Raw genomic sequence first — 223,797 nt, forward strand, 5'->3', positions numbered from 1 at the left:
GTCCGCGCACCTGCACGCTGGTGTTGCCGTCGAGTTCGCGCAGACGCGCGAGGCGCGAGGGCAGGTGCCGGCGGGCGTGGAAGGGCGGGAGTGCCCGGATGACACCGAGGGCGTCGAGGCGGCGCTGGCGTCCCGCGATCCGCAGCGGCCCCTCCGCGCGGACGACGACGAAACGCGAGGTGAGTTCGCCGCGGCGGCGGGGGAGCAGCGGGATGCCGAGGGTCCTCGCCTCGCCGGCGGGGATGTCGATGCGCGGTCGATCGGCCGGCGCGCCCGCGGTGGGTTGCCAGGCGTCGCGTGCGCGCCCGCGGATGCGCCGCGATCCGGTGTTGCGGAGGGTCAGGTCCGTGGCCACCGGTGCGCCGAGCCGCGCCCTGCTCGGCAGGGAGCGCTCCACGCGCAGGTCGCCCGGATCGGGGGCGGCGACCGCGTCGACGAGCGTTACGGCGATGCACAGGAGCAGCCACGCCCCGGCGGCGATCCAGGCGTCGACGCCCGCGAGCGACAGCAGCACCACCGGCACGGCGCCGGCGGCGACGAGCAGGGGGAGGCGGGCGGTGACGAACACGGCGGGTCAGACGGGGACGCGGGTCTGCTGCAGCACCGAGGTGAGGACGGCGTCGACCGAGACGCCCTCGAGCTCCGCATCCGCCCGGAGACGGATACGGTGACGCCACGTCGGCACGAGCATGGTCTGCACGTGATCGGGGGTGATCGCGGGGTAGCCGCCGAGCCACGCCCACGCCTTCGCCGCGGCGAGGAGGGCCGTGGTCGCGCGGGGGCTGACGCCCACCTGCACCGAGGGGCTCCGGCGCGTGGCCTGGGCGAGGTCGACGACGTAGCCGAGCAGATCGTCGGAGACGTCCACCCGCGCCGCGGCGCGCTGCGCGGCGTGGACCTCGTCGATGCTGGCGGCGCGCACGAGGCCCGCCGCAGCGAGGTCGCGCGGGTCGAAGCCGCTCGCGTGGCGGCGGAGCACCGTCATCTCGGCCTCGCGGGACGGCGCCTCCACGATGAGCTTCAGGAGGAACCGGTCCAGCTGCGCCTCGGGGAGCGTGTAGGTGCCCTCGTGCTCGATCGGGTTCTGCGTGGCCGCGACGAGGAACGGATCGGGGAGGCGTCGCGAGACCCCGTCGGTCGACACCTGGCGTTCCTCCATCGCCTCCAGGAGGGCGGACTGCGTCTTGGGCGGGGTCCGGTTGATCTCGTCCGCGAGCACGATGTTGGTGAACACCGGTCCGTCGCGGAACTCGAACTCGCCGGTTCGCGCGTCGTAGACGAGCGAACCCGACACGTCGCCGGGCATCAGGTCCGGGGTGAACTGGATGCGCTTGGTGTCCAGCCCCAGGGCGGTGCTGAACGCGCGTACGAGAAGCGTCTTGGCCACCCCCGGCACACCCTCGAGCAGCACGTGGCCGCGAGCCAGCAGCGCGATCAGGAGCCCGGTGACGGTGCCGTCCTGTCCGACGACGGCCTTGCCGACCTCGGTGCGCACGCGGTTCATGGCCTCGCGGAGCGCCGCGTCGTCGAGGGGGGAGCCGGCGACGGATGCCGCGACATCGGCGGCGGGGGTGAGCGGGGAATCGGTCACGGGGTGTTCCTTTCCGGTCGGACGGCCGCGTGCACGGCCTCCTCGAGGTCTCGCAGGGACGCGGCGACGGCGACGAAACGCTCGTCGGTGCCGGGGAGGTCGTCGATCAGGATGCCGCGGGCGACGCCGCGGTCGGTGCCGGTGCGCAGCGCCGCGGCATCGGCGATCTCCGCAGCAGAAGCCGCGGGGCCGAGGCCGAGCGCGCGGGCCAGGCGCCGGAGGGCCGCGATCCGCAGCTCGTCGAGAGCGTGGGTGCGGTCGCGCGTCTGGGCGTAGAGTCGCGCGCGTCCCTGGGTCGTCTCGGCGGCGCGGACGGTCACGGGAAGCCGCTCGGCGACGAGCGGGCCGAACCGGCGCCCCTGCCAGATCGCCGCCGCGACGCCCGCCGCGAGGAGCAGCACGATGACGGGGCTCACCCACGGGGGAGTGAGCTCGCCGAGCGACAGGTCGCCGGGCGCCAGGTCGGAGTCGGCGACGTTCGGGACGTACCAGACCGCCACCGGGTTCTGCCCGAGGAGAGCGAGCGACAGGGCGGCGTTGCCCTCGGCGGCGAGGTTCTCGTTCGTCATGATCGACCGGCCGTCCACGGCGCTGCGCGAGGCGTCGCCGTCCGCGGTGACGAGCAGGGCGTGGGCGTCGTCGACCGGATAGCAGGCGGTGGCGGCATCCCCCGCGAGATACAGGACTCCGGGCGTGATCGCGCCGGCGCGCTCTGCGGCGGGCAGCGCGCAGGCGGGGGCGACCGCGTCGCCGTCGGCGACACCGCCGGGTGCGGCATCCGCGAGGAACATCGACAGGGTGCGCGAACGGGGCTCGATCAGCACGACGTCCGCGGCCTCGTCGACGAGGGCTTCCAGCGCCTCATCCGACAGGGCGGGGGCATCGGGCAGGACGAGGGTCGCCGCCCCGGCCGCGAGCAACTCGGCCGCATCGTCGCGCGACCGCGCGACGCGCACGTCCACACCCTGTTCCCGCAGGATCTCCACGACCGCGCGGGTGCCCTGCGGGCCCGCCGACTCCGGGTCCAGGACTCCGCGCTGGCTCCACTCGGACAGGCTCGAGATCGCGGCGCCGGCCGCCCCGACCAGGAGCAGGACGAGCGCGATCACGACCCACGTGCCGATGCGCCGCCCGCGCGTGGTCGTCCGCTCGGAGACGGATGCCGCGCTCATGCCGGGACCGCCGCGGCGGTGCGGGGCGTGGCGCGGCGGATCTCGTCGTCGACCTCGCTCACGCGGCGGTACGCCTCGGCCGACCCGGGCTTTCGGAGGTAGCGCACGTCGTCGAAGTCGTCGGCGACCCGATCCAGGCCCTCGCGGGAGGCGGGGAAGGATGCCGATGCCGCGCGCGCGAAGGCGTGCACCGTGGCACCGGGCGGGAGGTCGACGACCCCGCGCTCGAGGCATGCGCGCGCGAGGGCGCGGAAGCGCAGGACCACCGCGGCGTCGAAGTCGCCGGCGCGGGCCCGCTCGTCCGCTGCCCGTCGGAGGTCGTCGGCGGATCGGTCCTCCCGCTCTCCGAAGAGGATCGTCGGTGCCGCGGGTGCCCGGGGGCGCCGGCGCGGCATCCCCCATACGGCGAAGGCGGCGCCGATGAGGAGCACCGCCACGATCGCCGCGACGAGCGCGACGGTCGGGCCGAGGCCACCGTCCAGCGGCGTGGAGAAGAGGTCGGTGAAGAAGTCCACGACCGCGCGCGCGGCACGATCGAGCGGTGTCGGTTCGGCGATCCGATAGGCGGGGCCGGTGAGCTCGCGCTCGGCCCACTCCCGTGCCTCGTCCCCGTCGGGGAGGAGTGGCGGCACGGCCGTGACGGTCAGCGGCGGTCTCACTCGCGCGGGGCCTCGGATCCGGAGGTGCCCGGAGCCGCCCACTGGGTCGGTGCCGGCGCGGCCGGAGACTCCGGCGCCGGGTCCGGAGTCGTCGCGGCGGGCGCCTCCGACGTCGGGGGAGCGGGCGCCGCTGCCGGTGCGTACCCGGCGGGGGGTGCGTACGTCGCACCCGGGGCCGTGTACCCCGCGCCGGGATATCCGGCCGCGGGCGGGTAGGGCGCGGCACCGGGCACGGGCGCCGGCGCAGCCGCACGCGGGGCGATCTCGCGGCCGATGTGGGCCCGGTAGGGGTCGCCGAGGCCTGTGGCACCCGCATCTCGCTGCTCGACGTAGGCCATGAGGTCGAGGTCGAGGCCCTCGCGCCGCATCCGTGCGTCGATGTAGATGAGCGCCGTCGCGGTGGAGGTCACCACGACCGCGACCGCCTGGATGAGGAGGGTGAGCACCTGCGCGAGGAGCAGCGTCACGATCGTGCCGATGATCACGGCCGGGGCGGGGTCACCCGTGGGGGAGATGATCGTCGTCAGGCCGCTGGAGAGAAAGGTGAAGGGGATCGAGATGACCTGTCCCACGGCTCCGAAGACCAGCGGGATGAGGAAGATCACGCCCAGGGCGGGCCAGAAGCGCCCCTTCGTCAGGCGCCAGGACCGGCCGATGGCCCGACCGATCGTGGCCTGCTCCATGAGGATGACCGCCGGCACGAGGAGGAGCTTGATCGTCAGCCACCAGGCGAGCGGGATCATCCCGAGCACGATCAGGATGCCGAGGATGACCGCGACCGGAACGGCGACGAGCGCGAGCGAGACGATCACCAGCGCCACGATCGCCAGCGCGCCGACGATCACGACGAGGATGAGGGCGGTGTAGCCGATGAGCCGCCAGGCGACGGGCTTCACCCGCTGCCACAGCTGTCCCAGGCGCAGCTTCTCGGCGACGGCCGCGTGGGTGACCTCGGTCACCACGATCGCCTGCACCAGGACCCCGAGGGCTCCGGCGGCCAGGCCCAGCACGAGGGAGGCGATGGCGGTGATCGCGATCGAGCCGACGAGGATCGTCTCGAACTCCTCGCTTCCCGGTCGGACCGTGTCCAGGCGGGCGAAGGTCGCGAACGCCACGCCGCCGATGGCGACGAGCACGACGAGATAGGCCACCGTCTGCACGACCAGGGCGAACCCGAGCAGCACGCGCGGGTTCTGCCGCAGCGCCGTGAACGAGCGGCCGAGGATCGTGCCGAAGGAGAGCGGATGCAGGGGGATGATCCCCGGGCGAGAAGCCGGCGTCCAGGCCGGGTACGCGGTCACGGTGCCCCCTTGTGCATGGTTTCCCTGTGCTCGGATGCCGTCCTGTCTCGGGGACCGGACGGGTGGTCCTATCGTGTCACACGCGCCGCGGCCGGGCGGCGACACCGGCCCGGTGTGCGGCGGGTATCCAGACGGGTCGACTACTCTGTGACAAGCGCACGGGGACCGCTTGATCGGCGACCCCGCCGAACGTGGAGGACGAACCCGCGAGATGACCTCACGCATCCTGGTGGTCGATGACGACACCGCTCTCGCCGAGATGATCGGCATCGTCCTGCGCACGGAGGGTTTCGACACGGCTTTCTGCGCGGACGGCGGGCAGGCGGTCGAGGCGTGGCGCACCGAGCGGCCCGACCTCATCCTCCTCGACCTCATGCTCCCCGGCATGGACGGGATCGAGATCTGCACCCGCGTGCGCGCGGAGTCCGGCATCCCGATCATCATGCTCACCGCGCGCACCGACACGGCCGACGTGGTGAAGGGCCTGGAGTCCGGCGCGGACGACTACATCGTCAAGCCGTTCAACCCGAAAGAGCTGGTCGCCCGCATCCGCACGCGTCTGCGTCCGGCCGGTCAGCCCGCGAGCGACACGCTGCGCATCGGCGACCTCACCGTCGATGTCGCCGCGCACGAGGTCCGGCGCGGTGACGAGGTCATCCCGCTCACGCCTCTGGAGTTCGAGCTCCTCGTGGCCCTCGCCTCGAAGCCGCAGCAGGTCTTCTCGCGCGAGATGCTCCTCGAGCAGGTCTGGGGCTATCACTACAAGGCCGACACGCGACTGGTGAACGTGCACGTCCAGCGCCTGCGCGCCAAGGTCGAGCTCGACCCCGACAACCCGCGGATCGTCACGACGGTGCGCGGTGTGGGCTATCGAGCGGGCACGGTCGTGTGAGGTGACGCTGTCGTCCACCCCGGGCGCGGATCCCGCGGGGACCGTCACTACCGGGGTGATCACCACCGCGACACCCCTCAGCCGCCGTGTGCGATGGCGGGTGTGGTGGCGGAACCTCCGGACCCTCTGGCGACGGAGTCTGCGGTTCCGCACGATCCTGGTGACGCTCGGTCTCACGGCGCTCGCGGTGACCGTGGCCTGCGTCTGGATGGCCCTGGCGATCCAGAACGAGCTCTTCGAGTCGCGCAAGGACCAGGTGCTGCGCGACGCCCAGCGTGCGACCGTCGCCGCGCAGCGGACGATCGACGCGTCGGTGCAGGGTGACGGCGTCCAGCTGCAGAACGTCTGGACGGTCGTGCGCAACACCCTGGCACAGCAGTCGGCGAGCACGGTCAGCGCGGCGTTCCGCATCGGGCCGCCCACCGCCGACGCCCCGCAGGACTTCACCTCCCTCCTCGGCATCGAGGACATCGTCACCGACGGCCTGCGCGATCGGGTGCAGCTGGATCCGGATCAGCAGTGGTGGCAGTCGGTGGCACTCCCGGCCGGTGACGGCACCACGGTCCCCGGCATCCTCGTCGGGCAGCAGCTGTCCGTCCCCGAGATCGGTCCGTACGAGCTGTACCTCGGCTACGACCTCGCCGGCGCACCCCAGACCCTGGGCTTCGTGCAGAGCACCCTGTGGATCGTCGGCATCGGACTGGTGCTGCTGATCAGCGGCATCGCATGGTTCGTCCTTCGCTCGGTGACCACGCCGATCGGCGAGGCCGCCGACACCAGCGCGAAGCTCGCCGCGGGCGAGCTCGGTGTGCGGCTTCCGGTGCGGGGTGAGGACGAGCTGGCGACGCTCGGGCGCTCCTTCAACGCGATGGCCGACAGCATCGAATCGCAGATCAAAGAGCTCGCCGATCTCTCCCTCGTGCAGCAGCGCTTCGTGTCGGACGTCTCGCACGAACTGCGGACGCCGCTGACGACGATCCGCCTGGCCGCGGACATGATCAACGACCGACGCGAGGAGTTCGATCCGGCCACCGCCCGCGCCGCCGAGCTCCTGAACGCCCAGGTCCAGCGCTTCGAGACCCTCCTGACCGACCTCCTGGAGATCTCGCGCTACGACGCGGGGTCGGTGCAGCTGGAACTCGAGCCGACGAGCCTCGCCCATCTCGCGGAGGATGTCATCGCCTCGATGCAGCAGCTCGCCGACCAGAACGGCACTGACGTCCGTCTGGTCGCTCCGGGAGGATATTCCCCGGTCGACATGGATCCGCGCCGGGTGCGCCGGGTGGTCCGTAACCTCCTCGGCAACGCCATCGAACACGGGGAGGGCCGTCCCATCGTCGTCACCGTCGACAGCGACCAGCAGGCGGTGGCGCTCGGGGTGCGCGACTACGGTCTCGGCATGAAGGCCGCGGATGCCGAGCGGGTCTTCGACCGGTTCTGGCGCGCCGATCCGTCCCGGAAGCGGACCATCGGCGGCACGGGTCTCGGACTGTCGATCTCGCTCGGCGATGCGCGCCTGCACGGCGGCGACCTGGCGGTGTGGACCGAGGTCGGCCGCGGTTCGCACTTCGTCCTCACCCTTCCGCGGCGCGGAGGAGTGCTCACCGGGCCCTCGCCGATCGCGCTCGATCCCGGCGACGACTCCGCGGCTCCGCTCGACGCCCTCGGCGGCACGCAGCCGATCGACGTGCTCCTGCCCGACGGTTCCCAGACGGAGGGCGCACGATGACCGCGGGACGTCGCCTCTTCGCGTGGCTCGGCGCCGCGCTCCTCGCCGTCGTGCTCACCGCGTGCGCCGGTCTCCCCACGAGCGGCCCGGTCAATCCGGGACGCGCGCCCGGTGAGGCCGAGGGGTCGCAGGAGGTCTTCTTCCGGCCGGTCGGTCCGCTTCCCGGCGCGACGCCGCAACAGATCGTCGAGGGCTTCATCCGCGCCGGGTCCGCCCCGGGCGCGGGCGCCCGGTGGGAGCGCGCGCGGGAGTTCCTCGCGCCGGGCTTCCGGTCGGCGTGGCGTCCGTCGGCGGGCGTGATCATCGACCTCGAGAACGACCGCGTGCCGGTCGAGACGGGGGAGGGCCTCGTCTCGGTGTCGTTGACGGTGGTGGGCACGACCGACGCCCGCGGCTCGTACCAGCAGGCCGATGAAGCGGCGACCACCCTGTCGTACGAACTCGCCCAGCAGGACGACGGCGAATGGCGGATCACCGCCGCCCCGGACGGCGTGGTCCTCGACCGCGCGCTGTTCCCGAGCGTCTTCCACGAGTACGCGGTGATGTACTTCTCGCCCGGGTGGGAGTACCTCGTCCCCGACGTGCGGTGGTTCCCCACCACGACCGCCGCGACGAGCATCGTCGACGCGCTGGTCAACCGCAGCAAGAGCGACTGGCTCGACGGCGCCGTGTTCTCCGCCTTCCCCGAGGGCGTCGAGGCCCGGCCGACGGTGCCCGTGTCCGCGGGCGTGGCCGAGGTGGAGCTCACCGAGAGCGTCCTCGCGTCCGACACGCAGGCACTCGATCGGATGCAGGCCCAGCTGGAGGCGAGTCTCGCGACGGCGAACGTCACGGCCGTGCAGATGAGCGTCGACGGCACGCCGCTCGAGGCGACCGCCGCGCCCGTCCGCTCCACGCGCATCCCCGGCGCCCCGCTCGTGCTGACCGAGCTCGGCTTCGGTTACCTCGCCGGTGACGAGCTCGAGCCGGTCGCGGGACTGAGCGACGTGATGACGACGGTAGACCCCGTGGCGATCCAGACCTCCGTCGATCGCGATCTCGCCGCGCTTCTGCTCCGGACCGGTGAAGTCGCGCGGGTCCGCGACGATCGGACCAGCGTGGTCCTCGACGAGCGCGCGGGCCTCCTCGACCCCACGATCGGTCCCGGCGGCGGGGTCTGGAGCGTCCCGCGCGAGGACCCGTCGGCGCTGCGCGTCTTCCCCCTCGCGGGGGAGCCGATCGACGTCGAGGGTGCATTCCCGGACGCGACCGGCATCGAAGCCTTCTCGCTCTCCCGCGACGGCACCCGGCTCGCCGCCGTGGTGACCGCGGGGGGCCGGTCCGTGCTGTGGGTCGCGGGGGTCGGACGCGGTGCCGACGAGGGCGCCATCGTCCTGGACGAGCCCCTGCTCCTGTCGGTCCTCGGCGGGTCGGGCGTCGACGTCGCCTGGCTCGACGACCAGACCGTCGGCGTCCTCGTGCGACAGGACGACACGACCGTCGTCCTCGAGCAGGCCGTGGGGGGTCCGGGTACGACGGTGGTGGCGCCACGGGACGCAGCCTCCCTCGCCGGCGGAACGTCGCTGTCGAATGTGCGCCTGCGCGGCGAGGACGGCGCGCTGTACGTTCGGCGCGGGTCCACGTGGCAGCAGGCGGCCGCCGGCATCCGTGTCCTCGCGACGCAGCAGGGCGCACCGCAGTAACCCTTCACCGGCGCCCTCCTCCCCAGGCGCGGCCCCGGCGCCCCGAGGCCGCGTTCTTCCACGGATGCCGCACCCGCGCGGCGTGAGGAGCACACCGGGCGCGAGGCTCGGCGGATGGATGCCTCGCGATGGTCCGCGACGGTGCGCGGCGCGCTCGCCGACGCGCTCACCCTGCTGCTCCCGGTCGAGTGCGCCGGGTGCGGCGCCGAGGACATCGCCCTCTGCGCGACGTGCGAGGCCGCCCTCGCGCCCGCCGTGGTGCACGGGCGCGTGCCCGGTACCGACCTCGCGCTGGCGAGCGCCCTGCGGTTCGAGGGGATCCCCGCGCGCGTGATGCGCGCGTTGAAGGAGGAGGGGAGGACGTCGATCGCGCGCGCGCTGGGACCCGCTCTCCGTGCCGCCGTCGATTCCGTCGCGCACGACGCGACGGTCTTCGCGCCCATGCCGACCTCGCGAGCGGCGTTCCGGCGCCGCGGCTACCGGGTTCCGGAGCTTCTCGCCCTCCGCGCCGGCCTCCCGATCCGGCGCTGTCTGCGGCTTGCGCGGGCAACCGCGGACCAGCGCGGGCTCGATGTCGAGGGGCGGCGCCGGAACGTGCGGGGAAGTCTCGTGGCGGCGGGTGTGCGAGGGCTGCCCGTGATCGTCCTCGACGACGTGGTGACGACCGGCGCGTCGCTCGAAGACGCGGTGCGGGCCCTGCGCGCGGAGGGGGCGCATGTCGTCGCCGCGGTCGCCCTCGCGGCCACGCCGCGGCGTTACGGCGCCTCCGCTCGAGACGGGACGGGTGGGCTCGGTGCATCGGAAACTGCCAGGTGACTTCGGCCTCCCGCGGCACTAGCGTGGAGTGCACAAGGCGACTGAAGGTCCGCCCTTGACCGGGTGGACCGGAACAAGGAGGTCAGGGATGGAAACCAGCATCGTCGGCGTGGGTGTGAGCATCACCGAGCGATTCCGCTCGGTCGTCGAAGACAAGGTCACCCGGATCGAGCACCTCGCTCCCCGCGCGCAGCGCGTGGACGTGAAGGTCACTCACCGCGCGTACCACAATGGCCGGGTCGAGGACGACACCGTCGAACTCACCGTGACCGGCAAGGGACCCATCGTGCGGGCGGAGGCCACGGACGGGGACAAGTTCACCGCCCTCGATCTCGCCGTGGACAAGCTGTGCGAGCAGCTGCGTCGCGCGAAGGACAAGCGCATCGACGCGCGGAACCACCCGCGCGGGGCGAAGTTCGAGAAGGAGAGCGGCGAGCTGCACGGCATCGACGTGCAGCCGGCATCCGTGGAGATGCTCCGCGCCGTGGCCACCGGGGAAGTCCCGGTCGTCGCGGCGGAGGAGGAGGCGGATTACACCCCGGTCGTCATCCGCACGAAGAGCTTCGACGCGGAGTGGATGACCGTGGAGGATGCCGTCGACCGCATGGAGCTGGTCGGGCACGACTTCTTCCTGTTCATCGATGCCCGGAGCGACCAGCCGAGTGTGGTGTACCGCCGCAAGGGATGGGACTACGGTGTCATCGCGCTGACGACGCAGACGGCCCCGGAGGTCGTGGCGTCCTGACAACCCGCGTGTGCCCCGGCCGTGTGCCGGGGCACACGCGCGTCGGGGCGTGGACGCCCGGACGGTACGCCGACGCCGGGGTCAGTCGAACATGCCGTCCAGGAGGCTGCCGATCACGAGGCCGCCGAGGAGGCCGCCCATCACGCCCGAACCGCCGTCGCGGCGTCCGCCACCGCCCCAGCCGGGTCCGCCGCCCCACGAGTCGGGGTTCTGCGGACGGGACTGGTCGATGTCGCGCTGGGCGAGCTGCAGCGCTTCGCCGGCGAGGAACGCCGCGCGCCGGGCGTGCGCCATCGCGGGCTCGCGGTCGTCCTCCGCGATCGTCACCGCGGTCGACGCGCTCGTGCCGAGGGCGCGATCGAGGTCCTGCCGGACGCGCTCGGCCTCGGCCAGGCGGGTCCGGGCGTCTGCGCCGATCCATCCGCGGTGGCCCGCGATGACGTCGCGTGCGACGGCGAGCTGACGGTCGGCGTCGTCGATGGCATGCCGGACGTGCTCGAGAGGCGGGATCGGGCGCGCGGCGCGCTCGCGGGCGGCGGCGATGGCGGCATCCAACCCGGAATTGGCCTCGCGGAGGCGGGACAGCTGCTCGAAGGGGTCCGTGTTCACGCCCGCCGCGGGCAGGGCGGCGAGGGCGGCCTGCAGATTCCCGATCGCGGTGCTCACCGCGGGGGAGTGCGGTTCACGCAAGGCCACGGCGATGTCCTCGCGCGAGTCCTCGATGATCGCGGCGAGGAGGGATTCGGCCCGGAGCGCTTCGACCTCGAACGTCTCGACCGCATCGATCAGGGTCTCGGCGCGACGCACCGATTCCGTCGCCGCTTCGAGGGCCATGTTGGCCTGCTCGCGGTTGCCGGCGTCGCGTCGACGCTCGGCGACCGACGCGCTGTGCTCGGCGAAGCCGAGGAGCTGATCCGCTTCGGCGGGGTTCGAGCGCACCTGGGCGAGGGCGTGGTCGGAGTAGCGGGCGGCCAGGCGCTCCACGGTGTCGCGCGCGTGGGGGAGACGGGTGCGCAGGGTGGCGGCATCCGCGCGTACGCGCGCGATGATCTCCGGGGCCCGTCGAGCCCGCGCGATCGCCTCGGACAGTGCGCCGGTCCGGTCGTCCAGCAGCGCACCGGCCCACTCGCACAGCTGGACGATGCGGGCGTTCCGGGTGCGGAGCTCCTCTGGCGTGTCCGGGATCTCGTCGTGGTTCAGCTGGTGGAGGTGGAAGGCCTCCTGCAGGTGCGTGCGCACGGCGTCGAGGGCGTCGCGGAGGTCCTTCGTGGCGTCGTTCCCGAGCTCCGCGACGGCGAAGACCAGCTCGTCCGACGTGGTGCGGATGCGCTCGTCCGCCTCGACCAGCGCCGTCTGCGCGTTGCGTGCGAGGTCGGCGTCCGCCGCGGCGAGCTCCTCGCGCTCTTTCTTACGACTGCCCCAGAATCCGGCCATGCTCTCGATCCTATGCAGGCACCCGCCCACTCGGCGGGACCGCCCTCGCGCTCTCGGCGAACGTGAAGGGGCCCTGCCGAGGCGGGGTGGCGTCGTCAGTCGCGGGAGCTGCCGTGGCGGCGCTTCCGGCCGCGCGCATCGTCGTCGCGGTCGCCGTCGCGTCGGCGGGGGCCCCCGGTGTCGGGGCGCAGCTCGATCAGTCGACCCGAGATGCGGGTGTCGCTGAGGCGCTCCAGGGTGCCGGCGGGCAGGGGCGACGGCAGCTCGACGAGCGAGAAGTCGGGGCGGATCTGGATCGCACCGAAGTCGTCGCGACGCAGCCCTCCCTCGTTCGCGAGCGCGCCGACGATCTGGCGGGGCTCGACACGGTGGCGCTTGCCGACCGCGATGCGGTACATGGCGAACCCGCCGCGGGGCGCCTTGCGCGGGCCGCGCTCGCCGCCGCGGTCCCGGTCCGTGCCGCGGTCGCGTGCAGTCCCCGGGCGCTCGCCGTCGCGCGCCGCGCGGGCAGGACGCACGGAGGGCTCGGGATCGGGCTCGAGCAGCAGCGGGGTCTCTCCCTGCGCGACGATCGCGAGCGCGGCCGCGACATCGACCTCGGGCACATCGTGGTTGCGCACGTAGTGGGCGATGATGTCACGGAAGCGGTCCACGCGCTCCGTCTCGGCGAGCGCGGCCGTGATGCGGTCGTCGAACCGAGTGAGGCGGGTCTCGTTGACCTCGTCCACGCTCGGCAGCGACATCTCGGTCACCTCCTGCCGCGTGGCCTTCTCGATGGCCTTGACGAGCCAACGCTCGCGCGGCGTGACGAAGCTGATGGCGTCGCCGGTGCGGCCCGCGCGACCGGTGCGTCCGATGCGGTGCACGTACGACTCGGTGTCGGTGGGGATGTCGAAGTTGACGACGTGGGAGATCCGCTCGACGTCGAGCCCGCGGGCGGCGACATCGGTGGCCACGAGCACGTCGAGGGCGCCGGTCTTCAGCTGGTTCACCGTCTTCTCGCGCATCGGCTGCGCGACGTCGCCGTTGATGGCGGCGGCGGAGTATCCGCGGGCGCGGAGCTTCTCGGCGATCTCCTCGGTCACACTGCGCGTGCGGCCGAAGACGATCATGCCGTCGAAGTTCTCGACCTCGAGGATGCGGGTCAGGGCATCCATCTTCTGCTGCCACGAGACCATGAGGTAGCGCTGGCTGATCGTCGCCGAGGTGGTCGTCTTGGTCTTGACCGTGATCTCGGCGGGATCGTTCAGGTACTGCTGCGACATCCGTCGGATGGATGCCGGCATCGTCGCCGAGAAAAGGGCGACCTGCTTGGTCTTGGGCGTGTCGGCGAGGATCGTCTCGACGTCCTCGGCGAAGCCCATCTTCAGCATCTCGTCGGCCTCGTCGAGCACGAGGTAGCGCAGCTCGGAGAGATCGAGCGTGCCCTTCTCGAGGTGGTCGATGATGCGTCCGGGGGTGCCGACGACGATGTGCACGCCGCGGCGGAGGGCCGACAGCTGCACCCCGTAGCCCTGCCCGCCGTAGACGGGGAGGACGTGCACGCCGTCGAGGTGGGAGGCGTACTTCTCGAACGCCTCGCAGACCTGGAGGGCGAGTTCGCGGGTCGGCGCGAGCACGAGGGCCTGCGGCGTCTTCTGGGTCAGATCGAGACGATCGATGACCGGCAGGGCGAACGCGGCGGTCTTGCCGGTGCCGGTCTGAGCGAGGCCCACCACATCGCGGCCGGCGAGCAGCGGCGGGATCGTGGCGGCCTGGATGGCGGAGGGGGTTTCGTATCCGACGCCGCGGAGCGCTTGCTGCACCGCGTCTCCGAGACCGAGGTCGGCGAAGGTCGGCGAGGCGGGCTCCTGCGGAGCCTCGGCCTCGATCTGGGGGTCGGAATCGGGCGAAGGCTGTGTTTCGGTCACGCTTCAGGGTAGTGTGCGCGGCCTGTGAGGCGACAGCATGCCGTCCGAGGACCGGTGTGCTCAGGCGACCGAGGCGGTCACCGGACGCCCGCGCTTTGGCGTCTGCGTCGACAGGGACAGGCCCATCGCGGGGGTGGGATGCTGCGCCAGGAGGCCGGCGAGGTGGTCCAGCCAGCGCACTTCGGCCTCGGCTTGGAAGACCACCGCCTCTCGGACGAGCGAGCGGGCGAAGTCCTCCGCGTCGTCGGTCGCGGCATCGAGGAGGTGCGATGCGCGCAGCTCCTCCAGGATCCGGGCGGAGACCTCCCGCTGACGGCGGACGAGGTCCGCGGCATCCACTCCGGGGAGTGTGGCGGCGACGGCGAGTTTGATCGCGAGCGCGTCGCGCGTGCCGGCGGTGCGGACGACGGGTTCGTCGAGCCAGGCCCGCACTTCGATACGGCCCGGATCAGTGATGTGCCAGTAGACGTGCCCGAGCTCGTCGGCCTCGCCGCGGCGGACCAGACCGTCGCGCTCGAGCCGGTCGAGGGTGTTGTAGATCTGCCCGACGTTCAGAGGCCAGGTCGATCCGGTGCGGCGGTCGAACTCCGCGCGCAGCTGATAGCCGTAGCAGGCGCCCTGATCGAGGATCGCCAAGAGGCTCTGACGCACCGACATCGACGACTCCTCGACTCCGCCGTCGCGGCGGTCTGCATACCGGGTATGTGTTTTCCGAGTATAGGGATGCGTCCCCGCTCGCCCCGTCCAGCACACCTCAAGGTCACAGGTGGATAACATGGGCGAGTGTGCCCGGGCGTCGCCCGGGGGCCCGACGCCTCGCGTCGCACCCGACAGATGGAGATCTTTTCGTGGCCAACCCTCTCGAGAAACTGCTTCGCGCCGGCGAGGGACGGATCCTTCGGCGGCTTCACCAGGTCGTCAAGGCCGTCAACGCCCTCGAAGAGGACTACGAGGCCCTCACCGACGAGGAGCTCCGGGGCGAGACGGCCGAGCTGCGCGCCCGCTACGAAGCCGGGGCGACGCTGGACCAGCTGATGCCGGAGGCGTTCGCCGCCGTGCGCGAGGCCGCCAAGCGCACGCTCGGGCAGCGCGCCTACGACGTGCAGATCATGGGCGGCGCCGCCCTCCACCTCGGCAACATCGCCGAGATGAAGACCGGTGAGGGCAAGACGCTGACCGGTGCCTTCCCGGTGTACCTCAACGCCATCGCCGGCCAGGGCGTGCACGTGATCACCGTGAACGACTTCCTCGCGTCCTACCAGTCCGAGCTCATGGGTCGCATCTACCGCGCCCTCGGGATGACGACCGGGACGATCGTGTCCGGGCAGACTCCGGAGGTGCGTCGTGAGCAGTACAACGCCGACATCACCTACGGCACGAACAACGAGTTCGGCTTCGATTACCTGCGCGACAACATGGCGTGGCGCAAGGAGGATCTCGTTCAGCGCGGTCACTTCTTCGCCATCGTCGACGAGGTCGACTCGATCCTCATCGACGAGGCGCGTACGCCGCTGATCATCTCGGGCCCGTCGTCGGGTGAGGCCAACCGCTGGTTCGTGGAGTTCGCGCGGATCGCCAAGACGCTCGAGGCGGGTGTTGACTACGAGGTCGACGAGAAGAAGCGCACCATCGGTGTCCTCGAGCCCGGTATCGAGAAGGTCGAGGACTACCTCGGCATCGACAACCTCTACGAATCGGCCAACACGCCGCTGATCTCGTTCCTCAACAACTCGATCAAGGCGCTGGCGCTGTTCAAGCGCGACAGCGACTACGTCGTCATGAACGACGAGGTCATGATCGTCGACGAGCACACCGGTCGCATCCTGGTGGGCCGCCGGTACAACGAGGGCATCCACCAGGCCATCGAGGCGAAGGAGGGCGTGCCCGTCAAGGCCGAGAACCAGACGCTCGCCACCGTCACGCTCCAGAACTACTTCCGCCTCTACAACAAGCTCGCCGGCATGACCGGTACCGCCGAGACCGAGGCGGCGGAGTTCATGTCGACCTACAAGCTCGGCGTGGTCCCGATCCCCACGAACAAGCCGATGGTCCGCAAGGACATGCCCGATCTCGTCTACAAGAACGAGCAGGCGAAGTTCGAGCAGGTCGTCGAGGACATCGTCGCGCGTCACGAGAAGGGCCAGCCGGTGCTGGTCGGAACCGTCAGCGTCGAGAAGAGCGAGTACCTCTCGCGGCTCCTCGCGAAGAAGGGCATCAAGCACGAGGTCCTCAACGCGAAGAACCACGCCCGCGAGGCCGAGATCGTCGCTCGGGCGGGACGCCTCGGGGCCGTGACGGTCGCGACCAACATGGCCGGTCGTGGCACCGACATCATGCTCGGCGGGAACGCGGAGTTCCTCGCGGTCCAGGAGATGAAGTCCCGCGGCCTCGACCCGGTCGAGACGCCCGAAGAGTACGAGGCGGCCTGGGACGAGGTCTACCAGTCCACGAAGGCCACGGTCGACGAGGAAGGCGCGCAGGTCGTCGCCGCCGGCGGGCTCTACGTCCTCGGCACCGAACGCCACGAGTCGCGCCGCATCGACAACCAGCTGCGCGGCCGTTCGGGTCGTCAGGGTGACCCGGGGGAGAGCCGGTTCTACCTGTCGCTCACGGACGACCTCATGCGCCTGTTCCAGTCGGGGGCGGCCGAGGCGATCCTGGCGCGGACGAACTTCCCCGACGACGTCGCGATCGAATCCGGCATGGTCTCGCGTGCCATCAAGAGCGCGCAGAGTCAGGTGGAGTCCCGCAACGCCGAGATCCGCAAGAACGTGCTGAAGTACGACGACGTCCTGAACCGGCAGCGCGAGGCGATCTACTCGGATCGTCGTCAGATCCTGCACGGCGACGACATCGCCGACCGCGTGCAGCACTTCATCGAGGATGCGATCAACTCCCTCATCGACGACCACACCGGCACCGGTCACAACGAGAGCTGGGACTTCGACGCGCTGTGGACCGAGCTGAAGACGCTCTACCCCGTCGACGTGTCGATCGACGAGGTCGTGGCGGAGGGTGCGGGACGCAAGGGCGGCATCACCCCCGAGGGGCTGAAGCGCGAGATCCTCTCCGACGCGCGGATCGCGTACGCCAAGCGCGAGGAGTCGCTCGGTGAGCCGGCCATGCGCGAGCTCGAGCGTCGCGTCGTCCTGCAGGTGCTCGATCGTCGCTGGCGCGACCACCTCTACGAGATGGACTATCTCAAGGACGGCATCGGATTGCGCGCGATGGCACAGCGCGACCCGCTGATCGAGTATCAGCGCGAGGGCTACCAGATGTTCCAGGCGATGATGGGCCAGATCAAGGAGGAGTCGGTCGGCTACCTCTACAACCTCGAGGTCGAGGTGCGCCGCGCCGACGCCGGCGAACCGCAGGTCGAGGCGAAGGGTCTGGGTGCCACCCCCGTCGAGAACGCACGGCTGGAGTACACCGCCGCCAACGACGCGGGCGAGGTCGAGGTCCGCAACGAGCGCGGCCAGGTCCAGCAGGCATCGACGAACCGGATGCGGCAGGCGGCCGCAGCGTCGGCGCCCGGCGCCGCTCCTGCGGAAGAGGTCCGAGGTGCGTTCGGGCAGAAGGTCGAGTCCGGCGAGGACGCCGGTTCGGGTGCCCTGAATCGCGCCCAGCGACGCGCTGCCGACAAGAAGAAGTGATCGCGGTTCTCCGCTGACCGCGAGCGAGCGGGCCACCGTCGGTCGATTGGCCCGGTGGCCCGCTCGATATCCTGGGGCGATGAGCCCCCTGCGTCCGCTCGATCAGTCGAGCAAGCTGAAGAACGTCCTCTACGAGATCAGAGGGCAGGCGCTCATCGCCGCCGACCAGCTCGAGGCCGACGGGCACACCATCCTGAAGCTCAACACCGGCAACCCCGCCGTGTTCGGATTCGAGGCGCCGTTCCAGATCGTGCGCGACATGATCGAGGCCGTGCCGCAGGCGCACGGCTACAGCGACAGCCGGGGCATCATGCCCGCGCGGCGCGCGGTCGTCTCGCGGTACGAGCAGGAGCCGGGCTTTCCTCACGTGGACCCGGATGACGTCTACCTCGGCAACGGTGTCTCCGAACTCATCACCATGACCATGCAGGCGCTGCTCGACGAGGGCGACGAGGTCCTCATCCCGGCTCCGGACTATCCGCTCTGGACGGCGATGACGAGCCTCGCCGGCGGCGATCCGATCCACTACCGGTGCGACAACCTGAACGGGTGGCAGCCGGATCTCGACGACATCCGCTCGAAGGTCACGCCGCGCACCAAGGCGATCGTGGTGATCAACCCGAACAACCCCACCGGCGCCGTGTACACGCGCGAGGTGCTCGAGGGCATCGCCGAGATCGCCCGCGAGCACTCGCTGCTCCTGCTCTCCGACGAGATCTACGACCGCATCGTCTTCGACGACGCGCGCCACATCCCGATGGCCACGATCGCACCGGACCTGCTCTGCCTGACGTTCAACGGCCTGTCCAAGACCTACCGGGTGGCCGGGTATCGCTCCGGCTGGCTCGTCATCACCGGTCCGAAGGCGCACGCCGCGGGCTTCCTCGAGGGGATCCAGCTCCTCGCCTCGACGCGTCTGTGTCCCAATGTCCCCGCGCAGTTCGCGGTGCAGGCGGCGCTGTCCGGCATCCAGTCCATCGATGCCCTCATCGCCCCCGCGGGCCGTCTCCACGAGCAGCGGGATGCCGCGTGGAATGCCCTCGAGTCGATTCCGGGCGTCGCCTGCGCCAAGCCGCAGGGCGCCCTGTACGCCTTCCCCCGGTTCGACCCGGAGGTCTACGAGATCCCGGACGACGCGAAGTTCGTCTACGACTTCCTCATCGCCGAGCATGTGCTGCTCGTGCAGGGGACCGGTTTCAACTGGCCGACCCCCGATCACGTCCGCATCGTCACCCTTCCGGAGGCTCGCGTGCTCACCGAGGCCATCGAGAGGCTCGGGAACTTCCTGGCGTCGTACCGGCCGTGAGGCGCCGGGTGCGTCGTCTGCCGATAGGCGGACGCCGATTCGGCGCCTCCGCGGCCGGCCGGGGCTGATCCGGGGTCAGGCGACGCGGAGCGGGATCCGGCCCTCAGAGCACCGCGAGGGAGGGCGAGCGCCAGCGGCCGTCCATGCCCTCGAGGCGAAGGGCGACCGCGCGCGTGCGCGCCGGTCCCTGGACGATCACCACGGCTTCGACGACACCGTCCGCCGGGCGGGTGGCCCGGACCGAGAGGATCGTGTGCACCGGCCGCATCGCCGGGACGCCACGGGCACTGCGCGCACGCGTCGCCATGGCCGCACGGGTGACGAGCTTGCGGTACGCGTCCTCGGTGAGCCAGCGTGCCAATTGCTCCACCTCGCGGACACCGGCGAGGACCTCGAACACTCCGACGGTGATGTTCCGGAGGAACGGTTCAGGCTCCGGGAGCGCGTGGGAAGAGGTGCGCTGCGGGGCGAAGAACTCCGAGAGCTCGGCCGCCCCCGGAGCGAAGGAGTCGCGGGGTCGTTCGGCGGGCGAGGGTGACATGTCGGCCAATCTGGACGGGGAGGTTTGTGCCGGTAGTAGAACACAGAGGCAACTCCCAGGAACATGCCCCGACGGCTCCTGTGGACAACTTCTCATCGACTCCTCACGATTGGCCTAACCTGCCCAGGTGCGATGGGATCGCTTTTTCGACGACCTGGAAGACCAGGTCGCTTCGGAGTGGGAAGCCGAGCGGGCCGCGCTCGACACGGAGGCGGAACGGCTGCGTCTGTCGACCCTCGGCTTCGCCGCCCGCCTCCGCGCGCTGGCGCCGGGCTCGCCGGATGCCCGGGGTGTGGAGGTCACGATCGACGCCGCGTCCGACCGGCTTCGCGGCACGGTCACCTCCGCGGGATCGGACTGGCTGGCACTCGATCTCGCCGAGTCCGCAACGGTCGCCGCGCTCGTCCCCTTCGCAGCCGTGCGGGGCCTCGCCCTCACCCACGCCGCGATGCTCGCGACCGCCCGCCCCGCCGACCGTCCGCCGGGCCTGAGGGATCGCATGTCATTCGGGTTCGTCCTGCGCGACCTCGTCCGTCGCCGCCTCGCGGTGACGGTCCACCTGCGTGACGGTGCGGCGCTCAGCGGCACGATCGATCGGGCGGGAGCGGATCACCTCGACCTCGCCCTCCACGACCCGGGATCCCCGCGGCGGGCGGCATCCGTCACGGGGTTCCGCATGATCCCGTTCGACGCCGTCGCCTGGGTGCGGCTCGAGGCCGCCGCCGTCCTCCGCTGACGGTGGTCAGTCCGGGTTGCGCACGATGCCGGTGCCCCAGAGCTCCGGGAAGCTCGCGGTCTGCGACTGGTGCCACAGCGCGATGCGCCGGGCCTCCTCGGCCTGATCGTCGAGATATGTCGAGATGCTGGCCTCGTCGACCCGCCACTGCGCGGGCGCACCCACGCGCATGCCGCGCAGTCGACCGTCCATCACGAGGGCGATGACCTCATCGACGCCCACTCCGAGGATCTCGGCCACCTGGCTGGGCGCGAGAAGGCGCACGGCAGGGGTGGAGTTCTCGGGCATGCCCCCATTATCGACCCGCCGCACCCGCTGTCCAGGGGCACGAAACACCCCCTGTGGATAACGCCGGAGCGGAATCATCGCTCTGCGCGAACATGGGGTCATGACCGCCGCCGTCTCCTCGCGTCCGACCCGGGCCTCCGCGCGCCCCGATCTGCGTCTGATCCTCGGGATCATCCTGGTCCTGGCCTCGATCCTCGGGGTGTGGTTCACGGTGCAGGCGGCGCGCACGACCGCACCCGCCTACGTCGCGACGCGCACCATCGTCCCCGGTGAGGCGGTGACCGCCGACGTCGTGCGGAGCGTCGAGGTGTCCCTCGGAGGCCTCTCCGAGAGCTACCTCTCCACCGCCGACGTGGAATCGGGCCTCGTGGCGACGCGCACGATCGAAGTCGGCGAGCTGGTTCCGGCCGCTGCGGTCGGCAGTGCGGATGCGGCCCGAACGACCCGCGTGGTGGTGCGCAGCGCCGTCGACGTCCCGGCATCCGTCGCCGCGGGAACCGTCGTGGAGGTGTGGGCCGCGCCTCAGCGGGAACGGGGGGTCTACGACGCGCCGCGGATCCTCGTCGCGGACGCCACCGTCGTGTCGGTCGCGCGCGATGAGTCGATGATCGGCGGGGGAGCGGCGCAGCTGGAACTGGTGATCCCGCGATCGGATGTCGCCGCGGCGCTCACCGCCATGAGCGATCAGTCCGCACTGTCGGTGGTGCCGGTCGCGGGAGCAGGCTCATGAGAGCGCTTGTCGCGGTGGTCGACGGTGATCGGCGGGCCGTCGAGCTGATCCACGAGGGCATCGAGGTGGTCGGCGTCCTCGCGCCGGAGGCGCTCGGCCTGCTCGCCCGCGACGACCTCGCCGAGCCGGACGCCTCGCAGGCTCTGCGCGCGCTCGCCGACGCCGACGTGGTGATCCTGACGGTCGACCGGACGCACACCGACGTCGCCGTGGTGGCGCTGTGCGACCGTGCGCGCACGCGTATCGTGCCGTTCGCGGCGACTGCGGACGACCTCCGCACAGCCGAGGCGCTGGGCCTCGAGAGCCCGCTCGCACCGGACGTGCCCGTGTGGCGGCTGTGCGAGGTCCTCGCGGCCGAGCCGGTCAGCGCCGCCGCCGCGCCCTCGACGACCGGGCCGGCGGTCATCGCGGTGTGGGGCCCGGCGGGAGCGCCCGGACGGTCGACCGTCGCGGTCGGGCTCGCCCTCGAACTCGCGCGGGGCGGGCGACGCACGGCGCTCGTGGACGCCGACACCGCAGCGCCTTCCCAGGCGCTGAGCCTTTCGCTCCCCGACGAAGGTCCGGGGTTCGCGGCGGCCTGCCGCAGTGCCGAGCGGGGCGCGCTCGACGCCGCCGAACTCACGCGGATCGCCCTTCCGCTCGGCGATACGGGAGTCGAGGTGCTGACGGGGCTGAACAGGCCGTCGCGGTGGCCGGAGCTGTCCGCTGCGCGGGTGGGGGCGGCCCTGTCGGCCTGCCGCGGGTGGGTCGATCACGTCGTCGTGGACGTCGCCGCGCCGCTCGAGCGCGACGAGGAGATCGTCAGCGACCTGGAGGACGGTCCGCGTCGCAACGCCGCGACCGTGGCCGCGCTCCAGGCGGCGGACCTTGTGGTGGCCGTCGGCTCGGCCGACCCCGTCGGCATCGCGCGGTACCTGCGTGGTCACGCCGAGCTGAGAGCGATCGTCGGCTCCACCCGGGTGGTGTCGCTGATCAACCGTGTGCGCCCGGGAGTCCTCGGTATCGATGCGCGGGGCCAGGTCCGTCGAGCCCTCGACCGGTTCGGCGGCATCGAGGACGTGTGGTTCCTCCCGCACGACGGCAGATCTGCGGATGCTGCGCTCCTCGCCGCACGACCCCTCGGCCTCGTGGCCCCGCGGTCGGGCGTGACCCTCGGCATCCGTCGCTTCGTCGGCGAGGCGGTCCTCCCACCGACCCCGACCGGGCCCGCAGGCGCGGACGCTCCGACCCGCCGGGTCCGGGCGGCCAGGCGCCGCCGACCGGAGCGCGCGGCGCTGCCGACCCGGGGCTGAACCCTAAGCTGGAGGGGTGTCCACGCTCAGCGATCTCGTCTATGCCCAGGGCCGTTCCAGCGCGCAGGACGTCGAGTGGCTGCACCGGCTCGCCGGCGACGGTCAACTGCTCGCGGACCTCGCCTTCGCCGACATCGTGCTGTGGGTTCCGACCCTCGACGACTCGTTCGTCGCCGTGGCGCACACCCGGCCCAGCGGCGCGGCGACGCTGTTCTATCGGGACATCGTCGGTGACCGGGTCCGGCCCCAGTGGCGGACGCAGGTGCGCGACGCCTTCCACACCGGACGCATCGTCGATTCCGCGTCGCCCGATTGGTTCGAGGAGACCCCGACCCGGGTGCGCGCGGTGCCGGTCGCGCGTTCCGGCGGCGGGCGCAGCGAGACGATCGCGGTGCTCACCCGTCACACCAACCTCGGAGAGGCGCGGACCCCCTCTCGGCAGCAGATCACCTTCAACGACTGCGCCGACGACCTCTTCGGCATGATCGCCTCGGGTGATTTCCCCGATCTCACGGCTCCGACCTCGCCGCGCCGCGGCGCACCGCGCGCGTCCGACGGACTCGTCCGGCTCGATGTCGACGGCGTCACCACGTTCGCGAGCCCCAATGCGCTTTCGGCGTTCAACCGCCTCGGGTTCGGCGACGAACTCGAGGGCGAGTCCCTCGTCGAGGTCGTCACCCAGATCCTGCCGGGCAAACGTCAGTTCGACGAGTCGCTCCCGGTGGTCCTGACCGGTCGCGCACCGTGGCGCGCCGACGTCGAGGCGCGCGGCGTGACGGTGTCGCTGCGGACGATCCCGCTCCGCGACCGCGGAACGCGTATCGGCGCAATCGTCCTATGCCGAGACGTCACGGAGATCCGCCATCAGGAGCAGGAGCTCATCACCAAAGACGCCACGATCCGCGAGATCCACCACCGCGTCAAGAACAACCTGCAGACGGTGGCGTCGCTGCTGCGGATCCAGGCTCGCCGGTCGCACTCCGAAGAGGCCCGTGAGGCTCTCACTCAGGCCATGCGGCGCGTGTCGGCGATCGCCGTGGTCCACGACACGCTGTCGGAGGGCCTCGCCCAGAACGTCGACTTCGACGACGTCTTCGACCGTGTCCTGAAGCTCGTCGCTGAGGTCGCCGCGGCACCCAACACGCGCGCCAAGACCCGGTCGACGGGCCGCTTCGGGACGCTGCCGAGCGAGTACGCCACGCCCCTCGCCCTGGCGCTGACCGAGTTGGTCACCAATGCGGTGGAGCACGGCCTGGCCGGCCAGGAGGGCGACGTCGAAATCATCGCCGAGCGCACGGGGGAGACCCTCGAAGTCCGCGTCCGCGACACCGGGTCGGGCCTTCCCGAGGGTCAGGTCGGTCGGGGACTCGGGACGCAGATCGTGCGCACACTCATCCAGGGCGAGCTGGGCGGCACGATCGACTGGCACACGATCATGGGCAGCGGAACCGAGGTCACGATCGAGATCCCGTTGCGCTACATCGAGCGCGCGCGGGGCTGAACGCCCTTGCGGGGCGACATGCGCGCGCGGGTCAGGACGCGCGGCGGGCGCGAGCGGCGCGGCGCTTCAGTGCACGGCGCTCGTCTTCGGAGAGACCTCCCCAGACGCCCGAGTCCTGGCCGGACTCGAGGGCGTACTGCAGGCATACTTCGGTGACGGTGCACCGTGCGCAGACGGACTTGGCCTTCTCGATCTGGTCGACGGCCGGACCGGTGTTCCCGACGGGGAAGAACAGTTCGGGGTCGACGGTGAGGCAGGCGGCCTTATCGCGCCAGTCCATAGGGGTGCTCCTTGATGCGGGGGGATTGGGGAAAAGATGAGGGACGGATTCGGGTCCGTTACTCTGGTGAGGGTGCGAGATCGACTCGCCCCACGTCGCTGTGGGAGCACACTGCTTCACCAATCGTCCCACAGCGGTTTACCTGAATCAAGGGTTGACCGGCAGGTTTGTGCGGAAGACGCTGGTGAATCGCGTCTAGCACATGATGCTTCCTACAACCCCGACCGTTCGGAGAAGGAGTCGCGCGCATGCTGGCGAGAACGACGGGACGCGCTGCCGCGGTCCTCCTGGTGGCGGAGGGACTCGGCATCCTGGCGCTCCTCGTGTGGCAGATCGGCGCGCTCTTCGCCGGCGACACCGCCGTCCTCACCACCGCGATCGCCCTCGCCGTCCTCACCGCGATCGGTGCCGCCGCCGTCCTCGCCTTCGGCGTGGCGACGTGGCGCGAACGCAGCTGGGGCCGCTCCGGGGGAGTCGTGACGCAGCTGCTCATCCTCGCCGTGGCGCTCGGAGCGATCACCGGCGCCTTCGCCGCCCCGGGCATCGCGCTCGCGCTCGCGGCGCCGGCCGTCGTCACCCTCGTCCTGCTGGCGATGACGGTCCGCGCGAGCGCCCCACCGCGAGAGGATCGTGCGGGCGGCGACGCCTGAGAGCTCTACGGCGCAGGCGGGTCCTGATCAGGCGTCGAGACCGAGCAGCGAGCGCACCCGTGCGACGTGCCCGGTGGCCTTGACGTTGTACATGGCGTGCTCGACACGGCCGTCGCCGTCGATGACGAAGGTCGAGCGGATGACGCCGAGCACGGTCTTGCCGTAGTTCGTCTTCTCGCCCCACGCGCCGTAGGCCTCGTGCACGCTGTGGTCCGGGTCGCTGAGCAGGTCGTAGGTCAGGCCGTCGCGCTCGCGGAACTCGCGGAGCTTCGCCGGCTCGTCGCGCGAGATGCCCAGCACCGTGTAGCCGGCTGCCTGGAGGGGGGCGAGGCTGTCGCGGAAGTCGCAGGCCTCCGTCGTGCACCCCGGGGTCATCGCTGCGGGATAGAAGAAGAGAACGACGCCCGTCCCGCGGCGCTCCGAGAGGCGCACGGGGGTGCCGTCCTGGTCGACGAGGGTGAAATCGGGGGCGGTGTCGCCGGTGGAGAGACGCGTCATCCTCTCAGCCTATGGGACCTCGGCGACCCGCGGCGAAGGTCTCCAGCAGGCGCTGGAGGGAGTCCAGGCGCGCCTCGCCGCCGGGCCCGAGTTCGCCCGCCGCGACCGCCTCGATGATCGCGCAGTCCGGCGCGTCGGGGAGGTGCGTGCAGCCGCGGGGACAGCGCCGGGCCACCTCGTCCAGATCGGTGAACGCGCGGAGGATGTTCGCGGGGTCGACGTGGCCGAGGCCGAAGGAGCGGACGCCGGGCGTGTCGATGACCCAGCCGTTGCCCGCGGCGCCGCGATAGCGCAACGACACCGTCGAGCTCGAGGTGTGCCGGCCCCGTCCGGTGACCTGGTTGACGTGGCCGGTCGCGCGTCCGGCGTCGGGGACCAGGGCGTTCACGAGAGTGGACTTGCCGACGCCGGAGTGCCCGACGAACACCGTGGAGTGCCCGACGAGGGCGTTCCCGATCTGCTCCAGCGGCATCTGTCCGGCGCCCTGTCCGCTGGTGAAGACCTCGAGGCCCAGTCCTTCGAAGTGCGCGAGGAACTCGGTGGGATCGGCGAGGTCGGTCTTCGTCACGACGAGGAGGGGGCGTACGCCGGCGTCGAGGGCGGCGACGAGGTAGCGGTCCACGAGGCGGGCCCGTGGTTCCGGATCCGCGGCGGCGACGACCACGAGCATCTGGTCGGCGTTGGCGACGATGATGCGCTCGACCTGGTCGGTGTCGTCGGCACTGCGACGGAGGAGGGATCGGCGGTCGAGGATCCCGACGATCCGGCAGAGCGTCCCTTCGGAGCCGGAGAGGTCGCCCACGACCCGTGCCCGGTCTCCGGTGACGATGGGGGTCTTGCGCAGCTCGCGTGCGCGCACCGCGAGGATCGTCCGCTCCTGCGGCGTGTCCTCATCGACGAGCACGGTGTATCGGCCGCGGTCGACGCCGAGAACGCGCGCCACTGCGGCGTCCGCGTGGGCGGGGCGCCGCTTCGTGCGCGGGCGGTTGGCCTTCGGGTTGGGCCGGACGCGGATGTCGCTCTCGTCGAAGTCCGCCTCGTCCTCGTCATCGAGGTCGTCGAGCCAGCTCATGCGCCCTCGAGCATGCCTCGCCACAGCTGCGGGAACTGCGGCATCGTCTTGGCGGTCGTGCCGATGTCGTCGATCTCGACCCCGTCCACCGCCAGGCCGATGAGCGCGCCGGTGGTGGCGAGTCGGTGATCGTGGTGTGCGCGCCAGAGGCCGCCGCGCAGCGGGCGGGGGACGATGCGGATGCCGTCCTCGAGCTCATGAGCCTCGCCGCCGAGGCCGCGGAGCTCGCCCACGAGGGCTGCGATGCGATCCGTCTCGTGGCCGCGGATGTGGCCGATGCCGTAGAGAGTGGTCGGCGCATCGGCGAAGGCCGCCAGCGCGAAGATGGTGGGGGTCAGCTCGCCGGCCGCGGACAGATCGAGGTCGACACCGTGGATTCCTGCGCCCGCCGTGACGGTGAGCGCGCCACCGCGCCGCGACACCCGAGCGCCCATGAGGGAGAGGATGTCGCCGAGCATCGCGCCCGGCTGCGTCGAGTGCGCCGGCCAGCCCGTCACCGATACCGACCCGCCCGCGATCATCGCCGCGGCGAGGAAGGGGGCGGCGTTGGAGAGGTCGGGCTCGATGGCGATGTCCTTTGCGCGGAGCGCCCCCGGGGGCACGATCCACTCGCCGGGGCGCGGGCGCTCGACGTGGACGCCGCGGTGCGCGAGGCTCTCGACGGTCATGTCGATGTGCGGCATGCTCGGCAGGCGATGACCCGAATGGACGAGGTGCAGTCCCACGTCGAAGCGCGGAGCGGCCAGCAGCAGGCCTGACACGAACTGGCTGGAGGCGCTGGCGTCGATGGTCACCTCGCCGCCGCGCACATGACCGTGGCCGCGCACCACGAAGGGAAGGGCCCAGCTGCCGCCGTCGTCGATGTCGACGCCGACGTCGCGGAGGGCGGAGATCATGGCGCCCATCGGTCGGTGCAGCGCGCTCTCGTGCGCGGTGAGGGTCACCTCGCCCTTTGCGAACCCGGCGGCCGCCGCCGCGAAGCGCATGACGGTGCCCGCTTGCCCGCAGTCCACCACCGCGTCGCCGCGGAGGGGCCACACCGGCTCGATGAGGAGGTCCGACCCGAAGGGGCCGGAGCCCTTTTCCTCCGTGACGCCGACGCCGAGCGCTCGGAGGGCGTCGACCATGCGCGCAGAGTCGTCCGAGTGCAACGGGGCGAGCAGTCGTCCGGGCCCGTCGGCGAGGGCGGCGAGGATCAGCTCGCGGTTCGTCAGCGATTTCGAACCCGGGACCGTCACGGTCGCGTGCAGGTCGGACTCCGCCCTCGGCGCGAGCCAGGTCGCGGACGTCGAGGTGGCAGGGGAATACCGATCGGCGCTCATCGGTTCCTAGCCTACTGACACCCACCGCCACGCCCCACGCGCGGCGGAGCCGGCCGGAAGGGAGTGCCACCGTCGTGACCGTCATGCTCGAACGCGAGGACGCCGCCGTAGACTGGCGCCTGATGAGCGAACAGCCCGACCAGGCGCCCGATGCGCGCACCCAGTTCGAGGAGCAGGCGCTCCCGTTCATGGATCAGTTGTACGCCGCCGCGATGCGGATGACGCGCAACCCCGCGGACGCCGCCGACCTCGTCCAGGAGACGTTCGTCAAGGCCTTCGCCTCCTGGCAGACCTTCACGCAGGGTACGAACCTCAAGGCGTGGCTGTACCGGATCCTCACCAACACCTACATCAACATCTATCGCAAGAAGCAGCGGGAGCCGTATCAGGGCACCATCGACGAGCTGGAGGACTGGCAGCTCGGTGGTGCGGAGTCCACCACGGCGCGGGCCAGCCGGTCCGCCGAGGCGGAAGCGATCGATCACATGCCGGCATCCGTGGTGAAGGATGCCCTGCAGGCGATCCCCGAGGACTTCCGGTTGGCGGTGTACCTCGCCGACGTCGAGGGATTCGCCTACCAGGAGATCGCCGACATCATGAGAACACCGATCGGCACGGTCATGAGCCGCCTGCATCGCGGCAGACGCATGCTGCGTGATCTGCTGGCCGACTATGCGACGGAGCGCGGCATCGCCGGTGCCGCCACGAGGAGTGCGAAATGACCGATTGCGGTTGCGAGAAGGCGCAGCGCGAGCTGGAGGAGTTCCTGCGCAACGAAGTGTGCAAGACCCAGCACACCGACATCGCCGAGCACCTGGAGAACTGCCAGGGATGCCGGGACGAGGCGCTGGTGGCGCGCACGCTGACCGAGGTCGTCGCGCGCGCCTGCAAGGAAGCCGCGCCCGAAGAGCTGCGCGACCAGGTGCTCGAGCGTCTGCGCGCGATCCAGGCGACCCACTGACGACGACGCCGCCGGCATCCCGAGGGATGACCGGCGGCGTGACGTCCTGCGCGTCGCGTCTGCGACGACTCAGAGGGTGAGAGCCGCCGTCATGATCGCGGCCTGCTCGACGGCGTGGACCTTCGGCGAACCGGTCGCCGTCGACGCCGCAGCGGACCGGGACACGACCCGGATGGTGCGGCCGTCGAGCTGCGGCACGACATCCAGCGCGATGAACGGCCAGGCCCCCTGGTTCTCGGGCTCGTCCTGGACCCACACGAGCTCGGCGTCCGGGTAGCGCCCAAGCACACCGCGCAGCTCGTCGATGGGCGCCGGGTAGTACTGCTCCAGGCGCACGAGGGCGATCGCGTCGTTCGGATTCTTCTCGAGCTCGGCCTTGAGGTCCCAGTGGATCTTGCCGGCGTGCAGGAGCACGCGCTTCACGCCCGAGGCGTCGATCGAACGGCTGTCGTCGATGACCGGCTCGAAACGACCCGACAGGAAGTCCTCGACCGGGCTGGTCGCTCCGCGCAGACGCAGCATCGCCTTCGGAGTGAAGACCACCAGCGGGCGGCGCGGACGGGCATAGGCCTGTCGCCGCAGGAGGTGGAAGTAGGACGCGGGCGTGGACGGCCGCGCGACGGTCATGTTGTCCTGCGCGCACATCTGCAGGTACCGCTCGATCCGTGCGGACGAGTGGTCCGGTCCCTGACCCTCGTAGCCGTGGGGGAGGAGGAGGACGACGCTCGACTGCTGCGCCCACTTCTGCTCCGCCGACGAGATGAACTCGTCGATCACGGACTGCGCGCCGTTGCCGAAGTCGCCGAACTGCGCCTCCCACAACACCAGAGCGTCGGCCCGCTCCACCGAGTAGCCGTATTCGAAGGCCATCGCGGCGTACTCGCTCAGGAGCGAGTCGTAGACCCAGAAGCGCCCCTGGTCTTCGCTGAGGTTGGTCAGCGGGATCCACTCCTGGCCGTTCGCACGGTCGTGGAGCACCGAGTGGCGCTGCACGAACGTGCCGCGGCGCGAGTCCTGACCGGCCAGACGCACGTTGGTCTTCTCCAGCAGCAGAGACCCGAAGGCCAGCAGCTCACCGAAGGCCCAGTCGATCGACCCGTTGCGGCTCATGTCCGCGCGCTTGTCCAGCAGCTGCTGGAGCTTCGCGTGGACGGTGAAGCCCTCCGGCTTGTTCACGAACGCGTCGCCGATGAGGTGCACGACCTCGCGGGAGACACCCGTGGACTCGGGCTGGCCGGATGCCGGCTCGACGTCGGCCTCGGCATCCACCACCGGGGAGGAGCCGGTCTCGGCGGCGTGCGTCTCGGCGAAGGCGACCTCGAGACGGTTCTGGAAGTCGCGCTTGGCCTGCTCGTACTCTTCTTCCGTGATGTCTCCGCGACCCACGAGGGCCTCGGTGTACAGGCGCCGGACCGAGCGCTTCGCCTCGATGAGGTTCGTCATCAGGGGCTGGGTCATCGAGGGGTCGTCACCCTCGTTGTGACCGCGGCGGCGGTAGCAGACCAAGTCGATGACGACGTCGCGGTGGAACTCCTCGCGGTACGCGAAAGCCAGCTGCGCGACGCGCGTGACGGCCTCGGGGTCATCACCGTTGACGTGCAGGATCGGCGCCTGGATCGTCTTGGCGACGTCGGTGGCGTACACCGAGCTCCGGGCATCCTGCGGGGTGGTGGTGAAGCCGACCTGGTTGTTGACCACCACGTGGACCGTTCCGCCCGTACGGTAGCCGCGCAGCTGCGACATCTGGAGGGTCTCCACGACCACGCCCTGGCCGGCGAAGGCCGCGTCGCCGTGCACCAGGATCGGCAACCACGAGAAGGTGCCGATGGGCTTGCGGTCCTGCTTGGCGCGGACGATGCCCTCGAGCACGCCGTCGACGGTCTCGAGGTGGGAGGGGTTCGCGGCGAGGTAGACCGGGAGCTCGGCGCCGTCGTCGGCGGAGAAGGTCCCCTCGGTGCCGAGGTGGTACTTCACGTCGCCGGACCCGCTCTTGGATCCGATCGCCACCTGGCCCTCGAACTCGCGGAAGACCTGACCGTACGTCTTCCCCGCGATGTTCGTCAGCACGTTCAGGCGTCCGCGGTGGGCCATGCCGATGGCGGCCCCGTCGAGCCCCGCCTGCGCGGCGCCCTGGAGGATCTCATCGAGCAGGGGGATGAGCGATTCGCCGCCCTCGAGGCTGAAGCGCTTCTGGCCGACGTACTTCGTCTGCAGGAACGTCTCGAACGCCTCGGCCTGGTTGAGCTTGTCGAGGATCCGCAGCTGCTCGTCGTGCGTGGGCTTCTGGTACTTCTGCTCGACGTTGCGCTGGAACCACGCGCGCTGCTCGGGGTCCTGGATGTGCATGTACTCGAGGCCGATGGTGCGGCAGTACGAGTCGCGGAGGACGCCCAGGATGTCGCGCAGCTTCAGCTGGCGCTTGCCGCCGAAACCGCCCGTGACGAACTCGCGGTCGAGGTCCCAGAAGGTGAGTCCGTGGTTCTCGATCTCGAGGTCGGGGTGGGTGCGCTGAACGTACTCGAGCGGATCGATGTCCGCCATGAGGTGCCCGCGGACACGGAAGGAGTTGATGAGCTCCTGCACGCGCGAGGTCTTGTCGACGCGCTCGGCGAGGTCGACGTTGATGTCGTTCGCCCAGTGGATCGGTGCGTAGGGAATGCGCAGCTCGGCGAAGATCGCCTCGTAGAAGCCGCGCTGGCCGATGAGCAGCTCGTGCACCTTCTTGAGGAACTCGCCGGAACCGGCGCCCTGGATCACGCGGTGGTCGTAGGTGGAGGTCAGCGTGATCGTCTTGCCGATCGCCAGTTCGCTGAGCGTCTTCTCGCTCGCCCCCTGGAACTCGGCCGGGTACTCCAGCGCTCCGGCGCCGACGATGCAGCCCTGCCCCTTCATCAGGCGCGGCACCGAGTGCACGGTGCCGATGCCGCCGGGGTTCGTGAGGGAGATCGTGGTGCCCTGGAAGTCCGCCGCCGTCAGCTTGTTCTTGCGGGCGCGCGTGACGAGGTCCTCGTAGGTGCTGAGGTACTCGGCGAAGGTCAGCTGGTCGGCGCGCTTGATGCTCGGGACGAGCAGGGCGCGGGTGCCGTCGGGACGGGGCAGGTCGATGGCGATGCCGAGGTTCACATGCGCCGGTGCGACGACCGACGGCTTGCCGTCGACCTCGGCGTAGAAGACGTTCTGGCTCGGGAAATCCTTGAGCGCCTGGATGATCGCCCAGCCGATGAGGTGGGTGAAGCTCACCTTGCCGCCGCGCGTGCGCGACATGTGGTTGTTGATCACGATCCGGTTGTCGATCATGAGCTTCGCCGGCACCGTCCGCACGCTCGTCGCCGTGGGGACGGTGAGGGACTCGTCCATGTTGGCGGCCAGCGCCTTCGGCATCCCCTTCAGGACCGTCACCTGGTCCTCGGCCTGCTCGCTCGCCTCGGCCGGCGCGGCGGCGGGTGCCTGGGCGGGGATCGGCTGGGGCGACGCGGGGCGCGCCGTGGTGCGCGCGACGGGCTGCGACCCGGACCCGACGGTCGGAATCGCCGCAGTCACCGGCTTCGGCTCCGTCGGCGACGGGGGAGCGGCCTCGGTGACCGAGGCGGTGGGAGCGGCAGGGGCCGCCGGTGTCGCCGACGTCCCGGGGCCGTCCACCGGCGTGTAGGACTCGAGGATAGGCCACCAGGCCTTGTCGACGGAGTTCGGATCGACGCGGTACTGCTCGTACAGCTCGTCGACGAGCCATTCGTTGGCTCCGAACTCTCCTTCGTTCGAAACTCCAAGGCCCGTCACCTGGCTCGACACGCTGGATCGCCTGCTTTCATCGATGAATGTCCGTGGGTCGCGGGGGCGCGGACGCGCTCACGCGCACGACCTGACAAGCCTAACCCCATCCGGGCACGGCGTTCGGGGCGGAGGGGCCCTCATCAAGGATAAGAATCCGCAGAATCACCCGCACAGGCAGGGTCACTACTCTTGGGCGCCATGGAGTTCTACGGAGCGCAGCCCGACGTCGATCTGACCTACTCCGACGTGTTCCTCGTCCCGCGCCGTTCGGCGGTGAGCAGCAGGCTGGATGTGGACCTGTCGCCCCGGGACGGCACGAGCGCCACGATCCCGCTCGTCTCGGCGAACATGAACTCCGTCACGGGCGCGCGACTGGCCGCCACCCTCGCCCGCCGCGGAGGGCTCGGCGTCCTGCCGCAGGACATGCCCCTGCAGGAGCTGGATGCCGCGATCCGGTGGGTCAAGAGCCAGCCGGTGCGCTGGGACACCCCGCTCGTCCTGCCGCCGGAGGCGACCGTCGCCGATGCGGCACGTCTGCTTCCGGCCACCCCCGGCCACGGGATCGTGGTGGCCCCCTCCGCGGAGACGCCGGATGCCGGCATCCCGCACGATCGGATCCTCGGGGTCGTGCCCGCCGAGCGCCTCGGCACCGCGCTGGCGGATGCGCGCCTCGGAGACCTCGTCCGCCGGCATGCGATGTCGATCGAGGCGGAGGACATCGGCTCGCCCCGCGACGCCTTCGACGTGCTCGTCGCCGCGGGGGCGGCGACGGTCTGCGTGACGGAACGCGGCCACCTCGTGGGGACGCTCTCGCCGCGGACCGCGCTGCGCGCGACGCTCTACCGCCCCGCGGTCGACGCCGACGGGCGCCTGATCGTGGCGGCCGCGGTCGGCATCAACGGCGACGTGGCCGCGAAGGCGCGAGCCCTCGTGGCCGCCGGCGTGGACGTCCTCGTCATCGACACCGCGCACGGGCATCAGGAAGGGATGCTGCGGGCGCTGCAGACCGTGTCGGGTCTCGGTCTCGGTGTCCCGATCGCCGCCGGCAACGTCGTCACTGCGGACGGTGTCGCCGACCTCGTCGACGCCGGCGCCGGAATCCTGAAGGTCGGGGTCGGACCCGGCGCGATGTGCACCACGCGCATGATGACGGCCGTCGGCCGGCCGCAGTTCTCCGCCGTCCTCGAGACGGCCGAAGCCGCGCGCGAGCGTGGCGCGCACGTGTGGGCGGACGGGGGCGTGCGCTACCCGAGGGACGTCGCGCTGGCGCTCGCGGCGGGAGCGGCATCCGTCATGATCGGCTCGTGGTTCGCCGGCACGATCGAGGCGCCGGGGGAGGTGCGCACCGACGCCGACGGACGCGCGTACAAGGAATCGTGGGGCATGGCTTCGACGAAGGCGGTGCACGAGCGCTTCGGACGGCTCGACCCGTACGAGCTCGCGCGCAAGGAGCTCTTCGCCGAGGGGATCTCGTCCTCGCGCATCTACATCGACCCGCTGCGGCCGAGCCTGGAAGATCTGCTGGACATGATCACCTCCGGCGTCCGCTCGTCGTTCACCTACGCGGGTGCGGCCACGGTGCCCGAGTTCCACGCGCGGGCACGTGTCGGCCTGCAATCCGCGGCCGGATACGAAGAGGGCAAGGCCCTGCCGGTCAGCTGGTAGGCGCGCGGGCGGGCACGGTGCCCGCGTCCGCGCGTGCGCAACTCCTCCGATCCGCGCGCCGCGGGGCCGGTCCGCCGGTTCCGGGCCGTTTCGGGGGCGGGGAGGAGGAGTTCGGCCCGGGGCGCCGGGGCGACATCCGTTCGGCGGCGTCCCGTACACTTCTGCTCCATGGACGACCCTCCTAGTTGCAGACCCGTGCCCCACCGCTCCGCCTCCCCGAACGAGGGAGGTGACGTGTGATGGATTACGTCATGTTGGGCGTGGGGCTGCTGCTCACCATCGGGACAGGACTGTTCGTCGCCAGCGAATTCGCGCTGGTCAACCTCGACCGCGCCGACCTCGAGGCCCGCCGCGAGGCGGGGGAGACCCGGCTGTCGCTGACCATCAGCGCGCTGCGGATCACCTCGACGCATCTCTCGAGCGCACAGCTGGGCATCACCCTGACCACGCTCCTCACCGGTTACACGATGGAGCCGGCCATCTCCAACCTTCTGCGCCCGGTCTTCACCGCGTGGGGGATGCCGGAGGCACTCGTCTCGCCCGTCGCGGTGGTCGTGGCCATCAGCGTCGCCACGATCTTCTCGATGATCATCGGCGAGCTCGTCCCGAAGAACTTCGCCCTCGCGGTGCCGCGTCAGACCGCCAAACTCGTCATCCCCTTCCAGGTCGCGTTCACGACCGTGTTCCGTCCCGCGATCCGGATGCTGAACGGCAGCGCCAACGGCGTGCTCCGCGCCCTGGGTGTGGAGCCGAAGGAAGAGCTGTCGGGTGCACGCACCGCCGAAGAGCTGTCCAGCCTCGTGCGCCGCTCGGCCAGCGCCGGCGTCCTGGAGAAGGACACCGCGTCGCTCCTGGACCGCAGTCTCCGCTTCTCGCGGCTGACCGCCGCCGACGTGATGACCCCGCGCCCGAGCATCCACGCCGTGGCGGCCGGCGACTCCGCGGAGGATGTCGTCCAGCTCGCCCGCCGGACCGGACACAGCCGCTTCCCGGTCTACGACGACTCGATGGACGACATCACCGGCATCGTGCACCTCAAGGCGGCGATCGGCGTCCCGCGCGATCGGCGCGCCGACGTGCCCGCCGCGGCGCTGTCGACCGAGCCGCTGCGCGTCCCCGAAGCGGTTCACCTCGACGCCCTGGTCGCCGAGCTCCGCGCCCGCGGCTACCAGATGGCCGTCGTCGTCGACGAGTACGGGGGAACGGCGGGCGTCGTCACGCTCGAGGACCTCGTCGAGGAGATCGTCGGCGAGGTCCTGGACGAACACGACCGTCGCCGTGCGGGCGTCGTCCGCAGCGGCGATTCGATCCTCCTCCCCGGTGACCTCCGACCCGACGAGGTGCGCGACCGCACCGGCATCCTGATCCCCGAGGGCGAGGTCTACGACACCGTGGGCGGCTACATCATGAGCGTCCTGGAGCGCATCCCCGCCGTCGGCGATCGGGTCTCGATCGACGACGGACAGCTCGAAGTCCACCGGATGGACGGACGCCGCGTGGACCGGGTCCGGTTCACGCCTTCGCCGGTTCCCCTCGCCGCGCCCGGCAGTCCGCGCGCGGCCGAGTCGAAGGCGGGTGAGCGTCGATGAACGATTGGGCGGGACTCGCCTGGCTGGTCGTGCTGCTCGCGGCCAACGCCTTCTTCGTCGGCGCCGAGTTCGCCGTCATCTCCGCGCGGCGCTCCCAGATCGAGCCGCTCGCGGAGAAGGGCTCGCGCGCGGCGAAGACCGCGCTGTACGCCATGGAGCACGCGACGCTGATGCTCGCGACCAGTCAGCTCGGCATCACGATCTGCTCGCTGCTGATCCTGAACGTGTCCGAGCCCGCGATCCACCATCTCCTCGCCGAGCCGCTCGGTCTCACGGGCCTGCCGGAGGCGCTCGTGGACACCATCGGGTTCGTCATGGCTCTGCTCATCGTGTCCTACCTGCACGTCGTCTTCGGTGAGATGGTTCCGAAGAACCTCGCCTTCAGCGTCCCCGATCGCGCCGTGCTGATGCTCGCACCCCCGCTCGTGTGGGTGTCGAAGCTGTTCCACCCGGTCATCGTCACGCTGAACTGGATCGCGAACCACATCGTGCGCCTGGCGAAGGTCGAACCGAAGGACGAGGCCGCGTCGACGTTCACCCTGGAAGAGGTCGCCACGATCGTCAACCAGTCCCGCATCGAGGGCGTCCTCGACGACGCCGCGGGCACGGTGGCGGCGGTGATGGAGTTCACCGACAAGAAAGCCGCCGACATCGCCGTGCCGATGAGCGATCTGGTGACCCTCCCGCAGCGGACGACCCCGGTCGAGATCGAGCGGGCCGTCGCGAAGCACGGCTTCTCGCGTTACGTGATCATCGACGACGACGGCCTCCCCGTCGGATACGTCCACCTGAAGGACGTGCTGCGCGCGGCGGAGGATCCGGACCTGGTCGCCGACGTCGCCCGGCCCATTCCGAGCAAGCGGATCCACCACATGGTGCCGGTGCTGGAGACGACCGATCTCGAGGATGCCCTGGCGGTCATGCGCCGCGCGGGACGCCACCTCGCGCAGGTCCGCGACGCCGACGGCGCCACCACGGCGGTGCTCTTCCTCGAGGACGTGATCGAGGAGCTCATCGGCGAGGTTCAGGATGCCACGCGGCGGGGAGTGCGGTGACCTGACATGACTGACCGAAACGGGCGCACGGTTCCGCTGTGGACCGAATCGGACGTCCGGGCGCACGTGCGCGCGCCCCGCTCCGACGACGACAAGTACCGTCGCGGAGTCGTGGGGATGCGCACCGGCGCCGACGCGTATCCGGGCGCCGCGGTCCTCGGGGTCGAGGCCGCGTGGCGGTCGGGCGCGGGCATGGTCCGGTACGCCGGTCCGCGCCGTGCGGAAGACCTCGTCCTCGCGCGACGGCCCGAGACGGTCACCGCTGTCGGTCGCGTGCAGGCGTGGGTGCTCGGGTCAGGAACGGATGCCGCAACCCGGACGCCCGAGGAGACCTCGGCCCTCCGCGACATCCTCGCCGGGGACGTCGCGGTCGTCGTCGACGCGGGCGCGCTGGACCTCGCACCGGAGGGCTCGGCGCCGCGCATCCTGACGCCGCACGCGCGAGAGCACGATCGGCTGCGCGCTGCGCTCGGACTCGCCGCCGCGGACGCCGATCGCGGGGCATCCGTCGTCGAGACCGCGCGCGCCGTCGGCGCGGTGGTGCTGCTCAAGGGCGCCCGCACCCTCGTGGCGGACCCGGACGGCACGCTCGTCGCCGTCGAAGCGGGCACGCCGTGGCTCGCGACCGCGGGGACGGGCGATGTGCTCGCGGGCATCATCGGCGCCCTCGTGGCCGCCGCGGCGGCCGATCAGCCCCGGCTCGACCCGCGCCGGCTGGCGGGACTCGCCGCGACCGGCGCGTGGTTGCACGGTCACGCCGCCCGCCGTGCCTCGACCGAGCGTGCGGGCGGTCCGATCACGGCGCTGGACGTGGCGGATGCCGTCCCCGCGGTCATCGGCGCGGTTCTCGCCCCCGTTGCGTAGCATCGGCCGGATGCCCGCCGCTCCCTAGGATGGGACCGTGTCGAGGCGGGCGGCGTTGTGGTGCGGGTTCGCCCTCGTCCACGCCCTCGTGATCGTCCTCGGTCTCGTCGACGGACGCGCGGCCTCCTGGGACGTCGATCAGCTCTACCGCTGGTGGGCCGGCACGACGATCAGGGGCGACGCGATCCCCGGGCTCACGATGGAGTGGATCTATCCGCCCCTCGCGTTGGTCCCCATCGTCTTGGCCGGGTTCCTCGGTGCCGCCGTCGACTACACACTCGCGTGGGGCCTGCTCGTCACGGCGGCGGATGCGGTGGCCTTCGGCATCCTGATCGGAGCGGCGAGGTCGCGCGGCCGCGTCGTCGCCGCCCTCTTCTGGCTCGCCGCGATCCTCGCCCTCGGCGGTGTCGGCATGTACCGCCTCGACGCGATCACGGTGCCGGTGGCGATCCTCGGCTGTCTCTGGCTCGTCGGACGCCCGTGGCTCGCCTCGGCGCTGTTGGCGGCGGCGACCTGGATCAAGGTCTGGCCCGCAGCGCTCCTGCTGGCCGCAGTGATCGCGGTCCGCCGACGCGGGGCGATCATCGGCGCCGGCGCGGCGCTCAGCGCGGTCGTCGTTGCCCTCGCGCTCTCGGCGGGCGGTGCGACCCACCTCCTCGGTTTCGTCGGGGACCAGACGACCCGGGGGCTGCAGCTCGAGGCTCCGGTCAGCTCGGTCTACGTCCTGCTCGCGCTCGCCGGATCGTCCGGGGCGTCGGTGTACTACGACCCCGACATCGTCACCTTCCAGGTCACGGGCCCGAACGTCGACGTCGTCATCGCGCTCATGACGCCGCTCCTCGTCCTCGTCGCCGCGGCGCTCGCCGCCGTCGGTGCCGTGAAGGTCGGGCGCGGCGCGCGCTTCGTCTCCCTCTTCCCTCCGCTCGCGCTGTCGCTGGTGCTCGCCCTCATCGCGGTGAACAAGGTCGGCTCGCCCCAGTACATGGTGTGGATCATCGCGCCGTTCGTGCTCGCGCTGGTCGTCGATCGACGGGCGTGGGCGGCGCCGGCGCTGCTCGCCCTGGTCATGACCGCGGCGACCCAGGTGCTCTTCCCGTGGGCGTACGACGCGTTGCTGGCTCTGCAGCCCGCGGCGGTAGCGCTGCTGCTGGGGCGTAACCTGCTGGAGGTGGTCCTGTTCGTCTGGATCGCGGCGCGGCTCGTCGCCGTCCCCACCGCCGTCCGCGTCCCCGCGGGCGACCCCCCACCCGCCACTCCGGAAGGATCCCCATGATCGTTGCCTTCTCCGTCGCCCCGAGCGGGACCGGCCGCGCCGACGGCTCCGTCCACGATGCCGTCGCAGCCGCGGTGCGGGTGGTGCGCGACAGCGGGCTGCCTCACCGCACCTCGTCGATGTTCACCGAGATCGAAGGCGAATGGGATGAGGTCTTCGACGTCGTCAAGCGCGCCACCGAGGCCGTCGCGCCGTTCGGCTCGCGCGTGTCGCTGGTGCTGAAGGCCGACATCCGTCCGGGGTACACCGGAGAGCTGGACGGCAAGCTCGCCCGCCTCGAGGCGGCGATCGAAGGCTCCTGAGCCCGGCCGTCAGGCCTCCAGCAATCGGCGCAGGTGCGCCCCGACGGATGCCGTCTCGATGAGGAATCCGTCGTGGCCGAAGTCGCTTGTCAGCACCACCGCTTGATCCCCGTCGATGGTGTGACGGATGCCGCGGGCGATGCGATGCTGGCCGTCGACGGGGAAGAGGCGGTCGCTGTCGATGCCGAGGACGAGCGTCCGCGCCGCGACCCGTTGCAGGGCCTCCTCGACCCCGCCGCGGTCGCGTCCGACATCGTGGGAGTTCATCGCCTCGACGAGGATGAGGTAGGAGTTCGCATCGAAGCGACGCGTGAACTTGTTGCCGTGGAAGTCGAGATAGGACTCCACGGCGAAGCGTCCGCCGTGTCCGAGCGGGCTGACCCCGGACTGCCAGGATCGTTGGAAGCGCTGGTTCAGCTCCGTCGGTGAGCGGTAGTTCAGCAGCGCCATGCGGCGCGCGAGGGCCAGGCCGCGGTGCGGACCGTCACCGTCGCCGGCGTCGTAGTACTGCCCTCCCGCGAAGCGCGGGTCGAGCCGGATCGCCCCGAGCTGGACAGAGTTCAGAGCGATCTGATCGGCGGTGTTCACCGGCGGTGCCGAGAGGACCGCGAGACGCGCGACCCGCTCAGGGAGACCGACCGCCCATTCCAGCGCGTGCATGCCGCCCATCGACCCGCCGATCACGGCGGCCCACGTCTCGATGCCGAGTGCATCGGTGAGGCGGGCCTGCGCGGCGACCTGGTCGCGGACGGTCAGGTACGGGAAGCGCGCCGCCCACTCGTAGCCGTCGGGGGCGATGCTCGCGGGGCCCGTCGATCCCTGGCATCCGCCCAGCATGTTCGGCGCCACGACGAACCACCGGTCGGTGTCGATCGGGCCGCCGGGACCGACGATGTCATCCCACCAGCCGCTGGTCGGATGCCCGGGTTCGGCAGGTCCTCGCACGTGCGAGTCGCCGGTAAGGGCGTGGAGGATCAGGATCGCGTTGTCGCGCGCCTCGTTGAGCGTCCCCCAGGTCTCGTACGCGAGACGCACAGCCGGGATCTCGTCTCCGCTCTCAGTGCGGAGCGGGCCGAGGGGTGCGAACCGGCGCCGCCCGGGCGGGTCGCCGTCGCGCCACGCACCCGTCGCGGGCGGGCGACCGAGGAGCGATCGGGCGTCGGCCTCCGTCACCGGCGCGGAGGGCACCGTGTCTTCGGAGGTCTGCCAGTCCATCGCTCCATTCTCGCCCGCGCGTCGGTCTCCGGAGTTCCTGTTACGCCGGGGAACTTCCCCGCGACGACCCCGGGCCCCTGACCGGGCCGCGAGAATGTGGTCATGTCCCGCTTCCTCCTCATCGCCGCCTCCAGCGGCATCGGTCAGGCCACCGCCGAACTCCTGCGCAGTGCAGGGCACGACGTGGTCACCACCGCTCGCAACAGCGAGAAGATCACACCGGATGCCGAACTGGACGCCACCGACTTCGACGCCGTCGATCGCCTCATCGCCGAGGCCGGCGACGTCGACGGCGTCGCGTGCTTCGCCGGGTCGATGCTCCTCAAGCCCGCTCATCTGACCTCGCGCGCGCAGTACGACGACATCGTGGCGGCGTCGCTCACGACCGCGTTCGCCACGGTCCGCGCGGCGGGACGTCACCTCCGGGGCGGCGGCTCCGTCGTCCTGGTGTCCTCCGCCGCCGCGATGGCAGGGCTGTCCAACCATGACGCCATCGCCGCCGCGAAGGCCGGGGTCATCGGACTCACCCTGTCGGCCGCGGCGAGCTACGCGGCGCAGAACCTGCGCATCAACGCCGTCGCCCCGGGGCTCACCCAGACGCCGCTGACGGCCGGACTCACGGCGAGCGAGCAGTCGCGGAAGGTGTCCGAGGCGATGCACGCTCTCGGCCGGCTGGGCGAGCCGGAGGACGTCGCGCGCGCCGTGGTGTTCCTTCTCGATCCGGCGAACCACTGGATCACCGGCCAGGTCCTGGGCGTCGACGGCGGCCTCGGACACGTGCGGCCGAAGATCCGCGCGTAAGCGGCTTCGCCCTCGACCTCGCCGCGTTCGGATACATCGCCACCCTCGCCGTGATCGGCTGGCTCGCCGTCCGGCGTTCCCGCCTGACCGTGCCCGCACGCCTGGGTGTCTTCGCGCTGCTCCTCGGTCTCGGCCTGCTCGTGATCGCGCTGCAGACGCTCGCGAAGTCCGTCTGATCGCGACGGCCTCCCGACACGACGGATGCCCCGGACCTGAGGCCCGGGGCATCCGTCGTGTGCGTCGTCCTGCGTCAGGCGCGTGCGGCCTCCGACACGCGACGCGCGGCGGCGAGTGCCTGATCGAGGTCGGCCTTCAGATCGTCGATGTTCTCCAGACCCACCGACAGGCGCACCAGGCCCGGAGTGACGCCCGCGGTGAGCTGCTGCTCGGGGGTCAGCTGCGAGTGCGTGGTGGACGCCGGGTGGATGACCAGCGAGCGCACGTCGCCGATGTTGGCGAGGTGGCTGAAGAGGGTCAGCGCGTTGACGAACTCGCGACCGGCTTCGACACCGCCCTTGAGCTCGAACGAGAGCACCGCACCGACGCCCTTGGGGGCGTAGGTGTTCGCTGCGGCGTACCACGGCGACGTGGGCAGGCCCGAGTAGTTCACCGAGGCGACGTCGTCACGGCTCTCGAGCCACTCGGCGATCTCCTGGGCGTTCTGCACGTGGCGCTCGATACGCAGCGACAGCGTCTCGATCCCCTGGATGAGCAGCCATGCCGACTGCGGCGAGATGGCCGCACCGAGGTCGCGGAGCAGCTGCACGCGGGCCTTGATGATGTAGGCGAGGGGGTCGCCGACGGCCGCAGTGTAGCTGGCGCCATGGTACGAGGGGTCGGGGACCGTGAGGCCGGGGAACCGGTCGACGTTCTGCGACCACGGGAAGCTGCCGCCGTCGACGATGACGCCGCCGATGACCGTGCCGTGCCCGCCGAGGAACTTCGTCGCCGAGTGGATGACGATGTCGGCGCCGTGCTCGAACGGCTTGATCAGGTACGGCGTCGCGATGGTGTTGTCGACGATCAGCGGCACACCCGCCTCGTGGGCGACGTCGGCGACGGTGCGGATGTCGAGCACGTTGATCTTCGGGTTGCCGATGGTCTCGGCGAAGAACAGCTTCGTGTTCGGGCGGACGGCCGCGCGCCACTCCTCGGGGTCGTCCTGGTTCTCCACGAACGTCGTCTCGATGCCGAGCTTGGCGAGGGTGTACTTGAAGAGGTTGTAGGTGCCGCCGTAGATCGAGCTCGACGAGACGATGTGGTCGCCGGCCTCGGCGATGTTCAGCACCGCGAAGGTCTCCGCCGCCTGGCCGCTCGCGACCAGCAGTGCACCGGTCCCGCCCTCCAGCGCCGCCAGACGCTGCTCCACGACATCCTGGGTGGGGTTCTGAATGCGGGTGTAGATGTTGCCGAACTCCGCCAGGGCGAAGAGGTTCGCGGCGTGGTCGGCGTTGTCGAAGACGTAGGACGTCGTCTGGTAGATCGGAGTCGCACGAGCCTTCGTCACCGGGTCGGGCTGCGCGCCCGAGTGGATCTGCTTGGTCTCGAAACGCCAGTTCTCGGGTGCGGACACGGCTTGCTCCTGCGGGGTCTGGGCGCCGGGGCGGACGCACCCGGTCGACTACCGACAGTAGGCAACGGATGCCGCGACGACAACGGTCGGGAAATGTGACGTAACGAACTGGCCTCCCGGATCGGGGGCTCGCTGTGGGTAGCGTGGGGACCATGACGATCAGACGTGCGGTGGTGACCGGAGCGAGCTCGGGGATCGGTGAGGCGACGGCGCGGGCCCTGCGCACCGCCGGATGGGACGTGGTCGGCGTCGCGCGCCGCGCGGAGCGCCTGCGTCGCCTGGAAGAGGAGATCGGCATCCGTGCGTACGCCGCGGATCTGACCTCGGCAGCCGACGTCGACGCTCTCGTCGGCTGGCTCGCCGAGACCGGGCGCGTCGACGCGCTCGTGCACGTCGCCGGTGGTGCGCGCGGGGCGGATCGCGTCGAGGACGGAGCCGCCGAGGATTGGCAGTGGATGTTCGAGGTGAACGTGCTCTCCGCCCAGCGCCTCGTCGCCGGCCTGCTGCCGCAGCTGCGCGCCGCGGCGGATGAGACGGGTCACGCCGACACCGTCTTCGTCACCTCGACCGCCGCGCAGACGGCGTACGTCGGTGGAGCCGGCTACAACGCGGCGAAGGCGGGGGAGGCGATGCTCGTGCATGCGCTCCGTCTGGAGCTGAACGGCGAGCCGATCCGGGTCGTGGAGGTCGCCCCGGGCATGGTGCAGACCGAGGAGTTCACCCTGAACCGCCTGCGCGGCGACGCGCAGAGCGCCGAGCGCGTCTACGAGGGCGTGGAGGCGCCGCTCACTGCGACCGATGTCGCCGACGTGATCGCCTACGCGCTCGCCGCGCCCGCCCACGTGAACCTGGACCTCGTGACGATGCGCCCCGTCGCGCAGTCGGCGCAGCATCTTCTGGCTCGCGGACCGCTCCGCCCGCGCACGGCGTAGCCCCTGCCCGCCGGGCGGCGCTCACGCGCTCCCGATCACGCGCTCGCGGTGACCTCGGCGGAGACCTCATCGGCGAACGCGACGCGGGGGACGAAGACGAGCAGCACCGCGGCGAGGAATCCGCCCGCGGCGCAGATGGACCACACCGCCATGTAACCGCCGAGGGACGCCGCGGTCTCGCTCGCGACGATCCCCGCCCCGGCGGCGAGGACGACGCCGAAGACGGCGGATGCGAACGTGCCGCCGATGGTCTTGGTCGTGTTGGTCAGCGCCGACGCGACGCCCGTCTGGCCCTGGGGTGCTGCGGCGGCGGCCGCGGCGGGCATCGCCCCGACGAGGGCGCCTGAGCCGAGCCCGGCGATCGCGAGGTTGAGCAGGACCTGCCAGAGCTCCTGATGGAACGGCAGGAAGAGGGTGTACCCGATGCCGACCAGCGCGGCGGAGCCGATGAGGATCAGGCGCGGACTCGCCCGCCGGGAGGTCACGGCGAACAGCACGGCTCCGACGATGAGGGAGACCAGGTACACGCCGATGACGTTCGACCGCCCGGTCGCGTCCAGGCCCAGCCCGTATCCGAGCGCCGGATCGGTCCCGGCGTAGGTCGACAGCGGTCCCTGGGCGCCGAGGAGGCTGATCCCGACGAGGAAGGCGGTGGCCTGGACCGGCCACATCTCCGGCCGGCGGAGGACGCGGATGTCGATCGCCGGGTCGTCCTGTCGCAGCTCGACGCGCACGAACACCACGAGCATCGCGATGCCGAGCGCCAGCAGGATCCACACGACCGGAGAGCCCGCGCCGTTCAGTCGCAGGAACGTCAGCGCGCTGGTGAGGAGGAGCAGGGCGATGGTGAGGATGACGAACCCCCACGTGTCCAGTCGTCGACCCCGCACGGGCTCGGACTCGGGGACGGCGACGGCGATGACGACGCACGTGAGGGTGACCGCGATCGCCGGGACGGTGAGGGTGAGCGCCAGGTCGCCGCCGGTCGCGGCGAAGATGCGTCCCGCGGCGAGCGCCCCGATGATCGCGCCGGCCTGGAGCCCCACCACGAGGAGCCCCGCGGCGCGGCGGGTCAACGAGACGCCGCGGTTCTGCCGGCGTCCGCGTTCGAAGATGAGCGCGATCTCGAGCGGCAGCCACACCACGTAGAAGCCCTGGAGGGCCCACGCGATGAGGAACGACCAGAAGTCGCCCGCGAAGGCGAGCCACCAGCTGGCTCCGGCGGTGAGGATCGCCGAGACGAGCAGGATCTTCTTATGCCCGTACATGTCGCCCAGCTTGGCGAGGATGGGCACCACGATCGCCGACAGCAGCAGCTGTGCCGCTTCGAACCAGTTCACGTCGGCGTCGGTGACCCCGAGACGGATCACGATGTCGCTGAAGAGGGGGACGTAGAACCCCTGCAGGATGCCGCTGGTGACCTCGACGAGGACGAACCAGCCGATGAGGCCGGCGGTGATGCCGAGCGCGGAGCCGCGCAGGCGGTCGACGGCGGCGGAGGCGCGGGACACGCGCTGAGGATAACACCGCGGCTCGCTCTAGGCTGGGTCCCCGCGCGCACAGCCGCGAGGAAGGACGGGTCGTGGGACACGACGAATCGACGACGGGGGATGCCGCCCTCGAGCCCCGGGATCTCGCAGGACTCGCCGCGGACGGCCTCATCGATCCCGGGTGGGCGGAGGCGCTGGCGCCCGTCGCCGACGACATCGCCGCGCTCGGCGACCGCCTCCGCGCGGAGACCGCGGCCGGCCGGGGGTACCTCCCCGCGGGCCGCGACGTGCTGCGCGCATTCGCGGCCCCGTTGTCCGAGGTGAAGGTGCTCATCGTCGGGCAGGACCCGTACCCGACACCGGGGCATCCGATCGGACTCTCCTTCGCCGTGGACGCCGCCGTCCGCCCGCTGCCGCGGAGTCTCGGCAACATCTCGCGCGAACTCGTCGACGATCTGGGGGCCGAGCCCCTGCCGCACGGCGACCTGTCGGCGTGGAGCGCGCAGGGCGTCATGCTGCTCAACCGCGTGCTGACGGTCGCACCGGGTGCGCCGGGCTCGCACCGCGGGTGGGGGTGGGAGAACGTCACGGACTGCGCGATCCGCGCGCTGGTCGCGCGCGATCGCCCGCTCGTCGCGATCCTGTGGGGGAAGGATGCCGCTTCCCTCTGTCCGCTCCTGGGGGAGACCGCGATCATCGCCTCCGCGCATCCGTCACCGCTGTCCGCCCGGCGCGGATTCTTCGGCTCCCGGCCGTTCTCCCGAGCCAATGCGCTCCTCGAGGAGCAGGGCGCGTCGCCGGTGGAGTGGCGGATCCCGACCGCGGATCCCGCAGCCGACGCCGGCCCCGCCGGCGCCGCGTAGGCTTTCGCCATGCTCGAGGAGGAATACGACCGCGATCGCCGCCGTCTGCCCTGGCACCTGCGCCGCCGCCCCGCCCCGGAGCCGGCCTTCTCGTACGTCATCCGTCCGGTCGAAGACCGCGATGTCCCCGACATCCGCGAGATCTACAACTACTACGTCACCAACTCGGTGGTGACCTTCGACGAGAAGAAGTGGTCGCTCGCGCAGTGGCGAGACAAGGTCGCGCACCTGCGCAAGCTCGACCTGCCGTTCATCGTCGCGCAGTCGCCCTCCGGCCAGATCCTCGGCTATGCCCTCGTGGCGCCGTGGTCGGGCAAGTCCTCGTACCGCTACACGGTGGAGAACTCGATCTACCTCGGTCAGGCCGCCACCGGGAAAGGACTCGGACGAGCCCTGCTGGAGGCGCTCATCGAGGCCTGCGAGGAGCACGGGATCCGCGAGATCGTCGCCGTCATCAGCGACAAGGGCGCGGAGGGCTCGGTCGCCCTCCATGAGAAGCTCGGCTTCACCGAGGTGGGCCGCATGGGCCGCGTCGGCTTCAAGTTCGGCCGGTGGCTCGGGACGATCTATCTGCAGAAGTCGCTGAGCCCGAAGAAGAAGCGCAGGCTCTTCGGACGCTGAGGATCAGGGGCGCTCCGCGGCGGACTGAACCGCCCGGACCACCTCCAGCCACGGACCGACGAGCGCCGACTCCGGAAGGCGGGCCATCCGTTCGGGCGGCGTCTCGCCGGGGCACGACGCCCGGATCCGCCACACGAACCGGTCGGCCCCCGCCGTCTCCTCCGGTGCGTCCTCCCACGGACAGCGCGCGAGGAGCGCGTCCCACCGGGGCCGATCGTCGGCGACGGCGACGGCGTGCCATCGACGGCGGATGCCCGCCATCCCGCCCGATCGCGTCACCTCGACCTCGAGCGCGCCCGCCTCTGCGCGTTCGGCGTCGGTCGGTTCAGGGGACGGGTCGTTCATCGCTGTCGACGCCGACCTCCGCCCACGCGGCCCGGACGGCGCGTGCCTCCTCGGACTGCCCACCGTACTCCCTGACGGCGGTGCGCACGGTGGCGGCCGCGAACGCCGCAAAGTCGGCGTCCGTGGGGAGCTCCCGCGCCGCGAGTGTGCGGTACCAGATCCGCCCGGCACGCTCCCACGCGAATCCGCCGAGGGTGAGGGCGACGAGGTGGAACGCCCGATTGGGGATGCCGGAGTTGATGTGCACGCCGCCGTTGTCGTCGTCGGTGACGACGAAGTCGCGCATGTGCGCCGGCTGGGGGTCGCGACCGAGGACGTCGTCGTCGTAGGCCGTGCCGGGTGCGGCGAGGGAGCGGAGCGCACGCCCCTGGACCGCGGCGGTGAAGATGCCCTCCCCGATCAGCCAGGACGCCTCGGCGGCGGTCTGCCCGCGCAGATGCTGTTCGGCGAGCGCCCCGATGACATCCGCGAACGACTCGTTCAGCGCGCCGGACTGCCCCCGGTAGTCGAGACCTCCCTCGGCGTCGATCACCCCGTGGGCGAGTTCGTGGGCGATGACAGAGAGCGAGCGGGTGAATCCGGAGAACACCTCGCCGTCGCCGTCGCCGAAGACCATCCGCTCGCCGTTCCAGAAGGCGTTGTCGTAGTCGACGCCGTAGTGGACGGTGGCGGGGAGTTCGCCGCCGAGCCCGCTCAGGCCGTCGCGCGCGAACGCATCCCACAGCAGGTCGTACGTGGCGCCGAGACCGTCGAAGGCCTCGTCGACGACGGTGTCGAAGGTCGCCGGGTCGTCCTCGCGTCGGACGAGACGGCCGGGGAGGCGCTCGCTGTTCTCGGCGTCGGAGATCGCGCGGTCCGGGCCCGGCGCGGTCTCGGCCACGAGGGCGCCGTCGGCGTCGATCGACAGGCGCAGACGGGTGCGTCCCGGGCGGTACTCGCGCACCACCGCCAGCGTCGCGCGCGCGGCGCGCGCGGCGTGGGGGAAGCGCTCGGGCGGCGCCGCGGCGAGACGGGCCAGGAGATACGGGGGAACGATCGCGGCGACCATGCACCGACCCTAGTCGCGGCGGCCGACATCCTCCCGGTGGGATGCATCGCCGTCGGGGGCCGGCGGGAGCACGGGAGCCGCCGCGAGGAGCTCGCGCGTGTACGGATGCCGCGGGCGTGCGAGGACGTCGGCGGTGCGTCCGCGCTCGACGATACGCCCGTCCTTCATGACGGCGATCTCGTCGCACACGTGGGCCACGACGCCGATGTCGTGCGAGACGAGGACGAGGGTCAGATCCTCCTCCGTCCGCAGCCGCGCCAGCAGATCGATGATGCGCGCCCGCACGCTCACGTCGAGCGCCGACAGCGGCTCGTCGGCGAGGAGGAGGCGCGGGCGGTGCACAATCGCCCGCGCGAGTGCGATGCGCTGACGCTGGCCGCCGGAGAATTCGTGGGGGAAGCGCTCGGCCGCCTCGGCATCCAGACCTACGCGGAGGAGGACCTCCTCGACCCGGGCTCGGTGGTCGCCCGGCGCGCCCAGCGCCCACAGCGGCTCGCCTACGATCCGGCCGACGCTCATCCGGGGATCGAGGGAGGCGTAGGGGTCTTGGAAGACGATGCCGGTGAGCGCGCGGAGCCAGTGGAGCGACCGGGCCGGCCCCGCGGCATCCACCGGACGCCCGTCGACCTCGACGGTGCCGGACGTCGGGGCGTCGAGGGCGGCGAGGAGCCGCACCAGTGTGGACTTGCCGGATCCGGACTCGCCGATGATGCCGAGCGAGGATTCCGCGCGGATGTCCAGGTCGACGTCGTGGAGTGCCGTGGTGACCGGGCGCGGGCCGAACGGCCGCTCCCGAGCGCCGGCATAGGTGCGGGTCAGGGCCCGGGCGCGTACCAGGGGCGATGCGGAGACGGGGGTCATCGCTGCTCCTCGCCCTGCGGTGTCTCGGACGGTGTCTGCGTCTGCGGCGACCAGGACGTCGCCCGGGCATCGCGGAGGAGTCCCCGCGTGATCTCCGAGGCGGGGGCGGTGAGGAGGGCCTGCACCGGCGCGTCCTCCACCACGCGTCCTCGGTGCAGGACGACGCCGCGCGTGGCGACCAGCGACAGGACGGCGAGGTCGTGCGTGATGAACAGCAGCCCGCGTCCCTCGTCCTCGACGAGGTCGCGCAGGAGCGTCAGGATGCCGGCCTGCACCGTGACGTCCAGGGCCGTGGTCGGCTCGTCGGCGATGATGAGGCGCGGTGCGCAGGAGAGGGCGGCCGCGAGGGCGACCCGCTGACGCTGACCGCCGGAGAGCTGGTGCGGGTAGCGGCGGACGATCCGGGCGGGGTCGGGGAGCGCCATCCGCTCCGCGAGCTCGATCGCGTGCGACGCGGCGTCCGCGCGCGACATCCCGGTGTGGATGCGCAGCGACTCGGTCATCTGCCGCCCCACTCGCCGGACGGGGTTCAGCGCCGTCTGCGGCTCCTGGAACACCATGCCGATCTCCTGACCGCGGATGCGGGCGAGCGTGCGGTCGTCGAGGTCGCGGAGATCGCGATCGTCCCAGAGGATCCGACCGCCGACGGTCGCGCCGTCCGGCAGCAGTCCCAGGATCGCAAGGGCCGTGAGTGACTTCCCCGATCCCGACTCGCCGATGAGGCCCACCCGTGCACCGTCGGGCACGGTGAAGGACACGCCGTCCACGACCCGGCGTCCGCCGATGTCGATCGTCAGGTCCTGCACGGATAGGCTCATGCCACCACCTCCGGCATGTGGGTCCGCGCGGCGCGGGCGGCGCCCCGAGCGGTGCGCAGCGTCGGGTCCGTCGCCTCGCGGAGGCCGTCGCCGAGGAGGTTCAGGCCCAGCACGGTGACGGTGATGGCCAGCCCCGGCCACAGCACGGACAGCGGGTAGACCGTGAGGTACTGCTGGAGCTCGGCGAGGAGGAGCCCCCACGACGGGTCGGTGACGGGCGCACCGAACCCGAGGTACGACAGTCCCGCCTCGGCGAGGACGGCGACGGCCATGCCCCACGACAGCTGGACGATGAACACCGGGGCGACGTGGGGGAGGAGGTGGCGCGCGAGGTTCTGGACGGGCGTGAGGCCCGCCGCTTTCCCCGCCAGCACCACGTCGCTGTGGAGGACGCGGCGCAGCTCCGGCCGGGTGACACGGGCGATGTTGACCCCGAACCCGATGCCGACCGACCAGATGACCACGGCGAGGGATCCTCCCCAGACCGCGGAGATCATCATCGCGATGAGGAGCACGGGGAACGCGATCAGGATGTCGATCAGCACCGCCACGGACTCCCGGACGACCCGGGTCGTGAGCGCGCCGAGCGCGGCGAGGACGAGGCCGAGCGCCGTCGCGATCAGGCCCGCGCCGACAGCGACGAGGATCGTCGTGCGGGCTCCCGCCATCAGCAGGCTCAGGATGTCGCGCCCCGACCCGTCCGTCCCGAGCGGGTGGTCCAGACCCGGCGCGCTCCACCGCGCGGCGAGGTCCACCTGTTGCGGGTCGAACGGCGTCCAGACGGCGGCGACGAGAGCGGTGAGGGTGACGGCGGCGACCACGAGCAGTCCGAAGCGTCCCGTTCCGAGCGCCCACAGGCGCCCGAGCCAGCCCCAGCGGCGCGCGCGGAGGCGGGCACGGCGCTGTCGGCGGAGCACGGCGCGGCTCATGCGGTCTCCCGCTGACGAGGATCGAGGGCGCGGTGCGTGAGGTCGACGACGAAGCCGACGAGGAGGACGAAGCCGGTCAGAGCCACCAGCGCGCCCTGCACCTTGGGGAGGTCGCGGGCCGCCACGTCGGCCACGAGCATCCTGCCGATCCCGGGGAGGGTGAACAGCTGCTCGATGACGACCGCTCCGACGATGATGCCGGCGATCTGCAGACCGAGGACCGTCACCACCGAGAGCCCGACGACCGGGAGGCCGTGGCGGACGAGGGCCGCGGTGCGGGTGAGTCCGCGCGCGGCCGCGGCGCGGACGTGGTCCTGGCCGAGCGCCGAGAGCGTCGCGGACCGCACGAACCGCAGGAGCATCGCGCCTTCGATCAGTCCGATCGTCAGGGCGGGGAGGATCAGCGCCCGGAGCGCGGCCCCCGGGTCCGCCCACCCCTCGCGAGGGAAGCCCTGCGCCGGAAGCCATCCGAGCCAGACGGCGAAGACGACGACGAGCATCATGCCCGCCCAGACCACGGGGACCGCCGCAAGGGCCTGCGCGCCCACGCTCAACGCCACGCCGTCGGCCCGTGCACGTCGGACCGCCGAGACGACGCCGAGGGGGAGGCTCACGGCGAGGGCGATCAGCAGCGACAGGATGCCGAGCGGCACCGTGACGGCGGCTCGGCGCACGAGCTCCTCGCCGACGCCGGTGCCGGTCAGGAGCGAGGTGCCGAGGTCGCCGCGCAGGAGGCCTCCGAGCCACTCGAGGTACTGGAGCGGCAGGGGGCGGTCCAGGCCCAGCCGGGCGCGGATGGCCTCCTGCTGCTCCGGGGTCGACCCGGTGCCGGCGATGAGCTGGGCGACGTCGCCGGGAAGCACCCGCAGGGTGAGGAAGATGACCGCGCTGGCGACGAACAGCCCGAGCAGGAGCAGGGCTGTGCGTGTCAGGGCGTATCGGATCACCCGTCGCTCTTGGTGAGGGCGGTCAGGTTCATCCGCTCGTTGACGTTGGTGTTCGGCATCCCGTCGATCCCGGTGCCGACGGCCACGACCGAGGCGCCGTTGTAGAGCCAGTCGGCCGCCGCGTCCTCGGAGACGATGCGCGCCGCCTCCGCGAGGAGGTCTTCGACCTCGGCGGGGTCGGTCGCCGCCAGGGCGTCGGCGTAGAGCTCTTGGACCTCTGCGTTGTCGTAGGTGAAGTAGTAGTCGGGGTTCGCCCAGTTCTCGAAGTCCCGCGCCTCGGTGTGGAGCACGAAACTCAGGTCGTAGTCGCGGTTGACGTAGACGTCGTTGAGCCACGTCGAGAAGTCGACCGACTCCACACGCAGCTCGATGCCGACCTCGTTGAGGTTCGACACGAGCACCTGGGGGATGGTGGTCGGGTAGAAGTTCGGGATCGTCAGGGTCAGCTCGAGATCTTCCGCGTCGGCGGCGATGAGGAGCTCACGGGCCGCCTCCGGGTCGTAGGGGGCGAGGTCCGACAGGTCCTCGTAGCCGGGGTCCAGCTCCGGGATCGGGCCGTACTGCGTCTCTCCCGCGCCGAGCGCGGTGACGAACGCCTGGTGGTCGATCGCCTGACGGATCGCCTGGCGCACGCGCTGGTCCGCCAGCGGCGATCCGGCCTGCTGGTTGAACGCGAGCGTCGCCTTGTCGGTGGACGGCCCGATCTCGAGGGCGAAGGTGCCCTCCGCCTCGATCTGCGGCGCGAGGTTCGCGTCGAACCCGGTGACGACGTCCACCTCGCCGGCGAGGGCGGCGTTCAGTGCGGACTGGTTGTCGGGGATGTAGTCGAAGACGACCTCGGCGACGCCGGCCGGCTCGCCCCAGTAGTCGGCGTTCCGCGTGAGGACGATGCTGTCGCCGCGGAGCCAGGACTCCAGGGCGAAGGGGCCGGTCCCGTTCGCGGCGGTCTTGTAGTCGACGTCGGTCTGCTCGTCGAGGATGATGCCCGCGCGACCGGAAAGGTTCCACAGCAGCGAGGAGTCGGGCTCGGCGAGGGTGAGGGTGATCTCCTGGCCGTCGGCGGTGATCTCCTGCACTCCGGCGAGCCGGGCGGAGTCGCGCCATTCGGCGTCGCCGCGGCGCGTCGTCAACGACCACACCACGTCTTCCGGGGTGAGCTCCTGCCCGTTGTGGAACAGGATGCCCTCGCGCAGGGTGAACGTGTAGGTGAGGCCGTCGGGCGAGATCTCCCAGTCGCTCGCGAGCGCGGGAACGATCTCCTGCTCGGGCGTGCGTGCCACGAGTCCCTGGTAGACGTTGTCGACGAGGACCTGGTCGAGGGCGGCGCCGGCGGTCAGACGGATGTCGAGATTGCTCGGCTCGAGCACGAGGCGGATGGCGACCGAGGCGTTCGGATCGGGGGCGCCCGTCGACGTCGGGGCGGGCGCCGGGGCGGCGGTGCAGGCGCTGAGGGCCAGGGCGCCGACGAGGGTCATCGTCGATGCGGCCAGGGTGGTGCGGCGGAGCATGCCCGTCCTTTCAGGGGGCCGTGTCATCCGGACACGACGGGACCGAGGGGGCGCGGGCCGCTCGGGTGCAGACCGCGATAGACCAGCCTAGATGCTCTGAACGAGGGCGGCGAGGGTCCGCGGCTGATCCTCCTGCACGTTGTGACCGGCATCCATCCGCACGATCCGGGCGGCCGGGAGGTGCGCACGGAACTGCTGCTCGTCGTCGTCGGTGAGGAATCCCCGTTCGGCGCGCACGAGGGTGATCGGCGCGGTGACGGCGGCGAGGTCCTCCCATCCCGTCGTTCCGAGCACCGCCGCGACGGCGTCGGTGCGCTCGGCGCGAGGGCTGTCGGAGAGACCGCCGGCGTCGGCGGCGTCGTGGGCGAGGCGGGCGAAGTGGTGCTTCCACTCCACGCGGCCGTCGGGGCGGATCCGGGTGTTGAAGAAGACGCCGCGCGCGACCTTCTCACGCGCCCCGCCGCCCAGACCGAACGCGAGCGCCCGGTCGACGACCTCGTCCCGGCTGGCCCAGTCCGTCGGGCCGGCGAAGAAGGCGCGCAGCTGGGCGGCGCCGCCGTTCGGATCGATGCCGGGGGTGATGTCGACGACGACGAGGTCGCGCACGAGGTCGGGAGCGGATGCCGCGACGGCCGCCGCGGTGAGGCCGCCGAGCGAGTGCCCGACCAGCACCTGGGGGCCGTCGGTCCACGCGCGGATCCCCGCCGCGACGTCCGGAGCGAGGACCCGGGCGACGTACGCGGCGTCGTCCCGCCAGGATGAGTCGCCGTGGCCGGGGAGGTCGATCGCGAGCGCGGGGAGCCCGAGCGCGAGGATCGTGGTGTCCCAGGTGTGGGCGTTCAGACCCGCCCCGTGGAGGAAGGTGATCGCGGGACCCGTCGTCGCGGTGACAGGGGTGTACCGCAGCGCGCTCAGCGTCCGGCCATCGGCGAGGGCCAGCGACAGGCGTTCGGCGCGGGGGAGCGGACCGGTCGCGCCGGCGTCCGAGGCCTGCGCGGGGAGGAAGGAGAACTCGTTCTCGGGCTCGGTCATCCGCCCATTCTGTCCCGTCGAGGCCCCACCGCGCGTGGGTAGGCTGACGGCATGAGTCCGGAATCGCGCGTGCATCTGTCCCGCTCGGCCCCCGCGGCCTACAAGGCGCTCGCCGCGTTCTCCACGACCGTGGGGTCGCTCGCGGCGTCGAATGCGATCGAGCCGCGGCTGAGCGAGATCGTGCAGATCCACACGTCGCAGATCAACGGGTGCGCGTTCTGCGTCCGCGTCCACGTCGACCGCGCGGCGAAGATCGGCCTCGGCGCCGACGTCATCGCCCAGATTCCGGTGTGGCGGGAGTCGGGGGTCTTCACCGACCGCGAGCGCGCGGGACTGGAGCTGGCGGAGGCGTACGCCCGCATCCACGACGGAGGGGTGTCCGACGAGCTGTACGACCGGGTCGGCGGGATCCTCAGCGAGGACGAGTACGTCGCGCTCAGCTGGATCCTCGTGGCCATCAACGCCTTCAACCGGGTCGCGATCGCGGGGCGATACGCGGTGCCGCCGCGCGAAGATCTCCAGGGAGAGGATCGCGACGCCGCCGCGGGGTCCGCGTGGTGAGCGGGGAACCGGTCGACCTCGCCGCGGTCGCGGGGTCGATGAACCTACGCGACGTCGGCGGACTCCGCGCAGGCGGCGGAATCACGCGGGAGCGGACGCTCTACCGGTCCGGGACGCTGGCGCACCTCGCCGACGACGGTGTCGCGGCGCTGTCCCGGCTGTCGCTCCGCCGCGTCGTCGATCTGCGTGATGCGGCGGAGGTCGACGCGAACCCCAGTCGGCTTCCGGCGGCGGTGCCGGTGGAGCGCGTGCCGCTGTTCCTCGGATCAGTGACGTCGTTCTTCGCCGAGGACATCGGGCTGGAGGAGATGTACCGGCGGATCGTCGACGACTCATCCGACGCGGTGGTCCGGGCGGTGCGTGCCGTGGTCGTCGATCAGCCGGTGCTCGTGCACTGCACGGTCGGGAAGGACCGCACCGGTGTGACGGTCGCCGTCGCCCTGTCGGCGGCCGGTGTCGACCGCGACGAGGTGGTTGCGGATTACGCGCGCACCGCGGCGCTCCTCCCCGTCGAGCGGACGCGCGCCGTCATCGACTGGCTGCGCGCGCAGCATCCGGGGTCGACGAACCTCGAACAGCTCGTGGCGGGGTCGCCCGCCGACGTCATGGAACGGCTGCTCGGTCGCATCGACGCCGAGTACGGATCCGCGCGCGACTATCTGCTCTCCCACGGACTGAGCGACGATGAAGTCGTCGAACTCGGTCGGGTGCTCGTCGCCCGCTGACACGCCGTCCGCGATACGCGGCCATCGGCCGAAATCGTGGGAGTGAGGTAAGGCAACCCTTCGTCGGGGTTATGCTGGACGCATCATGTCGCACAGCACCGAGCACTCCGCCGCCGCGTGCCGGGCTTCCCGTCACACGCGCGTGCAGCACCTCATCACCGCCGACGAGTCGTCGCTGGTCGAGCTCGAGACGCTGCTGTCCACGCTCCCGCTGTGCTCGACGGGCCGTGTGTTCATCGAGGTGTCCGACGCGTCGCACGTCTTCGCGCTCCGCGCCCCGGCACGCATGACGGTGACATGGCTCGACCGCTCCCGTCGCTCGGGCGCCCCGGGCTCCGCCCGCGCGTGCACGCCGGGCCTCGCCCTGGCTCGCGCGGTCGGTGCATGGGCCGACGAGATGCTCTGCGCCGACGACGACCAGACCCGCATCCACCTGCTCGGCGGCTACCTGGGTACCGCGGACATCGTCGACCACCTCACCGACCTCGGCATCCCGGCCGAGCGCGTCCACGCGCCCGAGCGCTTCGGACTCACCGCCCGCCGCTGACCCGCGGCAACCGACGCGGGCCACCGACCCGGCGCCGCCGATCTCGACCCGGTGTCATCGCGTTCAGCGCGCGACCGGCTCCATCCGCGTCGTCCCGCGGCGGCGGGGCAGATACCGCCCGTCCTCCAGGCCCGCCTCGATCTCGAAGCGGTTGCGCAGAGGGTCGCGGCCTGCGAGGGCGTAGAGGAGCGGCATCAGGAAGCCGTACCGCTGCCACTGGCGCTTGTGCACCGCTTCGTGGCGCAGCAGCCGATCGTCGATCGCGCCGCGCCCGGTGAGGAAGCATCCGCCGACGCACACGCCGCCGCGCGGGAAGGTCCAGGACGGCATACCGCGGAACACCCACAGCCCGCCGCGGCGCTGCACCCGACCGGTGCTCCAGAGCGTTCCCCACACCCAGCCGACGGTGCAGCCGTACAGGTAGCCCAGCCGGCTGATCGGTGAATCCAGCAGCATGGGCGGGATCCAGCGGTCGATCCGACGCCCGGCGGCGAGGGCGTGCGCGGCGGCGGCCGCCTGCGCGGTGTTCACGCCAGGGCTCCGACGATCCGCAGCAGCGGGCCGAGGTCATCGGTTGCGACCGCTGCCGAGGCGGGGGAGTAGCCGCTCAACGACGCACCGACGAGCGGAACCCTCTCCCGCGCGCCGGCGACGGCGGCGGTGAGCTCCGTCACGCTCGGGCCGAACGGCACCGGACGCACCATCCCGGTGACCGCGGACGGGTCGAGGGCGGCGACGTCCACGTGCACGTAGAGCCCGTCGGCGTCCACACCCGACAGTGCGGCGAGGAGCCCGTCGGTGTCGCCCGGGATCATGAACGAGCGGATGCCGAGCGCCGCCGCCACCGTTTCCTCCGCCGTGTCCGCGGCCCGCGCCGCCGCCAGCAGCACCCGCTCGGGAGCGACGGTGCCGGGGGCGAGGCCGAGTCCGGCATCCGTGCGCCCGAGCGCCGCGCCGAGCGCCATGGTCTCGAACGCGCCGCTAGGCGACGACGACGGATCGTGGAGCGCCGGATGCGCGGCGACCCACAGCACCGCGAGCCGCGAGCACCGCGCGGCGGCGTGCGCGATCGCGGCCGGGGCGACGCCGGCGTCACCGCCGACGGTGAGGACCGGCTCTGCGGACAGCTCCAGGGCCGCGTCGAGCTGCGCACGGATGCGGCGGAGCGAGCTCGCCCGCAGCACCCCGGTGTCAAGCGCCTCCCCGGCCTCCATGGGCACGTCGACGACGACGGTGCGCGGCCGCGGAAGATCCCCCGCGAGGGCCTCCGCGCCGTCGATCAGCTGCATCGCGCGCGACGACGCGCTGCCCTGCCACTGGGGGACGACGATGAACCGCGTCATCGGCGGTCTCCTTCCGCTCGCTCCGACATCGCACCCGGAATGCGCCGTGGGGCGCCGATCGCGATGATCGACGCCCCACGGACGCGGGTCACGGGGTGGTGGGCGCGTTGATCGCGGCGGGGGTGGTTCCGCCGGACTTCAGCATCGCCAGGCGTGCCTCGACCTCGGTCAGCTCGCCGACATCCTCCAGCGCCGTGAACTGCGCGTCGAGGCTCGACGCGGCCAGCTCCTGCTTGCCCTGGGCGAGGGCCTCCTGGCGGCGGACCTTGTCTTCGAACCGGCCGAGCTCGCTCGTCGGGTCGAGCACGTCGATCGACTTGACCGCGTCGTGGACCTTGTTCTGCGCTTCGGCGACCTTGGCTCGTGAGAGGAGCTCGCTGCGCTTGGAGCGCAGCTGGTCGAGCTTCTGCTTCATGCCGTTGAGGCCGTCCTTGAGCTTGTCGACGACTTCGGTCTGCGCGGCGATGGTGGGGGCGATCGCCTTCGCCTCGTTCTCCTCGCTGATCTGACGCTGCAGCGCGATCTTGGCGAGGTTGTCGAACTTGTCGGCGTCGACGGTGTTGCCCTGTCCGCGCAGCTCGTCGGCCTTGCGGCTGGCGGCGAGGGCCTTGTTGCCCCACTCGGCCGCAGCCTGGACGTCTTCCTGGTGGTCGCGCTCGAGCAGGCGCAGGTTGCCGATCGTCTCGGCGATCGCGGCCTCGGCGTCGGCGATGGAGTTGGTGTAGTCGCGCACGAGCTGGTCGAGCATCTTCTGCGGGTCCTCGGCGGAGTCGAGGAGTGCGTTGATGTTGGCCTTCACGAGGGTCGAGATGCGACCGAAGATGGACTGCTTGGCCATGGTGTTCCTTCCTGTCGAACGATCAAGATGAGGGGAGAAGCGGGTGCCGCGGCGCGGCCCGCGCGAGACGGTCGGAGCGGATCAGAAGCGGCCACCTCCCCGGCGGCCGCGGGTGCCGCCGCCGCCGAAGCTGCCGGGACGCATCCCGCCCCCGGATCGGCCGCCGCCGCTGAAGCCGCCGAAGCCGCCGCCGAACCCCCCGGAGGAGCCGCGGGACGATCCGCCGCCGAGGAGGGAGTTGATGACGATGCCGCCGAGGACCGCGTTCATCATCCCGTTGCCGCCGCCCTGCGCAGGACCGGCCGAGAAGGCGCCGACGTCGGCCTGCGCGCGCTGCATCGCCTGCGCGGCGAGCTGCTCGGCGCGCTGGGCCTGCTGGAGCGCCTGCGCGGGATCGGAGGACTGCAGCTGCTGGGCGCGCACCAGGGAAGCACCGGCCTCGGCGAGACGCGTGCGTGCTTCGGCGCCGACGCCACCCCGACGCGCGGTGATGTAATCCTCCGCCGCGGCGACCTGGGCCTGGGCCTGCATCAGGTGCTGGGCGAGCATCTGCCGCGCGCGCTGAGCGGCCGCCTCGGCGTCGCGCACCCCCTGCACCACGGCATCGATCTGCGTGTCGACCGATTCCAGGCCCTGCAGCATCGCCAGCGGGCGGCGCGCGGTACCGGCGAGGTTCTCGCGGGCGGTGTCGATCTGCGTCCGGGTGGCGGCGATCGCCGCGGCGACCCGTCCGTCGCCGTCGGGGAGCGTGGAGGCGGTGACGATGTCCCGCTCGAGCTCGGTGATGAGTGCGTGCGCGCCGCGCTCGCCCTCGACGAGATCGGCGGCGAGCGTTTCGACGGCCCGCTCGAGCAGGCGCGCCTGCGAGACGGCCTCCTCGGCTGCGCGGATGCCGACGGCGGCCTCGCCGCCGCGTCCGGCGCCGATCGCCGCGGTCGCGATCGCGATCTGCTCGTCCGCGAACTCGATCCGTGACCGCGCCTGGGCGGGGTTGTCCGCAACGGCCGCCAGTGCCTCGTCGGCGTACGACCCGCGGAGCCGCGCGAGGGTCGCGTCGGCCGTCGCGAGGGCGCCGAGCACCTCTTCGCGCTCGTCCTGCACCCTCGCGAGGGCTTCGGGCGCGTTCTGCTCGAGGCGGCGGAGCTCGTCGAACGCCTCGGCCTTCGCGTCGAGGCGCGCCCCGGCCCCCTCGCAGAGTTCGATGATGCGAGTGGTGGCGGCCCGCACCTCGGCATCCGAGTCGGGGGTCTCGTCATCGAGGGTCTGCTGGATCTCGAAGGCCTTGTCGAGGTCGGCACGCGCCTCGGCCAGGACACGCGAGAACTCCTCGGTGGCCGCCTCGCCGAACTGGGCCGTGGCGAACCCGAGCTCCTGCGTGCTGGTCTTGATCGCGTCGTCCATCTCCACCAGAGCGGATGCCGCGCGGCGAGCGAGCTCGGCCGTCGGCACGGCCGGGGGACCGGAGGTGCCCACGGCACCCCCGCCGGCACCTGAACGACGGCGCCGGACGAACACCACTATGACCGCGATCGCGGCACCGACCGCGGCGATCGCGAGGATCACGGTGAGGATGCCGCCCCCGGACCCGCCGTCGGATCCGGAGGCGCCGCCGGTACCGTTCCCGGTGGCCGCGGTGAGCCCGGCCGCCGCGGCGTCGATCGCGCCGAGCCAGTCCTCGGCGGCCAGCGCCGGCTGCACGTCCTGCTGCTCGATGGCGCCGAGCTGATCGAAGGTGACCGGCCCCTCACTGTCGCCGGAGATGTAAAACTGCCGGCTGTCGACGGCGACGGCGAGCAGGTACTGCGTCGGTCCGAGGCCGTTGCGGGACGCGGTCTCGTTCGCCCACGCCTCCGAGGAGTCGGGGTCGGTGAAGGTGTCCACGAACACGACCCAGAGGTCGACGCCGGTGTCCGCGCGCAGCTGTGTGAGGCGCTCCTCGGCGGCATCCGCGTCGGCGCTCGAGAGCACACCGGCGTCGTCGAGGACGTAGCCGGAGCCGAGGTCGACCGGGGGCGTCGCGGACGCGGCGGTGGCGGGGACGCACACCAGCGCGAGCATCAGCGCGAGCATCGCCGCCCACCGTGCGCGCATGGAGATCCCCCTTCGGTGAGAGCCGTTGCCGACCCACGGGGCGAGTCTATGCACCGCCGTGCATACCGCGGAAGTCCGCCGGGATCCTCTCGGCGTTCCCGCGGGTCGGGCCGCCGGCGACCTGCTATGCGGGTAGCGTGCCGTGGCGGAGGACGCATGGACGATCGATACGGCACCGACGTGCTGGCAGCCGGGTGGAAGCAGCGCCAGGCGAAGCAGCTCGCGCGCGTGGAAGCGACGCGCGACACCGTGGTGGAGGTCGCCGACGACGGATTCTGCGGTGCCGTGACGTCGGTCTCCGGCGGCATGGTGGAGCTCGAGGACCGCGTCGGTCGCCGACGCCTGTTCCCCCTCGGCGCAGGCTTCCTCATCGACGGCGCGGACGTCGTCCTCATCCCCCCGGCGCCCACCGCGCCCGCGGGTCCCCGCCGCACGGCATCCGGTTCCTTCGCGGCGCCCGAGACCCGTGCCCGCACCGCCCGCGCGAGCCGCATCCTCGTCGAGGGCCGGCACGACGCCGAGCTGGTCGAGAAGGTGTGGGGCGACGACCTGCGCGCCGAGGGCGTCGTCGTGGAGTACTTGCAGGGCGTGGACCTCCTCCAGGCCACCCTCGACGACGAGCCGCCCTCGGCCGCGCGCCGGTACGGGGTGCTCGTCGATCACCTCGTGCCGGGATCGAAGGAGTCCCGCGTCGCCGACGCGGTCGCCCGGGGCCCGCACGGCGCCCACGTGAAGATCGTCGGGCACCCGTGGGTGGACGTCTGGCAGTGCGTCACGCCCCGCGCGGTCGGTATCGAGCGCTGGCCGGACGTCCCGCGCGGCATCGAGTACAAGGTCGGCGTCTGTCGCGCGCTCGGATGGCCCGCGCGGGATCAGGCCGACCTCGCCCGCGCCTGGCAGCGCATCCTCGCCTCGGTCCACTCCTACCGCGACCTCGAACCGGAGCTGCTCGGCCGGGTGGAGGAGCTCATCGACTTCGTCACCGCCGTGGACTGACGCCGCACCGTCGGCGGGGCACCCCGCCGGTAGCCTGGGGGAGTGTCCGAGACCGCGCCGCCGAGCCCCGCCCCCTCCCGCGGATTCCGCGACCGCCCCGTCTCGTTCGTCCGCCGCAGCGGTCGGATGTCGGAGGCCCAGGAGCGCGCGTGGCGCGAGCTCGCCCCCGCCTTCGTCATCGACGTCGACCGCGACGAGGCCGCCACCAGCGTCCGGCCCGGGACGGTCATCGACCCGGCCTCGGTCTGGGGGCGCATGGCACCGCTCATCGCCGAGATCGGATCCGGACAGGGGCACGCCATCGTGCACGCCGCGGCGGCCGCACCCGACACCGACTTCCTGGCCGTCGAGGTCTTCGCCGCGGGCCTCGCGCGCACGATGCTGGATGCCGAGCGCGCGGGTGTCGAGAACCTCCGCCTCGTCGAGGCGAACGCGCCCGAGGTCCTCCGTCACCTCCTGCCCGCCGGCGCACTGAGCGAGCTGTGGGTGTTCTTCCCCGACCCGTGGCACAAGAAGAAGCACAACAAGCGACGCCTCGTCACGGCCGAGTTCGCCGGGATCGCGGCATCCGCTCTCCGTCCCGGGGGAGTGCTGCGTCTCGCGACCGACTGGGAGGACTACGCGCTGCAGATGCGCGACGTTCTCGACGGCGCCGACGGGTTCGCGCGGTCGTTCGAGGGCGATTGGGCGCCGCGGTTCGACGGGCGCGTGCTGACGGCCTTCGAACGCAAGGGCATGCGGGTCGGGCGCGAGATCCGCGACCTCGCCTACCGCCGGAGCGGCGGCGTGTGAGCGAGGCACCGGACCTCCGCGCGACCGGTCCGCAGCCGACGGGACCCATCCCGATCGGTGCGCACGCCCCGGGGGCGGTGCCGCGCGATCGGTGGCGCATGGTCCGCCCGCTCGGGCATCCCGACTTCCGGATGCTGTTCGCCGCGGTCGTCCTGTCGGTCTTCGCCGCCGGTATGTGGGCGGTCGTGATGGTCTACACCGTCATCGACGCCGGGGGTGACGAGGTCGCCCTCTCGATCGTCGCCGCGGCGAGCGCGGTGGGCCTCCTCGCCTGCGCGATACCCGGCGGCATCGTCGCCGATCGGGTCTCCCGCCGCACCGTGCTGCGGGTCGTCGAGGCCGCGAACGTCGTCGCGATCGGATCGGTGGTCGCCGTCAGCTTCACCGCGACCGTGACGATCGCCCACCTGACGGTCGTGGCCTTCGTCCTCGGCGCCGGCGCCGGCTTCTTCTTCCCGGCCTACAGCGCGATCCTCCCGCGGATCCTCCCCGCCGAGCAGCTCTTGGCCGCCAACGGGCTGGAGGGGGCGATCCGTCCCGCCCTGCAGCAGGCCGCGGGCCCCGCCGCGGCCGGCATGGTGGTGGCCGCCGTCATCGCCCCCGCGCACGCCACCGTCGGCGTCGCGCTGGCACACCTGATCGCGCTGGTACTGCTCTTCTTCGTCCGGAGCGAGGATGCCGTCCCCGAGGCGGAGAGCGACGTCGCACCGTCGCGGGGCGTGCTCGGCGACCTCGCCGACGCCGTCCGCTTCACCGTCCGCACGCGCTGGCTCCTGTGGACGCTGCTGTTCGCCACCGTGTGGGTCCTCGTCGTCCTCGGCCCCGAAGAGGTGCTGGTGCCCTTCCTGACCCGCGACCGGATCGGCGAGGACCCGCGCTGGTTCGGCTTCCTCCTCGCCGCCTACGGCATCGGCGGCGTCGTCGGGTCGCTCGTCGTCTCGGCCCGCCCCCTCCCGCGCCGCTACCTCAGCGTGATGACGCTCGTCTGGGGTGCGTCGACCCTGCCGTTCATCGTCATCGGCCTGACCGACGTGTACGCGCTCATGATGGCGTCGGTGTTCGTGATCGGCTTCGGCTTCAGCTACGGCAACGTCATCTGGGGCACGCTCCTCCAGCGCCGCGTCCCGCGGCACATGCTCGGCCGGGTGTCGTCGCTGGACTTCTTCGTCTCGCTCGCCCTCATGCCGGTGTCGATGGCGCTCGCCGGACCCCTCGCCCAGGTCGTGTCGATCCCCACCATCTTCATCGTCGCCGGCCTCGTGCCCTTCGTCCTCAGCTTCGTCGTGCTGTGGGCGGCGCGCATGCGGCAGGACGAGATCGCCCACCCGCTCGACCGCTGACCTGCACGACCGCTGAAAGGACACTCCATGCCCGCTCATGCCGCCGTACCCGTCGCCACCCGTCCCGCCTGGACGTGGCGACTCCTCCCGGCGTTGGCGGTGTGCCTGGCGGCCCCGGCGTTCTTCGTCCTCCTCACCGCCTGGCTCGGCTGGGTGCTCCTCGCCGTGGGCGTGGGGGCGGCGCTGGTCATCGAGCGGCGCGAGGCGTTCGAGCGGCCGCCGTCGACGGATGCCGCGGGGGACGGCATCCGTCGCCCCAGCCTCACGCGCGACCTCTCGCTGATCGCGGCGGGTCTCCTGGTCGTGAGCCTCATCCCTCTGAAGGCGGAGCTGGACAACCTCGCCTTCCTCCGCTTCACCCTCGCGCTCGGCGGGGCGGTCGCGGTGCCCTACGTGCTGTCGCGCTGGGTCTACCGCGACTATGCGATCCGGTTCCCGTGGCGCGGGGGCGGGCGGTGGACGAAGTTCCAGTGGTCGTGGCTGGTGGCGGTGCTGGTGCTGGGTTGGCTGATCCTGCCGTTCTACTTCATCACCTCCGGCGTCTACATGAACTGGCCGGTCGTGGACACCCCGGACCTCATCGCGCGCCTCTTCGTCGGCGTCGGCGCTGTCGGCATCTGGGATGAGCTCTTCTTCATCTGCACCTGCTTCGCGCTGTTGCGCCGGCACTTCCCCGACTGGCAGGCGAACATCCTGCAGTCGATCGTGTTCGTGTCGTTCCTGTGGGAGCTCGGCTACCAGGCGTGGGGCCCGTTCCTCACGATCCCGTTCGCGCTGCTCCAGGGCTTCATCTTCATGAAGACGCGCTCGCTCGCCTACGTGGTCACCGTGCACCTGCTCTTCGACGCGGTCGTCTTCGCCGTGCTCGTCCACGCGCACAACCCCGGCCTCCTCGACGGGTGGTTCCTCGTCTGAGCGGTGTGTCGCGGGCTCTCGCGGTGTTCGTGTGTCGCTCATGGCCCCCTCGATCTCGCGGAGGCGGCCGCGAGCGCCACCTGAGCGCGCGCACCCACCCTGCCGAGGGGGTGCGCAGGGTCGGGCGCTAGAGTGGTCGACGGATCCCGACCGGATCCCCGGACGAGGGTTCAGTACCCGGTGAGCGACAAGACTGGCCATGGAGACGTGCCATGTCGTGGATCATCCTCATCCTGTCCGGAATCCTCGAGGCCGTGTGGGCGACCGCCCTCGGCAAGACCGAGGGATTCACCAAGCTCTGGCCGACCGTGATCTTCGGCGTCGCGCTCGTGGTGAGCATGGGCGGCCTCGCCTACGCGATGCGCGAGATCCCCACGGGCACCGCCTACGCGGTATGGGTCGGCATCGGTGCAGCGCTCACCGTCGGCTACGCGATGATCACCGGGGACGAGAGCTTCTCGTTCGTCCGCGTGCTGCTCATCCTCGGCCTCGTCGGCTGTGTCATCGGGCTGAAGCTCGTCGGCGGCGACCACGCCTGACCGCGCTCGCAGACGCCTCGCTCCGGGATTGCGCGCACCCGCACGATCCGTACGCTGGATGAGCATGGGAACCGCCGAACTCTCCGAGATCGCCGCGGCGAAAGACCTCCAGGTCGCCGTCGCCGAGTCGCTCACCGCAGGGCTCCTGGCGAGCGCGATCGGCAGCGGTGCGGGCGCGCGTGAGTGGTTCCGCGGGGGAGTCGTCGCCTACCAGACCGGCGTGAAGAACGAGGTCCTCGGGGTCGACGAGCACCTGGATCCGTGCTCACCGGAGGTCGCGCGTCAGCTCGCCGTGGGCGTGCGAGACCTGCTGCGCGCCGATCTCGCCGTCGCGACGACCGGCGTCGGCGGTCCCGAGGGCGATGACGGGCACCCGCCGGGCGAGGTCTATCTCGGTTGGGCGACCGCGGATGCCGTCGGCCACCGAAAGCTGGAGCTGGAGGGCGAGCCGCACGAGATCCTCGCCGCGACCGTGGACGCCGCCGTCGAGCTGCTGACCTCGCTCGCGCGGGAGATCAGTGCCTGACGGGTGGTGTAGAGATCACGAAAGGGACCGCCCTTCGGACGGTCCCTTTCGTGATGACGTGCCCCCGACAGGAATCGAACCTGCGACCTTTGGTACCGGAAACCAACGCTCTATCCCCTGAGCTACGGAGGCGTACCGGTCGAGATTACCACCCGGGCGCGGGCGTTTCCGCCGCGGCGACGGCCGGGACGGCGAGGGCGCGCAGCGCGTCCACGAGCCGCTCGGCGAGATACGCGTGGCCGTCGGTGGACGGATGCCGGAGCCCCACGGGACCGATGTCGATGACCGACAGGTAGTTCTCCTCGGTGATCCAGTCCTCCGACAGGGGCGAGATGTACCCCCACCCGCGCGCGGTGGCGAGGGCGGCGAGGTCCCGATCGATCGCAACCACGGCGTCGTCGACGGGGAGGACGTGCGGCGCGGGACCGAGCACGACGAACGCGGCGTCGGGGTAGGTCGCCGCCAGCGCATCCCACGCCGCGGTCACCGCCGCATCGTACCCCTCGGGGTACCGGCGGCGGTCGTTGATCGACCCCTGCACGATCACCACGTCGAACGCGGCATCCGTCGGCAAAGCCGCGATGCGCTCGCCGTACGTGCCGCCCTCCCATCCCTCGCGAAGGTAGCCGCTGCCCGGCTCGCCGTCGATGATCGCGTGGGCGCCGAGGGTCGCCGCGGTCCGCGGAGCGTAGCCGAGGGCGCGGGTCAGGGCGCCGAGTCCGAACGTCCACGAGTCGCCGAAGACCAGCATCCGCTGCCCGTCCGCCACCACGAGGGCGCGGGGTGGGACGCGCGCGTCGGCCTCGGCCGCGATGTCGTCGGAGGTCGCGGGGACGGCGCGGAAGAGGCCGAAGAAGCCGGTCCCCACGGCGGTCGCGCCGAGCGCGAGGACGATCGCGAGGACGACGGCGACGCCCGTGAGGACCCACACCGGACGCCGGTGCCAGACCTCGTCCTCGTGCCGCATGGGATGACGGTACTGCACGCGGCCCGAGCGGCCTTTCCGGCGTGCGAGGATACTCCGGTGCATCGCGTCGTGACCGCCGAAATGGAGCTGGAGCTCGCCTCTCCCGTCGACCTCATCTTCCAGATCACCGCGGCCCAGCCGGTGCCCCGATCGAGCGAGCAGCTGAGCTTCACGCAGGACGATCGCGTGTACACCCCGACCGAGATCGTCGATCAGTCCGGTACGCGTCTGCACCGCCTGACCGGCGAAGCGGGACTCCTCTCCGTCCGCTACGAGGCCGTCGTGGACGGAGTCGCCACGGCCAGCCGGACGAGCGACCTCGAGGCGATCACGTATCTCCGCCCGAGCCGGTACTGCCAGTCCGACGAGGTCTTCCTGCAGGCCCGCCGCCAGTTCCGCGGTCTCAGCGGATACGACCTCATCGCCGCGGTATCGGACTTCGTCGCCACCAGCACCACCTACACCCCGGGCCTCAGCCACGGCACCGACAGTGCGGTCACAACCCTCATGACCGGACAGGGCGTCTGCCGCGACTACGCGCACGTCGTCATCGCGCTCCTGCGCGCCATGGACATGCCCGCGCGGTACGCGGCGTGCTTCGCTCCCGGCCTTCAACCGATGGACTTCCACGCCGTCGCGGAGGCGTACCTCGACGGCGCCTGGTACGTCATCGACGCCACGCGCCTGGCCGACCGGCGCTCGCTCGTGCGCATCGCCACGGGGCGCGACGCCGCGGACTGCGCGTTCCTCAGCTACCACGGCGGCATCGTCGGACTCCGCCACCTGCGCGTGGACGCGTGGGTCGCCTCCGATCAGGGGGCGGATGCCGACGCCGCGGCATCCGTCGCGGAACCGGACGACTTCACGGCCCTCGTGCAGATCGGCTGATCTCCGCGCTGGAGCGCCCGGACGCATCCGGCGCGCCGAGGCGGGCGAACTAGACTGAGCGGTCTATGAATCCCGACGTCCTCTCCGCCGCTCTGCTCGCCGTCATCACGCCCCTCGTCGAGGCGCGACGACCCGGCGCGGCGGAGGGTCTCACCACCGCCGACCTTCCGCTCGAGCGGCCGAAGAACCGCGACCACGGCGACTGGGCCTCCAACGCCGCGCTGAAGCTCGCCAAGGTCGCCGGCGCCAATCCGCGTGAGTTCGCCGCGGAGATCGCCGCCGGTCTCGAAGCGGTCGAGGGCATCGACTCGGTCGAGGTCGCCGGCCCCGGATTCATCAACATCCGACTGGATGCCGCGGCCGCCGGGGCGCTCGCGAAGTCGATCGTCGAGGCGGGGGACGGCTTCGGCACCACCGACGCGCGCGCCGACGAGATCATCAACCTCGAGTTCGTCAGTGCCAACCCGACCGGCCCCATCCATCTCGGCGGCACCCGCTGGGCCGCAGTCGGCGATGCCCTGGCCCGCATCCTCGCCTCGCAGGGGGCCCGCGTCACCCGCGAGTACTACTTCAACGACCACGGTGCGCAGATCGACCGCTTCGCGCGCAGCCTCATCGCCGCCCACGAGGGGGCGCCCACGCCGGAGGACGGTTACGGCGGGGCATATATCGCCGACATCGCCCGGCGCGTCGCCCTGGCCTACGACGGCGACATCGATGCCCTCGACCCGGCGGCCAAGCAGGAGGCGTTCCGCGAGCTCGGCGTGAACTTCATGTTCACCGAGATCAAGCAGTCGCTGCACGAGTTCGGCGTCGACTTCGACGTGTACTTCCACGAGAACGATCTGCACGATTCGGGAGCCGTGGAGCGGGCGGTGGCGCGTCTGCGCGAGCTCGGTCACATCTTCGAGTCGGACGGGGCCACGTGGCTGCGCTCGACCGACTTCGGCGACGACAAGGACCGCGTCGTCATCAAGTCCGACGGCAACCCCGCCTACATCTCCGGCGACCTGGCCTACTACCTCGACAAGCGCGAACGCGGGTTCAACCGCTGCATCATCATGCTCGGCGCCGACCACCACGGGTACGTGCAGCGGCTCATGGCGATGTGCGCGGCGTTCGGCGACGAGCCGGGCGTGAACCTGCAGATCCTCATCGGCCAGATGGTCAACCTCGTCAAGGACGGGCAGCCGGTGCGCATGTCCAAGCGCGCCGGCACCGTCGTCACGCTCGAGGACCTCGTCGAGATCGTCGGGGTGGATGCCGCCCGCTACGCCCTGACGCGCAGCTCCGCCGACTCGAACCTGGACGTCGACCTCGACGTCCTGCAGCGGCGCACCAACGACAACCCGGTCTTCTACGTGCAGTACGCCCATGCCCGCACGCACAACGTCGGGCGCAACGCGGCGGCCTCGGGTGTGGACCGGAGCGACTTCGCCCCCGAGACGCTCACGCACGAGACCGAGGCCGCGCTCCTGGGCGCCCTGCAGGAGTTCCCGCGCGTGCTCGCCTACGCCGGCGAGGTGCGCGAGCCGCACCGGGTCGCGCGCTACCTCGAGGAACTCGCCGGTCTGTATCACCGGTGGTACGACAACTGTCGCGTGATCCCGCAGGGCGACGATCCCATCGAGCCCGTACACCGCACGCGCCTGTGGCTGAACGACGCGACCGGACAGGTGCTGCGCAACGGACTGCGCCTGCTCGGCGTGGGTGCTCCCGAACGCATGTGACCGGCTGAGGAACGGGTGGAGATGGCAGATCAGGGGCAGACCCGACCGACCGAGCCGCTGCCCGACTGGGCCGTTCCCGCGGCGGCACCCGAGCGCCGGCGCCGCCGCGCGTGGCCCTGGATCGTCGCCGTCCTCGTGGTCGTCGCGCTCGCGATCGGCGCCTGGTTCGCCGGCGAGGCCATCGCCCGTTCGATCGTGACCGCGACGGTGCGCGAGCAGGTGATCACGGCCCTCGATCTCCCCGCCGATCAGCCTCTGGAGGTCGAGGTCGCCGGCACCGTGCTCCCGCAGCTCATCGCGGGGCGTCTGGACGAGCTGACCCTGTCATCCGAGGACGTCGCGCTCGGCGACGCCTTCACCGGCGACATCCGTGTGGTCGCGCAGGGCGTTCCGATCAGCGGCGGGGCGATGGATGCCGGCTCCGCGACGGTGACGATGGACGCCGATCAGCTCCGTGCGCTCCTCGCGACGATCGACTCCTTCCCCGTCGACACGGTCGATCTCGCCGCCCCCGACGTGACGGTGTCGATCGAGGTCCCGGTCTTCGCCGCGGAGATCCCGGTCGGCGTCGCGCTGACCCCGGTCGCCGACGACGGCGACATCGTCCTGACCCCGTCCGAGATCGAGGTCGCCGGCACGGCACTGTCGGCAGAGCGCATCCGGCAGCAGTTCGGGCTCGTCGCCGATGTCATCCTGCGCGACTGGACGGTGTGCGTGGCCGATCAGATCCCGGCCGGCGTCACCCTGCGGGAGATCTCGGTGCAGGAGGGCGCCGTCGTCGCCGAGCTCGACATCGACGGTGCGATCCTCTCCGATTCCGCACTCCAGGCGGAGGGTGTCTGCGCGTAGCGCACGGCTTCGGCATCGCGGATGTCACAGAGTGCGCAGCGCGCGGGGTGCCGCGGGCGTGTGCCGTAGACTTCAGGCACTGTCCGCAGGGACGCCCCGGCGCGTGATCGCACCGGCCGGGACGCCCGCACCTTTCGGATCCCGGCGGGCCGCGCCGAAGCATCCATCGATTGGTCTCACCCGTGTCCGCCGCCCCGCACTCCTCCTCGCCCGCCTCGGCATCGCCCGCCGCGCCGGGTGACGCCAACGCCCTGGTCGCGGCGGTCTGGCCGAGCCGCGCGACACGCGACGACCGCGGCGTCCTGACCCTCGGCGGCATCCCCGCCACCGAGCTCCGCGACCGCTTCGGAACGCCCCTGTGGGTGCTCGACGAGGACGAGGTCCGCGCGCAGGCGCGTCGGGCCCGGTCCGCGTTCGAGGTCGCCTCCGCCGCGCACGGCGTCGCGGCGCGCGTCTACTACGCGGGGAAGGCGTTCCTGAGCATCGAGGTCGCGCGCTGGGTGACGGAGGAGGGGCTCGCCCTCGACGTCTGCACCGGCGGCGAGCTCGCCGTGGCCCTCGCCGCGGGTGTGGATCCCGCCCGACTCGGCTTCCACGGCAACAACAAGAGCGAGCTCGAGTTGCGCGCCGCCCTCGACGCCGGAGTCGGCACGATCGTGATCGACAGCTTCGTCGAGATCGAGCGTCTCGCGGCCCTCACCTCCGGGCGTGCCGCACCCGCCCGCGTGATGGTCCGCGTCAACAGCGGCGTGCACGCCGAGACCCACGACTTCCTCGCCACCGCTCATGAGGACCAGAAATTCGGCTTCACCCTGACGGATGCCGTCGCCGCCGCCGCGCGGATCCGCGAGGTTCCGGGACTCGAGCTGGTGGGCCTGCACGGCCACATCGGCTCGCAGATCTTCGGAACCGCCGGATTCGTGGAGTCGGCCGCGCGCCTCGTCGACCTCCACGCCGCGCTGTCGGCGGACGCGCCACTGCCGCTGCTGAACCTCGGCGGGGGCTTCGGGATCGCCTACACCGCGGCGGACGACCCGACCCCGATCGCGGATCTCGCCCGGGGGATCGTCGACGCGGTCGCGGCCGAGTGCGCCGCCCGCGGCATCCCGATGCCGGACCTCGCCTTCGAGCCGGGCCGCTCCATCGTCGGTCGCGCCGGCGTGACGCTGTACTCGGTCGGCACGACCAAGCCGGTCACCCTCGACGAGGGGCTGACGCGTCTGTACGTCAGCGTCGACGGCGGCATGAGCGACAACGCCCGTCCCGCGTTGTACGGCGCGCAGTATTCGGTGCGCATCGCCTCGCGCGCCAGCGACGCCGACCCGGCACTCGTGCGCGTGGTCGGCAAGCACTGCGAGTCCGGAGACATCGTCGTGGACGCCGACCACCTTCCCGGCGACGTCGCGCCCGGCGATCTCCTCGCCGTTCCCGCGACCGGCGCCTACTGCTTCTCCCTCGCCAGCACCTACAACTACGTGCCGCGTCCGCCCGTCGTCGCCCTCCGCGGCGGTGAGGCGCGCGTGATCGTCCGCGGCGAGACGGTGGACGACCTCCTCGCGCGTGATGCCGGGTACACCGGCGCGGCCCGTGCACTCCTGACCTCCGCACCCGAATCCCCGATGGAAGGGACCGCATGACGACCGACTACCGCCGCCTGCGCGTGGCTCTGCTCGGCGCGGGAGCCGTCGGCTCCCAGGTCGCCTCGCTGCTGCGACAGCACGCCGACGAGCTCGCCGACCGTGCCGGCGCACGCCTGGAACTGGTCGGCATCGCCGTCCGCGACCTGGACGCGCCGCGCGAGACGGAGTTCCCGCGTGAGCTCCTGACCACCGACGCCGAACAGCTGATCCTCGGCGCCGACATCGTCATCGAGCTGATGGGCGGGATCGAGCCGGCGCGCGAGTACCTCCTGCAGGCCATCGGCGCGGGCGCGGACGTCGTCACCGCCAACAAGGCCCTCCTCGCCACCCACGGCCCCGAGATCTTCGACGCCGCCGACCGCGTCGGCGCGCAGGTGTACTACGAGGCCGCCGCGGCGGGAGCGATCCCCATCATCCGCCCGCTGCGCGACTCGCTCGCCGGCGACCGGGTCGTACGGATCATGGGCATCGTCAACGGCACCACGAACTACATCCTCGACCGCATGGACACCGAGGGCGCGGAGTTCGGGGACGTCCTCGCCGACGCGCAGGCGCTCGGCTACGCCGAGGCCGACCCGACCGCGGACGTCGAGGGCTACGACGCGGCACAGAAGGCCGCGATCCTCGCGAGCCTCGCCTTCCACACCGCCGTGCCGTTGGACGCCGTCCACCGCGAGGGCATCACCCACATCGACAAGGCGATGATGGATGCCGCACGCCGCGCCGGGCAGGTCATCAAGCTCCTCGCGATCTGCGAGCGTCTGCCGGAGTCGGCCGACGGGGCGGCGGGCGAATCGATCTCCGTGCGCGTCTACCCGGCGCTGGTATCCCGCGAGCACCCGCTCGCCACGGTCCACGGCGCCAACAACGCCGTGTTCGTCCAGGCCGAGGCCGCGGGCGACCTCATGTTCTACGGTGCCGGCGCCGGCGGCGTGCAGACCGCCTCCGCCGTCCTCGGCGACGTGGTCTCGGCCGCCCGCCGCCACATCGCCGGCGGCGTCGGCGTGGGCGAATCCACCCGCGCGAACCTCCCCGTCGTCCCGATCGGACGCGTCATCACCAGCTACCAGATCACCCTCGAGGTCGACGACGAACCCGGCGTCCTCGCCACCGTCGCCGGCATCCTGAGCGAAGGACGCGTGTCGATCGCGACCCTCGAGCAGACGGTGGTCGCGGATGCCGCCTCCGGTGGCACGGCCCGCATCGTCATCGGCACCCACACAGCTCGCGAGCAGGATCTCAGCGACACCGTCGACCGCCTCGCCGCCAGCGGGGTCGTCGAGCGGGTCGTGTCGGTCCTGCGCGTGGAAGGAGACTGACATGGCACACCTCTGGCGCGGAGTCCTCCGCGAGTACGCAGACCGGCTGGGCGTCACCGACGCCTCGACCGTCGTCACCCTGGGGGAGGGCGGTACGCCGCTGCTGCCCGCTCCGGCGCTGTCGCACCGCACCGGCGCCGACGTGTGGGTGAAGTTCGAGGGGATGAACCCCACCGGATCGTTCAAGGACCGCGGCATGACCGTGGCCCTCTCCCGGGCGGTCGAGCACGGCGCGAAGGCGGTCATCTGCGCATCGACGGGCAACACCTCCGCCTCGGCGGCCGCCTACGCCGCGCACGCGGGGATCACCGCGGCGGTCCTCGTGCCCGAGGGCAAGATCGCGATGGGCAAGCTCAGCCAGGCCGTCGCCCACAACGGCCGCCTCATCCAGATCCGCGGCAACTTCGACGACTGCCTCGAGATCGCCCGCGAGCTCGCCGACCACTACCCGGTGCACCTGGTCAACTCCGTCAACCCCGATCGCATCGAGGGGCAGAAGACCGCGGCCTACGAGGTCGTGGAGGTGCTCGGCGACGCGCCGGACTTCCACTTCATCCCCGTCGGCAACGCCGGCAACTACACCGCCTACTCGCGCGGCTACCGCGAGGAGGCCGCCCGCGGCGCCGCCACGCGCGTCCCGCGCATGTTCGGGTTCCAGGCCGAGGGCTCCGCGCCGCTCGTCCGCGGCGAGGTCGTGCGCCAGCCCGAGACGATCGCCAGCGCGATCCGCATCGGCAACCCCGCCTCGTGGGAGCTGGCGCTGGAGGCGCGCGACGCCACCGACGGCTGGTTCGGCGCGATCGACGACGAGCGGATCCTCGCGGCCCAGAAGCTCCTCGCGGGCGAGGTGGGCATCTTCGTCGAGCCGGCCTCGGCCATCAGCGTCGCGGGCCTGCTCGACCGTGCCGAGAAGGGGATCATCCCCGCCGGCTCCCGCGTCGTGCTGACCGTGACGGGCCACGGCCTGAAGGACCCGCAGTGGGCCCTCCGCAACGCCGACGGTTCGCAGGTCGAGCCCACCGTGGTCGACGCGGCGACGTCCGAAGTGGCGTCGGTGCTCGACCTCGTCCCGGTCGAGGCGCCGGCGTGACCGCACCCGTCGCGCCGGAACCGGGGCGACGCGTCCTCGTGCGGGTCCCCGCGACCAGTGCGAACCTCGGGCCGGGGTTCGACACCCTCGGACTCGCGCTGAGCATCTACGACGAGCTCGACGTCACCGCCCTCCCCGAGGGCGAGCTCGAGATCGACGTCGAGGGGGAGGGGATGGGCGACGTCCCGCGCGACGCCTCCCACCTCGTCGTGCGCGCGATCGCCTACGCCTACGAGGCGGTCGGGCGCCGGATGCCGGGACTGCGCCTGCGCGCGCGGAACGTGATCCCGCACGGCCGCGGCCTCGGCTCCTCCGGCGCTGCGGTCGTGTCGGGTCTGCTGGCGGCGAAGGGACTTCTCCGCGGCGACGTGGAGATCGGTGACGAGACGCTCCTGCGTCTGGCGACCGAGCTCGAAGGCCACCCCGACAACGTCGCGCCCGGACTCTTCGGCGGTCTCACGATCGCCTGGGTCGACGAGACGGGGCCGCAGCACAAGAAGCTCATCGTGCACCGCGGCGTCTCGCCGCTCGTGTTCGTGCCGGACTTCACGATGTCCACGAGCGTCGCGCGGAGTCTGCAGCCCCTGCAGGTGCCGCGAGAGGACGCCGTGTTCAACGTCTCGCGCTCGGCGCTGCTGATCGCCGCGCTCACGCAGAGCCCCGAGCTGCTGCTCGCCGCGACCGAGGACAAGCTCCACCAGAGCTATCGCGCGCAGGCGATGCCGGGCACCGATCAACTGGTCCGGGCCTTGCGCGCCGAAGGGTTCGCCGCCGTCGTGTCGGGAGCGGGACCGAGCGTCCTGGTGCTCGCAGACGGACCCGGACGACGCCTCGAGGCGGCCGCGCTGGCGGCCAAGACCGCGGACACCCCGTGGGAGGCGCACATGCTCGCCGTCGACGTCAAGGGTGGTACAGTGGGCGAGTACGCGGAGAGTGCCACGTAAACACGTGATCTGGCCTCCGTCGCAATCTGCGAAACCCGCACAGCCCCTTCCCGCTGACGGTCTCTGTACGCCATCGCGACCTTCGAGGTCGTAACGGCTCCCTGAGCACGCTTCGGGTTCGGCGCCCATCATCGCCGCGCGTTCGTGCATATTCCATTCGTTTCACAAGGGAGAACTCGTGGAGTCCATCTCCGAGATCCACACCGACGCCCAGGCCGACGAGCGCGCTGAGGCGCCCGAGAACGCCGAGACCGTCGAGACCACCGACGACACCGCTGCGGCGACATCCGTCGACGACGCCGACGAGGCGCCTGCCGCCGACGAGGCGCCGGCTGCCGACGCCGAGGCGCCGGCGGAGGCACCCGTCGACGCCGCCGACGACGCGGAGGCTGCCGCTCCGGCCGCCGAAGCCGCGCCCGCCGAGGCCGTCGCCCCGACCGAGGACGCCGCGCCCGCCGAGGCCGCCGCCCCCGCCGAGGAGGCGCCCGCCAAGGCACCCCGCAAGCGCGCACCGCGTCGCGCGAAGACCGGCGACGCCCCGGTCCGCAAGACGGCGGCCAAGAAGAACGCGACCGACGAGGCGGAGGTCTCCGCCGAGACGCCCGCCGAGGACGCGCCCGCGGATGCCGCCGGCTCGGACGCCGGCACCACCGCCGAGGTCGCACCGACCGAGGACGCCGCCCCCGCAGCGGGCGAGGCGCCCGCCTCGACCGAGGCCGGAGAGTCCCAGCCCGCCGCCGAGGCCGCGGAGCCCGCCGCCGAGGCGCCCAAGGCCCCGCGGGGTCGCGGTCGCGGCTCCCGCGCGAAGAAGACCGCCGTCGAGGAGGCACCTGCCGCCGAGGCCGTCGAGCCCGCGGCCGACTCCGCCGCCGAACCGGCATCCGACGCTTCGGACTCCACGCCCGCCGCCGACGCGACGGACGGGGCCGCCGAGGGCGGTCGGTCCGAGGGCGACCGGTCCGACGGTGATCGCTCCGAGGGCGACCGCTCCGACGGCGACGAGACCTCCGGCCGTGGCCGCGGCCGCAGCCGGAACCGGAACCGGAACCGCAACTCCGGCGGCCAGAACGCGCAGAACGGCCAGAACCAGGGCGGCAACGCCCCCGCCGGCAACACCGGCCCGGCCGCGCAGAACGCCTCCGACGACGACGGCGAGCCCGGTGGGAACGGCCGCGGCCGTCAGCGCAACAAGCGTCGCGGTGCGCAGAACGCCGATGAGTTCGACACCGAGATCGGCGAGGACGACGTCCTCATCCCGATCGCCGGCATCCTGGACGTCCTCGACAACTACGCCTTCGTCCGCACCACGGGGTACCTCCCCGGTCCGCAGGACGTCTACGTCTCGCTCGGTCAGGTCAAGAAGTACCACCTACGCAAGGGCGACGCCGTCGTGGGTGCGATCAAGCAGCCGCGCGAGGGCGAGCAGTCCGGCCGTCAGAAGTACAACGCGCTGGTCAAGGTCGACGCCGTCAACGGTCTGTCCGTGGACGACGCCGCCGGCCGTGTGGAGTTCGGCAACCTGACGCCGCTGTACCCGCAGGACCGCCTGCGCTTGGAGACGGCGCCCGAGAAGCTGACCCAGCGGATCATCGATCTGGTCGCCCCGATCGGGAAGGGCCAGCGCGGTCTCATCGTCGCGCCGCCCAAGGCCGGGAAGACCATCGTGCTCCAGCAGATCGCCAACGCGATCGCGACGAACAATCCCGAGGTGCACCTGATGGTCGTCCTCGTGGACGAGCGTCCCGAAGAGGTCACCGACATGCAGCGGACCGTGAAGGGCGAGGTCATCGCCTCGACCTTCGACCGTCCCGCCGAGGACCACACGACCGTCGCCGAACTCGCCATCGAGCGTGCGAAGCGCCTCGTGGAGCTCGGTCGCGATGTCGTCGTGCTGCTCGACTCGATCACCCGCCTCGGGCGTGCGTACAACATCTCGGCGCCGACGTCGGGTCGCGTGCTCACCGGCGGTGTCGACGCCTCGGCGCTGTACCCGCCCAAGCGCTTCTTCGGCGCGGCGCGCAACATCGAGAACGGCGGATCGCTCACGATCCTCGCCACGGCGCTCGTGGAGACCGGGTCCAAGATGGACGAGGTCATCTTCGAGGAGTTCAAGGGAACCGGCAACAGCGAGCTGCGTCTGTCGCGTCAGCTCGCCGACAAGCGGATCTTCCCCGCGGTCGACGTCAACGCCTCCAGCACGCGTCGCGAAGAGATGCTGCTCTCGGCGGACGAAGTCAAGATCACCTGGAAGCTCCGCCGCGCGCTGGCGGGCCTGGACCCCCAGCAGGCGCTGGAGGTCGTGCTCGGCAAGCTGAAGGAGACGCAGTCCAACGTCGAGTTCCTCGTGCAGATGCAGAAGTCGATCCCGGCGCCCACCGGCTCCCACGCCGGCGGTCACAGCCACGGTCACGACAACAGCATCCGCTGAGTCGTCCCCGCCGTGTTCGATTCCGTCGCCGCGCTGATCCAGGAGCACCAGGCCGTCCAGGTCGAGCTCTCGGATCCCGCGGTGCACGCGGATGCCGCGCGGGCCAAACGGGTCAACCGGCGCTACGCCGAGCTGTCGCGGATCGTCGCGGCCCACGACGCCTGGGTCGCGGCGTCCGATGACCTCGCCGCGGCGCAGGAGCTGGCCAAAGAGGACGCCGTCTTCGCCGAGGAGGTCCCCGGCATGCAGGCGCGCGTCGCCGAGGCGCAGGAGAAGCTCCGCCGGCTGCTGATCCCGCGCGATCCGGACGACGCCCGGGACGTGATCATGGAGATCAAGCAGGGGGAGGGGGGCGCCGAGAGCGCCCTGTTCGCCGCGGACCTGCTGCGGATGTACATCCAGTACGCCACCGCGCAGGGGTGGAAGACCGAGCTGCTCGAACGCAACGAATCCGACCTCGGCGGGTACAAGGACGTCCAGATCGCGATCAAGGGATCCTCCAGCGACCCCGCCCAGGGAGTCTGGGCCCATCTGAAGTACGAGGGCGGCGTGCACCGCGTCCAGCGGGTGCCGGCCACCGAGTCGCAGGGGCGGATCCACACCTCCACCACGGGAGTCCTCGTCTTCCCCGAGGTCGACGAGCCCGAGGAGGTCCAGATCGACCAGAACGATCTGAAGATCGACGTCTTCCGCTCCTCCGGCCCCGGCGGACAGTCGGTGAACACGACCGACTCGGCGGTGCGTATCACCCACGTGCCGACGGGCATCGTCGTGTCGATGCAGAACGAGAAGTCGCAGCTGCAGAACCGCGAGGCGGGCATGCGCGTCCTCCGCGCGCGCCTGCTCGCGCGACAGCAGGAGGAGCGCGACGCGCTGGCCGCCGACGCGCGCAAGTCGCAGATCCGCGGCATGGACCGCTCCGAGCGCATCCGCACCTACAACTTCCCCGAGAACCGCATCGCCGATCACCGGACCGGCTACAAGGCCTACAACCTCGACCAGGTGATGGACGGCGCCCTCGGTCCGCTCATCGAATCGGCGATCGCGGCCGACGAAGAGGCGCGCCTCGCCGCTCTCGGCACCGACGCCTGACGGACGGCACGGGCTATCCTGAGCCCGTGATCACGTTCCTCATCCGTGCCTTCATCTTCCTGGCGTCGGCAGCGCTCGGCCTCCTCGTCGCCGACCTCCTGCTTCCGGGCTTCCGGATCGACTGGTCGAACTGGTGGGGCTTCGTCCTCGCGATCGTGATCTTCGCGACGCTGCAGAGCGTGCTGAGTCCCTGGATCGCGACCGTCGCGCGGCGGAACGCCCCCGCTCTGCTCGGCGGGATCGGCATCTTCTCGACGCTCATCGCGCTGGTCATCGTGGTCCTGATCCCCGGCGCCGGCCTCACCATCGGCCAGCCGTTCCTGCTCACCTGGGTCCTCGCGCCCGTGATCGTGTGGCTCGTCACGGCTCTGGCGACGCTGTTCCTGCCGATGCTCCTGCTGAAGAAGCGCCTCGACGAACGTCGGGACAAGAAGGCCGGCACCGCCGGCTCCTGAGGCGGGAACCCCGCCGCCCGGTCAGATGAGGTACTCCGGGGCGGCGAGGAGGGCGCGGGTGTCCTCGCCGGCCTTCCGCGGTCGCGCCTTCGCGGGCACGCCGACCAGCACGCTGTCCGGCGGCGCGTCGCGCGTCACGACGGCGTTGGCGCCCACCGCACTGCCGGCCCCGACCGTGATGGGGCCGAGGATCTTCGCTCCCGCGCCGACGGCGACGCCGTCGCCGAGGGTGGGATGCCGCTTGCCGCTGTCGCGGGTGCGGCCGCCGAGCGTCACCCCGTGGTAGAGCATGACGTCGTCGCCGACCTCGGCGGTCTCGCCGATGACGATCCCCATCCCGTGGTCGATGAAGAACCGGCGACCGATGCGGGCACCGGGATGGATCTCGATCCCCGTCAGCCAGCGCGTCACCTGCGATCCGGCGCGGGCGAGGAAGCGCGCCCGCCGACGCCACAGCGCGTGCCACACGCGGTGGGCCCAGATCGCGTGCAGACCGGGGTAGAGCAGGGCGATCTCGAGCGCGCCGCGCGCGGCGGGATCGCGAAGCTTGGCTGCGGCCAGGTCCTCCCGGATGCCGGCGACGGCGCGGACGAGGACGGGACGGCGGCCACCGGGCCGTGCGGCGCTCACGCGGACTCCGCCGGCTCGCGCAGATGCGCGTACAGCGCGGTCGAGAGGTAGCGTTCCCCGCTGTCGGGGACGATGACGACGATGCGGGATCCGCGGGCTTCCGGTCGGGCGGCGATCTGCAGAGCCGCCCACACGGCGGCGCCCGCGGACATCCCCGCGAGGATCCCCTCCCGGGTGCCGAGCGCACGCGCGACATCGATCGCCTCGTCGAAGCCGACCGTCATGACTTCGTCGATGACGGACCGGTCCAGCACCTCGGGGACGAAGTTCGGACCGATGCCCTGGATCCGATGACCGCCCGCGCGCCCCTCGCTCAGCATCGGGGAGTCGGCCGGTTCGACCGCGACGACCTTCAACGCGGGGGAGCGCTCCTTGAGCGCCTGCCCGACGCCGGTGAGGGTCCCGCCGGTTCCGGAACCGGCGACGAACCAATCCACGCGGCCGTCGGTGTCGCGCCAGATCTCCTCCGCGGTCGTGCGTCGGTGGATCTCCGGATTGGCCGGGCTCTCGAACTGGCGCGCGAGGATCGCCCCCGGTGTCTCCGCGACGATGCGCCGGGCGGTCTCCACCGCCTCGGTCATCCCCTTGTGCGGGTTGGTCAGGACGAGTTCCGCCCCGTAGGCCTTCAGGAGCGTCCGCCGCTCCTTCGACATCGAGGCGGGCATGGTGAGGATCACCCGGTATCCGCGCGCGGCGCCGGCGAGAGCCAGGGCGATCCCGGTGTTGCCGCTGGTGGACTCCACGACCGTCCCCCCGGGACGGAGCTCGCCGGAGGCCTCGGCCGCGTCGAGCAGCGCGATTCCCAGGCGGCACTTCACACTCCGACCGGGGTTGTAGAACTCCAGCTTCGTCACGACCTCGGCGTCCAGGCCCTCCGTGAGCCGGTTGAGTCGGACGAGGGGAGTGCCCCCGAACGCGGTGGTGATGTCGTCGTGGATGCGCGGGGGAGTATCGACCGGCGCTGCCGGCGCGGTCATCCCTCGCGGAGGTCTTCGAACAGCGCCGTCGAGAGGTACCGCTCGCCGAAGGAGGGGATGATGACGACGATGTTCTTACCGGCGGCCTCGGGGCGGGCCGCGATCTGCAGAGCCGCCCAGACGGCTGCGCCGGAAGAGATGCCGACGAGGATGCCGTCCTTGGTGCCGACCGCGCGAGCGGTGGAGATGGCATCGTCGAACGCGACGTCGAAGACCTCGTCGATGATGTCGCGGTCGAGGATCGCGGGGACGAAGTTGGGGCCGATGCCCTGGATCTTGTGGGGTCCGGGAGTGCCGGTGGTCAGCAGCGGCGAGTCGGCCGGCTCCACGGCGACGACCTTCGCGCCGGGGACGCGCTCCTTCAGGACCTGGCCGACGCCCGTGATCGTGCCACCGGTGCCAATGCCGGCGACGAAGTAGTCCACTTTGCCCTCGCTGTCGCGCAGGATCTCCTCGGCGGTGGTGCGACGGTGGATCTCGGGGTTGGCCTCGTTCTCGAACTGACGCGCGAGAACTGCCCCGGGGATGTCGGCGACGAGCTCCTCCGCCTTGGCGACGGCGCCCTTCATGCCCTGCGCGGGCTCGGTCAGAACCAGCTCGGCGCCGTACCCCTTGAGGAGGAGGCGGCGCTCGATCGACATCGACGCGGGCATCGCCAGCACGACGCGGTAGCCGCGGGCGGCGCCGACCATGGCCAGGGCGATGCCGGTGTTGCCACTGGTGGCCTCGACGATGGTTCCGCCGGGCTGGAGCGCGCCGGAGGCTTCTGCGGCGTCGACGATCGCGACACCGAGGCGGTCCTTCACGCTGGAGGCGGGGTTGTAGAACTCGAGCTTGGCGAGGATCGTGCCGGGCAGGCCCTCGGCGACCCGGTTCAGGCGCACCAAGGGGGTGTTCCCGAACGCGCTGGTGATATCGGAGTGGATGCCGGTCATCTTCGGGCCCTTCAGAGTCGGTCGTGACAACTGTTCCAGCGTAGGCGACGGGCCTGGGAGGGGGATCTGCCCGATCGCATTGTGACGTGCCGCGCGGTCTATCGTGGAACCCGCCATGACCGACCCCGCCGCCGCGCCCGTCTCCCCGCCCGCCCCGCTCGCCACCGAGCTGGATGCCGCCGCCGCAGTCCTCTCCCGGTCGGGCGTCGAGGACCCCCGGGTGGACGCCGAGCTCCTCGCGGCCCACGTGCTCGGCATCGGTCGCGGCGAGCTGCAGGCGCGACTGGTGACCGGCGGGACGCTGGGCGATGACCAGCGCGACGCACTCCGACGGGTGATCGAGCGGCGAGCGACCCGCGAACCTCTTCAGCACATCACGGGTGTCGCCGCGTTCCGGCACCTCGAGCTCCGCGTGGGGCCCGGGGTCTTCGTGCCGCGCCCGGAGACCGAGATCGTCGCCCAGATCGCCATCGACGCCCTCGTCGCCGCGGCGACGCCGGAGCCGATCGCCGTGGACCTCGGCACGGGAAGCGGCGCGATCGCCCTCGCCCTGGCGACAGAGGTGCCGCACGCGCGCGTGCACGCCGCCGAGAACTCCGTCGACGCCTTCCTCTGGACCAGGGAGAACTTCGACCGGGTCGGCGCCCCGAACGCGCGTCTGGCCTTCATCGATCTCGCCGAGGCGTTCCCCGAGCTCGACGGCGCCGTGTCGGTCGTCGTCTCCAATCCCCCCTATGTCCCCGACGGCGCCGTTCCGCGCGATCCGGAGGTCCGCCTCTACGATCCCCCCGCGGCCCTGTACGGCGGAGCCGACGGCCTCGACGTCGTGCGGGTGCTGAGCGACACGGCGCTGCGCCTGCTCCACCCCGGGGGGACGCTCGTGATCGAGCACGGCGAGTGGCAGGGCGCACCGATCCGCGACCTGCTCACCGCCGCGGGCTGGCGCTCCGCCGCCACGCACCCCGACCTCACCCTGCGCGATCGGGCCACCACCGCGGTCCGTCCCTGACGCGCGGGACGCCCCGGGGCGCGGCATCCGCCCGGGACGGCTCGGACACGGCTGCCGCGCCCGCGCGCCGTAGAATGTGCGGGTTATGTCCCCGATCTACGATTGCCGCAGCGAGGCCGACCTCCTCGCCGGACTCCGTGAAGCCCGCCGCGCCCTCGGGCGCGGAGAGCTCGTGGTGCTCCCCACCGACACGGTCTACGGCGTCGCCGCCGACGCCTTCTCGCCCCAGGCCGTCACACGTCTGCTCGAGGCCAAGGGCCGCGGGCGTCAGTCGCCCCCGCCCGTGCTCGTCGCGGGCGTCGCCACCCTCCGCGCCCTGGTGTCCGAGGTTCCGGAGGCGGTCGAGCGTCTCGTGGAGGAGTTCTGGCCCGGCGGACTGACCATCGTCCTCCCGGCCCAGCCGTCGCTGTCGTGGGATCTCGGCGAGACCCGGGGCACGGTCGCGGTGCGGATGCCCGCCCACCGGATCGCCCTCGAGGTCCTCGAGGACGTTGGTCCCCTCGCCGTGTCGAGTGCCAACCTCACCGGCAAGGCGGCCGCCGTCACCGCGGGCGACGCCGAGGCGATGCTCGGCGAGAGCGTCCGGGTCTACCTCGACGACGGATCGTCGAAGGACGGCGTGGCCTCGACGATCGTGGACGCGACGTCGCTCGCGACCGGGTACGACGGCGAGCCGATGGTGCGGGTCCTCCGCGAGGGCGCCGTGTCGCGCGAGCAGCTGCGCGGTGTGCTCGGAGACCTGCTGGAGCCCGATCCCGACGCAGAGGACGCGGACTCCGCGTGAAGCAGTACGTCTTCACGATCCTCTTCACGGCAGCGGTGACCTTCGCCCTCTCGTGGGGGGTCTGGCGACTCAGTCTCAAGTACAAGCTCTATCCCGGCATCCGGGAACGGGACGTGCACACCACCCCGACCCCGCGGCTCGGGGGAGTGGCGATGTTCCTCGGCGTGGTCGCGGCGTTCCTGGTCTCGTCGCAGCATCCGTTCTTCTCGCTGTTCTGGGTCAACCCCGGCCCGGTGTGGGCGATCCTCGGAGCCACGGCGCTCATCGTCGTCGTCGGAGTCGCCGATGACCTCTGGGACCTGGACTGGATGATCAAGCTCGGCGCCCAGTTCCTGGCCGCCGGGGTCATCGCGTGGTTCGGCGAGCTGCAGATCTACTCGCTGCCGATCGGCGGTCTCGCCGTCGGCTCCAGCTGGGTGAGCTTCACCCTCACCGTGCTGTCGATCGTGATCGTGATGAACGCGGTGAACTTCATCGACGGCCTCGACGGTCTCGTGGCCGGCGTCGCCCTCATCGCCAACGGCGTCTTCTTCGCCTACTCGTACATGCTCGTGCGCGACACCGGCGCCAGCACCTACTTCAACCTCGCCTCCTTCATTGCGGCCGTGCTCATCGGCGCCTGCATCGGATTCCTGCCGATGAACTGGAGCCCCGCGCGCCTGTTCATGGGCGACTCGGGTGCGCTGATGCTGGGGCTGCTGATGGCGTGCTCGGCGATCGCCATCACGGGCAGCCTCGACCCCGCCATCGTCGGCGACAACGACGAGTTCGGCCGCTCCCAGCTTCTCGGTGCCTTCATCCCGATCCTCCTGCCCATCGTCGTGGTGCTCCTTCCCCTCCTGGACTTCGGGCTCGCCGTGGTCCGACGGATGCGGGCGGGGAAGTCGCCGTTCTCGCCCGACCGCAAGCACCTCCATCACCGGATGCTGGACATGGGCCACACCGATCGTGACGCGGTGCTGATCTTCTACGCGTGGACCGCGGTGGTGAGTTTCGCCGTCCTGCTGATGTACATCGGCACCTCGTCCGAGTGGCCGGGCGACTACCTGCTGGGTGTGCTCTTCGGCGTGGTCGGCATCGCCGCCTGCCTGTTCCTGACCTTCCTGCCCTCGCGACGCGGCGGCAGGCCCGTCGACCCCTTCGAACCCGACCCCCGCGACAGCGGTACCCACCTGGAGGACGCCCGATGAGCGCCAGCCCCGTGTCCAGCAACCCGATCCTCCGGGTCACCCTTCTCGCCGGCGGCGCGGTCGGTCTCATCGTCATCGTCCTGGCGACGCTCATCGGCTGGTGGGCGGCCGGAGGCGAGGGGGCGGCGAGCGGCGCGATCGGCGCGGCCGTGGGGATGATCTTCCCGGCGCTGACGGCGGTCAGCATCCTCGTGGCCAACCGCTGGTTCGGCAGTCCGGCCTATCTGCAGATCTTCTTCGGCGTGGTCCTCGGCGGCTGGCTGCTGAAGTTCGTCCTCGTCATCGTCGCGTTCCTGGTGCTGGCGCAGGTGGAGTGGCTCGTGGACATCGTCTTCTACGTCTCGCTCGTCGTCGCCGCCGTGGCCTCACTCGTCGTGGATCTGGTGGTCATGAGCCGCATGCGGCTCCCCGGCGTTTCCGACATCGCCCTGCCCGGGGAGTAGCCCGTGCACACAGGAGCCCCGCGTCCCTGGTAGGCTCTAAGCATTCCTGCGGCTGGTGTGCAGCGGTGACGCTGAGGCCCCGCGAGATGATCTCTTCTCATTCCACCGCGTTGGCATGCTCAGCGCGAGAAGCTGGAGCCAATCCGTTGACTCAAGCGAGCACGATCGTGTCTGCGGCAGATAACCAATTCTCCCCGCCCTCGATCTCCGACTTCTTCCCGCCGGCGCTGCTGTTCGAAGGAACCCCCTTCGAGTTCACGCGCATCAGCATGATCCAGTTCATCGCCACGGCGGTGCTGGTCCTCATCCTGGTGCTCGGGACGCGGCGCATGAGCGTCGTCCCCGGTCGCTTCCAGAGCGTGATCGAGTTCGCGTTCGGGTTCGTCCGCGAGCAGGTGGCCTTCCAGGTCCTCGGCGAGAAGGACGGGCGGCGCTTCCTCCCGATCCTGACGGCGATGTTCTTCGGCATCCTGTTCTTCAACCTCACCGGCGTGATCCCGTTCGCGAACATCCCGGGAACGTCCGTCGCCGGTGCACCCCTGGTGCTTGCGCTGACGGCATACGTGCTGTTCATCTACGCCGGTATCCGGCGTCACGGACTGCCGCGGTTCCTGAAGAACTCGCTCGTCCCCTCGGGCGTGCCGATCTACCTGCTGCCGATCATCGCGGTGGTCGAGTTGATCTCGACCTTCATCGCGCGTCCGGTCTCGCTGTTCCTCCGACTGCTGCTGAACATGATGGTCGGGCACCTCATGCTCGTGCTGTTCTTCTCGGCGACGCAGTTCTTCCTCCTCAGCGGCGGCTGGCTCATGCCGCTCGCCGGCGGCACGCTCGCCCTCGGCTTCGCCTTCACGCTGTTCGAGATCTTCGTCTCGCTGCTGCAGGCCTACGTCTTCACCATCCTCACCGCCGTGTACATCCAGCTCGCGGTGGCGGAAGAGCACTGACGAGTAGCTGTCCGGCTACTCGACCTACGAAAGGAAACCCTCAGTGGACGCAACGACTGTTCTCGCGCAGATCACCGGCAACATCGCGACCGTGGGCTACGGCCTCGCCGCCATCGGCCCGGCCATCGGCCTCGGCATCATGATCGGCAAGACGATCGAATCCACCGCTCGCCAGCCCGAGCTCGCCGGTCGCCTCCAGACCACGATGTTCATCGGTGTCGCCTTCATCGAGATCCTCGCGCTCATCGGCATCGCGACGCCGTTCATCTTCAACGCACTTTGATCCCGGTTCGCCCGTAGGAGTAAGGAGACAGGATGCTGAAGCCTCTTGTCGCGATCGCCGCCGACGAGTACGGAGGGGGAAACCCCCTGCTGCCCGCGGTGTACGACATCATCTGGTCGGGGGTGTGCTTCGTCATCATCCTCCTCGTGGTGATGTTCGTCGCCCTCCCGCGGCTGAACAAGGTGCTCGACGCCCGCAGCGCCGCCATCGAGGGCAACATCGCCAAGGCCGACGAGGCCCAGCGGCAGGCCGAGGCCGCGCTGGAGGAGTACACCGCGCAGCTGGCCGCCGCCCGCAAGGAAGCCGGTGAGATCCGCGACGCCGCTCGCGAGGACGGCAAGAAGATCCTCGCCGAGGCGAAGGATGCCGCGTCCACCGAGGCCGCGCGCCTGACCGCGTCCGCGCACGCGCAGATCGAGGCCGAGCGCCAGACCGCTCTGGTGTCGCTGCGCAGCGAAGTGGGCACGCTCGCGCTCGACCTCGCCGGCGGTGTCATCGGCGAGACCCTCTCCGACGACGCGAAGGCGCAGGCCGTGGTCGACCGCTTCCTCGCCGACCTCGAGGCTTCCGAAGGGGCGAAGGCGTAATGGGCAGCGCGACCACTCAGGCCCTCGCGGCGACGACGCGGGCGCTGGACACCGCGTCGGACATCGACCTCGGCGTGGCCGGTGAGCTCTTCGCCGTCGCCCGCGCCGTGGGCGACTCGTCGCAGCTGAGCGGCGCGCTGGCCGACTCCGCCGCCGACCCGGCCGCTCGCCGGAAGGTCGTCCAGGACGTCTTCGGACGCGCGGTCTCGCCGGCGACGCTCGGGCTCCTGGGCGCCGCCGTCGATCAGCGCTGGTCCTCCTCGGCCGACCTGGTCGAGGGGATCGAGGAGCTGGCGATCCGCGCGGCCGCCCGTGCCGACGGCGTCGCCGACATCGAGGATGAGCTGTTCCGCTTCTCCCGCACCGTCGCCGCCAACCCGGAGCTGGAGCTCGCCCTCGGCAGTCGCCGTGGCGACGACGCGGCCAAGGGCACGCTGGTGTCGTCCCTGCTGAACGGCCGCGCGAGCGCCGCCACGGTGCTCATCGCGTCCTCGCTCGTGCAGCAGCCGCGTGAACGCCGCGTGCGCCGCCTCCTCTCGTGGGCCATGCGCCTGGTCGCCGATCAGCGCGGGCGCACCGTCGCGACGGTGTTCACCGCCGTGCCGCTCAGCGAGGCCCAGCGCAGCCGCCTGGCCGCGACCCTGTCGACGCGCTACGGCACGCCGGTGTCCGTCAACGCGGTCGTGGACCCGCATGTCGTCGGAGGTCTGCGCGTGCAGATCGCCGACGACGTCATCGACGCCAGCGTGGCATCGCGCCTGGCCGACCTCCGTCAGCGACTGGCCGGCTGAGACAAGACTTCCCGCATCAGGCGGAGATTTCGGGGCTGAGGCCCCACGAACGAAGGAAGACAATGGCAGAACTCTCTATCAGCCCCGACGTCATCCGTGACGCGCTGAAGGACTTCGTCGCCGCCTACGAGCCCACGGGCGCCGCGGCCAACGAGGTCGGCACCGTCATCGACGCCGCCGACGGCATCGCCCACGTCGAGGGTCTCCCCGGCGTCATGGCGAACGAGCTGGTGCTCTTCGCCGACGGCACCCAGGGCCTCGCGCTGAACCTCGACGAGCACGAGATCGGTGTCGTCGTCCTCGGCGACTTCTCCGGCATCGAGGCCGGCCAGCAGGTCACGCGCACCGGTGAGGTCCTTTCCGTCCCGGTCGGCGACGGCTACCTCGGCCGGGTCGTCGACCCGCTGGGCAACCCGATCGACGGCCTCGGCGAGGTCGCCGCGAGCGGCCGCCGCGCCCTCGAACTGCAGGCGCCCGGCGTCATGCAGCGCAAGAGCGTGCACGAGCCGATGCAGACCGGCATCAAGGCGATCGACGCGATGATCCCGATCGGCCGCGGACAGCGCCAGCTGATCATCGGTGACCGCCAGACCGGCAAGACCGCCATCGCGATCGACACGATCATCAACCAGAAGGCCAACTGGGACTCGGGCGACGCCACCAAGCAGGTGCGCTGCGTCTATGTCGCCATCGGCCAGAAGGGCTCGACGATCGCGGCCGTCAAGGGCGCGCTCGAGGATGCCGGCGCCATGGAGTACACCACCATCGTCGCCGCCCCGGCATCCGACCCGGCGGGCTTCAAGTACCTCGCGCCCTACACCGGCTCCGCCATCGGTCAGCACTGGATGTACGACGGCAAGCACGTCCTCATCATCTTCGACGACCTGTCCAAGCAGGCCGAGGCCTACCGTGCCGTGTCGCTGCTGCTGCGCCGCCCGCCGGGCCGTGAGGCCTACCCGGGTGACGTCTTCTACCTGCACTCCCGTCTGCTCGAGCGTTGCGCGAAGCTCTCGGACGAGCTCGGCGCGGGATCGATGACGGGTCTCCCCATCATCGAGACCAAGGCGAACGACGTCTCGGCCTACATCCCCACCAACGTGATCTCGATCACCGACGGCCAGATCTTCCTGCAGTCCGACCTGTTCAACGCCAACCAGCGCCCCGCGGTCGACGTGGGTATCTCGGTGTCGCGTGTCGGTGGTGACGCCCAGGTGAAGTCCATCAAGAAGGTCTCCGGAACGCTGAAGCTGGAGCTGGCGCAGTACCGGTCGCTCGAGGCGTTCGCGATGTTCGCGAGCGACCTGGACGCCGCGTCGCGTCGTCAGCTGGCCCGCGGAGCGCGTCTGACGGAGCTGCTCAAGCAGCCGCAGTACTCGCCGTACCCGGTGGAGGAGCAGGTCGTCTCGATCTGGGCCGGCACCAACGGCAAGCTCGACTCGATCGAGGTCGAGGACGTGCTGTCGTTCGAGCGCGAGCTGCTGGACTACCTCCGTCGCAACACCACGGTGCTCGACGACCTCCGCGCCTCCAACGTGCTCGATGACGCGATCCTCGCCGAACTCGAGCGCAAGACCGACGAGTTCATCCTCGAGTTCCGCTCCGGCAAGGGCCAGGCCATCGGCAAGCCGGGTCACGAGGAGGTCGCCGCCGCCGAGGCTGCCGACGTCAACCAGGAGAAGATCGTCAAGGGCCGCCGCTGAGGCGGACGAGGACACAGACATGGGCGCACAACTGCGGGTCTACAAGCAGAAGATCGCTTCTGCTCAGACGACCAAGAAGATCACCAAGGCGATGGAGCTCATCGCCGCCTCGCGCATCCAGAAGGCGATGGCGCGAGTGCGCGCGTCCTCGCCGTTCGCGACGGCGGTGACCCGCGCCGTGTCGGCGGTCGCGACGTACTCCGACGTCGACCACCCGCTGACGGTGGAGCGGGAGAACATCCGGCGTTCGGCCGTGGTGATCTTCACCTCCGATCGGGGTCTGGCCGGAGCGTTCAACTCGCAGATCCTCCGCGAAGGGCTCGAGCTGGCCGAACTCCTGCGTCAGCAGGGCAAGGAGCCGGTGTTCTACCTCGTCGGCCGGAAGGCGGTCGGGTACTTCCAGTTCCGCCGGATGGCCGCCGTGGCCGAGTGGACGGGTGACACCGACACCCCGCACTTCCACACGGCCGAGGAGATCGCGGCGAGCCTGCTCGACGCGTACACCCGTGGCGGCGAGGACGGCGGCGTGGATGAGATCCACCTCGTGTACAACCGCTTCGTCAGCATGATGACCCAGTCGCCGGAGCAGGTCCGCCTGCTTCCGCTCGAGGTGGTCGAGGCCGACGACAGCGCGTCGTCGCAGGTCTACCCGCTGTACGAGTTCGAGCCCGACCCCGAAGTCGTCCTGGACGCCCTGCTCCCGGTCTACATCCAGAGCCGCGTGTTCAATGCCCTCCTGCAGTCGTCGGCGGCGAAGCACGCCGCGACGCAGAAGGCGATGAAGTCGGCCAGCGACAACGCCGACAAGCTCATCACCGATTACACGCGCCTCCGCAACAACGCCCGTCAGGCCGAGATCACCCAGCAGATCGCCGAGATCGTCGGCGGCGCCGACGCCCTGGGCTCCGGCAAGTGACCTCCGCGCACACAGACCACACCGAAAGAGAAGAAGCCATGAGCCTCACCGCTGAGAAGACGGAAGCCCCGGTCGTCGGCCGCGTCGCCCGTGTCACCGGTCCCGTCGTGGACATCGAGTTCCCGCACGACGGGATCCCCGAGATCTACAACGCCCTCAAGACCACCATCGTCATCGGGGACACCTCCTCGGAGATCACCCTCGAGGTCGCCCAGCACCTGGGCGACGACCTGGTGCGTGCGATCGCCCTGAAGCCGACCGACGGCATCGTCCGCGGACAGGAGGTGCGCGACACCGGCGAGCAGATCACGGTTCCCGTCGGAGACGTCACCAAGGGCAAGGTCTTCAACGTGACCGGCGAGATCCTCAACGCCACGCCGGGCGAGACCGTGGAGATCACCGAGCGCTGGCCCATCCACCGCGAGGCGCCGAACTTCGATCAGCTCGAGTCGAAGACCGAGATGTTCGAGACCGGCATCAAGTCGATCGACCTCCTCACCCCGTATGTGCAGGGTGGCAAGATCGGTCTCTTCGGCGGTGCCGGTGTCGGCAAGACCGTCCTCATCCAGGAGATGATCCAGCGCGTGGCGCAGGACCACGGTGGCGTCTCGGTGTTCGCCGGCGTCGGCGAGCGCACCCGTGAGGGCAACGACCTCATCGGCGAGATGGAGGAGGCGGGTGTCTTCGACAAGACCGCCCTCGTGTTCGGCCAGATGGACGAGCCGCCGGGAACACGTCTGCGGGTCGCCCTGTCGGCTCTGACGATGGCGGAGTACTTCCGCGACGTGCAGAAGCAGGACGTGCTGCTGTTCATCGACAACATCTTCCGCTTCACGCAGGCCGGTTCCGAGGTCTCCACGCTCCTCGGCCGCATGCCCTCCGCGGTGGGATACCAGCCGAACCTCGCCGACGAGATGGGTGTGCTCCAGGAGCGCATCACCTCCACGCGCGGTCACTCGATCACCTCCCTGCAGGCGATCTACGTCCCCGCGGACGACTACACCGACCCCGCCCCGGCGACCACGTTCGCGCACCTCGACGCGACCACCGAGCTCTCGCGTGAGATCGCATCGAAGGGTCTGTACCCCGCGATCGATCCGCTGACCTCGACCAGCCGCATCCTCGACCCGCGCTACATCGGTGACGACCACTACCGCGTGGCCACCGCGGTGAAGCAGATCCTGCAGAAGAACAAGGAGCTGCAGGAGATCATCGCGATCCTGGGTGTCGACGAGCTCTCCGAAGAGGACAAGATCGTCGTGTCGCGTGCGCGCCGCATCCAGCAGTTCCTCTCGCAGAACACCTACATGGCGAAGAAGTTCACCGGCGTGGAGGGCTCCACGGTCCCGATCAAGGAGACCATCGAGTCGTTCGACGCGATCGTCAAGGGCGACTTCGACCACGTCGCCGAGCAGGCCTTCTTCAACGTCGGCGGTATCGGCGACGTCGAGGCCAAGTGGGCGCAGATCCAGAAGGAGAACGGCTGATCATGCCGCTGAAGGTGAGTCTCGTCTCCGCCGACGCGGAGGTCTGGACGGGGGAGGCCTCGCTCGTCGTGGCCAAGACCGTCGAGGGAGAGATCGGCTTCATGCCCGGTCACGAGCCCGTCCTGGCGATCCTCGCCGAGGGACAGGTGCGCATCACGCAGAGCTCGGGATCGAAGATCATCGCCAATGCGCAGGACGGCTTCCTCTCGATGGAGGGCGACCAGCTCACCATCGTCGCCGGAAACGCCGCGCTGATCTCCTGATCGACCCGCGCACACATCGCGCCGAACCGGCCGAGCCCCACCCGGGTGCTCGGCCGGTTCGTCATTCACCCTCGACCCCACGGATGCCATGCTGATCCTCCTGCCCCCGTCCGAGACCAAGCGATCCGGCGGGCGGGGCGAACCCATGCGGCCCGCGGACTGGGCGCACCCCGGGCTGCTGCCGCAGCGCGCCGCCGTCGCGGAGGCGCTCATCGCGCTGTCTGCGGATGCCGAGCGCGCCGCCGCGGTCCTCGGCCTCGGCCCGCGCCAGCTGGATGACATCCCGCGGAACGCGGAGCTCGCCTCGGCGCCGACGATGTCGGCCGTCGACCGTTACACCGGTGTCCTCTTCGACGCGCTCGACGCCGCGTCGCTGCCCGCCGCGGCACGTCGGTGGCTCGGCGCACACGTGCAGATCCATTCCGCACCGTTCGGCCCGGTCGGAGCGCTCGACCCGATCCCGGCTTACCGCCTCGGCGCGTCGGCGGCCCTTCCCGGGCTCGCGCCGCTGAAGCGCGTGTGGGCGGATGCCGTCTCCACCGCGATCGCGGTGTCGGCTCCCCGCTTCCTCCTCGACCTGCGGTCGCAGGCGTACGTCGGGCTCGGTCCGATCCCTGCCGAGGTGCCGTCCGCGTACGTGCGTGTCGTCTCCGCGGGCCCCGACGGCGTCGTCCGGGCGCTGAACCACTTCAACAAGCGGACGAAGGGCGAGCTGGTGCGCGACCTCGCCCAGTCGCGCCCGCGGGTGCGTTCACGCGGGGACTTCCTCGCCTGGGCCGAGGAGGCCGGCTGGGACGCGCGCGAGGACGTCGGCGGGGAGATCCTGCTCGTCGCCCGGCATCCGGCGAGCTGATCCGCGCGTTCGCGCGCGTCATGTCCTGTAGCGGGCACGCTCGCACCGCTAGCATGTGGCGTGCGGGACCGGGGGTTCCGACGGCGTAGGACGCCGACCGACGTTCTTGGGAGGACGCTCATGGATCCATATGGCAGTGACGGAGGCATCCTCGCCTTCTATGCCGCTTTCTTGTTCATCGCCTTCATCTTCGCGATCGCGGGCTACATCATCGGATCGATCTTCCTCATGAAGATCTTCGACAAGGCGGGCGTGCAGGGCAAATGGCGCGCCTGGATCCCGGTCTACAACTGGATGGTGTTCTCCAAGCTCGGAGACCTGAGCCCCTGGCTCGTCCTGATCGCCTTCGGCGCGTCGGTGCTCCTCGGCTGGATCCCGGTGATCGGACAGCTCGTGCTCATCCTCCCCTTCCTGGTCATCCTCATGGCCGCGTGGCGCGTGGGGCTGAAGCTGCAGAAGGAAGCGGTCTGGCTCATCCTGTTCTTCTTCCTGAGCATCGTCTGGCTCGGAATCAACGCGTTCGACAAGTCGCGTTGGAACACCGCGATCCCGGCCGCGCCGTGGGCGAACAACGGGTTCCTCTCGGACCGCACGACCTGGGCCGGTGTCCCGGCTCAGGCGCCCGTCGGCGGATACCCCGCCAACCCCGCGACCACCGGCTACACGCCCCCGCCCGCGCCGCAGGGTCCGCCCGCCGGCTACACGCCCCCCGCCGCCCCGCCCGCCGGCTACACCCCGCCCGCCGCACCGCCGGCCGGAGGGCAGCCGCCCACGGCGCCCCCGCCGCCTGCCGGACAGCCGCCGCAGGTCTGACCGATCGACGAAGACCCCCGGGATCCCGACGGATGCCGGGGGTCTTCGTCGTTCCACGGCCCTGAGGAGGGCTAGCGTGAAGGGATGACCTCACCGCTCCCGCATCGGCGCCTGGGCGCCTCGGGTCTCCTCGTCTCCGCCGTCGGTCTCGGTTGCAACAACTTCGGCCGGCCGGGGACGCTCACCGAGACGCTCGAGGGCACGCGGGCGGTCCTCGACGCGGCCCTCGAGGCGGGCGTGACGTTCCTCGACACGGCGGACATGTACGGGGGAGAGCCGGGGCAGTCCGAGACCCTCATGGGTCACGCCCTGCGGGGACGCCGCGACCAGGTCGTCCTCGCGACGAAGTTCGGTCACAGCGGGCGGGACATGGGGTACGGGGTGTCGGCGGGGAAGGCCTCGCGGTCCTACGTCCGGCGCGCGGTCGAGGCCTCGCTCACCCGTCTGCAGACGGACTGGATCGACCTGTACCAACTGCACACCCCGGATCCCCGCACGCCCATCGAAGAGACCCTCGATGTCCTCGGCGACCTCGTGCGCGAGGGGAAGATCCGCTACATCGGCCACTCCAACCTCGCGGGGTGGCAGATCGCGGATGCGGCCCACATCGCCGAGCGTCGCGGAGACGTGCCCTTCGTGTCGGCGCAGAACCACTACAGCCTCCTTGCCCGCGCCGCCGAGCGCGAGGTCCTCCCCGCCGTCGAGCGGTACGGTCTGGGCTTCCTGCCCTACTTCCCCCTGCACAACGGCCTCCTCGCGGGCGGCTTCACGCGCGACCACGCCCCGGAGGATTCGCGGATCATGCGTCAGCGTCCCCACATCTGGCGGGACGCGCCGTGGGAGGCGCTCGAGGCCTTCGACGCGTTCTGCCGCGAACGGGAGATCTCGATGCTCGAGGCGACCCTCGGGTGGCTGCTCGCCAGACCCGCGCTCTCCAGCGTGATCGCCGGGGCCACCCGCCCGGAGCAGGTGCGGGCGAACGCGGCGGCGGGGACCGCGTGGACGCCGACCCCGGCGGACGTCGCGACGATCGACGCGCTCTTCCCGCTTCCCGAAGACCCCGGAGCCCGGGTCTGACGCGCCCGGCGAGGAGACAGAATGCTCGGCACGCTCCTGGTGCGGTACCTCCGCCCCGCCTGGCCGCTCATCGTGGCGGTCGTGGTGTTCCAACTGGCGCAGTCCATCGCGGCACTGCTGCTTCCCACCCTCAACGCCGAGATCATCGATCGCGGCGTGGTCGTGGGCGACATCCCCGTGATCTGGTCCACCGGCCTGGTGATGCTCGGAGTGACCGGGGTGCAGATCGTCTGCGCGATCATCGCGGTGTATTTCGGCTCCCGGCTGGCCATGGGTCTCGGCCGGGATCTCCGGGCGGACCTCTTCCATCGGGTGGTGGCCTTCTCGCAGCGCGAAGTCGGAAGATTCGGGCCCGCCTCGCTGATCACCCGCAACACCAACGACGTCCAGCAGGTTCAGATGCTCGTGCAGACGGCATCCACCCTCATGGTCTCGGCCCCGATGCTCGCCATCGGCGGCGTGATCATGGCGATCCGACTCGACCCCGGGCTCTCCTGGCTGATGGCGGTGTCCATCCCCGTCCTCGTCCTCGCCGTCGTCCTCATCGTGGTGCGGATGGTCCCGGCCTTCACCGTGATGCAGAAGCGCATCGACCGGATCAACCAGATCATGCGCGAACAGCTGACCGGCATCCGTGTCGTCCGCGCCTTCGTGCGCGAACGCGAGGAGACCGCACGCTTCACCACGGCCAGCGACGCGGTGCAGGAGGCCGCGTTGCGCGCGGGCAACCTCATGGCGCTGATGTTCCCGGTCGTCATGCTCGTGATGAACGTCTCCAGCGTCGCGGTGATCTGGTTCGGGGCGTTCCAGATCCAGCAGGGGGAGACGGAGATCGGCACGCTGTTCGCGTTCCTCACCTACCTCATGCAGATCCTGATGGGCGTCATGATGGCGACCTTCATGTTCGTCATGATCCCGCGCGCGGCGGTCTCCGGCTCGCGTATCGGCAAGGTCCTGGACACGCCGCCCTCCGTGGTGGTCGCCGAGCGACCGGTTCCGATGCCCGCCGCTCGGGGCCTCATCGAGTTCGACGGCGTGGACTTCTCCTATCCGGGTGCGGAGGACCCCGTGCTGCGGGGGATCTCGTTCCGTGTGGAGCCCGGGACCACGACGGCCGTCGTCGGATCGACGGGGGCGGGCAAGACGACCCTGATCGGATTGGTGCCGCGTCTGTTCGACGCGACGGCGGGGAGCGTGCGGGTGGACGGAGTGGACGTCCGCGACGTCGATCCCGACGTCCTGTGGGAGCGCATCGGCCTCGTCCAGCAGCGCGCGTTCCTGTTCTCGGGCACGGTGCGTTCCAACCTCCTCTACGGCGACGCGACCGCCGATGACGAAGAGCTGTGGCGTGCGCTGGAGATCGCTCAGGCCCGCGACTTCGTCGAGGCGCTCCCGGAGGGTCTGGACGCCCCCGTCGCTCAGGGCGGGTCGAACGTCTCCGGCGGCCAGCGGCAGCGGCTCGCGATCGCGCGGGCACTGGTGAAACGGCCGCCGATCTACATCTTCGACGACTCGTTCTCCGCCCTCGATCTGCGGACGGATGCCGCCCTCCGCGCCGCCCTCGACGCGCACCTGCCGGGCGCAACCCGGCTGGTCGTCGCGCAGCGCGTGTCGACCATCCGCGGCGCCGACCAGATCGTCGTCCTCGACCACGGTGTCGTCGTCGGGATCGGAACCCACGACGAGCTCGTGGCCGACAACGACACGTATCGCGAGATCGTCGACTCCCAGCTGTCGGCGGAGGCCTCGGCATGAGCGGCGCACAGCCCGGCCGCGCACCCGCCCGCGGCCCGTTCGGCGGCCCGATGGGGCGTGGTGCGGCGCCGATCGAGAAGGCCCGCAGCTTCGGCCCGAGTGCACGGCGTCTCCTCGGGACGCTCCGCCCGGAGCGGGCCGGACTCATCGCGGTCGTCCTGTTCGGCATCCTGTCGGTGGGCCTGACGGTGCTGGGACCGAAGCTGCTCGGCGACGGCACGAACATCGTCTTCGCCGGCTTCATCTCCCTGCAGTTCCCCGCGGGTACGAGCGAACAGCAGGTCGTGGACTCCCTCGTCGCCGCGGGACAGCAGGAGCAGGCCGACATGATCTCCGCGATGAGCTTCACCCCCGGCGCGGGCGTCGACTTCGCCGCCCTCGGGGCGATCCTCCTGATGGTCCTGACCGTCTACGTCCTCGGCAGCATGTTCGCGTGGCTCCAGGCGCGGCTGCTCAACGGCATCGTCCAGCGCGCCATGCACCGGCTCCGGATGCAGGTGGAGCACAAGGTCCACCGGCTGCCGCTGCGCACCTTCGATCGCATGCAGCGCGGTGAGCTGCTCAGCCGCGTGACGAACGACGTGGACAACATCGGTCAGAGCATGCAGCAGACGGTGTCCCAGGTCGTGACGTCGCTGCTCACCGTCGTCGGCGTGATGGTGATGATGTTCGTCATCTCGCCCCTCCTGGCGCTCATCGCCCTCGTGACGATCCCCCTCACCATCGGCATCACCGTCCTCGTGGCCCGGCGCTCGCAACGTCTCTTCGCGGCGCAGTGGAAGAACACCGGCATCCTGAACGCGCGCGTCGAGGAGACCTTCTCCGGCCACGCGGTGGTGAAGGTGTTCGGGCGGCAGAAGGCGGTCGAGGCGGACTTCCGCGCGGAGAACGAGGACCTCTACCGGGCCAGCTTCGGGGCGCAGTTCGTCTCGGGCATCATCATGCCCTCGATGATGTTCATCGGGAACCTCGTCTACGTCGCCATCGCGGTGGTCGGCGGCCTCCAGGTCGCGGGCGGGATGCTGTCGATCGGCGCGGTGCAGGCGTTCATCCAGTACTCGCGGCAGTTCACCCAGCCGCTGAGCCAGCTCGGCTCCATGGCGAATCTGCTGCAGTCCGGGGTCGCGAGCGCGGAGCGGGTGTTCGAGTTCCTGGACGAGGAGGAGGAGAGCCCCGACGACGACGCGGCCCCGACCCTGCCGTCGGATGCCGGCCGGCTCGCCTTCGAGGACGTCTCGTTCCGTTACGTCGCGGACGCGCCCCTCATCCACGGGCTCTCGCTCATCGCCGAGACCGGGGGGACGGTCGCGATCGTGGGACCGACCGGGGCGGGGAAGACCACCCTGGTCAACCTCGTGATGCGCTTCTACGACGTCGACGCCGGTCGGATCACCCTGGAGGCGGCATCCGGGGATGCGGTGGACATCCGACGGATGTCGCGCGCGGATCTTCGCCGGCGCACCGGCATGGTGCTGCAGGACACGTGGCTGTTCGCGGGCACCATCCGCGAGAACATCGCCTACGGTCGCCCGGACGCGACCGAGGAGGAGATCCTGGCGGCCGCCCGGGCCGCCTACGTCGACCGCTTCGTCCACGCGCTGCCCGACGGATACGACACCGTCCTCGACGACGACGCGACCAATCTCTCGGCGGGGGAGCGGCAGCTCGTCACGATCGCCCGTGCGTTCCTCGCCGATCCGCGTCTGCTGATCCTGGACGAGGCGACCTCCTCGGTCGACACGCGCACGGAACTCCTCATCCAGCGTGCCATGTCCCGGCTGCGCGCGGATCGTACGTCGTTCGTGATCGCCCACCGTCTGTCGACGATCCGCGACGCCGACCTCATCCTGGTCATGGAAGCGGGCGCGATCGTCGAACAGGGCACGCACGAGACGCTTCTGCGTGCCGGTGGCGCCTACCGTCGCCTCTACGACGCGCAGTTCGAGGCGGCGCCGGATGCCGGTGCGGGGGTGGACGCAGTCGAGGAGGCGGCACTCGCCGCCGCCCCGACGGAAGCGGATCGGCCCTGACCCCTTAGGATGTGAGAACGCCGTGAACGCCGGATCACGGCGAACCGGCTCGCGGAGAGGAACTGAGCGTGCTCGATGTCTCGACCCGCTCGCGGACCGTGCGTGTCCCGGGTGGAGAACTTCACCTGTCGTGGGCGGCGATGACCCACACCGGGCGCCGCCGCGAGGTGAACCAGGACGCCGTCTTCGCGGAGTTCCCCCTCTTCGTCGTCGCCGACGGGATGGGCGGTCACGTCGGCGGCGAGATCGCCAGCGCCAGCGCGATCACCCGCCTGCACGAGACGGTCGACGCGGGGACGGTCTCGCCGAAGACCATCGAGAAGGCCCTCGCCCGCGCCGTCAAGGACATCGCCTCCCACCCCGAAGCCACCGACGAGGGCACCGGCACGACGGTGACCGGCGTCTATCTCGAGACCAGCGGGGACGAAGCGCACTGGGTGACCCTGAACATCGGGGATTCCCGGGTCTACCTCCTCCGGGATGACGCGATCGTGCAGATCACCACCGACCACTCCGTGGTGCAGGAGCTCATCGCCGCCGGGCGATTGAGCCCCGAGGAGGCGGAGAACCACCCGTACGGCAATGTGATCACGCGTGCAGTCGGGCCGAGCGACGGGGTCGTGCCGGATTACGTGCGTCTGGACGTCGTGTCCGGGGACCGGTTCGTGATCTGCTCGGACGGTCTCACGAAGGAACTGACCGACTACGGGATCCGGCACTTCCTCACCGAGAACGCCGATCCCGCCGCCGCGGTGTCGGCGATGATGGACGCCGCGCTCGAGAACGGCGGACGCGACAACATCACCATCGTCGTCCTCGACGTCGCCCCCTCCTCCCCAGCCGCGGACTGACCCCGCTCGTCCACAGATCGGACGGTCCGGTGCGTCACCGGAGCCGCGCCGGCGTTGACTCGCCGGTGTGAGACGCCCTTCCGCCACGCCGACGTCCGACCCGCGCGAGCCGCAGGACCCGCCGCACGAGGACGCGCTCGTCCTGCCGGCCGCCTGGGCGGCGCCGCCGCGCCCTCCGATCCCGATCGTCGCCGCGACGGTGCCGGTCATCGGGGCGGTGGCGCTGTGGCTGGTCACCGGATCGATCCTCTCCCTGTGGCTGGCGGCTCTGGGGCCGCTGGTGGCCCTCGCCACCGCGGGAGACGCGGCGCGTACGGCTCGACGGGATCGGCGGCGTCATCGGATCGAGGCCGACGCGCAGCGCGCCGCGCTCGCCGAACGCGTCACGCGCCGGCACGAGATCGAGCGCCGGCACCGCCGGTTGCAGCATCCGGATGTCGCGTCCTACCTCGACCGGGACGGCGAGGTCTGGCGATCGCGGACCGAGCGGGGTGAGCTGCTCGTGCTGGGATCGGGTGACGTGGAATCGGGCGTGCGCATGAGCGGAGGCGAGGGGGATCCGGCCTCCCTCGCCCTCCGCGCGCGGGCGGCACGGCTCACCGACGCTCCGCTTGTCGTCCCGGCCCGGGCGGGTGTCGTGGTCTCCGGGGCGCCGGTCCTCGCGCGCGGGGTCCAGCGCGCGCTGGCCCTGCAGCTGTGCCTCGCGCTCCCGCCCGGAGAACTCCGGATCGTGGGAGCCCTCGACGCCGATCTCGACTGGGCGGAGCACCTCCCGCACCGTCGGGCCACCTCGGGTGTGCGGCTCATGCTCCTCGCGCCGGGCGAGCGCGCGGATGGCACCGCCGACATCGTCCTCGCACGCCGGGGTGCGGGAGAGCCGGCGCCGCTCGGATGCGCGGTCACCGTGGACGTGGAGGCCCCGACCCGCGCCCGGGTGGATCACGCCGGCGCCGTGGGAGCCCTCGCGATCGAGGCGCTGTCCGCCGCACAGGCCAGGGCCGTCGGGGAGGCCCTGTCCGAGCGGGCGCGCATCTCTCTCCGGGACGTCCTGGCCGGGGCGGGGCCGGTGTCCCTCGCGGAGCTCGCGTCCGACACCCCGCAGGCTGCTCCCGGCACGCTGCCCGCCGCGATCGGACGCGACGCGCAGGGGACGGTGACGATCGACCTCGTCCGCGACGGCCCGCACGCGGTGGTCACCGGTGTCACCGGTGCCGGCAAGAGCGAGCTGCTGATCACCTGGGTCCTCGCTCTCGCGTCCGCGCACACCACCGCGCAGGTCAGTTTCCTCCTGGCGGATTTCAAAGGCGGGACCGCCTTCGATGCGCTCGCCGACGTGCCGCACGTGACCGGGGTCATCACCGACCTCGACGGCGACGGAGCGCGGCGGGCGTTCGAGAGCCTCCGTGCGGAAGTCCGGTGGCGGGAAGGCGCGCTCGCCGAGTCCGGTGCGCGGGACATCGCCGACGCGCGGGTGCAGCTGCCGCGTCTCGTCGTGGTGATCGACGAGTTCGCCGCCGTCCTGGCCGAGCACCCCGAGTTGAACGCGCTCTTCTCGGATCTCGCCGCCCGCGGCCGCGCGCTCGGGATCCACTTGATCCTCGGCACGCAGCGCGCATCCGGGGTCATCCGCGACAGCCTCCTGGCGAACTGCCCCCTGCGGATGAGCCTCCGGGTCACCGATGCCGCCGACAGTCGCCTCCTCCTCGGCGCGCCCGACGCCGCTGAGCTTCCCGGAGACCGCGCGGCGGCGGGGCTGGCCCTGATCCGCAGGGCCGCCGACGCCGAACCGCAGCGGGTGCGCATCGCGCTGTCCCATCCGGACGACGCCGCCGCCATCGTCGCGCGCGGCGAGCCGCGGCCGCGCCGGCCGTGGCTGCCGGACCTCCCGAACGAACTCCGCGCGCGGGATCTCCCCGATGCGCACGATCCGGAAACCCTCGTGCTCGGGCTCGCCGACGAACCGGACCGGCAGCACCAGGGCCCGGCATCCGTGTCGGTGGCCGACGGCAGCCTCCTCGTCGTCGGTGGTCCGCGCGCGGGGAAGAGCACCGCGCTGCACCTCGTCGCGGATCGGGCACAGGACAGCGCCCCGGAGCCGCCCGTGGTCGTCCCGGCGGACGCCGAGGCGGCGTGGGACCTGTTCGCGACCTGGCGGTGGGCGCCGCCGCCGCGAGGGACGGTCATCGTCCTCGACGACCTCGACGGTCTCGTCGGCCGCTTCCCGGGCGATCACGCCCGCGCCTTCGTCGAGGCCGTGGAGGACGTCGTCCGCGCTGCGCGGGAGCGCGGCATCCTGATCGTGGCGAGTATGCAACGGGTCGCCGGTGCTGCGGCGCGGACCGCCGAGCTCTTCCACCGGCGACTGCTGCTGAGCCTGCCCTCGCGCGCGGATCACGTCGCCGCAGGCGGCGACCCCGCGCATCATGCCGCACGAGCGCCGGCGGGCCGAGGCCGCCTCGATGACGTGCGGGTCCAGATCGCCCTGCCTCGGACCGCCCCGGGGAGCGTCGGTCTCGTGGCCGCCGAGGCGTGGTTCCCGGAGGCCCCATTCACGGGCCTCGTCGCCCGGCGCACGCCGGCGGTCCGCGCCGCGCTGGAGTGCTGGGAACGCGCGGGCGCGATCATCGTGGGGGTGGAGGATGCCGACCCCGTCCTCGCGCCCGGGGAGCGGCTCGTCGCAATCGGCGAGCCGGACGAGTGGCAGCGGAAGTGGCCGCTGCTCACCCGCGCACGCGTCGAGCACGATCTCGTGATCGACGCGTCGTGCGCGGCGGAGGTGCGCCTGCTCACCGGTTTCCGCGAGCCCCCGCCGTTCTGCCGAGCGGGCGCCCCGCGGGGCTGGCTGATGCGCTCCGGCGCCGATCCCGTGCGCATCGTCCTCCCGGTCGCGGATTCCCGGGCGGATCGTGTCGCGCGCGATGCTTGACCGTCGACGGGTGGACCCCTAGCGTCGCAGTCATGTCCACCACGCCGATCAGGCTTGACCGTCCGGACGGCAAGGGACTGGCCGCAGGAACGCTCGGTCTGTGGGGATCCACCGTCATCGGCCTCGCCTCCACGGCGCCGGTGTACTCCCTGGTGGCGACCCTCGGATTCGTCGTCCTCGCGGTGGGCGCGCAAGCGCCGATCGCCTTCGTCGTCGCCTTCGTGCCGATGCTCTTCATCGCCTTCGCCTACCGTGAGCTGAACAACGCCGTCCCCGATTGCGGAACGACCTTCACCTGGGGCACGAAGGCCTTCGGCCCGTGGGTGGGGTGGATGGGCGGCTGGGGTGTGGCCGTCGCCGGCATGGTGGTGCTCGCCAACCTCGCCCAGATCGGCGGCATCTACTTCTGGGCGCTCGTCGACGGCATCATCGGGTCGGGCCAGGACGCCCTCCTCTCCGACAACGTCCCGCTCGTCACCGCCACCGGCGTCGTCTTCATCGCCCTCATGACGTGGATCAGCTGGCGCGGGGTGGAGATCGGCGAGCGGGTGCAGAACGTGTTGCTCGCGATCCAGTACCTGGCGCTGGCGATCTTCGTCGTCGCGGCGCTGTGGCAGTACTTCGCGGGATCCGCGCCGGGCGCCACCCCGTTCGCCTGGGACTGGTTCAACCCGTTCGCGTTCGAAGAGTGGTCCGGATTCACCGAAGCGATCCTGCTCGCGCTGTTCATCTACTGGGGTTGGGACACCTGTCTCGCCCTCAACGAGGAGACGAAAGACCCGAAACGCATCCCGGGGCTGGCGGCGCTCCTCACCTGCGTGCTGCTGCTGTTCACCTACGTCTCGGTCACCGTCGCGGCCATGATGTACGCCGGGCTCGGCGACACCGGGACGGGCCTCGGAAACGAGGCGAACGCCGACGACTTCTTCCTCGCCATCAAGGACGGGCTGCTCGGACCCGTCGGGTGGGTGCTCGTCGTCGCCGTCCTCATCTCCGCAGTCTCCTCGACGCAGACCACGATCCTGCCCACCGCGCGCGGCACCCTTGCGATGGGCGTGTACCGCGCGCTTCCGGAGCGTTTCAAGACCGTGCATCCGCGGTACAAGACGCCGTCGTTCTCCACGCTGGTCATGGGCGTGGTCGCGTCGGTCTACTACATCGGCATGACCCTCATCAGCGACAACATCCTGCAGGACTCGATCCTGTCGTTGGGGCTCGCGATCGCCTTCTACTACGCCATCACCGGCTACGCGTGCGTCTGGTACTTCCGCCGCGAACTCTTCACCTCCGGTCGCAACATCGTCTACCGGCTCGTGCTGCCGCTCCTCGGCGCGCTCATGCTCACGTACGCGTTCGTCCAGTCCGCGATCGACATGTTCGACGTGGATTACGGCTACACGGTGCTCTTCGGCATCGGGGGCACCTTCGTCCTCGGCGTGGGGTCGCTCGCCCTCGGAGTGGTGCTGATGGTGCTGTGGTTCCTGTTCCCGCGTTCGAAGCGGTTCTTCCGCGGCGAGAGCCTGAACCGGGAGACGCCGGTGATGGTGCCGGACGAGCCTGCCGCCGCGGCGCGGTCCGTCGACGGCGGACTCGCCTGACGCCCGCGCGCGGCGGTCGCAACTCCTCCGTTTCGCGGCGACGCGCCGTGGGTGGGCCCGGGTTCGGGGTTGTGGGGGCCGGATCGGAGGAGTTCGGCCCGCCGGGCGGTCGGGGCTGCGGGGCCGGGTCGGGCGGTCGCAACTCCTCCGTTTCGCGGCGACACGCCGCGGGTGGCCGCGGGTTCGGGGTTGTGGGGGCCGGATCGGAGGAGTTCGGCCCACGCCCGGCGTGGGCGCGGGCCGGTGTGGGATCAGGCGAGCGCGTCGGCGAGGTCGACCGCGCGCAGGTCGTGCGCAGCGGCGACCCCGGGATTGACCACGTGCCCGCCGTGGGTGTTGAGCCCCGACGCCAGCGCGGCGTCGGCGCGCAGCGCCTCGCGCCAGCCGCGACGGGCGATCTGGCGGATGTAGGGGAGCGTGGCGTTGGTGAGGGCGGAGGTGGAGGTGTTCGGCACCGCGCCGGGCATGTTCGCGACGCAGTAGAACACCGTGTCGTGGACCGCGAAGGTCGGGTCGGCGTGGGTCGTCGGGCGCGTGTCCTCGAAACAGCCGCCCTGATCGACGGCGATGTCCACGAGCACCGAGCCCGGTCGCATCCGCGACACCATCTCGTTGGTGACGAGCTTCGGCGCCTTCGCGCCCGGGATGAGGACGGAGCCGATCACGAGGTCGGACGCGACGACGGCGCGGTCGAGGTCGAGCGGATTCGACGCCGCCGTCTTCACACGCCCCTGGAAGTGGTCGTCGAGATGCCGCAGACGCGGGATGTTGGTGTCGAAGACGGTCACATCGGCACCCATACCGGCCGCGATCACGGCGGCGTTCGCTCCCGCGACGCCGCCGCCGATGACCGTCACCGTGGCCGGGCGCGTTCCAGGCACACCCGACATGAGCAGGCCGCGGCCCCCGGCGGAGCGCATCAGGGTCGACGCGCCCACCATGGGTGCGAGCCGCCCGGCGACCTCGCTCATGGGCGCGAGAAGGGGCAGACCCCCGCCGGCGACCTGAACCGTCTCGTAGGCGATGGCCGTCACGCCGTCCGTGATCAGACGCTCGGTGAGCGGACGGTCCGCGGCGAGGTGCAGATAGGTGAAGAGCACGAGGTCGTCACGGAAGTAGCCGTACTCGCTCGCGATCGGCTCCTTCACCTTCAGCAGCAGCTCCGCGCGGGCCCAGACCTCGGCGGGATCGTCGAGGAGTGTGGCACCGGCCTCGTGGTACTCGGCATCCGGCATCGAAGAGCCGGCGCCGGCGCCGGTCTGGACGATGACCTCGTGACCGGCGGCGACGAGATCGTGCACGCCCGGCGGGGTGAGAGCCACCCGATACTCGTTGTTCTTGACCTCGGTGGGGACGCTGATCCTCATCGTGCGATCCTTTCCGCTCCGCCGTTGGAGCGCTCGGGCTCCGGATCGGAGCGCCTCTAGAACGCGGGGCGGATGGCCCCGACGGTGCGATCGCCGCCGCTGAGCGACAGCGAGAGTCTGGTCATCGTCTCGGCGACGTCCGCCGGAGCGAGGGCCCCGGCGCGTTCGAGGAAGCGGAGCGCGACGGCGGTGGCCGCGCGGCCGTTCCCGTCGAGGATCTTCAACGCCACCGTCGTCCCGTCGGGGGCGACCATCACGAGAACCCCCTCGGCGCCGGTCTTGGCGAACACGCCGAGGCGCTCGATCGCGACGGTGTCGGGCCGGTCGGGGCCGTCGATCGTCCAGGGATGGCTGCGGACCGCCGCGACCAGCGCCCCGGCGCTGCGGTGCAGGGCGAACGGCGACGACGGCGACGCCGTGCCGATGCGGTGGATCGCGCGTGCGAGCGCCGTCAGCGAGACGGGGTACACCGGCGCGCCGCAGCCGTCGACGGCGACGCTTCCGACCTTCTCGCCGAGAAGCCGTTCCGCCGTCTCGCGGATCTGAGCCTGCAGCGGATGGGCCGGGTCGAGGTAGGTGGCGGTGTCCCACCCGTTGACGGCGCACGTGAGCAGCATCGCGGCATGCTTCCCGGAGCAGTTCATCCGGATGCGGGCGGGCGCGAGCCGCTCGCGTACGAGCTCGTCGCGCGTGGCGGTGTCGCCGGGCCAGGCCGGGGGGCACTGGAGCGCGTCCTCGCCGAGGCCCGCGGCGTCGAGGATGCCGCGGACGACGGCCACGTGCCGATCGGTGCCGGAGTGGCTGGCCGTCGCGAGTCCCAGGCGCTCCCCGTCCAGCGGTGCGCCCGCCGCGAGGAAGGCCAGAGCCTGGAGAGGCTTCAGGCTCGACCGGGGGAGGATCGGCGCATCGACGTCGCCGAGGCGGTCGCGCACCGTGCCGTCGGGGGCGAGCACCACGGCGACACCCACGTGGCGGGACTCGACGAAGCCGCTGCGTTCCACGAGGGCGAGCTCGACGGCGTCGGCTGCGGAGAAGGTCTGCGGCACCGCACCAGCCTACCGCCGGGACGTTCGGCACCCCCATGACAGACTGTGCTCATGTTCGGCGAGCATCGATACTCCGTCCGGGCGACCTGGACCGGAGACCGCGGCTCGGGGACGTCCGGATACCGCGACTACGACCGCTCGGTCACGCTGGTGGTGCCCGGCAAGCCGGAGCTGCCGGCATCCGCCGACAAGCCGTTCCGCGGCGATCCCGCCCGCTGGAATCCCGAGGATCTGCTGCTGGCGGCGCTCAGCGAATGCCACCTGCTGTCGTACCTCCACGCGTGCGTCGGCGGAGGCGTCGTCGTCCTCGGGTACGAGGACGACGCGACCGGGCTGATGGTCGAGGACGGTCGCGGGGGAGGCGCGTTCCGCGAGGTCGTCCTCCGTCCCCGCGTGACGGTGGCCGAGGAGTCCATGCGCGAGGCTGCGCAGTCCCTCCACGACCAGGCGCACGCCTGGTGCTTCATCGCCAACTCGGTGAACTTCCCGGTGCGGCACGAACCGACCGTCCTCGTCCGACCGCGGTGACCTCGCTCAGAGCCGTTCGTGCGGCAGGACCTGCTTGATGCGCTCGATCGGGTTCTGCGCGGGAACCTCGTTGTAGGCGCCGGCGAGCTCCTGTCCCGAGAGCGCGTGGATCGCGGCCATGATCTCGTCGGTCGCGCCCCGTCGCGCGCGACCCGACGTCGCGGGGCCGTGGTGGGACAGATCCAACGGCGTGCCGAACTTCACGGTGACGCGGTGGCGCAGGGAGGGCATCTTCGCACCCACCGGCATGACGGCATCCGTTCCGATGAGACCCACCGGGACGACGGGCGCACCCGTCTGTAGTGCGAGGAAGGCGACGCCGGTGCGCCCCTTGTACAGCCGGCCGTCCAGGGACCGCGTGCCCTCGGGGTACAGCGCCACGGCGCGTCCCTCCTGCAGGATGCGGCGCTGCTGGTCGAGGGCGTCGAGGGCCGCCTGGCCCGCGCCGCGCTCGACGGGGATCGCCCCGATCGAGGTGAAGAACCAGCGGGATCCGGCGCTTTCGAAGTAGCTCGACTTGGCGAGGAAGTGCACCGGACGCGGGGCGGCGACGGGGATGGCGATCGAATCGAGGAACGACAGGTGGTTGCTCGCGAAGATCACGGGACCGTGGCGGGGGACCAGGTCCCGACCTTCCACGCGCGGACGGTAGAGCAGGCGACCGAGGGTGGAGATCGCGAACCGGCCGATCGCGTACGTCGCCCCCATCTTCCGCGCCGAATCCGGCGTCGCGTCCGCGGCGGACGCGGGGGTCTGAGAGTCGTCCTCGGGGGTGGCTGCCGGGTCCGATGTCACCCGACGAGGGTACTCCGGATCGCATTCTCACGGGGGAATGCCCGTACTCCCAGCACAGACAAAGAAAAAGTGCGCGAAGATGAACACTCCCGTTCTCAACTTCCGAGGTCTTTTCCGTGCGCTTCCGCCCGCTTGCCGCTCTGTCCTTCGCCGCCCTGACGGCCCTCGCCCTCACCGGATGCGCCGGCGGCGCACCGGAGGCGACTCCGACGGCCACCGAGGCCGCAGCCGGCGACCTGTGCGCCGTCGCCGCACCGACGGGCGACGTCGTCAGCTCGATCACGGTGGACGGCGAGGTCGGCGAGAGTGCGACCGCGACGTTCGAGGCGCCGCTGGAGTTCACCAGCGCGGAGCGCGAGGTCCTCGTGGAGGGCGACGGCGCCGCGATCTCTGACGGCGACTACGTCTCGTACGCGCTCGCCGTCTTCGACGCCGCGACCGGAGAGAGCCTGCAGGAAGGCGGCTTCGGCGGTGCGGCCCTCCCCGCCATGCCGATCACCCTCGGTTCCGGTGCGGACTTCTACTTCGGATGCGCCACCGAAGGCTCGCGCGTCGTGGTGACGGTGCCCGACACGACCGGCGCCTCCGCCGGTCAGGTCTACGTCATCGACGTGCTGGGCGTGACCCCGGCGGACGAATGGTGTGCGGTGGCCGAGCCCGGTCCCGACTTCCCGACCGTGGAGTTCGACGGCGAGGGCGTCCCGACGATCACCATCGCGGATGCCGAGCCGCCGGCCGAGGTCCAGCTCGAGGTCCTCGAAGAAGGCGACGGCGCCGTGGTCGAGCCCGGCGACAACGTCACGGTGGACTACACCGGCGTGAAGTGGAGCGACGGAACCGTCTTCGACTCGAGCTGGGAGCGCGGCGAGCCCGCGACCTTCTCCACCCTCGGTGTCGTGAGCGGCTTCCAGCGCGCGCTGGAGGGCCAGACCGTGGGGTCGACCGTCGTGGTCGCCATGCCGCCCACGTGCGGCTACGGCGACACCGGATCCAGCACCCATGAGCTGGCCGGGGAGACCCTGGTCTTCGTCGTCGACATCATCGACGCCGCCCGCGCACAGCAGTAAGGCGCGGTCGGCGCGGCGCTAGGCTGGCCCGATGCGACGCGTCATCGTCCTCGGCTCCACCGGTTCCATCGGCACCCAGGCTCTGGACGTGATCCGGGCAAACCCAGAGCGCTTCGAGGTGGTCGGCCTGTCCGCCTTCTCCCGCGCGGACGAGATGCGCGCCCAGGCGGCGGAGTTCCATGTTGAGCACGTCGCCGTCGGCGCCGCGGAGGCGGAGCAGCTCGTCGCCGATGTCGACGCGGATGTCGTCCTCAACGGCATCACCGGGTCGGTCGGACTCGGTCCGACCCTGGCCGCCCTGGCGGCAGGTCGGACCCTGGCGCTGGCGAACAAGGAATCTCTGATCGTCGGCGGAGAGCTCGTCACCCGGGTCGCGGCGCCCGGTCAGATCGTCCCGGTCGATTCGGAGCACTCCGCGATCGCGCAGGCGCTCCGCAGCGGCACTCCCGCCGAGGTGCGCCGGCTCATCCTGACGGCATCCGGTGGTCCGTTCCGCGGGCGCGATCGCGCCTCGCTCGAGACGGTGACTCCCGCCGAGGCGCTCGCGCATCCCACCTGGGACATGGGTCGCGTGGTCACGACGAACTCCGCGACGCTCGTGAACAAAGGGCTCGAGGTCATCGAGGCGCACCTGCTCTTCGACGTCGACTACGCCGACATCGATGTCGTCGTCCACCCCCAGTCGATCGTCCACTCGATGGTCGAGTTCGTAGACGGGTCCACCATCGCCCAGGCGTCGCCTCCGGACATGCGGCTGCCGATCTCGCTGGGTCTTGACTGGCCGCACCGTGTGGCCGGTGTGGGCAGGCCGCTCGATTTCACGGCCGCCACCGCGTGGACGTTCGAGCCCCTCGACGAGGACGCCTTCCCCGCGGTGCGCCTCGCGAAGCACGTCGGTCGGGCCGGCGGCACCCATCCCGCGGTGTTCAACGCCGCGAACGAGCAGGCCGTCGACGCGTTCCACGAGGGCCGGATCGGCTTCCCCGGGATCGTGGAGACGATCGAGCGCGTGCTCGACGCGCATTCGGCGCCCGACGAGCTCACCCGTGAGACGCTCGCCGAGGCGGAGCGGTGGGCGCGCGAGACCGCCGATCGGATGATCGCGAAGGCCTGACCTCCGCAGGTCTTGGTCGGCTCAGGCCGGTCGGAGCGGATCCGAGGCGGGAGTGGAGTCCTCCGGGTACGGCACCGGCCACGCCGGTTCCGGCACCGGCCACCCGGCATCCCGCAGCGCGCGGCGGGCGAGTTCCCTGGCGGAGTACGGCGTCCGCACGCCCCGGATGTCGCGGTAGTCCTGGTGCCCGGGACCGGCCCACAGGATCGCGTCGCCGTCACCGACGAGGGCGACCGCCTCCCGGATCGCGCGCTCCGGCGGCGAGGATTCGTGGATCTCGGCATCGGGTCGTGCGCGCCGCGCCCCCTCGATGAGCGTCGCGCGGATGCCGTCGGGATCCTCGTGCCGGGGGTGGTGATCGGTGACCACCAGGATGTCGCTGCCGAGCACGGCGGTGCGCCCCATGTCGTGACGCTTGGTCTTGTCGCGGTCGCCGTCCGCGCCGAAGAGCATGACGACGCGGCCGGGGGTCACCCGGCGCACGGCCGCGAGCGTCTTCTCGAAGGCATCCGGGGAGTGTCCGAAATCCACGAAGACCGCCGGGCCCCGCTCGCCCGAGACCAGCTGGGTGCGCCCCGGCAGAAACGCCCGGATCCGGCCGCCGTCGAGTGCCGCGACGAGGCGCTCCCACGGGTAGCCGCCCTCGAGGATCATCACGATCGCGAGCCCCGCGTTGGCGGCCATGTGGCGTCCGATCACGGGGACCACCGTCGTGAGCGCACGACCGTCCTTCGCCGCGAGACGGAAGCGGGTGCCGTCCTTGCGCTCCTCCAGGATCTCCACGGTCCAGTCCGCCGCGGCCGCGGCATCCGGGTCATCGGCGATCGCCGGGGTCCCCACGGTGACCGCGGGCACCTCGCAGCGCTCCCGCACCTCGGCTCCGGTGGCGGCGTCGACGCAGATCACGGCGCGACGCGCGCGATCGGCGCGGAACAGCGGCATCTTCGCCTCGAAGTACTCGCGCATGTCGGCGTAGTCGTCGAGGTGGTCGTGGGTGAGGTTGGTGAACCCGGCAACGTCGAACACGATGCCGTCGACGCGCCGGCGGCTGAGGGCCTGCGCGCTGACCTCTACGGCGACGGCCTCGACGCCGCGCTCGCGCATGAGCGCCAGGAGCGCGTGCATCTCGTATGCCTCGGGCGTGGTCAGGCGCGACACGATGATCTCGCCCGCGATGTGACGCTCCGCGGTGGACGACAGACCGGTGACGGCGCCGAGCTGCTCGAGGATGCCCTCCAGCAGATGCGACACGCTGGTTTTCCCGTTCGTCCCGGTCGTGCCGAACAGGATCGGCAGGTCGTCGTCCCGACCGGTGCCGTACACCCAGGCCGAGAGGGCACCGAGCACGGCCCGCGGGTCGTCGACCACGAGGACCGGCAACGCGGATGCCGACGCGAGGGCCGCGCCCGCGGCATCCGTCATCACCGCGACGGCGCCGCGTGCGGCCGCATCCTCGACGAACTCCGCGCCGTGGCGATTGACCCCTCGGGTCGCGACGAACAGGTCGCCGGGCCGCAGGTCGCCGGTGGCGAGGGTCAGTCCGTGGATCGTCACGCCGTCCGCCTCCCCGTCGACGTCGGCGGCGAAGGCGTCTGCGAGAGCACGCAGGCTCACGGCGGGTGCGGTGCTCGGTCGGAGCACGGGAGGCAGGTTCGAGGAAGCGTCGCTGGGCATGGCGCTCCCATCTTCTCACCCGCTCCGGGTGGGACGGGATCGGTGCGGCGCAACCGGTCGCGCTCCGATGGTCACGGCCGATTCAAAGGCGGGCGGGGGTAGCGTGAGCGCGTGGAAGTGATCGCGTTCGTCGTGGGAGTCGTGCTGCTGGTCGTGGGGCTCGCCGTCTCGATCGCCCTGCACGAGCTCGGCCACCTGTGGCCGGCGAAGGCGTTCGGCGTCCGCGTCGGCCAGTACATGATCGGCTTCGGGCCGACGCTCTTCTCCCGCCGTCGCGGCGAGACCGAGTACGGCGTCAAGGCCATTCCGCTCGGCGGCTACATCTCGATGGCGGGCATGTACCCGCCGTCGCCGAAGGAGCAGGCCGCCCGCGCCGCGGGGGAGCGCACGGGACGCGCCGGCGGCGGATTCTTCGCCACCATGGTCCAGGATGCCCGCGCCGCCAACGACGAGACCCTCGACGGCGACGGCGACCCTCGGGTGTTCTACCGCCTTCCCGTCTGGAAGCGCGTCGTGATCATGCTCGGCGGACCCGTGATGAACCTCCTCTTCGCGGTGTTCCTGTTCGCGCTCCTCTTCTCCGGCATCGGCGTGCAGACCGCCACGACGACCGTCGCGAGCGTCAGCGAGTGCGTCATCCCCGCCGGGGAGGAGCGCACCACGTGCGCGGCGTCCGATCCCGCAGCCCCCGCGGCCGCCGCCGGCATCGAGCCGGGGGACGTCGTCGTCGAGGTGGCCGGGCAGCCGGTGGAGACCTTCGCCGAGATGACGTCGCTCATCCGCTCGTCCCCGGGTGAGCCGCTGACGCTCGTCGTCGAACGCGACGGGGAGCAGCGGAGCGTCCGACTCACACCGGCGTCCGTGGAGCAGCCGGTCGTCGACGACCTGGGCCGCGCGGTGACCGACGCGGACGGCGCCGTCGTCACCGAGACGGTGGGGATCGCCGGCATCCGTCAGGAGTCCGCCTACGTCCGCCAGCCGATCTGGACGGGCCCCCAGACGGCCGTCGAGAACGTCGGTGCCGTCGCCGGGATCATCTGGCAGCTGCCGGTGAAGGTGTGGGAGACCGGTGCGACCCTCATCACGGGCGAGGAGCGCGACCCCAACGGGCCGTTGAGCGTCGTCGGTGCGGGAGTGCTCGCGGGCGAGGTCGCCTCCGCCGAGGCGCCGGTCCTGAACCGTGTGGCGGGTCTGCTGTCGCTTCTGGCATCGCTGAACATCGCCCTGTTCGTCTTCAACCTGCTGCCTCTCCTGCCGCTCGACGGGGGACACGTCGTGGTGGCGCTGTGGGACGGCATCAAGCGCGCGTGGGCGAAGATCACGAACCGCCCGCCGCCGAAGCCGGTGGACGCCACCAAGCTGGTCCCGGTCACTTTCGTCGTCTTCATCGCCCTGGTGGTGATGGGCGGCGTGCTGATCCTCACCGATATCGTCAACCCGCTCTCGCTCTTCTGAGCGCGGGCGGGCCGGGTCAGGGCGCCGTCGTGAGGGCGTGGGTCACGAGGCGCTCGAGGGTGACCATGCCGTCGCGCGAGAGGATCGATTCGAGGTGGCCCTGCACCGAGGCGAATCCGGGTCCGCGGAGCGCGTAGACGTCTCCGCTCGCATCCGCGGCCACCTCCGCGTCGCCCACTTCCCGGGTGCCCGGCGCCACACGCGCGGTGAAGGTGTTGTAGAAGCCAATGGATGCCGGCATTCCGAACACGTCCACGGTCTTCTGCAGGCCCTGGTGCGGGGTCGCCAGCGGCGCGAGATCGAGGCCGACGTCGTCGCTCAGGATCTGGTGGCTGAGGCACACCGCGAGGAGGGGGCGCCCCGAGGCGCGACGCTCGGTCACGATCTCGCGCATCCGACGCATGCGATCCGACGCGGGGTCGCGCGGGTCGCCCGGGCCGGGACCGCAGACGACCAGCTCCGCATCGCGGACGTCGTCGGCGGTGACCCGGTGCCACGGCACGATTCTGACGTCGAGGCCGAGATGGCGCAGCTGATGGGCGAGCATCGTGGTGAACCGATCCTCGGCGTCCACGACGACCGCCTCGCGACCGCGGAGGGGCCCGTCGGGAGCGGATGCCTGCGGGTTCAGCCAGAACGCCGCGAGGCGCGAGTTGCGCGACGCCAGGAGCGCGGCGATCTCGGGATCGTCCGCCAGGCGCCGGGGCTCGGCGGCGGGCTCGTCCTCGTCGACGGCGTCCGCGCGGGCGGCGAGGGCCGCTTCCTCGGCGACGCGATCGCGGGGGATCGCGCCGATCGCGCCGAGGACTCCCGCCGCCTTGCCGTGCGTCTCGCCGACCTCGCCGTACGGGTCGGAGTGACGCACGAGCGTCGCCCCGACCGGCACGCGCAGGTGCCCGTCGGCGAGATACGCGGTGCGGATGAGGATCGGAGCGTCGAGATCGTGCGTCGGCGCGGCGTCCGTGGCGGAGGCGGTACCGGCATCCGTGTTCTTCGGCGCGCCGGCATCCGCGCGAGGGGTGAACAGGGCGGCGACGCCGGAGTAATAGCCGCGGGGGGCGCGTTCGTGTCGCGTGATGACGGTGCAGGCGTTCTGCATCGGGGAGCCGGTGACCGTGGGCGCGAACATCGTCTCGCGGAGGATGTCGCGGGGATCCAGGCGGCTGCGCCCGCGGAGGACGTACTCGGTGTGAGTGAGCCGGGACATCTCCTTCAGGTGCGGCCCGGTGATGCGCCCGCCGTCCGAGCACACCGCGCTCATCATCTTCAGCTCTTCGTCGACCACCATGAACAGCTCCTCGGTCTCCTTGGTGGAGGCCAGGAACTCCGTCAGCGTCTCGGCGGTGGCACCGCCGGCGGGGTGGCGGAAGGTGCCCGAGATCGGATTCATCGTGACCACGCCCTCCCGGGCGCTCACGTGCGCCTCAGGGCTCGCCCCGACGGCGACGTGACCGTCCGTGACGATCGCGAACGTCCAGTAGGCGCCGCGCTCGTGCTCGAGGAGCGCACGGAACCAGGTCAGGGCGGCGACGGCGGGGTCGGCGTCGACCTCGGCGGTGAAGTCCCGACGGATGACGAAGTTCGCGCCCTCGCCGCGACCGATCTCGTCGGCGATGACGCGCCGGACGATGTCGGCGTAGGATTCGTCGTCGATGTCGAAGCCGGCGTCGCGCAGGGCGATCGGTGTCGCGGGGAGTCCCGCGAGCACCTCCGCGCGCGGAAGCGCGATGTGGTCGGCGACCACCAGGCAGCGAAGCGGCGCGCCGTCGTCGTGGCACGCGAACCCGCGCTCGCGCACCTGACGGAACGGCACGAGCGCGAGCACCTCGCGCGGCGCGCCGGTGCAATCGTGCAGCGGGATGTCGGCGAGGAGGTCGACGTCGTGGACGTCGCCGGTGAGGACCTCGATGGTCTCGGCGTCGCGCGAGATCAGCGCGAAGGGCGCGCCGGATGCGGCGAGTTCGAGCAGGAGCGATGCGGCGGGGGCGTTCATGTCGATCTTTCGTCGTGGGGGCGGTCGCCCTACGAAGAAGAAAGACCGCCCCGGGGGCGGTCTGTCCTCACGCGCAGCCACCGCCTATACGGTGGGCCACCAGGCGGAGCGCGCGAACATGCGCCGAAACTACCACAGCGTGTGCGCGCGATCCGGGGTGCGGAGGGTGGGAGGGGCCTGGGCGTTGGCGATCCGCCGCGCCTTCGGGCGGTGCGCCGCGTAGGCTGTGGTCGTGCCCGCTGTGAATCTGGGGATGCCGAAGGCTCCTGAAACCCTCGCCCCGCGTCGCAAGACCCGACAGATCAAGGTCGGGAAGGTGCTCGTCGGAGGCGACGCCCCCGTCAGCGTCCAGTCGATGACCACGACGCCCACCACCGACATCAACGCGACCCTGCAGCAGATCGCCGAGTTGACGGCATCCGGCTGCGAGATCGTGCGCGTCGCCGTGCCGTCGCAGGACGACGCCGATGTGCTGCACATCATCGCGAAGAAGAGCCAGATCCCGGTCATCGCCGACATCCACTTCCAGCCGAAGTACGTCTTCCAGGCGATCGACGCCGGATGCGGTGCCGTGCGGGTCAATCCCGGCAACATCCGGAAGTTCGACGATCAGGTCGGCGCCATCGCCGCAGCGGCGAAGGCCGCGAACGTCTCGCTGCGCATCGGCGTGAACGCCGGGTCGCTCGACCGCCGCCTCCTCGAGAAGTACGGCAAGGCCACGCCTGAGGCGCTCGTGGAGAGTGCCGTGTGGGAGGCGTCGCTGTTCGAGGAGCACGACTTCCACGACTTCAAGATCTCGGTCAAGCACAACGACCCGATCGTCATGGTCAAGGCCTACCGGCAGCTCGCCGAGCGCGGCGACTGGCCGCTCCACCTCGGCGTCACCGAGGCCGGACCCGCGTTCCAGGGGACGATCAAGAGCGCCACGGCCTTCGGCATCCTGCTCTCCGAGGGCATCGGCGACACCATCCGCGTCTCGCTGTCGGCGCCGCCGGCCGAAGAGGTCAAGGTCGGCCACCAGATCCTGCAGTCGCTGAACCTCCGCGAACGCAAGCTCGAGATCGTGTCGTGCCCCTCCTGCGGGCGCGCTCAGGTCGATGTCTACACGCTCGCCGACAACGTCACCGAGGGACTGAAGGACATGACCGTGCCTCTGCGCGTCGCCGTCATGGGGTGCGTCGTCAACGGTCCGGGGGAGGCCCGCGAGGCCGACCTCGGGGTCGCCAGCGGCAACGGCAAGGGCCAGATCTTCGTCAAGGGCGAGGTCATCAAGACCGTGCCCGAGGCCGAGATCGTGCAGACCCTGATCGAAGAGGCCAACCGGATCGCCGCGGAGATGGGTCCGGACGCTCCTCTCGGGACCGCCCAGGTCGTCACGTCCTGACCCGGGCGGCCGCGGGCGGTCTGCCCTCGCGGGGGCTCAGGGCCAGAGCGAGTGGTACGCGTTGATCGCCGGCTGTCCGCCGAGGTGCGCGTAGAGGACGGTGGAGTCCTTGGGGATGTCGCCCGAGGAGACGAGATCGATCAGTCCCGCGAGGGACTTGCCCTCGTAGACCGGGTCGGTGATCATCGCCTCGAGCTGCGCGCCGAGGGCCATCGCCTCCATCGTCGAATCGACCGGGAGTCCGTAGAGCTCGCCCGCCCAGCCCTCGAGCACCTGGATCTCGTCATCGCGCAGGTCCCGCCCGAGCTCGATGAGCGCAGCGGTGTTGCGCGCGATCCGGGCCACCTGATCGCGGGTCTTCGCCAGCGTCGCCGACGCGTCGATCCCGAGGATGCGGCGCCGCACGCCGGTGAGGTCCTCGAGCGCGGCGAACCCCGCGATCATCCCCGCGTGGGTCGACCCGGTCACGGTGCACACCACGATCGTGTCGAAGGTCAGCCCGAGTTCCTTCTCCTGCGCGGCGACCTCGAAGGCCCAGTTCGCGAATCCCAGGCCGCCGAGCCGGTGCTCGGAGGCGCCGGCGGGAATCGGGTAGGGCGTGCCGCCGGCATCCTCCACCTCCGCGAGAGCCTCTTTCCAGGAATCGCGGATGCCGATGTCGAAGCCCGCATCGTCCAGCCGCGAGTCCGCGCCCATCATGCGCGAGAGCAGGATGTTGCCCACGCGATCGTTGGTGGGGTCATCCCACGGGACCCACTTCTCCTGCACGAGACGGGCCTTCAGCCCCAGGTGCGCGGCGACCGCGGCGACCTGACGGGTGTGGTTGGACTGGTAGCCGCCGATCGAGACCAGCGTGTCGGCGCCGGAAGCGAGGATGTCCGGAACGATGTACTCGAGCTTGCGGATCTTGTTCCCGCCGTAGGCGAGCCCGCTGGAGACGTCCTCGCGCTTGGCCCAGATCTCCGCGCCGCCGAGATGCTGCGTGAGGCGCTTCAGGTGCTGGAGGGGACTCGGTCCGAAGGTGAGGGGGTAGCGCGGGTGCTGCTCGAAGTTCACGGGGCGTCTCCTCCGGTGCGGGTGGGTGCGGGTGTGTCGAGGGGTGTGAGGGTCTGCCAGATCTCGGCGACGCAGCTGCCTGCGAGCTCGACGTCGCCTCGCTCGCACAGCTCGACGAGCTCGTCGTGCCGTGCGGTGGAGTCCCGGCCTTCGTGGGAGGCGAAGCGCAGGCGCTCGGCCCGCTCGAGGACCGGCTCGTAGGTCGCCAGGACTGCCGCGAGGGCGGCGTTTCCGCACCGCTCGACGGCGACGGCGTGGAAGGCGGCATCGGCTGCGAGCGCAGCGTCGACGTCGCCGCGCTGCTGTGCGTCGGCGAAGGCGGCGTTGGCATGCCGCATCCGCTCGAGGTCCTCGCCGTTCATCTGCGGTACCGCCGTCTCGACCGCCCAGCGGTGGAGCGCGGCGACGACGCCCTGCGCATCGCGGACGGCGTCGACGTCCAACGGGGCGACCACGGTCGAGCGTCCCGGCGTCGCCTGCACGAGACCCGCGCGGGAGAGCGCGAGCAGCGCCTCGCGCACCGGGGTTCGGCTGACCCCGAGCCACGCCGCGATGTCGGCGTCCCGCAGCTGCTCCTCGGGCGCGAGGGTCCCGTCGACGATCGCGTCGCGCACACGGGCGTAGACGTCGTCGCGCAGGAGCGCGCGAGGGGGGAGCGGGATCGCGGGGAGCGGCACGCAATATATTGCATACTGCGGGGGGTGCCGTGTCAAACCCGCGGCTCACGTCTTCTCGGCCTCGCGGGCCGAACTCCTCAGATTCGGTGGTCGCGGGCGGGAATCCGGCCGATTCGGGGCGATTCGGCCCGGATCGGAGGAGTTCGGCCCGGGGGCGGCGGGGGTCAGCTGAGGGCGCCGCCGACGAGGGGCGGGTCGACGGGCGTGCGGAGCGTCGTCTCGAGCACGAGCGCCAGGGCGCGGGCGACGTCGGCCGTCGAGACCACGGCGTCCGCCCGGTGATCGGTCGTCCAGGGGACGTGCACGAACCCGGCGCGCACGCCCGCCACCCCGGTGGTCGCATGGAGTGCGTGGAACATCACGTGGTTGCAGACGAACGTTCCCGCCGAATGGGAGACAAATGCCGGCACCCCCGCCGCCCGGAGGTCGGCGACGATCGCCTTCACCGGCAGGGTCGCGAAGAACGCCGCGGGGGCCCCGGGCACGCTCGGCGCATCGATCGGCTGCGCCCCGTCGTTGTCCGGGATGCGCGCGTCCGCGAGGTTCACTGCGATCCGCTCGGGAGTGATGCCGCCGCGGTCGCCGGCGAGGCCCGTGGCGATGACGACGTCGGGGCGGTGCTCGTCGATCAGGGAGCGGAGGGCCGCGGCGGCGCCGTCGAACGAGACCGGGAGGATCGCGGTGACGAGCGCGGCGGGGCCGCTCCAGGATGCCGCCAAGAGCCGGACCGCGTCTCCCGACGGATTCGCGGTATCGCCGGCGAACGGGACGAATCCGGTGACGAGCGCGCGGGTCATCGTCTCAGCGTACGCGCGCCTCAGGGCCATCCGAGATCGGTGCGGATCCGCTCGCGGACCTCGACGTAGGCGGGCAGGTCCCAGAAGAAGAGGATCTTCTCCGCGACCGGCGAATCCGGGGCGGGCTCGTCCTCGAGGACGAATGCCTGGAAGGTCTCGGCGAAGTCCTCCACGACGTTGGTGGCCGCGTAATCCGAGACGAAGTCGTCGGGATACGCTTCGAAGAGCGCCTCGCCCCGCTCGGCGTCGGTGTCGTCGGGAGCTGGCGCGAGATCTCCGTACGCGATCCAGAACGTCTCGTCGAAGGCGAAGAGGGCGGAGGATGCCGCGACGCACCCCTCGTCGATCCAGAACGTCGCGCAGTCGTCGGCATCCGGATCCACGTCCGCCAGTCCGAGACTCAGGATGTGTCCGTACTCGTGGATGAGCGTCGAGGTGAGCAGGTCCTCGTCGTCGGCGTAGGCGATGTTCGCCGCGAGGGTCCAGAGGGTCGGGTCGTCCTCGTCGCGGTGGACGTAGGCCATCGTGTCGCTGTCGGGCGCATCGCCGACGCGGTACTCCGACATCGCCTCCGCCGCGAACGCGGGGGTGGCGACGCGGACGAACAGGTCCCACACCCGCTGCGCGTCGGGGCCCGGCTCGGGCACCGGTGCGCCGTCGAGGTCGATCGCGTACACCCGCACGTCGCCGAAGTCCTCGTCCGCCTCGAGCGGAGCGGCGTCGCCGGCCGGGCGGAGCAGGACGACGACGGTGACGGCGACCACCGCGGCGAGCATCGCGGCGACCGCCGAGATCAGCACCGCCTGAGCACGCACGGCGTCAGCGTAGCGCGCCGCGCGGCGCGACCGGCCGCGCGCGTAGACTCGTCGCTCGTGGTCACCCGTCTGTCGAACTTCTTCCTCCGCACCCTCCGCGAAGACCCGGCCGATGCCGAGGTCACGAGCCATCGTCTGCTCGTGCGCGCCGGCTACATCCGCCGCGCCGCGCCCGGCATCTTCACGTGGCTGCCGCTGGGCCTGAAGGTCAAGGCGAAGATCGAGGCCGTCATCCGCGACGAGATGGCGGCGGCGGGGGCGTTCGAGGTGCATTTCCCGGCGCTGCTGCCGCGGGACCCGTATGAGCAGTCCGGTCGCTGGACCTCCTACGGCGACGGCATCTTCCGCCTGCAGGACCGCAAGGGCGCCGACTACCTGCTGGCGCCGACCCACGAGGAGATGTTCACGCTCCTGGTGAAGGACCTCTACTCGTCGTACAAGGACCTGCCGCTGACGATCTTCCAGATCCAGGACAAGTACCGCGACGAGGCCCGGCCCCGCGCCGGACTCCTGCGCGGTCGCGAGTTCACGATGAAGGACGCCTACTCGTTCGACTACACCGACGCGGGACAGGATGCCTCGTACCAGGCGCAGCGCGACGCCTACGAGCGCATCTTCCAGCGCCTGGGCCTGGAGTACGTCATCGTCGCCGCCGACAACGGGCTCATGGGCGGTGCGCGCAGCGAGGAGTTCCTCCACCCCACACCCGTGGGGGAGGACACCTTCGTCCGTTCCGCCGGCGGGTACGCCGCCAACGTGGAGGCCTTCACCACGGTCGTCCCCGACGCGCTCCCGATCGACGGTCTTCCCGAACCGCAGATCTTCGATTCGCCCGACACCCCCACGATCGACACGCTCGTCGCGCACGTCAACGCCCACCTCGACGGCGAGTACACCGCAGCAGACACGCTGAAGAACGTCGTGCTCGCCCTCACCCACCTCGACGGCACGCGCGAACTCGTCGTGGTCGGACTCCCGGGTGACCGGGGCGTGGATGACAAGCGCGCCGAGGTCGCCTTCGCTCCTGCGGCGGTCGAGCCCGCCACCCCGGAGGACTTCGAGCGGCATCCGCTCCTGGTCAAGGGCTACATCGGCCCCTGGTCGCCGACCGGACCCGTCCTGGGCGAGGAGTCGGCGACCGGCATCCGCTACCTGCTCGACCCGCGGGTGGTCGACGGGACGTCCTGGATCACCGGCGCGAACATCGACCAGAAGCACGTACACTCCCTCGTGGTCGGCCGGGACTTCACTGCGGACGGCGTCGTCGAGGTCGCCGAAGTCGTACCGGGCGATCCGGCACCCGACGGATCCGGGCCCGTCGAGCTCGCCCGCGGCATGGAGATCGGTCACGTCTTCGCCCTCGGCCGGTTCTTCGCCGAGACGCTCGGGCTGAAGGTCCTCGACGAGAACGGCAAGCTCGTCACCGTCACGATGGGTTCCTACGGCATCGGTGTGACCCGCATCCTCGCGATCCTCGCCGAGCTGAACAACGACGCGAAGGGACTGGTGTGGCCGGAGTCGGTCGCGCCGTTCGACGTGCACGTCATCGCCACGGGCAAGGATGCCGCGGCCTTCGACCTGGCGACGACGCTCGCCGCGGACCTCGAGGCCGCCGGACGCGACGTCCTCTACGACGACCGACCCAAGGTGTCGCCCGGGGTGAAGTTCGCCGACGCCGAGCTCATCGGCGTCCCGCGGATCGTCATCGTCGGCCGCGGTGCCGCCGATGGACAGGTCGAGCTGTGGGATCGGCGCACGGGGGAGCGCGAGGTCGTCGCGGCCGCCGAGGCCCTGCGCATGCTGGCGGGCTGATCGGGCCCGAGGCCCGCACCGATCAGATGTCGGCGTACCGCGTGCGGGCGAAGAGGAACAGCGCGTAGGCGAGGAAACCCGCGCCGACGGCGCCTCCCAGCCACGAGCCGAACGGCAGGGCCATAAGGGCCTCCACGGCGCCGTCGAACCCGCCCGCGTAGGATCCGTCGACGGTGACGGCGGCCATCGTCAGCAGCACCCCGACGATGCCGAGGGCGATCCCCTTGGCGATGTACCCGATGACCCCGAGGCCGATCACCGCCACACCGAGGACGCCGCCGGGGATGACCATGAACGGTCGGAAACGGGTGAGGACGCCCATCACCGCGAAGGCGATGCCGCTGCCGAGGACCGTGAGGCCGATCGCCCCGAGCAGCCACGGACCCCCGGGCATCTGCAGAAGCGCCGTACTGGCCTGCTGCAGCGACCGATCGCCCTGCGGGCGCGCACCGAGCGCGATCGCACCGGCGATGAATCCGAGGGCGAGGTAGATGACCGCCTTCCCCCACTCGACCGCGCGCCGCCGCCATTTCGCCACCGTGCTGCGGTCGCGGATCAGCAGACCCTCCACGACGTAATAGACCCCGAGGGCGGTGACGGCGATGACGAGCGCCCACAGCGCGAAGAGTCCGAAGGGGGCGGCGGCGAGGGCCTTGAAGGCCCCGGCCTGATCGGATTCGCCCTCCCCGCCGAAGACGACGACCAGGATGATCGCGCCCATCAGCAGGTGGACGAGGCCGTTGCCGGCGAATCCCGCGCGCGCAGCCCACCGCATCGGGGTGGATTCCTCCACCGACCGGGCGGCGCGCTTGGCCTCACGTCTCATCCCATAGACGCTAGGCCCTTCGCGTCACGAGTCCGCGCGACCGGCCGATCCGTGCAGGTGGTCGCGGTGCTTCGCCGACTGTCGGCGGCTGGTCGGAAGGTCGATGGGGCCTGTGACGGACAGCTCGTCCTCCCACACCTCGATGTTCTTCACGTCCGGCAGGAGGTCGCGTGTGAAGACGGGATCGCGGCCCTCGCGCCGCTGCCGCGTGTAGTCCTTCAGCAGTCGGAAGGCGATCCCCGAGAGGAGACCGATGGCCACGAGGTTGACGAGGGCCATGAAGCCCATCGCCCCGTCGGCGAAGGTCCAGATCGCCCCGGTGGACACCAGGGCGCCGACGAGGACGGCGAGGACCGCCACGACCCGATAGCCGGTGAGCACCGCGCGGTTCCCGGTGATGAACTCGATGTTCGATTCGCCGTAGTAGTAGTTGCCGAGGATGGAGCTGAAGGCGAGGAGGAAGATGATGATGCTCAGCACCACGTTCGACCACTCGCCGAGCGTGCCGACCACCGCACCCTGCGTCAGCCCGATGCCCTGCGTGGCCCCGGCGAGGTCGGGGACGGAGACCAGGATGATGAACGCGGTGATCGAGCAGACGAGGAAGGTGTCGAAGTAGACACCGAGGGTCTGCACGAGACCCTGCTTGACGGGATGGGTGACGGCGGCGGAGGCCCCGGCGTTCGGGGCGGATCCGAGACCCGCCTCGTTCGAGAACATGCCGCGGCGGACACCGGTGAGGATGATGTAGCCGAGCGTGGCGCCGACGACCTCGTTGTAGCCGAACGCCGAGGTGAAGATCTCGGCGATGACCGCCGGGATCCGATCCGCGTGGATGACGACGATGACCAGACCCAGGATCAGGTAGAGGATCGCCATCGCGGGGACCAGAGCCTGGGTGACCGAGGCGATGCGGCGGACGCCCCCGAAGACGACCAGGGCCACGAGGACTGCGAGGCCGATGCCCGTGGCCCACGGCAGCCACGCCGAGGCGGACTCGTCGAAGCTGCCGGAGAGCGTCGCCTGGATCGTGTTCGCCTGGAGGGACGAGAAGGCGAGAGGGAAGCAGATGATGAGGATGACGGCGAAGACGATCCCCATCCACCGGGCGCGGAGGCCGCGCTGCATGTAATACGCCGGGCCGCCGCGGAAGCCGTCGTTGTCACGGGTCTTGTACAGCTGCGCGAGCGACGACTCGATGAAGGCGGACGCGCCACCGACGAAGGCCATCAGCCACATCCAGAAGATCGCGCCCGGGCCGCCGAGGGCGATCGCGGTCCCGACGCCGGCGATGTTGCCGACGCCGACACGGGAAGCGGCGGAGATCGTGAACGCCTGGAACGAGGACACCGACTGCGGCTCGCCCGATTCGGTGCGGGGCGTCTTGTCGGTGAGGGTCCGGAACATCTCCGGGATGAGCCGGAACTGCACCACTCCGGATCGGAGCGTGAAGTAGAGCCCGAGGAGCACCACGATGGGCAGGACGATCCAGGTCCACAGGTTGTCGCCCCACGTCGCCATCCAGTCGGTGAGCGCGTCCACATCGATCAGCTGATCCATCGGCCCAGTATGGCGGCCCGGCGTCGGCGCGCAACACCTTCCCGCCCGGTGATCGACGATGTCGCCGCGCGTTTAGCATGGTGTCGGTGAGGCGCGAACACCGGGCACGTCCCGCGTCGAGGTGGAGCATCCTCCCGCGGCTCGTCGCCGACGCCCCACCCGCGATCACCCTCGTCGTCGGAGCGATCGTCCTGATCCTCGCGCTGCTCATCATCACGCGGCCGCTGACGTCCCTCGTCCTCCTCACGGTCTACGTCGGGGTGAGCGTGGTCCTCTCCGGTGTCAGCGAGGTCGTCCGGACGACGGATGCCGGGTCGCTGCCCCGACGCCTCTTCGGCGGCGCCTGGATCGTGGTGGGTCTGGCGCTGCTGATCGGACTCGGGCGGACGCTGGAGGAGCTGCCCGGCATCCTCGCCATGCTGCTCGTCCTCGCCGGCCTCGCCTCGCTCTTCGACGCGATCACCCAGGGGTCCGTCAGCGAACGGGTCCTCGCCACCGCGTGGGGCGGCGCGCAGATCGTCTTCGGCATCCTCGCCCTCACGTGGCCGGACGTGACCCTGCTCGTGGTCGCGGTGGTGTTCGGTGTGCGCTCGGCCGTGTTCGGTCTGACCCTGATCATCCGGGGTCTGCGCGGATTCGGCCCGGGCTCCGGTGGGCGACGGGCGATGTCGGACGCCTTCACGGCACCGCCCGAGTACCACGACGCCCCCTCCCGTGTCGCGCACCGCTGGCGCGCGACCGGTCGCTTCGCCCTTTCTCTGGTCCTCGTGCTCCTGGCCTCCGGCAGCTGGTATCTGGGGAGCTGGATCCAGAGCGGCGCGCCCGTGGTCGACGCCTTCTACGATCCTCCGGCCGTCGTTCCCTACGACAACGGCCGGCTGATCCGCGCGGACGCGTTCTCGGGACAGTCTCCGCCCGGGGGAGACGTGCAGCGGATCCTCTACACGACCCGGGACGCCCTGGGTCGTCCCGCGGTGGCGAGTGCGCTCGTGATCACCCCCACCGAGTCGCGTCCGGGTGCACGCCCGGTGGTGGTCTGGAACCACGGCACGACGGGCGTCGCCCGGGGGTGCGCGCCGAGCCTCCGCGATGCCTCCGCGACCCACTGGGCGATTCCGGGGCTCAACGACGCCCTCGAGCGGGGGTGGGTCGTGGTGGCCTCCGACTACTCCGGCCAGGGAGCACCGGGCGTCTTCCCGTACCTCATCGGGCGCGGCGAGGCCCGGTCCTCCCTCGACGCGGTCCTGGCCGCGAGGGAACTGGACGGTGTGGCGCTGTCGCGCTCCACGGTCGCGTGGGGGCACTCGCAGGGGGGACACGCGGCACTGTGGATGGCGGAGATCGCCGCCGACTACGCCCCCGACATCGACCTCCTCGGCGCGGCGGTCCTCGCCCCCGTCACCGACCCGCTCGAACTCGCCGACGAGGTGACGCGCAACGTCGCCACGGCCGAGCTGTCGATCATCAGCTCGTGGGTCCTCGTGCCCTACGCCGACACGTACGACGACGTCGACCTGTCCCGATACGTCGCGCCCGGTGCGCAGACGCTCGTGCGCGAGATGACGCAGCGGTGCCCCACCGAGCCGGGCGTGATCGTCTCGGTGGCCACCGCCCTCGGCGTCTCGGAGGACAGTCCTCTGTTCCCCGCCGACCTCACCACGGGCCCCCTCGGGGCGCGACTCGCCGAGAACGCGGCCACGGGACCGTGGGACGTACCGATCCTGGTCGCGTGGGGCGATGCGGACGAGGTCATCCCCGCCCGCCTGCAGGAGGGATTCGTGGAGCGGGCGTGCGCGCAGGGCGACGAGGTGCGCTGGGCCGTCTACGCCGGATACGACCACCTCGCCACGGTCCTGCCCCGCTCGCGCTTCCTGCCGGTCCTGATCTCGTGGACCGACGCGCTGTTCACGGGCCGGGACGCGCCCACGGACGACTGCGCGCGCTACGCCGACGCCGCGCCGTGACCCGCGGCCCGTCCACCGGCCCCCGATGCCTTCCACCGCGGCATCCGGTAACGTAATGGGGTTCCGGCCGCTATCTCGGGTCGGTGAGAGCTGAATACGGAGGCCCCCTGTGGACATCGATCTCGGACTGCTGCGAACGGTCGAGCGTGAGAAGGAGATCCCCTTCGACGAGCTCGTCAGGATCATCGAGCAGGCGATCCTCACCGCCTACGCCAAGCACACCTCGCCCGACGGAGAGCTTCCCGCGGGCGCCCGGGCGGAGCTGAACCGCAAGACCGGTCACGTCGCGGTCTTCATCCCCCTCCTCGACGAGGACGACGCGGTCATCGGCGAAGAGGAGTCGACGCCGGAGAACTTCGGCCGCATCGCCGCCTTCGCCGCGAAGCAGGTCATCAGCCAGCGGCTGCGCGACATCGCCGACGACGCGGTCCTGGGGGAGTTCCGCGGCAAGGAGGGCGACATCGTCGCGGGCGTCGTCCAGCAGGGCCCGAACCCCCGCATGATCCACGTCGATCTCGGCACGGTCGAGGCGATCCTCCCGCCCGAGGAGCAGGTGCCGGGTGAGGACTACTCCCACGGGTCGCGTCTGCGCGTGTACGTCACGTCGGTGTCCAAGGGGACCAAGGGCCCGCAGATCACCGTTTCGCGCACGCACCCCGGCCTGGTCCGCAAGCTCTTCGCCCTCGAGGTCCCCGAGATCCCCGCGGGCCTCGTCGAGATCGTCTCCCTCGCGCGGGAGGCCGGTCACCGCACGAAGATCGCCGTGAAGGCGAACGACTCCACGATCAACGCCAAGGGCGCGTGCATCGGCGAGCTCGGGCGTCGCGTACGCGCCGTGACGGAGGAGCTCGGCGGCGAGAAGATCGACATCGTCGACTACGCCGCGGACCTTCCGACGTTCGTCGCGAACGCGCTGTCGCCGGCGAAGGTCACCTCCAGCTTCGTGCTGGACGCCTCGACCAAGGCGGTGCGGGCGCTCGTGCCCGACTACCAGTTGTCCCTCGCCATCGGCAAGGAGGGTCAGAACGCGCGTCTGGCCGCCAAGCTCACCGGCGCCAAGATCGACATCCAGCCCGACTCCATCCTGGAGTCGTGACCCTTTTCCGCGCCGGGCGCGCTCCGCACCCGGCGCGGGGTCAGGGAGCGAGGTGTACCATGGAGCCCGTACGAATGTGCGTCGCGTGTCGCGCACGCGTCCCACGGACCGCCCTCCTTCGGGTGGTCGCCCGCGAATCCGTCCTCGTCATCGATGAGCGTGCGGTGCTGCCGGGTCGGGGCGCGTGGGTCCACGCGTCGAGTGCGTGCATGGGTGTCGCCGTGAAACGGCGAGCGTTCGTGCGTGCGCTCCGTGTGTCAGGGCCACTTGACACACAGACCATCGAAGAGCACCTACAGCAAGACAAAGGCTGAACGGCTATGGAAACAAAGTGAACGGCTCGAAATGAGTCCCGTCCGCGACTAATGGTCTGCCCTGTGTGGGGTGGACCCCAGACAGGAGAATTGTGGCAAACGCCAAACCACGCGTGCACGAGATCGCTTCCGAACTCGGCGTCGACAGCAAGGTCGCCCTCGCCAAGCTCAAGGAGCTCGGCGAGTTCGTGAAGAGTCCGTCGTCCACCATCGAACCCCCGGTGGCCCGGAAGCTCCGCGCCGCCCTCGAGGCCGACGGGGCAGGTGGCTCTTCCGCCGCCCCGGCCCCGGCGGCGAAGCCCGCCGGACGCCCCGGCCCCGCCCGTCCCGCCGCGCGCCCCGGCCCGGCCGCCCCGAAGCCCGCCGAGGCGACTCCCGCGGTGACCCCGGCTCCCGCGCCCAAGCCCGCCGCCGCGACGCCGGCCGCGCCCGCATCGGCGGCACCCGCCGCGACTCCGTCGGCTCCCGAGCAGCCGTCCGCCGACGCGGCCCCTGCCCCCGCCGCCGGTCCGAAGCCCGGTCCCGGCGCGCCCGCGGCACCGGCGGCTCCCCGCCCGGGCGGCACGCCCCGCCCGGGCAACAACCCGTTCTCCTCGCAGCAGGGCATGGGCCAGCGTCCGGCGGGCCCCCGTCCGGGCAACAACCCGTTCTCCTCGCAGCAGGGCATGGGCCAGCGCCCGAGCCCCGGCAACATCCCCCGCCCGCAGGCTCCGCGTCCGGGTGCTCCGCGTCCGGGTGCTCCCGGCGCGCGTCCCGGCCGTCCCGGTGGCGGCGGCGGGCGTCCCGGTGCGCCGTTCCAGCAGCGTCCGGGCGGTCCTGGTCGTCCCGGCGGTGGCGGCGGCGGTTTCCAGCGTCCCGGTGGCGCGCCCGGCGGCGGTTTCGCCGGTCGTCCCGGTGGTGGCGGCGGTCGCGGCCGTGGTCCCGGCGGTGGCACCGCTGGTGCCTTCGGCAAGGGCGGCGGCAAGTCCAAGCAGCGCAAGTCGCGTCGGGCGAAGCGTCAAGAATTCGAGATGAGGGATGCCCCGCAGGTCGGTGGCGTCAACGTCCAGAAGGGCAACGGCGAGATCATCCGCCTGCGTCGTGGTGCCTCGATCTCGGACTTCGCCGACAAGCTCGAGGCGATCCGCGGCTACACCGTGCAGCCCGGCACGCTCGTGACGATCCTCTTCAACCTCGGCGAGATGGCCACGGCCACCGAGTCGCTGGATGAGGCCACCTTCGAGGTGCTCGGCGCCGAGCTCGGCTACAAGATCCAGATGGTCTCGCCCGAGGACGAGGACAAGGAGCTCCTGGAGGGCTTCGGTCTCGACCTCGAGGCCGAGCTGGAGGCGGAGAGCGAGGACGACCTCGAGATCCGTCCCCCGGTCGTCACCGTCATGGGTCACGTCGACCACGGTAAGACGCGACTGCTCGACGCGATCCGCCAGACCAACGTCGTGGCGGGCGAGGCCGGCGGCATCACCCAGCACATCGGTGCCTACCAGGTGTGGACCGAGCACGAGGGGATCGAGCGGGCCATCACCTTCATCGACACCCCGGGTCACGAGGCGTTCACCGCCATGCGTGCCCGTGGTGCGCAGGTGACCGACCTCGCGATCCTCGTGGTCGCCGCCGACGACGGCATCATGCCCCAGACGGTGGAGGCGCTGAACCACGCCCAGGCGGCGAACGTGCCGATCGTGGTCGCGGTCAACAAGGTCGACAAGCCCGACGCCAACCCGGCGAAGGTCCGCCAGCAGCTGACCGAGTACGGTCTGGTCGCCGAGGAGTACGGCGGCGACGTCATGTTCGTCGACGTCTCGGCACGCCAGGGAACGGGCATCCAGGACCTCCTGGACGCCCTGCTCCTGACGGCGGACGCCGGGCTCGACCTCACGGCCAACCCGAACAAGGCGGCCCGCGGTGTCGCGATCGAGGCGAAGCTCGACAAGGGTCGCGGTTCCGTCGCGACGGTACTGATCCAATCCGGAACGCTCCGCGTCGGTGACGCGATCGTCGCCGGGACGGCCTACGGCCGCGTCCGCGCGATGATCGACGAGAACGGCGACCCGGTGGACGAGGCGTACCCGTCGCGTCCGGTCCAGGTGCAGGGACTCAACTCCGTGCCCCGCGCCGGCGACACCTTCATCGTCACCGAGGAGGACCGCACCGCTCGCCAGATCGCCGAGAAGCGCGAAGCCGCCGAGCGCAACGCGCAGCTGGCCAAGGCCCGCAAGCGCATCTCGCTCGAGGACTTCACCCGTGCGTTGGAAGAGGGCAAGGTCGAGTCGCTCAACCTCATCATCAAGGGTGACGTCTCCGGTGCCGTCGAGGCGCTGGAGGAGTCGCTGCTGAAGATCGAGGTGGACGATTCGGTCCAGCTCCGCATCATCCACCGCGGCGTCGGCGCGATCACCGAGTCGGACATCAACCTGGCCACGATCGACAACGCGATCGTGATCGGCTTCAACGTCCGTCCCGACACCAAGGCGCGCGAGCGCGCGGCCCGCGAGGGTGTGGACGTCCGGTTCTACTCGGTCATCTACAACGCGATCGACGACGTCGAGCAGTCGCTCACGGGCATGCTCAAGCCGGAGTTCGAAGAGGTCCAGTCGGGCGTGGCCGAGATCCGCGAGGTGTTCCGCTCCTCCAAGTTCGGCAACATCGCCGGTGTCATCGTCCGCTCGGGCACGATCACGCGCAACGCCAAGGCGCGCGTCATCCGCGACGGCGTCGTGATCGCCGACGGGCTCGCCATCGAGTCGCTGCGCCGCTTCAAGGACGACGTCACCGAGGTCCGCACGGACTTCGAGGCCGGTATCGGACTGGGCAAGTACAACGACATCCAGATCGGCGACGAGATCGAGACCACTGAGATGGTGGAGAAGCCGCGAGGCTGATCCTCTCCCGTCAGGGGCGCCCGCGTATCCGTAAGGGGCGGGCGCCCCTGCTCCGTTCGAAAGGAACACACATGGCCGGCGAACGTCAGGCACGCCTCGGAGACCGCATCCGCGTCATCCTCGCCGAACGTCTCGAGAAGGGGCTGCGCGACCCGCGGCTCGGATTCGTCACGATCACGGATGTCCGGGTGACCGGAGATCTCCAGCACGCCTCCGTCTTCTACACCGTGCTCGGCTCGGAGGCGGATCGGGAAGGTTCCGCGGCGGCGCTGAAGGCGGCGACCGGGATGCTCCGATCTGAGGTCGGCAAGCACCTGAACACCCGGCTGACGCCCTCGCTGGAGTTCATCCTCGACGGCATCCCCGAGAACGCCGGTCACATCGAGGACCTTCTGCGCGAGGCGCGGGAACGGGATCAGGCTGTCGCCGGACTCGCGGCGTCCGCGTCGCCCGCAGGCGAAGCGGACCCGTACATCAAGCCCCGCGTCGACGACGAGGACTGATCCGGCTGCGCGGCTCTCTCAACGGGGGAGCCGCGCCCGGTCCGCCACGACCTCCACCAGGCCGTCGGCGACGAGCGAATCGATCGCGCGGTCGCGTTGTCGGGCATCCGGCCACTCCGCCAGCAGCGCGGCGAGGTCCACATCGTCCGGTGCCGCGCCGCGCAGGATGCCGAGCACCGCACCCCGCGCATGGCGGTCGCTGCCCTCGTAGCGCGCCTGTCGGCGACGCAGATCTGGCGACGCGGGGAATCCCTCGGCGCGCCATCGACAGATCTCCGCGAGCGGGCATGCGTCGCACCGCGGAGACCGTGCCGTGCAGACGGTCGCGCCGAGCTCCATCGCCGCGGCGTTGACGATCGCGGCGTCCGCGCGGTCTTCCGGAAGGACCCCCTCCATGCGGACGAGGTCCTCTTTGGCGGGCGGACCGGGCTGCGCCCGCCCCTCGAGGACACGGGCGAGCACGCGACGGGTGTTCGTGTCGACCACCGGATGCCGGTCTCCATAGGCGAAGACCGCCACCGCCCGTGCCGTGTAGTCGCCGATGCCGCTGAGGGCGAGGAGCGCGTCGACGTCCCGGGGGACGACGCCGTCGTGTCGGTCGCGGACCTGCACCGCCGCGCGGTGCAGCCACAGCGCGCGACGGGGGTAGCCGAGGTTGGCCCACTGAGCGACGGCGTCCCCCGGCGCGGCCGCGGCGAGCGCCGCCGCATCCGGCCACCGCGACAGCCAGGCCTCCAGGTGCGGGATGACCCGCGCGACCGGTGTCTGCTGGAGCATGAACTCGCTCACGAGGATGCCCCAGGCTCCGAAGCCGTCGCGACGCCACGGCAGGTCGCGGGCGTTCTCGCGGTACCAGGCGATGAGGGGCGGTGCGAGTGCGGACATCCCCACGAGCCTAAGCTGGAGAGCATGCCTGTGGATCCCGGTGACGAGCGATGACGGCCGGCGGAATCCTGCTGGTGGACAAGCCCGGCGGCATCACCAGCCACGACGTGGTCGCCCGTGCCCGCCGCGCGCTCGGCACCCGCAAGGTCGGTCACGCCGGGACGCTCGACCCGATGGCGACGGGGCTGCTGGTCGTCGGCGTCGACGCGGCGACGCGCCTGCTCACCTATGTCGTCGGCCTCGGCAAGACCTACGAGGGCACCATCCGGCTGGGGCAGGCGACGACCACCGACGACGCGGACGGGGAGCAGACCGCGCAGACGGACGCCTCGTCCCTCACCGCGTCGCAGATCGAGGCCGCGCTGCAGCCCCTGCGCGGCGTGATCTCGCAGGTTCCGAGCACCTTTTCCGCGATCAAGGTCGAGGGGCGCCGGGCGTACGATCTGGCCCGGGCGGGGGAGGAGGTGCACCTGAAGGCGCGCGAGGTCACCGTATCCAGACTCGACGTCGTGGCCGAACGTCGGCACGGCGTCGTCGTCGATCTCGATGTCGTCGTCGACTGCTCCAGCGGCACCTACATCCGTGCTCTCGCCCGCGATCTCGGATCGGCCCTCGGGGTCGGCGGGCATCTCACCGCCCTCCGGCGCACGCGGATCGGTCCGTTCTCCGTGTCGGATGCGGTGCGCCTGGACGACATCGGCCGGGATCGCCTCCGCACCTCCGCGGCCGCCGCCGCCGAGGTGCTGGGCCGGTTCGATGTCACCGGGGAGGAGGCCCGAGACCTCCGTCACGGCAAGCGCCTCTCCGGAGCCGCCGAGCGTCTCCCGTCGTCTCCGATCGCCGCCGTCGACCCTGACGGTGTCCTCGTGGGCATCGTCGAGCGACGCGGAGCGGATGTGAAGAGCGTGATGAACATGCCCGAAGGAGACAGCGCATGATCCTGTGGTTCACCCTCGCTCAGGTGGTCCTCGCCGTCGTGGCGGGGTTGTTCTGCGTCATCGCCGGTCTCGCCGGTCGACGCCCGAGCGATGTGAGCGTCGGATCCCTCGCCCTGGTGGAGCTGCTGCTGATCGTGCAGATCGTCGCGGCCGTCATCGCCCCCTTCGCCGGGAACCCGCCCTCGGGGAGCGCCCTGGAGTTCTGGGTCTACCTGGTCTCGGCCGCGCTCCTTCCGGTGGCGGCGGTGGCCTGGGCACTGCTCGAGCGGAGCCGCTGGAGCACGGTCATCATGGGTATCGCCGCCCTCTCGGTCGCCGTCATGGTGTGGCGGATGCAGGTGATCTGGACCGTTCAGGTCGCGTGAGCGGGGTCCGCCGGGCGCCCGCCGCGCCTAGGATCGAAAGGTCATGAGCGCCTCCTCCCGTCCTCGCATGAGCGGCATCGGCCGCGTCCTGGTCATCGTCTACGCGGTGATGGCCCTCGCCGCGACCGGTCGCTCGTTCGTCCAGATCGTCGAGCGCTTCGACGAGGCGCCGCTGGCGTACGGGCTGTCGGCCCTCGCGGCGCTCGTCTACATCCTCGCCACGCTCGCGCTCGTCTTCGCCGGGTCCGCGCGATGGTACGTCGTGGCGTGGGTCGCGATCGTCTTCGAACTGGTGGGGGTGCTCGTCATCGGCACGCTCAGCCTTGTGCTGCCCGCCCTCTTCGCGCACCCGACGGTGTGGTCGGGCTTCGGGTACGGCTACCTCTTCATCCCGCTCGTGCTGCCCTTCCTCGGCCTGTGGTGGCTCATCACGCACCGGCCCGGCGTCCGCGTGCAGCGCGCCGCAGAGGTCGCCGCGTGATCGTCTTCCGCGATCCGGCGGAGGTGCCCCGCGACTTCGGTCCGTCCGTCGTGGCCATCGGCAAGTTCGACGGCGTGCACACCGGCCACCGCGCCGTGATCGACCGCGCGCGTGTGGACGCCGCCGCCGCCGGAGCCCGCGTGGTCGCCGTCACGTTCGACCGGAACCCCCTGGCCGTCCTCCGCCCCGACCTCTGTCCCGACTCGCTCGTCGGACCGGAGCAGAAGCTGCGCCTCCTCGCCGAGGCCGGTGTCGATGCGACCCTCATGCTCACCTTCGACGAGACCCTCGCGGCGCTACCTGCCCGGGCCTTCGTCGAGCACGTCCTGGTCGGTGCGCTCGCGGTGCGCCTGGTGATGGTGGGCAGTGACTTCCGCTTCGGTCGCGGCGGTTCCGGCGACCCGGAGTTCCTCCGCACGCTCGGCGCAGAGCTTGGATTCGATGTCGAGGTCGTCGACGATGTGCGCGCGGCGGATGCCGGGCGACGCGTGTCGTCCACGTGGGTGCGCGAGCTCCTCGCCGACGGAGCCGTCGAGAACGCCGCCCGCGTCCTCGGTCGTCCGCACGCGGTGCGCGCGGAGGTCGTCCACGGGCTCAAGCGCGGTCGCGCACTCGGGTATCCCACCGCGAACCTCGCCGCCGATCTGGAGGGCTTCGTCCCCGCCGACGGCATCTATGCGGGATGGCTGGTCGACCACGGGGCGCGCGGAGGTGCCGACGGGCTGCGGAGCAGCATCCGTTATCCGGCGGCGATCAGCGTAGGGACGAACCCCACCTTCGACGATGTCCCCGTCCGGCAGGTGGAGGCCTACGTCCTCGACGAAACGGACCTCGACCTCTACGGCCACGTGGTCGACGTGCAGTTCGTCGCCCGCATCCGCGGGATGCAGGCCTTCGACGGCATCGACCCCCTCATCGCGCAGATGGGCCGGGACGTGGCGGACGTGCGGGCGGCGCTGGGCTGAGCCCGCGCCGCCCGGTCCGCGATCCTCAGTAGGAGGAGTCGTCCACCGCGCCGGTCGCGGCGGCGCCCTCGTCGACGGCGCGCGCTTCGGCGAGGATCGTCGCGGACGCACTCGTGCCGAGGCGCGTCGCGCCGGCATCCAGCATCGCCACGGCCGTGTCGAGGCTCCGCACGCCGCCGGAGGCCTTGACCTGCACGGTCTCACCGACGTTCGCGCGCATCAGTCGGATGTGCTCCACGGTCGCGCCCCCGCCGGCGAACCCGGTGGAGGTCTTGACGAAATCGGCGCCGGCGGCTTCGGACGCCCGGCAGGCCCGCACGATCGCGTCGTCGTCGAGGTACGAGGTCTCGAAGATCACCTTGACGATGTGCCCGTCGGCGGCGGCGACCACCGCACGGATGTCCGCCTCGACCTCGGCGTCCATCCCCGAGAGGAGCCAGCCGATGTTCAGGACCATGTCGAGCTCGCTCGCGCCGTCCGCCAGCGCCTGGCGCACCTCGGCGACCTTCGTCGCGGTGGAGGTGGTTCCGTGCGGGAAGCCGATGACGGTGCCGACGGCCACGCCGGTCCCGGCGAGACGCTCCACGGCGTGCGGGATGTCGGAGGGGCGCACGCACACGCTGAACACACCCCACTGCGCGGCGATGTCGAGTTCGGCGTCGACGGCGGCGCGGGTGAAATCGGGCTTGAGGATCGCGTGGTCGATGGCGGCGGCGATCTGGTCGTGCGTATACGTCATGGTCAAAGCCTACGTTCGGGCGGGCGCAGCCGCACCCGTCCCCACGCCGCCGGTGCCGGCAGCTCCCCATAGCGGACGTCCGCGCCGTCCGCGTCGACCGAGGCGACGCAGACGAGCAGCGACTGCGTCGGATACCCGTGGGGGCGGTTGTCGCGCACGATCGCCTCGTCGTCGTCGGCGGCGAGGCCGGCGCTGGTGTCGAGGACGTCCAGCCACGGCTCCCACCACGCGTCGCCTGCGGCGGGCGGTGCCGAGCGGAAGGCGTCCAGCCAGCGGTCGATCCGCGGGGTGGCGGGGTCGTCGAGATCATCGTGGGCGATCATGTGGGTCCCCGGGGGGATCGCGGTCTCGCGCTCGGTGATTCCGTTCCACTGGAGCAGGTGCGCCTCCCGGTCGGTGACGTCGACGAGGTTGAACCCGTGCGTGCGGGGCGGGTCCGTCCACCGCCCGCCGGCGGCGCGCGCGAGGACCAGGCCGCCGCGAGAGGCGGGGGAGGGGTCGGCGAGCGTCTCGGCGCGGTTCAGGAGGACCGCGAGGCGCCCGGCGTCGGCGTCGGCGGCCAGCCACGCCCCGCCGGCGCGGACGTCCTGCACCCCGACGAGCGCGGGGTGCGTCTGCGGCCACCACGGTCCGAGCGGTCTCCACGGGCGCTGCGGATCCTCGTCGCGGATCGCCAGGAGCCGGACCGCGCGATCGTGTGCGGGCGCGTCCGGCTCGGGAACGCGGATCACAACCGTGCACACGGGAAGACCTCCGAGGTCGGGGTGGAACGTGCCAAGATCGGAACGTGTTCGTCGTGGTGGGAGTGACGGGCGGCATCGCCGCCTACAAGGCCGTCGCGGTCGTCCGCGCGTTCGTGCAGGACGGGCACGACGTCCATGTCATCCCGACGCCGGATGCGCTCCGCTTCGTGGGCACCGCGACGTGGGAGGCGATCAGTCGGAACCCGGTGACGACCTCGGTCCACGACGATGTCGCGCGTGTGCGTCATGTCTCCCTCGGTCAGTCGGCCGACCTGATCGTGATCGCCCCGGCCACGGCGAATTCGCTCGCGAAGATGACGGCCGGCCTCGCCGACGACCTCCTCGGGACGACCCTACTGGCCACCACCGCACCGGTGGTCGTGGCCCCCGCGATGCACACCGAGATGTGGCGGCACCCGGCCACCCAGCACAACATCGGTATCCTGCGCGGTCGCGGCGTCGAGGTCGTCGGGCCCGAGGACGGCCCACTGACCGGCGGCGACAGCGGTCCCGGGCGGATGTCGGAACCCCACGCGATCGTCGCGGCGGCGCTCGCGGCGATCGGTTCCCCCGCCGACGCCGGCGCGTCCGAGGAGGCAGCCGAGCGCGGGGGCGACCTGCAGGGCCTCCGCGTCGTCGTGAGCGCCGGCGGGACGCGGGAGCCGATCGATCCGGTCCGCTTCCTCGGCAATCGCTCGAGCGGTCGCCAGGGCGTGGCGGTCGCCTGCGCGGCCGCCGATCGCGGAGCCGAGGTCACCCTCGTCGCCGCCCACATCGACGCCGACGTGCTGGCTGCGGCATCCGCGTCGCCACGGGTGCGCATCGTCCGGGCGGGGACGGCGGCCGAGCTGGGAGACGCGGTCCGCGAGGCCGCGGTGGGGGCGGACGTGGTCGTCATGGCCGCCGCGGTGGCCGACTACCGCGTCGCGGAGGTGTCCGCGCACAAGCTCGCGAAGGAGCAGGCCGACGGTCCCGAGGTCTCGCTGCGCCTCGTCCAGACCGACGACATCCTCGCCGGGCTCGCGTCCGGCCGCGCTCCCGGACAGACGATCGTCGGCTTCGCCGCCGAGACGCCCGCGCCCGCCGAGACGCTGCTCGAGCGCGGTCGGCGCAAGGCCCTCCGCAAGGGCGCCGATCTCCTGGCGGTGAACCGCGTCGGATGGACCGAGGGGTTCGAGGTCGACGCCAACGCGGTGCTCCTCCTCGACCGGCGCGGCGAGCTCGTGGCCGAAGCTCGGGGGGACAAGCGTGCCGTCGCCGACGCGCTGTGGGACGGCATCCGGGAAATCCGCGCCGAAAGGTAACGAAAGGGTAACGACGTGGGCTAGGGTGATCTCACCCGCACGTCCGGCCCATCGATGCCGATGGGACGACCCGAAGGACGCCCATGCCGCACGATCCTGCGCGCGACCGACTCGCCTCTCTCGTCGTCGCCTGCGCCCTGGCCGCCGTCGCGGTCGTCGTCGCCGTCGTCGGGGCGAGTCCCGCGCGGGTGAGCGCCGGCGAGCTGCTCGGGGACACACGCGATCCGGGCGAGGCGGCGTTCATCGCCAGTCACCGGGGCGGCGCGGCCGTCGCGCCGGAGAACACCCTCGAGGCGGTCCGAATCGCCCTGGATGCCGGGTTCTCCTACGTCGAGGTCGACGTCGGGCGCACCGCCGACGGGCATCCCGTCCTCCTGCACGACGCCACGGTGGACCGCACCACCGACGGCAGCGGCCGGCTCGACGCGCTCGACCTCGCCGAGGTGCGCTCCCTCGACGCCGGATCCTGGTACTCGTCCGAGTTCGTCGGCGCCCGCGTCCCGACGCTCGAGGAGTTCCTCGACGTCCTCGTCGGAACCGACGCCCGCGCCCTCCTCGAGCTGAAGGGAGAGTGGGACGCCGCGGGGGTGACGCGGGTGCTCGGCGCGATCCGCGACCGGGGCCTCGACGATCGCGTCGCGACGGCGAGCTTCGACGCGACCGCGCTCGCCCACGTCGCGGCGCAGTCCGACACGGTCCACCGGATGCTGATCCTCCGCCGTCTTCCCGAGGACGCTGCCCGCGCGGCGGCCCAGGCGGGCGTCCGGGCCCTGATCGTGGACCGGGCCGCGGTCGTCGAGCGGCCCGCGGTCGTCGACGAGCTGCACGATGCCGGCATCCGGATCGTCGTCTACACCCTCAACACCGATCGGGACTGGGACGAGGTCACCGCGCTCGGCGTCGACGGCATCATCACCGACGACCCCTTCACCCTCTCGGACTGGCAGGAGGGCGTCGCGCTTTCCCGCTGACGCGGGGCGTCGTCGCGGGTCGACGTGCTCCGGGACGTAGGCTCGCCTCCGGAGTGTTCGGAGGTCTCATGGTCCAGGTCCGTCGTCGGCGCCGCGCCGCGCCCGTGCTGATCGCGGCCGGCGTCCTGCTCGCCGTCCTCACCGGGTGCCAGCCGGAGCCGGTCGGCTTCACCGCCACGCCCGCCCCCACTCCGACCGCATCCGCCACCCCTCCCGCGGAGACCTCCACGCCGACCGAGACCGCGCCGGCTGCGGCGCTTCCCGGAGAGTGCGGAGCGCTCTACTCCGAGGGGATGCGCGCATCGCTCGAGGCGGCCGTGCCGCCGGCGAACGACCCCGTGGTGACGATGCTGTCCTCGCAGAACGCCCAGCTGGCGGAGCTCCTCGCCTCCGGAATCCCGGTCCTGCGGTGCACGTGGGGCGGTGCGGAAGGGCCGGGCATCGCCACGACGGTCGCGTCGATCGAGCCGGCGCAGGCGGATGCCGCGCGCGCCGTCATGGCCGAGTCGGCGTTCGGGTGCGAGAGCGTCGGCCACGCCGATCTGTGCCGCATCGAGCGCCGGGGCATCACCCTCGACGACGTCGAGTACGTCAGCGGCGAGGATCACCTCTTCGCGGACGGTCTGTGGGTCGCCACCAGCTGGATCGACGTCCTCCCCGAGGGGTATTCCGCCGACATCGCCGCGCAGCTGTGGGGATGAGGACGGGTCGCGTCCGCTAGACTCTTCGCCGGGGGCTGCCACGCGACGCCGCACCGCGCCAAGCGCGGGCCCGCGGCATCCGGCGACACACCCCCTCCCGCGTTCGCGACGGCGTCCGCGCCGCCCGCGGGACGCACGCTGCCAGGCCGATCATCGATCGGACAACGCCGGGTTCTCCGGCATCCACGCTCAGGAGGAGCATGCCGACCACGGCGCCCACCCAGACGTCCTCTTCGCGACGACGCCGGCCCTCGTCCGCCCGCCGGGACGACGAGTCGCCGATCATCCCGATCCTCGCCCGCAAGGTGCGCGAGGTCGAGGCCAAGGCCCAGCGCGGGAAGCTCGGACCGACAAACCGCGTGAAGTTCCAGGTCATCGCCTTCCTCGTCCGCGAGGAGCGGGCACGGGTCAAGGCCGACACCGAGGCGAGCGACGCCACCCGCGCCGAGCTGCTCAAGCGCCTGGACGGGGTCGCGACCATCCTCGCCAAGACCGCCGCGCGCGACACCTCGCTCATCCAATTGCTCGAGGTGGATCAGGCCACGTCGCCCGTCGCCCGCCGGATGCGGCGGGACTGGCTGCTGGAGTCCGGGGCGGAGCTGCCGCCGGACGAACTGATCATCACCGACGCCGCGCCCGCTGCGGCCCCCGTCGTCCCGGCGGCCCTCGCCGAGCGGCAGGTGTTCCCGCCGCAGGTCGAGGCGCGGCAGATGGCGAACCCGTTCCTCGCCCCCGATCTCACCTCCCGCACCCCCGCATCCACCGCCCGACGGCGTCTGGACGGGTGGGAGCTGATGGGTCCGCTCTACAAGGCGTTCGAGACGGGCGCCGGCGGCACGGCTGCTTCGATGGAGCTCCCTCCCGTTCCGGAGTTCGACCGGCTCTCGCCGCGGGGCCTGCAGATCATGCCCCATCAGTCGCGCTTCCTCGAGGCTGTCCGCGAAGGACACCGCTCTTTCCTCCTCGCCGACGAGCCGGGCCTCGGAAAGACGGCCGAGTCGGTCCTCGCGGCATCCGTCGCCGACGCGTACCCGCTGCTCGTGGTCGTGCCGAACGTCGTGAAGATGAACTGGGCGCGCGAGGTCGAGCGGTGGACGCCGCAGCGTCGCGCGACCGTGATCCAGGGCGACGGTGAGAACATCGACGCCTTCGCGGACGTCTTCATCGTCAACTACGAGATCCTCGATCGGCACCTGTCGTGGCTCAGCTCCCTGGGGCTGAAGGGAATGGTGGTCGACGAGGCGCACTTCATCAAGAACCTCACGTCGCAGCGCTCGCGGAACGTGCTCGCGCTGACGGGCCGCATCCGTGAGCAGACCGGCAACCCCCTCCTCCTCGCCCTCACGGGAACGCCGCTGATCAACGACGTCGAGGACTTCGACGCGATCTGGCGGTTCCTCGGCTGGACGAACGGTGAGAAGCCGGGGCCGCTGCTGATGGAAAAGCTCGATGCCACCGGTCTCACCCCCGCAGACAAGGCGTTCTACCCCGAGGCGCGCGACGCGGTGATCTCGATGGGCATCGTGCGGCGCAAGAAGAAGGATGTCGCCGCCGACCTCCCGGACAAGCTCATCGCCGACCTCCCCGTGCAGCTCGACGACGACTTCGGCCGCTCGATCCGTGCCGCCGAGCGCGAACTGGGCGCGCGGCTCGCGGCGCAGTACCGCCGGATCATCGAGGCGCGCGGCGACCGGGGCCTCGCGCCCGGAGAGGTCGACGACGACATCGTGCGCCTGGTCGCGCACAACGAGCTCGAGGAGTCCAAGGCCGCCGGCACCGGGGGCGACAACGTCTTCACGATGGTGCGGAAGATCGGTCAGGCCAAGGCGGTGCTCGCCGCGGACTACGCCCTGCAGTTGCAGCGCTCGGTCGGCAAGGTCGTGTTCTTCGCCAAGCACATCGACGTCATGGATGCCGCGGAAGCGCATTTCGCCGCGGCCGGTCTGCGGACGGTGTCGCTGCGCGGCGACCAGTCCAGCGCGGCCCGGCAGGAGGCGATCGACGCCTTCAACGACGACCCCGAGGTCGGCGTCGCGGTCTGTTCGCTGACGGCCGCGGGCGTCGGGGTGAACATGCAGGCCTCGTCGAACGTCGTCCTCGCCGAGCTGTCGTGGACGGCCGCTGAGCAGACGCAGGCGATCGACCGCGTGCACCGCATCGGTCAGGAGGAGCCGGTCACGGCATGGCGGATCATCGCCGCGCACACGATCGACACGAAGATCGCCGAGCTCATCGACTCCAAGCAGGGGCTCGCCCAGCGCGCCCTCGACGGAGACGCCGTCGACCCGCAGTCGAGCGATTCGGTGCAGCTGTCGGCGCTGATGCACCTGCTGCGGCAGGCGCTCGGCGGCTGACCCGCGCCCGGTCCCGGCCTCCGGCCCGCCGTGTAGCACCGCGCTCGCGCGGACGCTAATGTCGGGTGAGGCAGCGTGGCCGACCCGATTTCCCGACAGCGAGGACCACAGCAATGAAGATCGGCATCCTGACCAGCGGCGGTGACTGCCCCGGACTCAACGCGGTGATCCGCGGCGCCGTGCTCAAGGGCACGACCACGTACGACCTGGAGTTCGTCGGCATCCGTGACGGATGGCGCGGCGTGGTGGATGGCGACTTCTTCCCGCTGACCCGGCACGAGGTGAAGGGTCTGTCCAAGGTCGGCGGGACGATCCTCGGCACCAGCCGCACCAACCCGTACGAGGGCCCGCGCGGGGGTGCCGAGAACATCGCCAAGACGATGTACGGCCACCGCCTCGACGGCATCGTCGCGATCGGCGGCGAGGGCACCCTCGCCGCGGCGAACCGACTCGCCGGCGACGGCATCAACGTCATCGGCGTGCCGAAGACGATCGACAACGACCTGCGGGCCACGGACTACTCGTTCGGATTCGACACCGCGGTCAACATCGCCACCGACGCGATGGACCGACTCCGCACGACCGGTGATTCGCACCAGCGCTGCATGGTCGCCGAGGTCATGGGACGCCACGTCGGCTGGATCGCCCTGCACGCCGGCATCGCCGCCGGCGCCCATGTCATCTGCATCCCCGAGGTGCCGTTGTCGATCGAGGAGATCACTCAGCAGGTCACCCGGGCGCACGACCGCGGCCGTGCGCCGCTGGTGGTGGTGTCGGAGGGCTTCAAGCTCAAGGACATGGACGAGGCTTACAGCGACAAGGGGCTGGACGCGTTCAACCGCCCGCGTCTCGGCGGCATCAGCGAGATCCTCGCTCCCGAGATCGAACGGATCACCGGAATCGAGACCCGGGCCACCGTGCTCGGCCACATCCAGCGCGGCGGCTCGCCGTCGGGCTTCGACCGGGTCCTGGCCACCCGCCTGGGCCTGCACACTGCGGACGCGATCGTGCAGGAGGCGTGGGGGCAGATGGTGGCGCTCCGCGGCACCGACATCGTGCGCGTGCCGTTCGCCGACGCCCTCGGCGAGCTGAACTCCGTGCCCCTCTACCGCTACGAAGAGGCCGCCGCCCTCTTCGGGTGACCCGGCAGCAGGCGATCCGGCGAGAACAGGCTGATTCCGCGGCGAACCGCCTGTTCTCGCCGGATCGCCTGTTCTGGTCGATCTCGGTGCGGGTCGCTCACGCCGTGACGGTGCGCGTGTGGAGCCCCTGCGCCATCGCGGTGACGACGGTGTCGCGAACGCGCTCCCACTCGAACAGGATCTGCTGGTAGTCGAACCGCAGGACCACATAGCCTCGCATCACCAGGCGCGCATCCGCCGCGAGATCGCGCCGACGATCGGCGGCCTGATGATGCGCGAATCCGTCGATCTGGATGGCGAGGGAGCGTCCGATCACGCCGTCCAACGGATGCCCGTCCACCCAGATCTGCTGACGCACGCGAACTCCGCTGCGCCGCATCCCGTCGACGAAGATCGTCTCCAGGCCGAAGTCGGAGAGCGACCCGGCGACCGCCGCGAGCTGCGCTGCCCGGGTGCTCCGCCAGGCGACGTGCGGCAGGAGGTCCGCTTCGATCGCCCGCGACCGGATCGCAGACTCCCACACGCTGAGTGCCTCTGCTCGCGGCAGGCATCGCGCGATATGGAAGAGGACGTTGATGCGCGGATCGTCGATCTGCGTTCGACCCGCGGGCGCCGGACCGCGGCTCCAGTGCACGTGCAGGCCGGCGGTGGCCAGGCGCGATGCGCTTCGGGGGACGGCGACGTGGACGCCTGCGGTGGTCGCCGGCGGCACCCACACGCCCCATATCGCCGCGGCGGAGACACAGGTGACGCGCCCTCCCACCGAGGCGGCGGCGATCCGCCGCGGGTCGCATTCGGGGAGCGCCAGCCAGGAGCGACGTAGCCGCCGCACGGTCCCGCGGGAAACGGCATCCGACATGTCATGAGCGCTGAATCCTGCGGCGCGGAGATCTGAGCTGTGCGCGATGCCGTCCCGGGCACGTAGCCATCCACCGAGGTCTTGAGGGCGTGCCATGACAGCCATGCTCACCGTGCGGGATGCCGCGGACCGTGGTGATCGGCGAATCTGTGGAGCGTTCCGGCGCGAATCAGTCTGGGGAGGACAGGGCGAAAGCAGGAGACCCGACGAGAACAGGACGATCGCGCGTGGACTGTCCTGTTCTCGTCGGATCGCCTGTCTCCGTCGGGCGCGCCCGTCAGGCGGCGCCGACGACGTCCAGGAGCCAGGCGATCTCGTACGCGCGCTCGTGCCAGCTGTTGTACCGGCCGCTGACGCCGCCGTGACCGGCGACCATCTCGCACTTCAGCAGCGCGTCGGCCCCGACCTCGCGTAGGCGCGCCACCCACTTCGCAGGCTCGACGTAAAGCACGCGGGTGTCGTTGAGCGAGGTGACCGCGAGGATCCGTGGGTACCGGACGCCTTCGCGGACGTTCTCGTACGGGGTGTACGACTTCATGTACGCGTACACGTCCGGATCGTGCAGGGGGTCGCCCCACTCGTCCCACTCGATCACCGTCAGCGGCAGTGAGGGGTCGAGGATGGTCGTCAGCGCATCCACGAAGGGTACGCCCGCGAGGATGCCCGCGAACAGGTCCGGCGCGAGGTTCGCCACCGCGCCCATGAGCAGTCCGCCGGCCGACCCGCCCTCCGCGACGAGGATCTCCGGCGTCGTGTACCCGGAATCAACGAGGTGGCGGGCGCAGTCGACGAAGTCGGTGAAGGTATTGCGCTTCGCGAGGAGCTTGCCGTCCTCGTACCACTGGCGGCCCATCTCTCCACCGCCGCGGACGTGCGCCACCGCGAAGATCACACCGCGGTCGAGTTCGGACAGCCGCGAGACCGAGAAGCCCGGGTCGATCGAGTGCTCGTAGGAGCCGTAGCCGTAGAGGTGCATGGGGCGGGGTGCGCGCCCCGCCTCGCCGAACGAGGTCTTCCACACCAGGGAGACCGGGATGCGGGTGCCGTCGGATGCCGGGGCCCACACACGCGCCTGCGCGTAGTCGGCCGGGTCGTACCCGCCGAGCACCGGCTGGCGCTTGCGCAGGTGGCGCTCACCGGTGGCGATGTCGAGGTCGTACACCGTGCCCGGAGTGACGAACGAGCCGAACCCGACCCGCAGGACCGGGGGAGCCCATTCCGGGTTTCCGCTCGCACCGACGGTGTAGAGCGGCTCGTCGAAGCCGATCTCCTCCACGGTGCCGTCGGCGTAGTCGAGCAGACCGAGGCGCGCGAGCCCCTCGCGGCGATATCCCAGGACGCCCCAGTCGCGGAACGTCGAGAGGCCGAGCAGGCGTCGGCCCGGGAGGTGGGGGACGACGACGGTGCGGGCTCCGGCCGGGTCCTCTGCGCTCACCCGGACGAGCTCGAAGTCGAGGGCGTCGTCGTTGTGCAGGATGAACAGGACGTCCTCGCCGTCGACGACCGCGTGCTCGCTGTCGTACTCCACGCCCTCCCGGCGCGGCCAGACCACGCGGGGTTCGCCGCGCAGATCGTCGGCATCCAGGATCCACTCCTCCGACGTGATCGAGGATCCGAGCCCGATCATCAGGTACCGGTCGCTCCGGGTGAAGCCGGCGCCGACCCAGTACCGCTCGTCGGGCTCGTGGAAGAGCTTCTGATCGGCGTCGACGGCCGTGCCGATCTCGTGCAGCCACACGGTGTCCGGACGCCACGCGTCATCGACGGTCGTGTAGACGATGAACGCGCCGTCGGGGGAGAACGTCGCTCCGGCGAAGGTGTCGGGGATGACGTCGGGCAGGTTCTCCCCGGTTACGAGATCGCGGACGCGCAGCGTGTAGCGCTCGTCGCCCTCGACATCCACGCCGTAGAGGAGGCGGGTGCCGTCGGTCGACACCTCGAAGCTGCCCAGCGAGAAGAAGTCATGCCCCTCGGCCTCGACGTTGCCGTCGAGCAGGATCTGCTCGCCCGGCACCTCGGTGTCGGCATCCAGCCGTGGTGGGGTCCAGTCCTCGGGCGAGGCGAGCGGTGCCCGGCAGTGGATGCCGTACTGGCTTCCCTCCACGGTGCGGGAGTAGTACCACCACTGCCCTCGGCGGACGGGCACCGAGAGGTCGGTCTCGAGCGTCCGCTCCTTGATCTCGCTGAAGATCCGCTCCCGGAGGCCCGCGAGGTGCGCCGTCCGCGCGTCGGTATAGGCGTTCTCGGCCTCCAGGTGCGCGATGACATCGGCGTCGTCCTTCGCGCGCAGCCATTCGTAGCGATCCTCGACGTCGTCGCCGTGATGACGGCGGATCGTGGGGCGGGGCTCGGGCGCGGGGGCGGATGCCGGGAGGGTGTCGTGTGAACTCACCCGTCCACGCTAGCGGCGCTCCGCCCGGGGGTGGCGGTCAGGACCCGTGCTTCGTCGATGCGGGAGGGTCGTGTCAGGCTGAGGGCATGGATGCCGCCCTCCCGCAGTTCGGTCAGTACGCCGCGCCCCGGCACACCCTCGTGCATCTCAGCGATACCCATCTCCTGGCGGGCAACCCGCCCCTCGGGGGTCGTTTCGACACGGCGGCGAATCTGGATCGGATGCTCGAGGCGCTCGAGCGGACCGGGCTGACACCCGACGCGCTCGTCTTCACGGGAGACCTCACAGACCTGGGCGAGCCCGAGGCCTACCGGACCCTCCGCGCGGCGGTCGAGCCGGTTGCGGAACGTCTGGGCGCTCCGGTGGTGTGGGTGGCGGGCAACCATGACGAGCGCGCGGCGATGCGGCAGGGGCTGTTCGACGCCGCACCGACCGAGGAGCCGGTGACGGGGGTGTGGGACCTGAACGGCCTGCGCCTCGTGGTGCTCGACACCAGTGTCCCCGGGTGGCATCACGGCGAGCTCGACACGGCTCAACTGGAGTGGCTGGCGGGCGTGCTCTCCACTCCGGCGCCGCACGGGACCGTCGTCGCACTCCACCACCCACCCCTGCCCTCGCACGTCCCGCTCTTCGACATCCTGGAGCTCCGTGAGCAGACCCGTCTCGCCGAGGTGCTGCGGGGGAGCGATGTTCGGGCGATCCTCGGCGGGCATCTGCACTACGCCACCACGGGGACGTTCGCGGGGATCCCGGTGAGCGTGGCCGCCGCCAGCTGCTACACCATGGACATCTCCCGCCCCGCCGTAGAGGTCAACGGCATGGACGCCGGTCAGTCCTTCCAGCTCGTCCACGTCTGGGAGGACACCGTCACCCATTCGGTGGTTCCGGTCGTGGATGCGCCGTCCGCGGATTTCTTCTCCGCGGAATGGGTCGCGCGGATGGCGCGGATGACGCCGGAGGAGCGCCTGGAGGAGTTCTCGCGGAAGCGCGGGTGACCAGACGCGGTGTACAGATGACGTCTCGAGAACGCCGTGGTGTACAGGGTGTCGGTGGGGCGACGCGGGTAGGGTCGGGGCATCCCTTCACACCGCCGTGACCAACCCACGAGGACTACACATGGCTCTGGACGCGATGACGCGCACACGTACCGAGACCGACTCCCTGGGATCCCTGGAGATCCCCGCCGACGCGTACTGGGGTATCCACACCGCCCGCGCGTTGGAGAACTTCCCGATCTCCAAGAGACCGATCTCCGTCTACAAGGACCTCGTCTGCGGTCTGGCGATGGTCAAGCAGGCCTCCGCGCGCGCGAACAAGGAGATCGGCGTCCTGGATGCCGAGAAGGCGGACCTCATCGACCGGGCCGCCCAACTGGTGATCGAGGGACGGTTCCACGACCAGTTCGTCGTCGGGGTGATCCAGGGCGGGGCCGGAACCTCGACCAACATGAACGCCAACGAGGTGATCACCAACATCGCCCTCGAACTCGCCGGGCGCGAGAAGGGCGACTACGCGTTCCTGTCGCCGATCGACGACACCAACCGCAGCCAGTCAACCAACGACGTCTACCCGACCGCGATCAAGGTCGGCCTGAGCCTGGATCTGCTGACGCTGATGGAGGAGCTCGACCTCCTGCGGAAGGCGTTCCTGGCCAAGGCCGTGGAGTTCCACGACGTGCTGAAGGTCGGGCGCACCCAGTTGCAGGATGCCGTGCCCATGACCCTCGGGCAGGAGTTCCACGGCTTCGCCACGACACTCGGGGAGGACCACAAGCGCCTCACGGAGAACGCGTACCTGCTGTACGAGATCAACATGGGCGCCACGGCGATCGGGACCGGCATCACGACGCACCCGGACTACGGGGCGGCGGTGCTGCGTCATCTGCGGGAGATCTCCGGACTCGACCTCGAGCTGGCGACCGACCTCGTTGAGTCGACGAGCGACACGGGCGCCTTCATGTCGTTCTCCTCGACGCTCAAGCGCAACGCGATCAAGCTGTCCAAGATCTGCAACGACCTGCGGCTGTTGTCCTCCGGGCCGCAGGCGGGTCTCGGTGAGATCAACCTGCCCGCCCGCCAAGCGGGTTCGAGCATCATGCCCGGCAAGGTCAACCCGGTCATCCCCGAGGTCGTGAACCAGGTGGCGTTCGCCGTCGCCGGCGCCGACCTCACCGTCACGATGGCGGTGGAGGGCGGTCAGCTTCAGCTCAACGCGTTCGAGCCCGTCATCGCCCACTCGATCTTCCAGTCGATCACGTGGATGCGGCGTGGGATGCACACGCTGCGGGTGAACTGCGTCGACGGCATCACGGTCAATCGCGAGCGTCTCGGTGCGATGGTCGGATCGTCCGTCGGGGTCATCACCGCGCTCACGCCGCACATCGGATACGCGGCGGCGGCCGCCCTCGCCAAGACGGCGCTGCTCACCGGGCACAACGTCGCCGATCTCGTGGTGGAGGCGGGGCTGATGTCGCGCGAGGACGTGACGAAGCAGCTCTCCCCGGCACGGCTGTCCGGTCTCGAGACGGTCACCGCGGCCATCCCCGTCATCGCCGCCGGCGACATCGACGGCGACGACACCGGGGCGTGAGCGCGGCGCGGGAGCGCGAGATTGCAGCGCCGATGCGCAGCCGATACGGTCAGGCAGAATCCGAGTGAGAGGAACCCCGTGACCGACCCCCAGAACCCCGCGGACCACACGCCGCCGCCCGCCCCCTCCGCAGCAACGCCCCCCGCCTACTCCGCCGCCCCGCCTGCCGCTCCGTCGGGTCCGGCGACCGGCCCCGTCCCGGGCAAGACCCTCGGGATCGTCGCTTTCGTCCTGTCGTTCTTCATGCAGGTCATCGCGCTGATCCTCGGCATCGTCGCGCTGGTCCAGAGCCGCAAGGCCGGCGCGAAGAACCCCTGGGCCGTCGCCGCGATCATCATCAGCTCGGTTCTGCTGGTCCTGGGGGTCATCGCGGCGATCGTGTTCTTCGCCGTCGTCTTCCCGACGCTCATGCAGGCGACCGAAGAGGTCGTCCGCCAGTGCCAGCAGCTCGGTGGCGGCGTCTACGAGATCAACGGGGTCATGGTCGACTGCGACCAGATCCTCGGCTGAGCCGTCCTCTTCGGGGCGCTGTCCGCGCCGCCGCTCCTCAATCGAGGATGCGGCAGTGCGTGGTCAGCGCCCCGATGCCGTCGATGCCCACGGTGACCGTGGAGCGATCGCGGAGGAACACCTGAGGATCGCGGGAGTACCCGGCGCCTCCCGGGCTCCCGGTGGAGATGAGGGTTCCCGGCAGGAGCGTCGCCGAGGACGACAGATGCGAGATCAGGGTGGCGACGGGACGGACCATCTGATCGGTGGAGGCATCCTGCAGGGTCCGGCCGTCGAGCACCGTCCAGATGTGGAGGCTCTGCGGGTCGGGGATCTCGTCGGCGGTGACCACGAACGGTCCGGTCGGGGTGAACCCGTCGAAGGACTTGCAGCGCGACCACTGCGCTTCGGAGTACTGGATGTCACGCGCGGTGATGTCATTGACGACGGTGTAGCCCCACACGTGGTCGAGGGCGTCTTCCGGGGAGACGTCCTTCGCGGGCGTTCCGATGATCACGCCGAGCTCGGCTTCGTAGTCGACCGCTTCGCTCAGGGAGCGCGGCCACGCGGTGGTGGCCTGGTGGGCGGCGAGGGAGTTGGGCCACAGTACGAAGACGGTCGGGGTGGAGTCGGTCTTCAGGCCCAGCTCGCTCGAGTGGGCGGCGTAGTTGAGGCCGATCGCGAGGATGACCGGCGGCGCCAGCACGGCGGAGGCGAAGGGCATCCCCGCCAGCGGATGCCGAGGCGCACGCCCGGCCGCATCCCGCACGCGGTCGAGCAGCTCCTGCCCGCCGGCGATCAGATCTTCCAGCACGCCGGGCGCGCCGTCGAACAGCTCGGACACGAAGATCGCCTCGTCGCCCTCGGCGATGACGAGCTGCGCCGACTCCGAGCCCGGGGGGATGACGTGGGCGAAGCGCATCCTCCCAACCTAGCGGGCGGGTGGGGCGGGAGAGCGTTGTGGTCTTTGTGATCATGATCCGCCGAACGCGGACCGTAGGCTGTCAGCCATGACGAATCCGTCCGGTCCCGCTCCCGGGAGACCGTCGCTGACGCCGCCGCCGTTCCCCTCCGCCCTGGCCCAGCCGCCGCACGCGAGCGCCGCCGCGATCCCCGCGACCGTGGTCACCGACGCCGTGGTCCCGGTGCCCGCACGCAAGGGACGCTCCGCCCCGATCTGGGCGATCGGCATCCTCGCCTTCGTCACGGTCGGGCTCGTCGGATACTTCCTGACCTTCCTCGGGGCGGGAGCCTCGCTCCTCGGGATGGTCCTGGCCCTCGTGCCGCTCGCGCTCGTGCTCGTCGCCGTCCGGCTGGTGGACCGGTGGGAGCCGGAGCCGCGCGGCCTGGTCGTGTTCGCCGTCGCATGGGGCGCGGTCGCCGCCGTGGGCATCGCGCTCGCCGTCGATCTCGGGATCACCACCCTCTTCGGCCCCGCCGACACCCCGCTCCGTGAGGCCCTGCAGTCGGTGGTCCAGGCGCCGATCGTCGAAGAGGTCGGGAAGGGGCTGGGTCTCCTCCTGCTGTTCGCGACCGCCCGGCGCGCGTTCGACGGGCCCGTGGACGGCATCGTCTACGGCGCCCTGATCGGTGCGGGCTTCGCCTTCACCGAGAACATCCAGTACTTCGCGGTGAGCTTCCTCGAGGGCGGTGCCGAGACCGTCACGGCGACCTTCTTCGTCCGCGGCATCCTGTCGCCGTTCGCGCACGTGATGTTCACGTGCCTCATCGGCTTCGCGCTCGGTCTCGCGGCGCGCCGCGGGGCGTCGTTCAGCGCGGCCCTCGGCCCCTGGCTCCTCGGGCTCGCCGGCGCGATCGCCCTGCACGCGCTGTGGAACGGCTCGGCGGTCTTCGGCGACTTCTTCGCCCTCTACGTCGTCCTGCAGGTGCCCCTCTTCGTCGTGTTCGTCCTGGGCGTGCTGATGCTGCGCCGCGAGGAGGCCCGGCTCACGCGCACCCGCCTCGGCGAGTACGCGGCGGCGGGCTGGTTCACGCCGCAGGAGGTCGAGATGCTCGCGACCTCGCCCGGGCGGAGGGCGGGGATGGCATGGGCGCGGACGCTGCGCGGCGACCGGACGCCCGTCATGCGCGAGTTCATCGCCGACGCGACCCGTCTCGCGGCAGCGCGGCAGCGCGCGATCACCGGTCGTGACCCGCACGCCGCCCACGACGAGCAGGAGCTGCTGGTGAAGACCGCAGCGGCCCGCGCGGCCCTGTTCGCACCCTGATCCGTCGGGGGAGGATGCTGCGGGAAAGACTCAGCGCCCGGTGCCGCGGCGATGCCTGCGTGACTCCCGAGCGCTGAGTTGGTCTTCCCTCAGGATGCCGAATGCGCGCCGTCGCTGTCAAGGGTCCCGTGGCACGTGCTTGGATGGAGGAATGACTGACGACCGCACCAAGCCCGAGATCGACGCCCCCACCGGACCCGCACCGGCCGACCTCGTCATCCGCGACATCATCACGGGTGACGGCGCCGAGGCGAAGCCCGGCGACAACGTCACCGTCCACTACGTCGGAGTCGAGTACACCTCCGGCGAGGAGTTCGATTCCTCCTGGAACCGTGGCGAGACCATCCAGTTCCCGCTCCGCGGCCTGATCCAGGGCTGGCAGGACGGCATCCCCGGCATGAAGGTGGGCGGACGCCGCGAGCTGGTCATCCCGCCGCACCTCGCCTACGGCACAGGCGGCGGCCACTTCCTCGGCGGCAAGACCCTCATCTTCATCATCGACCTCGTCGCCGTCGGCTGACCGACGGACAGGGAACGGGCGGGATCGGGGTGCACCGGTCCCGCCCGTTCTCGTTCCGGTCAGGTTCGATTCATTCATGGGAATAGAATCGTGGGATGCCCCGGTTGGGGAGATCGAACCGCCACCGCGCGGCCTGACCTGAAGGATTGACCTCTATGACCACCACTGCCACCGACATCCCCGGCTACCGTCCCGGCGTCTGGGAGCTCGACCCCGCGCACAGCGAGGTCAGCTTCGTCGTCCGCCACATGATGATCTCCAAGGTGCGCGGCGCCTTCGACATCAAGCGCGCGACCCTCACCGCCCCCGAGAACCCCCTCGAGGCCACGCTCACCGCTCAGGTGGACGCCGCCTCGCTCACGACGAAGGACGCCGGGCGTGACGAGCACCTCCGCTCCGCCGATTTCTTCGACGTGGAGAACCACCCCACCATCGACTTCGTGTCCACCGGTGTGCGCATCGAGGACGGCGACTTCCTCGTCGACGGCGACCTGACCATCCGCGGCACCACCAAGCCCGTCACCTTCGACGTCGACTTCGGCGGCTTCGGCTCCGACCCGTGGGGCAACTACAAGGCCGGTGCGACCGCGAAGACGGTCATCAACCGCGAGGAGTTCGGCCTGACGTGGAACGCCGCGCTGGAGACTGGCGGCGTCCTCGTGGGCAAGGACGTCACGATCGAGCTCGACCTCCAGGGCGCTCACCAGGCGTGACACCCGGAGGGGAGGGGGCGGCGGCTGCGGCTGTCGCCCCCTCCGTCGTCTTCGGGCGGCGTCTCAGGCGGTCCTGTGCGAGCAGGATGCCGAGGAAGACGATCGCGGCGCCGGCGGGTTCGTTCCAGTGCAGCGGTTCGCCGAGGATCAGGATGCCGAGGGCGACTCCGACGACCGGGGTGATGTAGGTGACCGTCGAGGCGCGCGTCGGGCCCCACGCGCGGACGGTGTTCTGGCTCCAGATGTAGGCGATTCCGGTGCCGAGGCAGCCGAGCAGGAGGACGCTGATGAGGACCGGGACGTCCGGTTGCAGGGGCGAGAGGGCCACCACGGGGGTGAGGGCGACCATGATCGCCGCCGCGATCCCGATGTTCAGGAACGAGAACGTCAGCGCCGTCATGCCGGAGGCGGAAACGAAGCGCCGCATGTACGCCAGGCTGAACCCGTAGCACGCGGTCGCGCCGAGGATCGCGAAGGAGGGCGCGAGACCCTCGCCCTCGGCGGCTCCCGGCCCGATGATCACGGCGACACCGGCGATCCCGAGGAGGATGCCGAGGATCTGCGTGCCACCGAGGCGCTCGACGCGGAACACGGCCCATGCCATGATCGCCGTCATGATCGGCGTGGTGGCGTTGAAGATGCTGGCGAGTCCGCTCGTCACGTACTGCTGCGCCCACGAGAAGAGGAGGAACGGCGCGACGCAGAACGACGCCGCCAGGACCGTCATGTGACCCCAGACCGCGAGGCTCCGGGGGAGTCGATCGCGACGCAGCGCGACGAAGACGCCGAGGGTCAGGGCGCCGAGAACCAGGCGGGACCATGCGACCTGTCCGGGGGACATCCCGGTGAGCGCGATCTTCATGAACAGGAAGCTCGATCCCCAGATGGTCCCGCAGAGGATGAACTGGATCGCGATCGAGACGCGGGAACCTTTCGCGAGGTCGCGGGCGGGAGCATCGGCGGTCACCGCCCGACTCTAGCGCCGCCCCGCGACATCGTCCGTGCGTGCCACCTGGTAGACTCGTGCAGTTGCCGTTGGATCGGCCGCGGATAAAGAGAGCTCACGCATCCTGCGTCGGGCGCCGCGCAACAAGCAGAGAGGGGATCGAATCTATGGCACTTGAAGCAGATGTCAAGAAGGCGATCATCGAAGAGTACGCGACGCACCCCGGTGACACCGGATCCCCCGAGGTGCAGGTCGCGATGCTGTCGCAGCGCATCAAGGACCTGACCGAGCACCTGAAGCAGCACAAGCACGACCACCACTCGCGTCGTGGGCTGTTCCTGCTCGTGGGTCAGCGCCGTCGTCTGCTCGGCTACCTCCAGGACATCGACATCGAGCGCTACCGCTCGCTGATCGAGCGCCTGGGTCTGCGTCGCTGACGCGACCGGAGGTCGAGCACCGCGTCTCACGCGGAGCACGCACCAGCGTTCAATCGCGCAAAACTTTCTTGGAAGGCCGCCCCAGGTGTGGGGCGGCCTTCGTCGTTCCCGGAGGTCTCACCGCCCGTTACACACGCATCGGGCAGCGGAAACACCGGGGAAATCTGTCTGAGTAACGTCTGTGTCAGGGCTCCTCGCCCCCCACGGTCCCTCTCCTCCGGCCCTTCCGGCGACCCGCCGAACGGCTCTCCTTGGCGTACCCGCAGAAGGGCGCAGCGGCCGTGGCACCCCGCATCCCCGGAAGGACACCGTCCGTGCACTCACCCCTCCGCAGCGTCTCCCGACGCCTGCGCCGCGCCGCCGCCGTCGGCACCGTCTCCGCTCTCGCCGCGTCGGGACTCGTCGCGGCATCCGTCGTGGCCGCCGCCCCCGCCGTCGCCGCCGAGAAGCCGAAGGTCACGGTCGTCGCGACCGGCGGCACGCTGGCCGGCAAGGCCAACGGCCGTGACACCTACACCAGCTACCGCGCCGGAACCTATCCGATGGCGGACCTCATCGCCGGCATCCAGCCGGAGGTCTCCGCCTTCGCCGATGTGGACGTCGTCCAGTTCGGCAACGCCGGATCCGGCGGCTACACGATCGCCCAGTATCGCGAGCTGACCCTCGCCGTCGAGGCCGCGCTGACGACCTCGGATGCCGTCGTGGTGACCACCGGCACCGACACCATGGAGGAATTCGCGTACTGGCTCGACCTCACGGTCCAGAACAAGAAGCCGGTCGTGATCACCGGTGCGATGCGCCCATGGGCAGCCGGCGACACCGCCGCCGATGCGACCGTGCTCGGATCGGACGGCCCGGCGAACCTCCTGCAGTCGATCCGCCTCGCCGCGAGCCAGTCCACGTTCTGCTTCGGGACGGTCCTCATGCTCAACGACGAGATCCACGCGGCGCGTGACGTCACGAAGGGGAACTCGACCCGCAACGACACCTTCGTGACCCGGATGTCGGGCGTCCTCGGCTGGATCGACGGGGCGAACGTGGTGGTCAACCGGGCGCCGGCGCGCGTCCTCGACTGCGCCTCGGAGGACTGGTTCACCCCCTTCGACCTCGACGAGGTGTCGGGCGACCTTCCGCGGGTGGAGATCTTCTACAACTACCAGGCCGCGGGAGGCGAGGCGATCGCCGCCTACGCCGCCGCGGGCGTGAAGGGCATCGTCACGGCCGGAACCGGCGCCGGCGGGATCTCCGCAGCCCCGGGCCGCGAGCGCACGGCCGCCATCAACAACCAGGGCATGTGGTTCGTCAGCACGACCCGGACCGGAAGCGGCTCGGTGTCCGGCGGCTCGGGCAACATCATCCCCGGTGGCGACCTGCTCCCGCAGAAGGCACGCCTGCTGCTGCTGTTGAGCCGCACCTTCACCGAGGACGTCGCCGTCGCCCGCGGGTGGTTCTCGGACTTCGGCAACCCGTCCTTCAGCACTGCGTCCCTCGCCGGCTCGGTCGACCCGCTCCCCGGGGGCTCGACCCCCGAGCCGGAGCCGACGGGAGAGCCGACGCCGACCGGTGAGCCGACGCCCACCGGAGAGCCCACGCCGACGGAGGAGCCCACCGCGGAGCCGACCGGTGAACCCACCGCGGAGCCGACGGGCGAGCCCACGCCGACCGCCCCGGGCGCTGTGGCCGGTGGAGGCACCGGCGGCGGTTCCGACGGCGGATTCCTCGCCGTGACGGGAATGGGCGGGATCGGCGCCGTCGTCTTGGCCGCCATGATGATGCTTGGCGCCGGCGTAACCGCCGTCATCCGGCGCCGCCACCGTCATCTCGGTGAGCAGGTCATCTCGCACTGACCCGACGGATGTCGCGATGACGACGATGCGGCCACGGGGAATCCCCGTGGCCGCATCGGCATTCCTCAGGCGCTGTCGTCCGCGCGACGCCGGGCCAGGAGATCGGCGTGGTGGATCTCGGCGACGTCGGGGTGCGCCCGCAGCCGCGACTTCAGGGCGTTCTCTCCGAACACCGCGTGGATCGGGTTCGCGGGGTCCTGCGTGACGCCGCGTGCCGCGGCGGCGAGGTCGGCCTGAAGCTCGATGAGCGGCAGGCGGGCATCCAAGGACGGATTGAAGAAGAACGGCACGGAGATGCGATCCTCCGGGAACCGCGGGGAGACGACCCGGTGGTTCGTCGCCACCAGATACCCCTGCGTGGCGTACTCCAGCATCTCGCCGATGTTCACCACGAAGGCGCCCTCGACCGGCGGCGCGTCCACCCAGGTCCCCGCCTTCTCGACCTGCAGTCCGCCGCGGCCCGGTTCCACCCAGAGCAGGGTGAGCACGCCGGCATCCTTGTGCGCTCCGACGCCCTGCTGCGGCTCCGGCGCCGTGGTCCCGGGGTAGCGCACGACCTTCAGCAGGGTCGCGGGCTCGGCGAAGGACGCGTCGAAGAACGTCTCGGGCGCGCCGAGAGCCTGCGCCCAGGCGCCGAGGAGCCGACGGGAGATCGCGATGAGGTGCCGCTGCCACTCGTCGAGGACGACGCGCAGCTCGGGCTGTGCCGGCGGCCAGAGGTTCGGTCCGACGAGTCGGGCGTGATCGGGCGCGGTCGGGTCCTCGACGGCGGGGAGCTCGGGTCCGACGTCGATCTGCTCGCGCCAGTCGACCTGCCCCTGGGTGCGCTCGCCGCCGACGCGGGTGTAGCCCCGGAAGTGCGGACTGCGGATGTTCTCGATCGCGAGCTTGTCCGCCTCCGGCAGGGCGAAGAAGGCGCGCGAGACCCGCAGGAGATCCGCCTCGAGCTGCGGCGGGACGCCGGTCCCGGTGAGGTAGAAGAAGCCGACCTCGTGCGCGGCGCGGCGGAGCTCGGCGCGGAAGCGTGCGGCGTTCTCCGCGCCGGCGTCGAGGTCGGACAGGTCGAGGATCGGCAGGGACAGCTCGGACATCCCCCGACGATACGCCTCCGGACGCCGGCGGTCGGAGCGTGTTGCCCCGCGTTACCGCTCGGGCCGGCGGGCGCCCGTCGGATCGGTGCGGCGCCCTTCGCGTCCGGCGAGCGTGGGATCGGCGAAGAGCCAGGCCGGGCGCGGTTCGACCAGAGGCCGGAAGACGCGACGGACGGGCCCGGACGACAGGAATACCGCGATGGCCACCGAAGCCAGCAGCATGACGGGAAGCCAGACCCAGTCCGGGCGCGCGTCCCGGAGGATGCCGGTCTCGCGGAACGGATAGAGGACGAAGGTGTGCAGGAGGTAGACGTACATCGTGTACTGGCCGAGCGTCGTCCACCGCTTCTGTCCGCGGGGGATGAGGACGAAGAACGCGGCGCTCAGCACGAGGGCGACCGTGATCAGCAGCAGGCGGATGCCGCCCGCCCACCATGCGGCGAGGCCGAGGCTGGAGTAGTCGTCGCGGTAGAACATCCATGTCCCGAGGCCGACATCGCGCCACGTGTCCGAGAAGAACCACGCGATCGCCAGGGCGCCGAGGAGGATCGCCGCGGCGAACACGACGAGCGGCCATGGGCGGGGGCGGAGGAGCCGGTGCCGCTCGACGATGTCGTGCTGATGCAGCCACCAGCCGATGGTGAAGAACGGGAGGAGGCCCAGCGCGCGCGACAAGGAGAAGGTCGCGTCGATGTGGGGGAGGTAGCCGGCCCCGACGGAGATGGCCACCGTCCACAGCACCGGCCACCGCAGGAGCGCGAGATAGGGCAGCGCGACGCGGAAGATCGCGAGCGCGAGGAGGAACCAGAGCGTCCACGACGGCTGGGTGGGGTCGATTCCCGGGTCGCCGTCGATCACCCATGACAGGAGGGACCAGATGGTCTCGAAGATCAGGTAGGGGATCACGATGTCGGTGAGCACGCGCGCCATCTGCCGTGACGTGGGGGCTCCGGACTTGGAGAAGTATCCGGCCATGATCGCGAACGCGGGCATGTGGAAGGCGTAGATCGCCAGATACACCGCGTACGCAGCATCCGAGTCGTAGGTGAGGCGCTGGATCGCGTGACCCGCGACGACGAGGATGATCGCCGCGAATCGTGCGTTGTCCCAGAAGGGCGTTCGCGTCTTCCGGGGTGCGGTGGTTTCGCTCATGACGCCGCCACGTTACTCCTGGCGGACCTCCGGGAATACTCTGAGAGCGTCGGCGTTGCAGGGGATGCATTCATTTGCATAGATTGGCCTCGGAGGATCCCGAGGACCCAGAGCGGAGAGATCGTGAACGACACCACCCCGTGGCCCGCGATGCAGTTCGGCATCTTCACGGTGAGCGACATCACCGAAGACCCCACCGACGGACGCACGCCCAGTGAAGCGGAGAAGATCCGCAACACCATCACCGTGGCCCGGCACGCCGAAGCCGTGGGGCTCGACGTCTTCGCGCTCGGCGAGCACCACAACCCCCCGTTCTGGTCGTCGTCGCCGACCACGACGCTCGCGTACATCGCCGGTCAGACCGAGCGGCTGCTGCTGTCGACGGCGACGACGCTGATCACGACGAACGATCCGGTCAAGATCGCCGAGGACTACGCGATGCTCCAGCACGTGTCCGGCGGGCGCACCGACCTGATCCTCGGCCGGGGCAACACCGGACCGGTCTATCCCTGGTTCGGAAAGGACATCCGCCAGGGTCTCGCGCTCGCGATCGAGAACTACAACCTGCTCCACCGCCTGTGGCGGGAGGATGTCGTGGACTGGGAGGGACAGTTCCGCACGCCCCTCCAGGGGTTCACCTCGACCCCCCGGCCCCTCGACGGCGTCCCCCCGTTCGTGTGGCACGGGTCGATCCGCACCCCTGAGATCGCCGAGCAGGCCGCCTACTACGGCGACGGCTTCTTCGCCAACAACATCTTCTGGCCGAAGGAGCACTACCAGCGCCTGATCTCGCTCTACCGTCAGCGCTTCGCGCACTACGGCCACGGCACCCCCGAGCAGGCGATCGTGGGCCTGGGCGGACAGGTCTTCATGGCGAAGAACTCTCAGGACGCCGTCCGCGAGTTCCGCCCCTACTTCGACAACGCCCCCGTCTACGGGCACGGGCCGAGCCTCGAGGACTTCAGTGAGATGACCCCACTGACCGTCGGATCGCCGCAGCAGATCATCGATCGCTATGCCGGTATGCGGGAGACGTTCGGCGACTACCAGCGCCAGATGTTCCTCATCGATCACGCGGGGCTTCCGCTGAAGAGCGTGCTCGAGCAGCTGGACATCCTCGGCGGCGAGGTGATCCCCGTCCTCCGGCGCGAACTGGCGAAGGACCGTCCCGCCGACGTCCCGGATGCGCCCACGCACGCGGGTCTGGTCGCTCGCGCCTACGGCGACGCGGCTCCCCGTCAGGCGGTCCCGGCCGGCAACCGCGGCGACAACCTGACGGCGGGCTCTCCCTACCGGGACGCCGCGGTCGCGTCGGCGGGGTCGGCGTCCGGCGCCGCGGCGATGAAGAAGGGAGCCTGACATGACCCGACGTCGGATCGCGGTCATCTCGGCGGGGCTCTCCAGCCCGTCCTCGACCCGGTTGCTCGCCGATCGCCTGTCGGCGGCGACCGCCGCAGCGCTGACGGAGCGCGGGGTCGAGACGGAGGTCGAGGTGTTCGAGCTGCGCGACCTCGCCCACGAGATCACCGACAACCTCCTGACCGGATTCGCCCCGCCCGCGCTCGCCGCCGCCATTGAGGACGTCGTCTCCGCGGACGCCCTCATCGCCGTCACCCCGATCTTCTCCACGAGCTACTCGGGACTGTTCAAATCCTTCATCGACGTCCTCGAACCCACTTCGCTCACCGGGAAGCCCGTACTTCTGGGCGCGAACGCCGGCACGCCCCGGCACTCGCTCGCCATCGACTACGCCATCCGGCCGCTGTTCGCCTACCTGCATGCCGAGCCCGTGTCGACAGGCGTGTTCGCGGCGTCGAGCGACTGGGGGGCGGATGCCGACACGGTGACTCCGCTCGGCGACCGCATCGACCGGGGCGCGCGCGAGCTCGCCGACGCGATCGTCGGTCGGGCGCCCGCTGCGGCGGCGGATCCGTTCGACCCCGCCCACTACCTGGGCGAAGGGCGTTCGTTCGCGGATCTCCTCGGCGGCGGCAGCGGCTCCTGACGCCGGTGACCGAGCGGCTCCCGCTGACGCGACAGGTCGCGCCGGTGACGGCGCGCCGACGTGATCGGGACGATCGCGTGAACTCTCCGCGAGGGCGCGCGTTCCGCGGGACGCGCACCCTCGCGCAGACCACTCTGGTGGTGTGAGAGTCGCACTGCTGGCAGAGTCCTTCCTCCCGCACATGAACGGCGTCACCGGGTCGGTGCTGCAGATCACGGCGCACCTCGAGCGCAGCGGTCACGAGGTCCTCGTGGTCGCGCCGGACGCCGGAACCCGAAGCGGCTCGCGCGTCGCTGCCGAGCCCCGCGGTCCCGGTGGCGCGACCGCGACGCGGCTGCGGTCCGTCGCCCTGCCGTCGTACCCCCAGGTGCGGGTCGTCGTCGCCGGACGGGGACGCCTCACCGGCATCCTCGGCGGGTTCGCGCCCCACGTCGTCCATCTCGCCTCGCCGTTCGTCCTCGGATGGCACGGCGTCTGCGTCGCGGACGCGCTGCGTCTGCCCGCGGTGGCCGTCTATCAGACCGACGTCATCGCCTACGCCCAGCGGTACGGCGTCGTCGGAGGAGCCGCGGTGGCGGCGGCCCACACGGCACGACTCCACCGGCGGGCGACCCTCACTCTCGCGCCGGGATCCGCGGCGGTCGACAGGCTCGAGCAGCTGGGAGTCGATCGCGTGCGCCGATGGGGACGCGGCGTCGATGGGGAGCGCTTCCACCCGGCGCGGCGAAGCGCGGCCTGGCGGGAGCGGACCGCGCCGGGGGAGGTGATCGTCGGCTACGCCGGGCGGCTCGCGCCCGAGAAGCAGGTGGAGGATCTGCGCGCGCTCGACGGGCTGCCGGGCGTGCGCGTCGTGGTCATCGGCGATGGTCCCGCGCGTCCGACGCTCGAGCGCCTGCTCCCGCGCGCGGTCTTCACCGGCCATCTCGAGGGGACCGCTCTGGCCGAGGCGATGGCGAGCCTCGACGTCTTCGTCCACCCCGGCGAGAGCGAGACCTTCGGCCAGACGATCCAGGAGGCCCTCGCCAGCGGGGTTCCGGCCGTGGCCACCGGCACGGGCGGCCCCGTCGACCTGGTGCGCAGCAGCGTCGACGGGTGGCTCTACCGACCGGGAGACCTTGCCGACCTGCGGTCTCGGGTTGCGGATCTGGTCGGCGACGCGTCGAAACGCGCCGCCTTCGCCGTCGCCGCGCGGGACGGCGTCAAGGACCGGACCTGGGCGGCGCTCGGCGACCAGCTCATGGCGCACTACGACGACGCACGCGCGCTGCGTGTTCTGGACGATGCGCGGGATGCCGGGCTGCGTCGCTCCGTGCTGTCCCGCGTCCGCGCCGCCGCGATGCGCTGATCCCGCCGATGGGGCGGATCGGGCGCGCGCTGGTAGGATCGTCGAGGTTGCCCACGCGGCATCCGCTCAACTCCATATGAGCTCACGGAGCAGGCCGGCAGGAAGCTGGTCCCCTGTGGTGGTCTCCTCGTCGCGTTCGCGCCGGGTGGATTTCTACTGGTGGCCAGCGCTGGCGAGTCAGCGGGGGAGACCCGCACGCCGAGATCTGCCTGTTCCTGCTCCTTCGCACGATCTCGCGCGCGAAACGCGCGTGCGAGTCTAAACAAAGAAGGAGGGACCTCTTGGAAGGTCCGGAAATCACTTTCGCCGAAGCAGTCCTCGACAACGGACGCTTCGGAACCCGTACGGTCCGGTTCGAGACCGGCCGTCTGGCCCAGCAGGCGCAGGGCGCCGTTGCGGCGTACATCGACGAAGAGACGATGCTGCTGTCCGCCACCAGCGCGGGCAAGCACCCGCGGGAGGGCTTCGACTTCTTCCCGCTGACGGTGGATGTCGAAGAGCGCTCCTACGCCGCCGGCAAGATCCCCGGCTCGTTCTTCCGTCGTGAGGGTCGCCCCTCCACGGAGGCGATCCTGGTCTGCCGTCTGATCGACCGTCCGCTGCGCCCCTCGTTCGTCGAGGGCCTGCGGAACGAGGTGCAGATCGTCGTCACGGTGCTCTCGATCGCCCCGGGCGAGTTCTACGACGCCCTCGCCATCAACGCGGCGTCGCTGTCGACCCAGATCTCGGGTCTGCCGTTCTCCGGCCCCATCGCCGGTGTTCGTCTCGCGCTCATCCCGGGCCAGGGCGGCACCGAGGATCAGTGGATCGCCTTCCCCAAGGCGGAGCAGCTGCAGGAGGCCGTGTTCGACCTGATCGTCGCCGGCCGCGTTCTGCCCGACGGTGAAGTGGCCATCATGATGGTCGAGGCCGAGGCCACCGAGCACAGCTGGAACCTCATCAAGGCGGGCGCCACCAAGCCCAGCGAGGAGGTCGTCGCGCAGGGTCTGGAGGCCGCGAAGCCGTTCATCAAGCAGCTCGTGGAGGCTCAGAACTCGGTTGCGAGCTCCGCGGCGAAGGAGATCAAGGAGTTCCCGGTCTTCCTTCCCTACTCGCAGCAGACCTACGACTTCGTCGCGCACCGCGCGTACGACGCGCTGGTGCCGGTGTACCAGATCGCCGACAAGGTCGAACGCCAGAACGCCGACGACGAGATCAAGGAGCGCGTCAAGGCCGAGCTCCTCGCCGCCGTCGAAGCCGGTGAGCTGCCGGCGGTTGCGACCCTCGAGTTCAACGCCGCCTACAAGTCGGTGACGAAGACGATCGTCCGCGGTCGCATCCTCTCCGAGGGTGTCCGCATGGATGGACGCGGTCTCGCCGACATCCGTCCGCTGGATGCCGAGGTCCAGGTGATCCCGCGCGTGCACGGTTCGGCGATCTTCCAGCGCGGCGAGACCCAGATCCTCGGGGTCACGACGCTCAACATGCTGAAGATGGAGCAGCAGATCGACTCGCTGTCGCCCACGACCAGCAAGCGGTACATGCACCACTACAACTTCCCGCCCTACTCGACCGGTGAGACCGGCCGTGTGGGCAGCCCCAAGCGTCGCGAGATCGGGCACGGCTTCCTGGCCGAGCGCGCACTCGTGCCCGTGCTGCCCAGCCGCGAGGAGTTCCCGTACGCCATCCGCCAGGTCTCCGAGGCCCTCGGGTCGAACGGCTCGACCTCGATGGGCTCGGTGTGCGCGTCCACCCTGTCGCTCCTGAACGCCGGTGTGCCGCTGCGCGCGCCCGTGGCCGGTATCGCGATGGGTCTGGTCACCGACGAGGTCGACGGACAGACGCGCTACGCCGCGCTGACCGACATCCTCGGCGCCGAGGACGCCCTCGGGGACATGGACTTCAAGGTCGCCGGCACCAGCGAGTTCGTCACGGCGATCCAGCTGGACACCAAGCTCGACGGCATCCCCTCGAGTGTTCTGGCTGCGGCGCTGACGCAGGCCAAGGACGCCCGGATGACGATCCTCGACGTCCTCAACGCCGCGATCGACGGACCCGACGAGATGGCGCCGACCGCACCCCGTGTGATCAGCGTGCAGATCCCCGTCGACAAGATCGGCGAGCTGATCGGCCCCAAGGGCAAGACGATCAACGCGATCCAGGACGAGACCGGTGCGCAGATCTCGATCGAAGAGGACGGCACCGTCTACATCGGCGCCACCGACGGGCCCGCCGCGGAGGCCGCGCGCGCGCAGGTCAACGCCATCGCCAACCCGACCAACCCCGAGGTCGGCGAGCAGTTCCTGGGCACCGTGGTGAAGATCGCGACCTTCGGCGCGTTCATCTCCCTCCTGCCCGGCAAGGACGGTCTGCTGCACGTCAGCGAGGTCCGCAAGCTCGCCGGTGGCAAGCGCGTCGAGAACGTCGAGGACGTGCTCGGCGTCGGCCAGAAGCTGCTCGTGCGCATCACCAAGATCGATGACCGCGGCAAGCTGTCGCTCGAGCCGGTGGTCGAAGAGGCCGCCGTCGACGGCGCGGAGACTCCCGCCGAGGCCTGATCCTCCTCTCCACGACGCCCGTCCCGCTCGCGCGGGGCGGGCGTCGTGCGTGCGTCCGTGACCGAACCGTTATGCGATGTTCACGGACTGTCTGCCGCAATGGTCACCGATGTCGCACGGCTGGCCTACTCTCGAAGAACGCGCCGGGGGGCTGCGGACACGGTATCTGCGCACCTGTCGCGGCTCGTCGTGAGGGGGTGGCAGCGGGTGCACACGCAATCGCACACGCACACCGAGTCCGCCCTGCGCGCATCGGCCGGAGCCGCGGCCTCGCACCCGTCGGCGCCGATCCCCGTGCAGGGACCGCCGGTGGGATCCGCCGTGCGGGTGGCCCTCGGGGAGAGCGGTCTGTCGGTCTTCCCGCTCATCCTCGGCGGCGCCGAGTTCGGCTGGAACGTCGATCTGGAATCGAGCCACGACATCCTCGACGCGTACCTCCTGCGCGGGGGGAACGCCGTGCACACGTCGGATGCGTACTCCGCCGGTCGCAGCGAGCACATCATCGGCCAGTGGCTGCACTCGCGCGGCGTGCGCGACGACGTCGTCCTCACCGTCAAGGTCGGGGGGCACCCCGACAACCCCGGTCTCGGGCCGGTGAGTCTCGTCCGCGCCGTCGAAGCATCCCTTGTGCGCCTGGACACCGACCGCATCGACGTGCTCACCCTCGACGCGATGACCGACTCGGCGACGGCCCTCGAGGACACCCTCGCGACCGTCGAATGGCTGGTGGACTCCGGAAAGGTGCGCGCCATCGGCGCCGCCGGCTACACCGCCGCCCAGCTGGTCGAGGCGCGGATCCTCTCGTCTGCCGGCTACCCGCGTCTCACCGTCCTGGACGTGCCGTTCAACGTGCTCCGCCGTCACGAGTTCGACGCCGATCTCCGCCTCGTCGCCGGTGCCCAGGGGATGGCGGTCACTCCGAGCCATGCGCTGGAGCACGGCTTCCTCTCGGGGCGGCACCGCTCCCGTGTCCGCACCGGCCTGTCGGTGCGCGGCGCGCAGATGGCCGCGCACCTGAACCGGCGCGGTTCGCGCACGTTGCGCGCGCTGGACGAGGTCGGAGTCGAACTCGGTGTTCCCGATGCCGCGGTGGCGGTGGCGTGGCTGCTGGCCCAACGACTGGTGACGGCGCCGATCGTCAACGCCTACGCCCCGGCCCACGTCGAGGAGCTGGTGCAGGGTGTCGGGGTGCGATTGAGCCGGGCCCAGCTCGCCGAGATCGGACGGGCTTCGCAGTAGCGGGGCGGGGGCGTGCGGCATCCGCGCGCTCTGACATAGGGTGGGAAGACGTGCCCGCGGGCACCGGATCCCCGACGAAGTGAGCAGCGTGACGCACTACATCTACCTCGTGCGGCACGGCGAACACCAGGACGCCGAGCACGGACTCATCGACGGACCCCTCTCTCCCCGCGGTCGACGGCAGGCCTCTCTCCTCGCGGACCGCCTATCGGGCGTCCCCTTCGACGCCGTGTGGCACTCGCCGCTCATGCGTGCGAGCCAGACGGCGGATGCCGTCGCCGAGCGCATGCCGTCGGTGTCTCCGCAGCCGTCGGCGCTGCTGTTCGACTGCATTCCGACGGGGATGACGCCCGAGACCCCGACGGTGTTCGAACCGTTCTTCGGCTCCATCACCGAAGCAGAGGTGGAAGCGGGCCGGGCGCAGATGGACGACGCCGTCAGCGCCTTCCTCGTGCGCCGTACCGAGGACGTGCACGAGCTTCTCATCACCCACAACTTCGTCATCGCGTGGTTCGTGCGCGAGGTCCTCCAAGCGCCCGAGTGGCGATGGATGACGCTCAACCAGGCCCACTGCGGCCTGACGGTGCTCGCCCAGAAGCAGGGACGCCCGTGGACCGTGCTGTCCCACAACGACACCGCGCACCTGCCGGTGGAGATGCGCACCGGCCTCCCCGAGCCGTACGCCTTCTGAGCCCCGCCTAGGATGGAGCGCATGACGACGCGCGTGGCCATCGTGGGCGGCACCGGCAAACTCGGACGCATCATCTGCGACGTCCTCGCCGCCGAGGCGGACTACGACGTCGTGGCCGTGCTCACCTCCCGGTCGCCTCTCACGGACCTCGACGGAGCGGACCTCGTCATCGACGCGTCCGTCCCGGCGGTATCCATCGACGTCGTCCGCGCCGCGGCCGAGCGTGGGATCGACATCATCGTCGGCACCTCGGGCTGGTCGGCCGAGCGGATCGCCCTGGTCCGTCCGGCGATCCAGGCCTCGGGGATCGCCGCCCTCTTCGTCCCGAACTTCTCCCTCGGGTCGGTTCTCGGGTCGGCGCTCGCCGCCGCCGCCGCGCCCTTCTTCCCCTCGGTCGAGATCGTCGAAGCCCATCGCGAGACGAAGATCGATTCGCCGAGCGGCACCGCGGTGCGCACGGCCGAGCTCATCGCTGCCGCGCGCCGGGAGGTCGGCCCGGTGGCGGCACCGCACGTGGACCAGCGCGCCCGCGGCCAGCAGGTCGCCAGCATCCCGGTGCATTCGCTGCGCCGTCCCGGGGTCGTCGCCCGCCAGGAGACGGTCCTGTCCGGTCCTGGGGAATCCCTCACGATCGTGCACGACACCGTGGAGCCCGCACAGGCCTACGGGCCCGGCATCCGGCTCGCGCTCGGCGGCGTCCGCGACCTGCGAGGGGTGACGGTGGGTCTCGACAGCCTCATCGACATCGGCATCGGTCGCCCCGCTCCCGGCGACGTCGACGACGGCGGTGTTGACGACGGCGGCGCCCCCGGTCAAGTCGCCCGCGCCACGGGAGCATGAGCGCCCGGATCGGCGTGGCCGTCATGGCCGCCGCCCTCGCCCTCTACATCGTCCTCGTCGGTCAGCGCGCGGTCATCTTCCTCGCCAGCGGGGATCCGGTCGGGGTCGCGATGGGGGTCGCACTCATCGTGCTTCCGCTGATCGCGGTGTGGGCGCTCGGTCGAGAGCTCTGGTTCGGCGCTCGTGCACAGCGTCTCGGTCGTCTTCTGGAGGACGAGGACGCCCTTCCCGACGTCGACGTCGCCGTCCGTCCGAGCGGGCGCATCGTGCGCAGCGAGGGGGAGGTCCTCTTTCCGCAGTTCCGCGACGACGTCACCGCCCATCCCGATGACTGGCGCGCCTGGTATCGGCTCGGGCTCGCCTACGACGCCGCGGGCGACCGCCGCCGCGCACGGGAGGCAGTCCGCACGGCGATCCGGCTCCACAAGGGCGACGACGGCTCCTGATTCGCTCTCGATCGTGGACTCGGCATCCCACCGCCGGGGGAGTCCGGATACATCTCCGGATGGATGTCGCGCGAGACATGCGGCGGCTATCGTGGCCCGAGTACGGTTCGCGCTCACACGGAAAGTCTCTCGCTCATGCAGAAAACACGCGCTCACTCGGTGGCCGGCGCCGCTGCCCTCCTGCTGGTCCTGACCGGATGCACCGCGGCATCCGACGGCGAATCCGCGCAACAGGAATCGCCGCTCGGCGAGTACATGGCGGCGCTCTGGGGCGGCGACCTCAGCGAGGACGAGCAGGCTGCAATGTTCGAAGAGCAGAACCTCGAGCGCGAGGAGCTCATGGCCACGTGCATGAAGGAGCAGGGCTTCGACTACGCCCCCAACGTCGACACAGGTGCGTCTTACTCGTCCGGCGAGGAATGGCAGCCCGACGATCGCGAGTGGGTCGCGCAGTACGGGTACGGCATGGTCCGCTGGCCGGGGATGGACGAGCAGCCCGACGCCGAGGAGGTGTACGAGGATCCGAATCAGGAGTACGTCAACTCGCTCACCGCAACCGAGCAGACGGCCTTCTACGAAGCCCTCTACGGGCCGTCTGTTCCCGAGGAGGAGCTCGATGAGAACGGCTCTTACGAGTGGAACTGGGAGACCGCCGGCTGCTATGGCTGGGCGCAACACGAGATCGACGGCGACAACCCGCTGACGTCGGAGGAGTTCGCGCCTCTTATGGAGGAGATCAACCAGTTCTACACCGATCTGGATTCTGCGTCCGGAATGTCGGAGATCGATGCCGAGTGGGCCGCGTGCATGTCGGAGGCCGGACACGCAGGGTTCGCCCGTCAGAGCGAGGCCATGACGAGCATCAACGACGAGCTGAACGCCTATTACGAGAACCAGACCGAATGGGTGGAGGACGACCCCGCCCTCGACGAGCTGGCCGAGCGGGAGATCGAGCTCGCTCTCGCTGACCTGGACTGCCGCGAGAGCACGGACTATCGCGAGCGCCGACAGGAGGTCGTGGTCGCGCTCGAAGAGCAGTTCATCGCCGATCACCAGGTCGAGCTCGACGCGATGAAGGCCGCCGCGGAGCAGCGCTCCTGATGTCCGGACGACGTCGCACGCCGGGGGACGAGGACCGATGAGCGCCCGCGACGAGGTCGACGACGCTTCCAGCCACGACCGCGAGGACGAGCCCGTGATCGCGGACGAGGGGATGGACGACCTCCTGACCGCATCCGGCGACGAGGCGGTGACACGACGGGCGGGCTGGACGCGAGTGCTCCGGACCAACCGGCCGTTGTGGATCGTGGCCGCGGCGGCGATCGTCGCCCTGGTCGCAGGCCTTCTCATCGGCCGCTTCGTCGTGCCGGCGGACACGGCGACCGCCGACGCACCGGCCCCGGGTCTGGTCACGGTGCCGGTGGAATACGGCGTGCTGAGCAACGACGTGACGATCCGGGGCGACGTCGGGTATGCGGACGCGGTCGAGGTCACCATCGACACCGCCGCCCTCGGCGGCCCTGCCGTGGTCACCGGTGCCGTGCCCGAGACGGGGACGGAGTTGGAGGCCCTCTCGGTTGCGCTCGCCGTGGCGGGACGGCCCGTGATCGTCCTGCCCGGCGAGCTGCCCGCCTATCGGACGCTGGTGTACGGCATGTCGGGACCGGACGTGACCCAGTTCAAGCAGGCCATGGCCTCCGTCGGGATCGACGCCGGCGATCCGGCGTCGGATGTGTTCGACGCCGCCGCCGCTGCGGCGGTGACCGAGCTCTACTCGCGGATCGGGTACCCCGCACCGCCTCTGCCGGAGGGCGCGGCGGACGGACTGAATGCCGCTCAGGACGCGGTGGCCGCGGGAGAGCAGTCCGTCGCCGCGGCCGAGGCGGAGCTCGGTCGCGCATCGTCGGGACCGAGTGCGGTGGAGATCCGGCAGGCGGACAACGCCGTCGCCAGCGCGCACCGGGCGCTCGAGAGTGCGCGCGCGGCGCGCCCGTCCCCGCCGGACGACTCTCCCGCCGCGGTCGCTCAGTGGCAGGCTTCCGTCGGAGACGCCGAGGACGCCCTGGCGCTGGCGCAGCTGCAGCGGGATCAGCTGGGAGCGGGCTCGGACGTCTCGGCGCAGCGCGCGGCCGTCGATGCCGCGCGCGGTCAGCTCGCCGACGCGCGCGCGGCCCTCGAGCGCGCGCAGCAGGCCGCGCTTCCGACGCTCCCGTCCGGCGAGGTCCTCTACCTCACCGATCTCCCGCGCCGGGTGGACGCGGTGAACGTGGCGCGCGGTCAGGTTCTGCAGGGCGCTGCGATGGTGGTCTCGGGGGCCTCCACGACGATCGTGGGCGGCGTGGCGGCGGCGGACGCGTCACTGCTGAGCGTCGGCGACATCGCCACCTTCGATCTTCCCGACGGTGGGCTCCACGAGGCGGAGGTCACGGCACTGACTCCGGGCGCGGATGCCGGCGCTCGCTGGACGGTCACCCTCGAGCCGGCGCCGCTTGATCCGGAACAGGCCGTCCAGGTGCAGGGGCGCAACGTCCGCGTGACCATTCCGGTCGGCGCCACGGGGGGAGACGTGCTGTTCGTCCCGATCGTGGCGCTCACGGCGGGGCCGGGCGGGGAATCCCGGGTCGAGGTCGTCGACGGCGACCCTCGCGACGGGGAGAATGCGGACACGCGGCTGGTCGTGGTGGAGACGGGCTTGGCCGCGGGCGGCCAGGTGGAGGTGACCGCGACGGAAGGCGAGCTGGACGAGGGGGACCTCGTGGTGGTGGGGCGATGAGTCTGATCGAACTCCGCGACGTCACGCGCTCCTTCCCCGGCGTCCCCGAGGTCCAGGCTCTGAAGGCCGTCAATCTCACCGTCGAGGCGGGGGACTACGTCTCCATCGTCGGCCCGAGCGGCTCAGGAAAGTCCACGATGCTGAATCTGCTGGGGCTCCTGGATCGTCCGACGGTGGGGGAGTACCGGATCGACGGGGTGGTGACCGGCGTCCTCGACGACGACCAGCGTGCCCGGGTGCGGGCGCAGTGGATCGGATTCGTCTTCCAGGCATTCCACCTCATGCCGCGCCGGACGGTGCTGGAGAACGTCATGATGCCGATGCTCTACAGCGGCGTGCCGCGCGAGGAGCGAGAAGGACGCGCGCGGGCGGTGCTGGAGCGGGTGGGTCTCGGGCATCGTGTCAGCTTCCATCCGCCGACCCTGTCCGGCGGGGAGCGGCAGCGCGTCGCGGTGGCACGGGCGGTGGTCAGCACGCCGCGCATCCTCCTCGCCGACGAACCGACCGGCAACCTCGACGAGGCGACGAGCGCGGAGGTGATGGAGCTGTTCGACGACCTCCGTGCCGACGGTCTCACCCTGGTGGTCATCACCCACGATCTCGCGGTCGCGGAGCGTGCCGAGCGGCGCGTGCGGATCTCCGACGGTCGCATCTCGGAGCTCGCATGATGCGCCTCCTTCCCCGTCGGCGGAGGTCGAGCACGGATGCCGCGCCCGAGCCCGTTCTGACAGCACCGGTCGCCCGGGCCGACCGCTTCACCTTCCAGGATCTCGTCGTGGAGGCCACCGCCGACATCGGTTCGCGGCCGGCGCGGCTGATCATGACCGTCATCGGCACGGTCCTCGGAGTGGGGGCGCTCGTGGCGACCATCGGCTTCTCCCAGACCGCGGCCACCCAGATCCAACGACAGTTCGACGCCGTCCGCGGCACCCAGGTGGTGGTGGCGCCCGGCAGCGCGCAGTCGCAGTCCGGGGACGCCGTCGCCACCGCACGCCTGCCGTGGGACGCGGCCGAACGCGTGCAACGTCTCGTCGGCGTGGAGGCGGCGACGACGATCGCCGAGTTGGGGACCGAGGGCGAGGATGCGATCACCGCCGTCCCCGTGAACGATCCGGCAGCCCCCGCGGTGGCCTCGCCGCGGCTCGTGGCGGCGGGACCGGAGCTTCTGGACGTCCTCGGGGGCGAGCTCGTCACGGGCCGGATGTTCGACGGCGGGCACGAGATGCGCGGCGACCGGGTGGTGGTGCTCGGGGAGCGCGCCGCCGAGCGTCTGGGCGTGAACCGCGTGGACAGTCAGCCCTCCGTGTTCATCGGCGACACCGCGTACGCCGTGATGGGCATCTACGCCGGACTGCAATCGCGAGGGGAGCTGTCGGACGCCGTGGTCATGCCGGTGGGGACCGCACGCGTGGAGCGGGCCCTCGCGGCGCCCGGTGATCTCCAGATCCGGATCCTTCCGGGAACCGGCGCGCAGGTCGGCACGCAGGCGGCACTGACCCTGCTGCCGGACGGCCCCGATCGCCTGGAGGTGTCGGCCCCCGGCGCGGGGTCCGAGCTGGGGTCGAATGTCCAGGCCGACGTCAACGTCATCTTCCTCATCCTCGGCGGCATCGTCCTCCTCGCCGGCGCGCTCGGTATCGCGAACGTCACGATGCTGAACGTCTCCGAGCGGGTGCCGGAGATCGGCCTCCGCCGCGCCCTCGGCGCGACCCGCCGCCAGATCGGCGCCCAGTTCGTCGTCGAGTCCGTCGTCATCGGCCTGCTGGGAGGTCTCGTCGGCGCGGCGCTCGCGGTCCTCGGCATCGTCGTATTCGCGCTGGCGCAGCAGTGGACACCCGTGGTCGACGGCCTGGTCGCCGTGGGCGGCATCGTGCTCGGGGCACTCGTCGGACTCGGAGCGGGATGGTTCCCCGCCCGGCGTGCATCGTCGATCGAGCCGGTGTCGGCGCTCCGCGGCGGAAACTGACCTTCCCTTGTCGGGACTGGTCGTCTAAACTAGTCCTGGGAGCGCTCCCATGGGTGCCCACCCACGTCGGCTCGTCATCGAAGGAGATCCCATGAGCTCGCAGAATCGATTCCGCGGGGCCATCGTGCTCGCCGGCATCCTGCTCCTGAGCGGATGCACGGCCACCACCGGAGGTGAGGAGCGGGCGGTCTCGCCGATCGATGAGTACCTGCTCGCGGCGGAGGGCACCGGGATGAGCGAGCAGGAGCGGCGCGAGGAGGGGAACGCGCGGCTTCTGGCGAGGGAGGAGGTCGTCGCCGAGTGCATGAAGGAACAGGGCTTCGACTACATCCCGGCGCCGCCCACCCGGCTCGGATTCGACTTCAACACGTGGGGATCGCCCGAGCTCGACGACCCCGCGTGGATCGAGCGGTGGGGATACGGGATCGTCGACGGACCCGATCAGGTGCAGGTCATGATCCCCGAGGACCCGAACGAGGCGATCGTCGACGGGCTCTCCGACTCAGAGCGCATCGCCTACTACGAAGCGCTCGTCGGATCCATGGACGCGTTCGACGCGGACGGGGTGTACGACCCGAGCAAGGGCGGGTGCTTCGGCCAGGCCGAGATCGCCGACGCGGCCGATGATCCGCTCAGAGGCGACCGGTTTCGAGCCCTGAACGACGCGGTGATGGCCTTCTACACCCAGCTGAACGAGCAGCAGGACATCGTCGCGCTGAATGCACGGTGGGCCGCCTGCATGGCCGACGAGGGCGAAGACGGCTTCACGTCTCCGCTGGACCCCGTCTCCGAGATCAACGTCTCCCTGCAGGAGCTGCTGAAGGCGGGCGGCGAGACGGCGTGGGACGACCCGCAGATCGAACGTCTCCGGGAGCGTGAGATCGCTCTGGCGCAGATTGATGCGCGCTGCCGGGAGTCGGTCGAATACCGCGCGACGGAGAAAGAGGTGAGGTTCGAGGAGGAGGAGCGGTTCGTCGCCGACAACCTGGCCGATCTCGAGGCCTACCGTGCCGCCGCCGAGGGCGCCGGCTCCTGATCAGCCGACCGCGGCGACGACCGCCTCCTCCACCGTGGGATGGGTGAAGCGGTAGCCGGAGTCCGACAGGACCGCGGGCGCGACATCCGCATCGCAGGTCAGGAGTGCCTCCGTGGCGTCGCGCCCCAGTCCCAGCCGCAGCGCCCATTCCGGTGCACGGAGCACGAACGGGCGATTCATCCGGACGGCGAGGGCGAATCCCAGGTCGTTCGCGGTGGCCCGGGTCGGGCCGGTGAGGTTGACGGGACCGCTCAGCTTGGTGTCGAGGATGTGGAGGATCGCTCCGATCTCATCGTCCAGCGAGATCCACGGCCATGCCTGGGTGCCCCGCCCGATCGGGCCCCCGAGCCCGAGTCGTGTGAGCAGCATCAGGGGCTTGAGCACACCGTCCCGATGGACGATGGGGGCGGTGCGCAGCAGGGCGACCCGTGCGCGGGGACCGGCACTCTGTGCGGCCGATTCCCACTCGCCGCAGACGTCCGCGAGGAAGGTCTCGCCCCGGGGGGAGGACTCGTCCAGACGCACCCCGGGGGCGGAACCGTAGTACCCGACGGCGGAGGCGCTGACGAAGGCCGGCGCATCGTCGCCGAGAGCCTTCACGGCACCCGCGATCGCCCGCGTCGGCGTAACCCGGGAGAACAGCAGGGTGTTCTTGTACCGCGGCGTCCAGGGGAAGCGACCGATACTCGCGCCGTTGAGGCCGATGACGGCGTCGGCGCCGGCGAGGACATCGGGATCGAGGGAGTCGTCGTCGACGAGCCAGGACACCTCGTCGGGTCCGGACACGGGTCGTCGCACAAGGGAGGTGACCCGGGCGCCACGGGCGATCAGCGCGGCGCGCAGTGCTCCGCCGATCAGTCCCGAGGCTCCGGCCACGACCACGTGGGAGAGCGGGCGGTCCTCAGGCAAGCGTCGCCTCGAGGGTGATCTCGATCCCGGCGAGCGCCTGGGAGACGGGGCACCCGGACTTCGCGTCCTCGGCGATCCGGTCGAAGTCCTCCGCGGAGAGTCCGGGGACCACGGCGTTGACGTTCAGGTGGCTGCCGGAGATCCCGGTGCCCGGGACGAAGGTCACCGACGCGGTGGTCTCGATCGACTCCGGCGGGGTGCCGTTCTGGCCGAGGGCGTGGGAGAGGGCCATCGAGAAGCAGGACGCGTGGGCCGCGGCGATCAGTTCCTCGGGCGTGGTGACGGATGTGGAGCCCTCGCTGCGCGCCTTCCAGTTGACCGGGTAGGCGCCCAGTCCGGACGAGACGAAGGAGACCTCGCCGGAGCCTTCGGCGAGCGTGCCCTTCCACGACGTGGTGGCTTCGCTGGTGACGGTCATGGCGACCTCCCTGTGCTGTGCGCCCGCGGATCGGGCGTCGTGCGGTCAGCCTAACGTCGCGGTCGCCCCGGCGCGCGGGCTTGCGCGCGGACGGGCTGTCAGGGAAGGCGGGGCCGCGCTCGTCCCACGAGGCCGGCGCGCTGGAGGACAAGATACATCTGACATCCCAGGCAAAGCCCGAAGACGGCGTTCAGGAACGCGGCGACGAACGCGGCCGCCGCGGCGGCGGTGAGGCCCCACGGAACCCCGGCGAGCTGCAGGAGGAGACCGGTGAGACTCACGACGAGACCGACGCCCTGGGCGAATCGAGGAGGCCGCGGATCTTCGCGCTCCGCCGGCGGTGACAGGCGCGGCGCGATCACCGTGCGGAAGAGGACGCCCCAGGGAGCGGTGCGCGGCGAGAGCACGCCCCACAGGAAGAGGAAGGCGATGGCGCCGAGGAGCAGGAACGCCGGATCCTGCATCCGCTCGGACACACTCGCCGCCGGCAGCGCGGCCGACGAGGCGAGACCCGTCAGCGCGAGGAAGACGTCCACGAGAAGCAGGAGCGAGGTGATCCCCGCGGCGACGCGCGGACCCCGAGGGTCGATCCCGTGCGCCGGCGAGCGCTCAGGCATGGGCGGTCGCTCCGGTCAGACGCGTCAGCTCGAGGTCGAGCACCTCGCGTCCGGGGACGCCGCCGAGGCGGGTGCGGATCACGCCGTCACGGTCCAGCACCAGCGTCGTCGGCGTCTGCAGGACGTGGAAGTGGCGCGCGATGTCGGGCCGATGCGTCAGGTCGACATCGAGGTGGAGGACGCCGGGGTGCGCCGCGGCCGTCTGGGCCAGCATCCGGTGCACGCCGGGGCACCGCGTGCACATCTCGGTGGAGAACTGCAGGAGTGTCGCGGATTCGCCGAGCGACTCCGCGCCGAGGCGCCGGGGGTCGACGACCTCGTGCGACACGTCGCGGCGGACGCGCTTCGGACGCCGCTGGATGTACGCGCCGACGCCGGCGGTCGCCCCGACCAGGACGACGAGACCGATGAGCGCACTGAGGGTGTCCACGACAGGAGATCGTATCCCGGCCGGAGAGGGTCGCGGCGTCTGTGGCGGGAGATGACGCCGGGGTATCGTGACCGATGTGACCACGCCGATTCCGACGCCCTATGAAGATCTCCTCCGCGACGTCCTCGACAACGGCACGCACAAGGACGACCGGACGGGGACGGGCACCACCAGCGTCTTCGGTCGTCAGATCCGTTTCGACCTGTCCCGGGGTTTCCCGCTCATCACGACCAAGCGCGTGCATTTCCGCTCGATCGCGTACGAGCTCCTCTGGTTCCTCCGCGGGGAATCGAACGTCCGTTGGCTGCAGGATGCCGGAGTGACGATCTGGGACGAGTGGGCGGACGCCGACGGCGAGCTCGGCCCCGTCTACGGCGTGCAGTGGCGCTCCTGGCCCACCCGCGACGGGGGATCGATCGATCAGATCAACGACGTCGTCGAGAAGATCCGCACCGATCCGGACTCGCGCCGGCTGGTGGTGTCGGCGTGGAACCCGGCCGACATCCCGGACATGGCCTTGGCACCCTGTCACGCGCTCTTCCAGTTCGCCGTCGCGGACGGGAAGCTGTCGTGCCAGCTGTATCAGCGCAGCGCGGACATGTTCCTCGGGGTCCCCTTCAACATCGCCTCCTACGCGCTGCTCACCACGATGATCGCCCAGCAGACCGACCTCGAGGTCGGCGACTTCGTCTGGACGGGCGGAGACTGCCACATCTACGACAACCATCGCGAGCAGGTGCGCGAGCAGCTGAGCCGCGAGGCGTATCCGCTGCCGACGCTGCGCCTGGACCGCCGGCCCGCGTCGATCCTCGACTACCGCTACGAGGACTTCGTCGTGGAGGGCTACCGGCACCATCCGGCGATCCGCGGTGCGGTGGCCGTGTGAGCGACCCGTCCGCCCCGCGACCGCGCCTGGGACTGATCTGGGCGGAGGCCCGCGACCGCGTCATCGGCGACGCGGGAGGAATGCCGTGGCACGTCCCGGAGGATCTCGCCCGGTTCCGCCGGCTGACCACCGGGCATCCCGTCGTCATGGGCCGTCGCACATGGGAGTCCTTCCCGGAGCGCTTCCGTCCCCTTCCCTCGAGGACGAACATCGTCCTGACCGGAGACCGGGCGTTCTCGGCCGAGGGGGCCGTCGTCGCTTCGTCGATCGATGCCGCGCTCGCCGCGGCGGCGTCCGCGCCGGGGTCCGACCTCGTCTGGATCATCGGCGGGGGCAGGCTGTACCGGGACACGATCGCGCGGGCCGATCTGCTCGAGGTCACCGAGCTCGACCTCGCCGTGGCCGGAGACACCCGGGCGCCCGAGCGGACCGGCTGGGCGCCGGTCGTCGCCGACCCCGAGACCGGCTGGCACACCTCGTCGGGCGGAGTCCGGTACCGCTTCCTGACCCTACGACGGGAGGGCTGACATGCCGACCGCACTGATCACGGGCGCGAGCTCGGGCCTCGGCGCCGAATACGCCCGGCGGCTGGCGGCGCGCGGTGCCGACGTCGTGCTCGTCGCGCGCGACGGTGCCGCCCTCAACGCGCTCGCGGTCGACATCCGATCCCGGTTCGGAGTCCACGTCGAGGTGATCGTCGCAGACCTCCTCGACGCGGGAGCGCGCGCGGCCGTCGAGGACCGCCTGCGTGCGACGGAGGCGCCCGTCGAGGTGCTCGTCAACAACGCGGGGTTCGGTCTCCCCCTGGACTTCGAGCGGAACGACATCGAGGCGGAGGCCGCCCACCTGGCCCTGCACGTGGAGGTTCCGATGCGTCTGATGCACGCCGCTCTCGAGGGCATGTGCGCGCGCGGGCGGGGGCGCATCCTCAACATCGCCTCGGTCGCCGCCTTCATCCCGCGGTCCACCTACGGCGCCGCCAAGGGGTGGCTCGTCAGCTTCAGTCGCTGGGCGAACGCGAGATACGCCGCGCGCGGGGTCACCGTCACGGCGGTGTGCCCGGGGTTCACGCACACCGACTTCCATCGCCGCATGGGCCTGGAGGCGGGCGCCGAGGGCGTTCCCGCGGGCCTGTGGCTGAATGCGCCGTTCGTCGTCGACGCCTCGTTGCGCGACGCCGCGCGCGGGCGGGCGGTCAGCATCCCGTCGCTCCGATACCGGCTTCTGGTCGCGCTGACACGGGTCGTCCCGCCGACGATCGCGGCCCGCGTCGGCGAGCAGGGTCGCTGAGAGGGACGTGCGGGCCGGGTGAACCCCGATACCCTGAGAGCATGACGCATTCGGGCAACCCCTTCGGACAGGTGCTCGTCGCGCTGGTCACCCCGATGACCGCCGACGGCGAGGTCGACTGGCCCGCGGTCGAGAAGCACATCGACGACGTCATCAGCGCCGGCGCCGACGGCATCGTCGTCACCGGCACCACGGGGGAGACCTCCACGCTGACGGATGCCGAGAAGCTGCGCCTCGTCGAGGTGGGCAAGGACGTCGCGGCGGGACGCGCCGCGATCATCACCGGCGGCGGTTCGAACGAGACCGCCCACGCCATCGAGCTCTACAAGGCCAGCGAGCGCGCCGGTGCCGACGGCATCATGATCGTCACGCCCTACTACAACAAGCCGACGCAGGCCGGGATCCTGACCCACTTCCGTCTCGTCGCGGATGCCACCGACCTCCCGGTCATCCTCTACGACATCCCCGGTCGCACCGGCGTCCCCATCCGCTACGAGACGGTCCTGCGTCTGGCCAAGCACCCCAACATCCTCGCCATCAAGGACGCCAAGGGCGATTTCAGCGAGGTCAGCCGCGTGCTGAACCAGACCGACCTGATGTACTTCTCCGGTGACGACGCCAACGTGCTGCCGCACCTGTCGATCGGGGCGACCGGCCTCATCGGCGTGACGGCGAACATCGCCCCGCAGCCGTACCGCGAGATCGTCGACGCGGTGAACCGCGGCGACCTGCAGGCGGCCACCGCCGCGCATCGCGGACTCGAGCCCCTGGTGCGCGCGGTCATGACCCACGTGCCCGGCACCGTGTCGGCGAAGTACATCCTCCACGGTCTCGGCCGCATCGGGAGTCCTCGCGTGCGCCTGCCCCTGGTCGGACCCGAGGAATGGGAGGCCGCCGTCATCGAAGACGAGCTCGCCCTCGTCCGCGACGTCCCCGGGGTCGATTTCTCCAACTTCCGTCCCGACCGCAACGCCGCCGCCGGCGGCGCCCTCCCCAGGGTGTCGGGCACCACCAGATGAAAGCCTTCGCGCCGGCGGACGCGGAGTGAATGAGGGGATGCTGCGGCATCCCGAGGAGGCGAACGCATGCCCACCACCGTTTACGACCCGCCCGCGCTTCCCGAGGGCACCCTGCGGGTGTTCCCGCTCGGCGGCCTCGGCGAAGTCGGCCGGAACATGACCGTCTTCGAGTACGCCGGGAAGCTGCTCATCATCGACTGCGGCGTGCTCTTCCCGGAGGAGCACCAGCCCGGCGTCGACCTGATCCTCCCCGACTTCGAGCCCATCCGGCACCGGCTGGACGACGTCGTCGGGGTCGTCCTGACCCACGGGCACGAGGACCACATCGGCGCCGTCCCGTATCTGTTGAAGATCAAGAACGACATCCCCATCGTCGGCTCCGGTCTCACGCTCGCGCTCACCGAGGCCAAGCTGAAGGAGCACCGCGTGCGGCCCTACAGCCTCACGGTGCGGGAGGGGCAGATCGAGCAGCTCGGGCCGTTCGAGCTCGAGTTCATCGCGGTGAACCACTCGATCCCCGACGCGCTCGCCGTCGCCGTCCGCACCCCCGCGGGCGTGGTCCTGGCCACCGGCGATTTCAAGATGGATCAGCTGCCGTTGGACGGCCGCCTGACGGATCTGCGCGCCTTCTCGCGCCTCGGCGAGGAGGGCGTCGACCTCTTCCTCGTCGACTCGACCAACGCCGACGTGCCGGGGTTCACCCCGCTGGAGCGCGAGATCGGTCCCGTCCTCGAGCAGGTGATCGCCCGCGCTCCGCGCCGCGTCATCGTGGCGAGCTTCTCCAGCCACGTGCACCGCGTGCAGCAGGTCCTCGACGCCGCTCATGCCCACGGCCGCCGCGTGGCGCTCCTCGGGCGCAGCATGGTCCGGAACATGGGGATCGCGGCCGACCTCGGCTACCTCACCGTTCCCGAGGGCGTGCTGATCGACTACAAGAAGGCGCGCGACCTCCCCGACGACAGGATCGTGTACATGTCCACCGGCTCGCAGGGCGAGCCGATGGCGGTGCTGTCGCGGATGGCGAACCTCGATCACGAGATCGAACCTGGTCCGGGCGACACCGTCATCCTCGCCTCGAGCCAGATTCCCGGCAACGAGAACGCGATCTACCGTGTCATCGACGGCCTCACCAAGCTCGGGGCGAACGTCGTGCACAAGGGCAACGCCAAGGTGCACGTCTCCGGGCACGCCGCAGCGGGGGAGCTGCTGTACTGCTACAACATCCTCAAGCCCCGCAACGTCCTCCCCGTCCACGGCGAGTACCGGCACCTGATGGCCAACGCGCGGCTCGCCCAGGACACCGGCATCCCTGCCGAGCGGACGATCCTCGCCGAGAACGGCACGGTCGTGGACCTCAAGGACGGTCACGCGCAGGTGGTGGGTCAGCTCGACATCGGATTCGTCTACGTCGACGGGTCCACCGTGGGAGAGATCACCGACGCCGATCTGAAGGACCGCCGGATCCTCGGCGAGGAGGGGTTCATCTCCGTCATCGTCGTGGTGGACGCCGCCACCGGCAAGGTCGTGTCGGGGCCCGAGATCCACGCGCGCGGCTTCGCCGAGGACGACAAGGTCTTCGACGGCGTCAAGCCGAAGATCGCCGCGGCGCTCGCCGAGGCGGCGCAGTCGGGAGTGCGCGACAGCCACGCGCTCTCCCAGGTCGTGCGTCGCACCATCGGCCGCTGGGTCAACCAGAGCCTCCGCCGGCGGCCCATGATCGTGCCCCTCGTGATCGAGGCCTGAGCCCCCGGGGGATCACGCCATGGCCGAGAGCTTCCGCATCCGCCCCGCCGTGCAGGCGGACGGCGGATTCCTCGGCGACATGGTGGTGGAGGCGGCGAACTGGCGCGGTGGGGGAGCACGGCCGCGACACGAGGTGATCTCGTCTGCGGAGCACAGCCGCTACCTCACGGGATGGATGCGGCCGGGCGACACCGGCTTCGTCGCGGAGGATCTCCGCGGCGAGCCGATCGGTGCGACCTGGTACCGGATGCTGCCGCGCAGCGAGCCGGGGTTCGGGTGGGTCGGCACCGGGGTGCCGGAGCTCATCATCGGGGTCCGACCCATCTGGCGCGCGCACGGCGTCGGGCGGGCACTGCTGCAGCGCCTCTGCGAGACCGCCCGCGCGAAGGGCTTCGCCCGGTTGAGCCTCAGCGTCGAGCGGGACAACTTCGCCGTCACCCTCTACCGCAGCGAAGGGTTCGCGGTGACGCAGAGCGGTCTCGGTCGGGACACGATGGTCAAGCGCCTGCGCTGACCCGCGCGAAGCGCCGCGTGGTTGCCCGCGGTTGTCGACGCGGCGGCTTACCGTGGGGGGATGCCCAAGAGCTCCGCCGCGCCCACGAGAGGACGCGCCTCCTCCCGCTCCTCGTCCTCGCGCGCTTCGAAGCCCGAGCCGGCGCCGAAGCGCTACGTCGACGACGTCGACCGTCCACCGATCGCCGTCCGGGCCTGGCTCGGCGTCGCGCACGCCGTGGGCGGGCTCTTCCGCGCGTTCGGGCCCGAGACGCTCGAGAAGGACCAGCGCCGTGACGGGTTCCCGCTGCTGCTCGTGCTGCTCGCCGTGCTCGGCGCGGTGGTCGAGTGGTTCCTCATCGGCACCGAGGCCGCGCGTCTCATCAGCGCCTACTCGGTCGGCGCCCTCGTCGGGCGCGAGGCGTTCATCCTCCCGGTCCTCCTCCTCCTCCTCGCGGGGTGGATGTTCCGGCATCCGTCGTCGGTGCACGACAACGGGCGCATCGGGATCGGATTCGGTCTGTTCGTCCTCGCCGTCGCCGGATTCTGCCATGTCGCCGGTGGTCGTCCGCAGCCGAGCGCGGGACTGCCCGCCCTCAGCGAAGCGGGCGGCCTCTTCGGCTGGATGATCGCCGAACCGCTCGCGCTCGTGCTCACGGACGTGGGCGCCTACATCGTGCTCGGCATCCTCGCCACGCTCAGCCTCCTGATCATCACCAAGACCCCGCCGAACCGCATCGGTCGGCGGTTGGGCGAGCTGTACGCCTGGATGTTCGGCGCCGACCCCGAAGAGGACGCGGAGCGCCGGCGTTCCGCGCGGTCCGCGGCCGACGACGAGACCGACGACGACGCCGATCCCTCTCTGCCGTGGTGGCGTCGCAACCGCACCGGCCGCGAGAAGGATCCGGACGAAGGCCTCGGCACCCACGACCTGACGGCTCTGCTGAACCCCGGAGGCGGGGAGGGCGGATTCGAGCAGGCCATCACCCCACCGGTGCCGCCGCTTCCCCCCGCCCCCGCCGACGCCGTCACCGAGGTCATCGATCCGGCGGTGATGGCCGGCGCATCCCGCGCGGCGCAGCGTTCGGCGACGGGTCTCCGCGACGACGCCGCGTCGGATGCCGGGGAGGACGGTGAGCTCCCCGGACTCGACGGCATCGCGACCCAGGACGAACCCGTCGGCGGAGCGTCCTACCGGCTCCCGTCGGTCGTCGCGCTGGCCGCGGGCACGCCGCACAAGGCGCGCTCCGAGGCCAACGACGCGGTCGTGCGGGCCATCACGAACGTCTTCGAGCAGTTCCAGGTCGACGCGAGGGTCACCGGCTTCTCGCGCGGTCCGACCGTCACCCAGTACGAGATCGAAGTCGGCCACGGAGTGAAGGTCGAGCGCATCACGGCGCTGACGAACAACATCGCCTACGCCGTGGCCTCGAACGAGGTCCGCATCCTCGCCCCGATCCCGGGCAAGAGTGCCATCGGTGTGGAGATCCCGAACTCCGATCGCGAGATCGTGACGCTCGGCGACGTGCTCCGGTCGCAGGCTGCCACGCAGTCCACGCACCCGATGACGATCGGTGTGGGCAAGGACGTCGGCGGCGGCTACATCGTGGCCAACCTCGCCAAGATGCCCCACCTGCTCGTGGCGGGCTCGACGGGTTCCGGCAAGTCGAGCTTCGTGAACTCGATGATCACGAGTCTGCTGATGCGCGCCAAGCCCGCCGACGTGCGCATGGTCCTCATCGACCCGAAGCGCGTGGAACTGAGCTCCTACGCCGGTGTCCCGCACCTCATCACTCCCATCATCACGAACCCCAAGAAGGCCGCCGAGGCGCTCCAGTGGGTCGTGAAGGAGATGGACATGCGGTACGACGACCTCGCGTCGTTCGGATTCCGCCACATCGACGACTTCAACAAGGCCGTCGTGGCGGGCGAGGTGAACCTCCCGCCGGGGAGCGAGCGGGTCCTGAAGCCCTACCCGTACCTCCTCGTCGTCGTCGACGAGCTCGCCGACCTGATGATGGTCGCGCCGCGCGACGTCGAGGACTCGATCGTCCGCATCACCCAGCTCGCCCGAGCGAGCGGCATCCACCTGGTCCTCGCCACCCAGCGACCCTCGGTCGATGTGGTGACGGGTCTCATCAAGGCCAACGTGCCCTCGCGCCTCGCCTTCGCCGTGACCAGCGTCACGGACTCCCGCGTCATCCTGGACCAGCCGGGCGCCGACCGTCTGATCGGGCAGGGCGACGGTCTGTTCCTGCCGATGGGGACGTCCAAGGCGCTGCGCGTGCAGGGCGCCTGGGTCAGCGAGAAGGAGATCGAGGCGGTCGTCGCCCACGTCACGGCGCAGGCCCGACCCGAGTACCGCGCCGACGTCCAGGCGGCGGCGGAGAAGAAGGAGATCGACGCCGACATCGGCGACGACCTCGAGCTCCTCCTCGCGGCGGCCGAGCTCGTCGTCTCCACGCAGTTCGGGTCGACCTCGATGCTGCAGCGGAAGCTGCGGGTCGGGTTCGCGAAGGCCGGGCGCCTGATGGATCTGCTCGAATCCCGCGAGATCGTCGGTCCGTCCGAGGGGTCCAAGGCCCGCGACGTACTCGTCACCGGCGAGCAGCTGCCGTCGGTGCTGGCCCGACTTCGCGGCGACGACGTGCCCGCGGACGCGGACGCCGACCCCTACGGGCCGGACGCGGTCGACGCGCAGTACGACGGCATCCCGGTGGTCGAAGGGGACGAGGGGTCGGAGGACGCATGGAGCCTCACGGGCAGGGACTGATCCGCGCGCGGCGCGGACGATAGGCTCGGCGCGTGACCATACCCCGTCAGCTCCCGAACGTGATCACCGTCGTACGGATCCTCTGTGCGCCGGTGTTCGTCTGGATGCTGCTGGCGGACGGCGGCGACGCGGGGCCGTTGCGCTGGTGGGCCGCCGTCCTGTTCATCGTCGCCATCGCGACCGACGGACTCGACGGCTACCTCGCCCGTCGGCACGAGATCGTCACGGATCTCGGAAAGCTCCTCGATCCGATCGCCGACAAGGTGCTGACCGGCGCGGCCTTCGTGGGGCTGTCGATCCTCGCGGAGCTCCCCTGGTGGATCACCGTCGTCGTCCTCGTCCGCGAGATCGGCATCACCGTCTACCGGTTCATCGTCGTCAGCGACCACGTCCTCGCCGCGGCGTGGATGGGCAAGCTGAAGACGATGGCGCAGGCCGTCGCGCTCTCCCTGGCTCTCCTCCCGCTGTGGACCATCGTGGGAGAGTGGATCTTCTGGCTCAACGGCATCACGATGGCGGTGGCCGTCGTCCTGACGATCGCCAGCGGTATCGACTACATCGTGACCGAGGTGCGCGGGGCGCGTCGTCGCACCCGCTGACCGTGACGGATGGCGCCGAGCTCCTCGCCGCGCTGAGAAGACGCGGGTGGTCGGTGGCGTGCGCGGAGTCCCTCACCGGCGGATTGGTCTGCGCGGAGCTCACGGCGGTCCCGGGCGCCTCCGCCACCGTGCGCGGCGGCGTCGTGGCGTACGCGACGGACTGCAAGGTGTCCGTCCTCGGCGTCGACCCCGCGCTGACCGCTCGTGTGGGCGCCGTGGACCCGGATGTCGCCGACCAGATGGCGGAGGGGGTGCGGCGTCTCTTCGCGGCGGAGGTCGGGATCGCAACCACGGGAGTGGCCGGTCCCGATCCTCAGGACGGCCAGCCCGTCGGCACGGTCCACGTCAGCGTGGCCACGCCCGGCGGCATCGCGCGCCGGCGTCTGGCGCTGAGCGGGACGCGGGAGGAGATCCGCGCGGAGACGGTCCGTTCCGCCGTCCTCCTCGCCGTGGAAGCGGCGGGTCGGGATCCGTGGGAATAGCCGTGTTGCGCCCGCGTTACATTCCGTGATTCCCACCCATTCCCCAGTCGCGGGGGATTAGATTGGCATCGTTCGTGATGTACCGTTGTCCACCCGGACGGCGGCGGAGTCAGCAGTGAGGAGGGGGCCCGAAATGATCCTGGTACGTCAAGAGATCGGCGAAGTCCTTCGCGATCTCCGTCAGCAGAAGGGCCGCACCCTTCGTCAGGTCGCCAGCCGCGCGAGCGTCGCACTCGGATACCTCAGCGAGGTCGAGCGCGGTCAGAAGGAAGCATCCAGCGAGATCCTCGCCGCGGTGGCCGAAGCCCTCGACGTGCCGATCTCGGCGATCATGCGTCAGGTGGGCGACCGCATCTCGGTGCTGGAGGGTCTCCAGACCTTCCCCGACGTCGTTCCCGACGACCTCGTCGCCTCGGTGGACGCCGAACTCTCGCTCCGCTGAACCGAACGATCCTCCGTGCGTCGCAGCGAGTTCGATCGTGCGGTCGACGATGAATTCGGTCCGCAGGGGCGCGTCCTCGTCGACGACCTGATCCTCCCGCCGTGGCAGATGACCGCGCGGGAGGCCTTGAAGATCGGCGAGCCGCCGCGCGCCGTCTGGCTCGCGCTGTGCGCCGAGGCGGACGTCCCCGACGCGCGGCGTCACGGCGTGGGGCGACGCGAACCGAAGCGCTGAATTCGAACGCCGTTTCCCGGCGTGTCATCGAAGAAGTGTTCGACGTCGGCGTATGCTCCTCCACAGCGGGTGTCGTGGGACCGTCTGTCCACCGAACGAGCGGAGCCGGCGACGAATGTCGGAACCCCTCCCTAGCGTGGACAGCGTCGAAGGACACCCCGCCTTGTCGCAGCATCCCTCCCGTCGGGAGGGGGCGCGACAGCCTACAGGCGACGGATCACCAGCAGAAGGAGCACGTCATGCCCTCACCCGTTGACCGCGAGAAGGCCCTCGAATCGGCCCTCGCCCAGATCGACCGGCAGTTCGGAAAGGGCTCGGTCATGCGACTGGGCAGCGACGAGCGTGCTCCGGTCGAAGTGGTGCCGACCGGATCGATCGCGCTGGATGTCGCCCTCGGCATCGGCGGGCTCCCGCGCGGCCGCATCATCGAGATCTACGGCCCGGAATCCTCCGGTAAGACGACGTTGACCCTCCACGCGATCGCCAACGTCCAGCGCGCCGGCGGGATCGCCGCCTTCATCGATGCCGAGCACGCCCTCGACCCCGACTACGCCCAGAAGCTGGGCGTCGACATCGACGCGCTTCTCGTCTCCCAGCCCGACACCGGTGAGCAGGCCCTCGAGATCGCCGACATGCTCGTCCGATCGGGAGCGATCGATCTCGTCGTCATCGACTCCGTCGCGGCGCTCGTGCCCAAGGCCGAGATCGAAGGCGAGATGGGCGACTCGCACGTCGGTCTGCAGGCGCGTCTGATGTCTCAGGCGCTGCGAAAGCTGACCGGTGGTCTGAACCAGACGAACACCACGATGATCTTCATCAACCAGCTGCGCGAGAAGATCGGTGTCTTCTTCGGCTCTCCCGAGACGACCGCCGGTGGCAAGGCGCTGAAGTTCTACGCCTCCGTCCGCCTCGACATCCGTCGTATCGAGACGCTGAAGGACGGCACGGAGGCGGTGGGAAACCGCACGCGCGTGAAGGTCGTGAAGAACAAGATGGCGCCGCCTTTCAAGCAGGCGGAGTTCGACATCCTGTACGGCGTCGGGATCTCGCGCGAGGGAAGCCTGATCGACTTCGGTGTCGAGCATGCGATCGTCAAGAAGTCCGGTGCCTGGTACACCTACGACGGGGAGCAGTTGGGGCAGGGCAAGGAGAACGCCCGCAACTTCCTTCTCAAGAACCCGGAGACGGCCGCCGACATCGAGTCGAAGATCAAGGACAAGCTCGGAATCGGCGGTGCGCGGTCGGACGGGCCGGTGTCCGACGAGCTCGCCGCGCGTCGTCCCGCGTGACGCGCGCCCACGTGACGGTCGCGAGGATCCGATGACGGAACAACCTCACAGCGGTGCCGGGTCGGCGGCGGAACCCGCCGACCTGGCGCCGGTGATCTCGCTCTTCGGACACCGCGAGCGGACCGCGGACGATGTCGTCGCCGCGCAGGAGACCCCGTCGTGGCACCCTGCATGGGTCGCTGATCCTCCCGAACGGGCCGAAGACGACGATGAAGCGGTGGAAGCCGCAGAGCGGGCGTTGATCAAGCGGCTCCGTACGCGACAGCTCTCCTGCCGCGAGGCACGCGGGTTCCTGTCGGAACAGGAGATCGCGGACGACGCGATCGACCGGATCATGGACGTCTGCGTCGCCCGCGGCTATCTCGACGACATGCGCCTGGCAGAGCAGATCATGCACGTCGGTGTGGATCGCAAGAAGCAGGGCCGTCGCGCGATCAGTCAGGCGATGAGCGCCCGCGGTCTCCCGCGCGAGGTGGTCGACGAGGCGATGACGGTCCTGGACGAGGACGACGAGCTCGAGCGCGCGCAGGAGTTCGCACGCACGAAAGCGCGATCGCTGCAGAACGTCGAACGGGACGCCGCGCTTCGCCGCCTCATGGGACAGCTCGCACGCCGCGGGTTCAGCGGGGCGGTCGTCGGCACTGCGGCACGCGCCGCGCTGGACGAGCTCGCGTCACCGCGGAAGGTGCGTTTCCTGGAGAGCTGACGCGGAGGCGCCCGGTCTCCGCGGGGTGTGCCAGACTCGATCCGACCCGCGGGAGGGGTACATGGCGATTCGCGTCGAGGGGCTGAGCAAGAGCTACCGCGCTGTCCGCGCCGTCGACGACATCTCCTTCAGCGTCGGGGCGGGCGAGGTCTTCGCCTTCCTCGGCAGCAACGGAGCGGGGAAGTCGACGACCATCGCGTGTCTGACCACGCTGAAGCCGTTCGACAGCGGTTCCGTCGTCGTGGCGGGACATGACGTGCGGTCGGAGTCCCGACGCGCGCGGCAGGCGATCGGCGTGGTGTTCCAGGCGTCGATCCTGGACGCCGAGCTCACGGTGCGGGAGAACCTCACGCTTCGCGCGCGGCTCGCGCATCTGTCCCGTGCGAGCGCCCAGCAGCGCATCGCCGAGCTGTCCGCGCTGCTCGAACTCGAGGAGTTCCTCGATCGCAGATACGGCCGGCTGTCCGGTGGGCAGAAGCGCCGCGCCGACATCGCGCGCGCACTCCTGCACGAGCCGGAGATCCTCTTCCTGGACGAGCCGACGGCGGGCCTCGATCCCGCGAGCCGCACCTCGGTCTGGGCCACCATCCAGACCCTTCGTCGTCAGCGAGGGCTCACCGTGTTCCTCACCACCCACTACATGGAGGAGACCGAGGAGGCGGATCGCGTGTGCGTCATCGACCACGGTCGGATCGTCGCCGAGGGCACCCCGACCCAGCTGCGCGCGCTGCACAGCCGGAGTGTCCTGCGCATCACCTCGACGGCGCCGCGCCGACTCGCGGCGCTGGCGGGCGCCCGCGGTCTCGAGGTCGAGCAGGACGGCGATGTCAGCGTCCTCGCGGTACCGGGGGCCGCGGAGGCGATGGAGATCCTCCGCGCGCACGAGGGGGACGTCACCGACTTCGAGTTCCGTCACGGGCGGATGGACGACGTCTTCCTCGCCCTCACCGGCCGCTCGGGTACCGCCGACGGGGAGGATCGTTCGTGAGCATCGTCGGGGCCCTCGTCGGGCGGAACCTCCGGGTCTTCTTCCGGGACCGGATGAACGTCTTCTTCTCCCTCCTGAGCGGGCTGATCCTGTTCGTCCTGTACACCCTCTTCCTGGCCCGGCTGCAGACCGACGGCCTGGAACAGCAGTTCCCCCAGGCGACCCCCGAGGAGGTGACGGCCTTCATCAACACCTGGATGTTCGCCGGCATCATCCTCCTCACGACCATCACCACCGGGCTCGGCGCGCTTTCCGCCCTCGTCGAGGACGGCCAGACCGGACGCTTCGGGGATTTCCTCGTCGCGCCGATCCGTCGCAGCGACATCGTGCTGGGCTATCTCCTCGCGGCGATCGCGGTGGCGCTGATCATGTCGTCGATCGTGCTCATCGTGAGCCTGCTGTATCTGGGACTGGTCGACGGCACCTGGCTGGGGCTCGAAGAGATCGGCGCTCTGGTCGCAGTGATGGTGCTGTGCTGCACGGCGTTCACCGCGCTGTCCGCCTTCGCGGCGTCGTTCGTCCGCAGCACGAGCGCGTTCTCCGCGCTGTCGACTGTGGTCGGAACGGCGATCGGCTTCATCGCGGGCGCGTACATTCCCGTGGGGTCCCTGCCGGCGTCCGTCGTGGACGTCATCAACGTGCTCCCGTTCTCACAGGCGGCGATGCTGCTGCGGCGGCCCTTCACCGAGGACTCCCTCGCCGTGCTCGCCGACGGCAACAGCACCGCAGGCGACAGCCTGCGGGAGTTCTACGGGGTGGATCTCTTCGTCGGCGAGACGCAGCTGACCGTCGGCATCGCGATCGCCGTCCTCGTGGTCGTGGCGGTCGGATTCACGGCACTGGCGGCGGCGCGCATCCGCGCCGTCGTGCGCTGAGCCCGCCGGCCGCGGCGCCTCGCGACGCCCTCAGCTGCGGATCGTAGAATATCGGCCATCATGTCTTCCCCTTCCTCCGCGCCGACCGTCATCGCGCCGTCGCCCGCGGCCCGCGCCGCAGACGGCCGCATCCGCACCTACGAAGTACGCACCTTCGGCTGTCAGATGAACGTCCATGATTCCGAGCGCCTGTCGGGTTCGCTCGAGAGCGCGGGCTACGTCCGTGCGGACGCCGGCAGCGAGGCCGACGTGATCGTGATCAACACCTGCGCGGTCCGCGACAACGCCGCCGGCAAGCTCTACGGAACGCTCGGGCACCTCAAGTCGCGCAAAGACAAGCAAGAGGGGATGCAGATCGCCGTCGGCGGCTGCATGGCGCAGATGGACAAGGATGCCGTCCTCGACAAGGCTCCCTGGGTGGACGTCGTCTTCGGCACACACAACATGGGCTCTCTCCCCAGCCTGCTCGAGCGTGCGCGGCACAACCAGGCGGCGGAGCTGGAGATCCTCGAGGCTCTGGACGTGTTCCCCTCGACGCTTCCGACCAAGCGCGACTCCGTGCACAGCGGCTGGGTGTCGATCTCGGTGGGATGCAACAACACCTGCACGTTCTGCATCGTGCCGAGTCTGCGCGGCAAGGAGAAGGATCGGCGTCCGGGCGACATCCTGAATGAGATCCGTCTCCTCGTCGAGGACGGTGCGGTGGAGGTGACGCTGCTCGGGCAGAACGTCAACTCCTACGGAGTCGAGTTCGGCGACCGGCACGCCTTCGGGAAGCTGCTGCGGGCTGCGGGGGAGATCCCCGGACTCGAGCGAATCCGGTTCACCAGCCCGCACCCGGCGGCGTTCACCGACGACGTGATCGACGCGATGGCGGAGACCCCGTCGGTGATGCCGCAGCTGCACATGCCGCTGCAGTCGGGTAGCGACCGGATCCTCAAGGCCATGCGGCGCTCGTACCGCAGTGAGCGGTTCCTCGGCATCCTTGAGCGGGTGCGCGCGCGGATGCCGCACGCGGCGATCTCCACGGACATCATCGTCGGCTTCCCCGGCGAGACGGAGGAGGACTTCCAGGACACCCTGCGCGTCGTCGAGCAGGCGCGATTCGCCAGCGCCTTCACCTTCCAGTATTCAATCCGCGAGGGGACACCGGCGGCGACCATGCCGGACCAGGTCCCCAAGGAGGTCGTCCAGGAACGCTACGAGCGCCTCATCGCGCTGCAGGAGCGGATCTCGCTGGAGGAGAACCAGGCGCAGCTCGGGCGTGAGGTCGAGGTGCTCGTGTCCGCAGGCGAGGGGAAGAAGGATGCTGCGACCCGGCGTCTCACCGGCCGCGCCGAGGACAACCGGCTGGTGCACTTCGAGGTGCCGGAGGGCTCCGAGCTCCCGCGACCCGGCGACGCCGTGCGCGTGGTCATCACCCACGCCGCGCCCTTCCACCTCCTGGCGGACGCGCCTGTCGGCGGTTCCCTGCGGATCCGGCGGACGAGATCCGGCGACGCGTGGGACCGCACGCAGGCGGAGTCCTGCGGCGTGCCGGCGCCCGCCGGTGCTCCGCGCGCGGTGTCGCTCGGCCTTCCCCTGCGCCGCGTCGAGGGGTGATCACCACCGGGGTGCCCGGAACGCGACTCTGGGTGGTCGTCGGAGCCACCGGGACGGGGAAGTCCGCCTTCTCCCTGGACCTCGCCGAAGCGCTCGCACGGACCGGCCCCGCGGCCGAGATCGTGAACGCCGACGCGATGCAGGTGTATCGCGGGATGGACATCGGCACGGCGAAGATCCCCGTCGACGCGCGGCGCGGCGTCCCGCACCACCTCTTCGACGAGCTGGACGTGACCGAGGATGCCGCTGTGGCGTGGTATCAGCCGCGCGCGAGGCAGCTGATCTCGGAGATCTCCGAGCGAGGCCACGACGCGATCCTCGTCGGAGGCTCGGGTCTCTACGTCTCGAGCGTCATCCACGACTTCCGCTTTCCACCTCGCGACGACGCCGCGCGCGCACGATGGGAGGCGGAGCTCGATCGATCCGGTCCGGGCTCGCTGTATGCGCGATTGCGAGATCGCGATCCGGACACGGCCGCGCGGATCGACCCGAAGAACGGACGACGGATCGTCCGTGCGCTGGAGATTCTGGACCAGGGTCAGGCGACCCACGGGGCGAGCCTGCCCGACGCGCCCACCCTGTGGCACGAGGACACGCGCCTCATCGGGCTGTCGAGTCCGAGGGATGAGCTCGTCGCGCGTCTCGACACGCGCGTCCAGCAGATGTGGCGGGACGGCCTCCTCGACGAGGTTCGGGCCCTCCGCGCACACGGATGGGATCGAGGGACGACCGCCCGACGGGCGATCGGCTACGCGCAGGCCGCCGAGGAATTGGACGGACTGCTCACGCGCGACGAGGCGATCGCGCGGACCCAGGCGCTGACCCGTCGTTACGCCCGACGCCAGGTGTCATGGTTCCGGCGCTACGAGGGGCTGCGCTGGCAGGAGCAGGGGGTCGACGCATCCGTCCTCCTCGACGACTCCGGGGCTCACGGGTCGCCCGCCTAGACTGGTGCGCATGCCGCAGACCGTCCCGTTCACCAAAGGCCACGGCACGGGGAACGACTTCGTGATCGTCCCCGATCCGGACGGCGCGCTCCACCTCTCCGACGATCAGGTGGCGGTCCTGTGCGACCGACGATTCGGCATCGGCGGCGACGGCATCCTCCGCGTCGTTCGTGCCCGAAGCCTCGCTGAGGGCGGGGAAGCCGCCGCGGCGGGTGTCGAGTGGTTCATGGACTACCGCAACGCCGACGGCTCTGCGGCGGAGATGTGCGGCAACGGCATCCGCGTTTTCGCCCGTTATCTGGCGGACGTCGGATGGGCCGACCCGGATGCCGGTCCCGTGCGGATCGGCACGCGCGCCGGGATCAAGGCCGTCACGCGTCACGAGCGAGGGTTCGAGGTCGACCTCGGGCCGTGGCGCGTGGAATCCGGAGACGTCCTCGTCCGCGTCCGTGGGGGCGGTGCACCCCGACCGGGTCTCGGGATCGACGTGGGCAACCCCCACGTCGTGGTGGCTCTCCCCGATGAGCGCGAACTCGAGGAGCTCGATCTCACGGCGGTGCCCCAGCTGCACCCGACGCCCCGCCACGGAGCCAACGTCGAGTTCGTCGTCCCCGGTGATCCGCTGGTCCGCGACGGGGTCGGGATGATCCGGATGCGGGTGTTCGAACGGGGAGTGGGAGAGACGCTCAGCTGCGGAACCGGCGTGGCCGCCTCAGCGCTCGCCGTGCGGCACTGGGCGGGCCCGGCGGCCCCGGACCGATGGAACGTGGAGGTTCCGGGCGGTTCCCTGGGCGTCCGGACCGTCGACCTGGACGGCACGCTTCACGTGCTCCTGTCGGGACCGGCCTCCCTGGTCTTCTCGGGGGAGATCTCGCTGGCCTGACTCATCTCGCCGGTCTGGCTCAGGGAGCGCGATGGGCTCCGTCGGCGGTGATCCGTGACGGCGCACGCGCAGCACTCGGAAACCCCGGCTCGTCGCGGCGCGGTGCACGCTGTAGCCGCGCTCGAACGTCGCTGCCAACCAGCGTTGCAGGGAGTCGGAGCCGAGGTTCCGCTGCACCACCAGCCAGGCGTCGGATCGCTCGTCCAAACGCGGGATCCACTTCTCCAGCAGACCGTGCAGCTCGTTCTTCCCGACGCGGATCGGAGGATTCGAGCGGATCGATCGGAACACGATGTCGTCGGGAACATCCTCGGGTCGCACGGCGTTGACGTGGGGGAGTCCGAGGCTCTCCGCATTGCGACGAACCAGATCCAGGGCGCGCTCGTTCACATCGACAGCCCAGATCGTCGCGTGCGGCGACGCCATCGCAAGGGACAGCGATATCGGCCCCCACCCGGAGCCGATGTCGAGCAGGTGTCCCCCCGCGGGGGGAGGGGGCGTGTTCGCCAGGAGCACCGCGGTGCCCGAGTCGACGTGATCGGGGCTGAACACGCCGCCGGCGGTCATGACCTCGACCTCCCGTCCCTGGAGTACCACGCGGATACGCCGCAGGTTCTCCGGACTGGCGGGGGAAGCACTGAAGTAGTGGTCGCTTCCCATGGCTCACGAGCGTAGCGGAGGACGCCGCCTGCGCGGGAGGCTAGAATTCACGGATGCCCGGGCCCCGGCATCCCGGAAGGAACTGATGACGCACCACACCACACCGCCCACCGCCGACGAGCAGCCGGTGGACCCGGTGGATCGCGTGCTGTCGCACGCCGACACCGGATCCGGTGCGCGCGTGTTCGGGAACGCACAGGCGCTCCAGGACGCGTCCACCGCGTACGGTGCGGACAGCGACGGCGATCAGTGGGATCGTGAGGAGCGCGCCGCCCTCCGGCGCGTCCCCGGGCTGTCGACCGAGCTCGAGGACGTCACCGAGGTCGAGTACCGCCAGCTGCGTCTGGAGAACGTCGTCCTGGTGGGTGTGCATCCGCAGGGCGCGACCGAGGACGCCGAGAACTCGCTGCGCGAGCTCGCCGCGTTGGCCGAGACGGCCGGTGCCGTGGTGCTCGACGGCGTGCTGCAGCGGCGGCCGCACCCCGACCCGGCGACGTACGTGGGGCGGGGCAAGGCGGAGGAGCTCCGTGACATCGTCGCCGCCGTCGGCGCCGACACCGTGATCGCCGACACCGAACTCGCCCCGAGCCAGCGGCGTGCCCTCGAGGACGTGGTGAAGGTGAAGGTCATCGACCGCACCACGGTCATCCTCGACATCTTCAGCCAGCACGCCAAGAGTCGAGAGGGCAAAGCCCAGGTCGAGCTCGCCCAGCTCGAGTACCTCCTCCCGCGTCTGCGCGGGTGGGGCGACTCGATGTCACGCCAGGCGGGCGGCCAGGTCGGCGCCGGTGGTGCCGGCATGGGCTCCCGCGGTCCGGGTGAGACGAAGATCGAGCTCGACCGTCGTCGTATCCGCACCCGCATGGCGCAGCTGCGTCGTCAGATCCGCGACTTCGCGCCGGCGCGGGACGCCAAACGCGCCGAGCGCAGGCGCAACACGATTCCGTCGGTCGCGATCGCGGGGTACACCAACGCGGGCAAATCCAGCCTTCTGAACCGGCTCACCAGCGCGGGCGTGCTGGTGGAGAACGCCCTGTTCGCGACGCTCGACGCGACGGTCCGCCGCGCCGAGGCCGAGGACGGTCGGGTGTACACGCTCACGGACACGGTCGGATTCGTGCGGAACCTGCCTCACCAGCTCGTCGAAGCCTTCCGTTCCACGCTCGAAGAGGTGGGACAGGCGGACGTCATCCTCCACGTGGTGGACGGCGCCCATCCCGACCCGGCGGCGCAGCTGGCGACCGTCCGCGATGTCATCGGCGACGTCGGTGCGCGGGATCTTCCCGAGATCGTGGTGTTCAACAAGGCCGATCTCCTGGACGATGACGCCCGTCTCCTGCTGCGCGGTCTGCAGCCGGACGCCGTCTTCGCCTCCTCCCGCACCGGCGAGGGCGTCGCAGAGCTTCGGGCGACGATCGAAGCGGCGCTTCCGCTTCCCGCCGTGGAAGTGCACGCGCTCGTGCCCTACGACCGCGGAGAGCTGGTGTCGGCGATCCACGAGCACGGCATGATCCTCGCCGAGGAGCATCAGGAGCAGGGCACCGCGGTGCACGCGCGCGTCGGCGAGCACCTCGCGGCACGCCTGGCTCCGTTCCTCCGGGACTAGTCCAGCGTCAGCGGGGGGATCCCCGGGGGGACGAAACCGAAGACCCCTCCGAGGAAGGCGAGCTCCGCCTCGAGGGCGCGCTCGATGGTCTCCGCCCGGCGGAATCCGTGCCCCTCGCCGTCGAAGAGCAGGTAGGCGTGGGGCACGCCCGCCGCGGCGAGGGCGTCGCGGACGGCTTCGGACTGCGACGGCGGGACGACGACATCCTCCGTCCCCTGCTCGAGCAGGAGCGGCGTGCGGAAGTCCTCCGGTCGCGTGAGCGGGGACAGCTCGATGTAGCGTGCCTCGGCCTCGGGGAGCGGCCCGACGAGCCCGTCGAGGTACCGGGACTCGAAGTCCTCGGTCTCCGCTGCGAGGAGGCGCAGGTCTGCGACGCCGTAGCGGCTGATCCCCGCGGCGAAGACGTCGGTGCCGGTGACCGCGCGGAGCACGGTCCAGCCGCCGGCCGACCCGCCCGCGATGGCCACGCGGTTCGGGTCGAGACGCCCCTCGGCGGCGAGAGCCCCGACCGCCGCGACGATGTCGTCGACGTCGACGATGCCCCAGGCGCCGCGGAGCCGCTCGCGGTGGGGGCGGCCGTAGCCCGTGGAGCCGCCGTAGTTGACATCGAGCACACCGATGCCGCGGCTGGTCAGGTAGGCGATCTTGCCGGATGCCGCGCCGCCGACGTGCGCGGTCGGACCGCCATGGACGAACACGACGTACGGCGGCGCCGTGCTCCCGTCCGCGCCGTCGCGTGCCGGAACCGGGACGTCGGGATTGGTCGGCGGGAAGTCGAAGGCGTGGACGGGGCCGTGCGGGCCCTCCACCGTGACCTCGCGGGCGGTGGGCGTGAACGCCGCCGGCCAGGGCGGAACGTCGCCGGCGATCCGGACCACGTCCTCGGGGGCGTCGACGTCCACGAGTCGGAGCGCGGGCATGCCGTGGCCCGTCGTGCCGCTGACGAGCACCCGCGTTCCCGCAGCATCCTCGATCGCCGCGGTCGAGGTGACATCCAGCGGAAGACGCCGTGCGCCCCCGTCCGGTGAGAGGAGAACGACCTCGTCGCTCCCGCGGGTGCGCACCGCGACGATCCGGCCGTCGTCGAGAGGGCGGAACCAGCGCGTGCCGAGGACCCAGAGCGGACCCCCGGTGTCGGCGTCGACCGGGGCGACGGAGGTGCGGGTTCCGGTGCGGAGGTCGTGACGCCAGAGGTTCCACCGTCCGTCGGGATCGTCGGAGTAGAGGAGGGTGTCCTCGTCGAGCCACACCGGTTGCACCGGTGAGGATCCGCCTGTGGTGATCGCGCGCGGCTCGTTCCGGGGTGTGCGGATCTCCACGACCCGCACCTCCGCCCGGTCCCAAGGCATGTCGGGGTGGTTCCAGGCGATCCAGGCGATCCGCCCGCCGTCGGGGGAGAGGGCCGGATGGGCGACGAAATCGCTGCCGGCGGCCAGGACGGTCGGCGGGGTGCCGGCCTCGCCGTCCCACGGGATCTCCACGATGTCGCGGCGGACGGGGGTGCCGAGGGTCTCGCGGACGGCGAGGAGCCGCCCGCGCTGGATGCTCAGGCCCCCGAAGCGGACGTCCGGGTCCTCCGCGGTGAGGGCGATCGGTGACGAGCCGGGCGCGAGGATGTAGACCCGCTGGTCGGTCTTCTCCACGAACACGAGGAGATCCTCGTGCGCCGCCCAGGCGCCCCCGCCGTACTCGTGGACGCGCGAGCGGGCGTTCCAGGGTGCGGGCAGGAGTGTGCGGACCTCGCCGCCAGTGCTGCGTGCCCGCACGGCGATGCGGCCACCCTCGTCGGGGAGCGATTCGCCCCACCAGATCTCGTCGCGCGCCGGCCCGGCGAAGCAGGCGCCCTCGAGTCGGGGCGACGAACGGGCGACCGATCGTGCGTCCAGGGGCGAGGGCCATGCGCCCCAGGCGGGGGCGGACGCGGGGGCGGTGTCTTCCGAGGGGGCGGTCACCCCGTCCACGCTAGAGCGAAAACGTCGGAAGCACCGCTACCGGACCGCCTCGACCTCGACCTCCCGGATCTGCACGACCTCGAGGATGAGCGCGACGCCGAGGGTCGTCAGGATCACGGCGACGATGTCGCCGATGCCGAGGGGGCGCAGCGCGAACAGCCACAGGACGGCGCCGGCGGCCAGGAGGACGCGGATGAGGACACGACGTGTTCCGAGCCATCGGCCGACGCGACCGGTGTCCACCCCCCATGCGGCGACGCGGGCGCGCGCGGAGGCGCCGGCACGTCCGCCGGCGGCGCGCAGCGCGCGGGCGGGACCGGAGCGCCCGAGCGTCCACCCGGCGACGGCGACGAGGACACCGAGGAGCGCGAGGACGGCGGCGGAGTGGGCCATCGCCTCGACCATCTGCGCGTAGATCACTTCCAGCGCCGAGGGTGAGAGGCCGGCGTCCTGTGCGACCGCGCCCACCCCGGCGCCGCCGACGGCGAACCCTGCCGCGAGCGAACCGGCGCCGAGTGCCAACGCCACCCCGGTTCCGAGGACGGCGACGCTGCGGCGCCGGGCGAGGAGGATGCCGAGGCCGAAGAGTGCGAGCGTCACGACGGGGAGCCACCATCCGGCCACGGCAGCGGCGGCATAGCCGGTGCGCAGGAGCGTCAGGTTCTGGCCGTCTCCGAGGATGATCACCCGGTCGACGGCGGGGATGAGGGTCGCGACGCCGATCCCGCGATCCTGCAGGTTCCCCTTGACCCGTTCGACCACGGCGCCCAGCTGTATGCCGACCCCGTCGTCGGTGCGGACGACCAGACCGCCCCCGTCGGAGGTGGCCGCGGCGGTCAGCGCGCGATGGGCCGCTCGCGTCGTCGTCGCCCAGACATCGGTGAAGGCGTCGGAGGCCACCACGCGGGTCACCGTGGTCTGCACGAGGCTTTCGAGTCCGGCCGCGGCCGGCTGCTGGAGCAGCTCCAGGGCGGATGCCGCACGCGGGGGGAGACCCAGATCGGTCACGGCCGAGAACACCTCGGCCGTGAGGGCGTCGAAGTCGACCTGGTCGGTGATCGCCTCCATCGTCTCGTCGACGATGAGCGCCTGCACGGCGGGGTCGGTCGACAGCGGCGCGAGCGTCGACACTAACGCGTCCTCGTCGACGAGTTGGACGCGGGTCCAGGCGGACACGATCGACACGGGCACGAGGACCGCGGCGATGATGATGCACACCGCGGAGGCGAGGCTGCGGATCCGACCCCGACCGGATCGCGGTGCGGGCTCGCCGTCACGGCGGACGGACAGGCGTGCGTTCTCCGCTTCCAGCTCGCGGATGCGCGCCTCGAGGGCGGCGTGATCGGAGGACTCCATGGTCATGGGGCCATCATGGTGCACCCGCCACGGTCGGCGTCGGAGGATCACCCCCGGCGGGTGAGCCCCCCGGGGAGTCAGACGCTGCGGAGGACGGCGACGACTTTGCCGAGGACGACGGCGTCGTCGCCGAGGATGGGTTCGAAGGCCGAGTTGCGCGGAAGCAGCCACGTATGGCCGTCCCTCTGGCGGAAGGTCTTCACGGTCGCTTCGCCGTCGAGCATCGCGGCGACGATGTCGCCGTTGTCGGCGCTCGGCTGAGAACGCACGACGACCCAGTCGCCGTCGCAGATGGCGGCGTCGATCATCGACTCCCCGGTGACCTTGAGCATGAACAGGTCGCCCTTGCCGACGAGCTGTCGGGGCAGGGGGAAGATCTCGTCGATCTGCTGGTCGGCGGTGATGGGGACGCCGGCTGCGATGCGGCCCACGAGCGGCACCAGGGCGGCGTCGCCGACCGTGGGGGAGGCGTCCACAGGGCTCTCGGTGGCCGTGCCGGGCAGATCGATGAGCACCTCCATGGCACGGGTCTTCCCGGCGTCGCGGCGGAGGTAGCCGCTGAGTTCGAGCTGGTTCAGCTGGTGCGTGACGCTGGACAGCGACTTCAGCCCCACCGCATCACCGATCTCCCGCATGCTCGGCGGGTACCCGTGGCGGGCGATCGACCGCTGGATGACCTCCAGGATCGCCAGCTGCTTCTCGCTCAGGCTCTTGCGGCGCCGGGTGTGCGGCTTCTGAGATCCGGTGACGTCGCTCATCTCGGCTCCTGTCTCGCCCTGTGTCGCAGAGCGGTCTTCGAATGTCGGAGGTCCGTGGTGTGGTTCCGCTATCGAAACCGTATCCGCACCTTCGGACCTTCTCCGGGATCGGAGGGGCGTGTCGCTTTCGACAGTGTCGGTCCCAACCCGGCATTTGACATCCATCATAGTCGAAGATAGATTCGGAAGAGAAGTTCGCGTGCGGTCCCTCTGGCCGGGGGTCGCATGCGAACTCCCGAACAGAGAACGGCTCCGACCGATCTCAGAGGAGAAGAGCATGACCACCATCGACACCACCTGGTCCGCCCGTCCGATCGCCCCGCGGACGCGGCTCCGATTGACCGCGCGGGGGCGCCGTGCGCTGGCGTTCGTGGTGGCGCTCCCGGTGTCCGCCGCGATGGCGATCGCGGTGATCAGTGGCGGCAGCGCCCTGGCGGGACGCGAGGCCGGCGCGCCGGAGGGCACGTTCTCGGCGGTCGTCGTCGCGCCGGGGGATTCGCTCTGGTCCATCGCCGAGCGCGTCGCGCCGGGCGCGGATCCGCGCGACGTCGTCGACGCCATCGTGCGCCTCAACGCCCTCGACGGCGCCGGCCTGCAGGCGGGTCAGAGTCTCGCCATCCCCGCGGACTACGCGACCGGTCGGTGATCGGCCCGGGCGGACGCGGCGCTCTACGATGGGAGGGGTGACCACCCGCTTGGAAGACCTGCCCCTGCGCGACGACCTCCGGGGGATGACACCGTACGGCGCCCCTCAGGCAGCCCTCCCCGTCGCGCTCAACGTCAACGAGAACACCCACCCGGTGCCGGAGGAGGTCGCGGACGACATCCTGGACGCGCTGGCGCTGGCGCTGAGCGAGGTCAACCGGTACCCGGACCGTGAGTTCACCGGTCTGCGCGAGGGGTTCGCGCAGTACCTCGGCCACGGCCTCGAAGCGGCCAACATCTGGGCCGCGAACGGGTCGAACGAGGTTCTCCAACACATGCTTCAGGCGTTCGGCGGGCCGGGTCGGCGCGCGTTCGGGTTCGCCCCCACCTACTCGATGTATCCGCTCCTCACGCGCGCGACGGGCGCGGAGTGGGTCGCCGGCAGACGTCGCGAGGACTTCACCGTCGATCCGGAGGATGCCGCTCGGCAGGTCGCCGACGCCGGGGCGGACGTCGTCTTCCTCTGCGCGCCGAACAACCCCACCGGCACGCCGATGGGCCTGGACGCCATCCGCGCGGTGTACGACGCCACGGATGGCGTCGTCATCGTCGACGAGGCCTATCAGGAGTTCGCCCCGCGGGAAGAGCCGTCCGCACTCACGCTGCTCCCCGGCCGCGAGCGGCTCGTGGTCTCGCGCACGATGAGCAAGGCCTTCGCCTTCGCGGGCGCGCGGGTCGGATATCTCGCGGCGGATCCCGCCGTCGTCGACGCGTTGCGCCTGGTGCGCCTTCCATACCACCTCAGCGCGCTCACGCAGGCGGCGGCGACCGCCGCGCTGCAGCACGCCCCGACTATGCTCCGGATGGTCGACGACATCGTCGCCCAGCGCGACCGCATCTCAGCGACGCTGCAGGCACTGGGATACCGCCCCTACGAATCCTGGACCAACTTCGTGCTCTTCGGCGGTGTCGACGATCCCCGCGCCGTCTGGGACGGGCTCTACGAGCGCGGCGTCCTCATCCGGGACGTCGGGATCCCGCACCACCTTCGTGTGACGGCGGGGACCGAGGAGGAGACGACGGCGTTCCTCGACGCGTTGGCCTCGGTAGGATCGGGCGCATGAGCGCCGCCCGTACCGCCTCCCTCTCGCGTGCGACCAGTGAGTCACGCGTCGAACTGGAGCTCGACCTCGACGGCACCGGCCGCAGCCGCATCCAGACGACCGTGCCGTTCTTCGACCACATGCTCACCGCGTTCGCGAAGCACTCCCTGACCGACCTCACGGTCCGGGCCGAGGGCGACACCGACATCGACGCGCACCACACGGTCGAGGACGTGTCGATCGTGCTGGGGCAGGCGATCCGCGAGGCGCTCGGCGACAAGTCCGGGATCGCGCGGTACGGTGATGCGCTCGTGCCGCTCGACGAGGCGCTCGCGCAGGCGGTCGTCGACATCAGCGGCCGACCCTACCTGGTCCACTCGGGCGAGCCCGTCGGATTCGAGCACCACCTCATCGGCGGGCACTTCACCGGTTCTCTCGTGCGGCACAGTTTCGAAGCGATCAGCGTCCACGCCGCCCTGACCGTCCACGTGCGCGTCCTCGGCGGCCGCGACCCCCATCACATCGCCGAGGCCGAGTACAAGGCCTTCGCGCGGGCGTTCCGCCAGGCGAAGGCCTTGGATCCCCTCGTCGAGGGCATCCCGAGCACGAAGGGTGCTCTGTGACAGAGGCGCCTCCCCGCCCGACCGTCGCCGTCCTGGACTACGGGTCGGGCAACGTCCACTCCGCCGTCAAGGCGCTGATCGCGGCAGGCGCCGATGCGCGGCTCACCTCGGATGCCGGGTTCGTCCGGGACGCGGACGGGCTCGTGGTGCCGGGCGTCGGGGCCTTCCACGCGGTGATGGCGGCGCTGCGCGCCCAGCGCGGAGACCAGCTCATCGAGCGCCGTCTCGCCGGGGGACGCCCGGTGCTCGGCATCTGTGTCGGGATGCAGGTCATGTTCGATCTCGGCGTCGAGCGCGGGAACGACACGGAGGGCCTCGGCGAATGGCCCGGGACCGTCACGCAGCTCGACGCGCCCGTCCTGCCCCACATGGGGTGGAACACCGTCACTCCGGGTGAGGGAACGGTGCTGTTCCGCGGCCTCGAGCAGGAGCGCTTCTACTTCGTGCACTCGTTCGCCGCTCAGAGCTGGCCCATGGTCCGCCAGGACCCTTTCCGCGAGCCCGTCCTCACGTGGAGCACCTACGGCTCCTCGTTCCTCGCCGCGGTCGAGAACGGGCCGCTGTCGGCCACGCAGTTCCACCCGGAGAAGTCGGGCGAGGCGGGCATCCGGCTGCTGTCCAATTGGATCGGCGGCCTCGCCGGGGCTACTCTCTGAGATCGTGCCCCGCAGCGGGTCCGTTCCCGCCCCACCCGTCACGCACGAGGAACCATGAACGATTTCGCGTCCACGCCCACGCTGACCCTTCTGCCCGCCGTCGACGTCGCCGACGGCAAGGCGGTTCGGCTGACGCAGGGGGAGGCCGGTACCGAGACCAGCTACGGCGACCCCATCGACGCCGCACACGAGTGGGCGCGCCAGGGCGCGCAGTGGATCCACCTCGTCGATCTCGACGCGGCGTTCGGTCGCGGCAACAACGCCTCCATCCTCCGCAAGGTGATCAAGTCCGTGCGGGGCGTCCAGGTCGAGCTGTCCGGCGGCATCCGTGACGATCGCACGCTGGAGGCGGCTCTGGAGAGCGGCGCCGCCCGCATCAACCTGGGCACGGCCGCGCTCGAGAACCCGGAGTGGGCCGCGGATGTCATCGGTCGCTACGGAGACGTCATCGCCGTCGGCCTCGACGTGCGCGGCACGACGCTCGCCGCACGGGGATGGACCCGCGAAGGCGGAGACCTGTGGACCGTCCTGGACCGGCTCGAAGACGCCGGATGCAGTCGGTACGTCGTCACCGACGTGACCAAGGACGGCACCCTTCAGGGGCCGAACCTCGAGCTCCTGCGCGAACTCACCGCGCGCACCCCGAAGCCGGTCGTCGCCTCCGGCGGCGTGTCGAACCTCGATGACATCGCCGCACTCCGCGAGCTCGTCCCGCTGGGCGTCGAGGGTGCCATCGTCGGCAAGGCGCTGTACGCCGGGGCGTTCACCCTGGCAGAGGCCCTGGATGTCGCCGGGCGCTGACGGAGCACATCCCGCCGATTCGGCGGGAGTCCCCTGGGAGGGGCGGGAGTTCCGAGCGAATCCGCACGCGGCGGATGACGGCTCTGCGGATCCCGCGCTCCTTGAAGCCCTGCGCCGCTTCCACGCGGGGGAGGGTTCACCCGACGAGGTGATCCAGGCCTATCGCGCCGCGCGCCTGCTCATCCCGCTCGTGGCGGAGAAAGGCGAGGAGGGGGTCGGTCCGCACGGACTGGCCGTCGACAAGACCCAGGAGCTGTCGATCGTGACGGTCGCGGCTCCCGATGGTCGACGCGTCCTCCCGGTGTTCTCGAGCGTCACCGCGATGCAGAAGTGGGACGCCTCCGCACGTCCGGTGCCGGCGGAGGGAGTGCGGACGGCCCTGGCCGCCGTGCAGGACGGAACCGATTTGATCGTGCTGGATCCCACCTCGCCCACCGAGTTCGTCGTGCGGCGCCCGGCGGTCTGGGCCATCGCCCGCGGCGAGGAGTGGGAACCGAGCTACGCGTCCCCGGAGGTCTTCGCCGGTCTTCAGGAGAGCGTCGGCGGTGAGCTGGCGGTCCTCGATCTCTCGGTCGCCCCGGGTGACCCCGCCGGAACGCTCCGCGGGCCGGAGCTCGTCGTGCGCCTCGAGCTCATCGCCGGGCTGGACAGCGCCGAGCTCGACACGGTCCTGAAGAGGCTCGCCGCACGCTGGGCGGCCGACGACCGGATCGCGACCCTCGTCGATTCGCTCTCCGTCGCGCTCGTCCGTGGTGCCTGAGACCGATCAGGTGACGGGGCCGGTCCACTTCTCGCCCGGGCCCTTGCCGATCGGGTCCGGGATCGCGGACGCCTCGCGGAAAGCGAGTTGAAGCGAACGCAGACCGTCGCGCAGCGAGCGGGCGTGCATGTCGCTGATCTCCGGAGCGCCCGCGGTGATCAAGCCCGCCAGCGCGTTGATGAGCTTGCGCGCTTCGTCGAGGTCGATCTGCTGCGCGGGGTCGTCGGCGAGGCCGACCTTCACGGCGGCGGCGCTCATCAGGTGCACGGATGTCGTCGTGATGACCTCGACGGCGGGGACATCGGCGATGTCGCGCGTGGCAGAGGCGGCGTGGCGCTCCTGCTCCTCCCACTGCGCGTGTCGGTCGTCGGCGGGGCTCGGAATCGTGGTCACGTCGTTCTCTCTGCTAGACTTCAGCGGGCTCCGGGGCATCCTGCTCCGGAACGAAAGAGGATTTGATCCCACCCGCGCTTGCCGCTCCAGGCTACCGGGTCATGCACTCCGCCTCGGATGTCTCGTCAGAGGTCGTCCCTCATCGGGTTCGGGTGCGAGAAAGCCGGCGCCGGTGCGCCGTGCGGGTGGAAGCGAACTCCTCTTTCCGCCGCGAGGACACTCGCGGTGGCTGTCACCCGTCACGTCAGAGGAGTTCCGCATCAGCGATCCCCGCACCAATGAGCGCATTCGCGTGCCCGAGGTCCGACTCGTCGGTCCCGGCGGCGAACAGGTCGGCGTCGTCCGCATCGAAGTCGCCATGCGACTGGCTCAGGAGGCCGATCTCGACCTGGTCGAGGTGGCGCCCAACTCCAAGCCGCCCGTCGTCAAGATCATGGACTACGGGAAGTTCAAGTACGAGGCCGCTCAGAAGGCCAAGGAAGCGCGTCGCAACCAGGCGAACACGGTCCTCAAAGAGGTCCGGTTCCGTCTGAAGATCGAGGCGCACGACTACATCACCAAGCTCAAGCGCGCGGAGGGCTTCCTCCAGGCCGGCGACAAGGTCAAGGCGATGATCCTCTTCCGCGGTCGCGAGCAGTCGCGTCCGGAGCAGGGCGTGCGTCTGCTGCGCAAGTTCGCCGAGGACGTCGCGGAGTTCGGCACCGTCGAGTCGAACCCGACCATCGACGGCCGCAACATGGTGATGGTGGTCGCCCCGCACAAGAACAAGTCCGAGGTCAAGACGGAGCAGAACGCCCAGCGTGCGGCGAACAAGGAAGCGGCGCGCTCCGCGCGGCATGCGGACGACGACGTCGACGACGCCGCCACGGACGACGACGAATAGGCCCCCAGACTCCCGCACCGCGGGACCCAGACTCCCGCCCGCGCGGGATGCGATAACGAAGGAAGAACAGATGCCGAAGCAGAAGACCCACTCGGGTGCCAAGAAGCGCTTCAAGCTGACCGGGAGCGGAAAGCTGATGAAGCAGCAGGCCGGTATGCGCCACAACCTCGAGGGCAAGTCGTCGCGCCGGACGCGCCGTCTGAACCAGGAGCAGGTTCTGGCCCCGGGCGACGCCAAGGTCGCCAAGAAGCTCCTCGGCCACTGAGCGCTTTCGCACGATAGGAAACAGAAGAAATGGCAAGAGTAAAGCGGGCGGTCAACGCCCACAAGAAGCGTCGCGTCATCCTCGAACGCGCCTCCGGCTACCGCGGGCAGCGCTCGCGTCTGTACCGCAAGGCCAAGGAGCAGGTCACGCACTCGCTGGTCTACGCGTACCGTGACCGTCGTAAGCGCAAGGGCGACTTCCGTCGCCTGTGGATCCAGCGCATCAACGCCGCGAGCCGCCAGAACGGTCTGACCTACAACCGCTTCATGCAGGGCCTCGGCCTCGCGGGCGTGCAGGTCGACCGTCGCATGCTCGCCGAGCTCGCGGTCAACGAGCCGGCGACCTTCGCCTCGCTCGTCGCGACGGCCAAGGCGGCTCTCCCGGAGAACGTCAACGCCCCCAAGGGTGCGTGAGCGGCATCCGCTGACAGAACGGGCGCTTCCCCTCGGGGAGGCGCCCGTTCTCCTGTTCCGGGCGGTGTCGGATGCCGGCGCCCACGGTCCCTAGGATGAGAGACGTGCTGGAGAATCCGCGATCGCCGCGCGTACGCGCCGTCGCGAAGCTGACCAAGCGGCCCGCGCGCGCGGAGACCGGGCTGTTCCTCCTCGAAGGACCGCAGGCCGCGCGCGAAGCACTCACGCACCGCCCCGACATCGTGGTCGAGGTCTTCGCGACTCCGTCCGCGCTGGAGCGGCACGCCGACATCCGCGCTGCCGCCGACGCGGCGGGTGTCGAGGTGGTGCTCGCGACCGAAAGCGTGGTCGACGCGATGGCAGACACCGTCACCCCGCAGGGGATCGTCGCCGTCGCTCGGCAGGCCCCGACATCCGTGCGGGACATCTTCGCCGGAACGCCCCGACTCGTCGCCATCTGCGAGGAGGTCCGCGACCCCGGCAATCTCGGGACCATCATCCGCGCAGCCGACGCCGCCGGCGCGGACGCCGTCGTCCTCACCGGCCGAACCGTCGATCCCTACAACCCCAAGGTGGTGCGCTCCACCACGGGCTCTCTGTTCCACCTCCCCGTCGCCGTCGGTGTGGACCTGGCCGATGCGGTCCGGCGGGCACGCGCGACCGGCGTGCGCGTCATCGCCGCGGACGTCGGGGGAGGGGACTTCCTGGGTGCGCGCGATCTCCTCGCCGAACCGACCGCCTGGCTCTTCGGAAACGAGGCCCGCGGTCTCGAGGATGAGGCGCTCGCGCTCGCCGATCTCTCCCTGCGTCTGCCGATCTACGGGTCGGCGGAGTCGTTGAACCTCGCCACCGCCGCGAGCGTCTGCCTCTATGAGAGCGCATTCGCGCAGCGCGCCGCGCGCTGATCCGCGTCCGGTCTGTCCGCCGTGCATCACGGCCCGGTAAAGGTTGGTGTGGATAACCTGCGTGAGCGTTGAGGTGTGCCTAAGCTTGCCGGATGACCAGCTCAGCGGACGAAAGCGCCCCCGCGACGTCGAACATCTCGGTGCGGCGCGGTGAGCCGCTCGTGGTCGTGGAGCACGTCGACAAGCACTTCGGCGAGCTGCACGTCCTCCAGGACATCAACACGGTGGTCAACCGAGGGGAGGTCGTCGTCGTGATCGGGCCCTCGGGATCCGGAAAATCGACCCTCTGCCGCGCGATCAATCGCCTCGAGACGATCGACTCCGGCTCGATCTCGATCGACGGCGTCCCGCTGCCCGAGGAGGGGGCGGGACTGGCGCGTCTTCGCGCCGACGTCGGCATGGTATTCCAGTCGTTCAATCTCTTCGCGCACAAGACGGTCCTCGAGAACGTGACCCTCGGGCCGATCAAAGTGCGGAAGATGTCGAAGAAGGACGCCGAGACCGAGGCGATGCGGCTCCTCGAGCGTGTCGGCGTCGCCAATCAGGCCAAGAAGATGCCGGCGCAGCTCTCCGGCGGTCAGCAGCAGCGTGTGGCGATCGCCCGTTCCCTCGCGATGAACCCGAAGGTCATCCTCATGGATGAGCCGACGAGTGCGCTCGACCCCGAGATGATCAACGAAGTACTCGACGTCATGATCGGACTCGCGTCGGATGGAATGACGATGATCGTCGTGACCCACGAGATGGGCTTCGCGCGGAAGGCCGCCGATCGCGTGCTCTTCATGGCCGACGGCGCGATCGTCGAGGAGGCTACGCCCGAACAGTTCTTCACGAACCCACAGAGCGCGAGGGCGCAGGACTTCCTGTCCAAGATCCTCGAGCACTGACGCAGACCCGGGCACCACGAGTGCGCCGGACCCGGAGGAGAGTCGCCACGCGCGACCGCACACAGCAAAGGACGAAGACATGAAGCGAACGAGAATTCCCCTGATTGCCCTTGCGGCCGCGAGCGCGCTCGCCCTCTCGGCGTGCGCGGGTGGCACCGACGACGCCGGGGGCGATACCAGCGCGCCGCCCGTCGAAGAGGTCACCTTCGAAGAGGGCACGACGATGGCGGAGCTCGCCGACGCCGGCACGATCACGATCGGCACCAAGTTCGACCAGCCCCTGTTCGGCCTCATGGGCCCGTCGGGTACTCCCGAAGGCTTCGACGTCGAGATCGGCAAGATCATCGCGGCGCAGCTCGGCATCTCGGAGGACAACATCGAGTGGGTCGAGACCGTTTCGGCGAACCGCGAGCCTTTCATCGAGAACGGCCAGGTCGATATCGTCATCGCCACCTACACGATCAACGACACCCGTAAGGAAGTCGTCTCCTTCGCCGGCCCGTACTACATGGCGGGTCAGTCGATCCTCGTCCTCGCCGACAACGAAGACATCCAGAGCGAGGAGGACCTCGTCGGTCAGCCGGTGTGCTCGGTCACTGGTTCCACGCCTGCGGAGAACCTCGCCGAGCTCGGTGCGGAACCTGTCCTGACCGACACGTACTCGAATTGCCTCGAGCCGCTGCGGACCGGTGCCGTGGTGGCGGTGTCGACGGACAACGTGATCCTCGCCGGTCTCGCCGCGCAGAACGAGGGGGAGTTCAAGGTCGTGGGTGAGCCGTTCACGGATGAGCCCTACGGCATCGGTCTCGCGCTCGATGACACCGACTTCCGCATGTGGATCAACGACGTGCTCGAAGCGTCCTACGAGGACGGCACCTACGAGGCGGCGTGGAACAGCACGGCCGGCACGATCCTGCCGTTCGTCGACCCGCCGGCACCGGACCGCTACTGATATCGGGGATGCCTCGAGCCGGTGCCCTGCGCCGGCTCGAGGCATCCGACGTCTCGTTGACGTGAGAGAGGAGGGGAAATGGAGCAGTACCTCAGTCTGTGGCCCACATTCTGGGAGGGCTTCCGAGTCACGCTGCTGTTGTTGGCCGTGTCGGGTGTGCTCTCGCTGATCCTCGGCACGATCATCGCGGCGTTGCGCATCTCGCCCATCGGGTCTTTGCGCCTGTTCGCCGCGTTCTGGACGGAGATCGCGCGCAACACCCCACTCACCCTGGTCTTCTTCTTCTTCGCGGTCGTCGTTCCCTTCCTGGGAGTGCGGGTGCCGTACATCCCGCTCGCCATCGCTGCCCTGGCCTATTACACGTCCCCGTTCGTGGCGGAGGCGTTGCGCTCCGGCATCAACGGGGTTCCGGTGGGACAGGCCGAGGCGGCCCGCAGCATCGGTCTCGGCTTCGGCCAGACGGTGTCGCTCGTCGTCCTGCCGCAGGCATTCCGCATGACGATTCCGCCGCTGATCAATGTGTTCATCGCCCTCACGAAGAACACCTCGGTCGCGGGCGGCTTCTTCGTGGTCGAGCTGTTCGCCGCTACCCGGGCGCTTGCGAACGGGAACGGGAACATGGTCATCCCCATCCTTCTCACCGCCGCCGCTCTGTACCTGGCCGTCACCATTCCGCTCGGGCTCCTGGCGGGACAGATCGAGCGACGGGTGGTGGTGCAGCGATGAGCGCTCCCAGCGTCCTCTTCGACGCGCCCGGTCCGCGGGCTCGCCGGCTCTCCCGCATCGCATCGATCGTCGGTGCCGTCGTCATCCTGGGTGCGCTCTCCTGGCTGATCTGGATCCTCGCCACGCCACGCGTGTCCGGCGGGGTTCCGGTGCCGGCGATCCTCGATCCGGTGCGGTGGGACATCTTCGCGGACCCCGAGGTGTGGGGCGCGATCGGCCGCGGCGTCGTCGCGACCCTGCAGGCCGCGGCCGTCGCGGCCGTCGGTGCGATCGTGCTCGGCGTCGCCCTCTCCCTCATGCGCAGTTCGACCGTTGCGTGGGTGCGACTCCCGACCGCGTGGCTCATCGAGTTCCTCCGCGGCATGCCGGTGCTGCTGATGATGCTGTTCATCCTCCTGGTCGCCTCGACGGGTGCTTTCTGGGCGGTCGTGATCGCCCTCATCCTTTACAACGGGACACTGATCGGCGAGGCGCTGCGTGCAGGTTTGGCCGCGTTGCCACGGGGACAGCGGGAGGCGGCGCTGAGCGTCGGGATGCGCGACTTCCAGTCCAAGATGCTCGTGGAGTTCCCTCAGGCATTCCGACAGATGCTCCCGATCATCGTCGCCCAGCTCGTCGTGCTTCTGAAGGACACCTCGCTCGGATTCATCGTCGGCTACAACGAGATCATCCGCACGATGATGTACAACCTGGCCAGCTTCTACGGCAACCGTTACCTGTTCTCCTTGTTCTTCGTGTGCCTCGCGATCTACCTCGTGATCAACCTGTTGCTGTCGTGGTTCGCTCGGTGGCTTTCCCGGCGCACGGCGAGCGGTGGGCGGAGAGCGAAGCCGCAGGCGCCGTCACCCGGGCTCGCCGACCCCACGTCCGCGATCCGTCTGGCGGACGCTCAGGTGCCGGATCGTCGCCTCGGTGGCGGCGACGCCGAGCACTGAATGGACGCGTCGGTCCGGTCGCGTCGGTAGACTCGCTTCTCGTGTCTGAAGCGCGCGAGAATCCGTCAGCCGCCCCTTCCGCCATCACACCCGAGGCGGTGGATGCCGCGGTCGAGGCCGCGCTGGCGGCTGTCGCCGGCGCCGGTGACACCTCCGCCCTGAAGGCTGCCCGCTCCGCCCATGCGGCCGAGGGCTCCGCGCTCGCGACGTTGAACGCCGAGCTGCGAAACGTCCCTGCCGATCAGAAGGCCGCGCTCGGCAAGCTCGTCGGCCAGGCGCGTGGGCGCGTGTCCTCCGCGTTCGCCGCGCGCGAGAAGGAGCTCGCCGAGGCCGAGACGGCCGCGGCGCTCGAGGCCGAGCGCGTGGACATCACCGCGCTCGCCGGCCGCGCACGCGTCGGGGCACGGCATCCGCTCACGCTCCTCCAGGAGCAGATCGGCGACATCTTCGTCGGCATGGGGTGGGAGGTCGCCGAGGGACCCGAGCTCGAACACGAGTGGTACAACTTCGACGCGCTGAACCTCGACCCGGATCACCCGGCGCGTCAGATGCAGGACACCTTCTACGTCGACCCGGTCGAACGGCACCTGGTGCTTCGCACCCAGACGTCTCCCGTCCAGATGCGGACGATGCTCACCCGTGAGCTGCCGGTCTACGTGATCTCGCCCGGCCGGGTGTACCGCACCGACGAGTTCGACGCGACCCACCTGCCGGTCTTCAGCCAGTTCGAGGGCCTCGTGATCGACAAGGGCATCACGATGGCCCATCTCAAGGGCACCCTCGACCACGTCGCTCGGGCCCTGTTCGGCGCCGAGGCGAAGACCCGGTTCCGGGCCAACTACTTCCCGTTCACGGAGCCGTCCGCCGAGCTCGACCTGTGGCACCCCACCTTCACCGGCGGTGCGCGGTGGATCGAGTGGGGCGGCTGCGGCATGGTCAACCCGAATGTCCTCCGCGCGGCGGGCATCGACCCGGAGGAGTACTCCGGGTTCGCGTTCGGCATGGGGATCGAGCGGACCCTGATGTTCCGCAGCGACGTCAAAGACATGCGCGACATGGCCGAGGGCGATGTCCGCTTCAGCGAGCAGTTCGGAATGGTGGTCTGATGCGCGTCCCGCTCTCATGGCTTCGCGAGTTCGTCGACGTCCCGGCGTCGGCCACCGGCGAAGAGGTGCTCGCCGATCTCGTCCGGGTCGGGTTCGAAGAGGAGGAGGTCCTCGGCTTCGGGCTCACCGGGCCGATCGTCGTGGGCGAGGTCCGCGAGTTCGTCGAGGAGCCCCAGTCCAACGGCAAGACGATCCGCTGGTGTCAGGTCGACGTCGGCGAGGCCCTCGGTGGCGTCCGCGGCATCGTCTGCGGCGCCCGCAACTTCTTCGCCGGTGACAAGGTCGTCGTCACCCTCCCCGGCGCGGTCCTTCCGGGGCCGTTCCCGATCGCCGCGCGCAAGACCTACGGGCACGTGTCCGACGGCATGATCGCGTCGGCCAAGGAGCTGGGTCTCGGCGACGAGCACTCCGGCATCCTCCGCCTGGTCGATCTCGGGATCGACGCCCCCGTCGGCACCGACGCCATCGCGCTGCTCGGCCTCGACGACGTCGCGGTGGACGTGAACGTCACGCCTGACCGCGGGTACGCGCTGTCGATCCGCGGGATCGCGCGGGAGTACTCCCACGCCACCGGTGCGGCGTTCCGTGACCCCGGCGCGAAGGTCTGGGGCGAGGTGAACCTGCACGACGAGACCGCCTTCGCGGTGGCGGTGGAGGACGACGCGCCCATCCGCGGCCGAGTGGGTGCGTCCGAGTTCGTGGCGCGCATCGTCCGGGACGTCGACCCGACCAAGCCGACCCCGCCCTGGATGATCGCACGGCTGACGCTCGCCGGCATCCGGTCGCTCGGCATCCTGATCGACATCACCAACTACGTCATGATCGAGCTCGGGCAGCCGATCCACGGCTACGACCTCGACCGGCTTCAGGGCGGCATCACCGTGCGCCGCGCCGCTGCGGGCGAGACGCTGCAGACCCTCGACGGCAAGACGCGGACGCTGCATCCCGAAGACCTGCTGATCACGGACGCGTCGGGCCCGATCGGCCTGGCGGGGGTGATGGGCGGCGGGACGACCGAGATGACGGACGCGACGCGGAACGTGCTCATCGAAGCGGCGACGTTCGACACCGTCACGATCGCGCGTACGGCTCGACGACACAAGCTCCCCAGCGAAGCATCGCGTCGGTTCGAGCGCGGCGTCGACCCCGCGATCGCGTTCGTCGCTGCCGCCCGGGTCGCCGAGCTCATGGAGCGCTACGCCGGCGGGACGGACACCCGTGCCGGTGGGGCGATCAACGCCACCCGGGCCGAAACGATGATCGAGCTGCCGCGGGACTTCGTCTCGGGCCTCATCGGGGTGGACTACACCGCCGACGAGATCGTCTCCTCGCTGGAGATGATCGGGGCCACGGTGCGTGAGACGCCCGCCGGCTGGGTCGTGGCGGCGCCGTCCTGGCGACCGGATCTCACCGACAAGTGGACGCTGGCCGAGGAGGTCGCCCGGATCACGGGGTATGACCGCATCCCCTCGGTCCTGCCGATCCCCCCGGCCGGACGCGGTTTCACCGCGGCTCAGCAGGGGCGTCGGCGCGTCGCGAACGCGCTCGCCGCGGCCGGGTACGTCGAGACGCCGTCGTTCCCGTTCGTCGCCGAGGCCGACAATCGGCTCCACGGCTCGGCCGGGGGAGGAGAGGTCGCGTCGGTGCGACTCGCGAACCCGTTGGACGGACAGCACCCGTTCCTCCGCCGCTCGCTCGTTCCCGGTCTGCTGCAGGTCGCGCACCGCAACGTCTCGCGGGGCCTGCTGGACCTGGCGCTGTTCGAGTCCGGAGTGGTCTTCCGCCCCGCCATCGGGCAGGCCTACGGCACCCCCTTCGTTCCGCCGCTGGCGGTTCGACCGGATGCCGCGACGCTCGCCGAGCTCGATGCGGCCATCCCGCCGCAGCCTCGCCACATCGCGGTCCTCGTCACCGGCAACCGCGTCGCCAAGCAGCCGGGCGCACCGGCCGAGTCGTTCGAGCTCCTCGACGTCCTCGACGCCGTCCGCACGATCGCCGGTGCCGCCGGTGTGCGCATCGACGTCTCCCAGACGCAGCGCGCGGCTCTTCATCCCGGGCGCGCCGGTGCGCTGTCGGTGAACGGCGTCGAGGTCGGCTACGTCGGGGAGGTCCTCCCGACCATCGCGGCGGCGGCGGACCTGCCGGGACGCGTGTACGTCGCCGAACTCGACCTCGACCGCGTACTGGATGCCGCGCGGACGGTGACGGCCGTGACGCTGTCGGGCTACCCGGCCGCGACCCAGGACGTCTCGCTCGTGGTCGCCGAAGATGTCGCGGCGGCGACGCTCCGCGATGCGCTCGTCGAGGGCGCCGGCCCGCTGTTGGAGGCCGTGCGGCTCGTCGACGACTATCGCGGCGCAGGCGTGCCCGAGGGCAGCAAGAGCCTCACCTTCGCGCTCCGGTTCCGCGCGCCCGACCGCACGCTGACCGCGGCCGAGGCGACGGAGGCCAAGCTCGCCGGCGTCGCGCGCGCGCAAGAGCGGTGCGGCGCCTCGATCCGAGACTGACCGCGTCCTTCCCGCGGGGAAGGACGCGCCGGGTCCGCCCCGCCGATTTGGTGTGGCGGACCCGGCCTCGATATCGTCTCGGCATGCCCACCGCCGCATCGGGAACCTGCTCCGCGCTTTCGCGCGTCGTTCCCGCGCGCCGACGCCGCGACGGACGCCGACTCTAGGCGACGCCGCGTTCCACCCGTCGCCGGGTGCCGACGGGGTCGTCGCCGCTCCCGGCCCGCCGCGCTCGCCGCGGCATCCGACTCTCTAAGGTGGAACCCATGACGTATTCGGTCGCCGTCTCCGGCGCATCGGGCTATGCCGGCGGCGAGATCCTGCGCCTTCTCGCAGCGCATCCCGACGTCGAGATCCGCACCGTGACCGCGCACTCGAACGCGGGGTCCCCGCTCATCGAGCATCAGCCGCACCTGCGCTCGCTCGCGCATCTCGATCTGCAGCCGACCACCCCCGACGTGCTCGCCGGGCACGATGTCGTCGTCCTCGCCCTCCCGCACGGCCAGTCCGGCGCGATCACGGAGTCGCTGTCGGATGCCGCGCTCGTCATCGACGCGGGCGCGGATCATCGGCTGCAGTCGGGCGCGGACTGGGATCGGTTCTACGGCGGCGACTTCCACGAGCCGTGGGCCTACGGCGTCCCCGAGCTCCCCGTGCGGGGCGGGAAGCAGCGGGAGCACCTGGTCGGTGCGCGCCGGATCGCCGCCCCGGGGTGCAACGCCTCGACCGTGAGCCTGAGCCTCGCGCCGGGCGTCGCCGCCGGCGTCATCGACCCGCGCGACATCGTCTCCGTCCTCGCGGTGGGACCCTCGGGCGCCGGGAAGTCGCTGAAGACGAATCTGCTCGCCTCCGAGATCCTCGGCTCGGCGAATCCCTATGCCGTCGGCGGCACCCACCGGCACATCCCCGAGATCCGCCAGGCGCTCGCCGCCGCGTCGCCGTCCCCGGTCGGCGCGAACGCGGACGAGGGCATCCGGATCTCGTTCACGCCGGTCCTGGTCCCGATGTCGCGCGGCATCCTCGCCACCTCGTCCGCGCCGATCGTCCCCGGGGTGACCGATGCGCAGATCCGCGCGGCGTGGGAGGACGCCTACGCCGAGGAGACGTTCGTCACCCTGCTCCCCGACGGGGTGTTCCCGCGTACGGCGGACGTCGTCGGGGCGAACACCGCCCTGCTCGGTCTCGCCATCGACCGACCCGCGGGTCGGGTGACCGTCGTCGCCGCCGTCGACAACCTCGTCAAGGGCACCGCGGGCGCCGCGGTGCAGTCCATGAACATCGCGCTGGGGCTCCCCGAGGGCACCGCGCTGACCGTGAACGGAGTCGCCCCGTGAGCGTCACCGCACCCCGAGGGTTCGAGGCGGCCGGTGTCGCCGCGGGTTTGAAGTCCACCGGCGCGAAAGACGTGGCGGTCGTGGTCAATCGTGGTCCGCTGAAGGTCGGCGCCGCGGTGTTCACATCCAACCGCGCCAAGGCGAATCCCATCCTCTGGTCGCAGCAGGCGATCGCCGACGGCGTCGTCGAGGCTGTCGTGCTCAATTCCGGTGGCGCGAACTGCTTCACGGGCAGCTTCGGCTTCCAGACCACGCACCAGACTGCGGAGAAGGCCGCCGAGCTGCTCGGCGTCGGTGCCGGCGATGTCCAGGTGTGCTCGACCGGTCTGATCGGCACGGGTGACGAGGTCTTCCGCGCGAAGGTCCTCGCCGGGACGGAGGCCGCGATCGCCGGCCTCGACCGCGACGGCGGGGTCGCGGCATCCGAGGCGATCATGACCACCGACTCCCGGGCCAAGCGCGCCGTCCACGAGGGTGCGGGCTGGGCGATCGGCGGAATGGCGAAGGGTGCGGGCATGCTCGCGCCGGGGCTGGCCACGATGCTCGTGGTGCTCACCACCGACGCGGTGCTGGACTCCGCGCAGGCGGATGCGGCGCTGCGCACGGCGACCCGACGCAGCTTCGACCGTCTCGACTCGGACGGCTGCATGTCGACCAACGACCAGGTGACCCTGCTTGTGAGCGGAGCGAGCGGCGTCACCCCTAGCCCGGACGAGTTCACCGCCGCCCTCGCTGCGGTGTGCCTCGACCTCGCGGAGCAGCTGCAGGGGGATGCCGAGGGTGCCGCCCACGACATCACCATCGAGGTGCGCCACGCCGCCTCCGAGGACGACGCGGTCGAGGTGGGGCGCTCGGTCGCCCGCAACAACCTCTTCAAGGCCGCGATCTTCGGCAACGACCCTAACTGGGGCCGCGTGCTCGCCGCGATCGGAACGACCGATGCGACCTTCGACCCCTACGACGTGGACGTCTGGATGAACGGCGTGCGCGTGTGCACCGCGGGCGGACCCGACCGTCCTCGCGAGGACGTCGACCTCACCCCGCGCGCGACCGACATCGTGATCGACCTCAAGGTCGGCGACGAGACCGCGACCATCCTCACCAACGACCTCACGCACGACTACGTCCACGAGAACAGCGCGTACTCCTCATGACCGATCTCCAAGACACCGATCCCGCCGAGGCGAGCGCACGCGCGACGACCCTCATCGAATCCCTTCCGTGGCTGCGTCGCTTCCGCGACCAGATCGTGGTGGTCAAGTACGGCGGCAACGCCATGGTGAGCGAAGAGCTCCAGGACGCCTTCGCCGCCGACATCGCCTACCTCCGCTACGTCGGCGTCAAGCCCGTCGTCGTGCACGGCGGTGGACCGCAGATCTCCTCGATGCTGGATCGCCTGGCGATCCCGAGCGAGTTCAAGGGCGGCTACCGCGTGACCTCGACCGAGGCGATCAGCGTCGTGCGCATGGTCCTGACCGGTCAGATCAACCCGCAGCTGGTCGGGAAGATCAACGCGCACGGTCCCGTGGCCACGGGGCTGTCGGGCGAGGACGCCGGGCTCTTCGGCGGACGGCGTCGCGGCGTCGTGATCGAGGGGGTCGAGCACGACCTCGGTCGTGTCGGCGACGTGGTGGAGGTCGATCCGCGCCCGATCCACGATCAGCTCGATGCCGGTCGCATCCCGGTCGTCTCGAGCATCGCCCCCGATCTCGACCACCCGGGGCACTCGCTGAACGTCAACGCGGATGCGGCGGCATCGGCCCTCGCGGTGGCACTCGGTGCGGCGAAGCTCGTCGTCCTCACCGACGTCCCCGGGCTCTACGCCGACTGGCCGCGCCGCGACTCGCTGGTCTCGCACCTGACCTCGACCGAGCTGACGGCGATGATGCCGCGGCTGGAATCGGGCATGATCCCGAAGATGACGGCGTGTCTGGAAGCGGTCGAGGGGGGCGTCGAGACCGCCGCCATCATCGACGGCCGGGTGCCGCACTCGGTTCTGGTGGAGCTGTTCACCAGCAAGGGAATCGGAACAGAGGTGGTGCGCGGATGACGTGGCAGGACGATGCGGGACGGGACCTGGTCCGCAGCTTCGGACCCCGGATGGCGATGTTCGTCCGAGGGGAGGGGGCCTACGTGTGGGACGCGGACGGCCGCCGGTACCTCGACTTCCTCGCGGGCATCGCCGTCAACTCCCTCGGCCACGCCCACCCGGTGTTCGTCGAGGCGCTCACCCGGCAGGCGGCGACCCTCGCCCACGTCTCCAATTACTTCGCCACCCCGCCCCAGCTCGAGCTCGCGGCACGCCTGAAGCGCCTCGCCGGAACGGGGGATGAGGGGCGCGTCTACTTCGCCAACTCCGGGGCGGAGGCCAACGAGGCGGCCTTCAAGCTCGCGCGCCTGCACGGCGGTGCCGATCGTCCGCGGATCCTGGCGCTGACGGATGCCTTCCACGGACGCACGATGGGAACCCTCGCGCTCACCGGGAAGCCGGCGATGCAGGAGCCGTTCCTGCCCATGACCCCCGGGGTGGAGTTCCTCCCCTCGACGATCGCCGCCCTCGAGGCCGCCGTCGACGACCGCGTCGCCGCCCTCATCGTCGAGCCGATCAAGGGCGAAGCCGGGGTCGTGGACCTGCCGGAGGGATACCTCGCCGCGGCGCGCGAGATCACCGCCCGCCACGGCGCGCTGCTCATCGTCGATGAGATCCAGACGGGTGCGGGACGGACGGGGGAGTGGTTCGCCTTCCAGCACGAGGGCATCACCCCGGATGCCGTCACCGTCGCCAAGGGCATCGGGGGAGGATTCCCGATCGGCGCGCTCATCACCTTCGGCTCCGCCAGCGACCTGTTCTACCCGGGCACGCACGGGTCGACCTTCGGCGGGAACGCCCTCGGCACCGCCGTCGCCTCGGCCGTCCTCGCCGAGATCGAACGCGCCGACCTCGTCGCGGCGGCATCGGCCCGAGGGGCGCAGATCCGCGACGGCGTGGAGGCCCTCGGCTCGGAGCTGGTGTCGGGAACCCGCGGGCGCGGGCTGCTGATCGGCATCGCCCTGACCCGGCCGGTGGCCAAGGCGGTCGTCGCCGCGGCCGCTGAGCACGGTCTCGTCATCAACGCGCCGAACGACGACACGATCCGCGTGGTCCCGCCGCTGACGATCGGCGACATCGAGGTCGACGAGTTCCTCGCGCTCTTCGCCGCATCCCTGCGCACGGTGCAGGACGCGCTCCTGCTCGACGGCTCCCCGCATCCCGCATCCCCCTCGGAGGTTCCCGCATGACCCGCCATCTGCTCCGCGACGACGATCTGACCCCGGCCGAGCAGGCCGAGATCCTCGAGCTCGCCCTGGAGCTGAAGAAGGATCGCTGGAAGCTCAAGCCCCTCGAAGGACCGCAGACCGTCGCGGTCATCTTCGACAAGTCCTCCACGCGGACCCGGGTCTCCTTCGCGGTCGGCATCGCCGACCTCGGCGGGACGCCGTTGATCATCTCGACGGCCAACAGCCAGCTCGGCGGCAAGGAGACCCCCTCCGACACCGCCCGGGTGCTGGAGCGCCAGGTCGCCGCGATCGTCTGGCGCACGTACGCCCAGTCGGGTCTCGAGGAGATGGCGCGCGAGACGCGGGTGCCGGTCGTGAACGCGCTCAGCGACGACTTCCACCCCTGCCAGCTGCTCGCGGATCTTCTGACGATCACCGAACACAAGGGCGCGCTCGCCGGACTCACGCTCGCCTTCTTCGGCGACGGGATGTCGAACATGGCGCACTCGTACGTCCTGGCGGGGGTGACGGCGGGCATGCACGTGCGCGTCGCCTCGCCGGAGGACTACGCGCCCCGCGCCGATGTGATCGCCGATGCGGACCGCCGCGCCACCGAGACCGGCGGGTCCGTGACGCTGTTCACGGACCCGATCGAGGCGGCCGCCGGGGCGGACGTGATCGTCACCGACACGTGGGTGTCGATGGGCAAGGAGGAGGAGAAGCTCGCCCGCCTGCGCGATCTCGGCCAATACAAGGTGACGGGGGAGCTGATGCAGCTCGCCCAGGATGACGCGATCTTCATCCACTGCCTTCCCGCCGATCGCGGCTACGAGGTCGACGCGGCCGTCATCGACGGTCCGCAGAGCGTGGTCTGGGATGAGGCCGAGAACCGGCTGCACGCCCAGAAGGCGCTGCTGGTGTGGCTTCTGCGCCAGAGCGCCGCGTGACGGTCGCCGCGAACGTCTCGCGGCTCAACGCCCGCGGTCGCGTCACCGGGCTCGACCTCGCGCGCGGGCTCGCGGTCGTGGGGATGCTCGCGGCCCACCTCCTGGTCATCTCCGACGCCTTCGTCTTCGCCGAGCCGGACACTTGGGTCGCCGTGGTCGACGGGCGCTCGTCCATCCTGTTCGCGACGCTCGCGGGGGTGTCGATCGGTCTCATGACCGGCGGGTCCGTGCCCCCGCGCGGCACCGACCTCACCTCGGCCCGCGTGCGCATCGCGATCCGCGCCGGGATCCTCTGGGTCATCGGCATCCTGCTCATCCTCACCGGCGTCCCGGTCTACGTCATCCTCCCCGCCTACGCGATCCTGTTCCTGATGACGCTGCCCGTCCTGACATGGGGCGCGCGCCGGCTGGCGGTCCTTGCCGCGATCCTGGGCGTGGTGATGCCTCTGCTCCAGGTGCTCCTCGACGAGCTTCCGATCTGGTCGACTCCGCTCGGCGGCGACCTCTCGCTCGCCGTCGGATGGAACTACCCCTTCCCGACCTGGATCGCCTTCGTGCTGGCCGGGCTCGCGGTTGCGCGGGCGGACGTCCGTGCGACGGCGGTTCAGCTCCGCGTCCTCGCGGTGGGGGTCGCTCTGGCCCTCGTCGGCTACGGAGCCGACGCCGCCACGGGATACGGACCCGCAGCCGAGCAGGGGGGATGGTGGCCCGGGGTGTGGACCGCCCGCCCGCACTCGTCCGGCCTCCTCGAGGTCATCGGATCCGGGGGGTTCGCCCTCGCCGTCATCGCCGCCGCTGTGCTGCTCTGCCGTGTCACCGCGGTGATGTGGATCGTCCTCCCTTTGCGTGCGGTCGGCGCGATGCCGCTCACCGCGTACACGGTCCAGCTCGTCGTGTGGGCGCTCATCGCCGCCGTCGTCCTGGGAGACCCGAGCGACCTGTCGGGGTTCCGGGCGCTGGAGCCGTTCTGGCCCATGACCCTCGGGATCATCGTCCTCTGCACCTTCTGGGCGCTGTTCGTCGGACGCGGTCCGCTCGAGGGGCTGCTCGACCGCGCCTCCGGTGGGAGTCGAGCGCGCCGATAGGCTGGTGCGGTGAACGAGACCACGGCCGACGGAACCAACGAGGGCGCGCTCTGGGGCGCCCGCTTCGCCTCCGGACCCTCGCCGGAGCTGGCGGCGCTGAGCCGCTCGACCCACTTCGACTGGGACCTGGCCCTGTACGACATCGCCGGTTCTCGCGCTCATGCCGTGGCCCTGCACGACGCGGGGTATCTCAGCGATGACGAGCTCGCCGAGATGCGTGCGGGGCTGGATCGTCTCGCCGCCCGCATCTCGGACGGTTCGCTCCAGCCGGCGGAGGCCGACGAGGATGTCCACGGTGCTCTGGAACAGGCGCTGATCGCCGAGGTCGGTCCCGCGGTCGGGGGCAAGCTCCGGGCCGGCCGCAGTCGGAACGACCAGATCGCCACGCTGGTGCGGATGTTCCTCATCGATCACTCCCGGACCATCGCGCGCGACATCCTGGGGCTCATCGACGCCCTCGTCGCGCAGGCGGAGGCGCACCCCGACGCGATCCTTCCCGGTCGCACCCACCTTCAGCACGCGCAGCCCGTGCTGCTCGCCCATCACCTCCAGGCCCACGCGTGGCCGCTGGTGCGCGACCTCGAGCGGCTCCGGGACTGGACGGTGCGCGCGCGGGTGTCGCCGTACGGAGGCGGGGCGCTCGCCGGATCTTCGCTCGGGCTCGATCCCGTGCTCGTGGCGAGGGAGCTCGGTCTCGGCGACCCGGCCGAGAACTCCATCGACGGCACGTCCGCTCGGGACGTCGTGGCCGAGTTCGCGTTCATCGCGGCGATGATCGGCATCGACCTTTCCCGGTTCGCCGAGGAGATCATCCTCTGGAACACGCGGGAGTTCGGCTTCGTCACGCTGCACGACGGCTACTCGACGGGGTCGAGCATCATGCCGCAGAAGAAGAACCCCGACATCGCCGAACTCGCCCGTGGGAAGTCGGGCCGCCTCATCGGCAACCTCACCGGACTCCTCGCGACCCTCAAGGCGCTGCCGCTGGCCTACAACCGCGATCTGCAGGAGGACAAGGAGCCGGTGTTCGATTCGGTGCGGACCCTCGAGACCGTGCTGCCCGCGTTCACCGGGATGGTCGCGACGCTCACCTTCGACACCGCGCGCATGGCGGAGCTCGCCCCGCAGGGCTTCTCCCTCGCGACGGATGTCGCCGAGTGGCTCGTGACGCAGGGCGTGCCGTTCCGCGAGGCGCACGAGATCTCCGGGTCACTGGTGCGGGCCTGCGAGGAGCGCGGGATCGGACTGGAGGAGGCAACCGACGACGTCCTGCAGGCGGTGTCCGCCCAACTGCGTCCGGAGGTCCGCTCCGTGCTCACCGTGGAGGGCTCCGTGGCGAGTCGCGCCGGCACAGGTGGCACGGCGCCGACGCGCGTGGCCGAGCAGAGGGCTGCGCTGGTGCATCGGGCGCAGGAGACGTTCCACGCGCTCGGCCTCTGAGTGAGAATCAGTGATTAGCTGATATTTCTCGAATATCAGCGATAAACTGATGATATGCCCGTCGTTCTGACCGCCGACATCGTCGGCTCGCGCCGTCTGCCCGACCGTGCCGGTGCGCAGCGCGCGATCGAGGACACGATCGCGCGGGTGTCCGCGGAGATCCCGGATGCGGTGGCCGCGCCGATCGCGACGACCACCGGTGATGAGCTCCAGGGCGAGCTGGTGTCGGTCGAGGCGGCCCTGTCGTTCACGCTGCTCGTCCGGCTCGCGCTCCCCGAGGGGGTCGACCTGCGCTTCGGGATCGGCGTCGGCGACACGGTGCGTGTGCCGTCCGCCGGCGGTGACATCGCCGAGGGGTCGGCCTGGTGGGCGGCCCGCGAAGCGATCGACGCCGTCGATGCCCGCGCGCGCCGGGCCGTCCCGAGCGCGCGGACGGCGATCGCGGCCGCCCCCTCGGAGTCGCCCTCCGTCCACCAGGTGATCCGGATGGCGTCGGCATACCTGCTCGCGCGCGACGAAGTGGTCACGGCGATGTCGGACCGTGCCCGTCGCCTGACCTTCGGTCGATGCGTGGGCAGGACGCAAAGAGAGTTGGCGGGGGAGGAATCGATCACGCAATCGGCGGTGTCGCAAGCCCTTGCCGCAGCGGGATCTGCGTCCCTCGTGGAGGGCTACCGGCGGCTGCGCACAGGGTGGTGATTCACCACATCGCGAGCCGGATCAGCGCGCCGACGACGCTCGCCCAGAGGAGGCTGGCCAGGGTGCCGATGATGAAGCGTTCGCGCGCTTCGGCCGCCGCGAGCTCGGAGAAGCGACCGATGCCCTTCACGGCGACGACGACGGCGATCGCCTCCGGATAGCCGGCGATCACGGCGATGACCACCGCCAGTCGCTCCAGATAGCCGATCGTCGTCCCCCCGCGGAGCAGGGCGACGGCATCCGGCTCGTCCTGCGCGCCGTCGGCCCGGGGCGGGGCGACGAGGATGCCGCCGTCCCGCGTCTCGCGGACGCGTCCGCCGGTCGCCAGCTCCAGCACCTGCCGGGTGATCGGGTTGCCGCCCACCACGGCCACGGCCACGGCGAGGAGTGCGAGCATCGCGCCCATGAGCGTCGGGACGCCGACGGGGGAGACGGCGACCACCACGGTCGCCGAGACGACGAGCCCCGTGGCGACCGCGAGCGGCACCGTCGACGGGCGGCGCAGCGAGACCACGCAGAGCGCGAGGGCCGTCGCGAGGGCGAGGAAGACCAGGATCGACACGGCGGCCATCCACAGCGGCTCGGGCAGGAAGAGGGCCATGGGGGCAGTGTGCCACCGACCGCGGACGGCGCAGGGTCGCCGCGCCCCGCTGATAGCGTGGAAAGCGTGTCTGAAACCGTCGTGAGCGCCCTCGCGCCCGCCAACGACCCGACGTTCGACAACGTCTGGGATGAGCTGGTGTGGCGTGGCCTGGTGCATGTGTCCACAGATCAGGAGGCGCTGCGCGCCCTTCTCGGCGGGGATCCGATCACGTATTACTGCGGCTTCGATCCGACCGCCCCGAGCCTGCATCTCGGGAACCTCGTGCAGCTCCTGGTGATGCGTCGTCTCCAGCTCGCGGGCCACCGTCCTCTCGGGCTCGTCGGAGGATCGACGGGTCTGATCGGCGATCCGCGACCGTCTTCGGAGCGCACGCTCAACACGCGCGAGACCGTCGAGGAGTGGGTGAGCTCCCTGCGTGCCCAGGTGGAGCGGTTCCTGAGCTTCGAGGGCGACAATGCCGCGCGCATCGTCAACAACCTCGACTGGACGGCCCCGCTGTCCGCGATCGACTTCCTCCGGGAGGTCGGGAAGCACTACCGCGTCGGGACGATGCTCAAGAAGGACGCGGTGGCGGCACGCCTGAACTCCGATGCGGGCATCAGCTACACCGAGTTCAGCTACCAGATCCTGCAGGGAATGGACTTCCTCGAACTGCACCGCGCCTACGGCTGCGTCCTGCAGACGGGGGGCAGTGACCAATGGGGCAACCTCACCAGCGGGACGGATCTGATCCACCGCGTGGAGGGCGTGTCGGTGCACGCGATCGGCACGCCGCTGATCACGAACAGCGACGGCACGAAGTTCGGCAAGAGCGAGGGCAACGCGGTCTGGCTGGACGCCCGCATGTGCAGCCCGTACCGGATGTACCAGTTCTGGCTCAACACCGATGACGCGGACGTGATCTCGCGCCTGAAGATCTTCACGTTCCTCACGCGCGAGGAGATCGTCGCCTACGAACGCGCGGTCGCGGACGAGCCCTTCCGGAGGGCGGCGCAGAAGCGTCTCGCGCTCGAGGTCACCGCTTTCGTGCACGGAGAGGATGCCGCGCGGTCGGTGATCGCCGCGTCGGAGGCTCTGTTCGGTCGAGGAGATCTGACGGCGCTCGATGCGGACGTGCTCCGCTCGGCGCTGGAGGAACTGCCCCACGCGACGGTGTCGCCCGGGACGACGGTCGTGCAGGCGCTCGTGCAGGCCGGACTGGTCTCGAGCATGGGCGAAGCGCGGCGCGCGATCACCCAGGGGGGAGTCTCCGTCGACGGCGAGAAGGTCACGTCCGAGGACGCGGTGATCATCGCGTCCTTGCCCGGCGACGCCGCGGTCCTCCGTCGCGGGAAGAAGACTCTCGCCGGCGTCTTCGTCCGCGGAAATCCGGGCGACACGCCCGGGATGGACGCGTGATTTGCCGGGTCGCCGGATCCCACGTAAGTTATTACTTGTTCGCCCCACAGGGAAGAGCGAAGGCCGAAAGGCCCGGCCCCCTCAAGCGGTAGAGCATCCCCCTCCTCCAGATCTTGCCACTTCGGTGGCGTGTGTGTAGGATGGGGAGCCGGTTCACACGGACCGAGTCAGGGACCACTGTTCCATCTTTGGAGCGAAGCGCCGACTCGTTGTATGTGATCGGAACAAGAGAAGCTGCTTCATGGTGACGACCGAGAGGTCCGATCGTGAACGCATCCGATCCTTGAGAACTCAACAGCGTGCACTTGTCAAATGCCAAATTATCCTCGTCGGTCTTCGGAC

At 70.8% G+C, this 223,797-nt stretch carries 212 protein-coding genes, 1 tRNA gene, 1 pseudogene and 1 riboswitch (1 of these 215 cut by a window edge); of the genes and pseudogenes, 149 read left to right on the top strand and 65 right to left on the bottom strand.

The annotated features are described in order from the left end of the window. The 5 genes from LTL01_RS08840 to LTL01_RS08860 form a co-directional block, all read right to left on the bottom strand. Positions 1-568 carry the beginning of a DUF58 domain-containing protein gene (locus LTL01_RS08840; RefSeq protein WP_236968286.1) on the bottom strand. Its footprint begins 734 nt before the window's first position, so 568 of the gene's 1,302 nt are visible here — the first part of the coding sequence; the start codon lies at positions 566-568; its stop codon lies off the left edge, out of view. 6 nt (positions 569-574) lie between these two features. After that, a complete protein-coding gene (locus LTL01_RS08845) occupies positions 575-1,504 on the bottom strand; it encodes an AAA family ATPase (RefSeq protein WP_236968426.1) in 930 nt (309 codons plus the stop codon). A gap of 83 nt (positions 1,505-1,587) precedes the next feature. After that, positions 1,588-2,763, bottom strand: coding sequence for a DUF4350 domain-containing protein (locus LTL01_RS08850; protein ID WP_236968287.1), 1,176 nt, complete (start codon positions 2,761-2,763; stop codon positions 1,588-1,590). Continuing rightward, the gene (locus LTL01_RS14860; protein ID WP_236968288.1) at positions 2,760-3,395 is read right to left on the bottom strand and encodes a DUF4129 domain-containing protein; all 636 of its coding nucleotides are present in this window, start codon (positions 3,393-3,395) and stop codon (positions 2,760-2,762) included. The genes LTL01_RS08850 and LTL01_RS14860 overlap by 4 nt, the downstream gene beginning before the upstream one ends. A gap of 23 nt (positions 3,396-3,418) precedes the next feature. Continuing rightward, positions 3,419-4,723 carry a glycerophosphoryl diester phosphodiesterase membrane domain-containing protein gene (locus LTL01_RS08860; protein ID WP_236968289.1) on the bottom strand — a complete coding sequence of 435 codons (1,305 nt, stop codon included), beginning with the start codon at positions 4,721-4,723 and terminating at the stop codon, positions 3,419-3,421. A 211-nt stretch (positions 4,724-4,934) separates the two neighbouring features. On the opposite strand from LTL01_RS08860, the gene mtrA reads away from it, so the two are divergent. The 5 genes from mtrA (at position 4,935) to hpf (ending at position 10,587) form a co-directional block, all read left to right on the top strand. Further along, entirely contained in the window at positions 4,935-5,615 is a 681-nt protein-coding gene (gene mtrA / locus LTL01_RS08865) for an MtrAB system response regulator MtrA (protein ID WP_053547706.1), read from the top strand. A gap of 55 nt (positions 5,616-5,670) precedes the next feature. Continuing rightward, a complete protein-coding gene (mtrB, locus tag LTL01_RS08870; RefSeq protein ID WP_372461332.1) occupies positions 5,671-7,344 on the top strand; it encodes an MtrAB system histidine kinase MtrB in 1,674 nt (557 codons plus the stop codon). Further along, complete coding sequence (locus tag LTL01_RS08875; RefSeq protein WP_236968290.1) at positions 7,341-9,026, top strand: LpqB family beta-propeller domain-containing protein; 1,686 nt, start codon at positions 7,341-7,343, stop codon at positions 9,024-9,026. The genes mtrB and LTL01_RS08875 overlap by 4 nt, the downstream gene beginning before the upstream one ends. A gap of 114 nt (positions 9,027-9,140) precedes the next feature. Then, positions 9,141-9,842, top strand: coding sequence for a ComF family protein (locus LTL01_RS08880; protein ID WP_236968291.1), 702 nt, complete (start codon positions 9,141-9,143; stop codon positions 9,840-9,842). A gap of 88 nt (positions 9,843-9,930) precedes the next feature. Continuing rightward, complete coding sequence (hpf, locus tag LTL01_RS08885) at positions 9,931-10,587, top strand: ribosome hibernation-promoting factor, HPF/YfiA family (protein WP_053547703.1); 657 nt, start codon at positions 9,931-9,933, stop codon at positions 10,585-10,587. An 81-nt stretch (positions 10,588-10,668) separates the two neighbouring features. Here hpf and LTL01_RS08890 read toward each other — a convergent pair whose 3' ends face one another. The 3 genes from LTL01_RS08890 to LTL01_RS08900 all read right to left on the bottom strand — a co-directional run bounded on the left by LTL01_RS08890 (position 10,669) and on the right by LTL01_RS08900 (position 14,588). Then, positions 10,669-12,021, bottom strand: coding sequence for a hypothetical protein (locus LTL01_RS08890; RefSeq protein WP_236968292.1), 1,353 nt, complete (start codon positions 12,019-12,021; stop codon positions 10,669-10,671). 95 nt (positions 12,022-12,116) lie between these two features. After that, entirely contained in the window at positions 12,117-13,931 is a 1,815-nt protein-coding gene (locus LTL01_RS08895) for a DEAD/DEAH box helicase (RefSeq protein ID WP_372461324.1), read from the bottom strand. A gap of 60 nt (positions 13,932-13,991) precedes the next feature. Continuing rightward, entirely contained in the window at positions 13,992-14,588 is a 597-nt protein-coding gene (locus LTL01_RS08900; protein ID WP_236968293.1) for a PadR family transcriptional regulator, read from the bottom strand. Between the two features lie 191 nt (positions 14,589-14,779). Here LTL01_RS08900 and secA point away from each other — a divergent pair, with 191 nt between their 5' ends. Together secA and LTL01_RS08910 are read left to right on the top strand one after the other, a co-directional pair. After that, positions 14,780-17,584, top strand: coding sequence for a preprotein translocase subunit SecA (gene secA / locus LTL01_RS08905; protein ID WP_236968294.1), 2,805 nt, complete (start codon positions 14,780-14,782; stop codon positions 17,582-17,584). A gap of 79 nt (positions 17,585-17,663) precedes the next feature. Further along, positions 17,664-18,890 carry a pyridoxal phosphate-dependent aminotransferase gene (locus LTL01_RS08910; protein WP_272877920.1) on the top strand — a complete coding sequence of 409 codons (1,227 nt, stop codon included), beginning with the start codon at positions 17,664-17,666 and terminating at the stop codon, positions 18,888-18,890. Between the two features lie 103 nt (positions 18,891-18,993). On the opposite strand, the gene LTL01_RS08915 is transcribed toward LTL01_RS08910, so the two are convergent. Beyond that, complete coding sequence (locus tag LTL01_RS08915) at positions 18,994-19,431, bottom strand: Rv3235 family protein (RefSeq protein ID WP_236968295.1); 438 nt, start codon at positions 19,429-19,431, stop codon at positions 18,994-18,996. 127 nt (positions 19,432-19,558) lie between these two features. Between LTL01_RS08915 and LTL01_RS08920 the strand changes: the two genes are divergently transcribed. Beyond that, positions 19,559-20,167, top strand: coding sequence for a hypothetical protein (locus LTL01_RS08920; RefSeq protein ID WP_236968296.1), 609 nt, complete (start codon positions 19,559-19,561; stop codon positions 20,165-20,167). A gap of 6 nt (positions 20,168-20,173) precedes the next feature. On the opposite strand, the gene LTL01_RS08925 is transcribed toward LTL01_RS08920, so the two are convergent. After that, positions 20,174-20,455, bottom strand: coding sequence for a helix-turn-helix domain-containing protein (locus tag LTL01_RS08925; protein ID WP_236968297.1), 282 nt, complete (start codon positions 20,453-20,455; stop codon positions 20,174-20,176). 100 nt (positions 20,456-20,555) lie between these two features. On the opposite strand from LTL01_RS08925, the gene LTL01_RS08930 reads away from it, so the two are divergent. The 3 genes from LTL01_RS08930 to LTL01_RS08940 are packed head-to-tail and all read left to right on the top strand — an operon-like array spanning position 20,556 to position 23,978. Beyond that, entirely contained in the window at positions 20,556-21,185 is a 630-nt protein-coding gene (locus LTL01_RS08930; protein WP_236968298.1) for an SAF domain-containing protein, read from the top strand. Then, positions 21,182-22,477 carry a CpaE/TadZ family protein gene (locus LTL01_RS08935; RefSeq protein ID WP_236968299.1) on the top strand — a complete coding sequence of 432 codons (1,296 nt, stop codon included), beginning with the start codon at positions 21,182-21,184 and terminating at the stop codon, positions 22,475-22,477. The genes LTL01_RS08930 and LTL01_RS08935 overlap by 4 nt, the downstream gene beginning before the upstream one ends. A 16-nt stretch (positions 22,478-22,493) precedes the next feature. Further along, positions 22,494-23,978 carry a sensor histidine kinase gene (locus LTL01_RS08940; protein ID WP_053547691.1) on the top strand — a complete coding sequence of 495 codons (1,485 nt, stop codon included), beginning with the start codon at positions 22,494-22,496 and terminating at the stop codon, positions 23,976-23,978. A 31-nt stretch (positions 23,979-24,009) separates the two neighbouring features. Here the strand turns inward: LTL01_RS08940 and LTL01_RS08945 are convergent, their stop codons facing one another. Beyond that, positions 24,010-24,258 (bottom strand): WhiB family transcriptional regulator, encoded by a 249-nt coding sequence (locus LTL01_RS08945; RefSeq protein ID WP_013583608.1) that lies wholly within the window; start codon positions 24,256-24,258, stop codon positions 24,010-24,012. Between the two features lie 248 nt (positions 24,259-24,506). Here LTL01_RS08945 and LTL01_RS08950 point away from each other — a divergent pair, with 248 nt between their 5' ends. After that, positions 24,507-24,908 carry a hypothetical protein gene (locus LTL01_RS08950; protein ID WP_053547690.1) on the top strand — a complete coding sequence of 134 codons (402 nt, stop codon included), beginning with the start codon at positions 24,507-24,509 and terminating at the stop codon, positions 24,906-24,908. A gap of 27 nt (positions 24,909-24,935) precedes the next feature. Here LTL01_RS08950 and bcp read toward each other — a convergent pair whose 3' ends face one another. Genes bcp through aroA form a run of 3 tightly spaced genes read right to left on the bottom strand, consistent with a single transcriptional unit; the run spans position 24,936 to position 27,800 of the window. Further along, positions 24,936-25,406 (bottom strand): thioredoxin-dependent thiol peroxidase, encoded by a 471-nt coding sequence (bcp, locus tag LTL01_RS08955; protein ID WP_236968300.1) that lies wholly within the window; start codon positions 25,404-25,406, stop codon positions 24,936-24,938. Between the two features lie 4 nt (positions 25,407-25,410). Further along, the gene (rsgA, locus tag LTL01_RS08960; RefSeq protein ID WP_236968301.1) at positions 25,411-26,478 is read right to left on the bottom strand and encodes a ribosome small subunit-dependent GTPase A; all 1,068 of its coding nucleotides are present in this window, start codon (positions 26,476-26,478) and stop codon (positions 25,411-25,413) included. Beyond that, on the bottom strand, positions 26,475-27,800 hold the full coding sequence (gene aroA / locus LTL01_RS08965) for a 3-phosphoshikimate 1-carboxyvinyltransferase (RefSeq protein WP_236968302.1): 1,326 nt from the start codon (positions 27,798-27,800) through the stop codon (positions 26,475-26,477). The genes rsgA and aroA overlap by 4 nt, the downstream gene beginning before the upstream one ends. A gap of 122 nt (positions 27,801-27,922) precedes the next feature. Here aroA and LTL01_RS08970 point away from each other — a divergent pair, with 122 nt between their 5' ends. Then, the gene (locus tag LTL01_RS08970; RefSeq protein WP_231717960.1) at positions 27,923-28,522 is read left to right on the top strand and encodes a sigma-70 family RNA polymerase sigma factor; all 600 of its coding nucleotides are present in this window, start codon (positions 27,923-27,925) and stop codon (positions 28,520-28,522) included. Continuing rightward, complete coding sequence (locus LTL01_RS08975; protein ID WP_053547686.1) at positions 28,519-28,761, top strand: alpha-ketoglutarate decarboxylase; 243 nt, start codon at positions 28,519-28,521, stop codon at positions 28,759-28,761. Before LTL01_RS08970 ends, LTL01_RS08975 begins: the two co-directional genes overlap by 4 nt. A 69-nt stretch (positions 28,762-28,830) precedes the next feature. Here the strand turns inward: LTL01_RS08975 and LTL01_RS08980 are convergent, their stop codons facing one another. After that, positions 28,831-32,550 carry a multifunctional oxoglutarate decarboxylase/oxoglutarate dehydrogenase thiamine pyrophosphate-binding subunit/dihydrolipoyllysine-residue succinyltransferase subunit gene (locus LTL01_RS08980; protein WP_236968303.1) on the bottom strand — a complete coding sequence of 1,240 codons (3,720 nt, stop codon included), beginning with the start codon at positions 32,548-32,550 and terminating at the stop codon, positions 28,831-28,833. Positions 32,551-32,730: 180 nt separating this feature from the next. Here LTL01_RS08980 and guaB1 point away from each other — a divergent pair, with 180 nt between their 5' ends. From guaB1 to LTL01_RS09010, 6 genes are all read left to right on the top strand, one after another. Beyond that, positions 32,731-34,197, top strand: coding sequence for a GMP reductase (guaB1, locus tag LTL01_RS08985; RefSeq protein WP_236968304.1), 1,467 nt, complete (start codon positions 32,731-32,733; stop codon positions 34,195-34,197). Positions 34,198-34,436: 239 nt separating this feature from the next. Beyond that, positions 34,437-35,786 (top strand): hemolysin family protein, encoded by a 1,350-nt coding sequence (locus LTL01_RS08990; RefSeq protein WP_053547683.1) that lies wholly within the window; start codon positions 34,437-34,439, stop codon positions 35,784-35,786. Further along, positions 35,783-36,841 (top strand): hemolysin family protein, encoded by a 1,059-nt coding sequence (locus LTL01_RS08995; protein ID WP_236968305.1) that lies wholly within the window; start codon positions 35,783-35,785, stop codon positions 36,839-36,841. Before LTL01_RS08990 ends, LTL01_RS08995 begins: the two co-directional genes overlap by 4 nt. A 6-nt stretch (positions 36,842-36,847) precedes the next feature. Further along, positions 36,848-37,705: an ADP-dependent NAD(P)H-hydrate dehydratase gene (locus LTL01_RS09000; protein ID WP_236968306.1), complete on the top strand. Its 858-nt coding sequence runs from the start codon at positions 36,848-36,850 to the stop codon at positions 37,703-37,705. A gap of 37 nt (positions 37,706-37,742) precedes the next feature. Beyond that, entirely contained in the window at positions 37,743-38,978 is a 1,236-nt protein-coding gene (locus LTL01_RS09005; protein ID WP_236968307.1) for a glycosyltransferase 87 family protein, read from the top strand. After that, positions 38,975-39,280 (top strand): thiamine-binding protein, encoded by a 306-nt coding sequence (locus LTL01_RS09010; protein ID WP_236968308.1) that lies wholly within the window; start codon positions 38,975-38,977, stop codon positions 39,278-39,280. The genes LTL01_RS09005 and LTL01_RS09010 overlap by 4 nt, the downstream gene beginning before the upstream one ends. Positions 39,281-39,289: 9 nt before the next feature. Here the strand turns inward: LTL01_RS09010 and metX are convergent, their stop codons facing one another. Next, positions 39,290-40,495: a homoserine O-acetyltransferase MetX gene (gene metX / locus LTL01_RS09015; protein ID WP_236968309.1), complete on the bottom strand. Its 1,206-nt coding sequence runs from the start codon at positions 40,493-40,495 to the stop codon at positions 39,290-39,292. A gap of 102 nt (positions 40,496-40,597) precedes the next feature. On the opposite strand from metX, the gene LTL01_RS09020 reads away from it, so the two are divergent. Further along, on the top strand, positions 40,598-41,296 hold the full coding sequence (locus LTL01_RS09020; protein ID WP_236968310.1) for an SDR family NAD(P)-dependent oxidoreductase: 699 nt from the start codon (positions 40,598-40,600) through the stop codon (positions 41,294-41,296). A gap of 50 nt (positions 41,297-41,346) precedes the next feature. Continuing rightward, positions 41,347-41,472, top strand: coding sequence for a hypothetical protein (locus LTL01_RS14700; protein WP_272877921.1), 126 nt, complete (start codon positions 41,347-41,349; stop codon positions 41,470-41,472). A gap of 74 nt (positions 41,473-41,546) precedes the next feature. Here the strand turns inward: LTL01_RS14700 and LTL01_RS09025 are convergent, their stop codons facing one another. Next, entirely contained in the window at positions 41,547-42,869 is a 1,323-nt protein-coding gene (locus tag LTL01_RS09025; protein WP_053547677.1) for a bifunctional o-acetylhomoserine/o-acetylserine sulfhydrylase, read from the bottom strand. Positions 42,870-43,021: 152 nt separating this feature from the next. On the opposite strand from LTL01_RS09025, the gene LTL01_RS09030 reads away from it, so the two are divergent. Next, positions 43,022-43,801, top strand: coding sequence for an SDR family oxidoreductase (locus LTL01_RS09030; protein ID WP_236968311.1), 780 nt, complete (start codon positions 43,022-43,024; stop codon positions 43,799-43,801). A 35-nt stretch (positions 43,802-43,836) separates the two neighbouring features. Here the strand turns inward: LTL01_RS09030 and LTL01_RS09035 are convergent, their stop codons facing one another. Further along, on the bottom strand, positions 43,837-45,312 hold the full coding sequence (locus LTL01_RS09035) for an MFS transporter (RefSeq protein WP_236968312.1): 1,476 nt from the start codon (positions 45,310-45,312) through the stop codon (positions 43,837-43,839). A gap of 71 nt (positions 45,313-45,383) precedes the next feature. Here LTL01_RS09035 and LTL01_RS09040 point away from each other — a divergent pair, with 71 nt between their 5' ends. Continuing rightward, positions 45,384-46,154 (top strand): uracil-DNA glycosylase, encoded by a 771-nt coding sequence (locus LTL01_RS09040; protein ID WP_236968313.1) that lies wholly within the window; start codon positions 45,384-45,386, stop codon positions 46,152-46,154. A 9-nt stretch (positions 46,155-46,163) separates the two neighbouring features. Continuing rightward, positions 46,164-46,775, top strand: a complete 612-nt coding sequence (locus tag LTL01_RS09045) for a GNAT family N-acetyltransferase (RefSeq protein WP_236968314.1) — start codon at positions 46,164-46,166, stop codon at positions 46,773-46,775. A 3-nt stretch (positions 46,776-46,778) separates the two neighbouring features. Here LTL01_RS09045 and LTL01_RS09050 read toward each other — a convergent pair whose 3' ends face one another. The 8 genes from LTL01_RS09050 to LTL01_RS09085 form a co-directional block, all read right to left on the bottom strand. Beyond that, positions 46,779-47,120, bottom strand: coding sequence for a hypothetical protein (locus tag LTL01_RS09050; RefSeq protein WP_053547674.1), 342 nt, complete (start codon positions 47,118-47,120; stop codon positions 46,779-46,781). Continuing rightward, on the bottom strand, positions 47,101-48,168 hold the full coding sequence (locus tag LTL01_RS09055) for a M4 family metallopeptidase (protein ID WP_236968315.1): 1,068 nt from the start codon (positions 48,166-48,168) through the stop codon (positions 47,101-47,103). Before LTL01_RS09055 ends, LTL01_RS09050 begins: the two co-directional genes overlap by 20 nt. A 9-nt stretch (positions 48,169-48,177) precedes the next feature. Continuing rightward, positions 48,178-49,029: an ABC transporter ATP-binding protein gene (locus tag LTL01_RS09060; protein WP_236968316.1), complete on the bottom strand. Its 852-nt coding sequence runs from the start codon at positions 49,027-49,029 to the stop codon at positions 48,178-48,180. Continuing rightward, on the bottom strand, positions 49,026-49,847 hold the full coding sequence (locus LTL01_RS09065; RefSeq protein ID WP_236968317.1) for an ABC transporter ATP-binding protein: 822 nt from the start codon (positions 49,845-49,847) through the stop codon (positions 49,026-49,028). The genes LTL01_RS09060 and LTL01_RS09065 overlap by 4 nt, the downstream gene beginning before the upstream one ends. Continuing rightward, complete coding sequence (locus LTL01_RS09070; RefSeq protein ID WP_236968318.1) at positions 49,844-50,776, bottom strand: ABC transporter permease; 933 nt, start codon at positions 50,774-50,776, stop codon at positions 49,844-49,846. Before LTL01_RS09070 ends, LTL01_RS09065 begins: the two co-directional genes overlap by 4 nt. Continuing rightward, positions 50,773-51,723: an ABC transporter permease gene (locus LTL01_RS09075; RefSeq protein ID WP_236968319.1), complete on the bottom strand. Its 951-nt coding sequence runs from the start codon at positions 51,721-51,723 to the stop codon at positions 50,773-50,775. Before LTL01_RS09075 ends, LTL01_RS09070 begins: the two co-directional genes overlap by 4 nt. Further along, positions 51,720-53,231: an ABC transporter substrate-binding protein gene (locus tag LTL01_RS09080; protein WP_236968320.1), complete on the bottom strand. Its 1,512-nt coding sequence runs from the start codon at positions 53,229-53,231 to the stop codon at positions 51,720-51,722. Before LTL01_RS09080 ends, LTL01_RS09075 begins: the two co-directional genes overlap by 4 nt. 87 nt (positions 53,232-53,318) lie before the next feature. Next, positions 53,319-54,263, bottom strand: a complete 945-nt coding sequence (locus LTL01_RS09085; RefSeq protein WP_236968321.1) for an alpha/beta fold hydrolase — start codon at positions 54,261-54,263, stop codon at positions 53,319-53,321. 51 nt (positions 54,264-54,314) lie between these two features. Between LTL01_RS09085 and LTL01_RS09090 the strand changes: the two genes are divergently transcribed. The 3 genes from LTL01_RS09090 (at position 54,315) to LTL01_RS09100 (ending at position 56,096) form a co-directional block, all read left to right on the top strand. Beyond that, positions 54,315-54,824, top strand: a complete 510-nt coding sequence (locus tag LTL01_RS09090; protein WP_236968322.1) for a carboxymuconolactone decarboxylase family protein — start codon at positions 54,315-54,317, stop codon at positions 54,822-54,824. Continuing rightward, complete coding sequence (locus LTL01_RS09095) at positions 54,821-55,549, top strand: tyrosine-protein phosphatase (protein WP_236968323.1); 729 nt, start codon at positions 54,821-54,823, stop codon at positions 55,547-55,549. Before LTL01_RS09090 ends, LTL01_RS09095 begins: the two co-directional genes overlap by 4 nt. Positions 55,550-55,634: 85 nt before the next feature. Continuing rightward, the gene (locus tag LTL01_RS09100; RefSeq protein ID WP_236968324.1) at positions 55,635-56,096 is read left to right on the top strand and encodes an SIP domain-containing protein; all 462 of its coding nucleotides are present in this window, start codon (positions 55,635-55,637) and stop codon (positions 56,094-56,096) included. Positions 56,097-56,159: 63 nt separating this feature from the next. Here LTL01_RS09100 and LTL01_RS09105 read toward each other — a convergent pair whose 3' ends face one another. The 4 genes from LTL01_RS09105 to LTL01_RS09120 form a co-directional block, all read right to left on the bottom strand. After that, the gene (locus LTL01_RS09105) at positions 56,160-56,552 is read right to left on the bottom strand and encodes a Fe-S oxidoreductase (RefSeq protein ID WP_236968430.1); all 393 of its coding nucleotides are present in this window, start codon (positions 56,550-56,552) and stop codon (positions 56,160-56,162) included. Positions 56,553-56,623: 71 nt separating this feature from the next. Further along, positions 56,624-57,439, bottom strand: a complete 816-nt coding sequence (locus LTL01_RS09110) for an arginase family protein (RefSeq protein ID WP_236968325.1) — start codon at positions 57,437-57,439, stop codon at positions 56,624-56,626. A gap of 88 nt (positions 57,440-57,527) precedes the next feature. Next, entirely contained in the window at positions 57,528-58,277 is a 750-nt protein-coding gene (locus tag LTL01_RS09115) for a PspA/IM30 family protein (protein ID WP_053547663.1), read from the bottom strand. An 81-nt stretch (positions 58,278-58,358) separates the two neighbouring features. Continuing rightward, on the bottom strand, positions 58,359-60,368 hold the full coding sequence (locus tag LTL01_RS09120; RefSeq protein WP_236968326.1) for a TPM domain-containing protein: 2,010 nt from the start codon (positions 60,366-60,368) through the stop codon (positions 58,359-58,361). 156 nt (positions 60,369-60,524) lie between these two features. Here LTL01_RS09120 and LTL01_RS09125 point away from each other — a divergent pair, with 156 nt between their 5' ends. The 6 genes from LTL01_RS09125 to LTL01_RS09150 all read left to right on the top strand — a co-directional run bounded on the left by LTL01_RS09125 (position 60,525) and on the right by LTL01_RS09150 (position 65,476). Further along, entirely contained in the window at positions 60,525-61,364 is an 840-nt protein-coding gene (locus LTL01_RS09125) for a DUF3097 family protein (protein WP_053547661.1), read from the top strand. Between the two features lie 42 nt (positions 61,365-61,406). Beyond that, on the top strand, positions 61,407-62,156 hold the full coding sequence (trmB, locus tag LTL01_RS09130; protein ID WP_236968327.1) for a tRNA (guanosine(46)-N7)-methyltransferase TrmB: 750 nt from the start codon (positions 61,407-61,409) through the stop codon (positions 62,154-62,156). A gap of 98 nt (positions 62,157-62,254) precedes the next feature. Then, the gene (locus LTL01_RS09135; RefSeq protein WP_236968431.1) at positions 62,255-63,496 is read left to right on the top strand and encodes an MFS transporter; all 1,242 of its coding nucleotides are present in this window, start codon (positions 62,255-62,257) and stop codon (positions 63,494-63,496) included. 27 nt (positions 63,497-63,523) lie between these two features. Then, positions 63,524-64,411 (top strand): CPBP family intramembrane glutamic endopeptidase, encoded by an 888-nt coding sequence (locus LTL01_RS09140; RefSeq protein ID WP_236968328.1) that lies wholly within the window; start codon positions 63,524-63,526, stop codon positions 64,409-64,411. 138 nt (positions 64,412-64,549) lie between these two features. Further along, a riboswitch (guanidine-III (ykkC-III) riboswitch) is annotated at positions 64,550-64,612 on the top strand. A gap of 11 nt (positions 64,613-64,623) precedes the next feature. Further along, on the top strand, positions 64,624-64,950 hold the full coding sequence (locus tag LTL01_RS09145; RefSeq protein ID WP_236968329.1) for a DMT family transporter: 327 nt from the start codon (positions 64,624-64,626) through the stop codon (positions 64,948-64,950). A 64-nt stretch (positions 64,951-65,014) separates the two neighbouring features. After that, positions 65,015-65,476 carry a CinA family protein gene (locus LTL01_RS09150; RefSeq protein WP_236968330.1) on the top strand — a complete coding sequence of 154 codons (462 nt, stop codon included), beginning with the start codon at positions 65,015-65,017 and terminating at the stop codon, positions 65,474-65,476. 59 nt (positions 65,477-65,535) lie between these two features. Here the strand turns inward: LTL01_RS09150 and LTL01_RS09155 are convergent. After that, positions 65,536-65,608, bottom strand: a tRNA-Arg gene (locus LTL01_RS09155). Between the two features lie 13 nt (positions 65,609-65,621). Continuing rightward, complete coding sequence (locus tag LTL01_RS09160; RefSeq protein WP_231717955.1) at positions 65,622-66,443, bottom strand: SGNH/GDSL hydrolase family protein; 822 nt, start codon at positions 66,441-66,443, stop codon at positions 65,622-65,624. Between the two features lie 57 nt (positions 66,444-66,500). On the opposite strand from LTL01_RS09160, the gene LTL01_RS09165 reads away from it, so the two are divergent. From LTL01_RS09165 to LTL01_RS09210, 10 genes are all read left to right on the top strand, one after another. Continuing rightward, positions 66,501-67,331 (top strand): transglutaminase-like domain-containing protein, encoded by an 831-nt coding sequence (locus tag LTL01_RS09165; RefSeq protein WP_053547643.1) that lies wholly within the window; start codon positions 66,501-66,503, stop codon positions 67,329-67,331. Positions 67,332-67,396: 65 nt separating this feature from the next. Further along, positions 67,397-69,061: an arginine--tRNA ligase gene (gene argS / locus LTL01_RS09170; protein WP_236968331.1), complete on the top strand. Its 1,665-nt coding sequence runs from the start codon at positions 67,397-67,399 to the stop codon at positions 69,059-69,061. Between the two features lie 21 nt (positions 69,062-69,082). After that, positions 69,083-69,910: an LmeA family phospholipid-binding protein gene (locus LTL01_RS09175; protein ID WP_236968332.1), complete on the top strand. Its 828-nt coding sequence runs from the start codon at positions 69,083-69,085 to the stop codon at positions 69,908-69,910. Positions 69,911-70,092: 182 nt separating this feature from the next. Continuing rightward, positions 70,093-71,547: a diaminopimelate decarboxylase gene (gene lysA, locus LTL01_RS09180; protein WP_053547641.1), complete on the top strand. Its 1,455-nt coding sequence runs from the start codon at positions 70,093-70,095 to the stop codon at positions 71,545-71,547. Then, entirely contained in the window at positions 71,544-72,869 is a 1,326-nt protein-coding gene (locus LTL01_RS09185; protein WP_053547640.1) for a homoserine dehydrogenase, read from the top strand. The genes lysA and LTL01_RS09185 overlap by 4 nt, the downstream gene beginning before the upstream one ends. 1 nt (position 72,870) lies before the next feature. Continuing rightward, entirely contained in the window at positions 72,871-73,959 is a 1,089-nt protein-coding gene (thrC, locus tag LTL01_RS09190; RefSeq protein WP_053547639.1) for a threonine synthase, read from the top strand. Further along, positions 73,956-74,903 carry a homoserine kinase gene (thrB, locus tag LTL01_RS09195; RefSeq protein ID WP_053547638.1) on the top strand — a complete coding sequence of 316 codons (948 nt, stop codon included), beginning with the start codon at positions 73,956-73,958 and terminating at the stop codon, positions 74,901-74,903. Before thrC ends, thrB begins: the two co-directional genes overlap by 4 nt. A gap of 178 nt (positions 74,904-75,081) precedes the next feature. Next, on the top strand, positions 75,082-77,331 hold the full coding sequence (rho, locus tag LTL01_RS09200) for a transcription termination factor Rho (RefSeq protein WP_236968333.1): 2,250 nt from the start codon (positions 75,082-75,084) through the stop codon (positions 77,329-77,331). Positions 77,332-77,343: 12 nt separating this feature from the next. Continuing rightward, positions 77,344-78,423 carry a peptide chain release factor 1 gene (gene prfA / locus LTL01_RS09205; protein ID WP_053547636.1) on the top strand — a complete coding sequence of 360 codons (1,080 nt, stop codon included), beginning with the start codon at positions 77,344-77,346 and terminating at the stop codon, positions 78,421-78,423. Between the two features lie 26 nt (positions 78,424-78,449). Next, positions 78,450-78,878 carry a hypothetical protein gene (locus LTL01_RS09210; protein ID WP_053547635.1) on the top strand — a complete coding sequence of 143 codons (429 nt, stop codon included), beginning with the start codon at positions 78,450-78,452 and terminating at the stop codon, positions 78,876-78,878. A gap of 21 nt (positions 78,879-78,899) precedes the next feature. Here the strand turns inward: LTL01_RS09210 and epsC are convergent, their stop codons facing one another. The 3 genes from epsC to cysK (LTL01_RS09225) are packed head-to-tail and all read right to left on the bottom strand — an operon-like array spanning position 78,900 to position 81,420. Then, positions 78,900-79,508 carry a serine O-acetyltransferase EpsC gene (epsC, locus tag LTL01_RS09215; RefSeq protein ID WP_053547634.1) on the bottom strand — a complete coding sequence of 203 codons (609 nt, stop codon included), beginning with the start codon at positions 79,506-79,508 and terminating at the stop codon, positions 78,900-78,902. Further along, complete coding sequence (gene cysK, locus LTL01_RS09220) at positions 79,505-80,485, bottom strand: cysteine synthase A (RefSeq protein WP_053547633.1); 981 nt, start codon at positions 80,483-80,485, stop codon at positions 79,505-79,507. Before cysK (LTL01_RS09220) ends, epsC begins: the two co-directional genes overlap by 4 nt. Then, a complete protein-coding gene (gene cysK / locus LTL01_RS09225) occupies positions 80,482-81,420 on the bottom strand; it encodes a cysteine synthase A (RefSeq protein WP_053547632.1) in 939 nt (312 codons plus the stop codon). Before cysK (LTL01_RS09225) ends, cysK (LTL01_RS09220) begins: the two co-directional genes overlap by 4 nt. 115 nt (positions 81,421-81,535) lie before the next feature. Between cysK (LTL01_RS09225) and prmC the strand changes: the two genes are divergently transcribed. The 20 genes from prmC to LTL01_RS09325 all read left to right on the top strand — a co-directional run bounded on the left by prmC (position 81,536) and on the right by LTL01_RS09325 (position 103,723). Then, entirely contained in the window at positions 81,536-82,429 is an 894-nt protein-coding gene (gene prmC / locus LTL01_RS09230; RefSeq protein ID WP_236968334.1) for a peptide chain release factor N(5)-glutamine methyltransferase, read from the top strand. Between the two features lie 85 nt (positions 82,430-82,514). After that, entirely contained in the window at positions 82,515-83,213 is a 699-nt protein-coding gene (locus LTL01_RS09235) for an L-threonylcarbamoyladenylate synthase (protein ID WP_053547630.1), read from the top strand. After that, positions 83,210-84,403, top strand: coding sequence for an MraY family glycosyltransferase (locus LTL01_RS09240; protein ID WP_053547629.1), 1,194 nt, complete (start codon positions 83,210-83,212; stop codon positions 84,401-84,403). Before LTL01_RS09235 ends, LTL01_RS09240 begins: the two co-directional genes overlap by 4 nt. Further along, the gene (locus LTL01_RS09245; protein WP_053547628.1) at positions 84,400-84,846 is read left to right on the top strand and encodes a Cg1360 family ATP-synthase-associated protein; all 447 of its coding nucleotides are present in this window, start codon (positions 84,400-84,402) and stop codon (positions 84,844-84,846) included. The genes LTL01_RS09240 and LTL01_RS09245 overlap by 4 nt, the downstream gene beginning before the upstream one ends. A 167-nt stretch (positions 84,847-85,013) precedes the next feature. Further along, positions 85,014-85,793, top strand: a complete 780-nt coding sequence (atpB, locus tag LTL01_RS09250) for a F0F1 ATP synthase subunit A (RefSeq protein WP_231717954.1) — start codon at positions 85,014-85,016, stop codon at positions 85,791-85,793. 43 nt (positions 85,794-85,836) lie between these two features. Further along, the gene (atpE, locus tag LTL01_RS09255; protein WP_053547626.1) at positions 85,837-86,076 is read left to right on the top strand and encodes a F0F1 ATP synthase subunit C; all 240 of its coding nucleotides are present in this window, start codon (positions 85,837-85,839) and stop codon (positions 86,074-86,076) included. Between the two features lie 32 nt (positions 86,077-86,108). After that, positions 86,109-86,663: a F0F1 ATP synthase subunit B gene (locus LTL01_RS09260; RefSeq protein ID WP_053547625.1), complete on the top strand. Its 555-nt coding sequence runs from the start codon at positions 86,109-86,111 to the stop codon at positions 86,661-86,663. Beyond that, entirely contained in the window at positions 86,663-87,454 is a 792-nt protein-coding gene (locus LTL01_RS09265; protein WP_236968335.1) for a F0F1 ATP synthase subunit delta, read from the top strand. The genes LTL01_RS09260 and LTL01_RS09265 overlap by 1 nt, the downstream gene beginning before the upstream one ends. Positions 87,455-87,516: 62 nt before the next feature. Continuing rightward, positions 87,517-89,154, top strand: coding sequence for a F0F1 ATP synthase subunit alpha (gene atpA, locus LTL01_RS09270; protein WP_053547623.1), 1,638 nt, complete (start codon positions 87,517-87,519; stop codon positions 89,152-89,154). Positions 89,155-89,173: 19 nt separating this feature from the next. Further along, entirely contained in the window at positions 89,174-90,070 is an 897-nt protein-coding gene (locus LTL01_RS09275) for a F0F1 ATP synthase subunit gamma (RefSeq protein ID WP_053547622.1), read from the top strand. 38 nt (positions 90,071-90,108) lie between these two features. Next, positions 90,109-91,557 (top strand): F0F1 ATP synthase subunit beta, encoded by a 1,449-nt coding sequence (gene atpD / locus LTL01_RS09280; RefSeq protein ID WP_053547621.1) that lies wholly within the window; start codon positions 90,109-90,111, stop codon positions 91,555-91,557. A gap of 2 nt (positions 91,558-91,559) precedes the next feature. Continuing rightward, entirely contained in the window at positions 91,560-91,820 is a 261-nt protein-coding gene (locus LTL01_RS09285; RefSeq protein ID WP_053547620.1) for a F0F1 ATP synthase subunit epsilon, read from the top strand. A gap of 88 nt (positions 91,821-91,908) precedes the next feature. After that, positions 91,909-92,673, top strand: coding sequence for a YaaA family protein (locus LTL01_RS09290; RefSeq protein ID WP_236968336.1), 765 nt, complete (start codon positions 91,909-91,911; stop codon positions 92,671-92,673). Positions 92,674-92,793: 120 nt separating this feature from the next. Continuing rightward, entirely contained in the window at positions 92,794-93,486 is a 693-nt protein-coding gene (locus LTL01_RS09295) for a large exoprotein (protein WP_236968337.1), read from the top strand. A gap of 84 nt (positions 93,487-93,570) precedes the next feature. After that, positions 93,571-94,563 carry an aldo/keto reductase gene (locus LTL01_RS09300; RefSeq protein WP_236968338.1) on the top strand — a complete coding sequence of 331 codons (993 nt, stop codon included), beginning with the start codon at positions 93,571-93,573 and terminating at the stop codon, positions 94,561-94,563. A 21-nt stretch (positions 94,564-94,584) separates the two neighbouring features. Continuing rightward, positions 94,585-96,318 carry an ABC transporter ATP-binding protein gene (locus LTL01_RS09305; RefSeq protein ID WP_236968339.1) on the top strand — a complete coding sequence of 578 codons (1,734 nt, stop codon included), beginning with the start codon at positions 94,585-94,587 and terminating at the stop codon, positions 96,316-96,318. Continuing rightward, positions 96,315-98,348: an ABC transporter ATP-binding protein gene (locus LTL01_RS09310; RefSeq protein WP_372461326.1), complete on the top strand. Its 2,034-nt coding sequence runs from the start codon at positions 96,315-96,317 to the stop codon at positions 98,346-98,348. Before LTL01_RS09305 ends, LTL01_RS09310 begins: the two co-directional genes overlap by 4 nt. A gap of 68 nt (positions 98,349-98,416) precedes the next feature. After that, complete coding sequence (locus tag LTL01_RS09315) at positions 98,417-99,199, top strand: PP2C family protein-serine/threonine phosphatase (RefSeq protein WP_053547615.1); 783 nt, start codon at positions 98,417-98,419, stop codon at positions 99,197-99,199. A gap of 67 nt (positions 99,200-99,266) precedes the next feature. Then, positions 99,267-102,125, top strand: coding sequence for an FtsK/SpoIIIE domain-containing protein (locus LTL01_RS09320; protein WP_236968340.1), 2,859 nt, complete (start codon positions 99,267-99,269; stop codon positions 102,123-102,125). Between the two features lie 32 nt (positions 102,126-102,157). Continuing rightward, complete coding sequence (locus LTL01_RS09325) at positions 102,158-103,723, top strand: APC family permease (RefSeq protein WP_236968341.1); 1,566 nt, start codon at positions 102,158-102,160, stop codon at positions 103,721-103,723. A gap of 251 nt (positions 103,724-103,974) precedes the next feature. On the opposite strand, the gene ald is transcribed toward LTL01_RS09325, so the two are convergent. Beyond that, entirely contained in the window at positions 103,975-105,090 is a 1,116-nt protein-coding gene (gene ald, locus LTL01_RS09330) for an alanine dehydrogenase (protein ID WP_236968342.1), read from the bottom strand. Between the two features lie 56 nt (positions 105,091-105,146). Next, positions 105,147-106,136 (bottom strand): asparaginase, encoded by a 990-nt coding sequence (locus LTL01_RS09335; RefSeq protein WP_236968343.1) that lies wholly within the window; start codon positions 106,134-106,136, stop codon positions 105,147-105,149. Positions 106,137-106,187: 51 nt separating this feature from the next. Between LTL01_RS09335 and LTL01_RS09340 the strand changes: the two genes are divergently transcribed. After that, on the top strand, positions 106,188-106,664 hold the full coding sequence (locus LTL01_RS09340; protein WP_236968344.1) for an OsmC family protein: 477 nt from the start codon (positions 106,188-106,190) through the stop codon (positions 106,662-106,664). A 6-nt stretch (positions 106,665-106,670) separates the two neighbouring features. Here LTL01_RS09340 and LTL01_RS09345 read toward each other — a convergent pair whose 3' ends face one another. Then, on the bottom strand, positions 106,671-107,459 hold the full coding sequence (locus LTL01_RS09345; protein WP_372461327.1) for a lysophospholipid acyltransferase family protein: 789 nt from the start codon (positions 107,457-107,459) through the stop codon (positions 106,671-106,673). Between the two features lie 116 nt (positions 107,460-107,575). Here LTL01_RS09345 and LTL01_RS14865 point away from each other — a divergent pair, with 116 nt between their 5' ends. Further along, a complete protein-coding gene (locus LTL01_RS14865) occupies positions 107,576-108,526 on the top strand; it encodes an FKBP-type peptidyl-prolyl cis-trans isomerase (protein WP_236968345.1) in 951 nt (316 codons plus the stop codon). Between the two features lie 31 nt (positions 108,527-108,557). Beyond that, positions 108,558-109,640, top strand: a complete 1,083-nt coding sequence (gene dxr, locus LTL01_RS09355) for a 1-deoxy-D-xylulose-5-phosphate reductoisomerase (RefSeq protein ID WP_236968346.1) — start codon at positions 108,558-108,560, stop codon at positions 109,638-109,640. A 21-nt stretch (positions 109,641-109,661) separates the two neighbouring features. Here the strand turns inward: dxr and LTL01_RS09360 are convergent, their stop codons facing one another. After that, positions 109,662-111,314: a Mur ligase family protein gene (locus LTL01_RS09360; protein WP_236968347.1), complete on the bottom strand. Its 1,653-nt coding sequence runs from the start codon at positions 111,312-111,314 to the stop codon at positions 109,662-109,664. 111 nt (positions 111,315-111,425) lie between these two features. On the opposite strand from LTL01_RS09360, the gene LTL01_RS09365 reads away from it, so the two are divergent. Further along, a complete protein-coding gene (locus LTL01_RS09365; protein WP_236968348.1) occupies positions 111,426-112,769 on the top strand; it encodes a M50 family metallopeptidase in 1,344 nt (447 codons plus the stop codon). Positions 112,770-112,785: 16 nt separating this feature from the next. Here the strand turns inward: LTL01_RS09365 and LTL01_RS09370 are convergent, their stop codons facing one another. Continuing rightward, positions 112,786-114,762 carry an anthranilate synthase family protein gene (locus LTL01_RS09370; RefSeq protein WP_053547607.1) on the bottom strand — a complete coding sequence of 659 codons (1,977 nt, stop codon included), beginning with the start codon at positions 114,760-114,762 and terminating at the stop codon, positions 112,786-112,788. Between the two features lie 232 nt (positions 114,763-114,994). Between LTL01_RS09370 and ispG the strand changes: the two genes are divergently transcribed. Then, positions 114,995-116,146: a flavodoxin-dependent (E)-4-hydroxy-3-methylbut-2-enyl-diphosphate synthase gene (gene ispG, locus LTL01_RS09375; protein ID WP_197272961.1), complete on the top strand. Its 1,152-nt coding sequence runs from the start codon at positions 114,995-114,997 to the stop codon at positions 116,144-116,146. Positions 116,147-116,182: 36 nt separating this feature from the next. On the opposite strand, the gene LTL01_RS09380 is transcribed toward ispG, so the two are convergent. The 4 genes from LTL01_RS09380 to LTL01_RS09395 form a co-directional block, all read right to left on the bottom strand. Then, entirely contained in the window at positions 116,183-117,202 is a 1,020-nt protein-coding gene (locus LTL01_RS09380; RefSeq protein WP_236968349.1) for a 1-aminocyclopropane-1-carboxylate deaminase, read from the bottom strand. Continuing rightward, on the bottom strand, positions 117,199-117,879 hold the full coding sequence (locus tag LTL01_RS09385) for a GntR family transcriptional regulator (RefSeq protein WP_236968350.1): 681 nt from the start codon (positions 117,877-117,879) through the stop codon (positions 117,199-117,201). The genes LTL01_RS09380 and LTL01_RS09385 overlap by 4 nt, the downstream gene beginning before the upstream one ends. Positions 117,880-118,043: 164 nt before the next feature. Then, positions 118,044-118,676, bottom strand: coding sequence for a pyroglutamyl-peptidase I (gene pcp, locus LTL01_RS09390; RefSeq protein WP_236968351.1), 633 nt, complete (start codon positions 118,674-118,676; stop codon positions 118,044-118,046). 20 nt (positions 118,677-118,696) lie between these two features. Continuing rightward, entirely contained in the window at positions 118,697-119,491 is a 795-nt protein-coding gene (locus LTL01_RS09395; RefSeq protein ID WP_236968352.1) for an NADH:ubiquinone oxidoreductase subunit 4 (chain M), read from the bottom strand. A 57-nt stretch (positions 119,492-119,548) separates the two neighbouring features. Here LTL01_RS09395 and LTL01_RS09400 point away from each other — a divergent pair, with 57 nt between their 5' ends. Then, complete coding sequence (locus tag LTL01_RS09400; RefSeq protein WP_236968353.1) at positions 119,549-121,303, top strand: proline--tRNA ligase; 1,755 nt, start codon at positions 119,549-119,551, stop codon at positions 121,301-121,303. Between the two features lie 22 nt (positions 121,304-121,325). On the opposite strand, the gene LTL01_RS09405 is transcribed toward LTL01_RS09400, so the two are convergent. Then, positions 121,326-122,129, bottom strand: coding sequence for a DUF1206 domain-containing protein (locus LTL01_RS09405; RefSeq protein ID WP_064319332.1), 804 nt, complete (start codon positions 122,127-122,129; stop codon positions 121,326-121,328). A gap of 24 nt (positions 122,130-122,153) precedes the next feature. Then, positions 122,154-123,689 carry an alanine/glycine:cation symporter family protein gene (locus tag LTL01_RS09410; RefSeq protein ID WP_236968354.1) on the bottom strand — a complete coding sequence of 512 codons (1,536 nt, stop codon included), beginning with the start codon at positions 123,687-123,689 and terminating at the stop codon, positions 122,154-122,156. 86 nt (positions 123,690-123,775) lie between these two features. Between LTL01_RS09410 and LTL01_RS09415 the strand changes: the two genes are divergently transcribed. The 5 genes from LTL01_RS09415 to rbfA all read left to right on the top strand — a co-directional run bounded on the left by LTL01_RS09415 (position 123,776) and on the right by rbfA (position 130,445). Then, the gene (locus LTL01_RS09415) at positions 123,776-125,653 is read left to right on the top strand and encodes a lipase family protein (protein ID WP_236968355.1); all 1,878 of its coding nucleotides are present in this window, start codon (positions 123,776-123,778) and stop codon (positions 125,651-125,653) included. A 109-nt stretch (positions 125,654-125,762) separates the two neighbouring features. Continuing rightward, on the top strand, positions 125,763-126,749 hold the full coding sequence (gene nusA / locus LTL01_RS09420; protein ID WP_053547599.1) for a transcription termination factor NusA: 987 nt from the start codon (positions 125,763-125,765) through the stop codon (positions 126,747-126,749). 74 nt (positions 126,750-126,823) lie between these two features. Next, positions 126,824-127,063 carry a YlxR family protein gene (locus LTL01_RS09425; protein ID WP_231717969.1) on the top strand — a complete coding sequence of 80 codons (240 nt, stop codon included), beginning with the start codon at positions 126,824-126,826 and terminating at the stop codon, positions 127,061-127,063. A 113-nt stretch (positions 127,064-127,176) separates the two neighbouring features. Then, positions 127,177-129,942, top strand: a complete 2,766-nt coding sequence (gene infB / locus LTL01_RS09430) for a translation initiation factor IF-2 (protein ID WP_236968434.1) — start codon at positions 127,177-127,179, stop codon at positions 129,940-129,942. A 71-nt stretch (positions 129,943-130,013) separates the two neighbouring features. Continuing rightward, complete coding sequence (rbfA, locus tag LTL01_RS09435; protein ID WP_053547597.1) at positions 130,014-130,445, top strand: 30S ribosome-binding factor RbfA; 432 nt, start codon at positions 130,014-130,016, stop codon at positions 130,443-130,445. Positions 130,446-130,463: 18 nt separating this feature from the next. Here rbfA and LTL01_RS09440 read toward each other — a convergent pair whose 3' ends face one another. Then, entirely contained in the window at positions 130,464-131,330 is an 867-nt protein-coding gene (locus LTL01_RS09440) for an iron-sulfur binding domain-containing protein (RefSeq protein ID WP_053547596.1), read from the bottom strand. Positions 131,331-131,380: 50 nt separating this feature from the next. On the opposite strand from LTL01_RS09440, the gene truB reads away from it, so the two are divergent. From truB to LTL01_RS09460, 4 genes are read left to right on the top strand one after another with little or no spacing between them, the layout of a single operon-like run. After that, positions 131,381-132,268, top strand: coding sequence for a tRNA pseudouridine(55) synthase TruB (truB, locus tag LTL01_RS09445; RefSeq protein WP_236968356.1), 888 nt, complete (start codon positions 131,381-131,383; stop codon positions 132,266-132,268). After that, positions 132,265-132,633: a hypothetical protein gene (locus LTL01_RS09450; RefSeq protein WP_053547594.1), complete on the top strand. Its 369-nt coding sequence runs from the start codon at positions 132,265-132,267 to the stop codon at positions 132,631-132,633. The genes truB and LTL01_RS09450 overlap by 4 nt, the downstream gene beginning before the upstream one ends. 43 nt (positions 132,634-132,676) lie before the next feature. Next, positions 132,677-133,114 carry a hypothetical protein gene (locus tag LTL01_RS09455; RefSeq protein WP_236968357.1) on the top strand — a complete coding sequence of 146 codons (438 nt, stop codon included), beginning with the start codon at positions 132,677-132,679 and terminating at the stop codon, positions 133,112-133,114. Then, a complete protein-coding gene (locus tag LTL01_RS09460; protein ID WP_236968358.1) occupies positions 133,111-134,079 on the top strand; it encodes a bifunctional riboflavin kinase/FAD synthetase in 969 nt (322 codons plus the stop codon). Before LTL01_RS09455 ends, LTL01_RS09460 begins: the two co-directional genes overlap by 4 nt. 25 nt (positions 134,080-134,104) lie before the next feature. Here LTL01_RS09460 and deoC read toward each other — a convergent pair whose 3' ends face one another. Further along, positions 134,105-134,818 (bottom strand): deoxyribose-phosphate aldolase, encoded by a 714-nt coding sequence (deoC, locus tag LTL01_RS09465; RefSeq protein WP_236968359.1) that lies wholly within the window; start codon positions 134,816-134,818, stop codon positions 134,105-134,107. Positions 134,819-134,820: 2 nt separating this feature from the next. After that, entirely contained in the window at positions 134,821-135,561 is a 741-nt protein-coding gene (locus tag LTL01_RS09470) for an NRDE family protein (protein ID WP_236968360.1), read from the bottom strand. A gap of 44 nt (positions 135,562-135,605) precedes the next feature. Here LTL01_RS09470 and coaBC point away from each other — a divergent pair, with 44 nt between their 5' ends. The 5 genes from coaBC to LTL01_RS09495 all read left to right on the top strand — a co-directional run bounded on the left by coaBC (position 135,606) and on the right by LTL01_RS09495 (position 142,033). After that, the gene (gene coaBC / locus LTL01_RS09475) at positions 135,606-136,865 is read left to right on the top strand and encodes a bifunctional phosphopantothenoylcysteine decarboxylase/phosphopantothenate--cysteine ligase CoaBC (protein ID WP_236968361.1); all 1,260 of its coding nucleotides are present in this window, start codon (positions 135,606-135,608) and stop codon (positions 136,863-136,865) included. Positions 136,866-136,948: 83 nt separating this feature from the next. After that, positions 136,949-137,836 (top strand): glycerophosphodiester phosphodiesterase, encoded by an 888-nt coding sequence (locus tag LTL01_RS09480; protein ID WP_236968362.1) that lies wholly within the window; start codon positions 136,949-136,951, stop codon positions 137,834-137,836. 68 nt (positions 137,837-137,904) lie between these two features. Further along, a complete protein-coding gene (locus LTL01_RS09485) occupies positions 137,905-138,537 on the top strand; it encodes a hypothetical protein (RefSeq protein WP_236968363.1) in 633 nt (210 codons plus the stop codon). Between the two features lie 200 nt (positions 138,538-138,737). Next, entirely contained in the window at positions 138,738-140,891 is a 2,154-nt protein-coding gene (locus LTL01_RS09490) for a DEAD/DEAH box helicase (protein ID WP_236968364.1), read from the top strand. Between the two features lie 113 nt (positions 140,892-141,004). Continuing rightward, complete coding sequence (locus LTL01_RS09495; protein WP_053547586.1) at positions 141,005-142,033, top strand: 6-phosphofructokinase; 1,029 nt, start codon at positions 141,005-141,007, stop codon at positions 142,031-142,033. A 97-nt stretch (positions 142,034-142,130) separates the two neighbouring features. Here the strand turns inward: LTL01_RS09495 and LTL01_RS09500 are convergent, their stop codons facing one another. Beyond that, entirely contained in the window at positions 142,131-142,988 is an 858-nt protein-coding gene (locus LTL01_RS09500; RefSeq protein WP_236968365.1) for a DUF559 domain-containing protein, read from the bottom strand. Positions 142,989-143,169: 181 nt separating this feature from the next. After that, the gene (locus tag LTL01_RS09505; protein ID WP_236968366.1) at positions 143,170-145,284 is read right to left on the bottom strand and encodes a S9 family peptidase; all 2,115 of its coding nucleotides are present in this window, start codon (positions 145,282-145,284) and stop codon (positions 143,170-143,172) included. Positions 145,285-145,370: 86 nt separating this feature from the next. Here LTL01_RS09505 and LTL01_RS09510 point away from each other — a divergent pair, with 86 nt between their 5' ends. The 3 genes from LTL01_RS09510 to LTL01_RS09520 all read left to right on the top strand — a co-directional run bounded on the left by LTL01_RS09510 (position 145,371) and on the right by LTL01_RS09520 (position 148,383). Continuing rightward, positions 145,371-146,279 carry a phosphodiesterase gene (locus LTL01_RS09510; RefSeq protein WP_236968367.1) on the top strand — a complete coding sequence of 303 codons (909 nt, stop codon included), beginning with the start codon at positions 145,371-145,373 and terminating at the stop codon, positions 146,277-146,279. Between the two features lie 121 nt (positions 146,280-146,400). Then, positions 146,401-147,873 (top strand): aspartate ammonia-lyase, encoded by a 1,473-nt coding sequence (locus LTL01_RS09515; protein ID WP_236968368.1) that lies wholly within the window; start codon positions 146,401-146,403, stop codon positions 147,871-147,873. A 78-nt stretch (positions 147,874-147,951) separates the two neighbouring features. Beyond that, positions 147,952-148,383, top strand: coding sequence for a DUF4190 domain-containing protein (locus LTL01_RS09520; RefSeq protein WP_053547582.1), 432 nt, complete (start codon positions 147,952-147,954; stop codon positions 148,381-148,383). Between the two features lie 37 nt (positions 148,384-148,420). Here the strand turns inward: LTL01_RS09520 and LTL01_RS09525 are convergent, their stop codons facing one another. Further along, on the bottom strand, positions 148,421-149,284 hold the full coding sequence (locus LTL01_RS09525) for a fumarylacetoacetate hydrolase family protein (protein ID WP_236968369.1): 864 nt from the start codon (positions 149,282-149,284) through the stop codon (positions 148,421-148,423). Between the two features lie 88 nt (positions 149,285-149,372). Here LTL01_RS09525 and LTL01_RS09530 point away from each other — a divergent pair, with 88 nt between their 5' ends. The 3 genes from LTL01_RS09530 to LTL01_RS09540 all read left to right on the top strand — a co-directional run bounded on the left by LTL01_RS09530 (position 149,373) and on the right by LTL01_RS09540 (position 151,823). Beyond that, complete coding sequence (locus tag LTL01_RS09530; RefSeq protein WP_236968370.1) at positions 149,373-150,590, top strand: PrsW family intramembrane metalloprotease; 1,218 nt, start codon at positions 149,373-149,375, stop codon at positions 150,588-150,590. Positions 150,591-150,741: 151 nt separating this feature from the next. Further along, positions 150,742-151,110: an FKBP-type peptidyl-prolyl cis-trans isomerase gene (locus tag LTL01_RS09535; RefSeq protein ID WP_053547579.1), complete on the top strand. Its 369-nt coding sequence runs from the start codon at positions 150,742-150,744 to the stop codon at positions 151,108-151,110. 155 nt (positions 151,111-151,265) lie between these two features. Continuing rightward, positions 151,266-151,823: a YceI family protein gene (locus LTL01_RS09540; protein WP_236968371.1), complete on the top strand. Its 558-nt coding sequence runs from the start codon at positions 151,266-151,268 to the stop codon at positions 151,821-151,823. On the opposite strand, the gene LTL01_RS09545 is transcribed toward LTL01_RS09540, so the two are convergent. Next, positions 151,783-152,790, bottom strand: a complete 1,008-nt coding sequence (locus LTL01_RS09545) for a DMT family transporter (protein WP_308195178.1) — start codon at positions 152,788-152,790, stop codon at positions 151,783-151,785. The genes LTL01_RS09540 and LTL01_RS09545 overlap by 41 nt on opposite strands. Positions 152,791-152,936: 146 nt before the next feature. On the opposite strand from LTL01_RS09545, the gene rpsO reads away from it, so the two are divergent. Both rpsO and LTL01_RS09555 read left to right on the top strand, forming a co-directional pair. Beyond that, positions 152,937-153,206, top strand: coding sequence for a 30S ribosomal protein S15 (rpsO, locus tag LTL01_RS09550; RefSeq protein ID WP_053547576.1), 270 nt, complete (start codon positions 152,937-152,939; stop codon positions 153,204-153,206). Positions 153,207-153,520: 314 nt separating this feature from the next. Further along, positions 153,521-155,053: an asparaginase gene (locus LTL01_RS09555; protein WP_236968372.1), complete on the top strand. Its 1,533-nt coding sequence runs from the start codon at positions 153,521-153,523 to the stop codon at positions 155,051-155,053. A gap of 65 nt (positions 155,054-155,118) precedes the next feature. On the opposite strand, the gene LTL01_RS09560 is transcribed toward LTL01_RS09555, so the two are convergent. Together LTL01_RS09560 and LTL01_RS09565 are read right to left on the bottom strand one after the other, a co-directional pair. After that, the gene (locus tag LTL01_RS09560) at positions 155,119-156,144 is read right to left on the bottom strand and encodes an isopenicillin N synthase family dioxygenase (protein ID WP_236968373.1); all 1,026 of its coding nucleotides are present in this window, start codon (positions 156,142-156,144) and stop codon (positions 155,119-155,121) included. A 51-nt stretch (positions 156,145-156,195) separates the two neighbouring features. Continuing rightward, entirely contained in the window at positions 156,196-157,296 is a 1,101-nt protein-coding gene (locus LTL01_RS09565) for an acyltransferase family protein (protein ID WP_236968374.1), read from the bottom strand. Positions 157,297-157,446: 150 nt separating this feature from the next. Between LTL01_RS09565 and LTL01_RS09570 the strand changes: the two genes are divergently transcribed. The 13 genes from LTL01_RS09570 (at position 157,447) to LTL01_RS09630 (ending at position 172,174) form a co-directional block, all read left to right on the top strand. After that, entirely contained in the window at positions 157,447-158,655 is a 1,209-nt protein-coding gene (locus tag LTL01_RS09570) for an LLM class flavin-dependent oxidoreductase (protein WP_272877967.1), read from the top strand. Between the two features lies 1 nt (position 158,656). After that, complete coding sequence (locus LTL01_RS09575; RefSeq protein ID WP_236968376.1) at positions 158,657-159,301, top strand: FMN reductase; 645 nt, start codon at positions 158,657-158,659, stop codon at positions 159,299-159,301. Positions 159,302-159,443: 142 nt separating this feature from the next. Next, positions 159,444-160,646: a glycosyltransferase family 4 protein gene (locus LTL01_RS09580; RefSeq protein ID WP_236968377.1), complete on the top strand. Its 1,203-nt coding sequence runs from the start codon at positions 159,444-159,446 to the stop codon at positions 160,644-160,646. A 281-nt stretch (positions 160,647-160,927) separates the two neighbouring features. After that, positions 160,928-163,183, top strand: a complete 2,256-nt coding sequence (locus LTL01_RS09585) for a polyribonucleotide nucleotidyltransferase (RefSeq protein WP_053547571.1) — start codon at positions 160,928-160,930, stop codon at positions 163,181-163,183. A gap of 243 nt (positions 163,184-163,426) precedes the next feature. Beyond that, the gene (locus tag LTL01_RS09590) at positions 163,427-164,422 is read left to right on the top strand and encodes an aldo/keto reductase (RefSeq protein ID WP_272877969.1); all 996 of its coding nucleotides are present in this window, start codon (positions 163,427-163,429) and stop codon (positions 164,420-164,422) included. A gap of 88 nt (positions 164,423-164,510) precedes the next feature. Continuing rightward, entirely contained in the window at positions 164,511-165,113 is a 603-nt protein-coding gene (locus LTL01_RS09595; RefSeq protein WP_053547570.1) for a histidine phosphatase family protein, read from the top strand. A 21-nt stretch (positions 165,114-165,134) separates the two neighbouring features. Further along, positions 165,135-165,953 (top strand): 4-hydroxy-tetrahydrodipicolinate reductase, encoded by an 819-nt coding sequence (gene dapB, locus LTL01_RS09600; protein ID WP_236968379.1) that lies wholly within the window; start codon positions 165,135-165,137, stop codon positions 165,951-165,953. Then, complete coding sequence (locus LTL01_RS09605; RefSeq protein ID WP_236968380.1) at positions 165,950-166,399, top strand: tetratricopeptide repeat protein; 450 nt, start codon at positions 165,950-165,952, stop codon at positions 166,397-166,399. Before dapB ends, LTL01_RS09605 begins: the two co-directional genes overlap by 4 nt. Positions 166,400-166,534: 135 nt before the next feature. After that, positions 166,535-167,500, top strand: coding sequence for a hypothetical protein (locus tag LTL01_RS09610; protein ID WP_236968381.1), 966 nt, complete (start codon positions 166,535-166,537; stop codon positions 167,498-167,500). Between the two features lie 37 nt (positions 167,501-167,537). Further along, positions 167,538-169,172: a hypothetical protein gene (locus tag LTL01_RS09615; protein ID WP_236968382.1), complete on the top strand. Its 1,635-nt coding sequence runs from the start codon at positions 167,538-167,540 to the stop codon at positions 169,170-169,172. Continuing rightward, the gene (locus tag LTL01_RS09620; protein ID WP_236968383.1) at positions 169,169-169,840 is read left to right on the top strand and encodes an ABC transporter ATP-binding protein; all 672 of its coding nucleotides are present in this window, start codon (positions 169,169-169,171) and stop codon (positions 169,838-169,840) included. The genes LTL01_RS09615 and LTL01_RS09620 overlap by 4 nt, the downstream gene beginning before the upstream one ends. After that, the gene (locus LTL01_RS09625; RefSeq protein ID WP_308195179.1) at positions 169,837-171,138 is read left to right on the top strand and encodes an ABC transporter permease; all 1,302 of its coding nucleotides are present in this window, start codon (positions 169,837-169,839) and stop codon (positions 171,136-171,138) included. Before LTL01_RS09620 ends, LTL01_RS09625 begins: the two co-directional genes overlap by 4 nt. Before the next feature lie 91 nt (positions 171,139-171,229). Beyond that, positions 171,230-172,174, top strand: a complete 945-nt coding sequence (locus tag LTL01_RS09630) for a hypothetical protein (protein WP_236968384.1) — start codon at positions 171,230-171,232, stop codon at positions 172,172-172,174. Here LTL01_RS09630 and LTL01_RS09635 read toward each other — a convergent pair whose 3' ends face one another. The 4 genes from LTL01_RS09635 to LTL01_RS09650 all read right to left on the bottom strand — a co-directional run bounded on the left by LTL01_RS09635 (position 172,175) and on the right by LTL01_RS09650 (position 174,548). Then, entirely contained in the window at positions 172,175-173,083 is a 909-nt protein-coding gene (locus tag LTL01_RS09635) for a TIGR01777 family oxidoreductase (protein WP_236968385.1), read from the bottom strand. It lies immediately after the preceding gene. Continuing rightward, the gene (locus LTL01_RS09640) at positions 173,076-173,501 is read right to left on the bottom strand and encodes an OsmC family protein (protein ID WP_053547561.1); all 426 of its coding nucleotides are present in this window, start codon (positions 173,499-173,501) and stop codon (positions 173,076-173,078) included. Before LTL01_RS09640 ends, LTL01_RS09635 begins: the two co-directional genes overlap by 8 nt. 98 nt (positions 173,502-173,599) lie before the next feature. Next, the gene (locus tag LTL01_RS09645) at positions 173,600-174,118 is read right to left on the bottom strand and encodes a DUF4395 domain-containing protein (protein ID WP_053547560.1); all 519 of its coding nucleotides are present in this window, start codon (positions 174,116-174,118) and stop codon (positions 173,600-173,602) included. Then, complete coding sequence (locus LTL01_RS09650; RefSeq protein WP_236968386.1) at positions 174,111-174,548, bottom strand: TlpA family protein disulfide reductase; 438 nt, start codon at positions 174,546-174,548, stop codon at positions 174,111-174,113. The genes LTL01_RS09645 and LTL01_RS09650 overlap by 8 nt, the downstream gene beginning before the upstream one ends. Before the next feature lie 76 nt (positions 174,549-174,624). Between LTL01_RS09650 and LTL01_RS09655 the strand changes: the two genes are divergently transcribed. From LTL01_RS09655 to dapF, 18 genes are all read left to right on the top strand, one after another. Further along, positions 174,625-175,434, top strand: coding sequence for a thymidylate synthase (locus LTL01_RS09655; RefSeq protein ID WP_236968387.1), 810 nt, complete (start codon positions 174,625-174,627; stop codon positions 175,432-175,434). Then, complete coding sequence (locus tag LTL01_RS09660) at positions 175,431-175,961, top strand: dihydrofolate reductase (protein ID WP_053547558.1); 531 nt, start codon at positions 175,431-175,433, stop codon at positions 175,959-175,961. Before LTL01_RS09655 ends, LTL01_RS09660 begins: the two co-directional genes overlap by 4 nt. Position 175,962: 1 nt before the next feature. Continuing rightward, positions 175,963-176,724, top strand: a complete 762-nt coding sequence (locus LTL01_RS09665; RefSeq protein ID WP_236968388.1) for an SDR family NAD(P)-dependent oxidoreductase — start codon at positions 175,963-175,965, stop codon at positions 176,722-176,724. Between the two features lie 41 nt (positions 176,725-176,765). Then, positions 176,766-177,743: a 4-hydroxy-tetrahydrodipicolinate synthase gene (gene dapA / locus LTL01_RS09670; protein WP_236968389.1), complete on the top strand. Its 978-nt coding sequence runs from the start codon at positions 176,766-176,768 to the stop codon at positions 177,741-177,743. 66 nt (positions 177,744-177,809) lie between these two features. Next, complete coding sequence (locus tag LTL01_RS09675; RefSeq protein ID WP_236968390.1) at positions 177,810-179,486, top strand: ribonuclease J; 1,677 nt, start codon at positions 177,810-177,812, stop codon at positions 179,484-179,486. Between the two features lie 19 nt (positions 179,487-179,505). Further along, positions 179,506-180,000 carry a GNAT family N-acetyltransferase gene (locus LTL01_RS09680; protein WP_236968391.1) on the top strand — a complete coding sequence of 165 codons (495 nt, stop codon included), beginning with the start codon at positions 179,506-179,508 and terminating at the stop codon, positions 179,998-180,000. 60 nt (positions 180,001-180,060) lie between these two features. Continuing rightward, positions 180,061-182,751, top strand: coding sequence for an FtsK/SpoIIIE family DNA translocase (locus LTL01_RS09685; protein WP_236968392.1), 2,691 nt, complete (start codon positions 180,061-180,063; stop codon positions 182,749-182,751). A 32-nt stretch (positions 182,752-182,783) separates the two neighbouring features. Next, positions 182,784-183,350, top strand: coding sequence for a CDP-diacylglycerol--glycerol-3-phosphate 3-phosphatidyltransferase (gene pgsA, locus LTL01_RS09690; protein WP_236968393.1), 567 nt, complete (start codon positions 182,784-182,786; stop codon positions 183,348-183,350). Positions 183,351-183,352: 2 nt separating this feature from the next. Then, positions 183,353-183,832 carry a CinA family protein gene (locus LTL01_RS09695; protein WP_236968394.1) on the top strand — a complete coding sequence of 160 codons (480 nt, stop codon included), beginning with the start codon at positions 183,353-183,355 and terminating at the stop codon, positions 183,830-183,832. Positions 183,833-183,965: 133 nt separating this feature from the next. Further along, the gene (locus LTL01_RS09700) at positions 183,966-184,274 is read left to right on the top strand and encodes a helix-turn-helix domain-containing protein (RefSeq protein WP_236968395.1); all 309 of its coding nucleotides are present in this window, start codon (positions 183,966-183,968) and stop codon (positions 184,272-184,274) included. 15 nt (positions 184,275-184,289) lie between these two features. Beyond that, positions 184,290-184,508: a DUF3046 domain-containing protein gene (locus tag LTL01_RS09705; protein WP_236968396.1), complete on the top strand. Its 219-nt coding sequence runs from the start codon at positions 184,290-184,292 to the stop codon at positions 184,506-184,508. 239 nt (positions 184,509-184,747) lie between these two features. Continuing rightward, on the top strand, positions 184,748-185,797 hold the full coding sequence (recA, locus tag LTL01_RS09710) for a recombinase RecA (RefSeq protein ID WP_236968397.1): 1,050 nt from the start codon (positions 184,748-184,750) through the stop codon (positions 185,795-185,797). 31 nt (positions 185,798-185,828) lie between these two features. Then, a complete protein-coding gene (locus tag LTL01_RS09715) occupies positions 185,829-186,503 on the top strand; it encodes a regulatory protein RecX (protein WP_236968398.1) in 675 nt (224 codons plus the stop codon). Between the two features lie 61 nt (positions 186,504-186,564). After that, complete coding sequence (locus tag LTL01_RS09720; RefSeq protein WP_236968399.1) at positions 186,565-187,491, top strand: ABC transporter ATP-binding protein; 927 nt, start codon at positions 186,565-186,567, stop codon at positions 187,489-187,491. Next, entirely contained in the window at positions 187,488-188,366 is an 879-nt protein-coding gene (locus LTL01_RS09725) for an ABC transporter permease (RefSeq protein ID WP_236968400.1), read from the top strand. Before LTL01_RS09720 ends, LTL01_RS09725 begins: the two co-directional genes overlap by 4 nt. A gap of 60 nt (positions 188,367-188,426) precedes the next feature. Next, positions 188,427-189,968 carry a tRNA (N6-isopentenyl adenosine(37)-C2)-methylthiotransferase MiaB gene (gene miaB / locus LTL01_RS09730; protein ID WP_236968401.1) on the top strand — a complete coding sequence of 514 codons (1,542 nt, stop codon included), beginning with the start codon at positions 188,427-188,429 and terminating at the stop codon, positions 189,966-189,968. Then, positions 189,965-190,915 carry a tRNA (adenosine(37)-N6)-dimethylallyltransferase MiaA gene (gene miaA, locus LTL01_RS09735; RefSeq protein WP_236968402.1) on the top strand — a complete coding sequence of 317 codons (951 nt, stop codon included), beginning with the start codon at positions 189,965-189,967 and terminating at the stop codon, positions 190,913-190,915. Before miaB ends, miaA begins: the two co-directional genes overlap by 4 nt. 10 nt (positions 190,916-190,925) lie before the next feature. Next, positions 190,926-191,798: a diaminopimelate epimerase gene (gene dapF, locus LTL01_RS09740; RefSeq protein ID WP_053547765.1), complete on the top strand. Its 873-nt coding sequence runs from the start codon at positions 190,926-190,928 to the stop codon at positions 191,796-191,798. 21 nt (positions 191,799-191,819) lie between these two features. On the opposite strand, the pseudogene LTL01_RS09745 reads toward dapF, so the two are convergent. Then, positions 191,820-192,458, bottom strand: a pseudogene (locus LTL01_RS09745) (class I SAM-dependent methyltransferase); the annotation flags it as partial. Positions 192,459-192,543: 85 nt separating this feature from the next. Here LTL01_RS09745 and hflX point away from each other — a divergent pair. After that, positions 192,544-194,064 carry a GTPase HflX gene (gene hflX / locus LTL01_RS09750; protein WP_236968403.1) on the top strand — a complete coding sequence of 507 codons (1,521 nt, stop codon included), beginning with the start codon at positions 192,544-192,546 and terminating at the stop codon, positions 194,062-194,064. On the opposite strand, the gene LTL01_RS09755 is transcribed toward hflX, so the two are convergent. The 3 genes from LTL01_RS09755 to lexA all read right to left on the bottom strand — a co-directional run bounded on the left by LTL01_RS09755 (position 194,061) and on the right by lexA (position 198,130). Continuing rightward, positions 194,061-196,016: a S9 family peptidase gene (locus tag LTL01_RS09755; RefSeq protein WP_236968404.1), complete on the bottom strand. Its 1,956-nt coding sequence runs from the start codon at positions 196,014-196,016 to the stop codon at positions 194,061-194,063. The two genes, hflX and LTL01_RS09755, sit on opposite strands and share 4 nt — an antisense overlap. Before the next feature lie 36 nt (positions 196,017-196,052). Further along, positions 196,053-197,378 (bottom strand): hypothetical protein, encoded by a 1,326-nt coding sequence (locus tag LTL01_RS09760; protein ID WP_236968405.1) that lies wholly within the window; start codon positions 197,376-197,378, stop codon positions 196,053-196,055. A gap of 71 nt (positions 197,379-197,449) precedes the next feature. After that, positions 197,450-198,130: a transcriptional repressor LexA gene (gene lexA / locus LTL01_RS09765; protein WP_053547540.1), complete on the bottom strand. Its 681-nt coding sequence runs from the start codon at positions 198,128-198,130 to the stop codon at positions 197,450-197,452. A gap of 277 nt (positions 198,131-198,407) precedes the next feature. Between lexA and LTL01_RS09770 the strand changes: the two genes are divergently transcribed. The 6 genes from LTL01_RS09770 to LTL01_RS09795 are packed head-to-tail and all read left to right on the top strand — an operon-like array spanning position 198,408 to position 202,718. Further along, a complete protein-coding gene (locus tag LTL01_RS09770; protein ID WP_236968406.1) occupies positions 198,408-198,776 on the top strand; it encodes a LysM peptidoglycan-binding domain-containing protein in 369 nt (122 codons plus the stop codon). Between the two features lie 28 nt (positions 198,777-198,804). Continuing rightward, entirely contained in the window at positions 198,805-199,899 is a 1,095-nt protein-coding gene (locus tag LTL01_RS09775; RefSeq protein WP_236968407.1) for a histidinol-phosphate transaminase, read from the top strand. Next, a complete protein-coding gene (gene hisB / locus LTL01_RS09780) occupies positions 199,896-200,501 on the top strand; it encodes an imidazoleglycerol-phosphate dehydratase HisB (RefSeq protein ID WP_053547537.1) in 606 nt (201 codons plus the stop codon). Before LTL01_RS09775 ends, hisB begins: the two co-directional genes overlap by 4 nt. Continuing rightward, a complete protein-coding gene (hisH, locus tag LTL01_RS09785; RefSeq protein WP_053547536.1) occupies positions 200,498-201,157 on the top strand; it encodes an imidazole glycerol phosphate synthase subunit HisH in 660 nt (219 codons plus the stop codon). The genes hisB and hisH overlap by 4 nt, the downstream gene beginning before the upstream one ends. A gap of 54 nt (positions 201,158-201,211) precedes the next feature. Further along, entirely contained in the window at positions 201,212-201,958 is a 747-nt protein-coding gene (gene priA, locus LTL01_RS09790) for a bifunctional 1-(5-phosphoribosyl)-5-((5-phosphoribosylamino)methylideneamino)imidazole-4-carboxamide isomerase/phosphoribosylanthranilate isomerase PriA (protein WP_053547535.1), read from the top strand. Next, positions 201,942-202,718, top strand: coding sequence for an SseB family protein (locus LTL01_RS09795; RefSeq protein ID WP_236968408.1), 777 nt, complete (start codon positions 201,942-201,944; stop codon positions 202,716-202,718). The genes priA and LTL01_RS09795 overlap by 17 nt, the downstream gene beginning before the upstream one ends. A 6-nt stretch (positions 202,719-202,724) precedes the next feature. Here the strand turns inward: LTL01_RS09795 and LTL01_RS09800 are convergent, their stop codons facing one another. Continuing rightward, the gene (locus LTL01_RS09800; protein WP_053547533.1) at positions 202,725-203,111 is read right to left on the bottom strand and encodes a DUF1844 domain-containing protein; all 387 of its coding nucleotides are present in this window, start codon (positions 203,109-203,111) and stop codon (positions 202,725-202,727) included. A 259-nt stretch (positions 203,112-203,370) separates the two neighbouring features. On the opposite strand from LTL01_RS09800, the gene infC reads away from it, so the two are divergent. From infC to LTL01_RS09890, 18 genes are all read left to right on the top strand, one after another. Then, entirely contained in the window at positions 203,371-203,994 is a 624-nt protein-coding gene (gene infC / locus LTL01_RS09805) for a translation initiation factor IF-3 (RefSeq protein ID WP_372461333.1), read from the top strand. Between the two features lie 70 nt (positions 203,995-204,064). Beyond that, positions 204,065-204,259 carry a 50S ribosomal protein L35 gene (gene rpmI / locus LTL01_RS09810; RefSeq protein WP_053547532.1) on the top strand — a complete coding sequence of 65 codons (195 nt, stop codon included), beginning with the start codon at positions 204,065-204,067 and terminating at the stop codon, positions 204,257-204,259. A 29-nt stretch (positions 204,260-204,288) separates the two neighbouring features. Then, positions 204,289-204,672: a 50S ribosomal protein L20 gene (gene rplT, locus LTL01_RS09815; protein WP_053547531.1), complete on the top strand. Its 384-nt coding sequence runs from the start codon at positions 204,289-204,291 to the stop codon at positions 204,670-204,672. Between the two features lie 104 nt (positions 204,673-204,776). Beyond that, positions 204,777-205,577 carry a TrmH family RNA methyltransferase gene (locus tag LTL01_RS09820; protein WP_053547530.1) on the top strand — a complete coding sequence of 267 codons (801 nt, stop codon included), beginning with the start codon at positions 204,777-204,779 and terminating at the stop codon, positions 205,575-205,577. Between the two features lie 92 nt (positions 205,578-205,669). Beyond that, positions 205,670-206,464 (top strand): amino acid ABC transporter ATP-binding protein, encoded by a 795-nt coding sequence (locus LTL01_RS09825; protein WP_053547529.1) that lies wholly within the window; start codon positions 205,670-205,672, stop codon positions 206,462-206,464. A gap of 79 nt (positions 206,465-206,543) precedes the next feature. Next, on the top strand, positions 206,544-207,416 hold the full coding sequence (locus tag LTL01_RS09830; protein ID WP_053547528.1) for a glutamate ABC transporter substrate-binding protein: 873 nt from the start codon (positions 206,544-206,546) through the stop codon (positions 207,414-207,416). A gap of 78 nt (positions 207,417-207,494) precedes the next feature. Further along, the gene (locus tag LTL01_RS09835; protein WP_236968409.1) at positions 207,495-208,142 is read left to right on the top strand and encodes an amino acid ABC transporter permease; all 648 of its coding nucleotides are present in this window, start codon (positions 207,495-207,497) and stop codon (positions 208,140-208,142) included. After that, a complete protein-coding gene (locus tag LTL01_RS09840; RefSeq protein WP_236968410.1) occupies positions 208,139-209,077 on the top strand; it encodes an amino acid ABC transporter permease in 939 nt (312 codons plus the stop codon). Before LTL01_RS09835 ends, LTL01_RS09840 begins: the two co-directional genes overlap by 4 nt. Before the next feature lie 41 nt (positions 209,078-209,118). Further along, positions 209,119-210,183 carry a phenylalanine--tRNA ligase subunit alpha gene (pheS, locus tag LTL01_RS09845; RefSeq protein ID WP_236968411.1) on the top strand — a complete coding sequence of 355 codons (1,065 nt, stop codon included), beginning with the start codon at positions 209,119-209,121 and terminating at the stop codon, positions 210,181-210,183. Further along, the gene (pheT, locus tag LTL01_RS09850) at positions 210,183-212,690 is read left to right on the top strand and encodes a phenylalanine--tRNA ligase subunit beta (protein WP_236968412.1); all 2,508 of its coding nucleotides are present in this window, start codon (positions 210,183-210,185) and stop codon (positions 212,688-212,690) included. Before pheS ends, pheT begins: the two co-directional genes overlap by 1 nt. 266 nt (positions 212,691-212,956) lie before the next feature. After that, on the top strand, positions 212,957-214,024 hold the full coding sequence (gene argC / locus LTL01_RS09855; RefSeq protein ID WP_236968413.1) for an N-acetyl-gamma-glutamyl-phosphate reductase: 1,068 nt from the start codon (positions 212,957-212,959) through the stop codon (positions 214,022-214,024). Continuing rightward, positions 214,021-215,178 carry a bifunctional glutamate N-acetyltransferase/amino-acid acetyltransferase ArgJ gene (gene argJ, locus LTL01_RS09860; RefSeq protein ID WP_236968414.1) on the top strand — a complete coding sequence of 386 codons (1,158 nt, stop codon included), beginning with the start codon at positions 214,021-214,023 and terminating at the stop codon, positions 215,176-215,178. Before argC ends, argJ begins: the two co-directional genes overlap by 4 nt. Next, the gene (gene argB, locus LTL01_RS09865; RefSeq protein ID WP_053547521.1) at positions 215,175-216,074 is read left to right on the top strand and encodes an acetylglutamate kinase; all 900 of its coding nucleotides are present in this window, start codon (positions 215,175-215,177) and stop codon (positions 216,072-216,074) included. The genes argJ and argB overlap by 4 nt, the downstream gene beginning before the upstream one ends. Further along, positions 216,071-217,303: an acetylornithine transaminase gene (locus tag LTL01_RS09870; protein ID WP_053547520.1), complete on the top strand. Its 1,233-nt coding sequence runs from the start codon at positions 216,071-216,073 to the stop codon at positions 217,301-217,303. The genes argB and LTL01_RS09870 overlap by 4 nt, the downstream gene beginning before the upstream one ends. Further along, positions 217,300-218,229, top strand: coding sequence for an ornithine carbamoyltransferase (gene argF, locus LTL01_RS09875; protein ID WP_053547519.1), 930 nt, complete (start codon positions 217,300-217,302; stop codon positions 218,227-218,229). The genes LTL01_RS09870 and argF overlap by 4 nt, the downstream gene beginning before the upstream one ends. After that, positions 218,202-219,314 (top strand): heparan-alpha-glucosaminide N-acetyltransferase domain-containing protein, encoded by a 1,113-nt coding sequence (locus LTL01_RS14870; protein ID WP_236968415.1) that lies wholly within the window; start codon positions 218,202-218,204, stop codon positions 219,312-219,314. The genes argF and LTL01_RS14870 overlap by 28 nt, the downstream gene beginning before the upstream one ends. A gap of 9 nt (positions 219,315-219,323) precedes the next feature. Further along, a complete protein-coding gene (gene argH, locus LTL01_RS09885) occupies positions 219,324-220,754 on the top strand; it encodes an argininosuccinate lyase (RefSeq protein ID WP_053547517.1) in 1,431 nt (476 codons plus the stop codon). Between the two features lie 54 nt (positions 220,755-220,808). Then, on the top strand, positions 220,809-221,453 hold the full coding sequence (locus tag LTL01_RS09890) for a SatD family protein (RefSeq protein WP_236968416.1): 645 nt from the start codon (positions 220,809-220,811) through the stop codon (positions 221,451-221,453). Position 221,454: 1 nt separating this feature from the next. Here the strand turns inward: LTL01_RS09890 and LTL01_RS09895 are convergent, their stop codons facing one another. Further along, positions 221,455-222,054, bottom strand: a complete 600-nt coding sequence (locus LTL01_RS09895) for a hypothetical protein (RefSeq protein WP_236968417.1) — start codon at positions 222,052-222,054, stop codon at positions 221,455-221,457. Between the two features lie 57 nt (positions 222,055-222,111). Between LTL01_RS09895 and tyrS the strand changes: the two genes are divergently transcribed. Then, positions 222,112-223,455, top strand: coding sequence for a tyrosine--tRNA ligase (gene tyrS / locus LTL01_RS09900; protein ID WP_236968418.1), 1,344 nt, complete (start codon positions 222,112-222,114; stop codon positions 223,453-223,455). Positions 223,456-223,797 lie beyond the last annotated feature (342 nt).

The sequence above is a fragment of the Microbacterium aurantiacum genome (assembly GCF_021654035.1).
Classification (GTDB): Bacteria; Actinomycetota; Actinomycetes; order Actinomycetales; family Microbacteriaceae; genus Microbacterium; species Microbacterium aurantiacum.

Coding starts and splice junctions, on each gene's coding strand:
- LTL01_RS08845 (WP_236968426.1), bottom strand. CDS start 1,504: ATGAACCGCGTGCGCACCGAGGTCGGCAAGGCCGTCGTCGGACAGGAC.
- LTL01_RS08850 (WP_236968287.1), bottom strand. CDS start 2,763: ATGAGCGCGGCATCCGTCTCCGAGCGGACGACCACGCGCGGGCGGCGC.
- mtrA (WP_053547706.1), top strand. CDS start 4,935: ATGACCTCACGCATCCTGGTGGTCGATGACGACACCGCTCTCGCCGAG.
- LTL01_RS08875 (WP_236968290.1), top strand. CDS start 7,341: ATGACCGCGGGACGTCGCCTCTTCGCGTGGCTCGGCGCCGCGCTCCTC.
- LTL01_RS08880 (WP_236968291.1), top strand. CDS start 9,141: ATGGATGCCTCGCGATGGTCCGCGACGGTGCGCGGCGCGCTCGCCGAC.
- hpf (WP_053547703.1), top strand. CDS start 9,931: ATGGAAACCAGCATCGTCGGCGTGGGTGTGAGCATCACCGAGCGATTC.
- LTL01_RS08890 (WP_236968292.1), bottom strand. CDS start 12,021: ATGGCCGGATTCTGGGGCAGTCGTAAGAAAGAGCGCGAGGAGCTCGCC.
- LTL01_RS08900 (WP_236968293.1), bottom strand. CDS start 14,588: ATGTCGGTGCGTCAGAGCCTCTTGGCGATCCTCGATCAGGGCGCCTGC.
- LTL01_RS08910 (WP_272877920.1), top strand. CDS start 17,664: ATGAGCCCCCTGCGTCCGCTCGATCAGTCGAGCAAGCTGAAGAACGTC.
- LTL01_RS08915 (WP_236968295.1), bottom strand. CDS start 19,431: ATGTCACCCTCGCCCGCCGAACGACCCCGCGACTCCTTCGCTCCGGGG.
- LTL01_RS08925 (WP_236968297.1), bottom strand. CDS start 20,455: ATGCCCGAGAACTCCACCCCTGCCGTGCGCCTTCTCGCGCCCAGCCAG.
- LTL01_RS08930 (WP_236968298.1), top strand. CDS start 20,556: ATGACCGCCGCCGTCTCCTCGCGTCCGACCCGGGCCTCCGCGCGCCCC.
- LTL01_RS08935 (WP_236968299.1), top strand. CDS start 21,182: ATGAGAGCGCTTGTCGCGGTGGTCGACGGTGATCGGCGGGCCGTCGAG.
- LTL01_RS08945 (WP_013583608.1), bottom strand. CDS start 24,258: ATGGACTGGCGCGATAAGGCCGCCTGCCTCACCGTCGACCCCGAACTG.
- LTL01_RS08950 (WP_053547690.1), top strand. CDS start 24,507: ATGCTGGCGAGAACGACGGGACGCGCTGCCGCGGTCCTCCTGGTGGCG.
- bcp (WP_236968300.1), bottom strand. CDS start 25,406: ATGACGCGTCTCTCCACCGGCGACACCGCCCCCGATTTCACCCTCGTC.
- rsgA (WP_236968301.1), bottom strand. CDS start 26,478: ATGAGCTGGCTCGACGACCTCGATGACGAGGACGAGGCGGACTTCGAC.
- aroA (WP_236968302.1), bottom strand. CDS start 27,800: ATGAGCGCCGATCGGTATTCCCCTGCCACCTCGACGTCCGCGACCTGG.
- LTL01_RS08970 (WP_231717960.1), top strand. CDS start 27,923: ATGAGCGAACAGCCCGACCAGGCGCCCGATGCGCGCACCCAGTTCGAG.
- LTL01_RS08975 (WP_053547686.1), top strand. CDS start 28,519: ATGACCGATTGCGGTTGCGAGAAGGCGCAGCGCGAGCTGGAGGAGTTC.
- guaB1 (WP_236968304.1), top strand. CDS start 32,731: ATGGAGTTCTACGGAGCGCAGCCCGACGTCGATCTGACCTACTCCGAC.
- LTL01_RS08990 (WP_053547683.1), top strand. CDS start 34,437: ATGGATTACGTCATGTTGGGCGTGGGGCTGCTGCTCACCATCGGGACA.
- LTL01_RS08995 (WP_236968305.1), top strand. CDS start 35,783: ATGAACGATTGGGCGGGACTCGCCTGGCTGGTCGTGCTGCTCGCGGCC.
- LTL01_RS09000 (WP_236968306.1), top strand. CDS start 36,848: ATGACTGACCGAAACGGGCGCACGGTTCCGCTGTGGACCGAATCGGAC.
- LTL01_RS09010 (WP_236968308.1), top strand. CDS start 38,975: ATGATCGTTGCCTTCTCCGTCGCCCCGAGCGGGACCGGCCGCGCCGAC.
- metX (WP_236968309.1), bottom strand. CDS start 40,495: ATGGACTGGCAGACCTCCGAAGACACGGTGCCCTCCGCGCCGGTGACG.
- LTL01_RS09020 (WP_236968310.1), top strand. CDS start 40,598: ATGTCCCGCTTCCTCCTCATCGCCGCCTCCAGCGGCATCGGTCAGGCC.
- LTL01_RS09030 (WP_236968311.1), top strand. CDS start 43,022: ATGACGATCAGACGTGCGGTGGTGACCGGAGCGAGCTCGGGGATCGGT.
- LTL01_RS09045 (WP_236968314.1), top strand. CDS start 46,164: ATGCTCGAGGAGGAATACGACCGCGATCGCCGCCGTCTGCCCTGGCAC.
- LTL01_RS09050 (WP_053547674.1), bottom strand. CDS start 47,120: ATGAACGACCCGTCCCCTGAACCGACCGACGCCGAACGCGCAGAGGCG.
- LTL01_RS09055 (WP_236968315.1), bottom strand. CDS start 48,168: ATGGTCGCCGCGATCGTTCCCCCGTATCTCCTGGCCCGTCTCGCCGCG.
- LTL01_RS09060 (WP_236968316.1), bottom strand. CDS start 49,029: ATGACCCCCGTCTCCGCATCGCCCCTGGTACGCGCCCGGGCCCTGACC.
- LTL01_RS09065 (WP_236968317.1), bottom strand. CDS start 49,847: ATGAGCCTATCCGTGCAGGACCTGACGATCGACATCGGCGGACGCCGG.
- LTL01_RS09070 (WP_236968318.1), bottom strand. CDS start 50,776: ATGAGCCGCGCCGTGCTCCGCCGACAGCGCCGTGCCCGCCTCCGCGCG.
- LTL01_RS09080 (WP_236968320.1), bottom strand. CDS start 53,231: ATGCTCCGCCGCACCACCCTGGCCGCATCGACGATGACCCTCGTCGGC.
- LTL01_RS09085 (WP_236968321.1), bottom strand. CDS start 54,263: ATGACCGAGCCCGAGAACGAGTTCTCCTTCCTCCCCGCGCAGGCCTCG.
- LTL01_RS09090 (WP_236968322.1), top strand. CDS start 54,315: ATGAGTCCGGAATCGCGCGTGCATCTGTCCCGCTCGGCCCCCGCGGCC.
- LTL01_RS09100 (WP_236968324.1), top strand. CDS start 55,635: ATGTCGCACAGCACCGAGCACTCCGCCGCCGCGTGCCGGGCTTCCCGT.
- LTL01_RS09105 (WP_236968430.1), bottom strand. CDS start 56,552: ATGCTGCTGGATTCACCGATCAGCCGGCTGGGCTACCTGTACGGCTGC.
- LTL01_RS09110 (WP_236968325.1), bottom strand. CDS start 57,439: ATGACGCGGTTCATCGTCGTCCCCCAGTGGCAGGGCAGCGCGTCGTCG.
- LTL01_RS09115 (WP_053547663.1), bottom strand. CDS start 58,277: ATGGCCAAGCAGTCCATCTTCGGTCGCATCTCGACCCTCGTGAAGGCC.
- LTL01_RS09120 (WP_236968326.1), bottom strand. CDS start 60,368: ATGCGCGCACGGTGGGCGGCGATGCTCGCGCTGATGCTCGCGCTGGTG.
- LTL01_RS09125 (WP_053547661.1), top strand. CDS start 60,525: ATGGACGATCGATACGGCACCGACGTGCTGGCAGCCGGGTGGAAGCAG.
- LTL01_RS09135 (WP_236968431.1), top strand. CDS start 62,255: ATGGTCCGCCCGCTCGGGCATCCCGACTTCCGGATGCTGTTCGCCGCG.
- LTL01_RS09140 (WP_236968328.1), top strand. CDS start 63,524: ATGCCCGCTCATGCCGCCGTACCCGTCGCCACCCGTCCCGCCTGGACG.
- LTL01_RS09145 (WP_236968329.1), top strand. CDS start 64,624: ATGTCGTGGATCATCCTCATCCTGTCCGGAATCCTCGAGGCCGTGTGG.
- LTL01_RS09150 (WP_236968330.1), top strand. CDS start 65,015: ATGGGAACCGCCGAACTCTCCGAGATCGCCGCGGCGAAAGACCTCCAG.
- LTL01_RS09160 (WP_231717955.1), bottom strand. CDS start 66,443: ATGCGGCACGAGGACGAGGTCTGGCACCGGCGTCCGGTGTGGGTCCTC.
- argS (WP_236968331.1), top strand. CDS start 67,397: ATGAATCCCGACGTCCTCTCCGCCGCTCTGCTCGCCGTCATCACGCCC.
- LTL01_RS09175 (WP_236968332.1), top strand. CDS start 69,083: ATGGCAGATCAGGGGCAGACCCGACCGACCGAGCCGCTGCCCGACTGG.
- LTL01_RS09185 (WP_053547640.1), top strand. CDS start 71,544: ATGACGACCGACTACCGCCGCCTGCGCGTGGCTCTGCTCGGCGCGGGA.
- thrC (WP_053547639.1), top strand. CDS start 72,871: ATGGCACACCTCTGGCGCGGAGTCCTCCGCGAGTACGCAGACCGGCTG.
- cysK (WP_053547633.1), bottom strand. CDS start 80,485: ATGACCGCGCCGGCAGCGCCGGTCGATACTCCCCCGCGCATCCACGAC.
- cysK (WP_053547632.1), bottom strand. CDS start 81,420: ATGACCGGCATCCACTCCGATATCACCAGCGCGTTCGGGAACACCCCC.
- prmC (WP_236968334.1), top strand. CDS start 81,536: ATGACCGACCCCGCCGCCGCGCCCGTCTCCCCGCCCGCCCCGCTCGCC.
- LTL01_RS09235 (WP_053547630.1), top strand. CDS start 82,515: ATGTCCCCGATCTACGATTGCCGCAGCGAGGCCGACCTCCTCGCCGGA.
- LTL01_RS09245 (WP_053547628.1), top strand. CDS start 84,400: ATGAGCGCCAGCCCCGTGTCCAGCAACCCGATCCTCCGGGTCACCCTT.
- LTL01_RS09260 (WP_053547625.1), top strand. CDS start 86,109: ATGCTGAAGCCTCTTGTCGCGATCGCCGCCGACGAGTACGGAGGGGGA.
- LTL01_RS09265 (WP_236968335.1), top strand. CDS start 86,663: ATGGGCAGCGCGACCACTCAGGCCCTCGCGGCGACGACGCGGGCGCTG.
- atpA (WP_053547623.1), top strand. CDS start 87,517: ATGGCAGAACTCTCTATCAGCCCCGACGTCATCCGTGACGCGCTGAAG.
- LTL01_RS09275 (WP_053547622.1), top strand. CDS start 89,174: ATGGGCGCACAACTGCGGGTCTACAAGCAGAAGATCGCTTCTGCTCAG.
- atpD (WP_053547621.1), top strand. CDS start 90,109: ATGAGCCTCACCGCTGAGAAGACGGAAGCCCCGGTCGTCGGCCGCGTC.
- LTL01_RS09285 (WP_053547620.1), top strand. CDS start 91,560: ATGCCGCTGAAGGTGAGTCTCGTCTCCGCCGACGCGGAGGTCTGGACG.
- LTL01_RS09290 (WP_236968336.1), top strand. CDS start 91,909: ATGCTGATCCTCCTGCCCCCGTCCGAGACCAAGCGATCCGGCGGGCGG.
- LTL01_RS09295 (WP_236968337.1), top strand. CDS start 92,794: ATGGATCCATATGGCAGTGACGGAGGCATCCTCGCCTTCTATGCCGCT.
- LTL01_RS09300 (WP_236968338.1), top strand. CDS start 93,571: ATGACCTCACCGCTCCCGCATCGGCGCCTGGGCGCCTCGGGTCTCCTC.
- LTL01_RS09305 (WP_236968339.1), top strand. CDS start 94,585: ATGCTCGGCACGCTCCTGGTGCGGTACCTCCGCCCCGCCTGGCCGCTC.
- LTL01_RS09310 (WP_372461326.1), top strand. CDS start 96,315: ATGAGCGGCGCACAGCCCGGCCGCGCACCCGCCCGCGGCCCGTTCGGC.
- LTL01_RS09325 (WP_236968341.1), top strand. CDS start 102,158: ATGTCCACCACGCCGATCAGGCTTGACCGTCCGGACGGCAAGGGACTG.
- ald (WP_236968342.1), bottom strand. CDS start 105,090: ATGAGGATCAGCGTCCCCACCGAGGTCAAGAACAACGAGTATCGGGTG.
- LTL01_RS09340 (WP_236968344.1), top strand. CDS start 106,188: ATGTTCGGCGAGCATCGATACTCCGTCCGGGCGACCTGGACCGGAGAC.
- dxr (WP_236968346.1), top strand. CDS start 108,558: ATGCGACGCGTCATCGTCCTCGGCTCCACCGGTTCCATCGGCACCCAG.
- LTL01_RS09360 (WP_236968347.1), bottom strand. CDS start 111,314: ATGCCCAGCGACGCTTCCTCGAACCTGCCTCCCGTGCTCCGACCGAGC.
- LTL01_RS09370 (WP_053547607.1), bottom strand. CDS start 114,762: ATGAACGCCCCCGCCGCATCGCTCCTGCTCGAACTCGCCGCATCCGGC.
- pcp (WP_236968351.1), bottom strand. CDS start 118,676: ATGACCCGCGCGCTCGTCACCGGATTCGTCCCGTTCGCCGGCGATACC.
- LTL01_RS09405 (WP_064319332.1), bottom strand. CDS start 122,129: ATGAGACGTGAGGCCAAGCGCGCCGCCCGGTCGGTGGAGGAATCCACC.
- LTL01_RS09410 (WP_236968354.1), bottom strand. CDS start 123,689: ATGGATCAGCTGATCGATGTGGACGCGCTCACCGACTGGATGGCGACG.
- LTL01_RS09425 (WP_231717969.1), top strand. CDS start 126,824: ATGTGCGTCGCGTGTCGCGCACGCGTCCCACGGACCGCCCTCCTTCGG.
- rbfA (WP_053547597.1), top strand. CDS start 130,014: ATGGCCGGCGAACGTCAGGCACGCCTCGGAGACCGCATCCGCGTCATC.
- LTL01_RS09440 (WP_053547596.1), bottom strand. CDS start 131,330: ATGTCCGCACTCGCACCGCCCCTCATCGCCTGGTACCGCGAGAACGCC.
- truB (WP_236968356.1), top strand. CDS start 131,381: ATGACGGCCGGCGGAATCCTGCTGGTGGACAAGCCCGGCGGCATCACC.
- LTL01_RS09450 (WP_053547594.1), top strand. CDS start 132,265: ATGATCCTGTGGTTCACCCTCGCTCAGGTGGTCCTCGCCGTCGTGGCG.
- LTL01_RS09455 (WP_236968357.1), top strand. CDS start 132,677: ATGAGCGCCTCCTCCCGTCCTCGCATGAGCGGCATCGGCCGCGTCCTG.
- deoC (WP_236968359.1), bottom strand. CDS start 134,818: ATGACGTATACGCACGACCAGATCGCCGCCGCCATCGACCACGCGATC.
- LTL01_RS09480 (WP_236968362.1), top strand. CDS start 136,949: ATGCCGCACGATCCTGCGCGCGACCGACTCGCCTCTCTCGTCGTCGCC.
- LTL01_RS09485 (WP_236968363.1), top strand. CDS start 137,905: ATGGTCCAGGTCCGTCGTCGGCGCCGCGCCGCGCCCGTGCTGATCGCG.
- LTL01_RS09490 (WP_236968364.1), top strand. CDS start 138,738: ATGCCGACCACGGCGCCCACCCAGACGTCCTCTTCGCGACGACGCCGG.
- LTL01_RS09495 (WP_053547586.1), top strand. CDS start 141,005: ATGAAGATCGGCATCCTGACCAGCGGCGGTGACTGCCCCGGACTCAAC.
- LTL01_RS09500 (WP_236968365.1), bottom strand. CDS start 142,988: ATGGCACGCCCTCAAGACCTCGGTGGATGGCTACGTGCCCGGGACGGC.
- LTL01_RS09510 (WP_236968367.1), top strand. CDS start 145,371: ATGGATGCCGCCCTCCCGCAGTTCGGTCAGTACGCCGCGCCCCGGCAC.
- LTL01_RS09515 (WP_236968368.1), top strand. CDS start 146,401: ATGGCTCTGGACGCGATGACGCGCACACGTACCGAGACCGACTCCCTG.
- LTL01_RS09525 (WP_236968369.1), bottom strand. CDS start 149,284: ATGCGCTTCGCCCACGTCATCCCCCCGGGCTCGGAGTCGGCGCAGCTC.
- LTL01_RS09530 (WP_236968370.1), top strand. CDS start 149,373: ATGACGAATCCGTCCGGTCCCGCTCCCGGGAGACCGTCGCTGACGCCG.
- LTL01_RS09535 (WP_053547579.1), top strand. CDS start 150,742: ATGACTGACGACCGCACCAAGCCCGAGATCGACGCCCCCACCGGACCC.
- LTL01_RS09540 (WP_236968371.1), top strand. CDS start 151,266: ATGACCACCACTGCCACCGACATCCCCGGCTACCGTCCCGGCGTCTGG.
- rpsO (WP_053547576.1), top strand. CDS start 152,937: ATGGCACTTGAAGCAGATGTCAAGAAGGCGATCATCGAAGAGTACGCG.
- LTL01_RS09560 (WP_236968373.1), bottom strand. CDS start 156,144: ATGTCCGAGCTGTCCCTGCCGATCCTCGACCTGTCCGACCTCGACGCC.
- LTL01_RS09565 (WP_236968374.1), bottom strand. CDS start 157,296: ATGAGCGAAACCACCGCACCCCGGAAGACGCGAACGCCCTTCTGGGAC.
- LTL01_RS09570 (WP_272877967.1), top strand. CDS start 157,447: ATGCAGTTCGGCATCTTCACGGTGAGCGACATCACCGAAGACCCCACC.
- LTL01_RS09575 (WP_236968376.1), top strand. CDS start 158,657: ATGACCCGACGTCGGATCGCGGTCATCTCGGCGGGGCTCTCCAGCCCG.
- dapB (WP_236968379.1), top strand. CDS start 165,135: ATGACGACGCGCGTGGCCATCGTGGGCGGCACCGGCAAACTCGGACGC.
- LTL01_RS09605 (WP_236968380.1), top strand. CDS start 165,950: ATGAGCGCCCGGATCGGCGTGGCCGTCATGGCCGCCGCCCTCGCCCTC.
- LTL01_RS09610 (WP_236968381.1), top strand. CDS start 166,535: ATGCAGAAAACACGCGCTCACTCGGTGGCCGGCGCCGCTGCCCTCCTG.
- LTL01_RS09615 (WP_236968382.1), top strand. CDS start 167,538: ATGAGCGCCCGCGACGAGGTCGACGACGCTTCCAGCCACGACCGCGAG.
- LTL01_RS09620 (WP_236968383.1), top strand. CDS start 169,169: ATGAGTCTGATCGAACTCCGCGACGTCACGCGCTCCTTCCCCGGCGTC.
- LTL01_RS09625 (WP_308195179.1), top strand. CDS start 169,837: ATGATGCGCCTCCTTCCCCGTCGGCGGAGGTCGAGCACGGATGCCGCG.
- LTL01_RS09630 (WP_236968384.1), top strand. CDS start 171,230: ATGAGCTCGCAGAATCGATTCCGCGGGGCCATCGTGCTCGCCGGCATC.
- LTL01_RS09640 (WP_053547561.1), bottom strand. CDS start 173,501: ATGACCGTCACCAGCGAAGCCACCACGTCGTGGAAGGGCACGCTCGCC.
- LTL01_RS09645 (WP_053547560.1), bottom strand. CDS start 174,118: ATGCCTGAGCGCTCGCCGGCGCACGGGATCGACCCTCGGGGTCCGCGC.
- LTL01_RS09665 (WP_236968388.1), top strand. CDS start 175,963: ATGCCGACCGCACTGATCACGGGCGCGAGCTCGGGCCTCGGCGCCGAA.
- dapA (WP_236968389.1), top strand. CDS start 176,766: ATGACGCATTCGGGCAACCCCTTCGGACAGGTGCTCGTCGCGCTGGTC.
- LTL01_RS09675 (WP_236968390.1), top strand. CDS start 177,810: ATGCCCACCACCGTTTACGACCCGCCCGCGCTTCCCGAGGGCACCCTG.
- LTL01_RS09680 (WP_236968391.1), top strand. CDS start 179,506: ATGGCCGAGAGCTTCCGCATCCGCCCCGCCGTGCAGGCGGACGGCGGA.
- LTL01_RS09685 (WP_236968392.1), top strand. CDS start 180,061: ATGCCCAAGAGCTCCGCCGCGCCCACGAGAGGACGCGCCTCCTCCCGC.
- LTL01_RS09700 (WP_236968395.1), top strand. CDS start 183,966: ATGATCCTGGTACGTCAAGAGATCGGCGAAGTCCTTCGCGATCTCCGT.
- recA (WP_236968397.1), top strand. CDS start 184,748: ATGCCCTCACCCGTTGACCGCGAGAAGGCCCTCGAATCGGCCCTCGCC.
- LTL01_RS09715 (WP_236968398.1), top strand. CDS start 185,829: ATGACGGAACAACCTCACAGCGGTGCCGGGTCGGCGGCGGAACCCGCC.
- LTL01_RS09720 (WP_236968399.1), top strand. CDS start 186,565: ATGGCGATTCGCGTCGAGGGGCTGAGCAAGAGCTACCGCGCTGTCCGC.
- miaB (WP_236968401.1), top strand. CDS start 188,427: ATGTCTTCCCCTTCCTCCGCGCCGACCGTCATCGCGCCGTCGCCCGCG.
- dapF (WP_053547765.1), top strand. CDS start 190,926: ATGCCGCAGACCGTCCCGTTCACCAAAGGCCACGGCACGGGGAACGAC.
- hflX (WP_236968403.1), top strand. CDS start 192,544: ATGACGCACCACACCACACCGCCCACCGCCGACGAGCAGCCGGTGGAC.
- LTL01_RS09760 (WP_236968405.1), bottom strand. CDS start 197,378: ATGACCATGGAGTCCTCCGATCACGCCGCCCTCGAGGCGCGCATCCGC.
- lexA (WP_053547540.1), bottom strand. CDS start 198,130: ATGAGCGACGTCACCGGATCTCAGAAGCCGCACACCCGGCGCCGCAAG.
- LTL01_RS09770 (WP_236968406.1), top strand. CDS start 198,408: ATGACCACCATCGACACCACCTGGTCCGCCCGTCCGATCGCCCCGCGG.
- LTL01_RS09775 (WP_236968407.1), top strand. CDS start 198,805: ATGGGAGGGGTGACCACCCGCTTGGAAGACCTGCCCCTGCGCGACGAC.
- hisB (WP_053547537.1), top strand. CDS start 199,896: ATGAGCGCCGCCCGTACCGCCTCCCTCTCGCGTGCGACCAGTGAGTCA.
- priA (WP_053547535.1), top strand. CDS start 201,212: ATGAACGATTTCGCGTCCACGCCCACGCTGACCCTTCTGCCCGCCGTC.
- LTL01_RS09795 (WP_236968408.1), top strand. CDS start 201,942: ATGTCGCCGGGCGCTGACGGAGCACATCCCGCCGATTCGGCGGGAGTC.
- rpmI (WP_053547532.1), top strand. CDS start 204,065: ATGCCGAAGCAGAAGACCCACTCGGGTGCCAAGAAGCGCTTCAAGCTG.
- rplT (WP_053547531.1), top strand. CDS start 204,289: ATGGCAAGAGTAAAGCGGGCGGTCAACGCCCACAAGAAGCGTCGCGTC.
- LTL01_RS09825 (WP_053547529.1), top strand. CDS start 205,670: ATGACCAGCTCAGCGGACGAAAGCGCCCCCGCGACGTCGAACATCTCG.
- LTL01_RS09830 (WP_053547528.1), top strand. CDS start 206,544: ATGAAGCGAACGAGAATTCCCCTGATTGCCCTTGCGGCCGCGAGCGCG.
- LTL01_RS09835 (WP_236968409.1), top strand. CDS start 207,495: ATGGAGCAGTACCTCAGTCTGTGGCCCACATTCTGGGAGGGCTTCCGA.
- LTL01_RS09840 (WP_236968410.1), top strand. CDS start 208,139: ATGAGCGCTCCCAGCGTCCTCTTCGACGCGCCCGGTCCGCGGGCTCGC.
- pheT (WP_236968412.1), top strand. CDS start 210,183: ATGCGCGTCCCGCTCTCATGGCTTCGCGAGTTCGTCGACGTCCCGGCG.
- argC (WP_236968413.1), top strand. CDS start 212,957: ATGACGTATTCGGTCGCCGTCTCCGGCGCATCGGGCTATGCCGGCGGC.
- argB (WP_053547521.1), top strand. CDS start 215,175: ATGACCGATCTCCAAGACACCGATCCCGCCGAGGCGAGCGCACGCGCG.
- LTL01_RS09870 (WP_053547520.1), top strand. CDS start 216,071: ATGACGTGGCAGGACGATGCGGGACGGGACCTGGTCCGCAGCTTCGGA.
- argF (WP_053547519.1), top strand. CDS start 217,300: ATGACCCGCCATCTGCTCCGCGACGACGATCTGACCCCGGCCGAGCAG.
- LTL01_RS09890 (WP_236968416.1), top strand. CDS start 220,809: ATGCCCGTCGTTCTGACCGCCGACATCGTCGGCTCGCGCCGTCTGCCC.
- LTL01_RS09895 (WP_236968417.1), bottom strand. CDS start 222,054: ATGGCCCTCTTCCTGCCCGAGCCGCTGTGGATGGCCGCCGTGTCGATC.